Source organism: Streptomyces sp. S4.7 (assembly GCF_010384365.1).
GTDB lineage: Bacteria > Actinomycetota > Actinomycetes > Streptomycetales > Streptomycetaceae > Streptomyces.
Genome location: NZ_CP048397.1, coordinates 4,058,586 through 4,286,560 on the forward strand (window position 1 = coordinate 4,058,586; position 227,975 = coordinate 4,286,560).

208 protein-coding genes, 3 tRNA genes and 5 pseudogenes (2 of these 216 cut by a window edge) are annotated in these 227,975 nt (G+C 70.1%); 132 read left to right on the top strand and 84 right to left on the bottom strand.

The annotated features are described in order from the left end of the window. A protein-coding gene (locus SSPS47_RS18045; RefSeq protein WP_164251991.1) for a TerD family protein crosses the window boundary here: on the top strand, positions 1-297 show its 3' portion. 288 nt of this gene lie to the left of the window's left edge; the window shows 297 of its 585 coding nt (coding positions 289-585); the start codon falls outside the window, past its left edge; it ends in the stop codon at positions 295-297. A 217-nt stretch (positions 298-514) separates the two neighbouring features. On the opposite strand, the gene SSPS47_RS18050 is transcribed toward SSPS47_RS18045, so the two are convergent. Further along, complete coding sequence (locus SSPS47_RS18050; protein ID WP_164254675.1) at positions 515-1,768, bottom strand: MFS transporter; 1,254 nt, start codon at positions 1,766-1,768, stop codon at positions 515-517. A 260-nt stretch (positions 1,769-2,028) separates the two neighbouring features. On the opposite strand from SSPS47_RS18050, the gene SSPS47_RS18055 reads away from it, so the two are divergent. From SSPS47_RS18055 to SSPS47_RS18115, 13 genes are all read left to right on the top strand, one after another. Then, the gene (locus SSPS47_RS18055) at positions 2,029-2,766 is read left to right on the top strand and encodes a methyltransferase (protein ID WP_147873421.1); all 738 of its coding nucleotides are present in this window, start codon (positions 2,029-2,031) and stop codon (positions 2,764-2,766) included. Between the two features lie 80 nt (positions 2,767-2,846). Further along, entirely contained in the window at positions 2,847-3,641 is a 795-nt protein-coding gene (locus SSPS47_RS18060; RefSeq protein ID WP_239065290.1) for a DUF364 domain-containing protein, read from the top strand. A gap of 47 nt (positions 3,642-3,688) precedes the next feature. Beyond that, on the top strand, positions 3,689-4,762 hold the full coding sequence (locus SSPS47_RS18065; RefSeq protein WP_164251993.1) for a GHMP kinase: 1,074 nt from the start codon (positions 3,689-3,691) through the stop codon (positions 4,760-4,762). Next, entirely contained in the window at positions 4,683-5,711 is a 1,029-nt protein-coding gene (locus SSPS47_RS18070; protein ID WP_164251994.1) for a pyridoxal-phosphate dependent enzyme, read from the top strand. Before SSPS47_RS18065 ends, SSPS47_RS18070 begins: the two co-directional genes overlap by 80 nt. A 137-nt stretch (positions 5,712-5,848) precedes the next feature. Beyond that, on the top strand, positions 5,849-6,862 hold the full coding sequence (locus SSPS47_RS18075) for an iron ABC transporter permease (RefSeq protein ID WP_164254678.1): 1,014 nt from the start codon (positions 5,849-5,851) through the stop codon (positions 6,860-6,862). Between the two features lies 1 nt (position 6,863). Further along, positions 6,864-7,637, top strand: a complete 774-nt coding sequence (locus SSPS47_RS18080; protein ID WP_164251995.1) for an ABC transporter ATP-binding protein — start codon at positions 6,864-6,866, stop codon at positions 7,635-7,637. A 40-nt stretch (positions 7,638-7,677) separates the two neighbouring features. After that, entirely contained in the window at positions 7,678-8,679 is a 1,002-nt protein-coding gene (locus tag SSPS47_RS18085; protein ID WP_239064957.1) for an ABC transporter substrate-binding protein, read from the top strand. Positions 8,680-8,833: 154 nt separating this feature from the next. Next, entirely contained in the window at positions 8,834-10,381 is a 1,548-nt protein-coding gene (locus SSPS47_RS18090) for a cryptochrome/photolyase family protein (RefSeq protein ID WP_164251997.1), read from the top strand. A 217-nt stretch (positions 10,382-10,598) separates the two neighbouring features. Next, positions 10,599-11,195 carry a hypothetical protein gene (locus SSPS47_RS18095; RefSeq protein WP_164251998.1) on the top strand — a complete coding sequence of 199 codons (597 nt, stop codon included), beginning with the start codon at positions 10,599-10,601 and terminating at the stop codon, positions 11,193-11,195. Positions 11,196-11,419: 224 nt separating this feature from the next. Next, positions 11,420-12,364: a DUF5996 family protein gene (locus tag SSPS47_RS18100; RefSeq protein WP_164251999.1), complete on the top strand. Its 945-nt coding sequence runs from the start codon at positions 11,420-11,422 to the stop codon at positions 12,362-12,364. A gap of 74 nt (positions 12,365-12,438) precedes the next feature. Further along, the gene (locus SSPS47_RS18105; protein WP_164252000.1) at positions 12,439-12,918 is read left to right on the top strand and encodes a VOC family protein; all 480 of its coding nucleotides are present in this window, start codon (positions 12,439-12,441) and stop codon (positions 12,916-12,918) included. A 138-nt stretch (positions 12,919-13,056) separates the two neighbouring features. After that, positions 13,057-13,305 (top strand): SCO4226 family nickel-binding protein, encoded by a 249-nt coding sequence (locus SSPS47_RS18110; RefSeq protein WP_164252001.1) that lies wholly within the window; start codon positions 13,057-13,059, stop codon positions 13,303-13,305. 210 nt (positions 13,306-13,515) lie between these two features. Continuing rightward, the gene (locus tag SSPS47_RS18115; protein ID WP_164252002.1) at positions 13,516-14,289 is read left to right on the top strand and encodes a polysaccharide deacetylase family protein; all 774 of its coding nucleotides are present in this window, start codon (positions 13,516-13,518) and stop codon (positions 14,287-14,289) included. Between the two features lie 54 nt (positions 14,290-14,343). On the opposite strand, the gene SSPS47_RS18120 is transcribed toward SSPS47_RS18115, so the two are convergent. The 5 genes from SSPS47_RS18120 to SSPS47_RS18140 all read right to left on the bottom strand — a co-directional run bounded on the left by SSPS47_RS18120 (position 14,344) and on the right by SSPS47_RS18140 (position 19,609). After that, positions 14,344-14,664, bottom strand: coding sequence for a GYD domain-containing protein (locus SSPS47_RS18120; RefSeq protein WP_164252003.1), 321 nt, complete (start codon positions 14,662-14,664; stop codon positions 14,344-14,346). Positions 14,665-14,784: 120 nt separating this feature from the next. After that, positions 14,785-14,994, bottom strand: a complete 210-nt coding sequence (locus tag SSPS47_RS18125; RefSeq protein ID WP_147873433.1) for a DUF6243 family protein — start codon at positions 14,992-14,994, stop codon at positions 14,785-14,787. Between the two features lie 733 nt (positions 14,995-15,727). After that, the gene (locus SSPS47_RS18130; RefSeq protein WP_164252004.1) at positions 15,728-16,537 is read right to left on the bottom strand and encodes an SAM-dependent methyltransferase; all 810 of its coding nucleotides are present in this window, start codon (positions 16,535-16,537) and stop codon (positions 15,728-15,730) included. A gap of 206 nt (positions 16,538-16,743) precedes the next feature. After that, complete coding sequence (locus SSPS47_RS18135) at positions 16,744-18,396, bottom strand: SpoIIE family protein phosphatase (protein ID WP_164252005.1); 1,653 nt, start codon at positions 18,394-18,396, stop codon at positions 16,744-16,746. A gap of 379 nt (positions 18,397-18,775) precedes the next feature. Next, positions 18,776-19,609 carry a PIG-L family deacetylase gene (locus SSPS47_RS18140; RefSeq protein ID WP_164252006.1) on the bottom strand — a complete coding sequence of 278 codons (834 nt, stop codon included), beginning with the start codon at positions 19,607-19,609 and terminating at the stop codon, positions 18,776-18,778. A gap of 612 nt (positions 19,610-20,221) precedes the next feature. Between SSPS47_RS18140 and SSPS47_RS35515 the strand changes: the two genes are divergently transcribed. The 3 genes from SSPS47_RS35515 (at position 20,222) to SSPS47_RS18155 (ending at position 21,909) form a co-directional block, all read left to right on the top strand. Then, positions 20,222-20,359, top strand: coding sequence for a hypothetical protein (locus tag SSPS47_RS35515; RefSeq protein ID WP_239064958.1), 138 nt, complete (start codon positions 20,222-20,224; stop codon positions 20,357-20,359). Next, on the top strand, positions 20,356-20,583 hold the full coding sequence (locus SSPS47_RS35520) for a hypothetical protein (protein ID WP_239064959.1): 228 nt from the start codon (positions 20,356-20,358) through the stop codon (positions 20,581-20,583). The genes SSPS47_RS35515 and SSPS47_RS35520 overlap by 4 nt, the downstream gene beginning before the upstream one ends. Positions 20,584-20,730: 147 nt before the next feature. Next, the gene (locus SSPS47_RS18155) at positions 20,731-21,909 is read left to right on the top strand and encodes a dihydroorotase (protein WP_239064960.1); all 1,179 of its coding nucleotides are present in this window, start codon (positions 20,731-20,733) and stop codon (positions 21,907-21,909) included. Between the two features lie 92 nt (positions 21,910-22,001). On the opposite strand, the gene SSPS47_RS18160 is transcribed toward SSPS47_RS18155, so the two are convergent. Then, a complete protein-coding gene (locus SSPS47_RS18160) occupies positions 22,002-22,247 on the bottom strand; it encodes a hypothetical protein (RefSeq protein WP_164252007.1) in 246 nt (81 codons plus the stop codon). Positions 22,248-22,609: 362 nt separating this feature from the next. On the opposite strand from SSPS47_RS18160, the gene SSPS47_RS36250 reads away from it, so the two are divergent. The 4 genes from SSPS47_RS36250 (at position 22,610) to SSPS47_RS18175 (ending at position 24,500) form a co-directional block, all read left to right on the top strand. Then, a complete protein-coding gene (locus SSPS47_RS36250) occupies positions 22,610-23,071 on the top strand; it encodes a VOC family protein (RefSeq protein ID WP_343234891.1) in 462 nt (153 codons plus the stop codon). 79 nt (positions 23,072-23,150) lie between these two features. After that, the gene (locus tag SSPS47_RS36255; RefSeq protein ID WP_343234926.1) at positions 23,151-23,450 is read left to right on the top strand and encodes a hypothetical protein; all 300 of its coding nucleotides are present in this window, start codon (positions 23,151-23,153) and stop codon (positions 23,448-23,450) included. Between the two features lie 409 nt (positions 23,451-23,859). After that, entirely contained in the window at positions 23,860-24,018 is a 159-nt protein-coding gene (locus SSPS47_RS18170; RefSeq protein ID WP_164252008.1) for a hypothetical protein, read from the top strand. A 125-nt stretch (positions 24,019-24,143) separates the two neighbouring features. Further along, positions 24,144-24,500, top strand: coding sequence for a hypothetical protein (locus SSPS47_RS18175; protein ID WP_239064961.1), 357 nt, complete (start codon positions 24,144-24,146; stop codon positions 24,498-24,500). A gap of 103 nt (positions 24,501-24,603) precedes the next feature. On the opposite strand, the gene SSPS47_RS18180 is transcribed toward SSPS47_RS18175, so the two are convergent. Continuing rightward, positions 24,604-24,677, bottom strand: a tRNA-Gly gene (locus SSPS47_RS18180). A 432-nt stretch (positions 24,678-25,109) separates the two neighbouring features. On the opposite strand from SSPS47_RS18180, the gene dcd reads away from it, so the two are divergent. The 5 genes from dcd to SSPS47_RS18205 all read left to right on the top strand — a co-directional run bounded on the left by dcd (position 25,110) and on the right by SSPS47_RS18205 (position 29,117). Continuing rightward, a complete protein-coding gene (gene dcd / locus SSPS47_RS18185) occupies positions 25,110-25,685 on the top strand; it encodes a dCTP deaminase (RefSeq protein ID WP_147873493.1) in 576 nt (191 codons plus the stop codon). Positions 25,686-25,690: 5 nt separating this feature from the next. Beyond that, positions 25,691-26,212 carry a phosphoribosyltransferase gene (locus tag SSPS47_RS18190; RefSeq protein WP_164252009.1) on the top strand — a complete coding sequence of 174 codons (522 nt, stop codon included), beginning with the start codon at positions 25,691-25,693 and terminating at the stop codon, positions 26,210-26,212. An 89-nt stretch (positions 26,213-26,301) separates the two neighbouring features. Beyond that, positions 26,302-27,237: a transposase family protein gene (locus SSPS47_RS18195; protein WP_203557751.1), complete on the top strand. Its 936-nt coding sequence runs from the start codon at positions 26,302-26,304 to the stop codon at positions 27,235-27,237. A 630-nt stretch (positions 27,238-27,867) separates the two neighbouring features. Next, positions 27,868-28,314, top strand: a complete 447-nt coding sequence (locus tag SSPS47_RS18200) for a lactococcin 972 family bacteriocin (RefSeq protein WP_164252010.1) — start codon at positions 27,868-27,870, stop codon at positions 28,312-28,314. Positions 28,315-28,475: 161 nt separating this feature from the next. After that, positions 28,476-29,117, top strand: a complete 642-nt coding sequence (locus SSPS47_RS18205) for a hypothetical protein (protein ID WP_239064962.1) — start codon at positions 28,476-28,478, stop codon at positions 29,115-29,117. Positions 29,118-29,322: 205 nt separating this feature from the next. Here SSPS47_RS18205 and SSPS47_RS18210 read toward each other — a convergent pair whose 3' ends face one another. After that, the gene (locus SSPS47_RS18210; RefSeq protein WP_239064963.1) at positions 29,323-30,660 is read right to left on the bottom strand and encodes an IS630 family transposase; all 1,338 of its coding nucleotides are present in this window, start codon (positions 30,658-30,660) and stop codon (positions 29,323-29,325) included. Between the two features lie 102 nt (positions 30,661-30,762). Between SSPS47_RS18210 and SSPS47_RS18215 the strand changes: the two genes are divergently transcribed. Beyond that, positions 30,763-30,987, top strand: coding sequence for a hypothetical protein (locus SSPS47_RS18215; protein WP_343234892.1), 225 nt, complete (start codon positions 30,763-30,765; stop codon positions 30,985-30,987). On the opposite strand, the gene SSPS47_RS18220 is transcribed toward SSPS47_RS18215, so the two are convergent. Together SSPS47_RS18220 and SSPS47_RS18225 are read right to left on the bottom strand one after the other, a co-directional pair. Then, the gene (locus tag SSPS47_RS18220; protein ID WP_164254683.1) at positions 30,988-31,788 is read right to left on the bottom strand and encodes an IS3 family transposase; all 801 of its coding nucleotides are present in this window, start codon (positions 31,786-31,788) and stop codon (positions 30,988-30,990) included. A 106-nt stretch (positions 31,789-31,894) separates the two neighbouring features. Next, positions 31,895-32,203 carry a transposase gene (locus tag SSPS47_RS18225; protein WP_164247473.1) on the bottom strand — a complete coding sequence of 103 codons (309 nt, stop codon included), beginning with the start codon at positions 32,201-32,203 and terminating at the stop codon, positions 31,895-31,897. 70 nt (positions 32,204-32,273) lie between these two features. On the opposite strand from SSPS47_RS18225, the pseudogene SSPS47_RS18230 reads away from it, so the two are divergent. The 3 genes and pseudogenes from SSPS47_RS18230 to SSPS47_RS18240 all read left to right on the top strand — a co-directional run. After that, positions 32,274-33,062 (top strand): annotated as a pseudogene (locus SSPS47_RS18230) (cell division protein FtsK); the annotation flags it as partial. Positions 33,063-33,109: 47 nt separating this feature from the next. After that, positions 33,110-33,838, top strand: a complete 729-nt coding sequence (locus tag SSPS47_RS18235; RefSeq protein WP_164252011.1) for a DUF2637 domain-containing protein — start codon at positions 33,110-33,112, stop codon at positions 33,836-33,838. Positions 33,839-33,978: 140 nt separating this feature from the next. After that, the gene (locus tag SSPS47_RS18240) at positions 33,979-34,206 is read left to right on the top strand and encodes a hypothetical protein (RefSeq protein WP_203557874.1); all 228 of its coding nucleotides are present in this window, start codon (positions 33,979-33,981) and stop codon (positions 34,204-34,206) included. Here the strand turns inward: SSPS47_RS18240 and SSPS47_RS18245 are convergent, their stop codons facing one another. Next, complete coding sequence (locus tag SSPS47_RS18245; protein ID WP_164251339.1) at positions 34,207-35,124, bottom strand: IS3 family transposase; 918 nt, start codon at positions 35,122-35,124, stop codon at positions 34,207-34,209. After that, positions 35,121-35,429 carry a transposase gene (locus SSPS47_RS18250; RefSeq protein WP_164247473.1) on the bottom strand — a complete coding sequence of 103 codons (309 nt, stop codon included), beginning with the start codon at positions 35,427-35,429 and terminating at the stop codon, positions 35,121-35,123. Before SSPS47_RS18250 ends, SSPS47_RS18245 begins: the two co-directional genes overlap by 4 nt. A gap of 70 nt (positions 35,430-35,499) precedes the next feature. Here SSPS47_RS18250 and SSPS47_RS18255 point away from each other — a divergent pair. Then, a pseudogene (locus SSPS47_RS18255) lies at positions 35,500-36,780 on the top strand (replication initiator); the annotation flags it as partial. Between the two features lie 219 nt (positions 36,781-36,999). Here the strand turns inward: SSPS47_RS18255 and SSPS47_RS18260 are convergent. The 5 genes from SSPS47_RS18260 to SSPS47_RS18280 all read right to left on the bottom strand — a co-directional run bounded on the left by SSPS47_RS18260 (position 37,000) and on the right by SSPS47_RS18280 (position 44,027). Further along, complete coding sequence (locus SSPS47_RS18260) at positions 37,000-38,436, bottom strand: recombinase family protein (RefSeq protein WP_164252012.1); 1,437 nt, start codon at positions 38,434-38,436, stop codon at positions 37,000-37,002. Positions 38,437-38,622: 186 nt separating this feature from the next. Further along, positions 38,623-39,582 (bottom strand): Yip1 family protein, encoded by a 960-nt coding sequence (locus SSPS47_RS18265; RefSeq protein WP_147873495.1) that lies wholly within the window; start codon positions 39,580-39,582, stop codon positions 38,623-38,625. A gap of 138 nt (positions 39,583-39,720) precedes the next feature. Next, positions 39,721-40,860, bottom strand: a complete 1,140-nt coding sequence (locus SSPS47_RS18270; protein ID WP_239064964.1) for a VCBS repeat-containing protein — start codon at positions 40,858-40,860, stop codon at positions 39,721-39,723. Positions 40,861-41,065: 205 nt separating this feature from the next. Beyond that, positions 41,066-43,345 carry a (Fe-S)-binding protein gene (locus tag SSPS47_RS18275; protein WP_164252013.1) on the bottom strand — a complete coding sequence of 760 codons (2,280 nt, stop codon included), beginning with the start codon at positions 43,343-43,345 and terminating at the stop codon, positions 41,066-41,068. A 109-nt stretch (positions 43,346-43,454) separates the two neighbouring features. Continuing rightward, the gene (locus tag SSPS47_RS18280) at positions 43,455-44,027 is read right to left on the bottom strand and encodes a sugar transferase (RefSeq protein ID WP_164252014.1); all 573 of its coding nucleotides are present in this window, start codon (positions 44,025-44,027) and stop codon (positions 43,455-43,457) included. A gap of 244 nt (positions 44,028-44,271) precedes the next feature. On the opposite strand from SSPS47_RS18280, the gene dnaK reads away from it, so the two are divergent. From dnaK to SSPS47_RS18300, 4 genes are all read left to right on the top strand, one after another. Beyond that, on the top strand, positions 44,272-46,134 hold the full coding sequence (dnaK, locus tag SSPS47_RS18285) for a molecular chaperone DnaK (RefSeq protein ID WP_164252015.1): 1,863 nt from the start codon (positions 44,272-44,274) through the stop codon (positions 46,132-46,134). Beyond that, entirely contained in the window at positions 46,131-46,811 is a 681-nt protein-coding gene (gene grpE / locus SSPS47_RS18290) for a nucleotide exchange factor GrpE (protein WP_164252016.1), read from the top strand. Before dnaK ends, grpE begins: the two co-directional genes overlap by 4 nt. 99 nt (positions 46,812-46,910) lie before the next feature. Then, a complete protein-coding gene (gene dnaJ / locus SSPS47_RS18295; RefSeq protein ID WP_147873500.1) occupies positions 46,911-48,119 on the top strand; it encodes a molecular chaperone DnaJ in 1,209 nt (402 codons plus the stop codon). A 5-nt stretch (positions 48,120-48,124) separates the two neighbouring features. Then, the gene (locus SSPS47_RS18300; RefSeq protein ID WP_164252017.1) at positions 48,125-48,601 is read left to right on the top strand and encodes a helix-turn-helix domain-containing protein; all 477 of its coding nucleotides are present in this window, start codon (positions 48,125-48,127) and stop codon (positions 48,599-48,601) included. Here the strand turns inward: SSPS47_RS18300 and SSPS47_RS18305 are convergent. Beyond that, on the bottom strand, positions 48,598-49,626 hold the full coding sequence (locus SSPS47_RS18305) for a LuxR C-terminal-related transcriptional regulator (protein ID WP_164252018.1): 1,029 nt from the start codon (positions 49,624-49,626) through the stop codon (positions 48,598-48,600). The two genes, SSPS47_RS18300 and SSPS47_RS18305, sit on opposite strands and share 4 nt — an antisense overlap. A gap of 202 nt (positions 49,627-49,828) precedes the next feature. After that, positions 49,829-50,812, bottom strand: a complete 984-nt coding sequence (locus SSPS47_RS18310) for a helix-turn-helix transcriptional regulator (protein WP_203557875.1) — start codon at positions 50,810-50,812, stop codon at positions 49,829-49,831. 292 nt (positions 50,813-51,104) lie between these two features. On the opposite strand from SSPS47_RS18310, the gene SSPS47_RS18315 reads away from it, so the two are divergent. Beyond that, on the top strand, positions 51,105-51,425 hold the full coding sequence (locus tag SSPS47_RS18315) for a hypothetical protein (RefSeq protein WP_023539836.1): 321 nt from the start codon (positions 51,105-51,107) through the stop codon (positions 51,423-51,425). 149 nt (positions 51,426-51,574) lie between these two features. On the opposite strand, the gene SSPS47_RS18320 is transcribed toward SSPS47_RS18315, so the two are convergent. Further along, entirely contained in the window at positions 51,575-51,979 is a 405-nt protein-coding gene (locus SSPS47_RS18320; protein WP_164252019.1) for a TIGR03618 family F420-dependent PPOX class oxidoreductase, read from the bottom strand. 196 nt (positions 51,980-52,175) lie between these two features. Between SSPS47_RS18320 and clpB the strand changes: the two are divergent. Together clpB and SSPS47_RS18330 are read left to right on the top strand one after the other, a co-directional pair. Beyond that, positions 52,176-54,758: pseudogene (clpB, locus tag SSPS47_RS18325) on the top strand (ATP-dependent chaperone ClpB); the annotation flags it as partial. A gap of 289 nt (positions 54,759-55,047) precedes the next feature. Then, the gene (locus SSPS47_RS18330; RefSeq protein ID WP_147873506.1) at positions 55,048-55,596 is read left to right on the top strand and encodes a YbjN domain-containing protein; all 549 of its coding nucleotides are present in this window, start codon (positions 55,048-55,050) and stop codon (positions 55,594-55,596) included. Between the two features lie 55 nt (positions 55,597-55,651). Here the strand turns inward: SSPS47_RS18330 and SSPS47_RS18335 are convergent, their stop codons facing one another. After that, complete coding sequence (locus SSPS47_RS18335) at positions 55,652-56,737, bottom strand: mannosyltransferase family protein (RefSeq protein WP_239065292.1); 1,086 nt, start codon at positions 56,735-56,737, stop codon at positions 55,652-55,654. Positions 56,738-57,113: 376 nt separating this feature from the next. On the opposite strand from SSPS47_RS18335, the gene SSPS47_RS18340 reads away from it, so the two are divergent. Beyond that, on the top strand, positions 57,114-57,605 hold the full coding sequence (locus SSPS47_RS18340) for a CHAT domain-containing protein (protein WP_239064965.1): 492 nt from the start codon (positions 57,114-57,116) through the stop codon (positions 57,603-57,605). Between the two features lie 15 nt (positions 57,606-57,620). Here the strand turns inward: SSPS47_RS18340 and SSPS47_RS18345 are convergent, their stop codons facing one another. Together SSPS47_RS18345 and SSPS47_RS36005 are read right to left on the bottom strand one after the other, a co-directional pair. Beyond that, on the bottom strand, positions 57,621-58,838 hold the full coding sequence (locus tag SSPS47_RS18345) for a pyridoxal phosphate-dependent aminotransferase (RefSeq protein WP_239064966.1): 1,218 nt from the start codon (positions 58,836-58,838) through the stop codon (positions 57,621-57,623). A 102-nt stretch (positions 58,839-58,940) separates the two neighbouring features. After that, positions 58,941-59,072, bottom strand: coding sequence for a hypothetical protein (locus tag SSPS47_RS36005; protein ID WP_275405156.1), 132 nt, complete (start codon positions 59,070-59,072; stop codon positions 58,941-58,943). 532 nt (positions 59,073-59,604) lie between these two features. Between SSPS47_RS36005 and SSPS47_RS18355 the strand changes: the two genes are divergently transcribed. The 18 genes from SSPS47_RS18355 to mnhG all read left to right on the top strand — a co-directional run bounded on the left by SSPS47_RS18355 (position 59,605) and on the right by mnhG (position 79,174). After that, positions 59,605-60,123 carry a DUF2617 family protein gene (locus SSPS47_RS18355; RefSeq protein ID WP_164252022.1) on the top strand — a complete coding sequence of 173 codons (519 nt, stop codon included), beginning with the start codon at positions 59,605-59,607 and terminating at the stop codon, positions 60,121-60,123. A 105-nt stretch (positions 60,124-60,228) separates the two neighbouring features. Beyond that, a complete protein-coding gene (locus SSPS47_RS18360) occupies positions 60,229-61,866 on the top strand; it encodes a polyamine aminopropyltransferase (protein ID WP_164252023.1) in 1,638 nt (545 codons plus the stop codon). Between the two features lie 81 nt (positions 61,867-61,947). Then, positions 61,948-63,327, top strand: coding sequence for an SRPBCC domain-containing protein (locus SSPS47_RS18365; protein ID WP_164252024.1), 1,380 nt, complete (start codon positions 61,948-61,950; stop codon positions 63,325-63,327). A gap of 35 nt (positions 63,328-63,362) precedes the next feature. Continuing rightward, positions 63,363-64,181 carry an aldose 1-epimerase gene (locus SSPS47_RS18370; RefSeq protein ID WP_239064967.1) on the top strand — a complete coding sequence of 273 codons (819 nt, stop codon included), beginning with the start codon at positions 63,363-63,365 and terminating at the stop codon, positions 64,179-64,181. A 35-nt stretch (positions 64,182-64,216) separates the two neighbouring features. Then, the gene (gene pyrE / locus SSPS47_RS18375; protein ID WP_147873513.1) at positions 64,217-64,762 is read left to right on the top strand and encodes an orotate phosphoribosyltransferase; all 546 of its coding nucleotides are present in this window, start codon (positions 64,217-64,219) and stop codon (positions 64,760-64,762) included. A gap of 105 nt (positions 64,763-64,867) precedes the next feature. Beyond that, positions 64,868-65,899: a class II fructose-bisphosphate aldolase gene (gene fbaA / locus SSPS47_RS18380; protein ID WP_147873514.1), complete on the top strand. Its 1,032-nt coding sequence runs from the start codon at positions 64,868-64,870 to the stop codon at positions 65,897-65,899. 89 nt (positions 65,900-65,988) lie between these two features. Beyond that, positions 65,989-67,152, top strand: a complete 1,164-nt coding sequence (locus tag SSPS47_RS18385; RefSeq protein ID WP_239064968.1) for an aminotransferase class I/II-fold pyridoxal phosphate-dependent enzyme — start codon at positions 65,989-65,991, stop codon at positions 67,150-67,152. Between the two features lie 24 nt (positions 67,153-67,176). Continuing rightward, positions 67,177-68,679 carry an MFS transporter gene (locus tag SSPS47_RS18390; protein WP_164252026.1) on the top strand — a complete coding sequence of 501 codons (1,503 nt, stop codon included), beginning with the start codon at positions 67,177-67,179 and terminating at the stop codon, positions 68,677-68,679. 108 nt (positions 68,680-68,787) lie between these two features. Next, entirely contained in the window at positions 68,788-69,201 is a 414-nt protein-coding gene (locus tag SSPS47_RS18395; RefSeq protein WP_078075930.1) for a DUF3151 domain-containing protein, read from the top strand. 141 nt (positions 69,202-69,342) lie between these two features. Continuing rightward, positions 69,343-70,158 carry a DUF3152 domain-containing protein gene (locus SSPS47_RS18400; protein WP_164252027.1) on the top strand — a complete coding sequence of 272 codons (816 nt, stop codon included), beginning with the start codon at positions 69,343-69,345 and terminating at the stop codon, positions 70,156-70,158. 92 nt (positions 70,159-70,250) lie between these two features. Then, positions 70,251-71,096, top strand: a complete 846-nt coding sequence (locus SSPS47_RS18405; protein ID WP_164252028.1) for a tryptophan 2,3-dioxygenase family protein — start codon at positions 70,251-70,253, stop codon at positions 71,094-71,096. After that, entirely contained in the window at positions 71,089-72,393 is a 1,305-nt protein-coding gene (gene kynU, locus SSPS47_RS18410) for a kynureninase (RefSeq protein ID WP_164252029.1), read from the top strand. The genes SSPS47_RS18405 and kynU overlap by 8 nt, the downstream gene beginning before the upstream one ends. A 273-nt stretch (positions 72,394-72,666) precedes the next feature. Continuing rightward, a complete protein-coding gene (locus tag SSPS47_RS18415; protein WP_164252030.1) occupies positions 72,667-75,582 on the top strand; it encodes a Na+/H+ antiporter subunit A in 2,916 nt (971 codons plus the stop codon). Beyond that, positions 75,579-76,193 (top strand): Na(+)/H(+) antiporter subunit C, encoded by a 615-nt coding sequence (locus SSPS47_RS18420; RefSeq protein WP_164252031.1) that lies wholly within the window; start codon positions 75,579-75,581, stop codon positions 76,191-76,193. The genes SSPS47_RS18415 and SSPS47_RS18420 overlap by 4 nt, the downstream gene beginning before the upstream one ends. Continuing rightward, positions 76,190-77,845, top strand: a complete 1,656-nt coding sequence (locus SSPS47_RS18425) for a Na+/H+ antiporter subunit D (RefSeq protein ID WP_164252032.1) — start codon at positions 76,190-76,192, stop codon at positions 77,843-77,845. The genes SSPS47_RS18420 and SSPS47_RS18425 overlap by 4 nt, the downstream gene beginning before the upstream one ends. Next, entirely contained in the window at positions 77,842-78,483 is a 642-nt protein-coding gene (locus SSPS47_RS18430) for a Na+/H+ antiporter subunit E (protein WP_164252033.1), read from the top strand. The genes SSPS47_RS18425 and SSPS47_RS18430 overlap by 4 nt, the downstream gene beginning before the upstream one ends. Continuing rightward, the gene (locus SSPS47_RS18435; protein WP_164252034.1) at positions 78,480-78,806 is read left to right on the top strand and encodes a monovalent cation/H+ antiporter complex subunit F; all 327 of its coding nucleotides are present in this window, start codon (positions 78,480-78,482) and stop codon (positions 78,804-78,806) included. Before SSPS47_RS18430 ends, SSPS47_RS18435 begins: the two co-directional genes overlap by 4 nt. Next, on the top strand, positions 78,803-79,174 hold the full coding sequence (gene mnhG, locus SSPS47_RS18440; protein WP_164252035.1) for a monovalent cation/H(+) antiporter subunit G: 372 nt from the start codon (positions 78,803-78,805) through the stop codon (positions 79,172-79,174). Before SSPS47_RS18435 ends, mnhG begins: the two co-directional genes overlap by 4 nt. Before the next feature lie 115 nt (positions 79,175-79,289). Here the strand turns inward: mnhG and SSPS47_RS18445 are convergent, their stop codons facing one another. Then, positions 79,290-79,907 (bottom strand): TetR/AcrR family transcriptional regulator, encoded by a 618-nt coding sequence (locus tag SSPS47_RS18445; protein WP_164252036.1) that lies wholly within the window; start codon positions 79,905-79,907, stop codon positions 79,290-79,292. An 86-nt stretch (positions 79,908-79,993) separates the two neighbouring features. Between SSPS47_RS18445 and SSPS47_RS18450 the strand changes: the two genes are divergently transcribed. The 7 genes and pseudogenes from SSPS47_RS18450 to SSPS47_RS18480 all read left to right on the top strand — a co-directional run bounded on the left by SSPS47_RS18450 (position 79,994) and on the right by SSPS47_RS18480 (position 87,546). Beyond that, complete coding sequence (locus SSPS47_RS18450) at positions 79,994-80,767, top strand: SDR family oxidoreductase (RefSeq protein WP_164252037.1); 774 nt, start codon at positions 79,994-79,996, stop codon at positions 80,765-80,767. Positions 80,768-80,846: 79 nt separating this feature from the next. Further along, positions 80,847-81,669 (top strand): annotated as a pseudogene (locus SSPS47_RS18455) (IS701 family transposase). A 489-nt stretch (positions 81,670-82,158) separates the two neighbouring features. Next, positions 82,159-83,061, top strand: coding sequence for an alpha/beta hydrolase (locus SSPS47_RS18460; RefSeq protein ID WP_164252038.1), 903 nt, complete (start codon positions 82,159-82,161; stop codon positions 83,059-83,061). 105 nt (positions 83,062-83,166) lie between these two features. Then, positions 83,167-84,015, top strand: a complete 849-nt coding sequence (locus tag SSPS47_RS18465) for an NmrA family NAD(P)-binding protein (protein ID WP_164252039.1) — start codon at positions 83,167-83,169, stop codon at positions 84,013-84,015. 134 nt (positions 84,016-84,149) lie between these two features. Next, positions 84,150-85,502, top strand: coding sequence for a histidine kinase (locus SSPS47_RS18470; RefSeq protein WP_239064969.1), 1,353 nt, complete (start codon positions 84,150-84,152; stop codon positions 85,500-85,502). Further along, on the top strand, positions 85,499-86,158 hold the full coding sequence (locus SSPS47_RS18475) for a response regulator transcription factor (RefSeq protein WP_147873526.1): 660 nt from the start codon (positions 85,499-85,501) through the stop codon (positions 86,156-86,158). Before SSPS47_RS18470 ends, SSPS47_RS18475 begins: the two co-directional genes overlap by 4 nt. Before the next feature lie 143 nt (positions 86,159-86,301). Then, positions 86,302-87,546, top strand: coding sequence for a cytochrome P450 (locus SSPS47_RS18480; RefSeq protein WP_164252040.1), 1,245 nt, complete (start codon positions 86,302-86,304; stop codon positions 87,544-87,546). A gap of 60 nt (positions 87,547-87,606) precedes the next feature. Here the strand turns inward: SSPS47_RS18480 and SSPS47_RS18485 are convergent, their stop codons facing one another. Both SSPS47_RS18485 and SSPS47_RS18490 read right to left on the bottom strand, forming a co-directional pair. Next, a complete protein-coding gene (locus tag SSPS47_RS18485; protein WP_164252041.1) occupies positions 87,607-89,265 on the bottom strand; it encodes an ABC transporter permease in 1,659 nt (552 codons plus the stop codon). Beyond that, positions 89,262-90,182: an ABC transporter ATP-binding protein gene (locus tag SSPS47_RS18490; RefSeq protein WP_164252042.1), complete on the bottom strand. Its 921-nt coding sequence runs from the start codon at positions 90,180-90,182 to the stop codon at positions 89,262-89,264. Before SSPS47_RS18490 ends, SSPS47_RS18485 begins: the two co-directional genes overlap by 4 nt. Before the next feature lie 132 nt (positions 90,183-90,314). On the opposite strand from SSPS47_RS18490, the gene SSPS47_RS18495 reads away from it, so the two are divergent. After that, positions 90,315-90,881, top strand: a complete 567-nt coding sequence (locus SSPS47_RS18495; RefSeq protein WP_164252043.1) for a MarR family transcriptional regulator — start codon at positions 90,315-90,317, stop codon at positions 90,879-90,881. A gap of 19 nt (positions 90,882-90,900) precedes the next feature. Here the strand turns inward: SSPS47_RS18495 and SSPS47_RS18500 are convergent, their stop codons facing one another. Continuing rightward, positions 90,901-91,767, bottom strand: coding sequence for a diacylglycerol kinase (locus SSPS47_RS18500; protein ID WP_164252044.1), 867 nt, complete (start codon positions 91,765-91,767; stop codon positions 90,901-90,903). 208 nt (positions 91,768-91,975) lie between these two features. On the opposite strand from SSPS47_RS18500, the gene SSPS47_RS18505 reads away from it, so the two are divergent. From SSPS47_RS18505 to SSPS47_RS18515, 3 genes are all read left to right on the top strand, one after another. Further along, positions 91,976-93,259 (top strand): adenylosuccinate synthase, encoded by a 1,284-nt coding sequence (locus SSPS47_RS18505; RefSeq protein ID WP_164252045.1) that lies wholly within the window; start codon positions 91,976-91,978, stop codon positions 93,257-93,259. A 184-nt stretch (positions 93,260-93,443) separates the two neighbouring features. Continuing rightward, positions 93,444-93,803, top strand: a complete 360-nt coding sequence (locus tag SSPS47_RS18510; protein WP_164252046.1) for a hypothetical protein — start codon at positions 93,444-93,446, stop codon at positions 93,801-93,803. A 541-nt stretch (positions 93,804-94,344) separates the two neighbouring features. Beyond that, positions 94,345-95,055, top strand: coding sequence for a hypothetical protein (locus tag SSPS47_RS18515; RefSeq protein WP_164252047.1), 711 nt, complete (start codon positions 94,345-94,347; stop codon positions 95,053-95,055). Between the two features lie 127 nt (positions 95,056-95,182). Here the strand turns inward: SSPS47_RS18515 and SSPS47_RS18520 are convergent, their stop codons facing one another. Continuing rightward, entirely contained in the window at positions 95,183-95,815 is a 633-nt protein-coding gene (locus tag SSPS47_RS18520) for a TetR/AcrR family transcriptional regulator (protein ID WP_164252048.1), read from the bottom strand. A gap of 92 nt (positions 95,816-95,907) precedes the next feature. Between SSPS47_RS18520 and SSPS47_RS18525 the strand changes: the two genes are divergently transcribed. Both SSPS47_RS18525 and SSPS47_RS18530 read left to right on the top strand, forming a co-directional pair. After that, complete coding sequence (locus SSPS47_RS18525; protein WP_164252049.1) at positions 95,908-97,305, top strand: MFS transporter; 1,398 nt, start codon at positions 95,908-95,910, stop codon at positions 97,303-97,305. After that, complete coding sequence (locus SSPS47_RS18530; protein ID WP_164252050.1) at positions 97,302-98,534, top strand: FAD-dependent monooxygenase; 1,233 nt, start codon at positions 97,302-97,304, stop codon at positions 98,532-98,534. The genes SSPS47_RS18525 and SSPS47_RS18530 overlap by 4 nt, the downstream gene beginning before the upstream one ends. Here SSPS47_RS18530 and SSPS47_RS18535 read toward each other — a convergent pair. Together SSPS47_RS18535 and SSPS47_RS18540 are read right to left on the bottom strand one after the other, a co-directional pair. Further along, positions 98,518-98,754: a DUF397 domain-containing protein gene (locus SSPS47_RS18535; RefSeq protein ID WP_164252051.1), complete on the bottom strand. Its 237-nt coding sequence runs from the start codon at positions 98,752-98,754 to the stop codon at positions 98,518-98,520. The two genes, SSPS47_RS18530 and SSPS47_RS18535, sit on opposite strands and share 17 nt — an antisense overlap. Next, positions 98,751-99,587, bottom strand: a complete 837-nt coding sequence (locus SSPS47_RS18540) for a helix-turn-helix transcriptional regulator (RefSeq protein ID WP_164254695.1) — start codon at positions 99,585-99,587, stop codon at positions 98,751-98,753. Before SSPS47_RS18540 ends, SSPS47_RS18535 begins: the two co-directional genes overlap by 4 nt. An 81-nt stretch (positions 99,588-99,668) precedes the next feature. Here SSPS47_RS18540 and SSPS47_RS18545 point away from each other — a divergent pair, with 81 nt between their 5' ends. Continuing rightward, positions 99,669-100,181, top strand: a complete 513-nt coding sequence (locus SSPS47_RS18545) for a hypothetical protein (protein WP_343234893.1) — start codon at positions 99,669-99,671, stop codon at positions 100,179-100,181. Positions 100,182-100,325: 144 nt separating this feature from the next. Further along, positions 100,326-103,106: an ADP-ribosyltransferase gene (locus SSPS47_RS18550; RefSeq protein WP_164252052.1), complete on the top strand. Its 2,781-nt coding sequence runs from the start codon at positions 100,326-100,328 to the stop codon at positions 103,104-103,106. An 81-nt stretch (positions 103,107-103,187) separates the two neighbouring features. Here the strand turns inward: SSPS47_RS18550 and SSPS47_RS18555 are convergent, their stop codons facing one another. The 3 genes from SSPS47_RS18555 to SSPS47_RS18565 all read right to left on the bottom strand — a co-directional run bounded on the left by SSPS47_RS18555 (position 103,188) and on the right by SSPS47_RS18565 (position 106,468). Beyond that, complete coding sequence (locus tag SSPS47_RS18555) at positions 103,188-104,435, bottom strand: sialidase (RefSeq protein ID WP_164252053.1); 1,248 nt, start codon at positions 104,433-104,435, stop codon at positions 103,188-103,190. Positions 104,436-104,636: 201 nt separating this feature from the next. Then, positions 104,637-105,821 (bottom strand): SGNH/GDSL hydrolase family protein, encoded by a 1,185-nt coding sequence (locus tag SSPS47_RS18560; protein WP_164252054.1) that lies wholly within the window; start codon positions 105,819-105,821, stop codon positions 104,637-104,639. A 71-nt stretch (positions 105,822-105,892) separates the two neighbouring features. Further along, positions 105,893-106,468: a TetR/AcrR family transcriptional regulator gene (locus tag SSPS47_RS18565; RefSeq protein WP_147873603.1), complete on the bottom strand. Its 576-nt coding sequence runs from the start codon at positions 106,466-106,468 to the stop codon at positions 105,893-105,895. A 133-nt stretch (positions 106,469-106,601) separates the two neighbouring features. Here SSPS47_RS18565 and SSPS47_RS18570 point away from each other — a divergent pair, with 133 nt between their 5' ends. Next, positions 106,602-107,072: a VOC family protein gene (locus SSPS47_RS18570; RefSeq protein WP_164252055.1), complete on the top strand. Its 471-nt coding sequence runs from the start codon at positions 106,602-106,604 to the stop codon at positions 107,070-107,072. 96 nt (positions 107,073-107,168) lie between these two features. On the opposite strand, the gene SSPS47_RS18575 is transcribed toward SSPS47_RS18570, so the two are convergent. From SSPS47_RS18575 to SSPS47_RS18585, 3 genes are all read right to left on the bottom strand, one after another. Then, positions 107,169-109,214, bottom strand: a complete 2,046-nt coding sequence (locus SSPS47_RS18575; protein ID WP_164254705.1) for a serine/threonine-protein kinase — start codon at positions 109,212-109,214, stop codon at positions 107,169-107,171. A 171-nt stretch (positions 109,215-109,385) separates the two neighbouring features. Further along, positions 109,386-109,871, bottom strand: coding sequence for a MarR family transcriptional regulator (locus tag SSPS47_RS18580; RefSeq protein ID WP_164252056.1), 486 nt, complete (start codon positions 109,869-109,871; stop codon positions 109,386-109,388). After that, a complete protein-coding gene (locus tag SSPS47_RS18585; protein WP_164252057.1) occupies positions 109,868-110,464 on the bottom strand; it encodes a DJ-1/PfpI family protein in 597 nt (198 codons plus the stop codon). Before SSPS47_RS18585 ends, SSPS47_RS18580 begins: the two co-directional genes overlap by 4 nt. A 156-nt stretch (positions 110,465-110,620) precedes the next feature. On the opposite strand from SSPS47_RS18585, the gene SSPS47_RS18590 reads away from it, so the two are divergent. The 4 genes from SSPS47_RS18590 to SSPS47_RS18605 all read left to right on the top strand — a co-directional run bounded on the left by SSPS47_RS18590 (position 110,621) and on the right by SSPS47_RS18605 (position 116,243). Next, complete coding sequence (locus SSPS47_RS18590) at positions 110,621-112,000, top strand: aspartate aminotransferase family protein (protein ID WP_164252058.1); 1,380 nt, start codon at positions 110,621-110,623, stop codon at positions 111,998-112,000. Positions 112,001-112,123: 123 nt separating this feature from the next. Then, entirely contained in the window at positions 112,124-112,825 is a 702-nt protein-coding gene (locus SSPS47_RS18595; protein WP_164252059.1) for a GntR family transcriptional regulator, read from the top strand. An 11-nt stretch (positions 112,826-112,836) separates the two neighbouring features. Then, a complete protein-coding gene (locus tag SSPS47_RS18600) occupies positions 112,837-115,389 on the top strand; it encodes a dolichyl-phosphate beta-glucosyltransferase (RefSeq protein ID WP_164252060.1) in 2,553 nt (850 codons plus the stop codon). A gap of 203 nt (positions 115,390-115,592) precedes the next feature. After that, a complete protein-coding gene (locus SSPS47_RS18605; RefSeq protein ID WP_164252061.1) occupies positions 115,593-116,243 on the top strand; it encodes a hypothetical protein in 651 nt (216 codons plus the stop codon). A 697-nt stretch (positions 116,244-116,940) separates the two neighbouring features. Here SSPS47_RS18605 and SSPS47_RS18610 read toward each other — a convergent pair. After that, on the bottom strand, positions 116,941-117,747 hold the full coding sequence (locus SSPS47_RS18610) for an SLATT domain-containing protein (protein ID WP_164254708.1): 807 nt from the start codon (positions 117,745-117,747) through the stop codon (positions 116,941-116,943). A 328-nt stretch (positions 117,748-118,075) separates the two neighbouring features. Between SSPS47_RS18610 and SSPS47_RS18615 the strand changes: the two genes are divergently transcribed. The 3 genes from SSPS47_RS18615 to SSPS47_RS18625 all read left to right on the top strand — a co-directional run bounded on the left by SSPS47_RS18615 (position 118,076) and on the right by SSPS47_RS18625 (position 119,772). Further along, positions 118,076-118,411, top strand: coding sequence for a YbaB/EbfC family nucleoid-associated protein (locus SSPS47_RS18615; RefSeq protein WP_147873610.1), 336 nt, complete (start codon positions 118,076-118,078; stop codon positions 118,409-118,411). A gap of 103 nt (positions 118,412-118,514) precedes the next feature. After that, entirely contained in the window at positions 118,515-119,114 is a 600-nt protein-coding gene (recR, locus tag SSPS47_RS18620; protein ID WP_147873611.1) for a recombination mediator RecR, read from the top strand. After that, entirely contained in the window at positions 119,107-119,772 is a 666-nt protein-coding gene (locus SSPS47_RS18625; RefSeq protein ID WP_164252062.1) for a DUF5063 domain-containing protein, read from the top strand. The genes recR and SSPS47_RS18625 overlap by 8 nt, the downstream gene beginning before the upstream one ends. Before the next feature lie 79 nt (positions 119,773-119,851). Here SSPS47_RS18625 and SSPS47_RS18630 read toward each other — a convergent pair whose 3' ends face one another. Together SSPS47_RS18630 and SSPS47_RS18635 are read right to left on the bottom strand one after the other, a co-directional pair. Next, on the bottom strand, positions 119,852-120,847 hold the full coding sequence (locus SSPS47_RS18630) for a hypothetical protein (protein WP_164252063.1): 996 nt from the start codon (positions 120,845-120,847) through the stop codon (positions 119,852-119,854). Continuing rightward, on the bottom strand, positions 120,844-121,329 hold the full coding sequence (locus SSPS47_RS18635; protein WP_164252064.1) for a hypothetical protein: 486 nt from the start codon (positions 121,327-121,329) through the stop codon (positions 120,844-120,846). Before SSPS47_RS18635 ends, SSPS47_RS18630 begins: the two co-directional genes overlap by 4 nt. A gap of 268 nt (positions 121,330-121,597) precedes the next feature. Between SSPS47_RS18635 and SSPS47_RS36260 the strand changes: the two genes are divergently transcribed. The 4 genes from SSPS47_RS36260 to SSPS47_RS18655 all read left to right on the top strand — a co-directional run bounded on the left by SSPS47_RS36260 (position 121,598) and on the right by SSPS47_RS18655 (position 125,307). Beyond that, positions 121,598-122,710 (top strand): 3-keto-5-aminohexanoate cleavage protein, encoded by a 1,113-nt coding sequence (locus tag SSPS47_RS36260; protein ID WP_343234894.1) that lies wholly within the window; start codon positions 121,598-121,600, stop codon positions 122,708-122,710. A gap of 76 nt (positions 122,711-122,786) precedes the next feature. Further along, positions 122,787-122,915 carry a hypothetical protein gene (locus SSPS47_RS36265; protein WP_343234895.1) on the top strand — a complete coding sequence of 43 codons (129 nt, stop codon included), beginning with the start codon at positions 122,787-122,789 and terminating at the stop codon, positions 122,913-122,915. Beyond that, positions 122,912-124,720 carry an alpha/beta hydrolase gene (locus SSPS47_RS18650; RefSeq protein WP_164252065.1) on the top strand — a complete coding sequence of 603 codons (1,809 nt, stop codon included), beginning with the start codon at positions 122,912-122,914 and terminating at the stop codon, positions 124,718-124,720. Before SSPS47_RS36265 ends, SSPS47_RS18650 begins: the two co-directional genes overlap by 4 nt. Next, complete coding sequence (locus tag SSPS47_RS18655; protein ID WP_239064971.1) at positions 124,720-125,307, top strand: hypothetical protein; 588 nt, start codon at positions 124,720-124,722, stop codon at positions 125,305-125,307. The genes SSPS47_RS18650 and SSPS47_RS18655 overlap by 1 nt, the downstream gene beginning before the upstream one ends. On the opposite strand, the gene SSPS47_RS18660 is transcribed toward SSPS47_RS18655, so the two are convergent. Both SSPS47_RS18660 and SSPS47_RS18665 read right to left on the bottom strand, forming a co-directional pair. Next, entirely contained in the window at positions 125,208-125,708 is a 501-nt protein-coding gene (locus tag SSPS47_RS18660; RefSeq protein ID WP_164252066.1) for an ATP-binding protein, read from the bottom strand. The genes SSPS47_RS18655 and SSPS47_RS18660 overlap by 100 nt on opposite strands. Positions 125,709-125,837: 129 nt before the next feature. Then, positions 125,838-126,491 carry a hypothetical protein gene (locus SSPS47_RS18665; protein WP_164252067.1) on the bottom strand — a complete coding sequence of 218 codons (654 nt, stop codon included), beginning with the start codon at positions 126,489-126,491 and terminating at the stop codon, positions 125,838-125,840. A gap of 328 nt (positions 126,492-126,819) precedes the next feature. Here SSPS47_RS18665 and SSPS47_RS18670 point away from each other — a divergent pair, with 328 nt between their 5' ends. From SSPS47_RS18670 to SSPS47_RS18680, 3 genes are all read left to right on the top strand, one after another. Next, on the top strand, positions 126,820-127,956 hold the full coding sequence (locus SSPS47_RS18670) for a hypothetical protein (protein WP_203557876.1): 1,137 nt from the start codon (positions 126,820-126,822) through the stop codon (positions 127,954-127,956). A 50-nt stretch (positions 127,957-128,006) separates the two neighbouring features. Next, the gene (locus SSPS47_RS18675) at positions 128,007-128,585 is read left to right on the top strand and encodes a Uma2 family endonuclease (RefSeq protein ID WP_164252068.1); all 579 of its coding nucleotides are present in this window, start codon (positions 128,007-128,009) and stop codon (positions 128,583-128,585) included. Between the two features lie 110 nt (positions 128,586-128,695). After that, positions 128,696-129,769, top strand: coding sequence for a Scr1 family TA system antitoxin-like transcriptional regulator (locus SSPS47_RS18680; protein WP_164252069.1), 1,074 nt, complete (start codon positions 128,696-128,698; stop codon positions 129,767-129,769). A gap of 18 nt (positions 129,770-129,787) precedes the next feature. Here SSPS47_RS18680 and SSPS47_RS18685 read toward each other — a convergent pair whose 3' ends face one another. The 3 genes from SSPS47_RS18685 to SSPS47_RS18695 are packed head-to-tail and all read right to left on the bottom strand — an operon-like array spanning position 129,788 to position 136,331. Next, entirely contained in the window at positions 129,788-131,365 is a 1,578-nt protein-coding gene (locus SSPS47_RS18685; protein WP_164252070.1) for a class I SAM-dependent DNA methyltransferase, read from the bottom strand. Then, the gene (locus SSPS47_RS18690; RefSeq protein WP_164252071.1) at positions 131,362-132,774 is read right to left on the bottom strand and encodes a restriction endonuclease subunit S; all 1,413 of its coding nucleotides are present in this window, start codon (positions 132,772-132,774) and stop codon (positions 131,362-131,364) included. Before SSPS47_RS18690 ends, SSPS47_RS18685 begins: the two co-directional genes overlap by 4 nt. Beyond that, entirely contained in the window at positions 132,771-136,331 is a 3,561-nt protein-coding gene (locus tag SSPS47_RS18695; RefSeq protein WP_164252072.1) for a DEAD/DEAH box helicase family protein, read from the bottom strand. The genes SSPS47_RS18690 and SSPS47_RS18695 overlap by 4 nt, the downstream gene beginning before the upstream one ends. A gap of 571 nt (positions 136,332-136,902) precedes the next feature. Here SSPS47_RS18695 and SSPS47_RS18700 point away from each other — a divergent pair. From SSPS47_RS18700 to SSPS47_RS18715, 4 genes are all read left to right on the top strand, one after another. Then, complete coding sequence (locus SSPS47_RS18700; protein ID WP_164254714.1) at positions 136,903-138,174, top strand: aspartate kinase; 1,272 nt, start codon at positions 136,903-136,905, stop codon at positions 138,172-138,174. A gap of 63 nt (positions 138,175-138,237) precedes the next feature. Next, positions 138,238-139,296 carry an aspartate-semialdehyde dehydrogenase gene (locus tag SSPS47_RS18705; RefSeq protein ID WP_164252073.1) on the top strand — a complete coding sequence of 353 codons (1,059 nt, stop codon included), beginning with the start codon at positions 138,238-138,240 and terminating at the stop codon, positions 139,294-139,296. A gap of 353 nt (positions 139,297-139,649) precedes the next feature. Further along, on the top strand, positions 139,650-140,312 hold the full coding sequence (locus tag SSPS47_RS18710) for a SigE family RNA polymerase sigma factor (protein ID WP_164252074.1): 663 nt from the start codon (positions 139,650-139,652) through the stop codon (positions 140,310-140,312). A gap of 194 nt (positions 140,313-140,506) precedes the next feature. Beyond that, the gene (locus tag SSPS47_RS18715; RefSeq protein ID WP_164252075.1) at positions 140,507-141,562 is read left to right on the top strand and encodes a hypothetical protein; all 1,056 of its coding nucleotides are present in this window, start codon (positions 140,507-140,509) and stop codon (positions 141,560-141,562) included. Between the two features lie 59 nt (positions 141,563-141,621). On the opposite strand, the gene SSPS47_RS18720 is transcribed toward SSPS47_RS18715, so the two are convergent. The 3 genes from SSPS47_RS18720 to SSPS47_RS18730 form a co-directional block, all read right to left on the bottom strand. Further along, positions 141,622-142,377 carry an SURF1 family protein gene (locus tag SSPS47_RS18720; protein WP_164252076.1) on the bottom strand — a complete coding sequence of 252 codons (756 nt, stop codon included), beginning with the start codon at positions 142,375-142,377 and terminating at the stop codon, positions 141,622-141,624. Between the two features lie 384 nt (positions 142,378-142,761). Next, positions 142,762-144,648: a prolyl oligopeptidase family serine peptidase gene (locus SSPS47_RS18725; protein WP_164252077.1), complete on the bottom strand. Its 1,887-nt coding sequence runs from the start codon at positions 144,646-144,648 to the stop codon at positions 142,762-142,764. After that, on the bottom strand, positions 144,641-144,835 hold the full coding sequence (locus SSPS47_RS18730) for a hypothetical protein (protein ID WP_164252078.1): 195 nt from the start codon (positions 144,833-144,835) through the stop codon (positions 144,641-144,643). Before SSPS47_RS18730 ends, SSPS47_RS18725 begins: the two co-directional genes overlap by 8 nt. A 109-nt stretch (positions 144,836-144,944) precedes the next feature. On the opposite strand from SSPS47_RS18730, the gene SSPS47_RS18735 reads away from it, so the two are divergent. Further along, the gene (locus tag SSPS47_RS18735; protein ID WP_164252079.1) at positions 144,945-145,901 is read left to right on the top strand and encodes an alpha/beta fold hydrolase; all 957 of its coding nucleotides are present in this window, start codon (positions 144,945-144,947) and stop codon (positions 145,899-145,901) included. On the opposite strand, the gene SSPS47_RS18740 is transcribed toward SSPS47_RS18735, so the two are convergent. Further along, positions 145,837-146,490 (bottom strand): TetR/AcrR family transcriptional regulator, encoded by a 654-nt coding sequence (locus tag SSPS47_RS18740; RefSeq protein ID WP_164252080.1) that lies wholly within the window; start codon positions 146,488-146,490, stop codon positions 145,837-145,839. The genes SSPS47_RS18735 and SSPS47_RS18740 overlap by 65 nt on opposite strands. Before the next feature lie 210 nt (positions 146,491-146,700). Here SSPS47_RS18740 and SSPS47_RS18745 point away from each other — a divergent pair, with 210 nt between their 5' ends. The 3 genes from SSPS47_RS18745 to SSPS47_RS18755 all read left to right on the top strand — a co-directional run bounded on the left by SSPS47_RS18745 (position 146,701) and on the right by SSPS47_RS18755 (position 149,261). Beyond that, positions 146,701-147,093: a nuclear transport factor 2 family protein gene (locus SSPS47_RS18745; protein ID WP_164252081.1), complete on the top strand. Its 393-nt coding sequence runs from the start codon at positions 146,701-146,703 to the stop codon at positions 147,091-147,093. A gap of 60 nt (positions 147,094-147,153) precedes the next feature. Beyond that, positions 147,154-147,999 (top strand): SDR family oxidoreductase, encoded by an 846-nt coding sequence (locus SSPS47_RS18750; RefSeq protein ID WP_203557877.1) that lies wholly within the window; start codon positions 147,154-147,156, stop codon positions 147,997-147,999. A gap of 62 nt (positions 148,000-148,061) precedes the next feature. Then, positions 148,062-149,261, top strand: coding sequence for a serine hydrolase domain-containing protein (locus tag SSPS47_RS18755; RefSeq protein ID WP_164252082.1), 1,200 nt, complete (start codon positions 148,062-148,064; stop codon positions 149,259-149,261). 8 nt (positions 149,262-149,269) lie between these two features. Here SSPS47_RS18755 and SSPS47_RS18760 read toward each other — a convergent pair whose 3' ends face one another. Then, the gene (locus tag SSPS47_RS18760) at positions 149,270-149,452 is read right to left on the bottom strand and encodes a hypothetical protein (protein WP_164252083.1); all 183 of its coding nucleotides are present in this window, start codon (positions 149,450-149,452) and stop codon (positions 149,270-149,272) included. A 118-nt stretch (positions 149,453-149,570) separates the two neighbouring features. Between SSPS47_RS18760 and SSPS47_RS18765 the strand changes: the two genes are divergently transcribed. Together SSPS47_RS18765 and SSPS47_RS18770 are read left to right on the top strand one after the other, a co-directional pair. Then, positions 149,571-150,140 (top strand): flavoprotein, encoded by a 570-nt coding sequence (locus SSPS47_RS18765; protein ID WP_164252084.1) that lies wholly within the window; start codon positions 149,571-149,573, stop codon positions 150,138-150,140. A 151-nt stretch (positions 150,141-150,291) separates the two neighbouring features. Further along, positions 150,292-151,698: a twin-arginine translocation signal domain-containing protein gene (locus SSPS47_RS18770; RefSeq protein ID WP_164252085.1), complete on the top strand. Its 1,407-nt coding sequence runs from the start codon at positions 150,292-150,294 to the stop codon at positions 151,696-151,698. An 81-nt stretch (positions 151,699-151,779) separates the two neighbouring features. Here the strand turns inward: SSPS47_RS18770 and SSPS47_RS18775 are convergent. Together SSPS47_RS18775 and SSPS47_RS18780 are read right to left on the bottom strand one after the other, a co-directional pair. Further along, a tRNA-Pro gene (locus SSPS47_RS18775) sits at positions 151,780-151,853 on the bottom strand. 85 nt (positions 151,854-151,938) lie between these two features. Beyond that, complete coding sequence (locus tag SSPS47_RS18780) at positions 151,939-152,877, bottom strand: metallophosphoesterase (protein WP_164252086.1); 939 nt, start codon at positions 152,875-152,877, stop codon at positions 151,939-151,941. A 177-nt stretch (positions 152,878-153,054) separates the two neighbouring features. Between SSPS47_RS18780 and SSPS47_RS18785 the strand changes: the two genes are divergently transcribed. Beyond that, a complete protein-coding gene (locus tag SSPS47_RS18785) occupies positions 153,055-153,522 on the top strand; it encodes a GatB/YqeY domain-containing protein (protein WP_147873630.1) in 468 nt (155 codons plus the stop codon). A 152-nt stretch (positions 153,523-153,674) separates the two neighbouring features. Here the strand turns inward: SSPS47_RS18785 and SSPS47_RS18790 are convergent, their stop codons facing one another. Continuing rightward, positions 153,675-155,927: a transglycosylase domain-containing protein gene (locus tag SSPS47_RS18790; protein WP_164252087.1), complete on the bottom strand. Its 2,253-nt coding sequence runs from the start codon at positions 155,925-155,927 to the stop codon at positions 153,675-153,677. 409 nt (positions 155,928-156,336) lie between these two features. Here SSPS47_RS18790 and SSPS47_RS18800 point away from each other — a divergent pair, with 409 nt between their 5' ends. Further along, complete coding sequence (locus tag SSPS47_RS18800; protein ID WP_187280032.1) at positions 156,337-156,714, top strand: WhiB family transcriptional regulator; 378 nt, start codon at positions 156,337-156,339, stop codon at positions 156,712-156,714. Between the two features lie 263 nt (positions 156,715-156,977). Here SSPS47_RS18800 and SSPS47_RS18805 read toward each other — a convergent pair whose 3' ends face one another. Beyond that, complete coding sequence (locus SSPS47_RS18805) at positions 156,978-158,315, bottom strand: ArsA family ATPase (protein WP_164252088.1); 1,338 nt, start codon at positions 158,313-158,315, stop codon at positions 156,978-156,980. Then, on the bottom strand, positions 158,315-159,274 hold the full coding sequence (locus SSPS47_RS18810) for an ArsA-related P-loop ATPase (protein WP_164252089.1): 960 nt from the start codon (positions 159,272-159,274) through the stop codon (positions 158,315-158,317). Before SSPS47_RS18810 ends, SSPS47_RS18805 begins: the two co-directional genes overlap by 1 nt. Positions 159,275-159,368: 94 nt before the next feature. Between SSPS47_RS18810 and SSPS47_RS18815 the strand changes: the two genes are divergently transcribed. The 4 genes from SSPS47_RS18815 (at position 159,369) to SSPS47_RS18830 (ending at position 161,916) form a co-directional block, all read left to right on the top strand. After that, the gene (locus SSPS47_RS18815) at positions 159,369-159,530 is read left to right on the top strand and encodes a DUF4177 domain-containing protein (RefSeq protein ID WP_023539689.1); all 162 of its coding nucleotides are present in this window, start codon (positions 159,369-159,371) and stop codon (positions 159,528-159,530) included. Further along, a complete protein-coding gene (locus tag SSPS47_RS18820) occupies positions 159,527-159,997 on the top strand; it encodes a RidA family protein (protein WP_164252090.1) in 471 nt (156 codons plus the stop codon). The genes SSPS47_RS18815 and SSPS47_RS18820 overlap by 4 nt, the downstream gene beginning before the upstream one ends. Before the next feature lie 186 nt (positions 159,998-160,183). Then, positions 160,184-161,074: an NUDIX hydrolase gene (locus SSPS47_RS18825; RefSeq protein WP_164252091.1), complete on the top strand. Its 891-nt coding sequence runs from the start codon at positions 160,184-160,186 to the stop codon at positions 161,072-161,074. Beyond that, positions 161,071-161,916, top strand: a complete 846-nt coding sequence (locus tag SSPS47_RS18830) for an MBL fold metallo-hydrolase (protein WP_164252092.1) — start codon at positions 161,071-161,073, stop codon at positions 161,914-161,916. The genes SSPS47_RS18825 and SSPS47_RS18830 overlap by 4 nt, the downstream gene beginning before the upstream one ends. 155 nt (positions 161,917-162,071) lie before the next feature. On the opposite strand, the gene SSPS47_RS18835 is transcribed toward SSPS47_RS18830, so the two are convergent. Continuing rightward, positions 162,072-162,746, bottom strand: coding sequence for a Crp/Fnr family transcriptional regulator (locus SSPS47_RS18835; protein WP_023539685.1), 675 nt, complete (start codon positions 162,744-162,746; stop codon positions 162,072-162,074). A gap of 314 nt (positions 162,747-163,060) precedes the next feature. On the opposite strand from SSPS47_RS18835, the gene nth reads away from it, so the two are divergent. The 3 genes from nth to SSPS47_RS18850 all read left to right on the top strand — a co-directional run bounded on the left by nth (position 163,061) and on the right by SSPS47_RS18850 (position 166,238). Further along, the gene (gene nth / locus SSPS47_RS18840; RefSeq protein ID WP_164252093.1) at positions 163,061-163,951 is read left to right on the top strand and encodes an endonuclease III; all 891 of its coding nucleotides are present in this window, start codon (positions 163,061-163,063) and stop codon (positions 163,949-163,951) included. A gap of 352 nt (positions 163,952-164,303) precedes the next feature. After that, on the top strand, positions 164,304-164,912 hold the full coding sequence (locus tag SSPS47_RS18845; protein ID WP_239065294.1) for a CoA pyrophosphatase: 609 nt from the start codon (positions 164,304-164,306) through the stop codon (positions 164,910-164,912). Positions 164,913-165,038: 126 nt separating this feature from the next. After that, the gene (locus SSPS47_RS18850; RefSeq protein ID WP_164252095.1) at positions 165,039-166,238 is read left to right on the top strand and encodes a MarP family serine protease; all 1,200 of its coding nucleotides are present in this window, start codon (positions 165,039-165,041) and stop codon (positions 166,236-166,238) included. A 198-nt stretch (positions 166,239-166,436) separates the two neighbouring features. On the opposite strand, the gene SSPS47_RS35530 is transcribed toward SSPS47_RS18850, so the two are convergent. The 6 genes from SSPS47_RS35530 to SSPS47_RS18880 form a co-directional block, all read right to left on the bottom strand. Beyond that, positions 166,437-166,616 carry a hypothetical protein gene (locus SSPS47_RS35530; protein WP_164252096.1) on the bottom strand — a complete coding sequence of 60 codons (180 nt, stop codon included), beginning with the start codon at positions 166,614-166,616 and terminating at the stop codon, positions 166,437-166,439. Between the two features lie 144 nt (positions 166,617-166,760). Further along, the gene (locus SSPS47_RS18860) at positions 166,761-167,726 is read right to left on the bottom strand and encodes an alpha/beta hydrolase (protein ID WP_164252097.1); all 966 of its coding nucleotides are present in this window, start codon (positions 167,724-167,726) and stop codon (positions 166,761-166,763) included. Beyond that, positions 167,723-168,220 carry a phage holin family protein gene (locus tag SSPS47_RS18865; RefSeq protein ID WP_164252098.1) on the bottom strand — a complete coding sequence of 166 codons (498 nt, stop codon included), beginning with the start codon at positions 168,218-168,220 and terminating at the stop codon, positions 167,723-167,725. Before SSPS47_RS18865 ends, SSPS47_RS18860 begins: the two co-directional genes overlap by 4 nt. Positions 168,221-168,303: 83 nt before the next feature. Further along, on the bottom strand, positions 168,304-169,689 hold the full coding sequence (nhaA, locus tag SSPS47_RS18870; protein WP_239064972.1) for a Na+/H+ antiporter NhaA: 1,386 nt from the start codon (positions 169,687-169,689) through the stop codon (positions 168,304-168,306). Between the two features lie 160 nt (positions 169,690-169,849). Then, the gene (gene acs, locus SSPS47_RS18875; protein ID WP_239065295.1) at positions 169,850-171,823 is read right to left on the bottom strand and encodes an acetate--CoA ligase; all 1,974 of its coding nucleotides are present in this window, start codon (positions 171,821-171,823) and stop codon (positions 169,850-169,852) included. Positions 171,824-172,007: 184 nt separating this feature from the next. Continuing rightward, the gene (locus SSPS47_RS18880) at positions 172,008-174,491 is read right to left on the bottom strand and encodes a SulP family inorganic anion transporter (RefSeq protein ID WP_164252101.1); all 2,484 of its coding nucleotides are present in this window, start codon (positions 174,489-174,491) and stop codon (positions 172,008-172,010) included. Positions 174,492-174,783: 292 nt separating this feature from the next. Between SSPS47_RS18880 and SSPS47_RS18885 the strand changes: the two genes are divergently transcribed. After that, positions 174,784-176,157, top strand: coding sequence for a hypothetical protein (locus SSPS47_RS18885; RefSeq protein WP_239064973.1), 1,374 nt, complete (start codon positions 174,784-174,786; stop codon positions 176,155-176,157). 126 nt (positions 176,158-176,283) lie between these two features. Here SSPS47_RS18885 and SSPS47_RS18890 read toward each other — a convergent pair whose 3' ends face one another. Beyond that, positions 176,284-177,270, bottom strand: coding sequence for an ATP-binding protein (locus SSPS47_RS18890; RefSeq protein WP_147873645.1), 987 nt, complete (start codon positions 177,268-177,270; stop codon positions 176,284-176,286). Positions 177,271-177,372: 102 nt separating this feature from the next. On the opposite strand from SSPS47_RS18890, the gene SSPS47_RS18895 reads away from it, so the two are divergent. Then, positions 177,373-178,281 (top strand): oxidoreductase, encoded by a 909-nt coding sequence (locus SSPS47_RS18895; RefSeq protein WP_164252102.1) that lies wholly within the window; start codon positions 177,373-177,375, stop codon positions 178,279-178,281. Between the two features lie 406 nt (positions 178,282-178,687). Here SSPS47_RS18895 and SSPS47_RS18900 read toward each other — a convergent pair whose 3' ends face one another. Beyond that, positions 178,688-179,524, bottom strand: coding sequence for an HAD-IB family hydrolase (locus SSPS47_RS18900; RefSeq protein WP_147873647.1), 837 nt, complete (start codon positions 179,522-179,524; stop codon positions 178,688-178,690). A 572-nt stretch (positions 179,525-180,096) separates the two neighbouring features. Between SSPS47_RS18900 and ssd the strand changes: the two genes are divergently transcribed. The 7 genes from ssd (at position 180,097) to SSPS47_RS18935 (ending at position 185,368) form a co-directional block, all read left to right on the top strand. Then, the gene (gene ssd / locus SSPS47_RS18905) at positions 180,097-181,212 is read left to right on the top strand and encodes a septum site-determining protein Ssd (protein WP_164252103.1); all 1,116 of its coding nucleotides are present in this window, start codon (positions 180,097-180,099) and stop codon (positions 181,210-181,212) included. A gap of 5 nt (positions 181,213-181,217) precedes the next feature. Beyond that, positions 181,218-182,390, top strand: a complete 1,173-nt coding sequence (locus tag SSPS47_RS18910; protein ID WP_164254717.1) for a TadA family conjugal transfer-associated ATPase — start codon at positions 181,218-181,220, stop codon at positions 182,388-182,390. A gap of 14 nt (positions 182,391-182,404) precedes the next feature. Then, positions 182,405-183,310, top strand: coding sequence for a type II secretion system F family protein (locus tag SSPS47_RS18915; RefSeq protein WP_239064974.1), 906 nt, complete (start codon positions 182,405-182,407; stop codon positions 183,308-183,310). Beyond that, a complete protein-coding gene (locus SSPS47_RS18920; protein ID WP_164252104.1) occupies positions 183,307-184,098 on the top strand; it encodes a type II secretion system F family protein in 792 nt (263 codons plus the stop codon). Before SSPS47_RS18915 ends, SSPS47_RS18920 begins: the two co-directional genes overlap by 4 nt. Before the next feature lie 91 nt (positions 184,099-184,189). Continuing rightward, complete coding sequence (locus tag SSPS47_RS35535) at positions 184,190-184,486, top strand: DUF4244 domain-containing protein (RefSeq protein ID WP_239064975.1); 297 nt, start codon at positions 184,190-184,192, stop codon at positions 184,484-184,486. After that, complete coding sequence (locus SSPS47_RS18930) at positions 184,473-184,904, top strand: TadE family type IV pilus minor pilin (RefSeq protein WP_164252105.1); 432 nt, start codon at positions 184,473-184,475, stop codon at positions 184,902-184,904. The genes SSPS47_RS35535 and SSPS47_RS18930 overlap by 14 nt, the downstream gene beginning before the upstream one ends. Then, a complete protein-coding gene (locus SSPS47_RS18935; protein WP_164252106.1) occupies positions 184,901-185,368 on the top strand; it encodes an Rv3654c family TadE-like protein in 468 nt (155 codons plus the stop codon). Before SSPS47_RS18930 ends, SSPS47_RS18935 begins: the two co-directional genes overlap by 4 nt. On the opposite strand, the gene SSPS47_RS18940 is transcribed toward SSPS47_RS18935, so the two are convergent. Further along, entirely contained in the window at positions 185,358-187,892 is a 2,535-nt protein-coding gene (locus SSPS47_RS18940; RefSeq protein WP_239064976.1) for a DEAD/DEAH box helicase, read from the bottom strand. The two genes, SSPS47_RS18935 and SSPS47_RS18940, sit on opposite strands and share 11 nt — an antisense overlap. Positions 187,893-187,972: 80 nt before the next feature. On the opposite strand from SSPS47_RS18940, the gene SSPS47_RS18945 reads away from it, so the two are divergent. The 11 genes from SSPS47_RS18945 to SSPS47_RS19000 all read left to right on the top strand — a co-directional run bounded on the left by SSPS47_RS18945 (position 187,973) and on the right by SSPS47_RS19000 (position 204,831). Further along, on the top strand, positions 187,973-188,326 hold the full coding sequence (locus SSPS47_RS18945) for an STAS domain-containing protein (protein WP_003967428.1): 354 nt from the start codon (positions 187,973-187,975) through the stop codon (positions 188,324-188,326). Between the two features lie 104 nt (positions 188,327-188,430). Continuing rightward, entirely contained in the window at positions 188,431-188,895 is a 465-nt protein-coding gene (locus tag SSPS47_RS18950; protein WP_164252108.1) for an ATP-binding protein, read from the top strand. A gap of 305 nt (positions 188,896-189,200) precedes the next feature. After that, complete coding sequence (locus tag SSPS47_RS18955; protein WP_164252109.1) at positions 189,201-191,609, top strand: sodium-translocating pyrophosphatase; 2,409 nt, start codon at positions 189,201-189,203, stop codon at positions 191,607-191,609. Between the two features lie 247 nt (positions 191,610-191,856). Beyond that, positions 191,857-192,468 carry a small secreted protein gene (locus tag SSPS47_RS18960; protein WP_164252110.1) on the top strand — a complete coding sequence of 204 codons (612 nt, stop codon included), beginning with the start codon at positions 191,857-191,859 and terminating at the stop codon, positions 192,466-192,468. A 223-nt stretch (positions 192,469-192,691) separates the two neighbouring features. Next, entirely contained in the window at positions 192,692-194,203 is a 1,512-nt protein-coding gene (locus SSPS47_RS18965) for a methyltransferase (protein ID WP_164252111.1), read from the top strand. Between the two features lie 368 nt (positions 194,204-194,571). Beyond that, positions 194,572-194,769: a hypothetical protein gene (locus SSPS47_RS18970; protein WP_078075827.1), complete on the top strand. Its 198-nt coding sequence runs from the start codon at positions 194,572-194,574 to the stop codon at positions 194,767-194,769. Between the two features lie 417 nt (positions 194,770-195,186). Next, the gene (topA, locus tag SSPS47_RS18975; RefSeq protein ID WP_164252112.1) at positions 195,187-198,036 is read left to right on the top strand and encodes a type I DNA topoisomerase; all 2,850 of its coding nucleotides are present in this window, start codon (positions 195,187-195,189) and stop codon (positions 198,034-198,036) included. 165 nt (positions 198,037-198,201) lie between these two features. Beyond that, entirely contained in the window at positions 198,202-201,615 is a 3,414-nt protein-coding gene (gene tmk / locus SSPS47_RS18985; RefSeq protein WP_239064977.1) for a dTMP kinase, read from the top strand. A gap of 234 nt (positions 201,616-201,849) precedes the next feature. Then, entirely contained in the window at positions 201,850-203,055 is a 1,206-nt protein-coding gene (locus SSPS47_RS18990) for a DNA polymerase III subunit delta' (RefSeq protein ID WP_164252113.1), read from the top strand. Between the two features lie 62 nt (positions 203,056-203,117). Then, positions 203,118-204,644 (top strand): alpha/beta hydrolase, encoded by a 1,527-nt coding sequence (locus SSPS47_RS18995; RefSeq protein WP_164252114.1) that lies wholly within the window; start codon positions 203,118-203,120, stop codon positions 204,642-204,644. Positions 204,645-204,757: 113 nt separating this feature from the next. After that, positions 204,758-204,831, top strand: a tRNA-Thr gene (locus SSPS47_RS19000). A 47-nt stretch (positions 204,832-204,878) separates the two neighbouring features. Here SSPS47_RS19000 and SSPS47_RS19005 read toward each other — a convergent pair. From SSPS47_RS19005 to SSPS47_RS19075, 15 genes are all read right to left on the bottom strand, one after another. Continuing rightward, complete coding sequence (locus tag SSPS47_RS19005) at positions 204,879-206,276, bottom strand: site-specific integrase (RefSeq protein ID WP_164252115.1); 1,398 nt, start codon at positions 206,274-206,276, stop codon at positions 204,879-204,881. Between the two features lie 61 nt (positions 206,277-206,337). Further along, positions 206,338-206,538: a helix-turn-helix domain-containing protein gene (locus SSPS47_RS19010; protein ID WP_164252116.1), complete on the bottom strand. Its 201-nt coding sequence runs from the start codon at positions 206,536-206,538 to the stop codon at positions 206,338-206,340. Positions 206,539-206,848: 310 nt separating this feature from the next. After that, positions 206,849-208,378 carry a YfjI family protein gene (locus SSPS47_RS19015; RefSeq protein WP_164252117.1) on the bottom strand — a complete coding sequence of 510 codons (1,530 nt, stop codon included), beginning with the start codon at positions 208,376-208,378 and terminating at the stop codon, positions 206,849-206,851. Beyond that, a complete protein-coding gene (locus SSPS47_RS35540; RefSeq protein WP_164247427.1) occupies positions 208,375-208,734 on the bottom strand; it encodes a hypothetical protein in 360 nt (119 codons plus the stop codon). Before SSPS47_RS35540 ends, SSPS47_RS19015 begins: the two co-directional genes overlap by 4 nt. Continuing rightward, entirely contained in the window at positions 208,731-209,588 is an 858-nt protein-coding gene (locus SSPS47_RS19025; RefSeq protein ID WP_164252118.1) for a bifunctional DNA primase/polymerase, read from the bottom strand. The genes SSPS47_RS35540 and SSPS47_RS19025 overlap by 4 nt, the downstream gene beginning before the upstream one ends. Further along, positions 209,585-210,370, bottom strand: coding sequence for a hypothetical protein (locus SSPS47_RS19030; RefSeq protein ID WP_164252119.1), 786 nt, complete (start codon positions 210,368-210,370; stop codon positions 209,585-209,587). Before SSPS47_RS19030 ends, SSPS47_RS19025 begins: the two co-directional genes overlap by 4 nt. Further along, entirely contained in the window at positions 210,367-211,062 is a 696-nt protein-coding gene (locus SSPS47_RS19035; RefSeq protein ID WP_164252120.1) for an SAM-dependent methyltransferase, read from the bottom strand. The genes SSPS47_RS19030 and SSPS47_RS19035 overlap by 4 nt, the downstream gene beginning before the upstream one ends. An 85-nt stretch (positions 211,063-211,147) precedes the next feature. Beyond that, positions 211,148-211,456 (bottom strand): hypothetical protein, encoded by a 309-nt coding sequence (locus tag SSPS47_RS19040; protein ID WP_164252121.1) that lies wholly within the window; start codon positions 211,454-211,456, stop codon positions 211,148-211,150. A gap of 231 nt (positions 211,457-211,687) precedes the next feature. After that, the gene (locus SSPS47_RS19045) at positions 211,688-213,835 is read right to left on the bottom strand and encodes a hypothetical protein (protein WP_164252122.1); all 2,148 of its coding nucleotides are present in this window, start codon (positions 213,833-213,835) and stop codon (positions 211,688-211,690) included. Beyond that, positions 213,835-215,268, bottom strand: coding sequence for a hypothetical protein (locus SSPS47_RS19050; RefSeq protein WP_239064978.1), 1,434 nt, complete (start codon positions 215,266-215,268; stop codon positions 213,835-213,837). The genes SSPS47_RS19045 and SSPS47_RS19050 overlap by 1 nt, the downstream gene beginning before the upstream one ends. A 247-nt stretch (positions 215,269-215,515) precedes the next feature. Further along, on the bottom strand, positions 215,516-215,740 hold the full coding sequence (locus tag SSPS47_RS19055; protein ID WP_164252124.1) for a hypothetical protein: 225 nt from the start codon (positions 215,738-215,740) through the stop codon (positions 215,516-215,518). Positions 215,741-215,783: 43 nt separating this feature from the next. Continuing rightward, positions 215,784-216,155: an RRQRL motif-containing zinc-binding protein gene (locus SSPS47_RS19060; RefSeq protein WP_164252125.1), complete on the bottom strand. Its 372-nt coding sequence runs from the start codon at positions 216,153-216,155 to the stop codon at positions 215,784-215,786. After that, a complete protein-coding gene (locus SSPS47_RS19065; RefSeq protein ID WP_164252126.1) occupies positions 216,155-217,045 on the bottom strand; it encodes a DUF2637 domain-containing protein in 891 nt (296 codons plus the stop codon). The genes SSPS47_RS19060 and SSPS47_RS19065 overlap by 1 nt, the downstream gene beginning before the upstream one ends. Further along, positions 217,042-217,374, bottom strand: a complete 333-nt coding sequence (locus SSPS47_RS19070; RefSeq protein ID WP_164252127.1) for a hypothetical protein — start codon at positions 217,372-217,374, stop codon at positions 217,042-217,044. The genes SSPS47_RS19065 and SSPS47_RS19070 overlap by 4 nt, the downstream gene beginning before the upstream one ends. Beyond that, positions 217,371-217,661, bottom strand: coding sequence for a hypothetical protein (locus tag SSPS47_RS19075; protein ID WP_164252128.1), 291 nt, complete (start codon positions 217,659-217,661; stop codon positions 217,371-217,373). The genes SSPS47_RS19070 and SSPS47_RS19075 overlap by 4 nt, the downstream gene beginning before the upstream one ends. A 799-nt stretch (positions 217,662-218,460) precedes the next feature. Between SSPS47_RS19075 and SSPS47_RS19080 the strand changes: the two genes are divergently transcribed. Further along, positions 218,461-219,831, top strand: coding sequence for a hypothetical protein (locus tag SSPS47_RS19080; RefSeq protein ID WP_203557879.1), 1,371 nt, complete (start codon positions 218,461-218,463; stop codon positions 219,829-219,831). 5 nt (positions 219,832-219,836) lie between these two features. Here the strand turns inward: SSPS47_RS19080 and SSPS47_RS19085 are convergent, their stop codons facing one another. The 4 genes from SSPS47_RS19085 to SSPS47_RS19100 form a co-directional block, all read right to left on the bottom strand. Next, positions 219,837-220,739 (bottom strand): aminoglycoside phosphotransferase family protein, encoded by a 903-nt coding sequence (locus SSPS47_RS19085; RefSeq protein WP_164252129.1) that lies wholly within the window; start codon positions 220,737-220,739, stop codon positions 219,837-219,839. Beyond that, positions 220,736-221,188 carry a GntR family transcriptional regulator gene (locus SSPS47_RS19090; protein WP_164252130.1) on the bottom strand — a complete coding sequence of 151 codons (453 nt, stop codon included), beginning with the start codon at positions 221,186-221,188 and terminating at the stop codon, positions 220,736-220,738. The genes SSPS47_RS19085 and SSPS47_RS19090 overlap by 4 nt, the downstream gene beginning before the upstream one ends. A 213-nt stretch (positions 221,189-221,401) precedes the next feature. Then, positions 221,402-222,586 carry an XRE family transcriptional regulator gene (locus tag SSPS47_RS19095; protein WP_164252131.1) on the bottom strand — a complete coding sequence of 395 codons (1,185 nt, stop codon included), beginning with the start codon at positions 222,584-222,586 and terminating at the stop codon, positions 221,402-221,404. Then, positions 222,543-223,175, bottom strand: coding sequence for a hypothetical protein (locus SSPS47_RS19100; protein WP_164252132.1), 633 nt, complete (start codon positions 223,173-223,175; stop codon positions 222,543-222,545). The genes SSPS47_RS19095 and SSPS47_RS19100 overlap by 44 nt, the downstream gene beginning before the upstream one ends. Before the next feature lie 458 nt (positions 223,176-223,633). Here SSPS47_RS19100 and SSPS47_RS19105 point away from each other — a divergent pair, with 458 nt between their 5' ends. The 5 genes and pseudogenes from SSPS47_RS19105 to SSPS47_RS19125 all read left to right on the top strand — a co-directional run. Beyond that, complete coding sequence (locus SSPS47_RS19105; protein WP_164252133.1) at positions 223,634-224,026, top strand: hypothetical protein; 393 nt, start codon at positions 223,634-223,636, stop codon at positions 224,024-224,026. 362 nt (positions 224,027-224,388) lie between these two features. Then, positions 224,389-225,594: a restriction endonuclease gene (locus tag SSPS47_RS19110; protein ID WP_239064979.1), complete on the top strand. Its 1,206-nt coding sequence runs from the start codon at positions 224,389-224,391 to the stop codon at positions 225,592-225,594. 7 nt (positions 225,595-225,601) lie between these two features. Next, on the top strand, positions 225,602-226,402 hold the full coding sequence (locus SSPS47_RS19115; protein WP_164252135.1) for an HNH endonuclease signature motif containing protein: 801 nt from the start codon (positions 225,602-225,604) through the stop codon (positions 226,400-226,402). 860 nt (positions 226,403-227,262) lie between these two features. Next, positions 227,263-227,586: pseudogene (locus tag SSPS47_RS19120) on the top strand (LysR family transcriptional regulator); the annotation flags it as partial. A 56-nt stretch (positions 227,587-227,642) separates the two neighbouring features. Further along, positions 227,643-227,975: the 5' portion of a sugar O-acetyltransferase gene (locus tag SSPS47_RS19125; protein ID WP_164252136.1), read on the top strand. 210 nt of this gene lie beyond the right edge of the window; 333 of the gene's 543 nt are visible here — the first part of the coding sequence; the start codon lies at positions 227,643-227,645; its stop codon lies off the right edge, out of view.

The following is a 227,975-nucleotide window of genomic DNA, read 5'->3' on the forward strand; positions in this document are numbered from 1 at the left end:
GAGTTCTCCCGCATACCGGCCAACATCACGTCGATCGTGTTCATAGCCGCCGCGTACAAGAAGCGCAGCTCCTTCCAGAACGCGCGCAACATCAGCTTCAAGGTGTACGACGCGACGGGCGGCAGCACCCAGCAGGTCGCCGACATCTGGCCGAGCCTGCTCAGCAACGACAACGGGTGCGTCGTGGCCAAGGCGGTGCGTGAGGGCGCCGGCTGGAAGCTCCAGGTGATCAACGAGACGGGGAAGATCAAGCAGGGGGACGAGCAGGCCCTGATGCGTTTCGCCGTCAGCAAGTAGCGGCAAGTAGCGGCAAGTAGCGGCCGGGCGGAGCGCCGCCGTCCGGGCAGGCTCCGCCGCCGGACCACCTGGGCCCGTTCGCCGGTGCCGCCTCCCGCGTGCCGGTGGCGTGGCCCCGGGTGGGGCCCGGCTGCCGTGAGAGGCCGCCGGGCGAATCTCCGGCCCCGGTGATCGGGGCGGGCGTTCTCCGGCCCGCGGAACCGGGCAGTCCCGGTGCTCAGGGCGCCCCCGCTTCCCGGGCCCGGCGGGAGGAGAAGTGGCGTGCGCTGGGTACGAGGGCGGCGGCGGCCGGGGCCGCGAAGCAGATCAGCGCGCAGACGGTGAGTACGGCGCGGGGGCCGAAGGCGTCGATCGCCGGGGCGATGAGCGCCAGGCCGACCGGCGCGAGACCGTACGACAGCATGAAGTCGAGCGAGGAGACGCGGGCGAGTCTGTCGGGTGCCACCTCGCGCTGAGTGGCGGTGAACCAGGGGACGTTGAAGAGTTCGATGCCGACTCCGGCGACGGCGTAGGCGGCGACGACGACCGCGGGGTGCACCGGGAAGAGAAGGCTCAGCGGCGCGAATCCGTAGGCGGCCAGCCCGGCGAGGGCGGCCCAGCCCTGGGAGGGCGGGCGCCAGCGGGCGATGAGCAGCGCGGCGGCGAGGGCTCCGGCGGTGTAGGCGGTGGTGGCCGCCGCGAGGACCACACCGGTGTCGTACCGGTCCCTGCTGACCAGGGGCAGCGCGACCCCGGTCGCGGAGTAGCCGGTGGCGATGACGGCGGTCAGCGCGGCGAGCGTGGCGATGAACCAGGGGTGCCTGCGCGCCTCACGTACCCCGTCCGCGAACTCCGCCAGGAACGACGGGCGTCGGGATGAAGGTACGGCGTCGGGCCCGCCGTCGGGCGCGTGGGTGCCGCGCCCGGGGGTGAGCGCGGCGACGAGCCAGAGTGCCCCGATGCCCAGGAGCAGTGCCCCGGTGCCGAGGGCGACCGCGAGCAGAGCGGTGAGGGCGGGACCCGCGAGGGTGCTGACCCGGACGGAGAGCGTCATGGCCGCGTTGGCCTGCTGCCTGCGTCCGTCGTCGACGACTTCCGCCGTGAGCGCCTGGAAGGCGGGCCGGCAGGCGCCCTGCCCGGCTCCGGCGAGCGCGGCGGCGAGCGCCATCAGGGGAAGCGAGCGCCCCAGTCCGGCGGCGAGGAGCGGTGCGGAGGCCGCGGCCGCGAGCCCTGACCACAGGACGACTCCGCGCCGTGAGTGCCGGTCCGCCAGCACCCCGCCCACGGGGACCGCCGCGAGGAATCCGAGGGTGCGGGCGGCCAGGAGCAGGCCGAGCGCGGCGGGTGACAGCGTCCGGTCGAGTACGGCGAGGCCGAGCACGAACGGCAGGGCCCAAGTGGCGAGCCCCGAGGCGGTGGCGCCCGTCCACAGCCGCAGGAACGCGGTGTCCCGCAGTACGGAACACGCGGGCGGTGGGGCGGACTTGGCGATTTCTGTCGTGCGGGGTGCGGTCGGCACGGTGTGACGCTCCTGACATCGGGGGCCGGCTGATACGGCTCCGCCACCGTCAAGTGCCCGTGGGGCGGGGCGTGGTGACGCACGGGACTGCGGCGGAGTCACGGAACGGCGTGGCCGCCCGCGGCTGCTCAAGGGTAGCAAGATGAAAATGATTATCGTTATAGTGCGGTCTGGCTCGCCTCTCCCTGCCAGGGGCACGGCCATATCTGCCCCCTCTCGCACCGGAGGACCCGATGGACCCGACAGCGACCGGACCCGCTCTGCTGGAACAGCTCCCACCGCCCCTCCCCGCGGCGCGGATCATCGCGCTCAACCAGCCGAGGACCGATCCGCACACCACCCGCGCCTACACCTGGGAGGGCTGGGACTTCGAGGCACCGCCGGGTGTCTTCCTGCCGGGCGCGACCAGCCGGATGATCCACGAGCGGCTGCTCGACGGCCGGATCGAGGTACGCGGGCGCCGATACGGTGCCATGGGCGCCGGGTTGGGGGTCGAGGCCGTCGCCGCCGGAGTCCGCGGGGCCCGCGAGATCTACGCGATGGACATCCACGCCGAGAGCGTGGAGACCGCCGCCCGCCACTACCGGCGGCTCGTCGGCGCCCGCGAGGGCACCGACTTCGTCCCCGTCGTGGGCGACATGTTCGACGGCCTGGCGCCGGGTGTGCGGCTGGACGTCATCACGTTCAACCCGCCCGCGGTCAGCCAACGGGTCAGCGACGACCCGGCCGTCGTGCGCAACGTCTGTGCGGGCGCGCCCCTCGTGGCGCGGTTCTTCACCCGGATCCGCGACCGGGACCTGCTCGCCGACGGCGGTGAGGTCTTCCTCGTCGTCTCCAACACCGCCGACCTGCGCACGATCGTGGGTGACGCCCTGGACCAGGGGTTCACCGCGGAGATCGACCATCTGCACGACTGGCAGGACGGCGTCCTGACCTTCCTGTTCCGGCTGACCCGGGGAGCCCGGTCATGACCGCGCCCACTTCCCCCGCGAGCCCCGCCGGTCCCTCCGACCTCGCGAGCCCCGCCGGCCCCCGCACCGTCGACGGCCTGATGTCCGGCGTCCTGGCGGGAGCACACGGCCCGGACCCGGCCGGTCTCACGGCCACCAGCGCGTTCTGGATCCACCACGGCACACGCCTCGCCGGGGGCGACACCACCTACCTCAACCAGTACGTACTCATCAGGCTCGGCGGATCCTTCGGAGCCTGCGCCTTCGAAGCCGGTGAGATCGACCCCGCCGTCTGCCGGGAGGCGTCCGGGATGCCCCTGGACGTACTGCTGCGGGATGCTCCCCGGCCGATCCGGATCGCCGCCCTCGACGCCTACCTCACCGAGGCCGAGCCGCATTCCCGGACGTCGCGCGCCGAGCCGGTGGCCCTGCCCGCCGGCACCCCGGAGATCCGGGCGAAGGCCCGCGACGCGGCCGTGGCCGGTCTGCTGGACATCGCACCCGGTGCGAAGGTCGGGCTCATCGGCGTGGTCAATCCGCTGGTCGCCGCGATCCGCGAGCGCGGCGGCAGCCCGCTGCTCTGCGACTTCAATCTCCGCACGACCCAGTGGGGCGACCTCGTCAGCGACAGCGCGGAGACGGTGCTGGGCGAATCCGACGCCGTCATCGCCACCGGAATGACTCTCGGCAACAACTCCTTCGACACCGTCCTCGCCCGGTGCCGCGAACGCGCCGTGCCGCTGATCGTCTACGCCCAGACGGGCAGCGCGGTGGCACGGGCCTTCCTGGGCTCGGGCGTGACCGCCCTGTCCGCCGAGCCGTTCCCGTTCTCCCAGTTCAGCGCGGAGCCGACCACGCTCTACCGCTACCGCGAGCCCGCCGGGGGCGGGGCGTGACGGCCGGAGCGGGCGGCACCGGGCCGGGCACCCCGGGCAGGGCCGGTATGTCTCCCGAGCCCGCCGTCTCCGGTACGGGGTACGCCAGTTGCCACCACGGCGAGATCCTGCAGGGCGTCTTCCTCGACGCCCGGGGCCGACGGTGCGCCGCCCTCGTCACCCTGCCGCTGACCGGCCTCGGCACCCGCGCCGACGCCGTACTGCGACCGGGCACCCCGCCAGGGAGCCACTCCGTCGACCCGCCCGACCGCACGAAGGCACTGCGCGCCGCGACCCTCGCCCTGCGGGAATGCCGCGCCCGGCGCCCTCAAGTCCCTTTCGGCAAACTGGAGTTGCGGCTCGGCGGCGACGTTCCGCTGGGACTGGGCATGGGGTCCTCCAGCAGCGATGTCATCGCCGCGGTGCGCGCGGTCGCCGACGCATGCGGGCTGCGGCTGCCGTCGCGGACCGTCGCCCGAATCGCGGTACGGGCCGAGCAGGCGTCCGATCCTCTGATGCTCGACGGCCGGCCACTGCTGTTCGCACAGCGGGAGGGCCGGGTCCTCGAAGTCCTCGGCGACGCGCTGCCGCCCGCCGTGGTGGTCGGCTGCACCCTGGGCGAGGGGCGGCCCGTGGACACCCTGTCCCTCCCGGCCCCGGCCTGCGGCGACGACGACGTGCGCGCCTACGAGCGGCTGCGCTCACTGCTGCGGCGGGCGGTGGCCGAAGGGGATGTCCGGCTGCTCGGGAAAGTCAGTACCGAAAGCGCCCGGCGCGCCCAACGGGTACTGCGCCACCGGGAGTTCGACCGCCTGACGCGCGTGGCCGAGCGGACGGGGGCGGTGGGCGTACAGATCGCTCACAGCGGCAGCGTGGCCGGGCTGCTCTTCGACCCCGCGGCCACTGACCTGGGGGCGCGCCTCCGGCGCTGCGCGGGCGCCCTGGACCGCGAAGGCATCCCCGTGACCCGGACCTTCACGACCCGCCCGTCCGCCGAACACCTCACGCCCTCCACCCGCACCACGCCCCTCACGCCGTTCACGACCAGCGAGGAGTCCCGCCATGGACGAGCACATCGCCGACGCGATCGGACGACCCGACCTGATACGCCTGGACGAAGGGCTCATCTGTCTGCGCTTTGAGTCCATGAAGGCGGTCTCCGCCACGGCGGCCGTCCGGCACCTGCTCGACACCGGCGCCGTACGGCCCGGCGACACCCTGCTGGACAGCTCCAGCGGCATCTACGCGTACGCCCTCGCCCTGGCCTGCCATCGCTACGGCATGCGCTGCCACATCATCGGCTCCACGACCGTGGACCACACGCTGCGTACGCAACTCGCCGTGCTCGGGGCGGAGTTCGAGCAGATGGACCCCAGCGACGACCTGAAGCTCGACCAGAAGCGCCGGGTCGCGCGCATCCACGAGATCCTCGCCGCGCACCCCGAGTACCACTGGATGCGCCAGTACCACGACGACATCCACTACCTCGGCTACCGGGCCGTAGCCGACCGTATCCACGAGGAGACCGGTACCGGCCCGCTCACCGTGGTCGGCGGAGTCGGATCCGGCGCCTCGACCGGGGCACTCGCCCGCCGTCTGCGGGAACACTCACCCGGCGTCGGCCTCATCGGAGTTCAGCCGTTCGGCAGCGTCACCTTCGGCAGCGAGCACGTGCCCGACCCCGACATCATCATCGCCGGGATCGGCAGCTCCATCCCCTTCGCCAATGTCGACCACACCCTCTACGACACCCTGCACTGGCTGGGCTTCGGCACCGCCCTCGCCGGCAGCGTCGACCTGCTGCGCAGGTACGCCGTCTTCGCCGGACTCTCCACCGGAGCGGCCTATCTCACCGCACGGTGGGAACGCAACCGCGACCCCGGCCGGACCTTCCTCTTCATCGCCGCCGACACCGGCCACCGCTACACCGACTCGGTCTTCGCCCGCCACCGCACGGCGCAGCCGGCCGACTCCCTCGCCCCGCGCACCGTGGCCACGCTCGACGATCTCGCCCACCCCTGGTCCCGGATGAACTGGAACCGCGCACCCGCGCCCGCGCCCGTGGCCACGCGTGAACGGCGGACCCGTTGACGCCTCGTCACTCCACGCCGACTCCCCTGCCCCCAGGGGTGGATGCCGCCGAGTCGGTCACCTCCCGGACCCCGGCAGCCGCGCCCCCGGCCGGCACCGTCGCGGGGCGGCTCCACCGTCCCGCCGCCGTCGCGGCCATGTGCGCGGCCCTCGCCGTACTGCTGTCCGGCTCCGTACTACTCGCCATCAGCCTGGGACCGGCCCCGGTCCCGCCCGCCGACACCGCCCGCTTCCTGTGGGCGGCGCTGGCCGGAGGCCGCGTCGAGGCGGCCGACATCACGACGTACCAGATCATCTGGGAGATCCGCACCCCGCGCGTGCTGCTCGCGGCCCTGGTGGGGGCCGGGCTGAGCGCGGTCGGCGTCGCCGTCCAGGCGATGGTCCGCAACGCGCTCGCGGACCCGTTCGTCCTCGGCGTCTCCTCCGGAGCCTCCGTCGGCGCCGTCGGTGTCACGGTCACCGGAGGCCTCGCGGGGCTCGGTCTCCACGCGGTGTCGGCCGGGGCGTTCGCGGGCGCGCTGTTCGCGTCCTTCCTGGTGTACGCCGCATCCTCGCGCGGCGGCGCGCTGTCCCCGCTTCGGCTCGTACTGACCGGCGTCTGCGTCTCGTTCGGACTCCAGGCCGTGATGAGCGTGATCATCTACCTCGCGCCGAGCGGCGAGGCGACCAGCACCGTCCTGTACTGGACGATGGGCAGCTTCGGCGCGGCGAGCTGGGCCGCCCTGCCGGTCGTGACCGCGGCCGTCCTGCTCGGCACAGCGGTGCTGCACCGGCAGAGCCGTTCCCTGGACGTCCTGGCACTCGGCGACGAGACCGCGGTCAGCCTCGGCATCAGCCCCGACCGGCACCGGCGGTTCCTGCTCGTCCTCGCCTCCCTGCTGACCGGAGTCATGGTCGCTGTCAGCGGCGCGATCAGCTTTGTCGGGCTGGTCATGCCGCACCTCGTACGCCTGGTGGCCGGCGCCGGACACGCCCGGGTCCTGGCCCTCGCGCCCCTGGCCGGGGCGGTGTTCATGGTGTGGGCCGACCTGATCGCCCGCACTCTGGCCGCCCCGCGCGAACTGCCGCTCGGCGTCATCACCGCGCTCGTCGGAGTACCGGTCTTCATCACCCTGATGCGCCGCAAGAGCTACCTCTTCGGGGGCCGCTGACATGGAACTCTCCCTCGACGGCGTGACGTTCGCGCTCGACGGCAGGACCCTGGTACGGGACCTGTCCCTGCACGTCGCCACCGGCCGGGTGATCGGACTCGTCGGCCCCAACGGCAGCGGCAAGTCCACCGCCCTGCGGTGCGTCTACCGCGCGCTGAGACCCACCGGCGGAACGGTGCTCGTCGACCGGCGCGACCTCGACTCACTGACGCTGCGCGAGAGCGCGCGGGCCGTCGCCGCCATGACCCAGGACAGCTCCGTGGACCTCGACTTCACCGTCGAGGAGGTCGTCGCCCTCGGCCGGGCCCCGCATCTGCGCGGCAACCAGAACCTGGGTGAACGGGAACGGGACCTGGTGACCGCCGCCATGGCCCGCCTCGGCATCGGCCATCTCGCCCACCGCGGAATCCTGACCCTCTCCGGCGGCGAACGCCAGCGCGTCCTGGTGGCCCGCGCCCTGGTCCAGGAGCCGCAGATCCTGGTCCTGGACGAGCCCACCAACCATCTCGACATCCGTCACCAGCTCGAACTGCTCTCCCTGCTGCGCGGATCGGGCCTCACCGTCCTGGTCGTCCTGCACGACCTCAACCTCGCGGCAGCCGCCTGCGACCGGCTCGCGGTCCTCTCCCAGAGCCGCCTCGTCGCCTCGGGCACCCCCGAGGAGGTCCTCACCGCCGAGCTCCTGCGGGAGGTGTTCGGCGTCCGGGCCGACGTCGTACGCCACCCGCACACCGGCGATCCCCAACTGCTGTACGTACTCCCGACCCACCCGTGAACAGCACCCGTGAACAGCACCCATGAACAGAGAGAGACCCATGTCCCCACGTCCCGCGGTACGCCGCCCCGCCCTGCTCGCCTCCGCGCTGACCGTCGCCGTCCTGCTGAGCGGCTGCGGCGCCGACATCGAGACCGACACCGAGGCAGACGCCGAGGTCAAGGTGCGCCGGTGCGGCGAGTCCGTCCCGTACACCGTCCCGAAGAAGGCCGTGGCCTACGAAGGCGGCAGCGCCGACAAGCTGTTCAGCCTCGGCCTGACCGACCACGTGCTCGGCTACGTCATGCCCCCGGCCAACCCGCCGGTGAGCGAATCCCCCTGGGCCGCCGAGTACGCCAAGGTCAAGATGCTCAGCGACGACCTCCTCAACAAGGAACTCGTCGTCTCCCACAAGTCCGACCTCGTCGTCGCCGGCTGGAACTCGGGCTTCAGCGACCAGCGCGGCATCACACCCGAGATTCTCGACAGACTCGGCATCCAGAGCTTCATGCACACCGAGAGCTGCTACAACTACCCCGGATTCCCCGAGAAGACGGCCCCCTTCGACGGCCTCTACACCGACCTCGAACGGCTCGGCCGGATCTTCCGCGTGGAGGACAGGGCGACCGAGGTCGTCGACGCCCTCAAAGAGCGTGTGGACAAGGTCGGTTCGGCCGCGCCGAAGACCGACCCCCTGCCGGTGTTCCTCTACGACTCCGGCACGGACCAGCCGTTCACGGCCGGCAGCCAGGTCCCGCCCAACGACATCATCAAGACCGCCGGAGCCCGGAACATCTTCGACGGCCTCGACGAGCGCTGGACCCAGGTGAGCTGGGAAGCCGTCACGCGGGCGGCGCCCGAGGTGATCATCATCCTCGACTACGGCGACCAGCCCGCGAAGGAGAAGATCGACTTCCTGAGGAAATCCCCCCGCACGAGCGAACTTCCGGCCGTGCGGAAGAACCAGTTCTTCGTCCTCGACTACAACGAGGGCATCAGCGGCCCGCGGAACATCGACGGCCTGGAGAAGTTCGCGTCCTACCTCACCACGCTGAAGCGGTGAAGCGGTGAAGCGCTGAAGTGCGGAATCCTGGCATCGCCGACGCCGCGCCGGTCCGACGGAGTGTCGGCGTACGGGTACGGGCGGCGGCTGACAGCATCGGTCGGGCACCTCGTCGCCACCCCCGCGCGGGGACGCGACCGCGAGAGGCAGACCCATGACGCCACGCCCCCACTGGCTGTTCGGGGACCAACTCGGTCCGCGTTTCGTCGACCCGCGTCACGGCGGCCCCGACGCCAGGGCACCGCTGATCATGATCGAGGCGCGCTCGGTGCTGCGCCGGCGCCGCTTCCACCGGGCCAAAGCCCATCTGGTGCTCTCGGCGATGCGGCACCGCGCCGCCGAGCTCGGCGACCGGGTCACGTACGTCCGGGCCGAGACGTACGCCGAGGGCCTGGAGACGGCCCTCGGCCACCCGTCCTCCCGCCCGGCCACGCACGACGGGGGCGCGGGCGGCCGGCTGACGGTCTGCCACCCCACCTCGCGCCGGGCACTGGAGTTCGTCCGGGCGCGCGAGGGCGTCGAGGTCCTGCCGGCGAAGGGCTTCCTGGTCAGCCACGACGACTTCGCGGGCTGGGCCGGCCGCGGCGACGGACAAGGTCTGCGGCTGGAAGGCTTCTACCGCTGGGTTCGCGGGCAGCACGACCTGCTCATGGACGGGGACGAGCCCGTCGGCGGGCGGTGGAACCTCGACCGCGACAACCGCGAACCCCCGCCGCGCGGACAGGAGACGCTCGACGTCCCTCGCCCCTGGCAGCCGCGTGAGGACGCGATCGACGAAGAGGTCCGCCACGACCTCGACCGCTGGGAACGCGACGGCTCCGTCTCCTTCGTCGGCCGTGACGGCCCCCGACACTTTCCCGCCACCCGGCGCGAAGCGCTGTCCGCGCTGCGGCACTTCATCACCCACCGGCTGCCGGACTTCGGCAGCCACGAGGACGCCATGCTCGCGGCCGACCCCGTGATGAGCCACAGTCTGCTGTCCGCGCCCCTGAACCTCGGACTCCTCGACCCGGCCGAATGCGTGGAACGCGCCGAGCGGGCCCACCGCGCCGGCGACGCGCCCCTCAACAGCGTCGAGGGTTTCGTCCGGCAGATCGCCGGCTGGCGCGAGTACGTCTGGCATCTCTACTGGCACTTCGGCGAGGACTACCGCCACCGCAACGCGCTGCGCCACAAGGCCCCGCTGCCCGACTGGTTCCTCGACCTGGACGCCGACGCCGTCACCGCCAACTGCCTGTCCTCCGTGCTCGCCCAGGTGCGGGACACCGGCTGGACCCACCACATCCCGCGCCTGATGGTGCTCGGCAGCCGCGCCCTCCAGGACGGCTGGGACCCGGCGGCCGTCACCGACTGGTTCCACCGCTGCTTCGTCGACGGCTACGACTGGGTGATGCTCCCCAACGTCGTCGGCATGTCCCAGTACGCCGACGGCGGCCTCATGACCACCAAGCCCTACACCTCCGGCGGCGCCTACATCCACCGGATGAGCGATCTCTGCGGCCCCTGCGCCTACCGCCCCACCGACCGCACAGGCGACCGCGCCTGCCCTTACACGGCCGGCTACTGGGCCTTCCTGCACCGCCACCGCGACCGCCTGGCGGCCAACCACCGCATGGCCCGCGCGGTCAAGGGCCTCGACCGGCTCAAGGACCTCCCGGAACTCCTCGACACGACCGCGCGACGCGCGGACGCGGCACCCTGACCTGTCGTTGGGCATTCGGCTAAGTCCGCTCCAATTTCACTTCGCAGCCGAATTGGTAACAGAGAACTCCGCCGAAACGGGCTACCGGAATAAATTGCCCACGGGGTCTGACCAGCACTGTCGCGACCGTCAAGTCAGGTGTAACGGGGGATGGTTGACCGTTTCCGTGATAGAGTTCCATTGAATTCACAGGACGCCACGAAAAAAGGGGAATGGCGTGAATACCGAGAAGGTCACGGCTCGACGTCTTAAGGCCGAAGAGGTTGCGGAGTTGGGCCTCCAGGACGGCATCTTCGTCTCGGCAGAGATGGATGGCCTTCCTCTCGACTGCTACGCCCCGGCTTTCCTCACGGAGCCGGGTAAGAATTTCGAGGGCGGATCCTTCACCGCGAGGACCTCCTTCGGCCGGGAAATCCACGTCCTCCCGGACAACGCCGAAGAGCGCGGGATCTGGATTGCCGACAAGGCGGGGGAGGAAATCGAGGTTCTCCAGAGCGCGGGCGTCCTCCTGAATCTCGCCCTCTTCGTTCCCGACGGAAACATGGAATCCCTGGATTCGCTCTACGCCGCCGCCCGTGACGCCTTCGGCGCGGGAATCGTCCAGCGCTGGAGCGAAGAAGTCGTCGCGGTACCGGACGTCAAGGTCGACCTGTTCGAGGAGCCGGCCCGCGGCCGCAAGAACGCGAGCAGCCAGCGCGACCGCCGCGCCCTGGACATCTACCCGACCCGAGTGCGATTCCTGGAGCCCAGCGACGGCTGGAAGTTCATCGTCGAACCGCACAAGGAGGTCGTCGACGACACCCCGACGATCTGACCTGACACCGGACTGAGGACCACGCCGGCGCGGCTGTCACCGGCGGCTCGAAAAGACGCCCGGCCGGGAAACCCCGGCCGGGCGTCCGACCTCGCCGAACTTGCGGGGGGTGCGGAAGGCTGCGCAGGGTGGAGGAGCGGGGGTGGCGCCGCGGCCGATGCTCCGGCCGGGCCGACGGCGTACGCGGGGAGTTGTCCGACGCCGCCGAGCAGAGGACCACGATCATGGGAACGACGGAAACCTCCCTGACCCGGTCGGCGTGGCCGCGGTTGCGCGTCGACGAATGGGTCGAGACCCGCGACACGCTGCACATGTGGGTACAGATCGTGGGCAAGGTCCGGCTGGCACACGCCCCGCTGCTCAACCACTGGTGGCAGGTGGCCCTTTATGTGACCCCCCGGGGGCTGACCACCTCCGCCGTCCCCTACGGCGTCGGGGCCTTCGACGTCGAGTTCGACTTCGTCGACCACATGTTGCGTGTCCGCACCAGTGAAGGCGGCGCCCACTCCATCGCACTGGAGTCCATGCCGGTGGCCGACTTCCACGCCCGCGTCGGGCGGACGCTGGAGGAGCTGGGCGTACCCACGGCCATCCAGGACCATCCGAACGAGGTCGAGCCGGCAGTCCCGTTCTCGACGGACTACCAGCACCACACCTACGACCCGTATGCGGCGCAGCTGTTCTGGCGGCAACTCCTCCAGGCGAACCGCGTGTTGGGGGAGTTCCGTGGTCAGTTCGTCGGCAAGGTGAGCCCGGTGCACTTCTTCTGGGGGGCCATGGACCTGGCGTGCACCCGGTTCTCCGGACGCCGCGCCCCCACACATCCCGGGGGCGCCCCGAACTGCGGTGACTGGGTGATGGTGGAGGGCTACTCGCACGAGCTGAGCAGTTGCGGGTTCTGGCCCGGCGGCGGGGAGGAGGGGGCCTTCTACTCGTACGCCTACCCGGAGCCGGCCGGGTTCGCCGACAGCCCGGTCACCCCGTCGGACGCCTTCTACAGCAGGCAGAACGGGCAGTTCCTGCTGCCGTACGAGGCGGTACGCACCGCCGACGACCCGGACCGTGCACTCGCCGGCTTCCTGCGGAGCACGTACGCGGCAGCCGCGGACGGGGCCGGATGGGACCGGGCGGCACTGGAGACGGACCCGGAGCGCTGGGCCGACCGGTGACGCTCCGGCGGCCGGGCGACAGCAGCCGAGCAGGAGCAGCGGCACCCGAGCGGAAGAACCGGAAGGACGACCTCATGACTTCCCGTGACGACTGGCCGACGCCCGCGCAGGGCCTGGTGCTGACCCACTTCCTGACCGTGCGGGACGTCGCGGTCTCCCGCCGTTTCTACGCCGACGTGTTCGGCGGGCAGGTGGTGCTGGCGGAGAACCCCTGCATCGTGAAGATCGCCAACGGCTGGATCATCATGAACCCCGGGGGCGGCCCCACCCCCGACAAGCCCGACGTCGTCCTCACCGCTCCCGAACCCGGTGACCCCGTGTCCTCCTTCCTCAACGTACGGGTGGCCGACATCGCGGCCTTCCACGAGCAGGCGACCGCCAAGGGCGCGCGATTCCTCACGGAGCCCCTCGACCGCAAGGCCGAACTCCGCTGCTACGTCAGGGACCCGGACGGCTATCTGATCGAGGTCGGTCAGGCCACCGGCATGCTGGAAGGCACCTTCGCGGATCGCACCGACCCACCGGGGAACGGGGCACGGTCGGGCACCGGCTGACTGCTCCGCGTGGCCGCTCCGGGGACCCACCGGTGAGAATTCGCCACCGCGGTCCTGCGGGCGCACGATGGAAATGACGCTCCGGCACCTCGTGATACTGAACGCCGGGACGTGAACCTAGGAAGGAGGTGCGACGTCATGACCCAGTTCATGGACGTCCACCGCGGAATGAAGGGCATCACCGCCGACCAGCTGAAGCAGGCCCACAAGGCCGACGCCGACATCGAGAGCGAAGAAGGCGTCCACTTCGAGAAGGTCTGGGCGGACCCGCGGTCCGGCACGGTCTACTGCCTCTCCGACGCCCCCTCGGCCGAGGCGGTCCAGCGCATCCACGGCCGGACGGGCCACCAGGCGGACGAGATCCACTCCGTCCCGCTGACCGCGTGACCCCGGTGACCGCGTGACCGCAACCGCCCGTCCTTGAGGCCACGTCCGTCCCCCGCCCTGTCATCCGCCTCGCGGGTCGCGGAGATCCCGCGTTTGTCGCCGGTCCCCTGCGGATTCGTCCGTGATCGGTAACAGCGGGATCTCGCGCGGGCGTTCGCCTGTCTCCTTCGTTGCAGAGTATCGGCGGAGACAGCGAAGGGGTGGGCGGACATGGCAAGGCACAAGGGAAGGGGATGGCAGGGCCGGCTTGTCGCGGCGGCGCTCGGGGTGACGGCGGTCGCCGCGGCCACCTCCATGTGGAGCGCGCAGGCCAACCCCACGGCGGCGCAGCCGAAGGCACCTGTCTCGGTCCCGGACGACCCGGACCGGAAGGTGGCCGAGGTGTCGGCGGAGATCGTCCACGCCTCTGACGGCGGCGCCCGGGGCGTCAACATCACGATCGACGACGGACCGGACCCGGCCTGGACGCCGCAGGTGCTGCAACTGCTGAAGGACAACGACACGAAGGCCACGTTCTGCATGGTGGGCACCCAGGCCCAGGCGCACCCGGACCTGGTCAAGCAGGTCGTGGCGGCCGGACACCGGCTGTGCAACCACACGGTCTCGCACGACACCACCATGGACACCAAGTCCGAGGCCTACCAGTCCCAGCAGATCCTGGACGCCGAGCGCATGATCACCAAGGCGTCGGGAGGCGTCCGCCCGCAGTACTACCGGGCACCTGGCGGCGCTTTCACCCCGTACAGCCGGGAACTCGCCGCGTCCCGGGGGATGCGCCCGCTGGGCTGGAACGTCGACTCCAAGGACTTCGAACGCCCCGGCGCGGACGCCATGGTCGCCACGGTGAAGCGGGAGATCCCCAACGGCCCGACAGTCCTGTTCCACGACGCGGGAGGCGACCGCTCCCAGACGGTGGCCGCGCTGCGCGGGGTGCTGCCGTGGCTGAGGGAGCAGGGGTACTCCTACGGTTTCCCGGAGCGGTGAACGAGTCCGACCCGTCCAAGTCCCAACACTCACAGCTCATTTGGGCCGGTCGCGCTACGGGCCGGGGGCACGGAAGTTCACCTGCCGGCGCGCCGCCTCGTCGATCTCGTCGATGGTGAGGAGCGGGGTGGCCCGGGTGTGAAGGGCGCCGCTGGCCTTGACGGTGAGAGAGACGGCGGCCATGGAGACGGGGTCGGGGAAATCGATGATGAGCACGATGTCGTCCTCCCCGAAGGCGAAGTACATGGCCTCGACCTTCCCGCCGAGCCCGGTGACGACCTGCTCGACGGCATCGCGCCGCCCACTCGCGCCCTCGCTGAGCAGACCCTTCGTGCCCTCGGTCGTATAAGTGGCTTGGATGAGGAACTTCGGCATAGGGACGCTCCGTGCCCATCGACTGTCCGGTACGCACAATCAACTTCCCGGGCCCCGCCGACCTCACTTGCCGACCGTCCGTATTCACCCGTTAGGAGCCGACCCCGTGGCAGCGGTGCGTCAGCTCTGGGCGGTGTCGTCGCCGGACTGTTCCGCGCCCTCGCCCGCCTTCTCGCGCATCTTGCGCACCAGTTCCGCCTTCCGTTCGGCGGCGCCCTTGCGGTCGAGGTTGCGGTGCGGGCCATTGTTCTGCCGTTCGGCGCGGGACAGCCTCTTGCGCTGGCCGCCGCCCATGCCCACGGGGTTGTTGATGTTCTTGCTCACGGTCATGGGTTCTCCCGGAGTGATGTGAAGGGATCTACGGATCTACTGGTGGGGGACGGGCGTGGCGACATCGAGGGACGTCAGCAGGGGCTCATCACGCTCTCACTCGTAAATCGGCGTCTGGCAGAACATGACAAAGACGTTACCCGGTTCCGCCGGTCCCGCACGCCAGGCCTTTCGCCGCCCCGGCATCGGCCGGGCTGTCGGTGAGCCCGGGTCCGCCCTTTCATTCCGGGGATCTTCGTCCTGCCCCTTAGGCTGATGCCGTTGGCCAGTGCATCAAAGTGGGGGAGCGGGCCGATGAACTCGGTGAACCTGAAGAATCCGGACGCGGAAGCGAAGGGCCGCACGGGGGACATCCGTTTCGGCTGTCCGTCGATCGGTTGCCAACTGGAGAGCGACACGAGCGTGTTCCTCCAGCTGTACGGCAAGCCGGACGGCACCCTCGACGAGTGCCGTCGGCTGCTCAAGCACGGAAAGAACCACCCCCTCCCGCTCGCCGGGGCGGCGAACGGCAGCGAGATCTGCATCAAGGGCCCCTCGGGGGACATCGCTCTGTTCGTGATCTCGACGAAGTCGACCGCGATGCCGGACATCGCCTTTCTCCAGGGCGCCCTGACGATCTGGCGAGGAGCGGCCCAGTTCCCGTCCGCTGTCACGTACACGGCTCGGCCACTCCTTCGCGGGACGCCGGGCGAACCCGCGCCCCGTACGAGGCATCCCCCCGGCGCAGGTCGCTTCAGGGCTTTCTGGCAACCGCCCCGTACATGGCGATGTCGCGGCCGTCGATGCCGGCCTGTTCAGGGCCGGGGTGCCAGGTGTGCACCTGGGTGACTCCTGGTTCCTCCAGTTCCAGTCCCTCGAAGAACGATGTGGCGGTGGGGAGATCGCGTAGCGCCATGGGCATGTTCTGCTGCCTGTACTCCTCCGCCACCCGGTTGACCTCCTCGGGTGCGAAGTCGGCGGTGCCGATGGTCATCGCCAGATAACTGCCGGACGGCAGCGGTTCCAGCAGCCGCTTGATCAGGCGCCGGTCGTCCGGAGGCAGGATGAAGTGCAGGATGCCGATCACCATCAGGCCGACGGGCCGGTTCAGATCGATGAGGTCGCGGAACTCGGGGCTGTCCAGAATGGTGTCGGGGTGGTGCATGTCGGCGTCCACGTACGCGGTGGCCCCTTCGGCCGAGCTCTGCAGCAGGGCGCGGGCGTGGGCGAGGACGACGGGATCGTTGTCGACGTAGACCACATGTGATTCCGGCGCCACCTCCTGCACGACCTCATGCAGGTTGGGCGAGGTCGGCAGACCGGTCCCGACGTCGAGGAACTGCCGAATGCCTCGCTCCTCGGCGAGGAAGCGGCCGGCGCGGTGCATGAATCGGCGGTTTTCCATCATGTGGACGGGCAGGGCGGGCCAGTGCCGGCACATGGCGTCGCCCGCTTCGATGTCGACGGGGTAGTGATCCCTGCCGCCCAGGATGTAGTCGTACACCCGCGCGGAGTGGGCGCGCGAGGTGGCGAGCCCGCTCTGTCGATCGTGCGGAGCGTTCATGTGGCGCCTCTTTCGGTCAAGGACGGCTCACTAACGGTATGAACGTGATGTTCCGGTCGCAAGCGAAACAGCGGCAACGGCGCGAAGGGCGGGAACGGCGCGATGAAGAAGCGTTCGGCAAGCCGGCCGCGAGCCGGCGAAGCGGACCTGCCGCTCCGCGTATCCCCGGAACCGCGGGTAAGGCCCTCCGTACGGCCGACGGGGCATCACCGCTCCCTCCGGGCTTGCAGGGCGATGACGGCGATGTCGTCCCAGCGGTTCTGGACGGGCGGCAGGAGCCCTCGGATCAGCGTCAGCTGCGATGCCCCCTTCCGGACCAGTGCGTCGGTCTGCTCACGCAGGCGCCGCAGACCGTCACCGATGTCCGTGCGCGGCACCTCCACGAGTCCGTCGGTGTAGAGCACCAAGGTGTCGCCCTCCCGGATGACCGCGTGGAGGTCGGTACGGGGGAGGGCCTCGCCGACGCACAGGGGCGGGTCCGGGGCCGCGAGGTCGTGCAGGTAACGCGACGGCGCGTCGGCCGGGATCAGCAGGGGTGGCGGGTGGCCGGCGTTGGACAGAGCGATGTGCCAGGCGTTCTCCGCCTGCCGGTGCAGGACCGCGTGCACCGCCGTGACCATCGACGGGCTGTCGAGCGCCTGCACGATGCGGTCGAGCCGGCTCAGGGTGGCCGCCGGGCTGGCGGCCGGGCCGCTGTCGTAGGCGAGTCCCCTCAGCATGCTGTTGACACGCCCCATCGCGGTGGCCGCGTCCACGTCGTGACCTGCGATGTCGCCGATGGACAGGGCGAGTGAGTCGGCCGAGAGCCGGACGGCGTCGTACCAGTCCCCGCCGACCTCGGCGGCCGAGTCGGCCGGATGGTAGAGCGCCGTGATGACGAGACCTTCGACGGTCGGCGGCGCCGCCAGGAAGGACTGCTGCAGCACGAGGGCCGTGTCGCGGATGCTCTGCAGTTCCATCGTCCGGCGCAGGGGCCCGCTCATCTGCTGGAAGACGTCCTGCAACAGGTACAGGTCGGCCTCGTCCGAGGGCGGGTTGCCCCGGCAGGTCGCTGTGGTCGCCAGCGCGACGGTCCGGTTGTCCACCACGACGGGCAGCAGGGCCACGCTCGTCGCGTCGGCCTCCCTCAGCCACCGGACGGAGATCTTGGAAAGACTGTCTTCGGGCGGCCCTCCGGGCGGGAAGGTCAACAGCTCCGCCTTCTGGCTCTCGATGGCCGCTTGCGCGGCCCGCCCCAGCAGGAAGTCCGCGTCCAACGGGTGGATGGGAGGCAGTCCGGGGGCCAGCCCCACCCGCTCCGCCAACGCCGCGGCCGGTACGCCCTCGGAAGTGCGGAAAGCGGCTTGGGCCTCGCCCCGCACGTGGAAGACGGCGACGGCGTCGGCAAGTTCAGGCACGACCGCTGCCGCAGTGGTCAGAAAGGCCTCGGACAGATTGTGCGCGGCCGGTACCGGTGCCATACGGGCCAGCAGCTTCTCCCGCATACGGGTACGCCAGTGGTCCTCGGCATCGGTGGCGGTACCGACCCACTCCAGTTTCCCGCTCCGGTCCGGGACAGGTGCAGCGATGATCTTGATGTGGCGGAAACGGTCGGGGGCGTTCTCAAGCCGTACTCGTACGATCGTGTCGAGGGAGGACCGCTGCTGATTGGCCTTGCGCCACGCCCTCTGGAACCAGTCCCGGTCCTTCGGATGCACCGCGTCCATCCATGAGCTCTCACCGTCGGGGTGCCACAGCCTCTCCGGCATCCCGCTGTCCATCAGCAGAGTGACGACCCCGTCGGCCGACATCACCCAGACGGACTGCGGTACGGCGCCCAGGAGCGCTTCGTACCGTCTGAGGAGAGATCCTTCATTCACCCCGCCCCCTCCCCCGCTGCGGGGCCGACGACCGCACGGAGCCGCCGAGCTCGACGGCTTCTCCGGCGCGGACCCGCCGGGCAGGACCCGTCACCGGCGCGGCTGCCCCCGTCACCGCCTCCTTGAAGCCCTGTAGGCCCGGCTCCGCACCGAGCACCAGAGGATCGTCGCCTCTCATGCTTCGATCATCCCTCGCATACGGGACAACAGCACGCCCTGACCCTTCGCTCACCTGTCCACGCCTTCGCGGCCGGCCACGGACGGACCACCGCCCTGGTGCCCCGGACCACCGCCCTGGTGCCCCGGACACGCCCGGGGCACCGAGGCGACGGGGGGAGGTCCGAGGCCCATGAACCGGCCCCGGCTCCGGCCGGGCGGATCAGCGCAGTCCGGCGAAGAGGTCGTTCTCGGGTACGGCCGCCCCGGTGGCGTCTTTGACACGTACGAAGGTCTCCGTGCCCATCAACTCGCCGAACCTCTCCTTGCCCATCTTGAGGAAGAAGATGTTCTCGCCCTGACTGGCGTGCGCGGCGAGCGCGTCGAACTTCTGGCCGCTGAAGGCGGTGGTGTCCACCCACGTGGTGATCTCGTCGTCGGGGAGGCCGATCTCGGCCATCGCGGCGGTCTCGGCAGGATCCGGCTCCGGCATGTCCTCCTGGAACTCGCGCATGGTCTCCCCGAACCGCTCCATCATCGAGCGGGGCATCGTCGTCCAGTACACCTTCGGTGTCAGCGCGGTCATCTCCAGCGCCGCCATCGTGATCCGGTGGGCCTGGATGTGGTCGGGGTGGCCGTAGAAGCCGTTCTCGTCGTAGGTGACGACCACATCGGGCCTGTAGTGCCGCATGAGTTCCGCGAGTCTGGCGGCGCTGTCCTCCACGGGGGTCTGCCAGAAGGATCCGGGGGCGTGGTTGCTGGGCCAGCCCTCCATCCCGGAGTCGGCGTAGTCCAGCATCTCCAGATCGCTGATCTTCAGGACGTCACAGCTCGACTTGAGTTCCTGGCGGCGCATCGCGGCGACGGCCGCCGGATCGTGACCGGGATCGCCCGGCTTGACGCCCCCCGGCCCGTCACCGCAGCCGCCGTCGGTACACGTCACGAGAACGGTGCGGATGCCTTCCGCCGCGTACCGCGCGAGGACCCCTCCGGTTCCGGAGGCCTCGTCGTCGGGGTGAGCGTGCACTGCCATGAGCGTCAAAGGCCGGTCATTCATGAGAAACAGTCCTCCTGCGGAATTACGTCTTGGTCCGAGTACGCGGCGTACGTACCGCGATGCCGAGGCCCGGATCATGGTGGGCCGACGACCATAGGGTCTCGGTGTCCCCCCGTCCGTACGGCGTTGGCCCCTCTGTCCATGCAACCGTGCCGGCCGGACCGGCTGTTCCCGACGCGGCGGCCCGGCCTTCCGGACATCGGCGTTTCGACGCCGATGAGGTGCCTGCGCGCTCGGCGTAGGCCAGGGGCCAAAATAGGGGGCTCGATGCGAACGGCGGGGGACGGGAACTCCATGACCCTCTCGGCGCCGGGCGCGTCGGGGCCTGGTCGGCGTCCGCCGTGCGAACGGGACTGTGGGGCCCGAAACTTGCTCGCCGAACGTCGCCGAACGTCGCCGAACGTCGCCGAACGTCGCCGAACGTCGCCGAACGTCGCCGGAGGTCGGCGAACGTCGGCGGAGGTCGGCGGAGGTCGGCGAGAACGTCGGCGTCGCGTGTGTTCGCGGCCGGCGGTGGTGTCGGACCTACCCGGCCGGTTCGGGTGAGGGGCGGAAGCGGCCGGGGGAGACGGTGCCCGCGTAACCCTGTTCCATCGAGAGTGCGCGGGCGGCGTGGGCGCGGACGTCTACCGCGCGGCCGGTGTGAAAAGACTGCACGAGGTCACCGACGACACCGGCAGCAGCGACCTGACCCGGCTCCGGGACACGCTGACGGGGAACCCGACCAGGCCCCTCCACAGCAGATCATGACGTGCGGTTCGGAGCGGCTGGCCCGGCTCTGCGAGGAGCTCGGCCGACGCTGGGCGGCGGACGTCCAGGTATCGCTGGAAGCCCACATGGCCTGCGGCCTCGGGTACTGCCACGGCTGCGCGACCGGGACCAGAAGCGGTCCCGAGGAGTCCCCGCTGATCTGCGCGGACGGACCGGTCTTCCGCCTCATGGACCCGGATGCGCACGTGGGCGCGGACCGGTGAACGGCTCCCCGGGGACGATGATCCTGCGGGGCGTCCGGCCTCTTGGTGGCGCGCCCCGGGACGTGACCGTACGGGGCAGTCGGATCGCCGCCGTTACGGCCCCCGGGAACGGGGACGCACGAGTGCCGCGGACGCGACGACAGCCGAATGCGACGGTCTGATCATGCTGCCGGCCTTGGTGGACCTCCAACCCACCTGCGTGAGCCCGGTGACACCGCCTCGGAGACCATCGCGAGCGGCACGAGGGCGGCAGCGCACGGCGGATACTCCGACGTGCTCGCCATGGCCAACTGCGTGCCGGTGACCGACACCCCGGAGCGGGTACGGCACATCATCGAGCGGGCGGCACGAACCGCGTCCTGCCGGGTACACCCGGCGGGGGCCGTCACCAGCGGGCTCGCCGGCCGCGACCTCGCACCCCTGGACGGCATGGCCGCGGCCGGCGCCCTGATGTTCTCCGACGACGGGGTATGTGTCGACGACCCCGGGCTCCTGCTGCGGGCGCTGGAGGCGGCCCGCCGCACGGGAACCCTCGTCGCCCAGCACGCGCAGTGCCCGCGTCTCGTGGAGCGGGGCCAGGTCAACGCCGGCGCGGCGGCGCGGGCCACCGGTCTGCCGCCCTGGCCGGCGACGGGCGAGGAGACGATCGTCGCCCGGGACGTGGTACTCGCCGGGGCCACCGGCGGACGCCTGCACATCTGTCACGTCTCCACGGCGGGCACCGTCGAAATCGTCAGATGGGCCAAGTCGCGAGGCTGGCCGATAACAGCCGAAGTGACCCCGCACCACCTGCTGCTGACCGATCTCATGACGCGCGACACCGACCCTCTGCACAAGGTGACTCCGCCCCTGCGCGGCGCCGAGGACGTGGCGGCGCTGCGCGCGGCCCTGCGCGACGGAACCATCGACGCCGTCGCCACCGACCACGCCCCGCACACCGCGTCGAGCAAGGACAACCACTGGTGCGAGGCGCCCTTCGGCATGCTGGGCCTGGAGACCGCGCTCCCGGTGGTCGCGGAGGCGCTGGGCGCCGGGAGCGAACCCGACTGGGGCCTTCTGGCCACGGTGATGTCGACGCGCCCCGCCCGTATCGCGGGGCTCGCCGACGTGGCGGGCCGTCCGCTGCGCGCGGGGGAGCCCGCGACGTTCACCCTGGTGGACCCCCGGGCCGACTGGCGGGTGGACCGGACCGAGTCGGTCAGCGCGTCGGACAACACCCCGTTCCACGGCATGACGTTCCGCCACCGCGTCGTCGCGACCATGGTCGAGGGTCGCGTCACCGCCGACATCGACGGCAGGCTGACCTCCCCCGCGCGGGTGCCGTAGCCGTGTTCACCGACGGCCGGAAGGTCGTGGACGCCCCGAAGCCGCGCGCCGCGCGGGCTTCCTCCTCTCAGGCATCCTGGGAGATCAACTCGTCACGAACTCTCGGTGAAGCGGACGGACCAGGCGTAGCCGCTCAAGCCCTCGTGCGGCACCCGGCGGACCTCTCTGACCTGACAACCGTCGTGGGCATACTTACGGGCGAACCGGTCGAGGCGCTGTGCGTCGGTGAGTTCCTCCATGGAGAGCGGTGCTCCGACGACGAGGTCCTCGTGAAGGACCGAGTCCTGCGCGGCACCTTCCGAGCAGGTCAAGCAGTGATGCGCTTTGGGTAGGGCCATGGGACCAGTGTCCTCCGCAAAGGCCGCCACGCTGTACGCAGCCGCACCGCGTACCCCCTCGGGGCGAACTGCGGGCGGTGGTTCAGGCCGTCGTAGGGACTTCGTACGTGTCGACGGTGCGAGAGGTCCGAAGAGGTCTGGACAACGAGCAAGGCCCAAGTCGCTGACTTGGGCCTTCGTCGTGGGCCACGTGCCCCTGACAGTGATCGCAGGTCGATTCGGAGCGAGAGGTCAGCTCCGTCGGAATATATCGTTTCACTTCTACCTCGGTCGTTTCTTTCGTCCAATCCGTTGACCCGCTTTCTGAACAGCGCCTAGCCTCCGAGCACCCGAATGAAACCTTTCATCCACTGGGGCTGCCCATGTCCAGACACCCGACGCGCAGAACTGCCCTGCAGCTGGGGGCCGCCGCGTCCGCCGCTGTCGTGTTCACCGGACCCCGGGCGTCCGCCGCCGCGCAGGGCAGAGGCAAGGGCGCGCCCCCTGCGCCCACCGGCCTGCTGACCGACCTGCTGCCGCAGGCTCTGGGTACCACCGCCGGACAACGGCCCCGGTTCAGCTGGCAGGTCCCCGACCTCGGCCCCCGTACCCGCCAGCGCGCCTACCAGCTGGAGGTCGCCACCACCCCGGCCGGGTTCAAGAACCACCGACTGGTCTGGAGCAGCGGGCCGGTCCGAGGGCTCAATCACGCGGTGCTGTGGGTGCGCGACGCGGACGCCAGCACCCGTTTCTACACGGAAACCCTCGGACTCCGGGTGGTCGTCGAATCCGGAGAGGCCCCTCGGAAGGCGATTTTTTCTCCGGGCACCGGAATCCGACAATGACCACGATCTCGGCCTGTTCGGCATCGGCGCACAGGCCGAAGAGACGAGGGCCGGTCGGGGCGAGACCGGCCTTTACCATATTGCCTGGGAGGTCCCGACACTTGGCGACCTGCGCATCGTCGCCGAGCGGTTGTCCAAACGCGGAGCCCTGGTCGGCGCCACCGATCACGGCACCACCAAGGGCGTCTACGCCAAAGACCCGGACGGCCTGGAGTTCGAGGTCTGCTGGGTGCTACCCGCGCACCTCGTCGACGACGAGGCCCGCGCTCGGCGCGGCGAACTAGACATCGATGCCGAGATCGTCCGCTACGGCGCCACCACACAAGGCGCCTGTGCCCGTGCTGCCCCCCGCACGCCCATCCCACCCGGGTTCGCCTGACGGGCTGCCCCGGAGTCCTGCTCCACCGGAGCCGGGACGGAGGAGAAGGGGGGTGGGCGCCCCGGACAGCCGCAGGGTCGGGGGCTGTCCGGCTGTCCACCCGCGGGTATGTCCGTTCGTCTGCTCGGTGTCTGCCCGCAGCCGCTGATCACCACTCCGCCGGAATCGCCCGTCGCATCGGCAGCCCTGCTGACTGCGGGCCGACGCCCTCCTTGACTCCCCCGATCTCGAAGGCGTCCTCCCCTCCCGACACTTCGACGCCGCCTGGGCCGGCCACCCGAGCAGGGCGCCTTGGCGTAAAATCTTCGACCGCCACAGCAGCGGCGATCGGCTGCGGCCGAGGCCAGGTGAGCCGAAGCCCGAGTGCGACGCGGACACCACGACGCTGACGGGCCGATGTCAGGTGAAGGTGGCCGAGCTGCAGGCGAACCTGCTGCGGCTTGACGCCGCGGGCTGTCGCACGTTGATCAGGTGGGAGAACGACCGCCGGCGGTTCGGTCTGACGCTCGGCGAACTCGCCACTGCCAGCGCCTACGAGCCCCTGGCTCGGGTTCAGTTGCTGTCCTGATCTGGCACCGCCGGCTCGGGGTGGACCTGATGGTGCCGCTGGTGGACAGCTCATGGGTGCGCAGCCCAGGGAACGATGACACGAAGTCGGCAACCGGTCGGCGCTTCCTCGTGCTACCCGGCTTCATGGAGCGCGACCTGAAGCGACACCTCGCCTGGTACGCGGAGAAGGACCCGAACGGGTCGCTCTTCGTGGGGGAGAAGGGTGCCCCGTTCCGGCGGTCCGGCTTCGGGCGGAAGTGGCGCAGGGCGCGCACGAAGGTGGGGTTGCCCGACAACTTCCGCTTCTACGATCTCCGCCACACCGGGCACACCCTGTCGACACAGTCCGGCGCGACGCTGAAGGACACGATGGTGCGGGCCGGGCAGTCGTCGGAGAAGGCGGCCCTCATCCATCAGCACTCCACCGGGAACGTCAGATGGAGGCCGCCGAGGGATCGACGCTCGCGTACGCACGGAGCGGGAGAAGGCCAAGAAACCTGACACTGGCCCGGACGATCAGGAATCGGGCACGGCACGGGCACGAGACGCCTAGAGAGGTCTAGACAACAAAGGAGGCCCAAGTCGCTGACTTGGGCCTCCTTCATGGAGCGGGTGACGAGAATCGAACTCGCGCTCTGAGCTTGGGAAGCTCATGTTCTACCATTAAACTACACCCGCCTGGAGCGCCGATGATCATCCGCGCTTCCGTGGACACTCTACCTTATTGTCGACTCCGCGTGCTCGATGGCGCTGTCGGTCGCGGGAGTTGGGGCGTAGCGTCCAGGGTCGGAGTGCCGCTTCCGTCGGTGGTTCGTTGATCCCCTAATGTGTGGGTTCGTCCGCGTTTTGGGGAAGGGACCTGATGGATTTGATGGAGCGCACCGTCGTCCGCTGTGCCGAAGGGCATGTGTTCAGTACTACGTCGTTTCCGATGCAGCAGCTTGACAACGGGCGGCTCGGGCCCGGGCGGCTCATTCGGTGTCCGCGTTGTGCGCGGTTGCGGCATGCCGTACCCGTGGAGGTCGGGCGGCGCTGACGCGGGTGGTCGGTAGGGGCGCGCGGGGTTGCCCGAGTTGGGGTGGGCCCGCGCGTTCTGCGTATCCTCGGGGCGTGCTTCTCTCAGACAAGGACATCCGGGCCGAGATCGATTCCGGGCGCGTACGTATCGACCCTTACGACGAATCGATGGTGCAGCCGTCGAGCATCGACGTGCGGCTCGACCGGTTCTTCCGTGTGTTCGAGAACCACCGTTATCCGCACATCGACCCCGCCGTCGAGCAGGTCGACCTGACGCGGACCGTGGAGCCGGCCGGGGACGAGGCGTTCATCCTGCACCCCGGTGAGTTCGTGCTCGCCTCGTCGTTCGAGGTCATCTCGCTGCCCGACGACATCGCCTCCCGGCTGGAGGGGAAATCGAGTCTCGGCCGTCTGGGGCTCGTCACGCACTCGACCGCCGGTTTCATCGACCCCGGCTTCTCCGGGCACGTGACCCTGGAGCTGTCGAATCTCGCGACCCTGCCCATCAAGCTCTGGCCCGGCATGAAGATCGGGCAGCTGTGTCTGTTCCGGCTCAGCTCGCCGGCGGAGTTCCCGTACGGCTCAGAGCGCTACGGGTCGCGTTACCAGGGGCAGCGCGGACCCACCGCCTCCCGCTCGTTCCTCAACTTCCACCGGACACAGGTGTGAAGGACGTGGACGACATACGGGAGAACCTCACATACGAGCGCTTCGGCGTCGCCGTGCGGGAGCTGGCGCAGGCCGTCGCTGACGACGGGTACGAGCCGGACGTCGTCCTGAGCATCGCGCGCGGCGGGGTGTTCGTCGCCGGCGGGCTCGCCTACGCCCTCGGCTGCAAGAACATCCACCTGGTGAACGTGGAGTTCTATACGGGAGTCGGCACGACTCTCGCGATGCCGGTCATGCTGGCACCGGTACCGAACGTGGTGGACTTCTCCAACAAGAAGATCCTGATCTCGGACGACGTCGCCGACACCGGGCGCACCCTCAAGCTCGTTTACGACTTCTGTCTCGATCACGTCGCCGAGGTCCGCAGCGCGGTCATCTACGAGAAGACGCACTCGCTGGTGAAGTGCGAGTACGTCTGGCAGCGCACCGACGAGTGGATCAACTTCCCCTGGTCTGCTTTGCCTCCATGCAGCAAGTCTGACACATCGGTTGCCCTGCCGGGCGACATGAGGGAAAAGCGCTCCTGAACTGCACTTCAGCCTCTCGTGGTGGGGCTAACGAGCTCGTGCATGGTTGGCGGTGAGACGCCGAGTCCTTGATCGTTGATCATGGTTGCGTGGTGGGGAACTCGGCTCGTGCACTGGTCATCAGCAACCGGCGGATCACGGGCCTGACGGCCGATGTGATCGCTGAACTCGTCGCCGAAGTGGGTCCGTTGTGGCACGAGCGCCACCAGGCCAGGCTTGCCTCCCGGCCGCGCAAGCGGGCCATGGGCGCCGGCGCGAAGCACCGGCTGGTGTTTGTCGACCGGCTGCTGGCCACTCTCGTCCATCTCCGTCACGGGACTACCCACGACGTGCTGGCCTGCTGGTTTGGCGTGGACCGCTCCACCATCACCCGGGCCATCAACGAGGTGCGGCCCCTGCTCGCCGAGCGAGGGTGCACCATCAGCCCCGACGTACGGCTGCGGACTCTGGCCGAAGTCGTCGACCATCTCGGCGCGACAGGGAAGACCGGCATCATCGACGGCACCGAGATCCGGGTCCGGCGGCCGGCCCAAGGACGCAAGGACCGGGACAAGTTCATCTCCGGCAAGAACAAGCAGAACGCCGTCAAATCCATGGTGGTCACGGACGGCGAAGGACGCATGCTGTGGTGCAGCCCGACCAAGCCCGGGAGTTGCGCGGACATCACCCACGCACGCCAGTTGGGGCTGGTGGAGCTCCTGGCCGGTGGGCCTGCGGTCGAGATCCTCGCCGATGCCGGCTACCAGGGGCTCGGCGCACAGACCGGCGGACGCGTGGTGACGCCACCGCACCGCAAGTTCAAGAAGAACGCCCCGGACTGGTACGAGGATATGTACGAGCGCCAGCGCAAGGCGCACTCCTCACGCCGTATCCGGGTCGAGCACGGCATCGCACATCTCAAGAACTGGCGGGCACTCGCACGCCACCTCGGCCGCCGCGAGCACATGAGCGACACGGTCCAGGCCATCGCCGGCCTGCTGTCTCATCAGCAGGGCGCAGACCTGACATCGGCACGGCAGATGTGACCCCCGGGCCCCACCGAAGTCCTCGGCGTCTCACCGCCAACCATGCACGAGCTCGTTAGCTAGTGCCCACACGTGATGTGGAAGCCAGAGCATGTGATCGACAGCCTCTGTACGTCATCGTTGCCGTCAACTGGGGCATGGAGTAGACGATGGCGTGACTCGATCCGGCGGGCCGTTGATCAGCTGATCGAAGCTCGCTGAACGGTTAGCGCTGCCCCACGGAACGGGCTAAACCGCCCATGTCACCACTGGGTGAACGAACCCGAAGCAGGTCGCTGCGAGGCCGGACCATCATGACCCCGACAGCAGCCCCTCCTCGTTACGCCTACGTGCGCCTCCAAGAGCCACGCTGCCTCTCGTGCAGATGGTGACTCTACGTGCCTAATTAGCCACTGGAAGTGTGTGGCTGGGGGCGTAACGCCAGCGTCAAGGTTGCCAACATGAAGGCAATTCAAGTGGATTATGCATCCAAAAAGGACACTCCCGGGTCGGAAGATTTAAAAACTGATCAACCCAAAATCGGGCGAAGCGATTTCAGGTCGACCTCTTTGGTGCGCCTCGCCTTTGGGTGCAGACCTGCGCTGGATGTATGCGCAGCCCCAACGTGGGGGAATGATTCGAGGAGTTTTCGTGAAGATCTCTGGCAGATCCGTAGTTTTCACCCTTGCGAGTGCGGTCCTGGCTGTCGGCGCTCTCGCCGCCCCGGCCGCCGCGGAGGATTCTCCGATCAGCAGGATCGTTGTGCACACCGCCGGGGACGGCTCTCAGCCGCCTGCGGAACTTGGCAACCCCAAGGAGTGGGGTGTGGTCACGCTCGCACTTGACGACTTGGCTGGCGAATTTACGCCCAAGACCATCATCGAAGTCGGTGGCGGAACTTGGAGCTACGGCTGGGAAGCCAGGAACGATCAAAAGTACTGCTACTCGAACTACTACCACAGGACCGTGGACCACGGCTCAACTGTGAAGATCGCCAACGGCACGGTAAAGGCCGTGGCGTTCGCCGGCCAGACTTCCAATGCCAACCGTTCGGCTGGCTTTGCCTACACGTGTGAGACCTACTACGCTAAGTACTAGTCTTGATCTTTCCGGCGCTTTGGGAGTGTGTTATAGGTGCGGCGTCAGGGTGGCCGGGGGGAAAGCTAGTGCGATCGGGGCTCTGCGACTGTGTACGTAGAGCCCCGATTGGCGAAATGCTTGGCCTTGGTCATGGACCACAGAAGCGGGATATTTTAATCGTGTACTTTCTGCGTATCCGTGTCATGCCTATCGTGATTGTCTTTACAGTCGGCGTGGTTTTGGGTGTGATGGGCCCGCTCATGGGCAAATTTGACAACCCGGTCTGCCATGCTGCTGCGCTCGTCTTCTCTGGTGGGTGGGCGTGGGCCTGCTTCGCCTTTCTGGTGGGTTTTTCGCGCCGGTCCAAGATTGAGTCGGCGCTGCTGGCTTCCTCGGCATTGGCTGTAGCCGTGGTCGTGTACTACGTTTTCAAGTCTATGTTTCCGGCTTCCCCTATCGGTCTGGTCGTCTCCTCTGGAGCGGGAGACGGGCTTGGTTCTAAGATCCTTGTCTGGGGAATAGCAGCCTTCGTCTTTGGGGCCCCTGTGGGGCTATTTGGGAACATTGCGCGAACGCGTGGTATCGGAGGACTCCCGTTTCGACTACTCATCCCGTTGACTGCATTTATCGAGACCTCTGCGCGGTTGGATGCGGAGGCTCCATCGCAAGGTGATGTTGTCGAGTTCACCTGGAACGCGATTCGAATTGCAGCGGGTGCCGCTTTCTTGGCTGTACTGCTGCACGAATTGATAACTTGGCGTGCTGAGCGCGTGGCGCCAGGAGAAGAACGAGCGGATAACCAGGCTGTCATAGGAAATTAAGTATCTTCTCCCTGCGGCTCGGCTCATAGGTATAGCCGTGATCGGTTTAGCTTTGCCACGGGCAAGCCCGATATTGCGATAGAGTGCAGGTGTGCAGTGTGATCGGAAATTCGAAACCCCACTCGGACGGCGTCCGAGTGGGGCGTTTTGCTATCTGCGCATGCGTCTAGTGTGATGCGCCAGAAATGATGAGACTAAGTCTGTTTCAGGTTTCAGTGGCCGGCGGGTTGATTTTGGCGAGGTAGCCGGCGAGGGAGTTGAGGATCTCGTCGGCGGTCTTGGTCCAGGTGAAGGGCCTGGGATTCTCGTTCCATCCGTCGATCCAGGCCCTGATGTCTTGCTCCAGGGCCTTCAGGGAGGTGTGCACCCCGCGGCGGATGAGCTTGTCCGTCAGCAGGCCGAACCACCGCTCGACCTGGTTCATCCAGGAGGAGCCGGTGGGGGTGAAGTGGACGTGGAAACGGGGGTGCTTGCCCAGCCAGGTCTTGATCTCGGCGGTGTTGTGGGTGGCGTAGTTGTCGCAGACCAGGTGCACGTCGAGGCCGGCCGGCACGGCTTTGTCGATCGTGACCAGGAACTTCTTGAACTCGATCGCCCGATGGCGGCGGTGCAGTTGCGATATGACGCTGCCGTCGGCGATGTTGAAGGCCGCGAACAGGCTGGTGATGCCGTGCCGGTAGTAGTCGTGGGTACGCCGCTCGGGCATGCCCGGCATCATCGGCAGTACAGGCTGCGAGCGGTCCAGCGCCTGGATCTGGCTCTTCTCATCCACGCACAGCACCACCGCCCTCTCGGGCGGATGGTGGTAGAGGCCGACGACATCGACAACCTTGGCGACGAACTGCGGGTCGGTGGAGAGCTTGAAGGCGTCCTGGAGATGGGGCTTGAGGTCGAACTTCTTCCAGATCCGCCCGACGGTGGACCGCGACAGCCCGGAGTGCTTCGCCATCGAAGCCCGCGACCAGTGGGTGTCTTTGCCCGGGGTGGACTCCAGCGTCGCCGTGAGCACGTCCTCGACCTGGTCCAGCAGGATCGAGGGCGGCCTGCCGGGACGCGGCTCATCGGTCAGCCCGTCCAGCCGCAACCGGATGAACCTCGACCGCCAGCGATTCACCGTTCCTTGCGATACACCGAGTTCGGCGGCGATCTCCTTGTTCGTCCCGCCGTTCGCGCACCGCAGCACGATCCTCGCCCGCAGCGCCAGGAACTGCGCGGTCTTCGCCCGCCGCGCCCAGCGCGTCAGCTCGGCACGCTCGGCCTCGGAGAGCACCAGTTCCGGCTTGCGCCGGCCCGGCCGCGGCTTGTCCACCAGCCCCGCCACCCGCCGGGCCACGAACCGCGAGCGCCACTTGCGCACCGTCTCCGCAGACACCCCGAAGTCCGCTGCTACACCGGTATTTGACGCTCCCTCCGCACACGCCAGAATGATCCGGGCCCGCTCCGCCGCACGGGCCGACACGGCACCACCCGCCCAACGCGCCAGCTCTGCCCGCTCCTCGGCAGACAGCACGACTTCCACAGCACGAGGACCCCGAGACGCCATAAAAACAGCCTACAGACTTAGTCTCATCATTTCTGGCGCATCACAGTAGCGGACGCATGGCGGTGTACGCGGGTGTCGGTCCTTCCCGATGGACCCGGCCACGTGCTCATTCGGGGGGTGCGGCTCGATCCGCTGATCACGCCGACCCGGCGGGTGCCTACCGGGCGGGCGCCTGCCCGGCTGGCGGCCTGGGACCTGGGGGTGGACGAGTACGGACAGAGCGTGGACGTGAGCCTGTCCCAGGTGCCCGGTGTGACCGTGGCCGGCCTGCCCGGCTTCGGCAAAACCAGCCTGATTGAGGTTCCCCCGTTGCTCGGGAGGTGCTGATCAGCTGGTCAGGGAGGGTTGACGGGGTTTCAGGTTCGCTCTTTTGGTCGTTGCCTGCTCGGCGTAGTGCTTCTCCTCGAACTCGATCGGGCTGAGGTAGCCGAGCCGCTTCTGGATGCGCCGGCTGTTATAGAAGCCGTCGAAGTACTCGAAGAGTGCGAGGTTGGCTTCGGCCCTGGTGGTGAAGACGCGGCCGCGGACGCACTCGGTCTTCGTCAGCATCCACAGATTCTCCGCGAGGGCGTTGTCGTAACTGTCGCCGGCCGAGCCCATCGACGCGTCAATTCCTGCCCTCATCAGGCGTGTTGTCAGCTTGATGGACGTATATTGGCAGCCGTGGTCGGCGTGGTGGATGAGCTTGCCGGGCTCGACCTCGCGGGAGGCGGGCGCGTACTCCAGGCTGGACAGGACCAGGTCGGCGTCCGCGCGGGCGGAGGTTTCCCAGGCCACGGCCCGGCGGGAGAATGCGTCGCGGATCGCGGACAGCCACAGCGGTCCCTCGGCGGTCGGGATCATCGTCAGATCGGTGACCCACAGACGGTTCGGCCCCTGGGCGGTGAAGTCCCGGCTGACGAGGTCCGGGCGAGCGCGGCTTGGGATCCCGGCGCGTGAAACCGCCCGGCGCGGGCTGAGACCCGCCAGATCGGCCTCGCGCATCAACCGCTCGACGCGTTTGCGGCCTACGTGACGCCCTCGCGTTTCAGTATGGCGTGCACCCGTGGCGACCCGTAGATGCCACCGACCGGTATGGATCGCCTTGATCTTCTTTGAGAGTCGACGTCGCGGCGCCGCCGCTCGCAGGGCTCTTTCTCAGCGCGGCGCCAGCGGTAGTAGGTGGACGAGGCGATGGAAAGCTCCCGGAGTACGCACTCGACTCCCAGGTGTGGATGCTCGTCGAGGAGCGCGGTCACCTGGGCCGGGTCGGGTCGAGTTGCGCCGCGAAAAACGCCGAGGCCGTCCGCAGCACGTCGTTCGCCCGCTTGAGCTGGGCGTTCTCCTTCCGCAGTGCCACCAGCTCGGCGTGTTCGTCGGTAGTCAGCCGGTCATCCCGCTCGCCGGCATCGGCCTCGGCCTGCCGGATCCAGCCCCGCAGGGCCTCGGGGTGGACGCCAAGGTCGACGGCCAGCTTCTTGATCTGCGGCTTCGGATCCGACGCGCGGTACATCCGCACCGCACGCTCACGCAACTCCAGTGAGTACTTTCTGGGGGCAGCCATGGACGATGTTCCTCTCATGAGAACCATCTGACCCTCTGTCATCGACTTCCGCATCTCGGGGGAACCTCAGATCAACGGGCTCGTCTGTGACTGGGCGCCTTCGCCCGCGATGCAATTCGTCGCCTTCGACGGGAAGGTGTCCGCCGCGTACCAGGGCGACTACGCGGACCTGGTCAAGCGCGTGTTCGCCTTCGTCGGTGACGACCTGGAAGACGCCAACGCCCTGTTCCAACGGCTGGTCAATCTGCGCGAGACCCGCCACACGGCCGTCAAAGCCCGACTCGGGGTGACCGATATGTGGGCGGTCGGCCCGTCCGCGGCGTGGCCGCTCGTCGTGGTGATCATCGATGAGGCACACACCTACTTCCGTGACCACCGGGGCAGCGACCCCAAAACGAAGAAGCTCGCGGCGCTGGCGGCGGAGAACGCCCGGCTCGTTGAGGACCTGGTGAAGAAGGGCCGCTCGGTGGGCATCCTGACCGTCCTCGCCACACAGAAGTCCACGGGCGATGCCATCCCCACCTTCATCCGTGACGTCTGTCCGGTCGGCCTGTCGTTCGCGCAGAAGACAGCAGAGGCAGCGGTGGCCGCGCTGGGCGAAGACATCCGCAATTGGGACGACGCCAATCCGATCAACCTCCAGGACCCCGCCTATGTCGGCGTCGCGTCCATGAGCCACCAGTCCCGCCCCGGCTTCGCCCGCATCCGCACCCCGTACGTGACCGATGCCGACTCGGCCCGCATCGCCGAGGCAACCGCCCACCTCACCCAAGATCCGATGGAACTCCTGCGTGCGCACGGCGGGCTGACCCTGTCCAAGGCCGTCGACCATCCCGGAGACAGGCCCAAGGCGGCCTGAGCCGAACTCGCCCGCACACAGGCAGACTTGAAAGGAGGTGAAACCCTGTGGTTGAGGACCGGATCACTCAGCGCGTCGTTACCGTGGTCATGGTCGTCATCGCCGCCCTGGCGTTCGTCTTCTCCTTCGGCAACGTCTGGTCACTGGCCCTGCGTCTCGGCGTCCCCACCCCGATTGCACCACTGATCGCGCCCATGGTGGACCTGTCGGTGGTCGGGCTCCTGGTCGCGTTGCGCTACCTCTCCCTGCGCGGCGTCCCCGCCGAACAGATGCGCTCCGCCACCCGCCTCATGCACGTCTCCGGACTGCTGACGCTGGCTCTCAACATCGCCGAACCCCTCGCCCTCGGACACTACGGCCGCGCCGCCGTGGACGCGGTCGCACCCCTGCTGCTCCTCGGCTGGGGCACGGTCGGCCCGCAACTCCTGCGCCACTTCCACGCCGTCGCGCACCCCTCGGAGCCCGCCCCCGTCCCACCAACGACGCGCGGTGCACTGCCTGTTGGTGAGGCCGAACACCGTGCACACGAACCGAGGACCGAGAGCACCGGTGCCGTGGCACCCGCCATCCCCTCACCGGTCGCCGTACCGGCGCCTGCCACGGTCCCGGCCGTGCCAGCGGTGAAGGTGCCCGAACCCCTGCTGGCCGAAGCACGCTCCATCGCCGCCACGCACCTGGCCGAACACGGTGAATCCATCACCGCCGTCCAGCTCAAACGGCGACTCGGCACCGGCCTGCCCATGGCCACCGCACTCCACACGGCCCTGACAGCCTGACCTCTCCGCCGGCCTCCCGGCACACCACCCAACCCCCGGCCCACCAGGGCTCAGTCCGTCATGCCGCCGGGCAGCGAACGGCCCCACCCGCCGCTGCCCGGCGGCCCCTTACACCTGCGCCAGAAGGGATATCCCGCACCATGACCCGCCCCCCGGACCTGCGCCACGTGATCAGCCCCTCCGTCCGGGACCTGATCGAGCTGGCCCACCTCGCAGGCTTCGACCGCGTCACCGAACAGGTCCGCAACCTGCGCGGCTGCACCCGCCCCATCAACCTCGTCGGCTGGACCACCACCACCGATCCCACCACCCAAAGCGTCCTTCGCTTCTACTCCACTGAGGTTCCCCCGTTGCTCGGGAGGTGCTGATCAGCTGGTCAGGGAGGGTTGACGGGGTTTCAGGTTCGCTCTTTTGGTCGTTGCCTGCTCGGCGTAGTGCTTCTCCTCGAACTCGATCGGGCTGAGGTAGCCGAGCCGCCTCTGGATGCGCCGGCTGTTATAGAAGCCGTCGAAGTACTCGAAGAGTGCGAGGTTGGCTTCGGCCCTGGTGGTGAAGACGCGGCCGCGGACGCACTCGGTCTTCGTCAGCATCCACAGATTCTCCGCGAGGGCGTTGTCGTAACTGTCGCCGACCGAGCCCATCGACGCGTCAATTCCTGCCCTCATCAAGCGTGTTGTCAGCTTGATGGACGTATATTGGCAGCCGTGGTCGGCGTGGTGGATGAGCTTGCCGGGCTCGACCTCGCGGGAGGCGAGCGCGTACTCCAGGCTGGACAGGACCAGGTCGGCGTCCGCGCGGGCGGAGGTTTCCCAGGCCACGACCCGGCGGGAGAATGCGTCGCGGATCGCGGACAGCCACAGCGGTCCCTCGGCGGTCGGGATCATCGTCAGATCGGTGACCCACAGACGGTTCGGCCCCTGGGCGGTGAAGTCCCGGTTGACGAGGTCCGGGGCGAGCGCGGCCTTGGGATCCCGGCGCGTGAAACCGCTCCGGCGCGGGCTGAGACCCGCCAGATCGGCCTCGCGCATCAACCGCTCGACGCGTTTGCGGCCTACGTGGACGCCCTCGCGTTTCAGTATGGCGTGCACCCGTGGCGACCCGTAGATGCCACCGGACCCGGTATGGATCGCCTTGATCTTCTCGGTGAGCTCGACGTCGCGGCGCCGCCGCTCGCAGGGCTCTTTCTCAGCGCGGCGCCAGCGGTAGTAGGTGGAGGAGGCGATGGAAAGCTCCCGGAGTACGCACTCGACTCCCAGGTGTGGATGCTCGTCGAGGAGCGCGGTCACCTGGGCCGGGTCGGGTCGAGTTGCGCCGCGAAAAACGCCGAGGCCGTCCGCAGCACGTCGTTCGCCCGCTTGAGCTGGGCGTTCTCCTTCCGCAGTGCCACCAGCTCGGCGTGTTCGTCGGTAGTCAGCCGGTCATCCCGCTCGCCGGCATCGGCCTCGGCCTGCCGGATCCAGCCCCGCAGGGCCTCGGGGTGGACGCCAAGGTCGACGGCCAGCTTCTTGATCTGCGGCTTCGGATCCGACGCGCGGTACATCCGCACCGCACGCTCACGCAACTCCAGTGAGTACTTTCTGGGGGCAGCCATGGACGATGTTCCTCTCATGAGAACCATCTGACCCTCTGTCATCGACTTCCGCATCTCGGGGGAACCTCACACCGACAACGAACCCACGGGGCGACTGCTGACCGCGTGTGGCAACCGCCGCTCCTCACGCTGCCCGGCCTGCTCCCGCCTCTACGCCGCCGACACCTACCACCTGATCAAAGCCGGGCTCTCCGGCGGCAAGACCGTGCCCGACACCGTCCGCACCCACCCCCGCGCCTTCGTCACCCTCACCGCCCCCTCCTTCGGCCCCGTCCACAACCAGCCCACCACCCAAGCGGGAAGTCCCCGCCGCTGCCGCTGCGGCACCCACCACACCGAAGACGACCCCACCGTGGGTACTCCGCTTCACCCCGCGACGTATGACTACACCGGCGCCGTGCTGTGGAACGCGCACGCCGGAGCCCTCTGGGCACGCTTCACCACCTACCTCCGCCGCACCCTCGCCGCCGAACTCGGCATGACACAGAAGGCGTTGGGGGCCGCGCTGCGCGTGTCCTTCGCCAAAGTCGCCGAATACCAGACACGCGGCCTCGTCCACTTCCACGCCGTAATCCGCTTCGACGGACCCGAAGGACACACCAGCCCACCCCCCGCCTGGGCCACCCCCGACGCACTCATCAGCGCCGTTCACGACGCTGCGAAGCGTTCCGTCCTCACCGTGGAATCCGATGCGATCGGGGAGCGCGCGATCGAGTGGGGGAAACAGGTCGACGTCCAGGAGATCACCGCGCTCGGTGACGGCGAACTCACTGATCACAAGGTCGCGGCATACATCGCCAAGTACTCGACCAAGAGCGCTGACAGCACGGGCACCGTCGATCGCACGCTGATCTGCCTCCCCTGCGCCGGACGGGGCTATCAACGCGGCCCCGACGGGTACCGCGATCTGTGCACCGACTGCGACGGCACCGGACAGGCCGAACCCCTGCGTGACCTGCGTGTGCAGCGGCACGTACGCCAGATGATCCGCACCGCCTGGGACCTCGGCCACCTGCCGGAATTCGCCGACCTCAAGCTCTGGAAATGGGCCCACATGCTCGGATTCCGCGGCCACTTCTCCACCAAATCCCGCACCTACTCCACCACCCTCGGCGCACTGCGCGACGTACGCCGCACCTGGCGCACCGCCCAAGCCGAGCAAGCACGCGCCCGCGCCGGCCTCCCCACCCCCGACGAGGCCACCACCCTCGTCACCGACTCCTCATGGGCTTACCTCGCCTCCGGCTACCGCCCCGGCGAAGAACTCCTCGCCGTCCAGGCCCGCCACGACACCGCCCAGACACACGAGCAAGCCCAACGCGCCAAGACAGAGGGAGAGGTCTGGCAGTGACCACCGCGATAGCACCACCCGTGGAGCGGCTGGGCCGTAAAGCCTCCGCCGTGGCACGGGATCACCGAACGGCCGATGAGACGCATGAGGAAGCGTGGCTGAGAAGGCATCTGGCTCGTGCGCCCGAGCGGGACGAAGAATGGACACGTCGCGCCTTGCTGCTTCAAGGCAAGACCTAGATGCAGAGGAGCCCCGGCCGAAACCGGGGCTCCTTCGTGGTCAACGCCAAATCGGCTCGATCAAGTCGGGATCAAACTTCCGTTTACCCCGGCCTGCGGGGTGGATGAGCACGGCCGTGATGCTGTGCAAGACGATCTCGCGTTGTCGCTCAATGGGAAGGGCGAAGAACTCGTCTTCCGTCAGATCGGCCGGGTTTCCCTTGGCCTCCGCCTGTTTCTGCTCCTTGTAGAAGCGAGCGCGCTCCAACTTCAGCGCGTCGCGCTCACGCTCCTTTCCGGGGAGCAACTGCAAGAGCGAAGACACCGTGATCGTCTTGGCCTTCTCCGCCTCAATGAGCTGGGCGATATCGGTCAGGACGTTTTCCAACTCCGCTTCCCTGGACCACCGTTCATCAGATGGGGCCACGGACGTAGCCGCTTTCTCCCGCTGCTCGCTGAGAGCGAGCCGAACGATCAACCTGTCAACCGGCTCGCCCACCCGGCCGACCTTGCCGCACCCGCCGTTCACCTGAGAGCACTGATACGTGTACTTCGTGCCCTTGGAGCCGGGCTTCCAACGTTGGTTGATCTGCCCCCGGATCTTGCTCTTGCACAGTCCGCATCGGGCAATCCCTGAAAGCAGATATTTACGGGCAAGTGTGTCGCGCTCTCGCCGACCCTGCTTGCGCTCGGCGACAGCCGCCGAGACGGCTTCCCACTCCTCGACCGTGTTGATCGGGTCCCATTCGCCCCTGACGAGCTGCCCGTCGTCCCCGTACAGGATCTCGCCGTGGTAGGTGCGGTAGCCGCACAACCGGGGGTTGGTCAGAATGTGCTCCACGTGGTGGTGAGCCATGCGCTTGGTGCCCTCGCGAGGGTTTCCGATCCCCTCGACGTGCCAGCGCTGGCGGATCGTTCCGATGCGCACCCCGGCCAGAATTTCCTTTTGGGCCGCAAGGATGTGTGCGGCGGCAACGGGGTCAACCTTGTTTCGGTCCGTCTTCTGCCAGCCGTATGGCGCCGGACCGCCATTGGCCTTCCCTTGCTGGGCCAACTCCAGGTGCTTGCGCTTGATCCGGCGCGAGGTGTCGTGGGAGGACTTGTTGGCGAACGCCACCATGATCCGTGCCATGGTCCTGCCATCGGCGGAGCCGAGGTTCACATCGTTGGTGACGGTCGCGAACTCCAGTCGCGGGCGCTCGTCGAAGATCTCGATAAGCCGTTCGAGGTCGCGTGGCTGTCGGGCCAGCCGGTCGAGGTCGTACGCCACGACACCATCGATTAGTCCGGCTTGGAGATCCTTCAGCATGAGTTCGAACTCGTCGCGCACCACGTTGCGCTTGAACGCAGATACGTCGTTGTCTTCGTAGACCTTCACCGGCTGCCAGGTGCGTAGGTCCGCCAGACGCTCGCAGTCTGTGCGCTGACGGTCGACGCCGAGTGCGTCCCCCTCGTCGTCTCGTGAGATTCGGGTGTAGATCCCCACCTTGCGCGCCATGATCGGGGCCTTCCCTGCCTGCGACCTGGTGTTTCGGTATCGCGCAAGGCTACTACCCTCATTGACTTCATTTGCCTTGGAGCGTGGAGGCTCCCGTCGTGCGGCGCAGCGGGCAGATACTCGACTCCTGAGAGGCGCTGAAGGCACCCGCGGGGACCCGCCGCCTTCGACGGCGGGTCCCGATCGCTAGATCGTGCCCAGCTTGATCAGCGACAGCAGCGCGATCAGCTGGATCGCCGACGCGCCCAGCGCCTTCGGCCACGGCAGGTCGTGCGACCTGCTCACCATCACCGTGAACAGCGCTCCCGCCGCGACCCAGGTGACCCAGCCGAGGATCTGCACCAGCGAGTTCTCGCCGCCCAGGAAGAGCGCGAAGACCAGGCGCGGTGCGTCCGTTATCGACATGATCAGCATGGAGAGGCCGACCGTCGGCTGCCAGGCGCCGTCGCCGCCGAGCTGGCGGGCCAGCGTGTGCGTGACCGCGCCCAGGATCAGGCCGCCGATCACGAAGGCCACGGCCGTCGTCAGGACGTACGGGATGGCCGTCGAGAGGGTGGCGTTGATCGCCTCCTCGCGGGCGCCGTCGAATCCGAAGATCGCCAGCAGTCCGTAGAGGAACGTCACGACCAGCGCCGGGCCCCAGACCGGGTAGTCGCGCATCTGCCAGAACGTCGCGTTCGGGCGCAGCACGATGCCGCTCAGCAGCTGCTTCCAGTGCAGTCGCGGGCCGGACGGGGCGGGCGCGGAGCCCGCGTGGTACGTCGCGCCGTCGCCGTAGCCGCTCTCGTCCACGCTGAACTGCTGCGTGTGACCGGGGTTGTTGGCGTACGGGTCGTGGGCGCCGCCACCGCCGTGCTGCTGGTTGTGCGGGTCGCCGAAGTACTCGGGCTCGCCGTGTCCTCCCCCCTGACCGCCGTGTCCACCCGGTCCGGGGTAGCCGTAACCGCCCTGCTGGGGGCCGGGGTGTCCGGCGCCCGCCTGGGGCCACTGCTGCTGCGGAGGGTGCGGCTGTCTGCCGTACGGCGGTGCCGGCTGCCCGCCTCCGTACTGAGGAGGGGGCGCCGCCTGCCGTCCGTACGGCTGCTGCTGCGGTTGTTGTTGGCGTGTGCGGTTGTCCCGGCCGCGTCCGATCCTGAATCCAGCCACGTCACCGAACGTACCCGCTTCGCACGGGCGCCGGGCGGGAGCAGCCGGAACCGGCCGGCCTTTGCGGCCGAGCTGTGACATCCCCTAAGGGAACCCTGGGGGGCTTGCTGCACCTGGGACGGGGGAGGCCGGTTCACCCTACTTGAGGAAGATCGACGTGCTGAAGCTGATCACCGGGTGCCGCGCCGCCTTCCCGCCCTTCTCCGAGGGGTACAGCGCGATCAGGTCCTTCTCCTCGCCCTGGTGCGTGCGGGTCACCACGTCGGCGCGCTTGTCGCCGGTGAAGTCCCCCGGGTCCAGGAGGTCCGTGGTGGGCTCGCCCTCCGCGCCCGGCAGTGTCGGCGCGGGCGGGAGCGCGACGGCCTTGAAGGTGTACGTGCCGCCCGCCTCGCCGGGGCCCCGCGGACCGCCGAGCAGCAGCTTGCCCTTCGCGGCCCTGCCGGGCTCGTGGGCGCGGGTGGTGTGGACGAGGTCGTCGTAGCCGTCCCCGTCGGTGTCCGCCCTGCCCGTGGGGGCGTAGAGGACCGGGCCGCCGCCGGGGACGGGGGCCGTCGCCGCCTCGGGGGCGCCCGCGCGGCTGAACGGGCCCCGCAGATAGCTGACCTGTCCCGCGCTCGCGGAGACGGCGAGGTCCGGCTCGCCGTCGCCGTCGAAGTCGCCGCACACCGGGTGGTCGGGCCAGTCGTCGCCGTAGCGCGCCTTGGCGGGGATCTTGAGCACGACCGCCTTGCCCGTGATGCCGTCCGGGCCGCCGAAGAGGAGCTGGAGGGGGACGGGCGGGCGGCCGAGGCCGTCGTACGGCGGGTCGGTGCTCACGATCAGGTCGGAGTAGCCGTCGCCGTCCAGGTCGCAGGTGGCCGCCGCGTCGAAGGCGGCCGGGAGGACGCCGTCGGTGGCCGCGCCGTTGGCGGTGGGGCTCAGTGTCTGGCGTACGGCGGGGTCGACACCGCGCGGTGAGTCGGAGCCGTAGACGATGCCGATGCCGGCGTCGTCACCCTGGATCGCGTCGGGGGCCTTGACCAGGTCGTTCAGTACGAGGTCGCGGTGGCCGTCGCCGTTGAAGTCGGCGGGGACCTCGCTGCCGTCGCCGCGCGGGACGGGGCGCTTCGGTACGGAGGCGCCGCCGGCGAGGGGCGTGGTGTCGCCGTTCTTCGCCTTGGCGCCGCTGCCCGGCCCGCCGTCGCCGGAGCCGCTGCAACCGGTCACCAGCAGGGCCAGTGCCGTACAGACGCCGGCGCCGGTCATCACCGCTGTTCTCGCGCCGGTGCGTATGCGCACGACCCCACCCACCCATCCGTCTCGCCACACGACATTCGCTGCCACATGATGCTCCAGTTCGCGCGTCGCGGTAAGGAAACGGACCAATCGCGATCACGGACCGATCGTTCACCCAGGACGGTCGCCCGAAGGACGTCCCAGGGACAGAAGCAAGGCCGGACCCGCCCCCGAGGCAGGTCCGGCCGCGTTCCTTCTGAAGAGGGCGTTACGTCGCGGGCTCCGGTTCCTCCGCAGGCTCCGGGGTGTCCTCCGGGTCCGACGGCGGCGTCCGTACGGAGTCCAGCAGCAGCTGCGCCACGTCCACGACCTGCAGCGATTCCTTCGCCTTGCCGTCGTTCTTCTTGCCGTTGACGGAGTCGGTCAGCATCACGAGGCAGAACGGGCACGCCGTCGACACGATGTCCGGATTCAGCGAGAGCGCCTCGTCCACACGCTCGTTGTTGATCCGCTTGCCGATCCGCTCCTCCATCCACATCCGCGCGCCGCCCGCGCCGCAGCAGAAGCCGCGTTCCTTGTGGCGGTGCATCTCCTCGTTACGGAGGCCGGGCACCTTGGCGATGATCTCGCGCGGCGGTGTGTAGACCTTGTTGTGCCGGCCCAGGTAGCAGGGGTCGTGGTAGGTGATCAGACCCTCGACGGGGGTCACCGGGACCAGCTTCTCCTCGTCGACGAGGTGCTGGAGCAGCTGGGTGTGGTGGATGACCTCGTACTCGCCGCCGAGCTGCGGGTACTCGTTCGCGATGGTGTTGAAGCAGTGCGGGCAGGTCGCGACGATCTTCTTCGAGGACTTCGGCTTGCGGGTCGACTCGTCAACCGCTCCGTCCTCGTCGAGGGACTCGCCGTACGCCATGTTCAGCATCGCCACGTTCTCCTGGCCGAGCTGCTGGAACAGCGGCTCGTTGCCCAGACGGCGGGCCGAGTCGCCCGTGCACTTCTCGTCACCGCCCATGATCGCGAACTTCACACCCGCGATGTGGAGCAGTTCGGCGAACGCCTTGGTGGTCTTCTTGGCGCGGTCCTCCAGGGCGCCCGCGCAGCCGACCCAGTACAGGTAGTCGACCTCCGAGAGGTCCTCGACGTCCTTGCCGACGACCGGCACCTCGAAGTCGACCTCCTTGGTCCACTCCAGACGCTGCTTCTTCTGGAGGCCCCACGGGTTGCCCTTCTTCTCCAGGTTCTTGAGCATCGTCCCGGCCTCGGAGGGGAACGAGCTCTCGATCATCACCTGGTAGCGGCGCATGTCGACGATGTGGTCGATGTGCTCGATGTCGACCGGGCACTGCTCGACGCACGCGCCGCACGTGGTGCAGGACCACAGGACGTCGGGGTCGATGACGCCATTCTCCTCAAGCGTCCCGATCAGCGGGCGCTCGGCCTCCGCGAGGGCGGCGGCGGGCACGTCCTTCAGGGCCTCCGCCGACGCCTTCTCCCCGCCCTCCATGGTCTTGCCGCCACCGGCCAGCAGATACGGCGCCTTGGCGTGCGCGTGGTCGCGCAGGGACATGATCAGGAGCTTCGGCGACAGCGGCTTGCCGGTGTTCCAGGCCGGGCACTGCGACTGGCAGCGACCGCACTCCGTGCAGGTGGAGAAGTCGAGGATGCCCTTCCAGGAGAACTGCTCGACCTGCGAGACACCGAACACGTCGTCGTCGCCCGGGTCCTCGAAGTCGATCTCCTTGCCGTCCGAGACCATCGGCCGCAGCGCCCCGAGCGCCGTACCGCCGTCGGCCTCGCGCTTGAACCAGATGTTCGGGAAGGCCAGGAAGCGGTGCCAGGCGACGCCCATCGTGGTGTTGAGCCCGAGGGTGATGGCCCAGATCATCGTCACGCCGAGCTTGATCATGGCGGTCAGGTAGACCAGGTTCTGGAGCGTGCCGAGGCTGAGCCCGTCGAACGCCGCGACGAGGGGGTACGAGACCCAGTACGCGGCCTGGTAGCCGTCGACGTGGTGCAGGGCGCCTTCGAGGCCGCGCAGGGTCAGGATCGCGACACCGATGGTGAGGATCACGTACTCGACGAAGTACGCCTGCCAGGCCGTGGAGCCGGCGAAGCGCGACTTGCGGCCGGCCCGCGAGGGCAGGTTGAGCAGCCGGATCGCCATCAGTACGAGGATGCCGACAGTCGTCGCGAGCGCGATGAACTCGACGTAGATCTCGTACGGCAGGAAGGTGCCGATGTACGGGATGATCCAGTCGGCCTGGAACAGCTGGCCGTACGCGTTGACGATCGTCAGCCCGAGCGTCAGGAAGCCGATCGCGACGAACCAGTGCGCGAAGCCCACGATGCCCCAGCGGTTCATCCGCGTGTGGCCGATGAACTCCTTGGCCAGGGTGATCGTGCGCGCTCTGGGGTCGTCGGTGCGACTGCCGGCCGGTACGGGCGAGCCGAGCTTCACGAACCGGTAGATCTCGGCGACGGCTCGGGCGATGAGCGCGACGCCGACCACGGTCAGCACCAGCGACACGATGATCGCGGCGAGTTGCATTGGGGGCTCCTCGGGCCTGCGAGGGTGGGAAGAGCAGCACCACGTCGGGGGTGCCACCAAGCGGGTCTACTAAGCGGTAACTTAATCGGTTTGTGCTGAGGGTACCCAGTTATCCCGCCGCACTGTAGCCGCGTGGCCGGTGATCTGTGTCGCTGAGGTGACCCTGAGCGGGGATGCGCGCCGCCGCGGCGTCCCCGCCGTACGGGGTGAGCGCGGCGGCCGGCGTACGTAGGAGGATCAGCAGGTCGAGACCGATCCAGTGCTGTTCCACGTAGTGCTGGTCGAGCAGCGCGGGCTCGTCCCACGGCATCGGGGAGCGGCGGCGCACCTGTGCGAGGCCGGTGAGGCCCGGTCGTACGGACCGCCGCCAGGGCGCCGCGGCCCTGGGGTCGCCGGGCGCGAGCGGCGCGGGGCCGACGAGGGACATCTCGCCGCTCACGACGTGGGGCAGGCGCGACAGCAGGTCCAGCCGGTGCCTGCGGGTGGCGAGGGAGCGGGCCGTGAAGACGCGGCCCTCCAGGCCGACGAGGCGCTTGTGGGTGAAGGCGGCGCCGGGGTGCCGTGCGGAGAACGTGAGAGTGAGGGCGGCGGCGGCCAGCAGGGGCGCGGCCAGAACCAGCAGGAGTGAGCCGAGCGTCAGGTCGAGCAGGCGTTTGGGGTCCAGATCCAGGTCCGGAACCATGGGACCTCCCTGACCGTTGTATGTGATATCGCGCCTTTTGCGGTCGCTTGCCGACCGATCGTGCCGCAGCGGGGGAGAGAAGTTCCGAAGGCGCGCGGACCTGCGGGAACCGCGCGGTTGCCAGGGGGTTCCCGGAAATCGGGCCGCACGATAGTTGAGTCGGGTCAACTCAGCTCTGTTGACGCCCGGGGATCGGTCGTGCATCCTTGAGCCTGTTCCACTCAAGTCAGTTGGAGGAATCGAAATGGCACGTGCGGTCGGCATCGACCTGGGCACGACTAACTCCGTCGTCAGCGTTCTCGAAGGCGGCGAGCCCACCGTCATCACCAACGCCGAAGGCGCCAGGACCACGCCGTCCGTCGTCGCCTTCGCCAAGAACGGCGAGGTGCTCGTCGGAGAGGTCGCCAAGCGCCAGGCAGTCACGAACGTCGACAGGACCATCCGGTCGGTCAAGCGCCACATGGGCACCGACTGGAAGATCAACCTCGACGGCAAGGACTTCAACCCGCAGCAGATGTCCGCGTTCGTCCTTCAGAAGCTGAAGCGCGACGCGGAGTCCTACCTGGGTGAGAAGGTCGTGGACGCGGTCATCACCGTCCCGGCGTACTTCAACGACTCCGAGCGCCAGGCCACGAAGGAGGCCGGCGAGATCGCGGGCCTCAACGTCCTGCGTATCGTCAACGAGCCGACGGCCGCCGCGCTGGCGTACGGGCTCGACAAGGACGACCAGACGATCCTCGTCTTCGACCTCGGCGGCGGCACCTTCGACGTGTCGCTCCTGGAGATCGGTGACGGCGTCGTCGAGGTGAAGGCCACCAACGGTGACAACCACCTCGGTGGTGACGACTGGGACCAGCGTGTCGTCGACTACCTGGTGAAGCAGTTCGCCAACGGTCACGGCGTGGACCTGGCCAAGGACAAGATGGCTCTCCAGCGTCTCCGCGAGGCCGCGGAGAAGGCGAAGATCGAGCTGTCGTCCTCCACCGAGACCACGATCAACCTGCCGTACATCACGGCCTCCGCCGAGGGCCCGCTGCACCTGGACGAGAAGCTCACGCGCTCTCAGTTCCAGCAGCTGACGGCCGATCTGCTGGAGCGCTGCAAGACCCCGTTCCACAACGTCATCAAGGACGCCGGCATCGCGCTGTCCGAGATCGACCACGTGGTCCTGGTCGGTGGCTCCACGCGTATGCCCGCCGTCGCCGAGATCGTCAAGGAACTCACCGGCGGCCGTGACGCCAACAAGGGCGTCAACCCGGACGAGGTCGTGGCCATCGGCGCCGCGCTCCAGGCCGGTGTGCTCAAGGGCGAGGTCAAGGACGTCCTGCTGCTCGACGTCACCCCGCTGTCTCTTGGCATCGAGACCAAGGGCGGCATCATGACCAAGCTCATCGAGCGCAACACCACGATCCCGACGAAGCGCTCCGAGATCTTCACGACGGCCGAGGACAACCAGCCGTCGGTGCAGATCCAGGTCTACCAGGGCGAGCGCGAGATCGCGGCGTACAACAAGAAGCTCGGAATGTTCGAGCTGACCGGACTGCCGCCCGCCCCGCGCGGTGTGCCGCAGATCGAGGTCGCCTTCGACATCGACGCCAACGGCATCATGCACGTGGCCGCGAAGGACCTCGGCACCGGCAAGGAGCAGAAGATGACCGTCACCGGTGGCTCCTCGCTGCCGAAGGACGAGGTCAACCGGATGCGTGAAGAGGCCGAGCAGTACGCGGACGAGGACCACCGCCGCCGCGAGGCCGCCGAGACCCGCAACCAGGCCGAACAGCTCGTCTACCAGACCGAGAAGTTCCTCAAGGACAACGAGGACAAGGTCCCCGGTGACGTGAAGGAAGAGGTCGAGACCTCCATCGGCGAGCTGAAGGAGAAGCTCAAGGGTGAGGACACGGCCGAGATCCGTACGGCCACGGAGAAGGTCGCCGCCGTCTCGCAGAAGCTCGGCCAGGCCATGTACGCCAACGCCCAGGCCGAAGGCGCCACCGACGCCCCGGGTGCGGAGCAGGCCCGTCCCGCCGGCGGCACCGACGCCGCGGACGACGTCGTGGACGCCGAGATCGTCGACGACGAGAAGCCCAAGAAGGACGGTGCCGCGTGACGGAGGAGACTCCGGGCTTCGAAGAGGAGCCCGACGTCCCTTCAGGCGCCACCCCCGAAGACGCCGCGCCGAAGGCCGCCGAGCCGGACTCCGCCAAGGAGTCCGGCCCGGCCGGCCCCCCGGCAGGGGACGTACAGCAAGACGCAACACAGACGGCGCTGATCGCTCAGCTGGACCAGGCCCGTACGGCGCTCGGTGAGCGCACGGCAGACCTTCAGCGGCTTCAGGCCGAGTACCAGAACTACCGCCGCCGGGTCGAGCGGGACCGGGTCACGGTCAAGGAGATCGCTGTCGCGAGCCTTCTCACCGAGCTGCTGCCCGTGCTCGACGACATCGGGCGCGCCCGGGAACACGACGAGCTGGTGGGCGGGTTCAAGTCGGTGGCGGAGTCGCTGGAGACGGTGGCCGCGAAGATGGGCCTCCAGCAGTTCGGCAAGGAGGGCGAGCCCTTCGACCCGACGATCCACGAGGCCCTGATGCACAGCTACGCGCCGGATGTCACCGAAGACACGTGCGTCGCGATCCTCCAGCCTGGGTACCGGTTCGGCGAGCGGACCATCAGGCCCGCGCGCGTCGCCGTGGCGGAGCCCCAGCCGGGGGTCCAGCCCGGGGAGAAGGCGTCGAGCGCCGACGAGCCGGACAAGGACGAGGAGAGCGGCGGCCCGGACGAGGGCTGACGCAGGGCCCAGCGGTACGGGACGTGCGGACGGCGGTACGGATGGGCAGTACGCATGACGGGCAGTTCGCATGACGGGCAGTGAGGAGGGACGTCGGGAATGAGTACCAAGGACTTCGTGGAGAAGGACTACTACAAGGTTCTCGGCGTCCCCAAGGACGCCACCGAGGCCGAGATCAAGAAGGCGTACCGGAAGCTCGCCCGCGAGTTCCACCCGGATGCCAACAAGGGTGACGCCAAGGCCGAGGAGCGCTTCAAGCAGATCTCCGAGGCCAACGACGTGCTCGGCGACCCCAAGCGGCGCAAGGAGTACGACGAGGCACGCTCGCTCTTCGGCAACGGCGGCGGCTTCCGGGCCGGCCCCGGTGCCGGTGGCGGCGGGTCCTTCAACTTCGACCTGGGCGACCTCTTCGGGGGCGGCCCGCAGGGCGGCGGCCAGGGACCCCAGGGCCAGAGCGGCGCCGGCGGCTTCGGCGGCGGGCTCGGGGACGTGTTCGGCGGCCTCTTCAACCGGGGCGGTCCCGGTACGGGCACGCGTACGCAGCCGCGCCGCGGCCAGGACATCGAGTCCGAGGTGACGCTCAGCTTCACCGAGGCGGTCGACGGGGCCACGGTCCCGCTGCGGATGTCCAGCCAGGCGCCCTGCAAGGCGTGTTCGGGCACCGGCGACAAGAACGGTTCGCCGCGGGTCTGCCCGACCTGCGTCGGCACCGGTCAGGTGTCGCGCGGCACGGGCGGCGGCTTCTCGCTGACCGACCCGTGCGTGGACTGCAAGGGCCGTGGGCTGATCGCCCAGGACCCGTGCGACGTCTGCAAGGGCAGTGGCCGTGCCAAGTCCTCGCGGACCATGCAGGTCCGGATCCCGGCGGGCGTCAGTGACGGCCAGCGGATCCGGCTGCGCGGCAAGGGCGCCCCGGGTGAGCGCGGCGGTCCGGCGGGCGACCTGTACGTGGTCGTCCATGTCGGCTCGCACCCGGTCTTCGGCCGAAAGGACGACAACCTCACCGTCACCGTGCCGGTCACCTTCGTGGAGGCGGCGCTCGGCGGTGAGGTGAAGGTCCCGACGCTGGGCGGTCCTGCGGTCACCCTGAAACTGCCCGCGGGCACACCCAACGGCCGTACGATGCGCGCCCGGGGGAAGGGCGCCGTACGCAAGGACGGCAGCCGTGGCGACCTCCTGGTCACCGTCGAGGTGGTCGTCCCCAAGGATCTCGGCGCCGAGGCCCGTGACGCGCTGGAGACCTACCGGAAGGCGACCGTGGGGGAGAACCCGCGGGACGAGCTGTTCCAGGCAGCGAAGGGAGCGTGACTCCAATGGACGGGGTCGGGCGGCGTCGACCGCACTCATCGTTCAACCGAGCCTACGAACTGACCGAAGAATCGCCCGTTTACGTCATCTCGGTGGCGGCCCAGCTGTCCGGGCTGCACCCGCAGACGCTGCGCCAGTACGACCGGCTGGGCCTGGTCTCACCGGACCGTACGGCGGGCCGGGGCCGGCGTTACTCGGCGCGCGACATCGAACTGCTCCGCCAGGTGCAGCAGTTGTCGCAGGACGAGGGCATCAACCTGGCCGGCATCAAGCGCATCATCGAGCTGGAGAACCAGGTCGCGGCGCTCCAGGCGCGCGTGGCGGAACTCGGCGCGGCGGTGGACGGCGCGGCGGCGGCGATGAGCCAACGCGAGGCCCAGGTCCACGCGTCGTACCGGCGGGACCTGGTGCCGTACCAGGACGTGCAGCAGACGAGCGCGCTGGTGGTGTGGCGTCCGAAGCCGAAGCTGTCGTCGGACTAGTTGGGACCCGAGCCCGCGAGTCCCGTCGCCCCCTGGAGAGATCCAGGGGGCGTCCGGCTTCCCGCCAGGCCCGACTGGACCAGCAGGGCGCCGAGATGGGTGCGGCTGGAGGCGCCGAGGGCCTGCATGAGTCTGGCTATGTGGGAGCGGCAGGTGCGCACGCTGATGCCCATCTTGCGGGCGACCATCTCGTCGCTGGTGCCATCGACCAGAAGACGCGCGATGCTGCTCTGGACGGACGTGACGGGCACGTCCGGGGAGACGGTGGGCGGGCGTTCGGTCATCGGCGTGGCGTGGGCCCACAGGACCTCGTAGACCTGGACGAGATAGGTGATCAGGGCCGGGTGCCGGATTTCCAGCGCCGTGTGGCGGTTGGCGCTGGCGGGGATGAAGGCCACGGCACGGTCGACGATGATCAGCCGTTCGACGGTCTGCTCGACGGTCCGTACCTCCAGCCGGTCGGCCGGCACCTGCTCCAGGTACTCCTTGATGTGCGGGCTGTAGCGCGCCGGGTGCTGGTACAGGTGTCTTAATCGGGCGCCCCGTTCGATGGCGGCCAGGGAGCGGGCCAGCCCCGCCATCATGAGTTTGCGCTCCCGGCTGAAGCCCGGCTGGACCGTCAGGATCTCCACCGTCGCCGCGCGGGCGGCCTCGCCGACCTTCGCGTCGATCAGCTCGTGCCCGTCGAGCATGGTGATGGAGACGCTGGGGTCTTCGGCGACGACGGCGCTCAGGGGCGCGAGCGAGTCGACCAGGGACGCGGTGAGCCGTACGCGTTCGTTGATCTCCCGCGTGATGGGCTGGAGGAGGTGCGCCAGGGCCGCGGACGGCAGCACCGGGCACAACCACGCGTCGTCCTGGGGATCGGGGTACAGCAGTGCCATGTCGGTGAGGCAGGGCGCCGGCGTGAGCTCGGCGCGGTTGATCCGGCCTCGGCGCAGAGCCTCGGTGTAGAGGCGGAGCGCCGACTCGCACAGCTCCCGGTCACCGTGTGGATGCGTCTGCTTGTCTACGGTTCCGCCCATTTGGGCACCCCCCCGTTTTGTGCAATGCAGCAAGATGACGGTGGTCAGATCCTAGTCGGGGGTGGAGTGTGTTTCCTCAGGTCGGGAGTGGCCAACTCCCCCGGTCGATCCCGGCCGTGGCCGCGTCTCGTCCGGGCGCGGTCACGGTCTCCGTCCCCCTTCTTCCAAGCGGTTCGCGCGAGGAGTGATGCCTTCGGAAGGCTCAGTGATCATGGTCCAGGATGCCCGACTGCGCGATGAGATAACCGAGTTGTGCCCGGCTGCCGCTGCCGAGTGTGGTGCTCAGCTTGGCGATGTGCGCCCGGCAGGTGCGGACGTTCATGCCCAGGCGGCGTGCGATCGCCTCGTCCACGTGGCCGTCGATGAGGAGTTTGGCGATGGAGCGCTGGGTGCTGGTGATGCCGTCGATCTCCGGCGCGTACGACAACTGCTCGTCCCAGGGCGTGCCGTGCAGCCAGAACTGCTCGAAGACACCGACGAGGTACTGGACGAGCCCTTCGTGACGCAGCTCCAGGGCGATCCGGCGATCGCTGCGGGCGGGTACGAACGCCACTTTGCGGTCGACGATGATGAGGCGCTCGATGATCTCTTCGAGCGTTCTCACCTCCACCCCGTCCGGGGCCACCAGTTCCACGTAGGCAAGCGTCGCGGGGTGGTGCCGGGCGGTGTGCTGGTACAGGGTCCGCATCTTCACGCCGTTGTCGAGCAGCGGGCGGACCCGGCGCAGGGCCTCCTCCTGGGAGCCCGGCTTCCGTCCACTGCCGGGCTGGACCGTGAGCAGCTCCTCGGTGCACTCCGCGGTGACGCGGTCCAGGGTGGAGTTGATGAGGCTCAGCCCTTCGAGCACGGTGATCGCGTGCGTGGCTGACGGGTCCATGGCCGTGAGCGTCATGAACGGTTCGAAGGTCTCCGCCAGCGACATGGCGAGCTGCCGCCGATCCTGGATCTCCCGTTCCAGGGGATGCGTGAGCTGATTGAGCGCGATCGACGGGGATACCGGCCTGAGCCACTGGGGATCGTCCGGGTCCGGGCGCAGTAGTGCGAGGGCCAGCAGGCAGGGTGCGCTCTCCACCTCCTCCCGGGCCAGCCGGCCGGAGCGCAGAGCTGCCGCGTAGAGATTTTTGCCGGCTTCGCATAGTTCGCCAGGCCCATGCCTATGTCCGTCAATTCCCTGACTTGACTGCATTTGACACCCCCTCAGGGTCCTGAATTACAGGAACATGATGCCTTCGCTCGCTGGTGGAAGCGTTCTGCGTGGGCCATCGTCTTAGTCGCGGGGGGAGGATAGTGATCAGAATGGGGTGGAGATCGTCCATGAAGAGGATGGCTCGCGCGTTTTGCGTACTTGCTTTTGCGGTGGCCGTGACGGGCTCGCTCGTCGCGGGTGGCACCCCCTCGGCGGACAGTGCGTCTGTGTCCGCCGTCCAGGCCCTGCCGAGTGATCCCTCCTGGGACAGTGCACCGGCGGACTTGGGCGCATGACTGTCCCGCCGGACGACAGGGTCTTTCGGCGAGAGATGGCCTCGGCCTACCGGTCCGGATGGCACTTCATCGATCTCGTCACGGCGATCCCACACCGTGGTGACTCGCTGATGGTCACCCTGTTCGGAGAGCCCGTGGTCGTCGTCCGCGAGGAGGACGAGGACGTCCGTGCCTACCGGTGTCTGAGGAAGCCTCGGGGGGCGCCGCAGCCCGTACGCTGCGCGATTCGGTACGACATGATTTTCGTCAATCTTGACCAGCGTGACCACCAGCTGGTCGAACCACAGACCATTTCCGCCACCCCCCGCAGTGCCTGAGCGATTCCCCCGTCGTAGTAGATCGCTCGGGCGCTTCCCCCACACAGCGGCGCCATCGTGGACCTGAAACGCGATGGCGCCGCTGTGCTGTCCGCGTACGGGGCCGGTGTGCCGCGTGCCGCGTGGTGGCGGCGTACGCGCGGCGCGCGTCATCCTCTGCCCAGTGCGCGGTCGACCGCGATCTCGATGACGACCCGGTCCGGGTTGGGTGCCGGCGTGCGTTCGTAGCGGGCCGCGTAACGGCCTACGGCGTCCGCGACCCGATCGGTCTCCGTGCGCACCGTCGCGAGGCCCTCAAGCGTCGCCCAGCGCCTTCCGTGGACCTGGCAGACCGCGACCCGCCCCCCGTCGGGGCCCGCCGCCAGGACGTTGGCGACCTTGGTCGAGTTCTTGTTGGTGATGACACGTGCCAGCGCGGCCTCCGGTTCGTATGTCACGCCCACCGGCACCACGTGCGGTGTGCCGTCCGGCCGGAGTGTGGTCAGGGTGCACAGGTGGCGTTCTCCCCAGAAGGCGAGATATTCGGGGTCGGGATCGCGTACGTCTTGGGCCATGCCGGAAGAATAGGCGCGTAACGGCCTCGGGGGTGCGGGGCGGCGGGAGTTGGGTCGGCGCGACGATCGGCGCGGCGATCGGCCGCCGGGCGTTCCTTCCGCGCCTTGAGTGGAATAGACTCAACTTTGCGTACGTTGGGTGGGTCAGGTCCCAGGGGTTGCGGGACGGGCCCGAGTCGAGGAGGAGAGACCGCACGTGGACGCCGAGCTGACGAACAAGAGCAAGGACGCGTTCAACGCCGCCACCGAGCGCGCGGTGTCGGCCGGCCATGCCGATCTGACCCCCGCGCACCTGCTGCTCGCGCTGCTGGCCGGGGAGGACAACGAGAACATCACCGACCTGCTCGTCGCGGTCGACGCCGACCAGGCCGAGGTACGGTCCGGGGCGGACCGGCTGCTGGCCGGGCTGCCCAGCGTGCGGGGCTCCACGGTCGCGCCGCCGCAGCCCGACCGCAGGCTGCTGGCCGTTGTCGGCGACGCCGACAAGCGGGCGGGGAAACTGGGCGACGACTACGTCTCGACCGAGCACCTGCTCATCGGGATCGCGGCCGAGGGCGGCAAGGCCGGGGACGTACTGGACCGGCAGGGGGCCGGTGCGAAGAAGCTGCTGGCAGCGTTCGAGAAGACAAGGGGAGGGCGCCGGGTGACCACACCCGATCCGGAGGGCCAGTACAAGGCCCTGGAGAAGTTCGGCACCGACTTCACGGCCGCGGCGCGGCTGGGCAGGCTCGACCCGGTCATCGGCCGGGACCAGGAGATCCGCCGCGTGGTGCAGGTGCTGTCGCGCCGTACGAAGAACAACCCCGTACTGATCGGTGAGCCCGGCGTCGGCAAGACGGCCGTGGTGGAAGGGCTCGCGCAGCGCATCGTCAAGGGTGATGTGCCGGAGTCCCTGAAGAACAAGAAGGTGGTCTCCCTCGACCTCGGCGCGATGGTCGCGGGTGCCAAGTACCGCGGTGAGTTCGAGGAGCGGCTGAAGACCGTCCTGTCAGAGATCAAGGAGAGCGACGGGCAGATCATCACGTTCATCGACGAACTGCACACCGTCGTGGGCGCGGGCGCCGGCGGCGACTCCGCCATGGACGCGGGCAACATGCTCAAGCCCATGCTGGCGCGCGGTGAACTGCGCATGGTCGGCGCGACGACCCTGGACGAGTACCGGGAGCGCATCGAGAAGGACGCGGCGCTGGAGCGGCGCTTCCAGCAGGTGCTGATCGCCGAGCCGAACGTCGAGGACACGATCGCGATCCTGCGCGGACTCAAGGGCCGTTACGAGGCGCACCACAAGGTGCGGATCGCGGACGCCGCTCTGGTGGCCGCCGCCGCGCTCTCCGACCGCTACATCACCTCGCGCTTCCTGCCCGACAAGGCCATCGACCTCGTCGACGAGGCGGCCTCCCGCCTCCGTATGGAGATCGACTCCTCGCCCGTCGAGATCGACGAACTCCAGCGGTCGGTCGACCGCCTCCGTATGGAGGAGCTGGCACTCAAGAACGAGTCGGACCCCGCGTCCAAGCAGCGTCTGGAGAAGCTGCGCCGTGACCTCGCCGACCGCGAGGAGGAGCTGCGCGGGCTCGACGCGCGCTGGCAGAAGGAGCGGCAGGGCCTCAACCGCGTCGGTGAGCTGAAGGAGAAGCTGGACGAGCTGCGGGGCCGGGCCGAGCGCGCGGAGCTCGACAACGACCTCGGCACCGCGTCCAAGCTGCTGCACGGCGAGATCCCGGCCGTGGAGCGGGAGTTGGAGGCCGCGGCCGAGGCGGAGCAGGAAGCCGCCACGGACACCATGGTCAAGGAGGAGGTCGGCCCGGACGACATCGCCGATGTCGTCGGCTCGTGGACCGGGATCCCGGCCGGGCGGCTGCTGGAGGGCGAGACGCGCAAGCTCCTCCGTATGGAGGCCGGGCTGGGGAACCGGCTGATCGGCCAGACGGAGGCGGTCGGGGCGGTGTCGGACGCCGTACGGCGCACCCGCGCGGGCATCGCGGACCCGGACCGGCCCACCGGATCGTTCCTCTTCCTCGGACCGACCGGCGTGGGCAAGACCGAACTGGCCAAGGCGCTGGCCGACTTCCTCTTCGACGACGAGCGGGCCATGGTCCGTATCGACATGAGCGAGTACGGCGAGAAGCACTCCGTCGCCCGGCTCGTCGGCGCGCCGCCCGGTTACGTCGGATACGAGGAGGGCGGCCAGCTCACCGAGGCCGTCCGCCGCAGGCCGTACAGCGTGGTTCTGCTGGACGAGGTCGAGAAGGCGCACCCGGAGGTCTTCGACGTCCTGCTCCAGGTCCTCGACGACGGCCGGCTGACCGACGGCCAGGGCCGGACCGTGGACTTCCGCAACACCATCCTGATCCTCACGTCGAACCTCGGCAGTCAGTACCTGGTCGACCCGGTCCCGTCGGCGGAGACGAAGAAGAAGCAGGTGCTGGAGGCGGTACGCAGCTCCTTCAAACCGGAGTTCCTGAACCGGCTGGACGATCTCGTGGTCTTCTCGGCCCTCTCCAAGGAGGAGCTGGCCCGGATCGCCGACCTCCAGATCGCCCGTCTCGCCAAGCGCCTGGCGGACCGGCGTCTGACGCTCGACGTCACCCCGGAAGCCCTCACCTGGCTCGCCGACGAGGGCAACGACCCGGCGTACGGGGCGCGCCCGCTGCGCCGCCTGATCCAGACGGCGATCGGCGACCGGCTGGCGAAGGAGATCCTCTCGGGCGAGATCGTGGACGGCGACACCGTGCGGGTGGAGCGCGCGGGGGACGGGCTGATCGTGGGGCCCGCGACGCGTGGGCAGGAGCCGGAGGACACGGCGGCGGGTGCGGGCGACACGGCGGCGGGGTCCGGGCGGGACGCGCCTTCTTTGGAGAAGACGCCGTAAGGCGCCGCAGGACGCCGTGAGGCACGGCAGCTCGCAGGCCCGTCACCCGCGTGGTGGCGGGCCTGCCCGTGCGCCGTCGCGTGGGCCGTCGCGCGGACCTTCCCGTGATTGCCGACGGGGTGCAGGGTTTCCGCCCGGGGATCGCGGCTAGGGTCGTCGTCAGACAACGGCATGCCATCCTCAGGAGAATCCAGCGATGACCATCGACCCGTCCTCGATTCCGAACTTCGGGGCCCAGCCCCAGCCGCAGGCTGCGGGAACGGCGGGCCCTGTCGTCCCCGACCAGGATCTGGTCAAGCAGCTTCTCGACCAGATGGAGCTGAAGTACGTCGTCGACGACGAGGGTGACCTCGCGGCGCCGTGGGAGGAATTCCGTACGTACTTCATGTTCCGCGGTGAGGGCGACCAGCAGGTCTTCTCCGTGCGGACTTTCTACGACCGGCCGCACGCCATCGATGACAAGCCCAGGATTCTCGACGCGATCGACGACTGGAACCGCCGCACGCTGTGGCCCAAGGTCTACAGCCACGTGCACGAGGAGGAGGACGGCGGCCCCACGACCGTCCGGCTCATCGGCGAGGCCCAGATGCTGATCGGCACCGGGGTCAGCCTGGAGCACTTCGTGTCGTCGACCGTCAGCTGGGTCCGGGCCTCGATCGAGTTCGACAAGTGGATCGTCGAGACCTTCGGGCTGACTCCGGCCGAGGAGAAGCCCGCCGGGGAGAAGCCGGCCGACGACGCCTGAGACGACGTCCGACGACGGAGCCGGACAACGAACCTGACGACACGTCCGAGGACCGTCACAGCGGCATCGGGGCGAGCGTCAGCAGGTACGTCCCGTAGCAGCACGACAGCCCGGCGAGGGCGATGATCACCACGATCACCGCTCTCGGCCGGGCTTTCGTGAGCGCGCACGCGAGCGGGAGCAGCAGCGGGAACGCGGGCAGCAGGAAGCGCGGCTTGGACTCGAAGAACCCGCCGCCGCCGACGGCGATCAGGAGCAGCACCCCCGCGTACACGAGCAGTGGCAGGGGCGGGCGGTTCTCCCGGTCCACGAGGAGCAGCGCGAAGAGCAGTACGGCCGCGGCGACGATCAGCGCGGTCATGGGAGTGGCGAGTTCGGTGGGCCGCAGCGCGACATCGCGGACGTTGAGCAGGTTGTCGACACCGAGGTCGAAGCGGGACCGCCAGCCGGCCTGCACGGCGAAGTAGCCGCTGAGCGGGTCGCCGGTGCGCAGGCCCACCCAGAGCACCCAACCGCCCCAGCCGAGCGGCGCCACGACCGCCGCCGCCCAGAGCCGCCAGGGGGCGTGGCCGCGGCGCTTCCACAGTTCGTACGCCGCCGCGGCGCACACCGCCGCGGCGATCGCGATCCCGTTGGGCCGCGACAGACCCGCGAGCGCGGCCAGCGAACCCGCCCACAGCCAGCGGCCGGTGAGCACCGCGTAGAGGGAGAAGGCGGCGAAGGCGGTGAGGAGCGGTTCCGTGTACGCCAGCGAGAGCACGACCGAGTGGGGGAGCAGGCCCCACAGAAGCACCAGGACGGCCGCGGTGGTCCGGCCGTGGAGGCGTTCGCCGACGAGGTAGACGGCGAGGGCGGCGGCTGCCGCCGCGACCCAGGAGAGCAGCAGGGCCGCGGTGTCCCCGGTGAGCGGGAGCACGGTCGTGACGGCGCGTACGAGGCCGGGGTAGAGCGGGAAGAACGCGAGGTCGCTGTGGACGGCGCCGTCGGTGAAGTGGAGCGTGTAGCCGTAGCCGTCCGCGGCGATCCTCGTGTACCAGACGGAGTCCCAGCTGCGGGTGAGCAGTTGGGACGGTGAGCGGCCGATGTGCTCGGCCCACAGACACAGCACCAGCAGACCGGTGAGCCGGGCGGCGGCGAACAGCCCGAGCGCGGGGGCGGCACGGCGGAGTGCGGAGGAGAGGCGGGCGGCGCGCCGGTGGGGGGTGCGCCGGGGGACGAGGGCGGTGAAGGTGACGGCCGGTGGTGTAGCCGGCCCGGAGGCCCGTGCGGGGGCCTTTCGGGTGGCCGGCGGGACGGCGTCGGCGGCGTCGGCGGTGTCGAGCGTGTCGGCGGACAGGGGGCACCTCCGTGCGCGCGTGATCGGTCGAGCCGACCTTCGGCGCGACCCGTGCCCCGCGCGACCGCTGAGCCGCCGACCGGGTACGAAGGCGGGCCGTACGGGGGGTGCGCGGGGGCGGGCGGCGTGTCGGCGTGACAGGGGTGGCAGCGGGCGCGGAGCCGCGCGCGGTGCGGGCGGGGTGTGTGTCGGCGGAGGCGTACGGCACGTCGCTGCCGGGCCTGTCGTCGGTGGCGACGCGCATTTCGCCTGCCACGCCGTCAGCGATCCCCAGCGCCCGTCGAACGGCCGGCTGATGCCGCACGGCCCGGCGGACGCGTCGCCGACGGTCCGCGATCTCGCCCGGCTGTGCCTTCCGGGCGCCCGCCTGGCCTATCTGTCCGCGTGCGACACGATGCGGATCAGGGCCGAACTCGCCGACGGGTCCGTGCACCTAGCGAGCGCCTTCCAGATGGCCGGCTTCCCCCATGTCGTCGGCTCGCTCTGGCAGGTGGACGACACCGTCGGGGCGCGGATCGCCCGCGGGCTGTACGAGCGGCTGGCCCCCGACGAGGGCGGCCCGCTGTCCGTGGAGGGCACGGCGCGCGCCCTGCACCGCGCGGTGTGCGAGGTGCGCGCGGACCACCCCCGCACCCCGAGTCTCTGGGCCTGCCAGGTCCACACGGGGCCGTGACGGCGGCCCCGGCCCTCACCCCGCCAGCGTCTTCAGGCGCCCGGCCGCGTCCGCCAGTACCTCCGTGCGCTTGCAGAACGCGAAGCGTACGAAGGGCGCGCCCTGCTCCCGGTGGTCGTAGAACACCGCGTTCGGTACGGCCACCACCCCGCAGCGCTCCGGCAGCGCCCGGCAGAAGGCGAAGCCGTCGCTCTCGCCGAGCGGGCGGATGTCGGTGGTGACGAAGTACGTGCCCGCCGGCCGGTAGACCTCGAATCCGGCCGCGACGAGCCCCGCCGACAGCAGGTCGCGCTTGGCCCGCAGATCGTCGCGCAACTCGTCGAAGTAGCTGTCCGGCAGCCGCAGGGCCTCGGCGACGGCGTACTGGAAGGGGCCCGCCGAGACGTACGTCAGGAACTGCTTCGCGGCCCTGACCGTGCTCACCAGCTCCGGCGCGGCCGTCACCCAGCCCACCTTCCAGCCGGTGAACGAGAACGTCTTCCCGCTGGAGGAGATGGTGACGGTGCGCTCGCGCATCCCCGGGAAGGTCGCGATGGGGAGGTGTTCGCCGTCGAAGACCAGGTGTTCGTAGACCTCGTCGGTGACGACCAGCAGATCGCGCTCGACGGCGAGCGCGGCCACGGCCGCCAGCTCCTCGCGGGTGAGGACCGTGCCGGTGGGGTTGTGCGGGGTGTTGAGGAGGATCAGCCGGGTGCGCGGGGTGACGGCGTCGCGCAGCTCGTCCAGGTCCAGGTGGTACGCGCCGTCGCGGGGCCGCAGCGTGACGGGGACGCGGGTGCCGCCCGCCAGGGCGATGGAGGCGGCGTACGAGTCGTAGTACGGCTCCAGGGCGATCACCTCGTCGCCGGGCTCGACCAGGGCGAGCAGCGAGGCGGCGATCGCCTCGGTGGCTCCCGCCGTGACCAGGACCTCGGTGTCGGGGTCGTACGCCAGGCCGTACCGCTTCAGCTGGTGGTCGGCGATCGCGGTGCGCAGCTCGGGGACGCCGGGGCCCGGCGGGTACTGGTTGCCGCGGCCGTCGCGCAGGGCCCGTACGGCCGCCTCCCGGACCTCCTCGGGGCCGTCGGTGTCGGGAAAGCCCTGGCCGAGGTTGATCGCGCCGGTCCGGACGGCCAGCGCCGACATCTCGGCGAAGATCGTCGTCCCGAACTCCGCGAGGCGTCGGTTGAGCAGGGGGCGCCGGGGCGCCGGGTCGCCGCTCGCGGCGGGCGTCGGGGGATTCGTGGCGGTCATGGCGGCCATCCTGCGCCGAAGCTCTGGAGTTGCTCAAGTCTGCTTTGGGCCCGCGGGGCGGGGGCATCCCCCAGTCACAAAAGAAGACGGCACGAAAGCCGATCACTGGCGAAGCCGGTCCCGCAGCGACGCGGGGGCCTCGCTTCGGGGGAACAGAAAGACGGTGAAGACGATGAACGTTGTGGCGTTGGCCTTCGGGCTGCTCGCACTGTTGGTTGTCGGGTTCTTGATCATGTTGGGCAGCTTCTCGAAGCGCCGGCGCGCACGGAACAACCGAGGGGTCCGCCTCTCGCGCAGCCGTTCCGGCGCCGGCGGGAGCGGTGGCGAGGGCGCGAGCTGGTGGTCCTCGGGAGACGGCGGCGGCTCCTCGTCCTGCGGCGGAGGTTCGTCCTCCTGCGGAGGCGGCGGAGGCGGCGGGGGGTGCGGCGGCGGAGGCAGCTGACACGGGGCAGCTGGTCCGTGGCCATTGACGATGCCCGGTGGAACGAACTTCCGCCGGGCATCGTCATGTTGGGCCGCCGGGAGCCCGAAAGGGCGCCAATTCGTTGAACAGTTGAACTGTGGTGCCCCCCAAGGGATGGAAACCACGCCAAGTTGGGTAAAAAACGCTGCGAGCGCCCCTTACTTCGTGATTCTCTCGCTGTTGAGATTTTCCAGCCCCCGGACCTTGGGCCTCGAACCTCGGACCTTCGCGCGGAGCCGAGCAGACGATCTCCTACTTCCGTCAGTTCTCAGTTCTCAGTTCTCGTGTTTGCGGAGCCGACCCATGCTCAGAACTCTCAACACCGCCTACACCGACACCCGTTCGGCCGATCTGGCCTGGGCGCTTGGGCGCGAGCCGCTGCCCGCCCTCGCCGTCCTCGATCTCGAACTCGGATGCGCCAAGGTCCAGATGAGGCTTCTTGGCGCTTCTCATCAGGTACTTCTCGAACAGGAGCAGGGCAGTTGCTCCGAGACGGTGGCCTGTATCCCCGGCAGCAGCACGCCGTTGCCGCTCGGCGTCGCGGAGCGCGTGGGGGAGTGGAGTTACGAATTCGCCGCGCGCGTCGAGACGTTGTCGCAGGGCTCGTTCGCGGGGCGCGCGCAGGAACTGCTCGCACTGGTCGCCGACCACCCGAACGGCCTCGCGGGTACGTTCCCGGGTGACCCGCACGCGTTCACGGCGATGCTCGTGCGGCGGCACGACGGCCAGGTGTCGTGGCGCACCTGGCACGCGTATCCGCAGGAGGGGACGCTGGTGGTGACCCGGACGCGGGTGGGCGTGCGGGTGCCGGTCGCGCTGTAGCGGTGGCGGGGCGGGAGTGCGGCGGGGGCGCGGAGTGGATACGAACACCGTTACCACCCTTGTGGGTGACAAGACGCACGCAAGTCGTGACGTAGCGTTACTGGAATGATCGACCAGTCCGTGGTCGCGCCGCCGGACAGCGCGGCGCGGCTGCCCGTCCGACCGAGCGCGGGTCGTTTCCTGATCCTCGTCGTGGTCTTCGTGTGCGCCGCGTGCGGACTGGTCTACGAGCTGGAACTGGTCGCCCTCGCGTCGTATCTGATCGGGGACTCCGTCACACAGGCGTCGGTCGTCCTGTCCCTGATGGTCTTCGCGATGGGTCTCGGCTCGCTCCTCGCGAAGCGGCTGCGCTGCCGGGCGGCGGTCGGATTCGGTCTGGTCGAGGCGGCGCTCGCGCTGCTCGGGGGGCTCTCGGCGCTGGTGCTGTACGCGACGTTCGCCTGGATGGGCGAGTCGCGGTACGCGCTGATCGGCTTCTCGCTCTCCATCGGGGTCCTCATCGGCGCGGAGATCCCCCTGCTGATGACGCTCATCCAGCGCGTCTCCCGGCAGGACGCGGGCGGGACGGTCGCCGATCTCTTCGCGGCGGACTATGTGGGCGCGCTGGTCGGCGGGCTGGCCTTTCCGTTCCTGCTGCTGCCGTGGTTCGGGCAGCTCACGGGCGCGCTCCTGACCGGCGCGGTCAACGTGGTGGCGGGCGGGGCGCTCGTGCTCTGGGTCTTCGGGCGCGATCTGACGGGCCGTGAGCGGGGACTGCTGCTGCTCGTGAACGTCCTGGTGCTGGCGGTCCTGGCCACCGCCGCCGTCCTGGTGGACGACTTCGAGCGGGCCGCGCGGCGCGCGGTGTACGGGGACGGGGTGCGGGTCGCCGTCCAGACCGACGTCCAGGAGGTCGTCCTCACGGGCGGGGCCGAGGGGCCGCTGGACCTGTATCTGGACGGGCGGCTGCGGGTCAGCGAGCGCGACGAGTACCGGTACCACGAGGCGCTGGTGCATCCCGCGATGCGCGGTCGGCACGCGCGGGTGCTGATCCTGGGCGGCGGGGACGGGCTCGCGGCGCGCGAGGTCCTGCGCTATCCGGACGTCCGTTCGGTCACGCTGGTCGAGCTCGACCCCGGCGTCGCGCGACTGGCCCGTACGGACCCGGCGCTGGCCGCGCTGAACGAGCACGTGTACGGCGACCCGCGATTCCGGGTGGAGTACGCGGACGCGTTCACCTGGCTGCGGGGGCGGGGGACGGCGGGGGCGGGAGCGTACGACGTGGTCATCTCGGACCTGCCCAACCCCGGCATCACCCCGAGCACCAAGCTCTACTCGGAGGAGTTCTACGTGCTCGCCTCGCGGGTGCTCGCCGAGGGCGGGCGGCTGGCCGTGCACGCGGGGCCGCCGGCCGTCCGGCCGCGTACGTACTGGACGGTGGAGGCGACGCTGCGGGCGGCCGGTTTCGGTACGAGCCCGTACACGGCGAAAGGGCGGGCGGCAGGGTTCGGGACGGGGCCCGACCGGTCCCACGACGGGAAGAACGCGGGCGGGGCGGAAGGGGCGGGGGAGGGTGTGCGTACGGACTGGGGCTTCGTCCTGGCGGCCGCCGGCCGGACACCCGCGGTGGGGCTCGCCCCGGACGCGCCCCGGCTGCGCTCGCTGGCCCCGCCGGTGCTCGAAGCGGGCATCCTCCGGGCGGAACGCACCAGATTGCGCGATCTGCCACCGTCGACGCTGGTGCATCCGAGATACGCGGGCTGATGGGGACGGGTCCGCGGCCGGAGGCGGCCGTTGTGTGCGGAGGGGCGCCTGAGACGGCGGGGCTGAGTAGGCTCGGATCCCATGGAGCATGAGGTGTTCATTCCGGTTCCGGCTGAGACCCTCCGCGAGGCGCTGCGGGATCACGCCCGCGTCGCGCGCTGCGTCCCCGGACTCCAACAGGACGCGGACGAATCGGCGCGCCCCCTCTCGGGCCGCCTGAAGGTCCGCGTCGGCGGCCACACGATCACGTACCGCGGCGCGCTGACGCTCACGGAACGGGCGGGGGCCTTCACGGCGAAGGGCGAGGGTTCGGAGATCCGCGGTACGGGCTCCGCCGGGCTGAACGTCCGCGTCCGGCTGCGGGAGGAGGCCGGCGGCACGACGGTGTCCTTCACGGCGACGTCGACGTCGGAGGGGCGCCTGGCGGAGATCGCCCCCACGACGACCGAGGCGACGGCCCGCAGACTGCTGGACCGCTTCACGACCGCGCTGGGTGCCTCCGGCGGGGTGGCGCAGGACGAGTCCGCCGGGGGCACAGCCGGTGCCGATGGGTCTGCCGCCGCCGATGCGGCTGACGCGGCCGGCTCGGACCGGGATGACACGGCTTCGGGGCCGACGCGCGGCGCGAAGCCGGGCGGGGCGACTGGTGGGGGCGCGGGTTCGGACGGCGACTCGGCCGCGCAGGCCGCACCCTCCGGTGCTGACGGCGGGGCGGGCCGGGAGGCGCCTGCCGCGGGCACGGCCGATGCCGCCGGTGCGGGTGGGTCCGGTGCCCGTGCCGCCGACGGGGACGGCTCGGACCGAGGCGCGAGGGCCTCGGGGGCCACTCCCGGCGCGAAGCCGCAGGGCGCCGGGGCGGCGGGTTCGGGGGATGCGGGCGACGAGGCCGGTGGGGCGGCCGGCGCTGCCGGGCAGGGCGGGGGCGGAACGGCTGCGGGTGCCGCTGACGATGCCGGTCAGGCGCCGCAGGGCGCCGGGGCGGGCGACCCGGACGGCGAATCCGGCGCGCAGGCCCCGGACGCTTCCGGCGACGAGGCCGGCGTACCCGACCCGGACGCCCCCGGCGACGACGCCTCCGGCGCGCGGACCCCGGACGACTCCGACGACGAATCCGGCGTACCCGACCCGGACGCCCCCGGCGTACCCGATTCCGGGGAGTTCGACGCCCCCGTGCCGCCCTCCGCGCTCGACGCGTCCGTCGAGTTCGGGGTCACCGCCTCCGGGGAAGGGGACTTCCTCGTACCGCTCGATCCGCCCGCCGAGGCCGCGCACGCGCGGCGGACCATGATCGGGCGCAGTGCCGAGGAGGTCGACCACGCGCCGCCGCGTGGGCGTTACGCGCCCGAGCGTGCTCCCGACACCGGGGGCGCCGGGGCCGCGCTGCGGTGGGTGGGGCCGGCCGCCGCGCTCGCCATCGCCGGGGCCGTCGTCGTCGGGCGCGCGCTGCGGCGCAGGCGTTGAGCCCCGCGCCGGGCCCCGCCGGTTAGGGTCATGGCGTGAGTACGGACACGGACCAGAAGCGCGAGATCCGACTGGCGGCCGGCGACGCCGAGTTGACCATCCATCCGACGAACGGCTGCCGCCTGGCGAGCCTGCGCGCCGGCGGTACCGAACTGCTGCGCCAGGGCGACCGGTACGGCTGCTTCCCGATGGTGCCCTGGGCCGGACGGGTCGGGCTCGGACGGTTCCGCAACGGCGGCGAGACCCACCAACTGCCCCTCAACTCCCCGCCGCACGCCATCCACGGCACCGGACGCGACACCTCCTGGCGCACGGCGCGCAAGGGCGGGAGCGAGGCGGCGTTCACCTACGAGCTGGCCGACCCGTGGCCGTACACCGGCCGGGTCACCCAGCTCTTCGAACTCACCGGGGACTCGCTCACGCTGACGCTGGGCGTCGAGACGTACGACGACTCCTTTCCCGCCCAGGCGGGCTGGCACCCGTGGTTCCTGCGCCACCTCGACGGCTCCACGGCCGACGAGGACGCCGTACGTCTCGACTTCTCCCCCGCGTGGCAGGAGGAGCGCGGCGAGGACCACCTGCCCACCGGCCGCCGTGTCGAGCCGCGCCCCGGCCCCTGGGACGACTGCTTCGCGATGCCCGACGGCGTCGACGCGACGCTGACCTGGCCGGGCCGGCTCGAACTGAAGGTCACCAGCACCGCCGAGTGGGCGGTCGTCTACGACGAGCAGGCCGAGGCGGTCTGCGTGGAGCCGCAGACCGGCCCGCCGAACGGGCTCAACACGGCGCCGCGCCTGGTCACCCCCATCGACCCCCTGGAGATCAGGGCCACCTGGAGCTGGCGCCGGCTCTGACAGGGCCCCGCGGGCCGGGTCGTAAGCTCAGGGCCATGACTGACGTACGCGCTGAGCTGCTCCAGCAGATCAAGGACAAGGCCGTCGTGCACGGCAAAGTGACCCTCTCGTCCGGCATCGAGGCCGACTGGTACATCGATCTGCGCCGCACCACGCTGGACGGGCAGGCCGCGCCGCTGGTCGGCCGGGTCATGCTCGACACCGCCGCGGCCGCCGGTCTCGACTACGACTGCGTGGGCGGGCTGACGCTCGGCGCGGACCCCGTCGCCACCTCGATGCTGCACGCGTCCGCGGCGCGCGGCGAGCGCCTGGACGCGTTCGTCGTGCGCAAGCAGGGCAAGGCCCACGGCATGCAGCGGCGCATCGAGGGCACGGACGTGAAGGGCCGCCGCTGTCTGGTCGTGGAGGACGTGTCGACGACCGGAGGGTCCCCGCTGACCGCGGTCGAGGCGGTACGTGAGGCGGGCGGCGAGGTCGTCGCCGTGGCGGTGATCGTCGACCGCGGGGCCGCCGGCGCCGTCGAGGCCGCGGGCCTGCGTTACGTCAGCGCGTACACCCTGGACGACCTCGGCCTGGCCTGAGCCTCACCGCAGGCACGAGAGTCTGGAAGGATGGCGGCGACAATGACGTCGCCCCCAGGTCAGGGACAAAGCACCTCACACCCGCACATCACAAGGAGCGGCCCGATGCCCATCGCAACCCCCGAGGTCTACGCCGAGATGCTCGACCGGGCGAAGGCAGGCAAGTTCGCCTACCCGGCCATCAACGTGACCTCGTCCCAGACCCTGCACGCCGCGCTGCGCGGCTTCGCGGAGGCCGAGAGCGACGGCATCATCCAGATGTCGACCGGTGGTGCGGAGTTCCTCGGCGGCCAGCACAACAAGGACATGGTGACCGGCGCGGTCGCGCTCGCGGAGTTCGCGCACATCGTGGCCGCCAAGTACGACGTCACGGTCGCCCTGCACACCGACCACTGTCCCAAGGACAAGCTGGACACGTACGTGCGTCCGCTGCTCGACGTCTCCGCCGAGCGCGTCAAGGCCGGCCGCAACCCGCTCTTCCAGTCGCACATGTGGGACGGCTCCGCCGAGACCCTGGCCGACAACCTCGACATCGGCGAGGAGCTGCTCGCCAGGGCCGCCGCCGCGAAGATCATCCTTGAGGTCGAGATCACCCCGACCGGCGGCGAGGAGGACGGTGTCACGCACGAGATCAACGACTCCCTCTACACGACCGTCGACGACGCGCTGCGCACCGCCGAGGCGCTGGGCCTGGGCGACAAGGGCCGCTACCTGCTGGCCGCGTCCTTCGGCAATGTGCACGGCGTCTACAAGCCGGGCAACGTCGTGCTCCGTCCCGAGCTGCTGAAGGACCTTCAGGACGGCGTGGCCGCCAAGTACGGCAAGCCGGCCGGCAGCCAGCCCTTCGACTTCGTCTTCCACGGCGGCTCCGGCTCCTCCGCCGAGGAGATCGCGACGGCGCTGGAGAACGGTGTCGTGAAGATGAACCTGGACACCGACACCCAGTACGCCTTCACACGGCCCGTCGCCGACCACATGTTCCGCAACTACGACGGTGTGCTGAAGGTCGACGGCGAGGTCGGCTCCAAGAAGACCTACGACCCGCGCACCTGGGGCAAGCTGGCCGAGGCGGGCATGGCGACGCGCGTGACCGAGGCGTGCGCGGCGCTGCGTTCGACCGGTACGCGGCTCAAGTAAGCGGCTCGTCGCACCCAGCGGGCCCGGTGTCCTCCGTGATGCCGGGCCCGCGGGCTGTCCCGACGAGGTCCGAGGAGGATCACCCACCCGTGGGCTACGACTTCGACACCCCCGTCGACCGCCGCGGCACCTGGAGCGTCCAGTGGGACGGGGTCGCCGACCGTTTCGGTGTGGACGGGCTGCTCCCCTTCACCATCTCCGACATGGACTTCGCGTCCGCGCCCGAGGTGCTCGCGGCCCTGCGGTCGCGGCTCGCGCACGGTGTGCTCGGCTACACCAACTGGCGGCACGGGGACTTCCTGTCGGCGCTGCGCCACTGGTTCACCACGCGCTACGACACCGAGCTGGACACCGACCGCGTCGTGTACGCGCCGTCCGTGCTCAACCAGGTGTCGCAGCTGCTGCGGATGTGGACCGGCCCGGGCGACGGTGTGGTCGTCCACACCCCCACGTACGACGGTTTCCGCAAGGCGGTCACCGGGCTCGGCCGTGAGCTGCGCGGGGTGCCGGTGGGTGACACCCCGGCGCTGGAACGGGAGCTGACGCGCGCCGACAGCAAGGTGCTCATCCTGTGCTCGCCGCACAATCCGACGGGCCGCGTGTGGACGGAGAGCGAGCTGACCGTGTTCGCCGGGCTGGCGGCGGCGTACGACGTGGCGGTGATCAGCGACGAGATCCACGCCGACTTCGTGCACCCCGAATTCGTCCCGGACGGCCGCCGCCATCTGCCGTGGAGCCGGTTCGGCACCGGCCGCTGGGCGATCGTCACCTCGGCGTCCAAGTCCTTCAACTTCCCGGCGCTCAGCGGCTCGTACGGCGTCATCGGCGACCGGGACGACCACGCGGAGTTCATGCGCCGGATGCTGACCGCCGAGGGGCTCGCCTCACCGGCGGTTCTCGCGCTGACGGCCCACATCACCGCCTACCGCGAGGGCGCGCCGTGGCTGGACGCGCTCAACACGTACGTCGCGGCCAACCTCCGCATGCTCGCCGACCGCCTCGACGCCGCGTTTCCCCAACTGGCCTGGCGCCCGCCGGAGGCCGGTTATCTCGCCTGGATCGATCTGCGGCCCCTGGGCGTGGACGACGCCGCGCTCCAGCGCGAGCTGATCGAGCACGAGAAGGTGGCGATCATGCCGGGCACGACGTACGGCTGCGAGGGCTACGTACGGCTCAATGTGGGCTGCCCGCGCGCCAAGGCGGAACTGGGCACGGACGCGTTGATCCGTGCGCTGGGCCGGCTCGCCAGGTAGCTCCCGTGCGGGGATGATGCCCCCATGGACATCAGGCTGGGCACGGCCTCCGGCCGGTGGATCGTGTTGACGACGGTGCTCGGCTCCAGCATGGCGCTGCTCGACTCGACCGTCGTCAATGTCGCGCTGCCGCACATCGGTGACGATCTCGACGCGAGCCTGGCCGACCTCCAGTGGACGGTCAACGCGTACATGCTCACGCTCGCCGGGCTGATCCTGCTCGGCGGGTCGCTCGGGGACCGGTTCGGGCGGCGGCGGATCTTCGTGCTCGGCATCGTGTGGTTCGCCCTCGGGTCGCTGCTGTGCGGTGTCGCGCCCACCGCCGAGGTGCTGATCCTCGCGCGGGCGCTCCAGGGGGTGGGCGGCGCGCTGCTGGTGCCCGGGTCGCTGGCGCTGATCCAGGCGAGTTTCCATCCGGACGACCGGGCGCGGGCCGTGGGGCTGTGGTCGGGGTTCGGAGGTGTCGGGGCGGCCGTCGGGCCGTTCCTGGGCGGCTTCCTGGTGGACGGGCCGGGGTGGCGGTGGGTCTTCCTGCTGAACGTGCCGCTGGCCGCGATCTGTGTGCCGGTGGCGCTGCGGCACGTGCCGGAGTCGCGGGACCCGGCGGCGCACGGGCGGTTCGACGTGCTCGGCGCGGTGCTGGGCGCCGCCGCGCTGGGGCTGGTGACGTACGCGCTGATCGCGAAGGCGTGGTGGGCCGGGGCGGCGGGTGTGCTGGTGGGGGTGTGGTTCGTCCTGCTGGAGCGGCGGCGGCCCGATCCGATGCTGCCGCCGTCGATCTTCTCCTCGCGGCTGTTCACGTCGGTCAACATGGTGACGCTGTGCGTGTACGCGGCGTTCGGCGGGTTCTTCTTCCTGACGGCGTTGCAGCTCCAGGTGGTCGCGGGCTACTCCGCGCTCGGCGCCGGGACGGCGCTGCTGCCGACGACCGTGCTGATGCTGCTTTTCTCCGCGAAGTCGGGTGAGCTGGGCTCCAGGATCGGGCCGCGCATCCCCCTCACGGTGGGGCCGCTGCTGTGCGCCTGCGGGCTGCTGCTGATGCTGCGGGTGGGCGGCGGCGCGGACGCCTCGTACGTGCGGGACGTACTGCCCGCGCTGGTGGTGATGGGGCTCGGCATGGTGACGCTGGTCGCGCCGCTGACCGCGACGGTCCTGGCGTCCGTCGACAGCTCGCGTGCGGGCCTGGCCAGCGGTATCAACAACGCGGCCGCGCGGGCGGCGGGTCTGCTGGCGGTGGCCGCGCTGCCGCTGCTGGCGGGCGCGGGGCCGGAGGTGTACCGCTCGCCGACGCAGTTCGACGCGGCGTTCGACCGGGCGATGCCGCTGTCCGCGGGGGTGCTGGTCCTGGCGTCGCTGATCGCCTTCACGATGGTGCGTACGCCGAAGGCCGCTCCCGGTGGGACGGCGGAGGCGGCGCCCAGCCTGCCGCAGTGCAAGGTGAACTGCGGGCTGTCGTCACCGCCGCTGGAGCCGACCGCCGTGCGCAAGGGGGCGGCGGAAGGAGGCGCGACCGCGGCGGGGGCGTGAGGGCGCGCGACGGCACGGAACCCGGGACTGCGGTCCGGGACCGCGATTGCCGGTGGCAAACCCGCTCCACCGCCACGGAATCCGGCGCGACCTGGGACACTCGGAAGCATGGCCATCCATAAAGACCTTCTCGGGGGACCGCCCCCCACCCACCTGCCCGACGACCCCGAACCGCGCGAGCTTCTCGCGAACGGGACGGCGCCCGCCGACGTCGCGGCGAAGTATCCGACGTCGTCGCTCGCGTGGGCCCAGCTCGCCGACGACGCGTTCGAGAACGGCCGGGTCGTCGAGTCGTACGCGTACGCCCGTACCGGCTACCACCGGGGCCTCGACTCCCTGCGCCGCAGCGGCTGGAAGGGGCACGGCCCGGTGCCGTGGGAGCACGAGCCGAACCGCGGCTTCCTGCGCGCCCTGCACGCCCTCGCCCGCTCCGCGCAGGCGATCGGCGAGCACGAGGAGTACGAGCGCTGCTCCGTCTTCCTGCGGGACTCCTCCGCGGCGGCGGCCGACACCCTCGGCTGAGGTCTCGTCGCAGGTCCGTGGCCGTCCGAAAGGCTACGGACCTGCGGTGCGCGGTCGATACGATCGCACACGCCATCGAATCCGGCAGGAGGCCCCGGCACCCTCTCCCCGACGCCGGTCGTACCAGGGGAGAAGTCCGTCTTGGGCAAGCGTGTCCCGGCCCACCGCCGGCGTCGTCTGTACGCCCGCGCGCTGCCCCTGGGCCTGGGTCTGACCGCGCTCCTCGTCGGCGGTGTCGCCGCCCTCGCGGGCCGGCCGGAGTCCGGTCCCACCGCCGGGGCCGCGGCCCCGGGGGACGAGAAGCCCCGTTCCGCGGCGGCCACGACACCGCCCCCGAGCCCGGCCGGCAGCGCCGGGCCGAGCCCCGGGACGCCGTCCCGCATCCCGATACCCCCCGACGGCCCCGGCACCTTCACGACCGCCCGTTCCGCCGGCTCGCCCGTCGGCTCCGGTGGCACGCTGCGCCGCTACAAGGTCCAGGTCGAGAGGGGCATCGACCTCTCCGGGCGGGAGGCGGCCGTCGAGATCGAGACAATCCTGGCGCACCCCCGGGGCTGGACCTCCGAAGGCCGCCACTCCTTCCAGCTCGTGGGCTCCGGACCGTCCGACTTCGAGGTCAAGATCGCGACGCCGGGCACGGTGGACCGGATCTGCGGCGCCGCGGGCCTGCGCACGCGCGGCGAGGTGAACTGCACCGTCGGCCGCACCGTCGTGGTGAACCTCAAGCGGTGGGTGCTGGGGTCCGACCAGTTCGACGGCCCGGTCACCGAGTACCGCGCACTGATCATCAACCACGAGGTCGGCCACCGCATCGGCCGGGGCCATGTCACCTGCGCCGGCGCCGGAAAGCCCGCGCCCGCGATGATGCAGCAGATCAAGGGCCTGCGCGGCTGCCATGCGAATGCCTGGCCGTACGCGGAGGACGGGACGTACATCACAGGTCCGGCGGTGCCGTGAAGACGGGATTATGATGCCGACAGGGGACCGGAGCTCCGAAACGATACGGAAGGGGCGGACCGCTACCCGGTAGCAATATCGAGGAGACAGAGATGTCGCAGCACCCCGATGCCTCCGGAGCCGGTTCGGAAGCCCCGAACCTCGACTTCGCGGGTACGACCCCGTACGAGGACTACGTCCAGGCGGACGTCCTCACCCATCTTCAGCACCCGATGTCCGACGATCCGGGCGAGATGGTCTTCCTGGTGACCACCCAGGTGATGGAGCTGTGGTTCACCGTCATCGTCCACGAGTGGGAGACCGCGTCGCGCGCGCTGCGCGAGGACCGCGTGCCGGTCGCGATCGACGCGCTCAAGCGGTCGGTGCGCGAGTTCGAGGCGCTGAACGCGTCGTGGACGCCGCTGAGCCAGCTCACGCCCGTGCAGTTCAACTCCTACCGCAGCGCGCTCGGCGACGGCTCCGGCTTCCAGTCGGCGATGTACCGGCGGATGGAGTTCCTGCTGGGCGAGAAGTCGGCGTCCATGCTCGTACCGCACCGTGGCGCGCCGCGTGTGCACGCTGAGCTGGAGAAGGCGCTCCAGGAGCCGAGCCTGTACGACGAGGTGCTGGGCCTGCTGGCCCGGCGCGGTCTGCCGGTGCCGGCGCAGGCGCTGAACCGGGACCTCACCCAGAAGTACGAGCCGTCGAGGGCGGTCGAGGAGATATGGGCCGGGATCTACGCGGAGCCCGACCAGCACGGTGAAGTCATCAGGCTGGGCGAGGCGTTGACGGATGTCGCCGAGCTGGTGTGGCGCTGGCGCAACGACCATCTCGTGGCGACGCGGCGCGCGATGGGCTCCAAGACCGGGACGGGCGGCTCCGCCGGCGTCGCCTGGCTGGAGAAGCGCGCGCAGAAGAACGTGTTCCCGGAGCTGTGGACGGCGCGCAGCCATGTCTGAGGCGACCGAAGCGCCCACTGCGTCTGTGCCCGGGTCCGGGGCCGGGTCCGCATCCGCATCGGCGTCGGAGGCGCTGGTGAAACGCGCCGCCGAACTCGACGCGGCGGACCAACTGGCCGCGCACCGTGAGCTGTTCGCGCTCGACGACGACTCCGTCTACCTGGACGGCAACTCGCTCGGGGCGCTGCCCCGCCACGTCCCCGCGCGGGTCCAGGACGTCGTCGCCCGGCAGTGGGGCGAGCTGCGCATCCGCTCCTGGACCGAGGGCGGCTGGTGGACCGCGCCGGAGCGGATCGGCGACCGGATCGCGCCGCTGGTCGGCGCGGGACCCGGCCGGATCGTGGTCGGTGACTCCACAAGTGTCAACGTTTTCAAGGCGGTTGTGGCGGCGGCCCGGCTTGCGGGGGAGGGCCGCGACGAACTCCTCGTGGACGCCCTGACGTTCCCCTCGGACGGGTACATCGCGGAGTCGGCCGCGCGCATGACCGGCCTGCGGCTGGTGCCGGTGGCTCCCGCGGATCTGCCGAGCGCCGCCGGACCGCGTACGGCCGCCGCGCTCGTCAACCACGTCGACTTCCGTACGGGCCGGCTCCACGACCTGCCCGGCATCACGGCGGCGCTGCACGACGCGGGCGCGCTCGCCATCTGGGACGTGTGCCACAGCGCGGGCGCGCTGCCGGTCGGACTGGACGGGCACGGGGTCGACCTGGCGGTGGGCTGCACCTACAAGTACCTGAACGGCGGGCCGGGTTCACCCGCGTTCCTGTACGTCTCCGAGCGCCACCAGGCGGCATTCGACTCCCCGCTGCCCGGCTGGACCTCGCACGCGGACCCGTTCGGGATGACACCGCGGTACGCGGCGGCGGACGGCGCGACGCGGGGCCGGGTCGGCACGCCGGACATCCTCTCCATGCTGGCGCTGGAAGCGGCGCTCGATGTGTGGGAGGGCGTGTCGCTGAACGTCCTGCGGGCGAAGAGTCTGGCGCTGACGGACTTCTTCCTGCACTGCGTGGAGGCGTACGCCCCGGCGGACCGGGTCTCCTCGCTGACCCCCGTGCCGCACGCGGAACGCGGCAGCCAGGTGGCACTGCGCTGCGCGGAGGCGCCCGCGGTGATGGCGGAACTGATCACCCGCGGCGTGATCGGCGATCTGCGCCGCCCCGACGTGCTGCGGTTCGGCTTCACGCCGCTGTACGTGGGCTTCCGCGACGCGGAGCGGGCGGCGCGGGTGCTGGGGGAGGTCCTGGCGAAGATCCCGGGCGGGGCTCCGGCCGACACCGGGGGCGTGCTCGCCTGAACGTGCCGGCCGGCCGGAGATCACCGGCGGGCCCACACGGCGCGAGCGGTCGCCCCATCCGCCGGATGGTCCGCCTACACCCGCCAGGGTGCCGCTCGCCCGGGTCGCGGCAGCCGCGGCGCGCCCACAGCGTCTCCGCGGCACAGGGGTGTGCGCCGTCCACCTCGCGCCGGGGTGTAACCGGTGAGCCGGGTGCCGTGCGGCGCGCCGGACAGGTGAACCGGGCCAAGAGATATACCTGTATTGAGTGCTCTTTGTGCCGGATCCCTCACCATGATCGCGCTCGTCGTCTGCCACTTCGCGCTGGCCGCGTGCGCCGGTCCGCTGGTGCGGCGGCTCGGTACACGCGCCTTCCTCGTCCTGGCGTTGCCCCCGGCCGCCGCCACCGTATGGGCGCTCACCCAGTGGGACGGTGCGGCCGCCGGACGGCCGGTCACCTGGTCGTGGCAGTGGATCCCGGTATACGACGTCTCCGTGGCCATGCGCCTGGACGCGCTCGCCGAACTGATGGTGCTGCTCGCGGCCGGGGTCGGTACGCTCACGCTGCTGTACTGCGCCTCATACTTCACAGACAGCACTCCGCAACTGGCCGCCTTCGCCGGAAACCTGCTGGCTTTCGCGGGCTCCATGCTCGCCCTCGTACTCGCCGACGACCTGATCTCGCTCTATGTGTTCTGGGAACTGACCACGGTCTTCTCCTATCTGCTGATCGGGCATGACAGCGAGCGCAAACAGAACCGGCGCTCCGCGCTACAGGCCCTCACCGTCACCACGCTCGGCGGCCTCGCGATGTTCGTCGGCCTCCTGATCCTCGGTCAGGCCGCCGCCACCTATCGGATCTCCGCAATCGTCGCTGATCCGCCCGCACCGACCCTCGCCGTATCGGTGGCGGTCGTTCTGGTCCTGTGCGGGGCGCTGTCGAAGTCCGCGATCTGGCCGTTCAGCCTCTGGCTGCCGAACGCCATGGCCGCGCCCACCCCCGTCAGCGCCTACCTGCACGCTGCGGCCATGGTCAAGGCCGGTGTGTATCTGGTGGCACGGCTCGCTCCCGCCTTCGCCGACTTCCCCGTCTGGCGGCCGGTCGTCCTCGTACTGGGAGGGGCGACCATGCTGCTCGGCGGCTGGCGCGCGCTGCGCCTGAACGATCTGAAGCTCGTACTCGCCTACGGAACGATCAGCCAGCTCGGCCTTCTCACGGTGCTCGTCGGGGCCGGGAACAGGGACGCGGCGCTCGCCGGAGCCGCCATGATCCTGGGACACGCCCTGTTCAAGGCTCCGCTGTTCCTCGTCATCGGCATCGTGGACCACGCGGCGGGCAGCCGCGATCTGCGCAGGCTGTCCGGTGTGGGCCGCGCGATGCCGCACGTCTGCGCGGTCGCGGTGCTCGCGGCGGCCTCCATGGCCGCTCTTCCGCCAATGCTCGGCTTTGCCGCGAAGGAGGCCGCCTTCGATGCGCTGCTGCACGGGGATACCGTCGACCGGTGGCTGCTGGCCGTCACGGTCGCCGGCTCGGCCCTGACCACCGCCTACACGCTGCGGTTCGTCTGGGGCGCCTTCGCCGGTAAACCCGGCGCCGGGGACACCCCCGTACGCCGGGTCGGACCCGCCTTCCTCGCGCCGCCAGCCCTGCTCGCCGTCGCCGGGCTGGTGCTGGGCCCCGCCATCGGATGGACGGACGGGCTGCTCGGCGCGTACGCCGACGCCTTCCGCGCGCCCGCGCACCCCTACCACCTTGCCCTCTGGCACGGCCTCGGCACCGCAATGCTCCTCTCGGCGCTCGCCTGGGCGGTCGGCGCGGTGCTCTTCGCGGGCCGTTCGAGCGTCACCCGGCTCTCCCGTCGGACGGCCTGGCCGACCGCCGACCGTGTCTTCGGCCGTCTCCTCCTCGGCCTCGAACGCCTGGCCCTTCAGGTCACCGGCTTCGTCCAGCGCGGCTCACTCTCCGTCTACCTGGCCACCACCCTGCTGGTGATGCTGGCGGGACAGCTGGCCGTGCTCTTCACGGACCACCCCTGGCGGGGCGCGATGGCACCCCGTGTGTGGGACGGTCCGCTCCAGGGCGCGGTGGCCGCGATGACCTGTGCCGCCGCCCTGTTCTGTCTGACCGTCAGCCGCCGGATGAAGGCCGTGGTGCTGGCCGGGCTCACCGGGTACGGGACGGCGCTGCTTTTCGTCGTTCAGGGCGCGCCCGTCCTGGCGCTCACCCAGTTCTGCGTCGAGACCGTGTCGATGGTCGTGTTCGTGCTGGTCCTGCGCCGGATGCCGGTGCACTTCCAGGAGTCGGTCAGCCCCTGGCGGCGTGCCGTGCGCGTTCCGGTGGCGCTGGCCGCCGCCGCGACCCTCGGGGTGGTCGTGTGGGTCGCCGCCGCGGCGCGTATCGCCGAACCGGCGGGCACGTCGATGGTCGAGGAGGTGGCCGAGCACGGACTCAAGGACGTCGTGGCCGGCATCCTGGTCGACCTGCGGGCCTGGGACACGATGGGGGAATCCGCTGTGCTCGCCGCCGCCGCGATCGGTGTGACCAGTCTCCTCTATCTGCACCGGCGCGGTGACGCGCCCGCGGTGCTGGAGGAGCTGGACGGCAGGACCGCCTGGCCGACGGCGTCCCGGCCGGTGACCGGGCTGGCGCGGGGCGACGACGCGGCGCCCGAGCGCAGTTGGCTGGCCGCCGGTTCGACGCTCGCGCCCGAACACCGGTCCATTGTCTTCGAGGTGGTGGCCCGGCTGATCTTCCACCCCATCCTGGTGCTCTCGCTGTACCTGCTGTTCTGCGCCGAGAACATGCCGGGCGGCGGTTTCGTCGCGGGGCTCGTTGCCGGAGTCGCTCTCATCACGCGTTACCTGGCGGGCGGCCGGTTCGAACTCGCCGAGGCGGCACCGCTACAGCCGGGGCTCTTCACCGGCCTCGGCCTGTTCCTGTCCACCGGGGTCGGCCTGCTCGGACTCACGGAGGGCACAGTGCTGCACGCCTGGACCTACCACGGCCATCTGCCGGTGTTCGGCGACTACCACCTGGGTACGACGTTCCTCTTCGACGCCGGTGTCTATCTGCTGGTCCTGGGCGTGGTCCTGGACATCGTGCGGGCCCTGGGCGCCAAAATCGACCGGCAGACGGAGCGGGCGGCGCACACAGGGGTCCCGCGAGGGGACCCCGCGGCAGGCCCGGCGGCGGGAGGCCCCGCCGGATGACGGTCAGCGTCTCGCTCCTCGCCACCGCCGTGGTGCTCTGTGCGGTCGGCGGCATCCTCATGCTCACCCGGCCGCTCACGCGCATCCTGCTCGGAGCGGTCGTCGTCGGCAACGGCGTCAATCTGCTCGTCCTGTCCGCGACCGGCTCGGCCGGCGAGGCACCCCTGCTCTACGGAGTGGCATGGCGACGGATCACCGACCCGCTGCCGCAGGCCATCGTGCTCACCGCCGTCGTCATCACCCTCGCCACCACGGCGTTCCTCCTGGCCATGGCCTACCGCAGCCACCAGCTGACCGGCACGGACGAGGTCCACGACGACCTGGAGGACCGGCGCATCGTGCTGCGGGCCGAGGTGCGGGGGGAGTGGACGAAACTGCGCGAGCGGCACCGGGCCGAGTCCGGCGGTGGCGACGAGGAAAGCAGCCGCTTCCGCGAGGAACGCGGTCGGCTGCGCGGTCGGCTGCGGGCCGACCGCGCCCGGCAGGCACGGGGGCGCGATGCCTCCGGCGACCTGTGGCACGACGTGCTGGGCGCGGACCCGCAGGACTACCTGAACGCCGACAACCGCGACGCCGGACCCCCCGACCCCGACCGAGGAGCCGCCGGATGAATGCGCTAATTCCGCTGCCCGTTCTGCTGCCGCTCTGTGCCACCGGGCTGAGCCTTGCCTTCGGTACCCGGCTCGCACGCTTTCAACGGTTCATCAGCGTCGCCGTGCTCACCGCCGTACTCGGCCTCTCGGTGATCCTGATGATCGCGGCCGACAGGCAGGGACCGCTCTCCGTCGACCTCGGAGACTACGCCCCGCCGCTCGGCATCACCCTGGTCGCCGACCGGCTGTCCGGGCTGATGCTGACCGTCTCCTCGGCCGTCACCCTCAGCGTCTTGATCTACTCCATGGGCCAGGGCATGGCCGAGCGGGACCGGGAGACACCGGTCGCTGTCTTCCACCCCGCGTATCTCATCCTGGTTGCCGGAGTCTCCTGCACCTTCCTCGCGGGCGACCTCGTCAACCTGTACGTGGCCTTCGAGATCATGCTGGTCGCCAGCTTCGTCCTGCTCACGCTCGGCGGCACCGTCCCCCGGATGCGGGCGGGCTCCACGTACGTGATCATCTCGCTCTCCTCGTCGATGCTGTTCCTGACCGCCATCGCCATGGCGTACGCGGCGGCCGGCACCGTCAACTTCGGCCAGCTCGCGATCCGGCTGCCCGAGCTCCCGCTCGGGGTACAGACCCTGATCCAGGCGATGCTGCTGACCGTGTTCGGCGTCAAGGCCGCCGTGTTCCCGCTCGGCGCCTGGCTCCCCGACTCCTACCCGACCGCTCCCGCCCCGGTCACCGCGGTCTTCGCCGGGCTGCTGACCAAGGTCGGCGTCTACTGCATGCTGCGTACGGAGACCCTGCTCTTCCCCGGCAACCGGATCGGCGATCTGCTGCTGGCGGTCGCGCTCGCCTCGATGACCGTCGGCGTCCTCGGCGCGGTCGCCCAGACCGACCTGAAGCGGCTGCTCTCTTTCACCCTCATCAGCCACATCGGCTACATGGTCTTCGGTATCGCCCTCGCCACCCGTGAGGCGTACGGCGGCGCGATCTTCTACGTCGCCCACCACATCACCGTCCAGACCACGCTCTTTCTCGTCGCCGGACTCATCGAACGCCGGGGAGGCACCAACGAACTGACCCGCATCGGGGGTCTGGCCAGGGCCGCCCCGGTGCTCGCCGTCCTCTTCTTCGTACCCGCCATGAACCTGGCCGGGATTCCACCGCTATCCGGCTTCATCGGGAAGCTCGGACTCATGCGGGCGGGTGTCGCCGACGGCGGCGTCTGGGCCTGGGCCCTCGTCATCGGATCGGCGGTGACCAGCCTGCTCACCCTGTACGTCATGGCGAAGGTCTGGAATCTGGCCTTCTGGCGGGCCGAGCCGCCGGGTCAGGCCGCATACGGCACCGTTCTGGACTCCGCCGACGACAGCGACGAGGGGGACACCGACGCGGGGCCCGACCGGATTCCCGGCACCGGCGACGAGGGTGTGCTGGCAGGTCTCCGGCAGGCCGGGCTGACCGCGGTGGCCACTCTGCGGGGACGGGCCGTCACCACCACCACGCGGCCACCGGCCGCGATGACCGCGGCCACCACGGGGGCCGTCGCGCTCGGCCTCGCTTTCACCGTGCTGGCCGGCCCGCTGACCGCCTTCACCGACCGGTCGGCCGGCGAACTCATCGAGCGGTCGCCCTATATCGACGAGGTGCTCGACCGGTGAAACATCTGATCATTTTCTCCCGCCACAACCCCGATCTGCCGCCCTTCAGCTGTGAGTTCGCCGGTGGACGCCGACGTGTGCTCGATCTGCCGCTGATCGGTTGGCTCACCCTCATCTGGGTGATGCTCTGGTCCACCCTCACCTGGGCCAACGTCGTCACCGGAGTCGTTGTCGCGGTGGCCGTCTGTCTGGCGTTCCCGCTGCCCAGAGTCGACCTCGGACTGCGGCTGCACCCCTGGGGCATCCTGCTGCTGGCCGGATATCTGCTCTACGACATGTACACCTCGGGCGTGCAGGTCACCCGGCAGATCTTCGGCGGTCGCCGGCACAGCCCCGCGGTCATCGGCGTACCGCTGCGCTGCCGAAGCGACTTGATGCTCACCGCGACCGCGGTGGCCGTCTCGAACGTGCCCGGCGGAACCATCGTCGAAGTGCGCAGGTCCACCGCCACGGTCTTCGTGCATGTGATCGACGCGGACCGTCCGGCCGCGCTCGATGCGGCCAGGCGGTCCGTCTGGCGGCTGGAGGAGCTGATGGTACGGGCCTTCGGCACCCAGGACGAGATCGACCGGGTGTCCGCACCGCCGCCGACCGCACCGCGGTCGGGTGTGCCGGACGAGCGGGGGGACACGGTATGAGCGGGCCCGAGACCGTCGACCGTGTCCTGCTGGTCGCGGCCGTCGTCGCGCTGGTCGCCGCCGGAACGCTGCTGCTCGTCCGGGTCTGGCGCGGGCCCTCCATGCTGGACCGGGCCCTGGGACTGGATGTCGTCGCCGCCCTGATCATCGCCGGGCTCGGCGTCAAGTCGGCCTTCGCCCTGGACCCCTTCTACTTCCCGGTCATGCTGGTGCTGGCTTTTCTCGGCTTCACCGGATCGGTGGGCATCGCCCGCTTCATCGCGGTACGCGACCGGCCCCTGGCCCGTCCGAAACCCACCGACGCGAAGCGGAGCCGGGATTGAACGTCTGGCTACAGGTCGCCGCCACAGCCGGAGCGCTGCTGATCCTGCTCGGCGCGCTGATCTGTCTACTCGGTGCGATCGGAATGATGCGGCTGCCGGACGTCCTGTCCCGCAGCCATGCCGCGACCAAGCCGCAGAGCCTCGGCCTGCTCCTGGTGCTGGCCGGGGTCGCGCTGCGGCTGCACAGCGGCATGGACCTCGCCACGCTCGCGCTCATCGGCTTCTTCCAACTGCTGACCAGCCCGGTGGCCGCCCACCTGGTGGCGCGGTCCGCGTACCGGACCGGCCAGGTCGAGCACCGCGGGCTGCTCGTCGACGAACTGGACGAGCAACTCACCGAGCAGGCCGCCGGCCCCGGCCGGAGCTGAGCCCTTTGCGTCACCTCACAGGAGGTGGTCGGCTTAGTACTCCAGCTGTAGATCCTGATCTCGACGGCAGGTCGGTGTGGCTGGGCAGGCGAGATGGCCAGTTGGGGTGTGGGGATCAGTGTCGTGTGGTGCGCCAGGCAGCCAGTGCCAGTTCGGCGACTTCGGTCAGTTCGGCCGCCGTCGCCCCGTCGCGGGCGCGCTGAGACATGCCCTGGATGACCGTGGCGAAGTACGCGGCCAGGGCACGGGGGTTGGCTGCATCGGATAGCTCGCCTGCCTGTTGGGCCATCCGTAGGCGGGCTTCGAAGACGGCCAGGTTCCCGTTGCGAAGGTCGCGGAGGAACGTCTCCACCTCGACGTCTTGCGGGGTGACGTTGGTGGCTGCGCTGATGGTCAGGCAGCCGGCCGGGTGGGAGGGGTCGGGGTAGATGGCCGCTGCCTCCCGCAGGATGCGGGTGAACGCAGCGTGGGCGGTGGGTTCTTGCTCCAGGGCGACGCCAACGAACGCGCCGACGGGTGAACGCCCGTAGTGCTGCACTACCTCCTTGAACAGGGACTTCTTGTCTCCGAAGGCGGCATACAAGCTGCCAGGCCTGATGCCCATCGCTTCGGTCAGCTCGCCGATGGAGGTGGCCTCGTAGCCGCGTTCCCAGAACAGCCGGGTGGCCGCGGTCAGTGCCGCGGTGCGGTCGAAGGCCCGTGGCCGTCCTCGCCTCGCGCGTGTGTCAGTCACACCCCCATTTTAGAACGTCCGCTCAAGAAGCATGCTACGTTCTTTATTGAGTAATCACTCAACAAATCGAGGAGTGGTCAACAGCGATGGGTACACGCACACTTGAGGGCAAGATCGCGCTGGTCACCGGCGGTAGCCGCGGCATAGGCCGGGCCATTGCGCGACGTCTCGGCCGCGACGGTGCCACCGTCGCCGTCGCCTACGCCCGCGACGAGGCGGCAGCGAACGAGGTCGTCGACGGCATCCGCAAGGACGACGGCCGGGCGTTCGCACTACATGCGGAGTTGGGACGACACGGTGACGCGGCCTCCCTGTGGTGTGCCTTCGACGCATACGCCGACGACTGCACGCCCGGGGGTGCCGTCGACATCATCGTCAACAACGCTGGCATCGGCCGCAGCGCCGACCTGGCGTCGCTGACCGAGGACGGCTTCGACGAGGTCTTCGCCGTGAACGTCCGCGCACCGTTCTTCATCGTGCAGCAAGGGCTGAAGCGGCTGCGCGACGGAGGGCGGATCATCAACATCTCCAGCGGCGCGGCCCGCCTCGCCCTACCAGAGATCATGGCCTATGGCGCCACCAAGGGCGCACTCGACACCTTCACCCTCAACCTCGCCAAGGAACTGGGGCCCCGAGGTATCACGGCGAACTCAGTGGCACCCGGCATCATCGACACAGACGTCAACGCAAGCTGGCTACGCGGCAATCCGGACGCCGAAGCTCACGCCGCGTCCCTGGCCGCGCTGGGCCGCGTCGGGCAGCCCGAAGACGTCGCCGACATCGTGGCCTTCCTCGCATCCGACGACGCACGCTGGGTGACCGGACGGGTGATCGACGCGACGGGCGGCTCCGGGCTGTGAACCTTCCTCCTCGGGCGGGAGCGCCCGCGGCGAATTCCCGCCCGAGGGGACCCGCTGGCGGGATGCTTTCGAGGACATGATGGGCCGCGTGGCGAGCCGGTTTGCCCGGGTCGAACCCCGGCGTCGGGCTGCGCGGTTGGTGCTCGGGTTGATGTCGGACCTGCCGCGCAAGAATTGCTGGACGATCGCCGAGTGGGCCGGAGAGGCCACCCCGCACGGGATGCAGCACCTGCTGTGCCGGTCCGCGTGGGACGCCGACGCCGTCCGTGACGATATCCGGGACTACGTGGTCGGGCACCTCCACGACGACCAGGCGGTCCTGGTGGTCGATGAGACCGGCGATGTGAAGAAGGGCACCCACACCGTGGGCGTCCAGCGTCCAGCGCCCAGTACACCGGCACCGCTGGGAGGATCGAGAACTCCCAGGTCGCGGTCTACCTCGTCTACGCCGGGACACGCGGGCACGCCGCTGTGGACCGGGAACCGCACATCCCGCGCTCGTGGACGGCCGACCGGGACCGCTGCCGGGCGGCGGGGCTGGACGAGGAGACCCCCTTCGCCACCAAACCGGAGCCGGCCGCCACGATGATCGAACGGTTCCTGGACGCCGGGCACCGCTCCAACTGGGCCACCGGGGACGAGCACCAAGTCCGCCGCTAACCCTCGCCATGCTCGCCCATGCCTTCCTCGCAGTCGTCCGCGCCGACGAGCACGCCCGGCACCCCGGCCCGGACGACCTGATCCCCCTGTCCTGCAACGAGATCCAGCGTCTGTTCAACGCGCTGGTCGTCCGGCCCCTGACCAACGTGGCCCACCCTCTCGACTGGTCCGAGTGGAGACGCCGCCACCAGGCCCGATCACGTACCAGCCACTACCAACGACAAGCCGCAACTCAGAGATGATGCTGGACAAGGTCCGGCTGCTCGAAGTTCGCGGATGATGCCGTGGATGAAGTCACGGGAAGCGTGTGGTGAGAGACACGCTTCCTCCATCCACCGCAAGTGGGCTCGGCACTTGGCGAGTTGCGCTTCGGCTGCACGAACTCCGGTCCGTGCGCCGGGTCGAGCTGCACGGCATCGAGTCGCGGCACGGTCCCTTGCGAGTAGAGCAGGGCCTGTCCCGCACCGGGGAAACTGCCGCGTTCGACGGGTACGACGCGGAGAGTGATGTTGTCTCTTTCGCTCGCGCTCAGCAATGCGCGGACCCGGGTTCGTAGCGAACCGCCGGGGCCGGGTCCGGCGGGCTGTGGGGCTGTCTGACCCGGTATCGCGGTCGTGCCCGTCGGAGACGGGTCCTGGGGTGAGGCCGGGCCGTAAACCCGGGGCGTGGATGCTGATAGCGTCCGCGCTGATCAAGCCAATTCGGGTCTCTCATCGAAAGGTTGGAGCAGCATGACGGGTTCCGCCGCCCATGACTCCGCCGATGTCGCTGCGGTCGCCCGTGACCTCGCCGAGTCCGAGGCGCTGTTCGCGCGCCCGAGGGTGGAGCCGGACGTCACCGCGGCCTACGGGGAGCACCCGGATCAGGTGGTCGACTTCTACGCGCCGCGCGGTGGACTCGAAGGTGTGCCGCTGGTGGTCGTGCTGCACGGCGGGGCCTGGCGCGCGCCGTACGACCGGCGGCATCTGACGCCGTTCGCCGGCTTCCTCGCCCGGCGCGGGTTCGCCGTGGCCAATGTGGAGTACCGGCGGGGGAACGAGGGCGAGGCCGGCGGCTCCGGGGCCGGGCCCGTCGCCGGCCGGTGGCCCGAGACGTTCGACGACATCGCCACCGTCATGGACGCGCTGCCCGCGCTCGTCGCCGACGCCCTGCCGCAGGCCGACCCGCGCAGGATCGTGGTCACCGGGCACTCCGCCGGTGGCCATCTCGCGCTGTGGGCCACGGCGCGGCATGTGCTGCCCGTGGGGTCGCCATGGCGGCTGGACGCGCCGCCGCGGCTGCGCGGTGTCGTCGCGATCGCGCCCATCGCGGACTTCACCACCGCCGTCGAGCTGGGCGTCTGTGGCGGGGCCGTCGTGCAACTCCTCGGCGGGGAGAGCGAGTTGAAGGCGCGCGGGGACAGCGCGGACCCGTCGGCACTGCTGCCCACGGGGATCGCCACCGCCGTCGTACAGGGCCGGAACGACATCGTCGTGCCGCAGGCCGTCGCCGAGGCGTATGCCGACGCCGCCGCCAGGGCCGGGGAGATGGTGGGCATCACGCTGCTGGAGGACGTCGGGCACTACGCGCCGGTCGACCCCGGGGCGGATGCCTGCGCGGTCGTGGCCGAGGAACTGGCGCAGCTCGCGTACTGACGGCGCGGGGTCCGGCGGTCCGGCGCGGAAGCCGGCAGGCCGCCAACTTGCGGACCCGCCAACTTGCGGACCGAAGCTGACCGCAAGCCCTCCTACCTTCGGAGCATGACCAACGACGCGAACGCGAACGTGAACCTCGTGACAGGCGCGACCGGCACCGTGGGCCGCCAGGCGGTCCTCGAACTGCTCGGCCGCGGCCACTCCGTACGGGCCCTGACCCGTGACCCGGCCAAGGCCGACTTCCCCGACGGCGTCGAGGTCGTACGCGGTGACCTCGCCGATCCGGCCTCGCTCGTCCCCGCCCTCGACGGTGTCACCGGACTGCACCTGATCACCTTCGACGGCGGCCTCTTCGCGCCGCTGGAGACGGGTCCCGAGATCGTCGGGCTGGCGGCCGAGGCCGGGGTGCGGCGGATCACCGTGCTCAACGGCGGCGGCGACACGCCCCTCCAGGACGCCGTCCAGGCGGGCGGGATCCCCTGGACCGTGCTCATGCCCGTCGAGTTCATGGCCAACGCGCTGGAGTGGGCGGAGGGGATCCGCGCCGACGACACCGTGCGTGAGCCGTTCGTCGGTCGGCTGAGCGCCATGGTCCACGAGGGCGACATCGGCGCCGTCGCCGCCGTGGCGCTCTCCGAGGACGGACACGGCGGCAAGTCGTACCTGATCACCGGGCCCGAGGCGCTGACGATCCAGGACAAGGCGGACATCCTGGCCGGGGCGCGTGGCCGGAAGATCGAGGTGGTCGAGCTGTCCGAGGCCCAGGCCGTCGAGCAGTGGCGGGCGGCCGGGCAGCCCGCGGAGGTGATCGGATTCCTGCTGGAGGTGTACGGGAACACGCCCCCCGAGGGCCGGACCCCGATCGACACGGTGGCGCAGGTCACGGGGCGGCCCGCGCGCACGTTCGCGCAGTGGGCGGCCGAGCACGCGGACGCGTTCCGTCCGCGGTCGTAGAAGTCGCTCACCGGGGGTTGGCGGGCGCCCGCGCATAGCTCTCGCGGGTGTCCTCGTAGTACCTGGGAGGGACGGGGAAGGATCCATATCACTGGTGACGACCGGTGCCCGTTGCTCCCCTTACCTTTGGAAACGTGACCAATACACAGACGACGACGGCGAAGGCCGCGACCGGGAAAACCCGGAGCCCCGAGTTCCGCCTGGCCGACGGCCTGCTCAGAGGCCTGCGCCAGGACCTCTTCCACGACGCCTTCGCCTACCGGCCGCTGCCGCGCATGGCGACGGACGGAGTCATCACGCGTCGGCTGCCGGGGGCGATACGGGAGTACGCGGGGTGGTTCCCGCACTTCGCGATCGTCGCCTGCGCCCTGTTCGCGCTGCTCATCGGGATCGGCAACGGATCGGGTACGGACCTGCTCGCGGTGGCGCCGGTCCTGCTGGTTCTCGTCAGGCCCGTCGCGGCCTGGTGGCTGGCCCTCGCGGTCACCGCGGTCACCGGCATGAGCGGTTCGTACTACTCGGACTGGCCTTGGACACCCTCCGCCTTCGCCTCGTATCTGACCGTCATGACGATCGTCGCGATACGGACGACGCCGCGCACCGCGGGCTGGATGTGGGTGCTGACCCTCGGGTACTCGCTGTTCGTCGGGACCCTGTTCGGCGGCGGCCTCGGATACGGCTCGGCCAGCGCGCCCATGCTCTTCGTCTCGGCGCTCATCCTGTTGACGGTTGCCGCGATACACATCCGCCGTGACGCCAGGAACGAGGTCGCGGTGCAGCGCAGCGTCAACGCGGTGGAGCGCGGCCGGCGCACGCTGCTCGAAGAGCGCACCACCATCGCCCGAGAGCTGCACGACGTCGTCGCGCACCACATGTCGGTCGTCGCCATCCAGGCGGAGGCGGCGCCCTACCGCGTCGAGAATCCACCGCCCGAGCTGGAGAAGGCCTTCGCCACCATCAGGGAGAACGCGGTGGCCGCGCTGACCGAGCTGCGCCGTGTCCTCGGAGTCGTACGGGCCGAGGACTACGACGCCCCCGACGCCCCGCAGCCGACTCTCGCGGATCTCGAAGGGCTGCTGTCCAACGTCCGTGAGGCAGGGCTGACCGTGGAGCAGACGGTCACCGGAGCGGTACGGGAGCTGCCGCAGGGCGTCGAGCTGTCGGCGTACCGGATCATCCAGGAAGCACTCAGCAACGCCCTGCGGCACGCGCCGGGTGCGACGGCGAAGGTGGAGGTCTCCTACGTGCTCGGCGGGCTCGGCCTGCGGATAGTCAACACACCGCCGCAGGGGCTGGTGAAGCCCTCGCCGGGTGCCGGGCACGGCATCACGGGGATGCGGGAGCGGGTGAGCATGCTGAACGGTGAGATGACGGCGAGGCTGCTGCCGGACGGCGGCTACGAGGTCGCGGCGTACATACCGGTCGCCGTTCAGGACGAGGACGAGCCCGAGGACATGGCTCCGGGGACCGACGGGAAGGCGTCATGACGATCCGCGTACTGATCGTCGACGACCAGGTGATGGTCCGTGAGGGCTTCTCGGTCCTGCTGAACGCGATGCCGGACATCGAGGTCGTCGGCGAGGCGGTGAACGGCCGCGAGGCCGTCACCCAGGTCGCGGCCCTCGGCCCCGACGTGGTCCTGATGGACATCCGGATGCCGGAGCTGAACGGCATCGAGGCGACACGGGAGATCGTGGCGGCGGACGCCGATGCGAAGGTCCTCGTGCTGACGACGTTCGACCTGGACGAGTACGTGTACCAGGCGCTGCGGGCGGGGGCCTCCGGCTTCCTGCTGAAGGACGCGTCGGCACGCCAACTGGCCGACGGGGTCAGGGTGGTGGCGTCCGGCGAGGCGCTGCTCGCGCCCACCGTGACACGCCGGCTGATCACGGAGTTCTCCAAGCTGGCGGAGTCCCCGCGCCCACCGGCGCTGGCACAGATGGGGGAGCTGACGGAGCGGGAGACCGAGGTCCTGGTCCTGATCGCGCAGGGACTGTCCAACGCGGAGATCGCGGCGCATCTGGTCGTCGCCGAGTCCACGATCAAGACGCATGTGAGCCGCATCCTGGTGAAGCTGGGGCTGCGGGACCGCACACAGGCGGCGGTGTTCGCGTACGAGGCGAGGCTCGTCACTCCGGGGTGACCACTTGTCCGTACCTCCCGGTCCCGCCGGCAGCGGACTCGACACCGAGATTCTCCGGGACTGGTCAGGTGGCGGACGGACAGGACCTCGGTCCGTCGGGCCGTGCTCCGTGAGTCGGGGGCGCGGGTCAGTAGCGTGCGGGTATGGCAGTCTCCTCCGATTCCTCCCGCGGCCCGTCCACTCCCGCCGTGTCCTTCGACCCCTGGTCGCCCGGCTTCGTCGCCGATCCGTACCCGGCCTACTCGGAGCTGCGCGACCGCGGGCGGCTCCACTACTTCGAGCCGTCGCGGCAGTGGCTGGTCCCCCACCACGCCGACGTGTCGGCCCTGCTGCGGGACCGGCGGCTGGGGCGGACGTATCTGCACCGCTTCACGCACGAGGAGTTCGGCCGTACGCCCACGCCGGAGGCGCACGAACCGTTCCACATTCTCAACGGCAACGGCCTGCTCGACCTGGAGGCACCGGACCACACCAGGATCCGGCGCCTGGTGTCGAAGGCGTTCACACCGCGCAGGATCGAGGTGCTCGCCCCGACCGTCGGGCGGCTCGCCGCCGAGCTGGTGGGCGGGCTGTGCGAGGCGGGCGGAGGGGATCTGCTCGCCGAGGTGGCGGAGCCGCTGCCGGTGGCCGTCATCGCCGAGATGCTCGGTATCCCGGTGGCGGACCGGGCGCTGCTGCGGCCCTGGTCGGCCGACATGTGCGCGATGTACGAGCTGAACCCGACGGAGGAGGTGGCGCGGCGGGCGGTCCGGTCGTCACTCGAATTCACCGGCTATCTGCGGGATTTGATCGCCGACCGGCGGGCCGCGCCCGGTGCCGATCTGCTCTCCGCGCTGATCGCGGCGCAGGACGCGGGTGACCGTCTGAGTGAGCAGGAGATGATCTCGACCTGTGCGCTCCTGCTCAACGCGGGCCACGAGGCGACGGTCAACACCACCGTCAACGGATGGTGGACCCTCTTCCGGCATCCCGAGCAGCTGGCGGCGCTGCGGTCCGGTGAGGCGCCGCTGGCCACAGCTGTGGAGGAGCTGCTGCGGTACGACACACCGCTCCAGATGTTCGAGCGGTGGGTGCTCGACGACATCGAGATCGACGGCATCCTCGTGCCGCGCGGCGCCGAGCTCGCGCTCCTCTTCGGCTCCGCCAACCGCGACCCGTCGCGCTTCGACCGCCCGGACACCCTCGATCTCACCCGCGCCGACAATCCCCATCTGACGTTCGGCGCGGGGATCCACTACTGCCTGGGCGCGGCGCTGGGGCGGCTCGAACTGAGCGCGTCGTTCGGTGAGTTGCTGCGCCGGGCGCCGTCACTGCGGCTCGTCGCCGAGCCGCAGTGGAAGCCGGGCTATGTGATCCGGGGGGTGCGGGAGCTGCTGGTGGAGGTGTGACGCCCCCTGTGGGGCGTCACACCCCCGGCCGTCGGACTCCGGCCCGTCAGGCCCCGGCCGTCACTTGGTTTCCAGGTCCCGGCGGCGGAAGCCCGCGAGGCCCAGCGCGATCAGCCCGGCCGCGAGGGCGGTCAGGACAAGCACGGGCGTCCAGCTCATCCCGGCGGCCGGCAGCTGGGGTACGTGCCCGAAGGGGGACAGGTTGTTCATCCAGCCGGGGAACTGGAGGATCGACCCGAGATACCCGACCAGGAACGCGTAGACGGGCACGATCCAGGCCGCCGTTCCGGCCCGGGGGAACCAGCCGAAGAGCGTCACGGCCACGCCGACGGTGACCCACAGCGCGGGCGCGTACGCCAGGGCGGCGCCGACGAGTTCGAGGACGAGGCCGCCGTCCCCGACCGACGCGGCGCCCGAGACGCCGAAGCCCAGCCCGGCCACGAGCAGCAGCGCCGTACCGCCGGCGAGCGCGACGGCCACATGGCTGCCCACCCAGCGGTCACGGGAGAGGCCGGTGGCCAGCAGCGGTTCGGCACGGCCCGCACTCTCCTCGGCGCGCGGACGCAGCGTGGCCATCACCACGTACACGGCGGCCACGACGGCGATGACGACCATGACCATCGAGGCGAACGACTCGGCGAGGGACGCGCCGCCGATCTTCTCCAGCGCCTCCTGGATCTGCTCGATGTCCTTCACCATGTCGGCGGCCTCGCCGAGGATGGAGCCGTACATCACGCCCATCAGGAACAGTCCCGCGCCGAAGCCCAGCAGCGTCCCCCGGTGCAGCCGCAGCGCGAAGCCGAGTGGCCGGGTGAGCGCGTCGGAGGCCGTACGCCTGCCGAGCCGGGCGGAGCGCAGTCCGGCGCCGACGTCGCGCCGGGTGCTCAGTGCGAAGCCGGTGGCGGCGGTCAGCGCGGCGAGTGCCAGACAGAGCAGCAGCGGCCACCAGCGGTTGTCGACGAAGACGTACGTGCGCTGGCCCCAGCCGATCGGCGACAGCCAGGACAGCGCGTCGTTGCCCACGTCGCCCGAGGCGCGCAGTACGTAGGCGACGCCGATGACGGCGAGCGCCATGCCGGAGGCGCCGCGTGTGTGGGCGGTGATCTGCACGGTGATCGCCGCGACGCCCGCGAAGACGAGACCGATGGCGGCGAGCGTGAGCCCGTACAGCAGCGCCTCGCCGGTGGCGATCCCGTCGATGCCCGCCGACAGGACGCTCAGTGTCAGCAGCGCGGCGAGTGCGAGGTTGGCGACGGCGGCGACGACCAGCGCGGACGCGAGCTGCGCGTGATGTCCGACGACGGTGGAGCGCACCAGCTCGGCGCGGCCGGTCTCCTCCTCGTCGCGGGTGTGCCTGGTGACGATCAGGACGCTCATCAGACCGACCAGGACGGCCATGAAGCCGATCAGCTGGTGGCCCGTCATCGAGCCGATGTTGTAGTCGGTGAGGTAGTGGCGCGGCCCGGTCATGGCGAGCGCGGCGGGGCTGTCCATGGAGCTGACGGCCGTGGCGCGTTCCTCGGCGGTGGAGTACAGCGTCTTGAACTCGGTCACCGTGGACATCGTGCCGAGGGTGAGGGCGACCACCCAGACGGGGATACGGACGCGGTCCCGGCGCAGACCGAAGCGGATCAGGGTCCCGGTGCCGGCGAGGGCGCCGGCCCCGGTCCCGGCGGGCGCGGAGGCGCGGCCGGCGGCGGGTGCCGTGACGGTGGTCATCGGGCAGCCCCGTTGCCGCCCGCGCCGGCCGCCAGCTCGTCGCCGTAGTGCCGCAGCATCAGCTCTTCGAGGGTCGGCGGGTGGCTGGTCAGGCTGCGGATGCCGAACTCGCCGAGCCGGTGGATCGCGGCGTCCAGGTGCGCGCCGTCGACGGCGAAGTGCACCCTGCGCTCTGTCACCCGCACCGCGTGGACCCCGGCCATCGCGTCGAGTCCGGTGACCGCCCGCTCGGTCTCGGCCTCGACGGTCGTACGGGTCAGGTGCCGCATCTCGGAGAGTGTGCCGGACTGCACGTTGCGGCCCTTGCGGATGATGCTGACGCGGTCACAGAGCTTCTCGACCTGGGCCAGGATGTGGCTGGAGAGGAGCACCGTCTTGCCGGCCGCCTTCGCCTGGAGGATGACGTCCTGGAAGACGACCTCCATGAGCGGGTCGAGACCGGCCGTCGGCTCGTCCAGGAGCAGCAGTTCGGCGTCGGACGCGAGCGCGGCGACGATGGCGACCTTCTGCCGGTTTCCCTTGGAGTAGGCCCGGCCCTTCTTGGTGGGGTCCAGGTCGAACCGTTCGATCAGCTCGTCCCTGCGCTGCCGGTCCAGACCGCCGCGCAGCCTGGAGAGCAGGTCGATGGCCTCCCCGCCGGTGAGGTTGGGCCACAGCTCGACATCTCCGGGCACGTAGGCGAGCCGGCGGTGCAGGGCGACGGCGTCCTTCCACGGGTCCTTGCCGAGGAGCTGGGTGGCGCCCGAGTCGGCGCGCAGCAGCCCGAGCAGGACGCGGATGGTGGTGGACTTTCCGGCGCCGTTGGGGCCGAGGAAGCCGTGGACCTCACCGGAGTCGACGGCGAGGTCGAGGCCGTCCAGTGCGTGCGTCCGGCCGAACGACTTGTGCAGTCCGGCCACGGTGATTGCCTTCTTCATGCTTTGGAAATTACACTGACTTCAGAAGCTTGTGAAGTTAAGGACCCGTATAAATGGGCTCGATAGACTTGATCCAGGCGCCCACGGCACCGAGGACGCCGTGGGCACGGAGACAGGAACCGAGGTCAGTGCATGGGTGAGCGGCGGCGGGAGGAAGGCCGTGCCGGAGACCACGACCACGGTGCCGGGGAAGCGACCCGTGCCCGGGAGGCCCACGGCTCCGCGGAAGAGGACGAGGCCGCCGTCTCACAGTTCGTCGAACGCTTCGCGGCCCAGCTCGTCGAGGCGGGTATGACCCGCATGCCGGCCAGGGTCTTCGCCGCGCTTCTCTCCTCCGAGCGGGGCGTCCTGAGTTCCGCCGAACTCGGCGAGCAGCTGAAGGTCAGCCCGGCGGCCGTCTCCGGCGCGATCCGCTATCTCGCCCAGGTCAACATGGTCACCAGGGAGCGCGAACCGGGCTCACGGCGCGAGCGTTACCGGGTCCAGGGCAACCAGTGGTACCAGACGCTGACCAACCGCGACTCCATGCTCAGGCGCTGGCAGTCCACCCTGCGGGAGGGCGTCGACCACTTCGGGATCGACACCCCGCAGGGGCAGCGGATCAACGAGACGATGGAGTTCTTCATCTTCCTGGAGTCGGAGCTCGGATCGCTGATGGACCGCTGGACGGAGCACCGGGCGGAGCAACTCGGCCGATGACGGACCCGGCGGGGGCTGTTCAGTTTCCGGACGGGCCCAGCCCCGCCGGCAGCGTCAGCCCCCACGCCCCCGCCCGCAGCGTCCAGGTCCGCGTCCGCACCGGCCCCGTCACCGCCGCGTCCGCCCGGTAGCGGAAGTCCGCGCCCGAGACCGTCACCGACAGCGCGCTGGCCGTGATCGGCTCGGCCGAGGAGCGCGTACGGATCACGACCTCCGCCCGGCCGCCGCGCGAGCGCACCGTCACGGTCTCGACCGGCTCGTCCAGATCGCTCAGCACCACACCGTCCGCCTCCACCCGCAGGCGGTGCGTGTGGACGGCGAGCACCTGCGGCACCGGCTTGACCAGCGTCCGGACCAGGGACCGGCAGGTGTCCCACACGGACGAGCCGCCCGGCCCGCCCGGACCACCACCGCGCCCCGGCTGCCCGTCCGCTCCCGGTGGCGCCGGGATCCGCAGATCCCCCAGCACCACACCGTCGCTGTCGTCGACGAGCAGGTCCAGCCGCCGTACGACCCCGTCGAGCACCGCACGCGCCGCGGCGACCGCGCCCGTGGGCACGCCGAGCGAGTGCGCCAGGTCGACCGAGACCCCGACCGGCACCAGCGACAGCGCGCCCGCGGACAGGTCGCGCTCCCGGTGCAGCAGGGCGACCGTCCGCAGCAGGGCGTGGTCGTCACCGACCACCACCGGCCGCCGCGAGCCTCTGCGGGCCAGCACCCGCGCGAATTCGGCCGGCCCGTCGGGCAGACAGAATTTCGCGGTCGCGCCCGCGCTCAACACATCTTTCGCGATCCGGACTGATTCGCCGTCGGTCCGGCGGGCGACCGGGTCGATGACCACCAGAAGCTGCTGCGCACCGTTCTCGTCGGGCTCTGGAGCCGACACCTCGGTCCTTCCTCGGGTAGCATCTTTGTGCAAGAGCCCCTTGCGCTATTGCGCCAGGGGCTTGGTCTATTCCGGGGCAACCGGTTCGACGGCTCAGGCTTCGTCGTACAGCGACGGACGGTTCTCGTGCGAGATGTCGCACGTCCGCGTCCGGCGAATGTACGTCCCCTGACCTTGGACATGCCCCGCCCGGAAGGGGTGTACGCCTGTGCCCGCACTTGTGCTGCTCGGTGCTCAGTGGGGTGACGAAGGCAAGGGAAAGGCCACCGACCTGCTCGGTGGATCCGTGGACTATGTGGTGCGCTACCAGGGTGGCAACAACGCCGGCCACACGGTCGTCGTCGGCGACCAGAAATACGCGCTGCATCTCCTCCCTTCCGGAATCCTCTCGCCCGAATGCACGCCGGTGATCGGCAACGGCGTTGTCATCGACCCGGCCGTCCTGCTCTCCGAGCTGAGTGGGCTCAACGACCGCGGCGTTGACACGTCGAAGCTTCTGATCAGCGGAAACGCGCATCTGATCACTTCGTACCACACCACGATGGACAAGGTGACGGAACGGTTCCTCGGTTCCCGGAAGATCGGCACGACGGGCCGTGGCATCGGCCCGACGTACGCCGACAAGATCAACCGGGTCGGTATCCGCGTCCAGGACCTCTACGACGAGTCGATCCTGATCCAGAAGGTCGACGCGGCGCTGGACTTCAAGAACCAGATCCTCGCCAAGCTCTACAACCGCCGTGCCATAGAGGCCGGGAAGATCGTGGAGGAGCTGCTGGTCTACGCGGACAAGCTGCGTCCGTACGTCAGCGACACGACGCTCGTCCTCAACGACGCGATCGACGCCGGAAAGGTCGTGCTCTTCGAGGGCGGCCAGGGCACCCTCCTGGACGTCGACCACGGCACGTACCCCTTCGTGACCTCGTCGAACCCGACGGCGGGCGGCGCCTGTACGGGCGCCGGTGTCGGCCCCACGAAGATCAGCCGGGTCATCGGCATCCTCAAGGCGTACACGACACGCGTCGGCGCGGGCCCCTTCCCGACGGAGCTGCTCGACGAGGACGGCGAGGCACTGCGCCGCATCGGCGGTGAGCGGGGCGTCACCACGGGCCGCGACCGCCGCTGCGGCTGGTTCGACGCGGTGATCTCCCGCTACGCGACGCGGGTCAACGGCCTGACGGACTTCTTCCTCACCAAGCTGGACGTGCTCACGGGCTGGGAGCGGATCCCGGTCTGTGTCGCGTACGAGATCGACGGCAGGCGCGTCGAGGAACTCCCGTACAGCCAGAGCGACTTCCACCACGCGAAGCCGGTCTACGAGTACCTGCCGGGCTGGAGCGAGGACATCAGCAGGGCGAAGACGTTCGACGACCTGCCGAAGAACGCGCAGGACTACGTGAAGGCGCTGGAGGAGATGTCCGGTGCCCCGATCTCCGCGATCGGCGTGGGTCCGGGCCGTACGGAGACGATCCAGATCAACTCCTTCCTGTAGGAGACGGGTTCGACCGCGGCTGCGAGGTGCGCGGCTCGGCAGCGACACAGCTCCGCCCCGGTGGCCGTCACGGCCACCGGGGCGGAACCGCGTCCGGCCTGTGCGGGCCCGTCAGCCGGCGCGGCGACAGGTCACCGGTTCGTCCTCCTCGTCTTTGCGCAGCGCCACTCTCAAGAAGGCGGACGTGTATCAGACCGCCCTGCCCGTCGGGCCCGGCCGCGACGGCACGGTCCTCGTCCCGGCGGGAGGGAACGCGATCGACCCCGAGGGACTCGACGCGGTCGACATGGAGACGGGCGACCGCCGCTGGACGACGCAGGAGTGGGCGGAGAGCAGCCTCGCGGTGGTGGCGGACGACCGGGTCCTGATCGCGGGCGCCGACGACATGCGCAGTCTCTCGCTGGCCGACGGCAAGGAGACGGCGGGCCGGCGCAGCTTCGAGGGCTGGCCCGAGGACGAGGCGCCCAAGGCGATGCTGGTCTCGGGCGGGGTGGTGTTCCTGGCCTTCCCGGACGGGACGGTGCTGACGGCGCACGTCCCCTGATGCGCGCCGCGCTCCCCCATTCCTCCGCGCGAATTCTCAAGGCGCGGCAGTGCGAGCGTGGCGTCCGCCGTGTCCCGGTCGTCGTCGAACAGCCAGGGGCGTACGTCGCGACGCCATTCGGGGACGGATGTTCACGAGTCGCTCCCCGGCGGGCATTTGCTGTTGAGGGGGAGCCGTGTCGAGCAGTCCGGCGACGTGTCGCCGGGGCGTCGGGCGGTGGCCCGCTCGCGTCGGTGGCCGGTCCCAAGTGCCGTCCGTGGCCTGTCCAATGTTCCCGATCTTCGCAAGAGCGGCACATGGGGTCCGCACCGCCTCCCGGAGAGGTCGCTATGTTGTTCGCGCTCGATCCCGAGTGCGAAATCCGACAGGTCGTCGGTCCAACGACGGCGCCGTCAGCACAGAAAGATCGCGGATGGACTACTGCTCTACGTGCCGCCGGACTCTCAACGGGGTCTTCGTATGCCCCGGTTGTGGTGCCTATTCCCCCGACGTCGCTCCCGCCGGCTCACACGTCCACCACACTCCGTCGACCGTCGCGGTGATGGCGGAGATATCCCATACGCGCGAGTTCGACGCGTTCCCGGGGTTCCCGGAGCCCGAGGCCGACGTACCGGTCGGCCCCTCCGCCCCCTCGGCGACCGGCCCCTCCGCCCCCTCGGCGACCGGCCGCGCCGCCCGTCGGCGCCGACTGGCGGACTGGAAGAAGCAGCGGCGCCGGGCCGTGGTCGCCTCGACCGTCGCGCTCGTCGGCGGTGGGCTGACCCTCGCCTTCATGCCGTCCTCGCGCCCCTCCGTCGCCCAGGCCCACGCGTCCACACCGGATCCGTCGACGGCCCCGACGCTGCCGTCGGTGGGTGGCGCCGACTCCGCCACGGAGAAGCAGCGGCCCCGTACCGGTGACATCGGCACCTCCGACAGCGGCACCCGCCCGTCCGGTTCCGCCAACGAGCCGGGCAGCGCGACCTCGACCACCCCCGTGGACGCCCCGGCGAAGCGCAAGACCTCGCCGCAGACCGCCACCGGCGACGCCGGACCCACCGCGGTCCCGGAGCCGCAGTCCCCGAGCACGGCGCCCGCGGTCCCGGACGACCCGCCGCCGCCCGCGGCCGAGCAGCCGACTCCCCAGCCCGACCAGCCCACTTCACCGGCCCAGCCGCCCCCGCCGCCGCCCCCGACCGCGGAGCCGCCGCAGGACGACTCGTCGGAACTCTGCGTGCTGGTGATCTGCCTGGGCCTGAACGGCAACAAGTAACCGTACGAGACAGGGCCGCCCGCCGGGACGCGGGCGGCCTTTTTTTGTGCTCGGCGCGACGAGCGGTGGCGGTCGACGGGCAGTTGCGGTGGCGACGGGCAGCCGGCGGAGCCGTGCCGCCCCGGCCCTACCTCGCTCGGTACGCCCGGAGGAAGGTTCGCACTCCCTCGACCACCAGGGGCCGGACACGGGTGTCCTCCGTGGCGTTCGCGGAGCCGAGCCTGTCCAGCGCGACGCCGAACGTCAGCGCGATGAACTGGTCGGCCGCGAGCCGTGGGTCGGGTACGTCGAGCAGCCCCGCCCCGCCGAAGGCGGCGAACCGCTCGGCCAGCGCCTCGTCGGGGGTGTCGGCCATCGAGTTGTAGCCCCGGTGCGGCAGATGGCCGGACTCCGCGCGGACCAGCCGTTGCAGCGTCGCGTACTCCGCCGAGCCGAGCATGTCGGTCGCGATGCGCATCGAGAACGCGATCAGCGCGTCCTCCAGTCCGGCGGCCTCGGTGAGATCCGTGAGGGTGTCCTCCAGCGTCCGCCGCACCGTGCTGATCATTGACTCCCCGACGGCGTCGACGACCGCTTGCAGCAGCGTCTGCTTGTCGCCGAAGTAGTCGTAGACCGTCCGCTTGGACACCCCGGCCCGAGCGGCGACCGCGTCCACGCTGGAGCGGTCGAAGCCATCGGCAAGGAACAGTTCGCGGGCCGCCGTGAGGATGGCGGCCCGCTTCTGTGCGGACCCCTCGCGCAGCGTCTTCGTGGTCGGCATGAACTCATCCTAGCGTCCTACACTGCACGGTGTAGTGTAGTTTCGGTCGCGACGTTGACCCGTGCTCGTCCGGCAATGACGGAAGGACATCCATGACCGCGACTCAGGCTCCACCGGTCCGCATCGGGAAGGCCGCTGTCCGGGCCCTCGGCATGCTGGCACTCGCCACCGGTGCCTTGGAGTCGGTGGTGACGCCGACGCTCCCGCTCCTGCAACGAGAACTGCGCATGAGCCCCGCCGAAGGGGCGTTACTCAGCATCGTGCTGCTCATCACCGGCGCGCTCATCACACCGGTGGCGGGCAAGTTCGGTGACCGCTACGGCGGAAAACGGGTCCTGATCCGGCTGATGGCGGTGGTGTGCGCCGGCGGGCTGGTGTCCGCCGTGGCGCCGAATCTGCCCGTGCTGCTGCTCGGCCAGATACTCCAGGGAGCGATGGTGGGCGCGCTGCCCCTGTCGTTCATCCTCGTGCGCGAACACCTCCCCGCGGGAGAGGCGAAGGTGGCCATCGGGGTGGTCAGCGGGTTGTTCGTCGGGGGCGGGATGGCGGGAACGCTGTCGGCCGGGCCGGTGGCGGAAGGGCTCTCCCGGCACTGGATGTTCGCGCTGCCGACACTCGCGGTCATCGGCTCCACCGTGCTGGTGAACAGGCTGATGCCCCAGGATCCGCCCGGCCGTTCGGACGACTCCGGCATCGACTGGCCCGGCCTGGTCCTCCTGAGCGGGACGCTGATCACGCTCATGCTCGTCCTCGCGACGGCGCCCGACCTCGTCTCCCAGCCCCTCGTACTCGGCGCCCTCATCCTGGTCCTGGCCGCCTTCGTGGCCGGATGGACAGCCGTTGAGCGCCGTGCGGCCTCACCGATGGTCGATCTGCGCATGCTGGCACGGCCCGCCGTGTGGAAGTCGTGCGTGCTGACATTCGTGATCTGCGTCGGTACGTCGGTGCCCGTCTACCTCGTCCCGCAGCTCCTCGCGGTGTCCTCCGACGCGTACGGGTTCGGGGCCAGTGCCACCGAGATAGGCTTCTTCCTGCTGCCCGGCGCCGTCGCCGCGGCGCTGGCCGGACCGATCGCCGGGATCGGAGCACGGCGTTTCGGCTCGCGTGCCGTCGTCACCGCAGGGGCCGTCATCATGGTCGGCGCCCTGATCGCCCTGGCGGCCGTGCACACCGAGGTCTGGCACCTGGTCATCGGCAAGATGCTGGTCGCGCTCGCCAACGGCCTGTGCGTCACCGCGATGGTCACGAGCACCGCCACATCCGTCGACCAGGGCGACACCGGCATCGCCACCAGTCTGGTCCTGGTGACCCGGGTGCTCGGCTTCGCCGTGGGCGTCCAGGTCAGTGGCGCGATCCTCACCGCCGCGACCCCGGCCGGATCGGACGTCCCCGCCGAATCCGCCTTCGTCACCGGCTTCCTCATAGCCGCCGTCGTCACGGCGCTGTCCCTGCTCGTCGCCCGCACCATGAACAAGGGAGTCAAGGAATGACCCGCACCCATCAGTTGAGGAATCAGCCGAGGAACGCCCTTACCACGCCGGGACGCACGGCCCTGATATCCGGGGCCGGCATCGCGGGCCCCGCCCTCGCGTACTGGCTGAACCGCCACGGATTCGCGGTCACGGTGGTCGAGAAGGCGGGCGCGCTCCGCGACGGCGGCTACCCGATCGACATACGCGGCACGGCACTTGAGGTCGTACGGAGGATGGGAATCCTGCCACGGCTGCGGGAGGCGCACATCGACCTGCGCCGGCTGACCTTCCTCGACGGGGACGGCGGCGAGGTGGCCTCGGTCGACCCGCACACACTCACGGGCGGTGTCGCGGGAGCGGACGTCGAGATACGGCGCGGGGACCTGACGGACGCCCTCTACGCGGCGGTCCGTGACGACGTGGAGTTCCTGTTCAACGACTCCGTCGCCGCCCTCGACCAGTCCGGCCACGCGGTCGACGTCACCTTCCGCGGGGGCGCCACGCGTACGTTCGACATGGTGTTCGGCGCGGACGGTCCGCACTCACGTACCCGCGAGTTCGTGTTCGGCCCCGAGGAGCGGTTCCACCGGTATCTCGGCTACTGCTTCGCCGGGTTCACCATGCGCAACACCTTCGGCCTGTCCCACGAGACCGTGCTGTGGAACACCCCGGGCAGAGCCGCGGCGCTCTACGCCGTGGGGGAGAACGACGACGTGCACGCCTTCCTGAACTTCGCCCGCCCGGAGCAGCCGTTCGACGCGTTCCGGAACCCGCAATCCCAACGGGACCTGGTCGCCAAGGTCTTCGCCGACGCGCGATGGGAGGTCCCGGGCATGCTCGCCGCCATGGACGACGCGGACGACCTGTTCTTCGACGCCGTCAGCCAGATCCGCATGCCCCGCTGGTCCAGCGGGAGGGTCGCGCTGGTGGGCGACGCCGCGTACGCGCCCTCGTTCCTCACCGGGCAGGGATCGAGCCTCGCGCTCGTCGGCGCGTACATGCTGGCCGCCTCGCTGGCCGACGGGGACCACGTCGCGGGCTTCGCCGCCTACGAACGCGACACCCGTGACTTCGTGACCCTGAACCAGGACCAGGTCGGCGAGGGCGACGCCACGCTCTTCCCCACCACCGCTCGGGCCCTGGAGCAGCGCAACGACATGCTGCGCGGACTCGGCGGCGCCATGCCCGCCGCAGCGGGACGACCGGCCCACTCGGCGCTCGCCCTGCCCCCTATCCGGCCCAGGTGAGGAACGTCTTCCAGGCTGTCGGGGCGACCGCGAAGGTGGGGCCTTCGTGGACCTTCGAGTCGCGGACGTGGATGGCGTGGGGGCAGGTGGCGACCTCTACGCACTCGCCGCCGCTCGGGTTGCTGTAGCTCGACTTGCGCCAGTCGAAGGCGATCTCTACGCAGTCGCCGCCGCTTGGGTTGCTGTAGCTCGACTTGAACCACCGCAGGGTGCTTGTCATTCCAGTTCTCCCGCCAACCGCTCGATGAGGCCCAGCGATTCGCGAGGACCCAGGGCCTGTGATCGGATCTTCGCATAGCGCTGGGTGTAGGTGCTGGCCTTTGTCGGGTCAGAGATGAGTAGGCATTCCTCCTGTGGCTCCAGGTAGACCAGGCGGTCGTGCTCCGGAGTCTCTACCAGGTTCATATCGCCGTAGGCACCGGCATGCTCGGCGCTCAGGCCGCAATCCAGGGGCAGCACCTGAAGCGTCACGTTACGGCGCTTCCCGCACTCCGCCAAGTGCGAAAGCTGGTCACGCATGACCTCCCGGCTCCCGATCGTCCGCAGTAGCACCGCCTCCTCCAGAATCAGCTCGATCAACGCCACCGGCTCCCGGTCGAAGAGTGCCTTCCGCGCCATCCTCGCCTCGACCAATTCCTCGACCCGCTGTTCGGAAAGGGGCGGATAGCCTCCGCCGATGAGCGCCCGTGCGTACGCCTCCGTCTGGAACAGGCCGTGCACCACCAGCGTCGCGTACAGGCACAGGCCGACCGCTTTCTGCTCCAGCAGCACATAGTTCTTGAACTGCGCCGGGTACTTGTCCAGCCTTACGTACTCCCGCGCCTGTTCGAAGATGCCGAGTTCGTCGCCCAGCACTCTTCCCAGTGCCACCAGCATCTGGTCGCTCGCCGGCTGTGCGCAGGTCTCCATCGCGCTAACCGCCGCAGCGGAGAAGCCCGTTTCGACGCCCACCTGTTCCTGCGTCATGCCTTTCTGCAAGCGCATCATGCGGGCGATGTCCGCCACCAACCGCGTCGCCGGGCCCGCCGATTCCTTGTTTTCCGCTCGCGCCATTGCGATCACCGTTTCGACTCGACCGGACTCAACCGGTCACAACTGATCCTCGCTGGATTCGACCTCGCGTAACGGGAGTTCGTGCAGGTCAACTGGTGTCCGACGGCTCCCGCCGTGCCATGGAAAACGCTACCGGCGACTACACAGAATGTCTGCGTGAATACACAGAATGAGCGTTCATGGGGTCACTGGCTACCCAAGACGGGATTTCAACTCCGCAAGGCCGGTGTGCGATTCGACGCCGTCCGCGTCGACGGGGCCGAAGGGCGGCGGCTCGCCGACATGATGGACTCCATCACGGCGGGAGATCCCGGGCCCATCGTGACCGAGTCGAATCGGTGCCGGGCGGTGTACTTCTATCTGCCCGCCGGGAGTACCGCGCACCGGGTCTGGGCGCCGGGGGTGACGCAATTCAACTCAGTGAGTGGGACGGTGAGTTACGTACCGGTGCCCGCCCTCAGCGGGGACACGTGGCCCCTTTTCTGGTACTGCCCGCCCTCGAATCCGGATCGCTTCGTCCATCCGGCGATCCTGCGCAATGCCGCTGCCGCGCTGTTCGGCCACCCGATGTCATTCGCCGAAGAGGAGAGCTGATGCGGCGTGAGGTGGGTCCGGCGTGGGCCCTGACGTGGGTCTGAGGGCCCTTCGGATTGGGTCTTGGTTCTACCTACCTTGATCGCATACGCGTCGCGGCTGGGGGAGCCGGACTTCTTTTTGCAGTTGGTGGAAGGGTTTCCCGTGTCGGACTCGAAGGGCCTGGCGTTCCAGGCCGGCGCACCGCCGCACCGCTGGGAGTTGCCGAGATCACTCGCAGCGACCCGGGTTCTCCTGTATCTGATGTTCGGTCTGACGCTGCTGGGCGGCGTCGGCGTGCTGAACTCGCTTTTGGAGCTGGGCACTCGCATCACGCCGGCGCTGGGTTTCGCGGCGGTCTACGCGATGGTGCCGGGTATCGCGGCCGTGGTCCTGGCGCGGCGGCTGTGGACCGGGGGCAAAGCGGTCTGGTTCGCGTTGATAGGTCTCCAGGCGTGGCTGCTGGTCGGCAGTGTCGCCAATCTGTACGCGGGCTCGGAGCGCGGGATCAGTCAACTGCTGCTGCCGGGTGCCTTGTTGGCGCTGATCAGTGTGGGTGCGAGCCGGGCCTGGTTCGAGCTGCCTGCGGAGCAGCGGGCCGTGAGGCCGCGCTGGACGTTTGAGCGCTTGCGACGGGACGGGGTCCCGTCGATTCCGCACCTGATCACCTGGCGCCGGAACCGCGGTCAGTCGACGGTCGAGTACGTGGGGCTGGTCGGTCTGGTCGCGCTCATCATCGCCGCGCTCATGATGACCGGCGTGGGAACCCAGGTTGCGGACGGGCTTCAGACGCAGGTCTGCAAGATCCTCGGCGGCGACTGCGAGTCGACGACGGTCGGGCAGGACGAGGGTGAGGCCGGCGGTGTTTCCAGCGGTGGGGGCGGCTCTACCGGCGGTGGGAACAACGGCGGTGGGAACAACGGCGGCGGTGACAACGGCGGCGGTGGGAACAACGGCGGCGGTGACAGCGGCGGCGGCGGTGACAACGGCGGCGGTGACAGCGGCGGCGGCGACAACGGCGGCGGTGGGAACAACGGCGGCGGTGACAGCGGCGGCGACTCCGATGGAGACGACTCCGGTGGCGGTGATTCCGGTAGTGGCAGCAACGGTGGCGGAAACTCCGGCGGTGGTGACAGCGGGGGTGACTCCGGTGGCAGTTCCTCGGGCGGTAGTTCCTCGGGCGGTAGTTCCTCGAACGGTGGGAGCTCCGGTGGCGGTGACAGCGGCGGTGGTTCCGACGGCGGTGGCGATTCCGGCGGAAGTTCCGGCGGTTCGTCCAGCGGTGGTTCGTCCAGCGGTGGTTCGTCCAGCGGTAGTTCCTCGAATGGCGGGAGCTCCGGTGGCGGTGACAGCGGCGGTGGTTCCGACGGCGGTGGCGATTCCGGCGGAAGTTCCGGTGGTTCGTCCAGCGGTGGTTCTTCTGGTGGTGGGAGTTCCTCGGGTGGTGGTTCGTCCAGCGGTGGTTCTTCTGGTGGTGGGAGTTCCTCGGGTGGTGGTTCGTCCAGCGGTGGTTCTTCTGGTGGTGGGAGTTCCTCGGGTGGTGGTTCGTCCAGCGGTGGTTCTTCTGGTGGTGGGAGTTCCTCGGGTGGTGGTTCGTCCAGCGGTGGTTCTTCTGGTGGTGGGAGTTCCTCGGGTGGTGGTTCGTCCAGCGGTGGTTCTTCTGGTGGTGGGAGTTCCTCGGGTGGTGGCTCGTCCAGCGGTGGTTCGTCCGGTGGTGGGAGTTCCTCCGGCGGCAGTTCCTCCAGCGGCGGCAACGAGGACGACAAGGACGACGAGGACGAGGACGAGGAGGACGAGGAGGACGAGGAGCCGGAAGTCGAGTGCAATCCGGTCATGGCCCCCTGGGGCATCATGCAGAGCTGCCGGGAAGTCGGCCCCGGTGGTTCCGACAGCGGCGGGAGCAACGGCGGTAACGAGGACGACAAGGACGACGACAAGGACGAGGACGAGGACGAGGACGAGGACGAGGACGACAAGGAAGAGTGCCCGGACGGCACTCAGGTCGCCTACCAGGGCAGTGTGACCGCTGGTGCGGCCGGCAGCGGGCGCTACATCCTCGCCGCGGCCGGGGGCGGCACACGCGTCGCCGTCGCAGGCACCACGCTCGCGGCTCCCGGAGTCGACCCGATGGACATGTTGAACGCGCTGTCCGCGTCCGCCGTCCCCGGGATGGACACGTACCAGGAAGTGGAGGAGAGGGTCCAGAACGCGCTCGGACTCTCCGACCCGCCGCCCCCGCCGATCCGGGACGACCCCAAGCCGGAACCCAAGCCGAAGCCCAAGCCGAAGCCCGAGCCGAAGCCGAAGCCGCCGCATCTCCAGGGCTGCAAGGTCAAGACTCCGATGGACGTCCTGGACAGCATCCCGGACTACAAGCCCGGCAAGGACGGACGGAAGGAATGGTCGGAGGAGGTCGAGAAGATCGCCAAGCAGAATCCGATGACCAAGGACTTCACGGCCGAGGACGCGCTGACCATTGCCGACTACACCGGACCCAAGGCTGCGGAAATCAACAAGTGGCTCCGTAATCCGGCGAACCAGGGCAAGGATCACCCGTTCAAGGACAAGATGGACCGTGCTCTGGAACATCTGCCCCAGGTCGAGGGGACGTTCTACCGAGGCACGTTCATGTCGGACGAGATGATCAAGAAGCTCGCCTCGGGTGAGTCGGTCGAGTTCCCGGAGTACCTCAGTACCTCAAGTGATCCGGCAAAGGCCGAGCGCGCTCTGAAGCAGACGGAGAACAAGAACATCTCCGGTGGTGAGAACGTCCTGCTCGAAGTCGAGACCGACAACGGTCGCAACATCGACCCCCTGTCCCGCTACCGGGGCAAGGAGTCGGAGGTCCTCATTCCGCGCGGCGGCCAGTTCGAGAAGGTCGGCGAGACGACGAAGATCATCGGTGGCAAGGAGTACAAGGTCATCAAGGTGAAGCAGGTGGGCTGACCGGCCTGCCGATGTGGCACGGCCCTGTGCGGTGACCTTTCGGTCGCCGCACAGGGCCGTTGTCATTCCGGGCCCGCGGGATCAGTAGGCGTAGCTGGTGTTTCCGCCGAGGGACGCGGCGACGTTCTCTACCGGCGACTTGGCGTTGAGGGTGGCCACGGCGTCGACACGCGACGTGGTGGTGCGGTCGCCGAGCTGGCCCTCGTTGTTGTGGCCCCAGGCGAAGACGTCGTCGCCGAAGATGGCGATGCCGTGGTTGGCACCCGCCGCGATCTGCTGGGCGCCTTCCAGGCGGGGAATCTGGACGGGCACGGTGCGGTTGGTCCGCGGCGCCTTGGCGTCGGCGTTCACGACGGCATCCGCGTCGGCGTCGTTGCGGTCGGCGTTGGGGTTGGCGCCGGCCGGGGCCTCGGCCTGGAGGAGCTGGTTGTTCTTGTTGCTGCCCCAGCCCCAGACGATGCCCTCGTCCGTGATGGCGTAGTTGTGGTTGGCGCCCGCCTCGATGTCGTTCACGCCGCTCAGCCAGTCGACGTCGACCGGGAGGACCGAGGACTTCGTGGAGGAGTCGCCGAGCTGCCCGTAGGCGTTGTGGCCCCAGGACTTGACGGTCCTGTCGGCGGTCAGAGCCAGCGCGTGGTGGCAGCCGGCGTCGATGTCGGTGACGTTCTCCAGGCCCTCGACCTCGCGGGGCGTGGAGACGGTGGCACGCGTGCCGTTGCCCAGAGCGCCGTACACGCCGCGGCCCCAGGCGTACACCTTGCCGTTCTCCAGCAGCGCGAGGCTGAAGTCGCAGCCGGCCGAGACCTGCTTGACCCTGGCCAGGCCCTGGACGCGGCTCGGGACGGCGCGCGCGTCGCCCGTGCGGCCACTGCCGAGCTGGCCGTAGGTGTTGTCACCCCACGAGTAGACCTGGCCGTTCTCGTTCATCGCGAGCGCGTGCTCACCACCGGCGGCGACGTCCTTGATGTTGGCCAGGCGCGGCACGGTGGTGGGGACGCTCTGGCTCGTGCGGCTGCCGTTGCCGAGCTGGCCGGAGGCGTTGTTGCCCCACGACTTGACGGTCTTCTCCGTCAGGGCGAGCGCGAAGGAGTCGGTCGAGGCGGTGCCACCGGCGGAGATCCGGTCGACATCGCCGCGGAACAGGGTCTTGACGGGGACCGGGCGGGAGCTGTCCGCGCGGTCCCCGTTGCCGAGCTGGCCGGTGCGGCCGGCGCCCCAGCTCAGAACGGACGGGCTGTCCTGGGCGGGCGCGGCGGAGACCGCGGCCATCGGGGTGAGCGTGAGACCGGCGGTCACGGCGGCGGTCAGGAGTGCGCGACTACGGCGCATTGGGGATTCCTCTCAGGATGCTGTGGTCCCGCCCTCGCGGGACCGCATCTGATCATCGGTATGTCCCACAGTCAGCCCCTGAGGCGCGACCGGCCGCACACCCGGATGGACCCGGACGGCGACCCGAACGGCGTGCATGTGCGCGGTGCGCCGCGCGTACTCCGCGGGTGCGGGCCTGCCGGTTTGGTAATGGCGGCGGGCTCAGGGAGCCGGGACGGCCAGGCGGTCGGGAGTGAACGCCCGCTCCGCGAAGCGCTCTCCCATACGGCGGTGGGTGGCCGCGTCCGGGTGGAGTTCGTCCGGGAGCGGGAGCTCCGCGTAGTCCGCCTCCCCGTACAGCTCCCGGCCGTCGAGGTAGCGCAGGTGCGGGTCCAGCGCCGACCGCTGCTCCACGATCCGGGCCAGCTCGTCCCGGATGACGGACAGCGTCAGCTTTCCGGCCGCCCGCTCCGCCGGGTCGCCCGACGCCGTGAAGGTCAGCCGTCCTTCGGCCATGCCGGAGAAGTCGGGGGCGCTCGGGCCCGGGGTGTCCTCGTGGATCGGGCACCAGATCGGCGAGACCACCAGCAGCGGTGTCGTCGGGTGGCCCTCGCGGATGGTGTCGAGGAAGCCGTGTACGGCGGGGGTGAAGGCGCGCAGGCGCATCAGGTCGGCGTTGACCAGGTTGATGCCGATCTTGACGCTGAGCAGGTCGGCCGGGGTGTCCCGCATCGTACGAGCCGTGAACGGGTCGAGCAGCGCGCTGCCGCCGAAGCCCAGGTTGATCAGCTCCACGCCGCCGAGGCCGGCGGCGAGCGCGGGCCAGGTCGTGGTGGGGCTCGCGGCGTCGGAGCCGTGGCTGATCGAGCTGCCGTGGTGCAGCCACACCGGGCGGCCCCGGTCCCGTGGGGGCTCTACGGGGGCGTCGGTGCGCAGGGCGACGAGTTCGGTGGCCTCGTTGTGCGGGAGCCAGATCTCGATGTCCTTGTCGCCCTCCGGCAGATCGCCGAAGCGCAGGGAGCCGGGCGGGCCGGGGGTCTGCTCGGCGGTCCCCGCGGCCATGTCGATGGTCAGGGTGTTGCCTCCGGTGACAACGGCCTGCCCTGCCGGGCGGCCGTCGACCAGCAGGTCGTACACACCGTCGGGGCGGGGCGGGGCGCCCACGTAGACGCGCTTGGTGGGCAGCACGTCCAGTTCGACGACGGTGGCGCGGGTACGGAACGCCAGCCGTACGCCGGAGGGCTGGGCCTCCGCCATGGCCAGCTGGGGGTCGGTGTTCTGGGCGCGGGCCCACGCGGGGAGCCGGTGCGGTACGACGCCGTGCGCGGTCCGCTCCAGTTCGAGGGCGCCGCGCAGGATGTCGGTGGTGACGGGGACGGTGGTCAGGGGGCGGTGCTCGGTGCTCATGGTGTCTGCCTATGGGTGGTCTGTCGCTGATCGTCGGGGGGGCAAGGAGGGGAGGACCCCCGGGGGAGCCGTCAGGGGGTGGTGGGCCAGGTGCGCAGCAGCGTGTCGACGCGGTCCACGATCCACGCCCACGTCTCCTGCGAGTCGGGTGCGCTGTGGCTGAAGCCGCCGGCCGTCTCCAGGCTGATGTAGCCGTGGAAGACGCTGCCCAACAGCCGTACGGCGTGGGTCTGGTCCGGCTCCGTCAGGTCGTAGCCGCGCAGGATCGCGCGCGTCATCCGCGCGTGCCTGGGGCCGGCGCTCGCCGCCGCCGTCTCCGGGTCGAGCGGCAGCCTGGCCGCCGTGTAGCGGCCGGGGTGCTCGCGGGCGTAGTCGCGGTAGACGTTCGCGAAGGCGGCGAGGGCGTCCTTGCCCGCGCGTCCGGCGAGTGCCGTGGAGAGCCGGTCGGCCATCTCCTCCAGGGAGAGCAGCGCGATCCTGGTCAGGAGGTCCTGGGAGCCCTTCAGATGCGAGTACAGACTCGCGACCTTGACGTCGAACTGTTTCGCCAGCGCCGAGACGGTCACCTGGTCGAAGCCGACCTCGTCGGCCAGCTCGGCTCCCGCCAGGACGAGGCGGTCGGTGGTGAGTCCTGCGCGGGGGGACATGGCTCCGGCCTTCCGTTCGGGCTTCCGTTCACTTGCCTAAAGTGATTATGCGCATTCCTAAAGGCTTTAGGCAAGCGTGTGGCTGGTTCAGGCAGCAGCCCCCGTTGTCAGACCCGTCTGGGACCGTGGGGAGATGGATGGGACGAACTCACAGGTGGTTCTGCAGATCACGATCGACTGCGCCGACCCGCAGCGGCTGGTGCCCTTCTGGATCGAGGCGCTCGGCTATGTGCCGGAGCCACCGCCGGGCGGGCACGCCACCTGGCGGGAGTACTGGTCGGACATGGGGCTGCCCGAGGAGGAGCAGCCCGAGGGGGCGGGCGAGATCCCGGAGTCGATCGTCCCTCCGGACGGGGTGGGGCCCAGGGTGTGGTTCCAGCAGGTCCCGGAGGACAAGGTCGTGAAGAACCGGGTGCATCTGGATCTCAAGGTGGGCGGCGGGCGCGAGGTGCCGCTGGCCGTACGGAAGGAGCGCATCACCGCGAAGGCGGACCGGCTGACGGCCGCGGGGGCGACGGTGTCGCGGGTGATGGACGAGCCGGGCATGGACTACTTCGGGATCGTGCTCCAGGACCCGGAGGGGAACGAGTTCTGCGTGGGGTAGCGGCGGAGGGTGCGGGCGCGCCCGGGGCCCTGTCGGGCTCTCCGGCAATCTTTGGTCCGGCAGTCTCCGGTCCGTCGGTTTACGGTCGTTCGGTCCCTAGTCGTTCTTCGTGTACGTCACCGATTCGCCGTCCGACGTCGTGACCCGGCGCAGGCGGCCGTCCGGGAGGATCGTCAACTCCGTTGCCGCGCCCGGTGTGCACGAGGACATCGGCCGGCCCTCCGTCACCTCGGACGGGCCGATCCTCAGCGGGCCGTCCGAGGAGCCCGGCGCCCCGCCGAGCGCGGCCTCGAAGACGCAGAGGTACGTCCCGCCGGTGTCGGTCGGGCCCTCCGCCGTCAGTTCGAGCACCGTTTCGCCCACCTCGCCCTGCCGGATGGAGAGTTCGCGGGTGCTGATGCCCGCGGCACCGCCGATGGTGCCGGACCAGGAGCCGAGGTACTTCTTGGGCACGTCGCCGGGACCGGCGTCGTCCGAGGCCGACGGGGAAGGCGACTTCGTCGCCGGGGGCGCGTCCTCGGACGGGGTGTCACCGGCCTGCGACGACTTGTCGTCGGCCTTCCTGTCCCCCTGGCTGTCCGACGCCTCGTCCTTCTCGCTGCCGCTGTCCATGAACGCGTACACCGAACCGCCCGCGCCGAGCGCGACGACCAGCGCGACGGCGATCAGCGCGACCGTGCCACGTGCGCTGCGCCGCGGTTCGGGCTGCGGTGCGGGGGCGGCCGGGCCGTACGGGGGAGTGGGACCGTACGGCGGGGGATGCCCGTACCCGGCGGGCGGCGGACCGTACGGAGGGGTCGCGCCCCACGGCGGGAGCGGTGGCTGGCCCGGCTGGGGATAGCCGTACTGCTGGGGCGGCGGGGGCAGTTGGGGTTCCGGGCTCTGCGGGCTCTGGGGGTAGCCGTACGCCTGGGGCTGCGGCGGCGGCGGTGCCGGAGGCGGGCCCACGTCCGGCGACCCCGCGCCGATCATCGTCGCCATGCCGTGTACGCCGTTGCCGCCGCCCCGGCCGGGGCCGCCCGGAGGCGGCGGTATCGAGGCCGGGTCGGTTGCCGGTTCCGAAGCCGGGCCGGGAGCGCGGCCGACGGCGGGGCCGGGAGCCGGCTTCGCCGACGGGGCGAGCGGCGGCGGCTTGGGAACCGACGCTTCCGACGGTGGCTCCGGCGGCTTCGAGAACGCCAGTTCCGTACGCGCGCCGGGCTCCTCGTGGTCCAGCAACTGCACGGCGTGGCTGCCCAGTTGGGCGAGCAGCGCGCCCGGCAGCCAGGGCTCGTCGTCGTCCGGCTCGCCCACCCTGGCCAGGATCTGCGCCGGGGTCGGGCGCTCCTCCGGGTCCTTCTTCAGACAGTCGCCCACCAACTCCCGCAGACCCTCGGGGAGTTCGGACAGGTCCGGTTCCTCCTGCGCGATGCGGAACATCAGCACGTGTACGGCGGTGTCCGCCGTACCGAACGGGAGCCGCCCCGTCGCCGCGTACGCGAGCACCGACCCCAGGCAGAACACGTCGCACGCGGGTGTGATCGGGGTGCCGCGGACCTGCTCGGGCGCCATGAAGCCGGGCGATCCGACCAGGCCACCGGTCCGGGTCAGCCCGGCGCCGGTGACCGTCTCCATCGCGCGGGCGATGCCGAAGTCGATGACCCTCGGGCCCTCGATGGTGACGAGGACGTTGGACGGCTTGAGGTCGCGGTGGATCAGCCCGGCGGAGTGGATGTCCTGGAGGGCGTGGGCGAGCCCCGAGCCGAGTATCCGCACCGAGCGCGCGGGCAGCGGCCCGTGTGCGCCGGACCCGTGCGGACCCGGCCCGTCCGGACTGGGCCCGCGTGTGCCGGAGACGATGTCCTGGAGCGCGGGCCCGGCCACGTAACCGGTCGCGACCCACGGCACGGCGGCCTCCGTGTTCGCGTCGAGGACCGGCGCGGTCCACGCGCCGCCGACCCGCCGGGCCGCGGCGACCTCCAGCCGGAAGCGGTTGCGGAACTCGTCCTGCTCGGCGAGTTCCTTGCGTACGAGCTTCACCGCGACCGTACGACCCCGGTCCGAGCGCGCCAGATAGACCTGCCCCATGCCCCCCGCACCGAGGCGCGCCAGCAACCGGTAGGCGCCGATGCGCTGTGGATCTCCTGCTGCCAGCTTCTCCATGGCCGTACGGCCCTCCCCCAGATGCCCGAGCCCAACGGGCCCGAGGATAGTGCCGGAGCCGTCGCACTGCGCGGTCACGGGAGATCCGGATGCCTGCCCGTCGGCGGAGGCCGGTCCACCGCCCGGACCCCCGGCCCGCTACCGGCCCGCTACCGGCCCGCTACCGGCCCGCTACCGGTCCGAACGGTGGCCGATCGCGTCCATCGCCTCCGACAGCCGCTCCAGCACCCGCACCGTCTCGGCGAAGTCCGCCGCCCCCAACTCCTGTGCGAGGCGCGTCGCGAGAGCCGCGTGGCCGGGCGTGATCTCTTGGATCGCCGCGCGGCCCGCCTCGGTCGGCGTGAGCAGTTTCGCGCGGCGGTGGGCCGGGTTCGGCTCGTACGCCGCCAGCCCGCGCTCGACCAGCAGGTCCGCGATCCGCTGCACGCTCTGCCGGGTGATGCCCATCGCACGGGCGACCCCGGAGACGGGCAACGGCTGCGGCAGCACGGCTCCGAGGACCTGCCACCAGGCCGCCGTCAGACCCGCCGGGGCAGCCAACTCATCTGCCACGGCTAGGAATTGACCGTTGAGCCGGAAGACGCCGAGCGCGCTCCTGCTGAGCAGCTCCGGGTGGGCCACCTCTTCGCCCCGCCCGGTCGCCGCCCGCTCCGTCATGAGTTGAGGGTCTCGAACGCGTTCGCGTCCGAGTTCTTGAACAGCCGGTACCAGGCGTCCAGCTTCTCGCCCTCGTACACGCCCAGCAGCGCGAAGATCTCGCGGGCGAAGGCGACGGGCTCGGTCGGTCCGGCCGTGATCACGTTACCGTCCGTGACCGCGTCCGCGTCGCGGTAGTGCTCGCCGCCCGCGTACCCCGTCGCGTCCAGATAGTGGCTGACAGCGCTGGTGTGCGCCCGGTCGTCCAGCAGCCCCTCGCGGGCCAGCCCCGCCGTGGCGCCGCAGATCGCGGCGACGGGGAAGCCCAGCCCCACCAGCCGCCGGGCGGCGCGGGCGAACGGCGCCAGCTCGTCCCCGGTGTCCCAGAGTCCGGCGCCCGGGAGGATGAACACCGCCGTGTCACCGGGCTCGCCGAGCTGGTCGAGCGCGATGTCGGGCTCGATGCGCAGACCGCCCATGGTGGTCACCGACTCGGAGGCCGGGCCGACGGTCCGCACGGTGAAGCCGTTCTGGGCGAAATGCGCGGTGGCGTACCCGGTCTCCCAGTCGGCGAGGGTGTCGTACACGGCGAGGTAAACGGTCTTGCCGGTCATGGTGGCCTCCTCGGTTGTATGACAGCAGCCTGTCATTTAGGCAGTGTGCTGTCAATGGTGAGGGGTGCGCGGGGCGACAACCTGCCGAGTCCCACCGCGCACACCGGAACAGGATGGTCATTTCGGCCCCCGCCCGTCCCTCTCTACGCTGGCCGCATGACCCCTCACCTCGACGTCGACCCTCTCGACGCTGCCGACCCGAAGGCAGGCGCGGCCGTCAAGGCCGCCGACCGTGCGCATGTGTTCCACTCCTGGTCCGCCCAGGAACTGATCGACCCGCTCGCCGTCGCCGGCGCCGAGGGCTCGTACTTCTGGGACTACGAGGGCAACCGCTACCTCGACTTCACCAGCGGCCTCGTCTTCACCAACATCGGCTATCAGCACCCCGCCGTCGTGGCCGCGATCCAGGAGCAGGCGGGCAGGCTCAGCACCTTCGCGCCCGCCTTCGCCGTCGACGTACGCTCCGAGGCCGCCCGCCTCATCGCCGAGCGCACCCCCGGCGACCTCGACAAGATCTTCTTCACCAACGGCGGCGCGGAGGCCGTCGAGAACGCCGTACGGATGGCCCGGCTGCACACCGGCCGCCCCAAGGTTCTCTCCGCCTACCGCTCGTACCACGGCTCCACCTCCACCGCGATCAATCTGACCGGTGACCCGCGCCGCTGGGCGTCCGACTCCGGCAGCGCGGGCGTCGTCCGCTTCTGGGCGCCGTTCCTCTACCGTTCGCCCTTCTACGCCACCACCGAGGCACAGGAGTGCGCCCGCGCGCTGGAGCATCTGGAGGCGACCATCGCCTTCGAGGGACCCGCGACGATCGCCGCGGTCGTGCTGGAGACGATCCCCGGCACGGCGGGCGTCATGACGCCGCCGCCCGGATACCTGGCGGGCGTGAGGGAGCTGTGCGACCGGCACGGCATCCTCCTCGTCCTGGACGAGGTGATGGCGGGCTTCGGCCGCACCGGCGCGTGGTTCGCCGCCGACCACTTCGACGTCGTGCCGGACCTGCTGACCTTCGCGAAGGGCGTCAACTCCGGCTACGTACCACTCGGCGGAGTCGCGATCTCCGCCGCCGTCGCGGACACCTTCGCGACCCGCCCCTACCCAGGCGGCCTCACCTACTCGGGCCACCCGCTGGCCTGCGCGGCGGCCGTCGCGACCCTGCGGGTGATGGCCGAGGAGAAGATCGTCGAGCACGCCGCGCACATCGGCGAGACGGTCCTCGGCCCCGGCCTGCGCGAACTGGCCGACCGGCATCCCTCGGTGGGCGAGGTGCGCGGAATGGGCGTCTTCTGGGCGCTCGACCTCGTACGGGACGGGCAGACGCGCGAGCCGCTGGTGCCGTACAACGCGACCGGCGAGGCGAACGCGCCGATGGCCGCGTTCGCCGCCGCGTGCAAGAAGGGCGGTCTGTGGCCGTTCGTGAACATGAACCGTACGCACGTGGTGCCGCCCTGCAACGTCACGGAGGCGGAGGCGAAGGAAGGGCTCACGATCCTGGACGCGGCGCTGTCGGTGGCGGACGAACACGTGGTGTGACGGGTGCTTCGCCCTCGATCGCCGGACGGGGTTCGCAGGAGCCCGTCCGGCGATCGAGGGCACGAAGGTCCCTCCCGGCACCTGGCTTAAGGTGTGCGAAGCCGGACGAGGGGACGAACACCAATGCCCGCCAGCGGAGCTGTGACCCGCAACACCCTGCGGCAGCAGATCGCGGACGCACTGCGTGACGAGGTGCTGGCGGGGCGTTTGCTCCCGGGCGAGGAGTTCACCGTCAAGCACATCGCCGAGCAGTACGGCGTGTCGGCGACCCCCGTCAGGGAGGCGCTGGTCGACCTGTCCGCGCAGGGGCTGCTCGACTCCGACCAGCACCGGGGCTTCCACGTCCACCAGTTCACCGTCGCCGACTTCCGCGCCATGGTCGAGGCGCGCTCACTGATCGCCGACGGCATCTTCCGCCGGATCGCGGTGACCCCGATCGGACGGGTGCGGTCGGAGACGCTGGTCTCGGTACGGCGCCGCGCCGAGGAGGCCGGGCGGGCGGCCAAGGGCGGGGACCTGGACATCCTGATCGGGTACGACCTGCGGTTCTGGCGGGAGCTGGCCGCGCTCGTCGCGAACCAGTACATCTGCGACTTCCTGCACCGCATGCGCGTCCAGGCGTGGGTGTTCTCCGTGCCGTTCCTCCGCGCCGACAGAGCCTGCCGCGACTCGCTGTGGAGCGGGCACGAGCAGCTGGTCGACGCGATCACGCTCGGCGACACGGAGGCCGCGCGCACGGTCGTGGACGACTGCGACGCGCTCGCCCTGGCGTGGGCGGACCGGCTGGAGCCGGAGCAGCCGGAGCCGGGACGTCCGCGGAAGTGAGCGGCCACGCGATGAGCGGACGCACGGAGACGGGCGCGGACCCGCGCACCGGTCCCGACCCCGCCATACCCGGCGGGGACGGCGGCGGGAGCGCGGTGGACCTGACCGTCGTCGTTCCCGCGTACAACGAGGAACGCCGGCTGCGCCCCACCCTCGACGCCATCTGCGCGCATCTGAGCGCCGACCCGGACCGCTGGGGCGACTGGGAGCTGATCGTCGTGGACGACGGCTCGACGGACGGCACCGCCGCCGTCGCGGCGGCGGCCGCCTCGGACGAGCCCCGCATCCACGTGCTGACGAGCCGGGAGAACCGCGGCAAGGGGTACGCCCTGCGGCAGGGCGTACTGGCGTCGTACGGCAGGCGCGTACTGGTCACGGACGCCGATCTGGCGACGCCGATAGAGGAACTGGACGCGCTGGACGCGCTGCTGACACCGGACGACGGCCCGTACGACGTCGGCCCGGACGAGGGCGAGCCGTACGCGTACGACGACGCCCCCGCCGCCGCGATCGGCTCCCGCGCCCTCCCCGGCTCCCGCATAGACGTCCACCAGCGCCCCCTGCGCGAATGGCTCGGCCGCCTCGGCAACCGCCTCATCCGGCTCGTCGCGGTACGCGGCATAAGCGACACCCAGTGCGGCTTCAAACTCTTCGACGGCGACAAGGCGCGCGCCGCCTTCGCCGCCTCCCGCCTCGACGGCTGGGGCATCGACGTCGAGATCCTGCGTCACTTCCGCCGCGCGGGCTGGCCCGTCGCCGAGGTGCCGGTGCGCTGGTCGCACCAGACCGGTTCCAAGGTCCGGGCGACGGACTACGGCCGCGTACTGCTGGAACTCCTGCGGCTGCGCACCCGCACCCGCCCCGTGGACCTCGCGGTCGGCGGTCTCTTCCTCCTCGCGTCCGTCCTTCACTACAAGGGCCTGTGGACGGATCTCGACCGCGCGTACCTCGCCGACTCCATGCAGGACCAGAACCAGTGGGAGTGGTTCTTCGCCGTCACCGCCGACAACGTGGTGAACCTGCGCAATCCGCTGTTCACCACGTACCAGGGCTATCCCGACGGGGTGAACCTGATGGCGAACACGGTCATGCTCGGCCTGTCCGTCCCCCTCACGCCCGTCACGCTCCTCTTCGGCCCGACGGTGACGTGGGCGCTGGTCCTCACGCTCGGTCTGACGGGCACGGCCGTCGCCTGGTACTGGCTGTTCGTACGCCGTGTCACGCGCGTGCGCCCGGCGGCGGCCCTCGGCGCGGCGCTCGCCGCGTTCGCGCCGCCGATGATGTCGCACGGCACCGCGCACCCCAACTTCCTCGTCCTCTTCATGATCCCGGTGATCATCGACCGGGCGCTGCGGCTCTGTTCGGCGCAGGAGCGGCGCGTCGTACGGGACGGTGTCCTGCTCGGTCTCTTCGCCGCGTACCAGATCTTCCTCGGCGAAGAACCGTTGCTGCTCGCCGCCATGGGGATGCTGATCTTCGCGTTGTCATACGCGCTCGCGCGCCCCGACGTCGCCCGCGTCGCGGCACGGCCGCTGCTGCGCGGGCTCGGCGTCGCGCTGGCGGTGTGTCTGCCGCTGGTCGCGTTCCCGCTGTACTGGCAGTTCTTCGGCCCGCAGAGCTACCACAGCGTCCTGCACGGCGACAACGCCGGCAACAGCCCGCTCGCCTTCCTGGAGTTCTCCGGCCGCGCGCTGCTCGGCGACGAGACGCGCGCCGACACGCTCGCGATGAACCGCACCGAACAGAACGCCTTCTACGGCTGGCCGTTGACCGCGCTGGCCTTCGGGACAGTGGTGTGGCTGGGGCGTTCACCGCTCGTGAAGGCTCTGCTGGGGACGGTTCTCGTCTCCGCGCTGCTGTCCATGGGGCAGAGGATCCGTATCCCGTTCACGGACGTGGTGCTGCCGGGGCCCTGGCGCGCGCTGGCGCACCAGCCGCTCTTCGAGTCGGTGATCGAGTCCCGGGTGGCGATGATCTGCGCCCCGGCGCTCGGCGTCCTGATCGCGCTCGCGGTGGCCCGGATCACGGACCTCGAACCGCGTGCGCACCGGGTGGTGGGGCTGGTCGCGGTCGTCGCCGCGCTGCTGCCGATCATGCCGACGCCGCAGCCGGTGCGGGAACGGGCGGAGGTGCCGCGGTTCATCACGGACGGCATGTACCGGGACTTCGTCGCCGAGGGCGAGAGCGTCGTCCCCGTGCCGCTGCCGAGCCCGGCCGAGGCGGACGCGCTGCACTGGCAGTCGTCGACGGGCTTCGGCTTCTCGGTGCCCGGCGGTTACTTCAACGGACCGTGGGGCCCCGACCGCATGGGCATCTACGGCGCGTCGCCGCGCTACACCTCGAACCTGCTGCGCGACGTGCGTTACGGCGGCCGGATCCCGGACATCGGGACGAGCTGGCGCGAGCAGGCGAAGCTGGACCTGGCGTTCTGGAAGGCGGGCGTGGTGGTGCTGGCTCCGCAGGACAACGACGAGGCCCTGTACGAGGTCGTCTCGAAACTGCTGGGGCGCCCGGGGGAGCGGATGGGGGGTGCGTGGGTATGGGATATCCCGAGAGCGCGTTGACGAGTACGGCGAGTACGAGGTCGCGGCGGGCGGCCCGGGGCGGTCTGTGCCCGGCCGGTGCCGGTAGTGCCGGTAGTGCAGGCTGTCTTCGCTGATCGCGTTCGCCGCATTACGCTGACCCGACGGTCGGGTTCGTACGTACGTGTACGAATCTGACGCAACCCGACGGAACCCGTTCGAACTCGTTGGAGAGCGAGCCTCCCTTGGCCTGTGACCTGTGGTTGGTCCCCCTCGTCGACGTGCTGTGCTACAGCCCCGACAACCCCTTCGCCGAAGAGATCGCCGTCTACGACAAGGCACTCGGCGACGCCGGGCTGCCGTCCGTTCCCGTCTTCGCCTACATGCCCGGCCTCTCGGGCGACGTCGCACCCGTCGCCGGCTTCGACTACGACGCGCTGCACTTCCTGCGCCGGGCGTACCTGCTCCAGATGTGCGGCCTGGCGGTGACGCCGGTGGGCGAACTGGGCGGTGACTACGAGCAGTTGCTGGAGATGTTCGAGGCGACGGCCCAGCAGTCGCATCTGGTCTGGCACTACGACCACGCGGGCGCGTACGTCCCCGTGGACTACGCGTCCCCGCTCACCAACGAGGAACTCCTCGCGGGCGGCGGCCCGCTGGGCTCGACGCAGGGCCTGCTGCGCGAGCTGGAACTGGTCGCCCCCTCGATCGGCATCGACCCGACCAACCCCCCGGCCGCCCCGGCCCCGCCCCAGGGCCCCACGTCCCTGGAGGAACCGGCGGGCCCGATCCCGTACGACGACAGCCCCTTCGCCCGCGAACGCCACGTCTGGCTGGGCCTGCACGCGGCGGCGACACGGAGCCTGGGCCAGGGCTCAATGATCATCTTCAGCTGACGACCACGACCGAGCGCCCCGGCCGGGCTGCCAAGCCCGCCCGGCGCGCCGTTGGCGCGGCCTGCCGGGTGAACGCGCCCGCGTGGTCGTGCCCGCCGCGCTGCGCGAACCCCCGGCTCACCCGCCGTGCGGGGCGCGTCACGTGCCCCTGGTTCCCACCGCCGGGGGTTGGTTACGGGTCCCCGCCGCGCGCCGTGCGGAAGCGCCGACCTGCCGCGCGGTCGTGCCCGCCGCGCTGTGTGAACCTCCGGCTCACCCGCCGGGTGGACGCCGGGGCCGGTCACGGGCCCCGGCGGCCGGACCGCCGCTTGCGGGAGTACCGGGCCCCGCCGGTCGGCCGCCGGGGCCGGTCACCGCCCCTGCCGCCCGCCGTGCGGAAGCACCGGCCTGCCGGGTGGACGCGCCGACGCGCCCGCGTGGTCGTGCCCGCCGCGCTGCGGGAACCTCCGGCTCACCCGCCGGGTGGACGCCGGGGCCGGTCACGGGCCCCGCCGGCCGGACCGCCGCTTGCGGGAGCACCGGCCCCCGCCGGTCGGCCGCCGGGGCCGGTCACCGCCCCTGCCGCCCGCCGTGCGGAAGCACCGACCTGCCGGGTGGACGCGCCGACGCGCCCGCGTGGTCGTGCCCGCCGCGCTGTACGAACCCCCGGTCCCCCGCCGGGCGGGCAGGGGCAGGCCGGGCCGGGCCGGAAGCGCGACTACCGCACATCCGGCGGGCGCTGGCGTGGCATGTTCGGGCGGGTGCCCGGGGGGAGGGGGAAGCGGCCCGGAGACATCCCGGCGCCCTCCGTCCGTGCCGTACTCCCCATCGCCAGCGACTGCGTCACCAGCGGCGCGGGTCCGGCCCGGTGCTCCACCATCCAGTCCGCCGTCTCCGCCCGCACCAGCTCCGTGACGTCCTCCGAGAACCGCCGCAGCACGCCCAGGCACCGCTCCGCCGCCTCGCTCGCCGTGCCGTCCGAGGGGCCGAGCACCTCCCGTACGCACTCCGACGCCCAGTCGTACTGGAGCGCCTGCAACCGCCGCTCCACCGCCTGCGTCGTCGCGACGTTCCGCATCCAGCCGGACGTCAGCCCGAAGTACCGGTCGCAGCCCAGACAGGCCGCCGCCAGCAGCAGCGCCAGGTACCCCCAGCCGGTGGCCCCGCCCAGTACGTGCGTCAGGTCCAGCAGCGGCAGCGCCGCGCCCGCGGCGACGCCGAGCGCCGCCGAGGCCCGCAGGGCCCGCGCGCAGCGGCGTTTGCGGACGCGCTCCGCGTGGTAGCGGGCGACCGTACGCAGCGCGCCCGCCTCCGCCCACCGGTACAGCTCGTCGAGCCGCCGCGCGGGCTCGCTCCAGTCCCCGGCGGGGAAGGCCCCGGTGAGCGGGTCCCCGAGGGCGCCCAACGGCACGGGCCCAGGTCCCGGACCCGCGCCGTGCGTCCGTCCTCCGCCCCCGCTCCCGTTCACACTCCCCGGCGCACCCCGCGGCACGCCGTCGTCCCGGGCCTGCCCCCCGGGCTGCATGTCCGGCTGGCTCACCGGCACTCCTCTGCGTAGATGCGTGACTCGGCGGAAGATGGAGACGTAGGACTCGACAACTCAAGAGCCCATTGAAGAAGACGTGGAAGACATGGAAGACGTGGAAGCGAACTTGCGTACCGCACTTCCTACCGCCGAATGGTGGGCGCCGTGCCCGAAATCCGGGCGCTTCCACCCCACGGGCCCCGTGATCAGGTAGAGGAGCCGGGCACTCTCACCCGAAAGAGTTCGTTCCTGCGGGTAGGGCGGGCCCCGTGGTGACCACGTAGGCTCGACCTGCCGAACATCCGACGTCGATATGCCAGGAGTGACCGTGATTCCCGGTGGTGGCCAGCCCAACATGCAGGAGATCCTCCAGCAGGCCCAGAAGATGCAGCAGGACCTCGCGGCGGCCCAGGAGGAACTGGCCGCGACCGAGGTCGACGGCCAGTCGGGCGGCGGTCTCGTGAAGGCCACCGTCAACGGCTCCGGAGAGCTGCGTGGCCTCGTCATCGACCCCAAGGCGGTCGATCCCGAAGATACGGAGACGCTCGCCGATCTCGTCATCGCGGCCGTCCAGGCGGCGAACGAGAACGCGCATCAGCTCCAGCAGGAGAAGCTCGGTCCGCTCGCCCAGGGACTCGGCGGGATGCCGGGCATGCCCTTCTAGGGAAGCGCCCCAGCAACTACGGTACGAGCAACTAGCGTACGAGCAAGACGAATACCCACCCACCCACCTCAACTTCCATCTCGCACCTCAGGAAGGCAATCCGTTGTACGAAGGCGTGGTCCAGGACCTCATCGACGAACTGGGCAGGCTGCCCGGCGTCGGTCCCAAGAGCGCGCAGCGGATCGCCTTCCACATCCTTCAGGCCGAACCGACCGACGTCCGCCGCCTCGCGCACTCCCTGCTCGAAGTGAAGGACAAGGTCCGCTTCTGCGAGGTATGCGGCAATGTGGCGCAGGAGCAGCGCTGCGGCATCTGCCGCGACGCGCGCCGCGACCTGACGGTCATCTGCGTCGTCGAGGAGCCCAAGGACGTCGTGGCCATCGAGCGCACCCGCGAGTTCCGCGGCAAGTACCACGTGCTCGGCGGCGCGATCAGCCCCATCGAGGGCGTGGGCCCGGACGACCTGCGGATCCGTGAGCTGCTGGCCCGTCTCGCCGACGGTACGGTCACCGAACTGATCCTGGCGACCGATCCCAACCTGGAGGGCGAAGCCACGGCCACGTATCTCGCACGCATGATCAAACCGATGGGCCTGAAGGTCACACGCCTTGCCAGCGGTCTGCCCGTGGGGGGCGACCTGGAATACGCCGACGAGGTCACGCTGGGGCGTGCCTTCGAGGGGAGACGACTTCTCGATGTCTGACGCAACGCTGCACTCCACCACGCAGGACCCGGACGACTTCGCGGTTCAGATCGCCGATCAGGTCGAGAGTTTCATCGTCGCGGTCACGGAGATCGCGAAGGGCGACGAGCCGGACGTCGCCGTGCCCTTCCTGCTCCTGGAGGTCTCCCAACTGCTCCTGGCCGGCGGTCGGCTGGGCGCGCACGAGGACATCCTTCCCGACGAGCGGTACGAGCCCGACCTGGGCCCGGAGCCGGACGTCGACGACCTGCGCGAGCGCTTCGCGGCGATCCTTGAGCCGATCGACGTGTACTCGGAGGTCTTCGACCCGTACGAGCCCCGCAAGGCGCCGGTCCCGGCCCGTATCTCCGACGACCTGGCCGACATCGTCGCCGACCTGCGGCACGGCATGGCGCACTACCGCGCGGGCCGGACGACCGAGGCGCTGTGGTGGTGGCAGTTCTCGTACTTCTCCAACTGGGGCTCCACGGCCTCGGCCGCCCTGCGCGCCCTCCAGTCCCTGCTGGCCCACGTCCGCCTCGACCAGCCCCTCCCGGAGCTGGACGGCCTGGACACCGACCAGGACCTGGGCGAGGACGCGCTCGCGGAGGAGGCCGGCAAGGTGATGGCGCAGGAGCTGGGCACCCTGGGCATGCGCCCGGTGGCGGACCCCGCGTAGGGGTTCTGGGGCCTGCTGGACTGCTGTCGATGCGCTTGGCGTGCGATCACCCCGATCGGACGCCAAGCGCATCGGTGTGTCAACTCTCCTCGTGGAGCGACAGGTCGATGAGCGCGTAACTGCGATGCTCACGTCCCAGCGGTGACCGTGCCGTGAGGACACTGACCTCCGCGAGCACCTGCCGCTCCGCGTAAGCGGCCAGATACGGAGTCACGTTCTCTTTCGGGGTGCGAGCCGCCACCAGGCCCACCCCGGCGACCTCGATCTCCACCAGGCCGCGGATCCTGCTTCCGCCGACGAGTGTGCCGACGAGAGACGTCCGGTCCTCCACGACCTCGGCCGCCAGCAGCACGCGCCGACAGCGGTCGGCCCCGTCGGAACTCAACCTGGATGTCCTGCTCACTGTTGACTGGGACTGCCACGTCAACGTGACGTCGGCTCCCGTCGAGGCGAGCACGTTCGAGAGTTCGGACAGATGACTGATGACTCGACGCCCCAGCGGCAGGGTCATGTCGAGAACCGCGTCGTCGGCGTCCGGGCCCGAGTCGGCACGATCGGTGACATCGAGGATCCGGTTGATCGCGAGGTCGAGCAGTGTGTCCGGGTTGCTGACACCCGGCAGCTCGTCCTGCACCGGGGCGGGCGTCCCTTCCAGCACCATGCCGTACGAAGACGCGAACACCTGCCCCGAGAACAGCTTGGTCGCGCGCTGGATCTCCTTCGGGACCGGCCCCGAGTCGTGGGTGGGACGGAGATCGTCCAAGGCGTACGCCACGGACTGCACGGCCGTCTGGAACGCCTTCAGCCAGTCACCGAGCACCGCGGACTCGACATGGTGATTCTTCACCGGCGGACCGTCGAGCGAGAAGCGAAGCAGAGTTCGGCGGGGGGCGTTGGGGCCGGACTCCGGGCTGCCGTACTGGAGCGATCGCAACAGCCGTTTCCGCTGTGCGAGGTGCAATTCCGAGAGCGTCCGAACAGGCGGTGCGCCGTCCGGCTTCTCACGGCGGGCTTCCAGCCAGGCACGGAGCGCGTCCTTGTCCGCGGGATCGGGAAAGCCTTCAGGAGCGCTCACAGTGTCACCTCCACATAGCCTCGACGCCCGGTGCCGCCGCCCGCACGGCAGCGCTGCCAGATCTCGTCGTACAGTCCAAGCTGCTGGAAAACCTCATCGTCTCCCGGCACCATGGCCCCCGCTATCCCGAGAGCCCGGAAATCGGCGGTCGACGGCAGCCTGAGCATGTAGGCGTCCACGCGCATATCCTGCTTCACGCACCACTCGCGGCGGCCGAGGTTGTCGAGATAGTCGATGCTCGCCTCGTCCGTTCGGATCGAGTCGAGGGCTTCCGGTGCGATCAGGTAGGCGAGGTCGATGTCGCAGGGGTCGAGCTTGCCGCTGACGAAGCTCCCCGCGAGCCAGATACGGCTCACCTGGCCGACGACGCTGCGGACCAGTTCGACGTGCATGCTCAGCTCGTCCCACAGACCGGCCCGCGTTGTCGAGCGGGACCAGCGATCGGCCCGTACGAGTTCCGCCTCGACCTCGCTCCAGCTCAAGGGGAATCGGCCCGGCGGCGGGCAGGACGTGTCAGGGAGGAATCCGGGAAGTGGAGACATACGGCTCTCGGTCGGCTCAATGCTGTGCTCGCAGAGTAGGGGGAGCCGTGCCCTGTACGGGCGGAAAGAGGGGCCTTTGGCTCAAAGGGGCGGCTTGAGGCCCACCTCGAACTACACGTACTTCTGACTACACGTCCTTCTGAACGGCCGCCCTCCCGTCCCCCGGCGCGACGTGATCGCCCCGATGAGCGGGGGCTGGCTTGGCCACATGCCGCGACACCGCATCCTTCAGGTCTGCCCGAACGGCGCGCGGACCCGTGCCGAGCACCCCCGGCTGCCCGTCTCGTCGGCCGAACTCGGCGTCGCCGTGCGGGACGCCGTCGCGGACGGGGCCGAGGACGTACATCTGCATCCGAAGGACCACAACGGCACGGACACCCTGGCCGCGTCGTACGTCGCGGCGGCGCTGACCGCCGTACGGGCAGCCGCACCCGGTATCCCGGTGGGCGTCACGACGGGCGCCTGGACGACCTCCGACCCCGAGCGGCGGGCCGCGCTGGTCAGCGCCTGGACCGTGCTGCCGGACCACGCCTCGGTGAACTGGCACGAGGACGGCGCGGATCTGGTCGCGGACGCCCTGCTCGCCCGGGGCGTCGGCATCGAGGCGGGCCTCTACTCCGGTACGGACGCGGTCCGCCGCTTCCTCGCCTGGCCCTCGGCCGGCCGCGTACTGCGGGTGCTCGCCGAGGTCACGGACCCCGACCCGCACACCGCCCCGGCGACGGCCACCGCGCTCCTCACCGAACTCCGGAACAGGGACCTGCCCGCCCCGGTCCTGCTGCACGGCGAGGACGGCTCGGCCTGGCCGGTCCTGCGGCCGGCGTGGCCGAGGGCCTGTCCGCCCGTATCGGCCTGGAGGACGTACTCCACCTCCCGGACGCCACCCCCACGCCGAACTGATCCGGTGTGCCCGGGAGTTCATCGGTCGGCCGATCTGAGAGGGAGTGCTCTTGCGCGCCCCGTGTCGCGGCTGCTACGGGCTGTGAGGTCTGTTCCGCCCTTGATCCGGTTCTCGCTTGCGTCCGGCACGGGGTGCTCCACTAACGTCACTGAGACGGCGCAACAGTGTGCGCGGGGTGACCAGTTCGGGGGAGACGGTGTCGTATTCGCAGGGGTGGCAGGAAGTGTTCACGCTCTCGGACCTGCCGACCGGGGATCCGGGGACCGGTATGTCGCTGGCCTCGACGGGCGACACGGGCGCGGGCGGCGGCACCGGCGGTCTGAAGCACAGCGCCGGACCGTGGACCAGCGCGTCAGGGACCGCCGACTCGCTGCGGACCAGTACCGGGAAGAGCCGCAGCCGACTCGGTACCGCACATGAGGGTGTCGCGTCCGGCGCTGCGGGGTTCTCAGCCGTGGGGGCGTTGACCGAGGTGATGGAATCGTGGGAGAAGCGATTGACCGCGGTGCGGGGCGAATGCGCTTACCTGGACGGGGCGTTGGCGAAGGTCGCCAAGGAGATGGGGGAGACCGACGTCAGGATCGAGAAGTCGGTACAGGGCGTGCACGCGGGTGAGAGCCGGTGACCGGCGCCACACTCACCTGGCAGCAACTGCGGGATCTCAAGCCGCGGGAGTTCGAGGACGCCGGCGACGGCTGGCACGAGGTCTCCGGGAGGGCCGACGCCGACCGGGTCAGGACCGACAAGGCGATGACGGCGAAACTTCGTGACACGCAGGACAGTGAGTCGGCGAAGGCGGCGATCACCAGGCTGGAGCGGCTGAGCCGCAACTTTCAGTACGTCCACACCGAGTCCGGCCTGATCCGTACAACCCTGAACGGTCTCGCCGCAGAACTGATGGACCCGCAGGGGCAGTTGACGCAGGCTCTGGAGGAGGCCGAGGGTTGGAAGTTCACCGTCCACATGGACGGCTCGATCAGTTACCCGTCCGCTGTCGTCTGCGATACCCGTATCGGCGAGAAGGGGGAGAGGAAGGTGGTCGGCGGCACCGTACAGGGCAGTGCCCGGCTCCCCCTGGAACCGCACCCCGGACTGAACGGGGAGCCCGGCTTCGACCTCAACCCCAATCCGTACGCGGCGATGGCCCAGGACATCGCGGACCGCATCGCGCGGGCGGTGAGATCGGCCGCCGAGATCGACCGTCGATACGCGAGCGCGCTGCGGAAACTTAAAGCGGCAGCGGGACTTGACGTCACCGAGGCGACGCTGAAGGACGTTGCCGGTGACACGGCGGCGGTTCGGAGGGCCGCACAGGACTATCTGGCGGACAACGTCCCCTTCGACAAGTCCCCCGCCGAGCGCAAGGAGTGGTGGGACGGGCTGACCGAGGAGCAGCGTCAGGAGTACCTGGACGTGGCTCCGGACCTGGTCGGGAACCTGGACGGAATTCCTGCGCTGTCGCGCGACGAGGCGAACCGGAACTACCTTCCGGTGCTGATCGACTCGTTGGAGAGGCAGGGCGGCGACGATGCCGAGACCAAGCTGGGCGGGCTCCGGGCGATTGAGGAAAAGCTGAGCAAGCCGACGAAGGTACCGATGTATCTGCTGGGCATCGGGGACGAGGGCAACGGTCGCGCCATCGTGGCGTACGGAAACCCGGACACGTCGAAGAACGTCGCGGCGTATGTGCCGGGACTGGGAACCAAGTTGGACGCGGAGTTTGCCGGGGGGACGGTGCAGCGGGCCCTGGACACCGCGAAGGGAGCCCGAGAACACGACCCGTCAAGCGCTGCTATCGTCTGGCTCGGCTATGACGCTCCGCAGAGCATAGACGTCATGAGCACCGGCGATGCGGAGAAAGGAGCACCCGCCTACAACGAATTCATGAGCGGGCTGGGAGTCACCAATGAGAACAAGGACCCACATATGACGGCGATCGGCCACTCCTACGGCTCGCTGACGGTCGGGACCGCGGCCCAGCAGGGCGACGGGATTCCAGGGGCCGATGACATCATCCTGGTGGGAAGCCCAGGCGTCGGAGCCGACAAGGCGGAAGACCTTGGCGTCGGGAAGGACAATGTCTATGTCGGGGCGGCCGACAACGACGTGGTGACCCAGCTTCCCTCGAAGCAACAGACCGGGGCGGGTTACCTCGGCCTGCTGGGCGGCGGTCCCCTGGGCGCGTACGTTGTCGGCGACCTCGCCGACCAGGGAGACGACGACCTCTATTTCGGCAAGGATCCAGCCAGTAAGACATTCGGTGCGAATCGATTCCTGGTTGAAGACGGGCCTCGCCCCATTCTTGATATGGGCGGAGTTGACGCCCACTCTCAATACTTCACACCGACAAAAGATGAAGTGTCGGCAAAGAATATTGGTCTCATCGTCGCCGGGCAGCCTGAAAAAATCAAGATGGAGCATTGGCGTTGATGAAACGGGAGCAGATGTGGGTTCCGGCGCTCACTTTGGTGGGTGGGCTGCTCACCGGATGCGCAATGCTGGGGGAGGGTGAGAAAGGAGTGGCTGCTGCCATGAATATGCAGGACGCGGCGGAGCATGCGGACGCAATGCTGGATTCGACTTTCGAGGCAATCGAGCCAGAGGTTCAGTGGGCCCACGATGACACGTCTTCAGGTAGTTGTGACCTGACTCGTCGGCGGACTGTGATGACCATCGTTTCCGAGGAGCGGCGCGGGAATTTCCTCGGCATGATCGAGCGGTACTGGAAGAAGAGCGGATACAAGATCACCTCCGTGTTTTCCGACAAGGAGAGCCCCGCCATCATCGCGAAGAGCTCGGAGGGATTCGCGATCGTCCTGAATGTCGGTTACGAGGGCCAGGTGTTCTTCAAGGTCAGTACCCCCTGCGTGGAGGAGTCCGAGGTCGCTGACCCCACCGCCGCACCCAACGGCCCCGCCTACGAAGGTGTCGAGCTGCCTCGCCCCAACGTGCGCTCCGACTTCTGGTCCGCCGACACTCCTGTCGCGTCGCCTTCCCCTTGGTCGAGCGGGAGTTGAGGCGGCGCCACCGGTTTGAGGTCCAGCTCGAACCACACGTACTTCCCGAACGGCCGCTCGCCCGTGCCCCATCGCGACGCGATCGCGTCGATGAGCAGCAGCCCGCGCCCGTGCTGGTCGTCGTCGGCCGGGTGGCGGAGGCGGGGCCGGCGGCGGTTGGCGTCGTGGCACTCCACGCGTACGCGGTGCTCGTCCGCACCGACCCTGACCAGTAGCGCCCCGCCGATCGGCACGCCGTGCCGTACGGCGTTGGTCGCCAGCTCCGAGACGCAGAGCAGTACGTCGTCGAGGACGGCTCCGTCGACGGCGGCGCGAGTGGTGCCGATGACTTCGCGCGCGAAGGCGCGGGCGGCGGGTACGGACGCGTCCGAGCGCGCGAACCGCCGGGATGTGGTGAGCATGGTCACAGGCTGCCGCGAGGTGGTGACGCTCGGGAGTGACCGAGGGGATACACGGTGCGCTGTATCAGCCGGTGGTCCCGTCCCGGTGCGGGTCGGCCTCCTCCCGTGCGCCGGTGGGCGCGGCCGGGCTCAGCCCAGTACCGCCGCGAAGGCGAGCGCCACACGCTCCAGCCAGTTCAGCGCGTCGGACGCTTCCGCCTCGGTGATCGGGCGGCGGCGCTTCAGGTCGCCGTCTTCCAGGTCCGCGTAGTGGGCGATCAGGTTGCGACGCTGGATGATGGCCGAGAACTGCTGCTTCAGGCTCTGGGCCGAGTAGTTCGTACGGTGGTGGTGCCACGCGTTGATCTGTTGCGCGCCCTTGGACCACAGGTCCTCGTCCGTGACGAGCTTGTAGGCCTCGGTGATCCTCTTCGGGTTGTGCAGCGGCTGGAAGGCCCACTTCGCGCGGACCGCCGCGAGGACGACGTCGCCCAGGTCCTGATCGCCGGTCCGTACGTCCTCGATGACCGAGAGCGGCAGCTCGAAGCGGCTCAGCTGGGCGGGGAGTTCACCGCTCCCGGTGTCGGCCGCGATCTTCGCGACCCGCCGGAACAGCTCCTCGTGCAGCCAGTGGTCCATGGCGCTGACGCCCTGCACCCACGCGGCCCGGTACAGGTCGTTGATGTCGAGCGCGCCCGGCTGGAGGCCCTGGAGGCTGTTCCCTGCGGTGATCAGGTTCCTCGCGTACTCAAGGTTGGTCTTGAACGAGAGGAACTGCCGGGTGTCCGGCTGCGTGATGCTCATGGCTGCCCACTCCTTGTGACGGCGATCAAGGATTCCGGGGGCGTGGCGGAGAGGCAAGCCGATTGCGAAAGATGGCCGACGCGTGACGTCGCCGCAGGTGGGCCCGGAGCTTGAGCCTCGGGCTTCGAGCCCCTTTTTAGTTGAGCGGGAGGGAGGGGAGGGAACCTACCCCCCTCCCAAGTCCCCCGCCGACCAGGCGAGATGACTTTCCGTGGTCGGCTTGCGTCAGAGCGTATTGACGGTTTAGCGTTCAGGGCATTAAGCGGCCCCGGCTGGTGCTAGCAACACCGAACCGGGGCCTGACCAACGGATCGAAAGAGACTCGATCGTGGATTCCACACAGCTTAGTGCTGCCCTGCGCGCGCCCGCACACCCCTCGGCCAAGCCCGGCTACGGAAAGCGCTCCGCGCCCGGTCAACGGCCCCGTACCGCAACCGATTTCGCACATCTGCGCCCGAGGGAAGCGGCGCTCGCCGCGTACATCGACCGGCTGCCCGAAGGCGCCGCGATCGGCTACAAACCGCTGGCCGCGAACGTCGCCGACTACGGGCAGCAGGCGTGCGCGAAGGCGCTCAAGTTCCTGTCGCACGAGGGTCATCTGCGGCTGGTGAAGGAACACCTGTGCACGGCGGACAACAGCTTCCGCTGGGTGACGCGGACCTACTTCTCCCGGACGTCGAGGGACGACGACTGGTGGAAGGCGTACGTGGACAGCCTGCGCGGCATCGACCTGACCGAGCTGGAGCGACGGCAGCGCGCGGAGGCCGAGACCGAGCGGGCGCAGGGCGCGGCGCGGGTGCCCGTGCCCGAGCCCGTGCCCGAGCCCGAACCGGAGCTTGAGCCGGGCGCCGTACGGGAGCCCGGACCGGCCAGCCCCGTAACGTCCCCGCCCGCCGCGCCCCAGGAGCCCTCCGCCGCCTACCGGGCCCTCGCCCGGCTCGGGCGCACCGACCCCCGAATGACCCTGTCCGCCACCGAGTGCGCCGCGCTCGAACCGCTCGCCGCGCAGTGGCTGGCGCGCGGCGCGACGGCGGACCACCTGACCCGTTCACTGACCACCGGGCTGCCGCACCCCCTGCACAGCCCCGGCGCGATCGCTCGCAAACGACTGGAGAGCAAGATGCCGCCCGAGCCGTACCAGGCCCCCGAGTACATCACCCGAGCCGTGATGGTCTGCATGGGCTGCGAGGAGCCCGACAACGTCGTGACGCTGGTCAAGGGCATGTGCCTCGACTGCAACGAGGAGATGGAGGCGTACGACGTGGCCGAGGAGAGGGGCCTGGTCATCGACGCGATCCCGGACACCTTCCGTGCCGTCCCCGCCAAACAGGAGGTGGCCCGTCGCGCCGACGCCCTGCGCGCGGCGGCCGGCTTCAAGGCCCGCCCCATCCCGCGCCCGGCGCACGGCGAACTCGTCCAGGCCTGCTCGCCCGACGGCGCGGACCTGCTGCGGGCGGCCGAATGAGCGTGCACGAGATGCCGGTCAGGGCACCATGGAGGGGAGGAGGCGACGCCATGACCCCCAGGACCACAGACCGGCCACAGATGTCCGTCGACGAGTTCGAGGAGCTTGCCCGACGCGCGCCAGAGATGGTGCGGCTGGAATTCATCAACGGAAAGGTCCAGGTCAAGTCCGTGCCGGACGGAAACCACGGCGAGATCGTCAAGTGGCTTCAGAAGCGCTGCATGCAGTTTCGCCCCGAGTTGTGGTTGTACGCGGAGCAAGGGCTGTGCGTCGATACGTACCGTAAGGGCCGGGCCCGGCCGGATGGAGCGCTCGCGCCGGACGACTACTTCGTCGGGCAGGGAGAGTGGTCCGGGGCTGAGGGAGTTCTGATGGCTGTGGAGGTCACCTCACGTGACGCGGACACCGAGCAACGCGACCGCATCGAAAAGCGCGACGGCTACGCGGCAGCCTGTATCCCCGTCTATCTCCTCGTCGACCGCGATGCCTCCTCTCTGACTGTGCATGCCGAGCCCGAGAAGGGCGAGTACCGTTCTGTCACCATCAGGCCCTTCGGTGCTGTCGTCGAGCTTCCCGACCCGGTCGGCATCACGCTGGAGACCGAGAAGCTCAAGGATTACGCGGACTGACGGTCGCCGGACCTGGGCCGGACCCGGGTGGGTGGGATTGCATCGTTCCCGGTCGCGGGCGGGTTGCACGTGGTTACGCTCGGACGGACGTGACGAGGTGGATACACGGCGTGGTGTATCAGTCGGAGGTGCGGCCGGTGTCGGTCCAGGAATCCCAGCCACCGGGTACGTGGCGGTACTGCGGCAACCAACTCCTGCGGTGGCGTACGCAGTCGGGCATAAGCCGCGAGGAGCTGGCGGCGGCGACGAACTACTCGTCGGCCACGATCAAATCGATGGAACAGGGCGTACGGATGCCGACGCCGCGCCTGCTGGACCAGGCGGACGACCTGTTCAAGGCGAACGGGAAGCTGAGCGCGGCGAAGGACTACTTGCGGCGGGAGAAGTTCCCGGCGCGGGCGCAGGACTTCATGGCGCGGGAGCGCGAGGCGATCAGCTTGTGGTCGTACGAAGTGGCCCTGATTCCGGGGCTGTTGCAGACGGAGACGTACGCGCGGGCGCTGATGGGAAATCGCTGTCCACCGTTGGACGACGAGACGGTCGAGGAACGAGTCACGGCCAGGCTGGAACGCCAGTCGCTCCTGACCCGTAAGCCACTGGCAGCGCTCAACTTCGTGTTGTACGAGGCGGCCTTGCGCGGCCCGCACGTGGACAAGGAGCAGTTGCTTCACATCCTGGAACAAGGGAAGCTGGGCAATCTCACAGTTCAGGCGTTGACGTTCGACCGCGCCAACTCCAGTGCGCTCAGCGGCCCGATGGTGCTCCTGGAGACGCGCGATCACGAACGACTTGCCTTCTCGGAAGGCCAGTCGATCAGTCAGCTGACCGATGATCCTGGTGTGGTCAGTTCACACACGGAGCGGCTTAGCATGATCCGGGCGTTGGCTCTCAGTCCCGATGAGTCGGCCCGTTTCATCGAGCGGATGGTGGAAGAACTTATGACCGAGCGACTGACGTGGTTCAAGTCCAGCTACAGCGATGACGAGGGCAGCAACTGCGTCGAAGTCGCCTTGGCCTGGCACAAGTCCACTTACAGCGACCGCGAAGACGCGAGCTGCGTCGAGGTCGCCGCCTGTCCCGCCGCCGTCCACGTCCGGGACTCCAAGGTCACCGATAGCCCCGAGTTGGCCGTTGCCGCCCCCGCGTGGAGCGCGTTCGTCTCGTACGCGAGCCGACGCGCCTGAGAGGGCGGCTGCCCGGACTCAGCTCTCGTTGACCGTCGTCTCCTCGGCGGTCGTGTCCGGCTTGACCTCGCCGCCCAGCGCCTCCGCGATCGCCGCGAACTCGTCCAGCGCGGCCTGAAGGTCCTCGACGATCTCCTGAGCGATGACCTCGGGCGCGAGCAGGCTGTCCGCGTCGTCCAGGGCCGGGTCCTTCATCCACGTGATGTCGAGGTTGACCTTGTCGCGGGCCATCAGCTCGTCGTAGGTGAACGACTTGAAGCGCTCGGACTCGACACGTTCCGTACGGTCACCGCCCGGGAGGTACTCGGCGACGAACTCGTCCAAGTCCGCGCGCCGCAATGGGCGTTGCTTGAGCGTGAAGTGCTTCGCGGTGCGGAAGTCGTAGACCCAGAGCTTTGACGTGTTGGGCTTGCCGCCGGTGCGCGGGGGCTTCTTCTCGATGAACAGGACGTTCGCCTTGACGCCGCCCGCGTAGAAGATGCCGGTGGGCAGTCGCAGGATCGTGTGCAGGTCGAACTCTTCGAGCAGCCGGCGGCGGATCTTCTCGCCCGCGCCGCCCTCGAAGAGGACGTTGTCGGGGAGGACGACGGCGGCACGGCCGTGCATCTCCATCAGCGACATGATGTGCTGGAGGAAGTTGAGCTGCTTGTTGGTGGTGGTGGCGCGGAAGTCCTCACGGTCGTAACTCATGTCCTCCCGGTCGGACTTGCCGTCCGTACCGATGACCGTGATCGATGACTTCTTGCCGAACGGCGGGTTCGCGAGGACGAGCGACGCGTGCTTGCCGGGCTTCTCGGCGAGCGCGTCGCCGACGGTGATGAGGCTGTCGCCCTCGCTGTCGCCGATGCCGTGCAGCAGCATGTTCATCGCGGCGAGCCGGGCGGTGCCGGTGACGAGTTCGTTGCCGAAGATCTTCCCGGAGCCGAGCGCGAGGCGCTGCTCGCGGGTGAGGTCCTGCATGTGGTGCTCGCGGATGTAGCTGTGCGCGGCGATGAGGAAGCCACCGGTGCCGCAGGCGGGGTCGGTGATGGTGTCCTCGGGCCGCGGCTGCATGACGTCGACCATGGCGTCGATGAGTGAGCGGGGCGTGAAGTACTGCCCGGCACCGGTCTTGGTGTCCTCGGCGCCCTTGGCGAGCAGACCTTCGTAGGCGTCGCCCTTGATGTCGGTGCCCTGGATGGTCCAGTCCTCCTTGCCGATGAGTTCGACAACGAGCTTTTCGAGGAGGGCCGGCTCGGTGATGCGGTTCTGCGACTTGGCGAAGATCGTGCCGAGGGTGGTGCCGGGGTTCTTGGCGAGTTCGGCGAGGACTTCGCGGTAGTGGGCTTCGAGTTCGAGCCCCTTCTTGGAGGCGAGCGACTTCCAGTCGTACTCGGCGGGGACGACGGATTGGGCGTCCGCCTCGGTGAAGGGGTCGCTGGTGATCTCGTCCACCATCTTGAGGAAGAGGAGGTACGAGAGCTGCTCGACGTACTCGATGGTGGAGAGGCCGTTGTCCCGCAGGACGTTGCAGTAGTTCCAGAGCTTGGCGACGAGACTGTTGGTCTGCGCGACGGCCTGCGGCGCGGGCGTGGAGGTGACGTCGGTGCTGCTCACAGCTCGAACTCCTGCTGAATGGCGGTGCGGGGGGCGGGGGTTGGGGTGGGCGCGGGGGTGGTGGCTACGGCTGTCTTGCGGGGCCGCCGGGTCCGCTGCGGCTTGGGCACGGCGGCCCGCTCGGCCCGGATGCGGTCCAGGAGGACGGACGCGGGCTCGTCGGCGGGGTCTTGCGGGACGAGCTGCCCGGTGAAGGCGCGTTCCAAGAGCGAGGACCTTAGAACCTCGGCCATGTGTAGAGCGGGGCGCGGGCCGTGAAGCACATTTGCTGCGGCATCGAGTTTGGAAAGCTGCCCATCGAGCGTTTCGACGATCCGATGCTGCTCAGTGAGAGCAGGTACGGGAATAGGCCACCCCGCCATCTTGGCCGCGCCGATGTGGTGGATTCCCACACCTCGCGCACCTTGGCGGAATGCTCCTCGCAGCGCTTCGCAGCGCAGGAAGTAAAGCAGGAAATGGGGATCAATGTTGTTAGGTCTGACTCGGATGAGCGTGTTCTGAAAGCAGCAATCGGGGATTTCATCATTCCAGATTGCCGGTTTCCCGACTTCGCCGGGGCTTCCTGAAGCTTCGCTCAAGACGATGTCATTCTTGCGCAGTCGATATGTTTCCAGCTCGGAGTCGGTAAAGTTCATTTCCTTTACGTTGGTGAGGATCAGTCCTTGCCATCCGACATTCGCTGCCCTGAGGTATGGTCGCATTTGGTTGCCGGAGTGATTTTTGGGTGAACGCTGACGGCCAAGACGAACTTCGGCTACTTGGTCGAGTCGAACGCGCGGTGCATTGTCTTGGGTGAACTGGCTGCGCATTAGGCGGGGTTTGAGTGCCTTCGCTCGGGCCGACGTATCGCGGAGAGCGGCCGTCGCTCTGCTAAGGCCGGAAAGATGGCCTTCGAGGGCCTCGACGATGCGGTGCTGCTCCGCCAGCGGAGGCAACGGCACTCGTACCCGCTTCACCTTAGCCGTGCTGAGTGTGTAAAGGCCGCTCGTGGATTGGGCCACGATCCTGAGCTGCTGGGAGACGGCAGGTGCGTTCCAAATAAGTTCGAGGAACCGAGCGCTGATTGCCTTGGACGGCCGAACGCGGATCAAGTGATTTTGATGCACGGTGTCGGAGATTGCGCCCCGCCAGGTTGCTGCTCGCCCAATCTGGTCCGGACTCCCGTTTCCTTCCACGACCAGCAAATCCCCCGGCCGCAGCCGGTATCTATCTAGTTCGCCGTCGAAGAGTTCAATCTTGTGTACCTCTTCGAGGTTAAGTGATCCGCGTCCGACATTGGCGACGCGAAGAAACGGGTAAGCGTTCTCGATGGGACGACGCTTCTGTTGCTTCTGGATGCCACCATTGACCTCGGCCACCTCGCCCAGCTCAACGGATACCCACCCGTCCGGAAGTTCCACGTCACTCACGCAAGCTCTCGATTCATCTCACTCAACAGGACCCGCACATCCCGCCCCGGAAACGCATGTCCAAACCCGCGCCCCCCACCCCGCCCCCGGAAAGGCTCCCCGTTCATCTCCGACGGGCTGATGCCCACGTCCGTCGCCACCACGTCCCGTATCGACCGCAGCCACCACAACTGCTCCTCCGAAAACTCCGCCCCCGCCTGGCGCTGCCGCAGCAGCCACGCCTCGAAGCGTTCTTCCACCACCGCCCGGTACGGCTTCAGCTCCGTGTCCACGCCCAGTTCGTACCGTATGAGCGAGATCAGGTCCGGGAGGCCCGCCCCCGCGCCCGGTCGGGTGACCGCCGCGCCCAGGTCCTCGTAGTACGCCCACAGCACCTTCGGCGTCCACGCGTACTGGGGGCGGTGGATCTTCGCCGCCAACTCCTCCAGTGCCGCGTACGCCGCCGCCGGCGAGACCGAGCGCGGGCTGCTCAGGGCGATACTGACCGCCGCCAGCCGGTCGCGCTCCTCCTTCAACAACGTGCTCCAGCGGCCGACTTCCTCCCGCGCCCGCTCCTCCGGCGGAATCGCCCGGACGTCCGTCACCCGTACCGCCGTGACCTCGTCCATCAGGTAGTCCTTGTCGCGGCGGATGTCGATGATCTCGCGCCGCAGATCCGGCAGATCACGCAGTGGAGCGGTCGCGTCCAGCACCAGCTTCCGCGCCGCCGCCGGGCCCTCCTCGTCCGTCACCCGTTCCTGCCGGTCCGGGTCGACGGCCTTGACGATTCCGCCCGCGATCTCGGACAGTGTCCTGTCCCCAGCCGCCCGCGTCAGCAACGTCCGCTCCTCGTCCGACAGTTGCTGGTTGAGCCGGGCGAGGCGCCCCGCCAGGATCTCCGCCTCGCCCGCGCTGATCGACCCCGTACCGGCCTTGTCCAGCAACTTCGCGAGCGACACCTGACGTTCCCCGGCAGGTACCAGGGGCTTCGCGTCGACCAGGGGGGAGTCCGTGACGCCCACCGCGTCGACGAGCACGAAGCGGTCCTTGCGTACCGACGCGTCCGAGTCCGGGGTGACCTCCCGTAGCTCGGTCTGGTCGATCGTCCGGGCGCCCCGGCCCTTCATCTGCTCGAACAGCACCGCGCTGCGCACCTCGCGCAGGAAGATCACGCACTCCAGGGCCTTCACGTCCGTGCCCGTGGCGATCATGTCGACGGTCACGGCGACCCGCAGGCGCGGGGAGGTCCGGAGGTTGCGGATCAGTTCGTCGGGGTCCTCCCCGGCCGCGCGGCTCTTGTACGTGATCTTCTTCGCGAAGTCGTCACCGCGCCCGAAGACCTCCTTGACCTGCGCGAGAACGTCCTCCGCGTGGTCCTCGCCGACCGCGAAGATCAGCGTCTTGGGAAGTTCCCGGCGGCCGGGGAACCAGCTCTGCCAGTTGTCGCGGTACGCGGTCAGCACCGCGCGGATCTCGTCGACGGCGACCACCGAGCGGCCGATCTGCCGGGTGGTGTACGTGAAGTCGTCATCCAGCTCCTGGTAGCGCTGACGCCGGGTCTTGCGGTCCTTGACCTTGACCGTCGTACCGGACTCGATGGTGGCCACGCCGTTGTCCCGGATGTCGGTGTTCATCCTGACGATGTCGAAGTCGACGTTGACGCCGTCGGCGACGGCCTGCGGATAGGTGTACTCGGAGACCAGGTTGCGGCCGAAGAAGCCCAGGGTCTGAATCATCGGGGTGGCGGTGAGGCCGACCAGGTGGGCGTCGAAGTACTCCAGCACCCCGCGCCACAGGCCGTAGATCGACCGGTGGCACTCGTCCACGATGATCAGGTCGAAGGACTCGATCGGGACGGCCGGGCTGTAGGAGACCTCGATGGGCCGGTCCGTCGCGTAGGTGTCCTGGTGCGCGAGATTGTCCGCCGCCTCGTCCGCCGCTTCGTCGTCGACCAGGGTCTCGCCGCGCAGCAGCGCGTACATCTTCTGGATGGTGCAGATGGTGACGGCCGAGGTCTCCTGGAGCCCGGCGGCGCCCAGCCGGTCGACGTTGTAGATGTCGGACAGCTTGCGGCCGTCGTCCGGGGTGAGGAACCGGCGGAACTCGTCGTACGCCTGCTTGCCCAGGTTGTTGCGGTCCACGAGGAACAGGACCCGCCGGGCCTTGGTGTACTTCAGCAGGCGGTACGTCTGTGCCACCGCCGTGTACGTCTTGCCCGCGCCGGTGGCCATCTGGATCAGGGCGCGCGGCCGGTCCCTGGCGAGGGAGTCCTCCAGACCGGTGATCGCGTCGATCTGCGCGAGTCGCAGGCCGTTCGGCTCCAGCGGCGGCATGTTGCGCAGCGCCGCCCGGAAGGTCGGGGCGGTGGGCTTCTCCTCGGCGCGGCGCATCCAGGCCGCGACCGTCTCGGGGCGGTGGAAGGAGAACACCTCGCGGGAACGGGCGTCTGGGTCGAGGCGGTTGACGAAGTACGTCTCGGCGCCGGTCGTCGCGTAGCGGAACGCGAACGGCTCGTCTCGCTGCCAGACGGCGAGGCGGTGTTCCTTGAGGACACCGGCCGCGTAACGGTCGTTCTGCTCGACGGCGCTGCCGAGATGGTCGCCCTCGCGCTTGGCCTCGATCACGCCGACGATCCTGCCGCCGACGTAGAGGACGTAGTCGGCGCGGCCCGTCGCCAGGGTGAACTCGCGGACGGCGACGCCCTTCTCGGCGTCACTGCCGGGGTTGACCTGGTCGCGGTCCTGGACCTCCCAGCCGGCGGCGCCCAGCATGCGGTCGATGGTCTCGCGGGCCTGCACCTCGTTCAGGGGGGCCGGGCGCTGCGCGCGGTGGACGATCGCGTCGCGGGCGGCGGCGTCGACCCGGCGCGGTGTCTTGCGCAGCAGCTCGTACGACGACTGCTGTGCCGTACGCAGGGACTCGACCTGCGTGGTCAACTGCTCGATCTGGGCGAGCAGTTGATCCTTGTTGGCGGCGGCGGCCGAGATGAGCGACTCGGCCTCGGCACGGGCGCGCCGCTCCGCTTCGAGCTGGGTCGCGCTCTCGGTGAGGCGTACGCGGGACTGTGCGAGCGACTCCCGGTGGCCTTCGAGGGCCTCCCGCAGCTCGGCCAGCTCCGCCGGATCGGTGATCTGCGCCTCGGGGTCCGTGGGCGGTACGAACTCGGCGACCGTGCGCTTCCCGGAGACCGCGTCGTGGAACCAGAGGCCGAGCTTGTAGCAGGCGCGTACGGCGGCGAGCGCGCGGGTGGAGTCGAAGAGATGGCTGTGGGCCGCCTGGTTGCGGTCGCGCCGGATGCGGTCGAAGTCGTCGCGGATCTCGGGCACGAGGACGCCCGCGCGCGTCAGCGCGTTGAGCCGGTCCACCTGGCGGGTGCCTTCGACGCGCAGTGCCGTACGGCTGACGAGTTCCTCCGCCAGGACCTCACCGAACTGGCCCGCCTGGACGAGGGCGGCGTTGGGGTTGGTGAAGACGGTGGCCTCGGCCTGGGCGCCGTAGATGGAGAGCAGGGCCTGCAAAGGGAAGAGGACACCGAAGTTCGGAGAGGACTTCGCCAGTCTCTCCAGTCGCTCGTCCATACACCCTCGCTCCGTCCCCTGTACCGCGGTCCGCGGTCCGCGGTCCGCGGACCGCCGTCTTCGCCGAGTCCGCAAGCTTACGGAAGATCTCGGTGCCCGGTCCGCCATATCGCGACGCGGCCGGTCCGCGACGCCGGTGTCGCGCGGATCGGCCGTCGGCACCCGCTAGTCAATGCCGAGCCCTCGGCGACCCGGCCCCCGCCCCTGCCGCGAACGCCGCCCCCACCGGGGGCCCGAACCTGACCGGTTTCACGCTGGACGAGCGGGGCGGCGCGTACGCCACCGACCTGGCGAGCGGCGGGCCGCTCTGGAGGATCCCGGGCCCGGTCCGCCGGTGAGGCGCGATCCGCCGGTGAGGCGTGATCCACGCGTGTGACCCGGCCCACGTTCCGCGTGGCCCGCGTCAGACCGGGCATGGATGTCCACCGGGCAGCCGCACCGCTTCCCGGGTGATCACGACGTGAGCGGGACATCTCACGATGTGATATTCCCTAAGCGGAATGCGGCTGCTCGTTAGACTGAGCCGACCGCAGTGATGAACGACTGCGGCATGACTGATCGAGGAGCGCACGTGGGCCTTGTCGTGCAGAAGTACGGAGGCTCCTCCGTTGCCGATGCCGAAGGCATCAAGCGCGTTGCCAAGAGAATCGTCGATGCCAAGAAGAACGGCCACCAGGTGGTCGTCGTGGTATCGGCGATGGGCGACACGACGGACGAGCTGACCGACCTCGCCGAGCAGGTGTCCCCGATCCCCGCGGGTCGGGAACTGGACATGCTGTTGACCTCGGGAGAGCGCATCTCCATGGCGCTGCTCGCCATGGCGATCAAAAGCCTGGGCCACGAGGCCCAGTCGTTCACGGGCAGCCAGGCCGGAGTCATCACCGACTCGGTCCACAACAAGGCGCGCATCATCGATGTCACGCCCGGCCGCATCCGTACGGCACTGGACGAGGGCAACATCGCCATCGTCGCCGGATTCCAGGGCGTGTCCCAGGACAAGAAGGACATCACCACGCTCGGCAGGGGCGGTTCGGACACCACGGCCGTCGCCCTCGCCGCCGCGCTGGACGCCGAGGTCTGTGAGATCTACACCGACGTCGACGGCGTCTTCACCGCCGACCCCCGGGTCGTCCCGAAGGCCCGGAAGATCGACTGGATCTCCATCGAGGACATGCTGGAGCTGGCCGCGTCCGGCTCCAAGGTGCTGCTGCACCGCTGCGTCGAGTACGCACGCCGATACAACATCCCGATCCACGTCCGCTCGTCCTTCTCCGGACTCCGCGGCACCTGGGTCAGCAACCAGCCGCAAGGGGACCAGCAGGTGGAGCACGCCATCATCTCCGGAGTCGCCCACGACGTCTCCGAGGCCAAGATCACCGTCGTCGGCGTCCCCGACAAGCCGGGCGAGGCCGCGGCGATCTTCCGTTCCATCGCGAACGCGGAGATCAACATCGACATGGTGGTGCAGAACGTGTCCGCCGCGTCGACCGGGCTGACCGACATCTCCTTCACCCTCCCCAAGACCGAGGGCCGCAAGGCCATCGACGCCCTGGAGAAGGCGAAGGCCACCATCGGCTTCGACTCGCTGCGCTACGACGACCAGATCGGCAAGATCTCGCTCGTCGGCGCCGGCATGAAGACGAACCCGGGCGTCACGGCCGCCTTCTTCGAGGCGCTGTCCGAGGCGAACGTGAACATCGAGCTGATCTCGACCTCCGAGATCCGTATCTCGGTCGTCACCCGCGCCGACGACGTGAACGAGGCCGTACGCGCCGTGCACACCGCCTTCGGGCTCGACACCGAATCCGACGAGGCCGTCGTCTACGGCGGCACCGGGCGATGAAGGGCATCGGGCGATGACGGGAACTCGCGGGCCGCTGACGGGAAGTCGCGGAAGCGCGGGCCGATGAACGGCCGGCCGACGCTCGCGGTCGTGGGCGCGACCGGGGGCGTCGGCGCCGTCATGCTCCAGATCCTGTCCCAGCACGCCGACGTCTGGGGCGAGATCCGTCTGCTGGCCTCGCCCCGCGCGGCCGGCCGCAAGCTGGCCGTACGGGGCGAGGAGACCGAGGTCGTCGCGCTCGGCGAGAGCGCGCTGGCCGGGGTGGACGTCGCGCTGTTCCTCGTACCGGACGCCGTGTCCGCCCAGTGGGCCCCCATCGCGGTGTCCCAGGGCGCCGTCGTCGTGGACGCGTCCGCCGCGTTCCGGATGGACCCCGACGTACCGCTCGTGGTGCCCGAGCTGAATCCGCATGCCGCGCGGCTGCGCCCGCGCGGCATCGTCGCGAGTCCGGGCTGCGCGACGATGCCGATGATCGTCGCGGTGGGCTCGCTGCACGCCGAGTTCGGGGTGTGCGAGCTGGTCGTGTCCTCGTACCAGGCGGTCAGCGCCGCCGGACAGGACGGCATCTCGGCGCTGCGCCGGCAGATGTCGGCCGTGGCCGGTACGGAACTGGGGACGAGCCCCGGTGACGTACGGCGCGCGGTGGGCGACATCACGGGGCCGTTCGGCGGTCCGCTGGCGCTCAACGTCGTGCCGTGGGCGGGATCGCTCATGGCGGACGGCTGGTCGTCCGAGGAGATGGCGATCCGCGAGGAGACCCGCAAGGTCCTCGACCTGCCCGATCTGAAGATCGCGGTCACGTGCGTGCACGTGCCCGTGATCACCGCGCACTCGCTCGCCGTGCACGCGCGCTTCGAGGGCCCGGTCACGGTCGACCGGGCGCACGAGATCCTGGCGACCTCTCCGGGCGTGGTGCTGTTCGACAATCCGGCGGCCGGCGACTTCCCGACACCGGCGGACGTGGTCGGCACCGACCCGACGTGGGTGGGGCGGGTGCGGCGTTCGCTGGACGACGAGCGGGCGCTGGAGCTGTTCGTGTGCGGCGACAACCTCCGCAAGGGCGCGGCACTCAACTGCGCGCAGATCGCGGAGGCCGTGGCGGGGGAATTCGCGGGTGCGTAGAGGGAGCGGGGCGCCGCGCGTAGACGGGGTCCACCAAGCCGTGATGAGCTGCACCGACAGCGGGTAACCCACCCCGAGTTGACCGCTCGACTGTTTGTGGAATCTGTGAACGCCCTGTGAGCGAATCGCTGGTCTGTACCACTTGAACTGGGGTGTTCCGGTGGCGGACGATGCTCTTTCGACTTTCCGCAACCGCCGGTTGACCGGAAGCGTCTAAGCGGTCGCCCCTGTGTGGTGCCGTGGGCAAATGGGGCATGTGGAAGAGATCGGTTACGCATGAGGGCAATTGGTGCATCGTCAAATGCGGGCGCGAACGCGTACAACCCTGGGTGGGGGAAGCGTGTCCAACAGGCGTGGCAGAGGTTCTCGATTTCACAGCGGTCGTCCCGGTTCGCGGCACTTCGGTGCGGCCGGCCCGGCGACCCCGCATGCCCGGTGGTATGCCGGTGATCGCTCCCATGCCGGCGGCACGCCCGGCCGGTATCCCGGACCGGCGCGAAAGCGCTGACGACGCGATGGCAGCCGGTACCACCGTCGACCACCTGACCGAGACCTATCGACAGCACTACCGCTCACTGCTCGGCCTCGCGGCACTGCTCCTGGACGACACGGCCTCGTGTGAGGACGTTGTGCAGGAAGCGTTCATCCGCGTCCACTCCGCGCGCAACCGCGTCCGCGAACCGGAGAAGACCCTCGCGTACCTGCGCCAGACGGTCGTCAACCTCTCGCGGTCCGCGCTGCGCCGCCGCATCCTCGGGCTCAAGCTGCTGTCGAAGCCGATGCCCGACATGGCGAGCGCCGAGGAAGGCGCGTACGACCTGCTGGAGCGGGACGCGCTGATCAAGGCCATGCGCGGCCTCCAGCGCCGCCAGCGCGAGGTACTCGTGCTGCGCTACTTCGCGGACATGACGGAGGCACAGGTCTCCGAGACGCTCGGCATATCCCTGGGCTCGGTGAAGGCGTACGGCTCGCGGGGCATCGCGGCGCTGCGTATCGCCATGGAGGCCACGGCATGAGCGGGTACGAGCACGATCAGGATCACGAAAGGCCGGAGGGGCCGGACGGCCCGACGGGCGAGTCGACTGGGAATGGAACTGTGAACAACGGGCCGGAAGAAGAACCGGGCGGAGACCTCCACAGTGTGGCCGGTGGCGCGCGAGGCGCGGCCGGCGACGAAGGACCACGGGCCGGCGGCGGCCCACGGGCTGAGGTGACACAGCCCCTCGCGTCGATCTTCGGAGACGCGGGAAGCACGACCGGCTACGGTGGGGCCGCGGTCGTCGACGAACTGGCGCTGCGCCGTCTCCTGCACGGCGCCGTCCAGGAGATCGAGCCCTCCGACGGCGCCCTCGACCATCTGCGCAGGGCCGTTCCCGCGAGGCGCGCGCGCAAGCGCCAGGCGGTCGTCGGGGTCGCGGCGGCCGCGCTGCTGTTCGGTACGGCGGTCCCGGCCTTCGTGCACGTCGCCAACACCGGCAGTGCCTCGGACGGCAAGTCTTTCAACGTGGGCCACGGGGAGCAGGTCCAGGGCGGCACCGGCTCCGACGGCGGCCCGAAAGACGGTGAGAAGGGCGGCACCAGCCCCTCGGACCAATCGGACGGCGGTGAAGGCGAATCCGGCGACCCGGACTCGCCCGAGGCGGGCGTCGGTGGGGTGGCGGGCGGTACGACGGGTGGCGCGGGCAACGACCCGGAGAGCAGCTTCACCAGCGCGGTGGCGACCTGTGACGCGGACCAGCTCGGTGTCAGCTCGGCCGAGACGGGCGAACCGCAGGCGGACGGCACGGTGTACGGCCGCTTCCGCGTCTCCAACGTCTCGGGGACCAACTGCTCGGTCAGCGGCAACGGATCCGTCGTCTTCCAGGCGATGGGCGCCGCCGACCCGAAAAAGATCGAAGTGGTGAACTACCAGCCGGGCGACCCCGCGAGCGACCTGCCCGATCCGTCGCAGGAGGCGACCGCGCTGGTGCTCGCGCCGTCGGGGGCGTACGAGGTGATGTTCGCCTGGGTGCCGACCGACACCTGTCCGACAGGCGAGCCGTCACCGGACCCGACGGCCACGGAGGGCGGCTCGGGCGGTGCGACGAACGGCACCGGAACGACGCCGATCGAGCCGTCACCGCAGCTCGGCAGCGATGAGGGGCCGGAGGACGGCAGTATCGACGTCGTACACACCCCGGAGTCCGGTTCGACCCCGGCGGCGACGACGATCGACAACGCGTGCGCGGGGACGATCTACCGGACGGGCGTGCTGGAAGCGTCGTAGCGGTGTCGGCGTCGGTATCGGTATCGGGGGTTGATGTCGGGGGTTGGTGTCGCGGAGGCCTATGCGGCGGTCTCCAGTCCCAGCGCGCGGTCCCTGACGGCCTCGGTCTCACGCCGGAACAGCCGGAACCACATGAACAGCAGGAACGCGACGAAGACGAACCACTCGCCCGTGTACCCGAGGTTCTGGAACGCCTTCAGGTCGAGCCCGGTGCCTTGCGGCGCCCGAGGCGGTACGGGCGTCAGCCCGGCGGCGTCGGGCTCGGTGACCGTGACCCAGGCGTCGTACACGTCGTACGGCACGAGGTTGACCAGTGACGCCCCGCTGATGATGCCGACCTGTCCGCTCGGCAGCCCGCCACGGGTGTCGGCGCCGTCGGTGCCGGAGTTCTCCGGCGCCTGGAGCGCGCCGGTGACGGTGACCTCGCCGGTCGGGGCGGGCGGCACGTCCGCACCGGCCGGCAGCCAGCCGCGTACGACGGGCAGCGCCCTGCCGCTGTCGGTCCGCAGGAGCGCCAGCACGTACGAGCCGGACTTCTCGTCCAACTCGCGGTTCGGGACGAGGAGTTGCTCCCCGTACGTACCGCTCGCCGTCGCGTGGCGCCCGGAGGTCTCCTGATCGACGGGCAGCAGCTCCGCGATCGGCGCGGCGGCGCGCTCGGCCGGATCGGGCGCGGCCTCGGCGCTCCGGTGCGAATCGACGCGGTCCTCGAAACGGCCGAGCTGCCAGGTCCCCATGAAGATGCAGAAGGGGATGGCCAGCAGCACGAAGACATTGATGCCCCACCACCGGGGCGTCAGCAGGAACCGGTACACCCCTCTACGGTACGCAGCGGCCCGGGGCGAGCACGGGGCGGGTTGCTCCTCAGCCACCGGAGGGGCGGGATTCGCATCCCGCCCACCCGGTGTGGGCGCCCGGAGCCCTGCCAGGCGGTGGGTGGTCCCGCGTTCGCGGGAGGGGTCGTGGATGCGGCGGTTCATGTGGTGTGGGGTCCCCGGGGCCCGCCGGGGGCCGTTCGTCCCGAGGCGCCGGACCGGCTGCTCACGCGGCGGCCGTGGCCGGGTTCGTCCCGCGTTCGCCGGACCGGCTGCGAATGCAGCCCGTCCGGCGATTGAGGACCCTGGAGCGGGCTCCCCCCCGGCGAGGGCCGAGAGGCGTGCGAGCCGGCAGACGAGCGCGGCCCCGCGCAGCGGCCCGTCCTATCCGAGGTGGCGCTCCGCGAAGTCCAGTTCCAGGGCGACCTGCTTGATCCGCTCCTCCACCACCAGCGACCCGTGCCCCGCGTCGTACCGGTACACCTCGTGCGTCGCGCCACGCGCCGACAGCCGGTTCACGTAGTTCTCCACCTGCTGGATCGGGCAGCGCGGGTCGTTGAGGCCCGCCGAGATGTAGACCGGCGCGCGCACCGCGTCCACGTACGTCAGCGGCGACGACGCCTCGTACCGCTCCGGGACCTCCTCCGGCGTACCCCCGAGCAGCGTGCGGTCCATGGACTTCAGCGCCTCCATCTCGTCGTGGTACGCGGTGACGTAGTCGGCCACCGGTACCGCCGCCAGCCCCACCGCCCAGACGTCGGGCTGCGTGCCGAGACCGAGCAGCGTCAGATAACCGCCCCACGAGCCGCCCGAGAGCACGAGCTTCGCCGGGTCGGCGAGACCGGACGACACCGCCCACTCGCGCACGGCGGCGATGTCCTCCAGCTCGATCAGCCCGACGCGGTGCTTGAGCGCGTCCGTCCATTCGCGGCCGTAGCCGGTCGAGCCGCGGTAGTTGACGCGTACGACCGCGTAGCCGTGGTCCACCCAGGCCGCCGGGCCCGCCGTGAAGGAGTCCCTGTCGTGCGCGGTCGGCCCGCCGTGGACCTCGAAGACCGTCGGGAACGGGCCCTCGCCCGCGGGCCGCTGCACCAGCGCGTGGATCCGCCCGCCGGGCCCCTCCACCCACACGTCGGTCACCGGCACGGACTCGGGCGCCTTCGCGCCCGGCGGGTCGAGTACGACGCCGCCCGACGTGGACCGCACCACGGGAGGACGGGCCGCCGATGACCACAGGTACTCCACCGAGCCGTCCGGCCTGGCCGTCGCGCCCGACACCGTACCGGCGGGCGTCTCGACCCTGGTCAGCTCGCGCGTGGCGAGGTCGTAGCGCCACAGCTCGCTACGCGCCTCGAAACTGTGCACGATCAGCAGCGCGGACCCGTCCGGATACCACTCGGCCGATACGTCCCCGGGCAGCTCGATCGCCAGATCGGTCTCCTCGCCCGACGCCACGTCCCACACGATCGGCTCCCAGCGACCGCGCCGCTGATGCCCGACGAGAAGGCGGGTGTCGCCGTCGACCGGCGCGAACCCGAGTACCGACAGGCCCAGCTCGATCCCGCCGCCCTTGGTGTCGTCCAGCTCGGCGACCGCCGTGCCGTCGAGGCGCACCACGCGCAGCGCGGAGTGCATCGCGTCGCCGTGCTCGGTGTGCTCGACGGCGATGAGCGTCCCGTCGTGCGACAGATCGCCGACGCCGGCCGACTCGCGGTGCCGGTAGATCTCGACCGGGGCGGCGCCACCGGCGGGGAGGACATGGATCGTGGAGCCGTCCTCGTCGGTCGAGCAGCCGACGACCGCCGTCCCGTCGCGACCGAGCGCGAGCCCGCTCGGGTACGCCGCGTCGATACCGGGCGTCGCGGCCTCGTCGCCACCGCACACGCCCGTTTCCGCACCGCCCGCGCCCGCGCCGGCGCCCGCTTCCGCCGCGTCGAACGGCTGCCGCATCCAGACACCGAACTCGTCGCCGTCGGTGTCGTTGAACCACCAGATCCACCGGCCGTCGGGGGTCAGCACGCCGTCCATGGTGCCGTTGGGGCGGTCGGTGACCTGCCGCTGGACGCCGGTGGCGCGGTCCCACGCGTACAGCTCGTACGTACCCGTCGCATTGGACACGAACAGCGCGCGGTCGGGCGCGTCCTCCGCCCAGTCGGGCAGCGAGACGCGGGGTGCCCGGAAACGCTTCTCCCAGTCGGGGGCCGCTTCGGGGGCGGCGGGGGCGACGGGTGTGACAGGGGAGCCGGGCCGGTGGTCGTTCTTCTCAGTCATGGGCTCCATTCTGCTGCTTCGGGAGGGACGGCTGCGGGGTATCGGCGGGTGCGGGCCGGTTCGTCCGTCCCGGCGCGCTCGGCGGGCCCGGCGGCGCCGGGGGCCGGGCCGCCTCGCGGTCCTCCGGCAGGAGCTGCTGGTCGATGAGGGTGTCCAGCTCATTCTTGAAGCGCTGATTGGGTCCCATACCGCACGATCGTACGTTCGGTTAAGCAATAAAACTAGCCGAACGATCGTGCTAACGTCTCGACGGAAGAGCCACGATCCACTCCGAAGCGACCCGAGGAGAACGCGGCATGGATCTCGCCGTGACAGCCGTCCGTACCGCCCTGAACGCCGCGTCCCACGTCTCTCCGGCGCTGGCCGGCAGAGTCGCGTTCCGCCTCTTCCGCAAGCCGCGCGGTCGCAGCCGCCTGCGGCCCGACGAGCGCCCGGTGATGGACCGGGCCGAGGTCGGCGAGATCGCCGTGGGCGGGGGGAGGGCCGTCAGCTACCGATGGGGTACGGGCGAACGGCCCGTACTGATCGTGCACGGCTGGGAGTCGCGCGGCTCGCGCTTCGCCACGCTCGTGTCCGAGCTGCTCGACCTCGGCCTCAGCCCGATCGCCTTCGACGCGCCAGGCCACGGCGAGGCAACCGGCGAGACGATGACGATCCTCGACCTGCGTGACATCATCGCGGCGCTGGACGCGGAGCACGGACCGTTCGAGACGGTCGTGGCGCACTCCCTCGGGGTCACCGCGACGTTCGTCGCCGTACAGGAGCGCGGGGTGCGGACGGAGCGGATCGTGGCCATCAGCGGTGTGCCCGACTTCGCGTATCTGGTGGACGGGTTCTGCGCCGGGCTGGGGCTGCGGGCGCGGCTGAACCGCGAGCTCCGGGGGCGTATCGAGCGGGAGCTGTTCACCGGCGAGGGGGACATCTGGTCGCGCTTCTCGGTCCCGCGTACGGATACGGGTACGGGTGCGGGGGCGGGTATCCGTACGCCTGAGGCGGCGGGCGCGTCATCGTTCCTGGTGGTCCACGACGAGGACGACGACCTGGTCGACCCCGCGGCCTCGCGCGCACTCCACGCGGCGCTCAACGCCACGCCCGGCAGGGAGGCGAGGCTGGTCGTCACCCGGGGGCTGGGTCACCGGCGGATCATCGGTGACCGTCAAGTCGCCGCGTCCGTGCGGGACTTCGTGGTCAGCGGGACGCCGGCGCGAGCGGCAGCAGCGCCGGATCCGTCGCCACGGACCGCAGCCGGTTGAGGATCGCCTTGGCGGCCTTGGCGTAGCAGCCGAAGTCGTCGTGCAGGACGGACTCGGCGTTGGCGCCTTCGAGAAGCGACACGAGCTCGAAGGTGAGCTGCGGGACATCGGTGTCGTCCCGCGCCTCGCCCGCCTCCTTGGCCTCCTCGATGTTCTGCGCCACGAACGCGACCCAGTCGAGGCGGGACCGCGCCACCGCGTCGTGGACCTTGCCCTCGCGTGCGTCGTACTCGGCCGAGACCGAGTAGAAGAAACAGCCGCCGGGGAAGACCCGGTTCTCGGAGTACGAGAGCCAGCCGTCGCACAGCCGCCGGATCCGGTCGAGCCCGGCCGGCAACTCCAGCACGGGCCGGACGACATGGTCGATGTACACCTTGGCGGCGGCGCGCACGGTGGCGAGCTGGAGCTCCTCCTTGGAGCCGAACAGGGCGAACACCCCGCTCTTGCTCAGCCGCAGCTCCCCGGCCAGCCGGCCGAGCGACAGACCGCCGAGACCTTCGACCGAGGCGATCCGGACGGTGTGCTTCAGGATCAGTTGGCGGGTCTGGTTCCCCCGTGCGATGCGTCCGTCGGTGCTGGTAGCTGTCACACGGCCAGTGTACTAACCGGACGACCGTGCGGACATTGTTCGCGAAGACACCGCCGGAGGCCGCGGGGACCGCCAAGTCCTGCCGAGAGCACCGACTCCTGCCGACTCCTGCCGAGATCGCCGACCTCCGCGGAGACCGCCGACCCTCGCGGAGACCGCCGACCCCCGCCGAGACCGCCGACTGTCAGTGGCACGGTGCAGACTTCGCCTATGACCGAGCTTCGGAAGACACTCCGGGAGACAGTGGAGACGTACTGGGCTGCCGCGGACGCCCGCGACTGGACGGCGTTCGCCGGCACCCTCGCGGCGGAGGTGGTCTACGACCTGCCGCAGACGCGCGAGCGGATTCGCGGCAAGGACGCCTTTCTGCGGTTCAACGTGGAGTATCCGGGGGACTGGCGGGTGCGTACGGAACGGGTCGTGGCGGACCCGGACGCCGGGCAGGTGGTGACGTGGCTGCGCGTCACGGCGGGCGCGCAGGAGATGCAGGCGGTCAGTTTCTTCACGGGGGACGGGGACGGCCGGATAGCGGAGATCACGGACTTCTGGCCGGAGCCGTACGAGCCCCCGGCCGGCCGCGAGCACCTGGCCGAGCGTTACTGACCACGCGACCGGTCGGCGGAGCGCTTCCGCCGACCACGTGTCCCGGTCCAGGCTGACCTCATGACTGAAATGACGCCGAGTACAGGTTCAGGCTCAGCAACAGGTGCGGGCGCGGGCCGCGTCGCCGTGGTGACGGGAGTGGCGCAGGGCATCGGCCGCCGGGTGGCCGAGGTCCTGGCCGAGGAGGGTTACGCGCTGGTCCTGGCCGACATCGTGGACCCGGCGGACACCCTCGCCTCCGTGCGCGCCGCCGGGGCGGACACGGTGGCCGTGGTCGGGGACGTCGCGTCGGAGGCGTACGTGACCGGCCTCGCCGAGCAGGTCCGCGAGCGCTTCGGCCGGGTGGACGCGCTCGTCAACAACGCGGGCGTCTCGCTGCTCGTCCCGGCCGAGGAGACGACGGCCGACCAGTGGCGCCGGGTCCTGGACGTCAATCTCACCGGGCCTTTCCTGCTCTCCCGCGCGGTGGGCCGGCTGATGCTCGCGGCGGGCGGCGGCTCGATCGTCAACATCGCGTCGATCGCCGGACTGCACGGAGTCTCCGACCGCGCGGCGTACAACGCGAGCAAGCACGGTCTGATCGGCCTCACGCGCACGCTGGCGGGGGAGTGGGGAGGCAGGGGCGTACGGGTCAACGCCGTCTGTCCGGGCTGGGTGAAGACGGAGATGGACGCGGCCGACCAGGCGTCCGGCGGCTACACGGACGAGGACATCGTGGACCGGGTGCCGATGGGGCGGTTCGCCGCGCCCGACGACATCGCGCAGGCGGTGGCGTTCCTGGCGGACCCGGCGCGCAGCGGCTTCGTGAACGGCACGGCGCTGCCGGTCGACGGCGGCTGGACGGCGGACGCGAGCTGGAACTCGCTGCGCCTGCGCAAGCGGCGGCGTCCGGACACGGACCGATGAATCCGCGAGCCGTCCGGAGTCTCATTTACGACAGCACGGGCGGCGACGCGAAAAGGTGAACCATGACCAAGGCGACTGAATCGGCTGACGCGGCCGACACGACGGCTGACGCGACTGACGCCACGAATCTGCACGACCTGCTCAAGGCGTACGTGAACGAGGGACCGCTGCCGGGCGCCGTGGCCATGGTGGCCCGGGGCGACCGTATCGAGGTGGCGGAGGCCGGCTCGGCCGATGCGACAGGCACGACGCCCCTGACCAGGGACTCGATCTTCCGTATCGCCTCGCTCACGAAGCCGGTAATCGCTGCCGCGGTCATGACGCTGGTCGAGGACGGCCGTATCGCGCTGGACGACCCGGTCGACCGGTGGCTGCCCGAACTCGCGTCGCCGATGGTCGTACGGACACCGGCCGGGCCGGTCGACGACGTGGTCCCTGCCGTCAGGGCGATCACCGTCTTCGACCTGCTCACCTTCCGCTCCGGGCACGGCTTCCCGTCGGACTTCTCGCTGCCCGCCGTCACACCGCTGTTCAGCGAGCTGAAGCAGGGCCCTCCGCAGCCCCAGCACGTCGCCGCGCCGGACGAGTGGATGGCGACGCTGTCCCGTATCCCGCTGCTGCACCAGCCGGGCGAGGTCTGGCTCTACAACATCGGCTCCGACATCCTCGGTGTGCTGATCGCGAGGGTCACGGGCCGTCCGCTGCCGGAGTTCCTGGCGGAGCGGATCTTCGAACCGCTCGGCATGGCGGACACGGCGTTCGAGGTGCCGGCCGGCAAGCGCGACCGGGTGCCGCACTACTACCGGCCGGACGGGACCGGCGGCCTCGAACTGATCGACACCCCGGACGGCCAGTGGAGTTCGGCGCCGCCCTTCCCGTCCGGCGCGGGCGGCCTGGTCTCGACCGTCGACGACCTGCACGCCTTCGCCCGGATGCTCCTGGCGAAGGGCAAGGCGGGGGAGAGGACGCTGCTGTCACCCGCGTCCGTCGCACGGATGACCACCGACCACCTCACCCGGCCCCAGCGCGACGCGGGCACCCTGTTCCTGGAGGGCCAGGGCTGGGGCTTCGGCGGCTCGGTGGACATCGCGCCGGTCGACCCCTGGAACGTGGCGGGCCGCTACGGCTGGGTGGGCGGTACGGGAACGGCCGCCCACATCACACCGTCCACGGGTGCGGTCACCATCCTGCTGACGCAGCTGGAGGCGACGGGCCCCGTCCCCTCATCCCTGCCGCGCGACTTCTGGCGCTACGCCTCCTGACCCCACCGTCACCGCCGACGGCCGCGCCCGCGCGCCTGCCACCCGGCTCCGACACCCGCCAGGTGCAGGGCGATGAGGGTGAGTCCGACGAGCGTGAGACTCGTCGTACCGAAGACGACGTCGGTCGACGTCTTGGTGGCGTTGAGTATGAAGGCGATGAAAAAGACCACCGCTGCCGCGATTGCGAGCATCTGCTCTCTCCTGCCGAACATGTCGATGGATGGCCAACCATGTCCGGAATGACGGTGGTTGGTTCGTCGCCGACCGTGTGCCCCGGAAGGAGGGCCGCAGTCCTGCGAGACTGTGACGATGAGTGAAGCGCGTACGTCCCGCGGCGTCCTCGGAGTGGTGGCGTCGGCGGCCGGCGGGCTGGAGTCGCTCCGCACCGGCCTGGTCGAACCGGCGGTGGCCCGCGGCTGGCGGGTGGCGGTGACCCTGACCCCGACGGCGGGCCACTGGCTCCGGGCGTGCGGCGAACTGGACCGCCTGGAGACCCTCACCGGCCTCCCGGTCCGCGACCGGCCCCGCCTCCCCTCGGACCCCCGCCCGCACCCACCGGTGAACTGCTACGTGGCGGCCCCGGCGACGGCGAACACGGTCGCCAAGCTCGCCCTCGGCATCGCCGACAACCAGGCCCTCACCCAGCTCACCGAGGCCCTGGGTACCCCCGGCCTCCCGGTGATCGTCTTCCCCCACATCAACGCCGCCCACGCCCGCCACCCCGCCTGGCCCACCCACCTCACCCACCTCCGCCAGGCGGGCGTCCACCTGATCCAGGGCCCCGACATCTGGCCACTCCAGGAGCCCCGGGCGGCCCCGCCGAAGCGCGAACTTCCCTGGTCGGAAATCCTGCGGGTGATGGACGACGCGACGAAGTGACGCGGTCGGCCGGACAAGACCCGCGGCCAAATCACCCTGGCGGCAGGGCTGTTGCCATCGATCCCTAATGGTATAGACCCTTGTGCGGTGTTTGTTGGCACTGCCATGCTTGACCGCGTTCGGACATCCGGCCCGTGACAGGAGTGCCCGTATGCCCGCCCTTCCCCCGCCCTCCCGCCGCCGGTTCCTCGGTACCGCCGGCGCGCTCGGGGCCGCCGCCGCGTTCGGTGTGCCCACCGCAGCCAGAGCCGCCCAGAACGACGTCGTACCGATCGCCTGGGGAAGCCTGGGGTCGTATCCGGGGTCCGACGCCGCTGGAAGAAGGGTGACGGCGATCCTCGCGGGAAGCTCCCGGTATCTGATCGGGCCCTGGTACGCGGGGATGTACACGCGCTACCTCCCGGACGGCTACATCGATCTCCGGGGCACGGACGAGCGGGCCATCCGGCTGCCCGCGATGGCGGCGGTGGCCGCCACCACCGCGCTGACCACCGGCACCTACGACCCGCGGACGCTGTCCGCCGCCAACGCCACCATCCGGACCCGCAACCTCATCCGTACGCTCGCCGCCCGGCACCGGGCGAACAACGCCGACGCCGCGACGCGTTGGGGCAACGGGTGGCAGACCGCGCTGTGGACGTACTACACCGCGCTGGCCGGCTGGCTGTTCTGGGAGAAGCTGGACACCGCCGAGCACGATCACCTGGCCGCCATGCTGGCCTGGGAGGCGGACCGGCTGACCACCGGAAACAACGTCCACCTCATCGGCACCGGCGGTGAGCAGCTCTACATGACCCGCCGCGACGGCACCGTCGTCACACCCGGCGACAGCAAGGCGGAAGAGGACAACTGGAGCGCGGCGGCGCTCTCCCTCGCCGCGGTGATGATGCCGAACCACCCCAACGCCGCCCGCTGGACGCGCCGCAACGTCGAACTCCTGCTGGCCGCGGCGGCCTGCCCGCAGGACCTCACCGGCGACGAGACGATCAACGGCATCCGGCTGTCGACCTGGCTCCAGGGCACGAACATCGCCGACGACGGCACCCTCCAGAACCACGCGCGCCTGCACCCGCTGTACATGGTGGCGTTCGACCAGAGCCTCTACCAGGGCTTCGTCTTCGGCCTGGCGAACCGCCCCGCACCGCGCGCCGCGCTGCACAACATCAACCGCACGTACGCCGCCCTGGTGGACAAGCCCTTCCCGCTGCCGGGCGGCGGCACCAGCCCGATCTATCGCGAGAACTCGGCGGAGATCCACTACCCCGAGGGCAACGACTGGGGCACGCACTTCCCGTTCTACTTCGGCAACTTCGACCTGCTGGTCACCCTCGCGGGCCAGGACACCGGCATCGACCCGTCGGCGGCGAAGTGGGAACGCCTCCACAACGAGGCCCAACTGACCCTCATGTCCCGCTTCCCGGACGGCCGCACCTACGGCGCCACGGCGGAGAACACCTACTACGGCCGCGAACACCGCATAGCGGCCATGGCCTCCCAGGCCTACCTCACCCTCTTCCTGGCCCGCAACACCACGGGCAACCGCCTCGCCTGGACCTGACCACGGGCCCAACGGCTCCGGAAACGCCTCAGGGACCCGACCCACAATGCGGATCAGGCCCCTGAGCTGCTGCTTTGGCTGTCGGGGTGGCGGGATTTGAACCCACGACCTCTTCGTCCCGAACGAAGCGCGCTGCCAAGCTGCGCTACACCCCGATGTCGCCCGTGTCGCTGCGACATCGATTACTTTAGCCCACCAGCGGCCGCAGGCGAAATCCGGTTTAGGGCCGGGAGGGCAGGGTCAGCGGGGTGGGGTGAGGGTCAGGAGCGTGGCCTCCGGGGGGCAGGCGAAGCGGAGCGGGGTGTAGCGGTTCGTGCCGCAGCCCGCCGAGACGTGGAGGTAGGCCGTGCGGCCCCCGGCGTCGTACGTCGACAGGCCCCGCGCGCGGGCCGTGTCCAGGTCGCAGTTGGTGACCAGGGCGCCGTAGAACGGGATGCGGAGCTGGCCCCCGTGGGTGTGACCGCCCAGGATCAGGGGGTAACCGTCCGAGGTGAACGCCTCCAGCGTGCGGAGGTACGGGGCGTGGACCACGCCGATCGACAGGTCCGCGTCCGGTTCCGGGCCGCCCGCGACCTCGGCGTAGCGGTCGCGCTTGATGTGCGGGTCGTCGACGCCCGTGAGGGCGATCTCGTGGCCGTCGATCTTGAGCCGGCCGCGGGCGTTGGTGAGGCCCACCCAGCCCGCCGCGTCGAAGGCGTCGCGCATCGGCTCCCACGGGTTGTGGACGACGTTGACCGCCGGTGCGTTGCCGTTCAGACCGTGCTTGCCCTGGGCCTTCTCGTAGATGTAGCGCGCCGGGTTGCGCAGCGCGGGGCCGTAGTAGTCGTTGGAGCCGAAGACGTAGACGCCCGGGAACTCCATCAGCGGGCCCAGCGCGTCGAGCACCTCCGGTACGCCCTCCGGGTCGGAGAGGTTGTCGCCGGTGTTCACGACGAAGTCGGGGCGCAGGCCGGCCAGGGAGCGGAGCCAGCGCTGTTTCTTGCGCTGGCCGCTGACCATGTGGATGTCCGAGACGTGCAGGACCCGCAGCGGTCGCATGCCTTCCGGCAGTACGGGGACGGACACCCGTCGCAGCCGGAAGGAGCGGGCCTCGAAACCGGCGGCGTAGGCGAGGCCGGCCGCCCCGACGGCCGCGATTCCCGCGGTGACTTTCAGGGGGACTCCGTAGCGTGCGCGCATGGTGTCATCGTCGCAGACACGCACCGCCCACGCGGTCACACCCCACGATCACCCGACGGACCCCGATGATCATCCGATCATCACCCGATGGCCGTTCCCGCGGTTGCCCCCGCGCCCGCCCACGGCGCCGGAAAAACTCGTCGGCGGGCCTTGGGCCGTACCTGACACACTGTCCGCATGACCACGCTCAAGTCCAAGCTGCACGACGACCTCATCGCCGCGATCAGGGCGCGCGACGAGCTGCGTTCCGCCACCCTCCGGCTGACCCTCGCCGCGATCTCCAAGGAGGAGGTCTCCGGCAAGTCGGCGCGTGAGCTCTCCGACGACGAGGTGCAGAAGGTGATCGCCAAGGAGGCCAAGAAGCGCCGCGAGGCCGCCGAGGCCTTCGCGCAGGGCGGGCGGGCCGAGCAGGCCGAGCGGGAGAAGGCGGAGGGCGTGCTGCTCGACGCGTACCTGCCGCAGCAGCTGTCCGACGACGAGCTCGACGCGATCGTGGGCCAGGCCGTCGGTGAGGCGAAGGCCGCCGGCGCGGAGGGGCCGCGCGCGATGGGCGCCGTCATGAAGATCGTCGGACCGAAGGTCGCGGGCCGCGCCGAGGGCGGTCGCGTCGCCGCCGCGGTCAAGCGGAGCCTCGCCACCGGCTGAGCCGTCCGAACGGCCGTCCGTGCACGCACGTCGGTACACGCACGGCCGTCCGTGCACGCACGTCGGTACACGCATGCGAGAGGGGCTCTCGGCCGATCGATACCTCCGATCGGCCGAGAGCCCCTCTCCATGGCCTGTACGACCTCTATGGCTTACCCGAACGTGCCCGGGAAGTCCGGGAACGGATCCCCGCCGTTCCCCCCGTTGTCGTTCCCGCCCGGCCTCCCGGGACCCTGGCCCGGGTCCTGGTCGCCGTTGCCACCGTCACCGTCGCCCTCACCGCCCCCGTCGTTGTCACCGCCGCCGTTGTCGCCCGGCCGGTCGCGGTCCTTGTCCTTGTCCTTGTCCTTCTCCGGATCCGGGATGTTGATGGTGTTGAACCCGGGCGCTTCCTTGCCGTCGAGCGCGCCGCCCATCGCGTCGCGCCAGATCGGTCCGGGCACGGCGCCACCGAAGACCTTGTCGTGGTATTGGCCGCCGATGGTGATGTCCACCATCTTCTTCTTGTGCGCCGGGTCACCGACCCACACCGCGCCCGCCATGTTCGGCGTGTAGCCGACGAACCACGCGGCGAGCCGGAAGTCGGTGGTACCGGTCTTGCCCGCGCTCGGCCTGCTGCCGAGGCCCGCCTCCTGGCCCGTGCCGTCCTCGACCACGCCCGCCAGCAGTGTGTTTATGGTGTCGGCCGTCTTCTCCGACATCGCCCGCGAGCAGGTCGACTTCGGGACGTCCATCTCCTTGCCGTTGGGGTCGGTGATCGACGAGATGGCGATCGGAGTGCAGTACGTACCGCGGTTGGCGAACGCCGCGTACCCCGAGGCCATCGTGAGCGGTGACATCTCCTGCGTGCCCAGCGTGATCGACGGGACCTGGTCGATCGCCTTGCCGTTGGCCCGCTCGACGCCCATCTTCCGGGCCAGCTCTGTCACCGGGCAGACGCCGATCTGGCTGATCAGCTGTACGTAGTAGGTGTTGACCGACTTGGCGGTCGCTTCCTTCATCCCGTACGGGCCGACCTCGGTCTCGTTCTCGTTCTCGACCGGGACGCCCTGGTCCGTCCACGGGCCCTTGCAGGTCTGCACGGGGCTCGGGTAGTCCATCTGGTAGGGCGAGGGGTACGACTGCGTCGGCTGGATGCCCTGCTCCAGGGCCGCCGCCGCGACGATGGGCTTGAAGGTCGATCCCGGCTGGTAGCCGGCGCCGCCGCCCATGTCCTCGTCCACCGACAGGTTGATGTAGGTCTCGCTCTTGCCGCCGCCGTACGGCCGCGACTGTCCCATGGCCAGGATCTTGCCGGTGCCCGGCTCGACGATCGACAGGGCGGTGGCGACCTCGTCCGTCTTGTAGACGTGCTTCTTGATCGATTCCTGCGCCGATTCCTGCGCCTGCGGGTCGAGCGTCGTGCGGACGGTCAGACCGCCCTGGTTCCAGACCTTGGCCCGGTCCTCCTGCGTCTTGCCGAAGGAGGGGTCGGTGAGGAACACCTTCCGTACGTAGTCACAGAAGAAGCCCGCGCCCTTGACCGCCGTGATGCAGCCGTTCTTGGGACGGCTCACCTTCAGATTGATGTCGGTCTTCTTCGCGCGGTCCGCCTCGGTCTGCGAGATGTCCTTCACGTCGGCCATGCGCTGGATCACGGTGTTGCGGCGCTCGGTCGCCTCCTCCGTGTTGTTCACGGGGTCGTACCGGCTCGGCGACTGGACGAGGCCCGCCAGCAGCGCCGCCTCCTCCAGCTTCAGGTCCTTCGCCGACTTGGAGAAGTAGCGGTGCGAGGCGGCCTCGACGCCGTACGCCTGCTGTCCGAAGAAGGTGATGTTCAGGTAGTTCTCGAGGATCTTCTTCTTACCCAGCTCCTCCTCGACCTGGATCGCGAACTTGAGCTCGCGGATCTTGCGGCCGATGGTCTGCTGGGTGGCCTGGGCGACCTTGTCGGGGTCGTCCCCCGCCTCCTCGACGAAGACGTTCTTCACGTACTGCTGGGTGAGGGTCGACGCGCCCTGGGAAACGCCGCCCGACTGCGCGTTGCGATTGGCCGCGCGCAGAACGCCCTTGAGGTCGACCGCCCCGTGCTCGTAGAAGCGCGAGTCCTCGATCGCGACGATCGCCTTCTGCATGTACGGCGAGATGCCGACGAGCGGGACGACCGTGCGGTCACGTGAGTAGACGGTGGCGATCTGGCCGCCGTCCTTGTCCAGGATCGTGGTGCGCTGACTGAGCGGCGGCGTCTTGAGATTGGCCGGGATCTCGTCGAATCCCTCGACCGTGCCCTTGGCCGCCAGGCCCAGAACTCCGAAGGCGGGCAAGGCGATTCCCGCCAGCACCGCTCCCGCGAGCACACTGACACCGAGGAACTTGGCGGCCTGCTGGGTCCCGGTCAGACCGCCGCCGGAGCGCTTCTTTGGCATGCCAGCAGCCTACGTTGTCATTCGCCGGACACACATAAAGGCTCTGGCCTAAGCTGCACTCAACTGTCACAGCAGTGCTGTTTCGTATCAAGTCCTCGACGTGAACATCCGGCGAACCACGTTCCGCCGCAGACGCGTTGGAAGTCCTGTCCGATTCCGCCCCTTACGCCATCTGGCGTCCGTTGTGGCTCAACTGAAACATCCCGACCTGTCGGGGTTCGTCGCGGATGTCCTCGGGTCACTCCCCTGGGTGATCTGCCGCGTACGCATAGTCCGTTCGGGCCATTCAAGATTGGGCCCGAAGGGGGTGTTGCGCTGTGCCCACCTTCCGTAACGTCCTCAACTGGCAGCGGTGAATATGCCGCTTCCGCCGTGGGGGAGCCTCGATTCGGGAGAGGACGGCGCCGGGATGGGCTGGGTAACCGACTGGAGTGCGCAAGCAGCATGCCGCACTACCGATCCGGATGAATTGTTCGTACAGGGCGCAGCGCAGAACAGGGCCAAGGCGGTGTGCACCGGATGCCCGGTGCGGACGGAGTGCCTGGCCGACGCGCTGGACAACCGCGTCGAATTCGGCGTGTGGGGCGGAATGACCGAGCGGGAGCGACGCGCATTGCTGCGCAGACGCCCCACTGTCACCTCTTGGCGACGGCTGCTCGAAACCGCACGCACCGAGTACGAGCGCAGCGCGGGCATTCTGCCCGCCGGCCTTGAGGACGACGACGAGACGTACGGCTCGCGCCACTACGCCGACGTCATCGACGAGACATGGGCGGCGGTGGGGTAGGCCGCGGTACGGAGCGCGGCGGACGCGCGCACACACCTGCGGGTCACGAGTCGTCAGCGCGCCGGTCACCACGGGGCCGGTCGCGCACGGCCGTTCGCCACCGCGCGGCCATCACCGTGCGGCGGCCGTCGCGTGGCCCGTTACGCGGACAGGGCCGTGCACCGAAGTGCCCGTTTCCCAAGGCCCCGTCGCGCAAGTGCCGGGGCACCGAAAGGCCCGGTCACGTACCCGTCGGTCACGCGCTGCCGGTCACGCGCTGCCGGTCACGAGCCCCCGGGCGCCGGGTCCTCGCCCGCGAGGCGGACGCCGATGATCCGGAGCCCGGCGAGGTCGTGCACATCGCCGGGCAGTGCCGTGACCTCGGCCACGGGCACCTCGGGATGGAGCGCGGTGAAGCGGTCGCGCGTGCGCTGCTCACGCTTGAGTACCTGCATACGTTCCGCGTGCAGGCGCAGCAAACCGGCGGTCAGCTGATTGACCGACGGCTGTTCGGACGGCGGTTCGGATTGCGGTGCGGAAATCGACGGTTCGGACGTCTGCGATTCCTCGTGCGGCTCGGGCGTACGGGATGCCTCTGGGGCTTCGGGGGCGTCGGGAGATGAGCCCGCGGGGGCAGCGGCCTCACGCACTCCATCCTTCCCGCGGCCCTGATCCACAATGCGACCCTCTTCAAGATTTTCCGCGGCGGCCCGCGCCCGCTCCGCCGACAGCCGGGCGGCGCCGCTGCCGTGCACCCGGTTGAGGACGAGACCGGCGAGCGGCATCCCCTCGGCGGCCAGCCGCTCCACGAAGTACGCCGCCTCGCGCAGCGCGTCCCGCTCCGGCGCGGCGACCACCAGGAAGGCCGTGCCGGGCGCCTGGAGCAGTCGGTACGTCGCGTCCGCGCGCGTACGGAAACCGCCGAACATCGTGTCCATCGCGGCCACGAACGTCTGCACGTCGCGCAGGAATTGGCCGCCGAGCAGCTTCCCGAGGGTGCCGGTCATCATCGACATCCCGACGTTCAGGAACTTCATCCCGGCCCGGCCGCCCATCTTCGCCGGGGCCATCAGCAACCGGATGAACTTCCCGTCCAGGAACGAGCCGAGCCGCTTCGGCGCGTCCAGGAAGTCCAGTGCGGAGCGCGAGGGCGGGGTGTCGACGACGATCAGGTCCCACTCGTCGCGGGCCCGCAACTGCCCGAGCTTCTCCATCGCCATGTACTCCTGCGTGCCCGCGAAACCGGCCGACAGGGACTGGTAGAAGGGGTTCTCCAGGATGGCTCGGGCCCGGTCCGCGTCGGCGTGCGCCTCGACGATCTCGTCGAAGGTCCGCTTCATGTCGAGCATCATCGCGTGCAGTTCACCGCTGCCCTCGATGCCCTTGACCTGCCGCGGGGTGTTGTCGAGCGAGTCGATGCCCATGGACTGGGCGAGCCGGCGGGCCGGGTCGATGGTCAGCACGACCACCTTGCGGCCGCGCTCCGCGGCCCGTACGCCGAGAGCCGCCGCCGTCGTCGTCTTGCCCACGCCGCCGGATCCGCAGCATACGATGATGCGTGTCTGCGGGTCGTCGAGCAGCGGATCGACTTCGAGCGGGGGCACCGCCGGGTCCAGAGTCATCAGACCTCCCCGAGATTCCGTAGCTCCCCCGCCAGGCGGTACAGACCGGCGAGGTCCATCCCCTCACCGATCAGGGGGAGTTCGTACGTGGGCAGCCCGAGCCGCGCCAGGACGGCTCGCTGTTCGCGCTCCAGCTCCACGCGCTGGGCGTGCTCCGCGGCCTGCTCAAGGAGCGGTCCCACGAGCTTCGTGGGGGCGCCGACGCCGGCCGCCGCGAGCGCCTTGGTGACCTCTTTACGACGGTCGCCCGCCACTGCGTTGACGGCCTCCTCGTCGAGGACGTGCGGGCGCACCATGTTCACGATCACCTTGCCGACGGGCAGTTCGGCGCCGCGCAGCTCGCCGATGCCGTCGGCGGTCTCCTGGACGGGCATCTCCTCAAGGAGGGTCACCAGATGCACCGCGGTCCCGGGTGACTTGAGCACGCGCATCACGGCCTGGGCCTGGTTGTGTATCGGCCCTATCTTCGCGAGCCCGGCCACCTCGTCGTTCACGTTCAGGAAGCGGGTGATGCGGCCGGTGGGCGGGGCGTCCATCACGACGTAGTCGTACGTGAACCGGCCCCGCTTGTCGCGGCGGCGTACGGCTTCGCACGCCTTGCCCGTCAGCAGGACGTCCCGGACGCCCGGTGCGATGGTGGTGGCGAAGTCGATGGCGCCGATCTTCTTGAGGGCGCGGCCCGCGCTGCCGAGCTTGTAGAACATCTGGAGGTAGTCGAGGAGCGCGCGCTCGGCGTCGATCGCCAGCGCGTACACCTCGCCGCCGCCCGGGGCGACGGCGATCTTCCGTTCTTCGTAAGGAAGCGCCTCCGTTTCGAAGAGCTGTGCGATGCCCTGTCTGCCCTCGACCTCTACAAGGAGGGTGCGTTTGCCCTCCGTCGCGAGGGCGAGCGCGAGGGCGGCGGCGACCGTCGTCTTACCGGTGCCCCCCTTGCCGCTGACGACCTGGAGCCTGCTCACACATTCGAGCCTAACCAGTCGGACCGCGGGCTACGCACGAGGCCGTCCACGGGCTCCGTACGAGGTCCTCGCGCGGTGCGGATACAGTCGGCCCATGACGAAGTGGGAATACGCGACGGTGCCTCTTCTCGTGCACGCGACGAAGCAGATTCTGGACACCTGGGGCGAGGACGGCTGGGAGCTCGTCCAGGTCATTCCGGGTCCGAACAACCCCGAGCAGCTGGTGGCCTATCTGAAGCGAGAGAAGTCCGCATGAGCGGCGCGGTCGAGGCGGCTCTCGCCGAGCTGGGGCTGACGGTTCCGCAGGTCGTACCGCCGCTCGCGGCGTATCAGCCGGCCGTGCGGTCCGGCGTGTACGTCTACACGGCGGGGCAGCTCCCGATGGTGGAGGGCAAGCTTCCGGTGACCGGCAAGGTCGGCGCCGAGGTGACGCCCGAGGAGGCCAAGGACCTCGCGCGGATCTGCGCGCTGAACGCGCTGGCCGCCGTGAAGTCGGTCGCCGGCGACCTGGACCGCGTCGCACGCGTCGTGAAGGTCACGGGATTCGTCGCCTCCGCCTCGGACTTCACGGGCCAGCCCGGGGTCCTCAACGGAGCGAGCGAGCTGTTCGGCCAGGTCTTCGGCGACAAGGGCGTGCACGCGCGCAGCGCGGTCGGTGTCGCCGTCCTGCCGCTGGACGCACCCGTCGAGATCGAGATCCAGGTCGAGCTGATCGCGGACTGACCGTCGGCGTCCGGCCGGAGCGCGCGAGGGCCGGCGCGGAGTTCTCTTCGCGCCGCCGTCGCGCTGCCTCGTGCCGCCGTCGTGCCGTTGTCGCGCTGCCTCCGGGCCGCCGTCGCTCGGGCCAGGGCTCCCCGGCTCCGGGAAGTGGCTCTCGAACATCGCCCGGGAAGCCCGTAGCATCCCGGCATGTCCAATGGTCAGTGGTTCCCGCCCGAGTGGTCCGGCCGCATCCGCGCGCTCGCCCGGGGCGAGCTCAGCGTGGCCCCCGCACGGCGCGCCGCGACCGTGATGCTGCTGCGCGACGCCGTCGACGGATCCTTCGGACCCTCCGTACACATGCTGCGCCGACGCACCTCCATGGCCTTCGCCGGGGGTGCGTACGCGTATCCGGGAGGTGGCGTCGACCCGCGCGACGACGACCGGCTCGTCCGCTGGGCGGGCCCCGGGCGGGACGTGTGGGCGGGGCGGCTCGGCGTCGACGCGGCGTCCGCGCAGGCCATCGTCTGCGCGGCGGTGCGCGAGACCTACGAGGAGGCCGGGGTCCTGCTGGCGGGGGAGACGGCCGGGACCGTCGTCGGCGACACCACCGGGGACGACTGGGAGGCGGACCGGGCGGCTCTCGTCGACCGTGAGCTGTCCTTCGCGGAGTTCCTGGACCGGCGCGGGCTGACGCTGCGCAGCGATCTGCTGGCGGCGTGGACCCGGTGGATCACCCCGGAGTTCGAGCCGAAGCGGTACGACACCTGGTTCTTCGTCGCCGCGCTGCCGGCCGGGCAGCGTACGCGCAACGCTTCTACAGAAGCCGACCGGACGGTGTGGATCCGGCCCGCCGACGCGGCACTCGGATACGACGAGGGCGAGCTGCTGATGATGCCGCCCACCGTCGCGACCCTGCGTCAGCTCCAGCCGTACGGCTCCGCCGCCGAGGCGCTCGAAGCGGCCGCCGGGCGGGATCTCGCGCCCGTGCTGGCCAAGCCGAGGGTGGAGGGCGACGAGGTGGTTCTCGCCTGGCCCGGTCAGGAGGAGTTCACCAAGCGCGTGCCACTGCGCGTACCGCTGGGGGGTGGCGACCGATGACCGACGCCGCCGCCCTGCCGGGCCAGCCGCGCGGAGGCGTCCTCTCGGGCGCCGCGACGGCCCGCGCGGTCAACGTGCTCGCGCCCAACGCGTCCGCGATGACCCTGGACGGCACGAACACCTGGATCGTCTCCGAGCCGGACTCCGCGCTCGCCGTCGTGATCGACCCCGGTCCGCTCGACGAGGGGCATCTTCGGGATCTCGTCGCCACCGCCGAGCGCGCGGGAAAGCGCGTCGCGCTGACCCTCCTCACCCATGGTCACGCGGACCACGCGGAGGGCGCGGCGCGCTTCGCCGAGCTGACGCGTACGTCCGTACGGGCCCTGGACCCGGCCCTGCGCCTCGGCGACGAGGGGCTGGCGGCCGGTGACGTCGTGACGGAGGGCGGGCTGGAGCTGCGGGTGGTGGCGACCCCCGGGCACACCTCGGACTCGCTCTGCTTCCATCTGCCGGCCGACCGCGCGGTGCTGACGGGCGACACGATCCTCGGCCGCGGTACGACGATGGTGGCCCACCCGGACGGCAGGCTCGGCGACTACGTCGACTCGCTGCGGCGGCTGCGCTCGCTGACCGTCGACGACGGCGTCCATACGGTGCTGCCGGGGCACGGGCCCGTACTGGACGACGCCCAGGGGGCGGTGGAGTACTACCTCGCGCACCGCGCGAGCCGCCTCGCGCAGGTCGAGACGGCGGTGGAGAACGGCTACCGCTCGGCGGCGGAGATCGTGGCGCATGTGTACGGAGGCAGCGGCGTCGACCGGTCCCTGTGGCCGGCGGCGGAACTCTCGGTGCGCGCGCAGTTGGAGTACCTGCGGGAGCACGGGCTGATCTCCGGGGCGTAGCGACCGGTCCGCCGTCGGGCCGACGGGTCGCCTTCACGGCGACGCGTCACACGCCGGACGGGCCGGACCTGCCGGAGCATCGGGCGGGCAGGGGTGTCGGACGAGGCCGAGCGCCGGGCGGGCCGCACACGCGGCCCGCCCGGCGGCAGTACGGGTCAGCGCGAGCGCTTCGCGAGGCGTTCGACGTCCAGGAGGATCACCGCACGGGCCTCCAGGCGCAGCCAGCCGCGCTGGGCGAAGTCGGCGAGCGCCTTGTTGACCGTCTCGCGGGACGCGCCGACCAGCTGGGCCAGCTCCTCCTGCGTCAGGTCGTGGACGACGTGGATGCCTTCCTCCGACTGCACGCCGAAGCGGCGCGACAGGTCGAGGAGCGCGCGGGCGACGCGGCCCGGCACGTCGGAGAAGACCAGGTCGGACATCTGGTCGTTCGTCTTGCGCAGGCGCCGGGCGACGGCGCGCAGCAGGGCGGTGGCCACCTCGGGGCGGGCGTTCAGCCAGGGCTGGAGGTCACCGTGGCCGAGACCGAGGAGTTTGACCTCGGTGAGCGCGCTCGCGGTGGCGGTGCGCGGGCCCGGGTCGAAGAGCGACAGCTCGCCGATCAGTTCGCCGGGGCCGAGGACGGCCAGCATGTTCTCCCGGCCGTCGGGGGACGTGCGGTGCAGTTTGACCTTGCCCTCGGTGACCACATAGAGGCGGTCGCCGGGGTCGCCTTCGTGGAACAGCGCGTCGCCACGGGCGAGCGTCGTCTCACTCATCGAGGCGCGGAGCTCCGCGGCCTGCTCGTCGTCGAGCGCCGCGAAGAGCGGGGCGCGTCGTAGAACGTCGTCCACGAATTCTCTCCTTGTCGACCTGCTCAGGGGGACCTTCGGTCACCATGATGCCGGACGTGCTGCCTGTTCACGGGTGGCTCGGGCCGGCGGCGACTCTGTCTCCGTACCGGGCGCCCATTGTCGAAAACGTGCGATCAGTCACAAGTTTGACGTACAGCGGCCCCCGACCGTGCCCCGGGGCCCGATTCGGATGGTGATCGGCCGGAGCCGGGGCGGATGTCAGTGCAGGGCTCTACGCTGGCCGGGTGTCCAACTCGCCGGTGAGAGGGCAGCCCAAGGGAGCTGGAAGAGTGTCACCGAAGCAGAATTCCGCTGTGGGCGAACAGCCTTCCGCGAAGTCGAACAAAGCCGCAAAAGGCGCAAGCGCGAAGCCCGCGAGCGCCGAGCCCGCCGGGTCCACGACCGCCAAACGGCCGAAGAGCGCCAAGCCGGAATCCCGCCTGGCGATGGTCCGTCGCGCCCGCCGGATAAACCGCGAGCTGGCCGACGTCTATCCGTACGCCCACCCGGAGCTGGACTTCCGCGACCCCTTCGAGCTGCTCGTCGCCACGGTCCTGTCCGCCCAGACGACGGACCTGCGCGTCAACCAGACGACCCCCGCGCTCTTCGCGAAGTACCCGACGCCGGAGGACATGGCCGCCGCCGTGCCCGAGGAACTGGAGGAGGTCATCCGCCCCACGGGATTCTTCCGGGCCAAGGCGAGGTCCCTCATAGGGCTGTCGACGGCGCTCCGCGACCGCTACGACGGCGAGGTGCCCGGCACGCTCAAGGACCTCGTGACGCTCCCCGGCGTCGGCCGCAAGACGGCCAATGTCGTGTTGGGCAACGCGTTCGGTGTCCCCGGCCTGACTGTCGACACCCACTTCGGCCGCCTCGTGCGCCGCTGGAAGTGGACCGACCAGGAGGACCCGGAGAAGGTCGAGGCGGAGATCGCCGCGATCTTCCCCAAGAGCGAGTGGACGATGCTCTCGCACCGGATCATCTTCCACGGCCGCCGGGTCTGCCACTCGCGTAAACCGGCCTGCGGAGCCTGCCCCATCGCGCACCTCTGCCCCTCCTACGGAGAAGGCGAGACCGACCCGGAGAAGGCCGGGAAGCTGCTCAAGTACGAGATGGGCGGCTATCCGGGACAGCGGCTCTCCCCGCCGCCGGACTACCCGGGCAAGCCGGCACCGCCCCTCGGCACACCCGCCGGGGCCGAATGAGCGCCCGCGCGGTGAGCACGCGGGGGGCCGGAGCCGTATCACCGGACAGAACGGCGCGCCACGGGAGCGGGCGGGCTGGAGAGGAAGGGCTGCGGCGCATGCGGCTGGAACGATCCGGGGGACAACCGGCGTTGTACGTCGGGGGTTGCCGATGACACGGGCTGACACACATGACGCACGCACCACACGAACCTCACGCGCCGAACGAACACGCGCCGAGCCAACACGCGGCGAACGAACACGCGCCGAGAGAATCCACGACAAGGCCACTCGCATCCACGACAGAGCCGTGACCGACATCCCCGTCACCACCGAGGGCCTGCCCGACTGGCTGGGCCCCGTGGTGCGCGCCATGCGGACCGTGGCGCCGGAGCAGCTGAGCCGCTTCCTGCCGCCCAAGAACGGCCTCGGACGCCAGTCCGCCGTCCTCGTCCTCTTCGGCGAGGGCGCCCGCGGCCCGGAGCTGCTGCTGATGGAGCGGGCCAGCACCCTGCGCTCGCACGCCGGACAGGCATCCTTCCCCGGCGGCGCCCTCGACCCCGAGGACGGCGATCCGGCGACCACCGGACCGCTGCGCGCCGCGCTGCGGGAGGCCGAGGAGGAGACCGGGCTCGACCCCACCGGTGTCCAGGTCTTCGGCGTGCTGCCCAAGCTGTACATCCCGGTGAGCGAGTTCGTCGTGACCCCGGTGCTCGGCTGGTGGCACACCCCCACCCCGGTCGGCGCGGTCGATCTCGCGGAGACCGCCCGCGTCTTCGCCGTACCCGTGGCGGATCTCACGGACCCGGCCAACCGCGTGACGGCCACCCACCCCAGCGGGGTCCACAGCCCCGCGTTCACGGTCGCCTCGGCGCTCGTCTGGGGCTTCACCGCAGGGGTGATCGACCGCATTCTGCACTTCTCGGGCTGGGAGCGCCCGTGGGACCGCACGAAGGAGGTCCCGCTCGACCGGCGCTCATGACAGGCTTGCCCAACGGCTGGCGTGGCCCGGTGACACGGTGCGCGACAGCGACTCCGCCGCAGGTCCGGACCCCCACCCGACGGGGCGACGGGAGACGCATCAGCGAGGCTAGCGAGGCTATTGACGGTGAACGTGCTGGACATCCTGCTGCTGGTCGCCGCCGTGTGGTTCGCGATCGTGGGCTACCGCCAGGGCTTCGTCGTGGGCATCCTGTCGGTGATCGGCTTCCTCGGCGGCGGTCTCGTCGCCGTCTATCTGCTCCCGGTGCTCTGGGACCAGATCACCGAGGAAGCGGAGGTCACGACGACGGCCACGGTCGTCGCCGTCGTCGTCGTGATCGTCTGCGCCTCCGTGGGGCAGGCGTTCACCACCCACCTCGGCAACAAGCTCCGCCGCTACATCACCTGGTCACCGGCGCGAGCCGTGGACGCGACGGGCGGCGCACTCGTCAATGTCGTCGCCATGCTGCTGGTCGCCTGGCTGATCGGCTCCGCCCTCGCCGGGACGTCATTGCCGACGCTCGGCAAGGAGGTCCGTAACTCGAAGGTCCTGCTGGGCGTCTCGCGCGTGATGCCGGGGCAGGCGGCGACCTGGTTCACGGGCTTCTCCTCCGTCCTCGCGCAGAACGGCTTCCCGCAGGTCTTCAGTCCGTTCGCCAACGAGCCGATCACCGCCGTCGACCCGCCGGACCCGGCGCTCGTCGGCAGCCCCGTCGCCGCCCGTGCGCAGCGCTCCATCGTCAAGGTGGTCGGTACGGCGCAGAGCTGCAGCAAGGTCCTCGAAGGCACCGGCTTCGTCTTCGCCGAGCGCCGCGTCATGACCAACGCGCACGTCGTGGGCGGCGTGGACGAGCCCACCGTCCAGATAGGCGGCGAGGGCCGGCTCTACGACGCGAAGGTCGTCCTCTACGACTGGGAGCGGGACATCGCCGTCCTCGACGTGCCCGACCTGCGCGCCCCCGTGCTCCAGTTCTCCGACAAGGACGCGGTCAGCGGCGACGGCGCGATTGTGGCGGGCTTCCCGGAGAACGGCGCGTACGACGTGCGCTCGGCCCGTGTCCGGGGCCGTATCAACGCCAACGGGCCGGACATCTACCGGCGCGGAGAGGTCCGGCGCGACGTCTACTCGCTCTTCGCGACCGTCCGGCAGGGCAACTCCGGCGGCCCGCTGCTCACCACCGACGGCAAGGTGTACGGCGTGATCTTCGCCCGGTCGCTCGACGACCCCGACACCGGCTACGCCCTGACGGCCGACGAGATCCGCGAGGACATCGAGTTGGGACGCTCGGCCAACCAGCAGGTCGACAGCCAGGGATGCGCGCTGTAGGGATCCGGGACCCCGCACGGTGCGCCGGGCGGGAAGCGGATACGAGGACGGGCCGGGCCAGGAGATCCTGGTCCGGCCCGGCTCTGTCCTCCGTTGTTCCGTGTCCTGCGCGCCGGTAATTCCGCGACCTTCAGCTTTTAGTTCCGGTCTTCGTTCCGGTACTCCTTCTCGCTTCCCCTGATCCTGGTCCCGCCGTGCCTAACCGCGTGGATGCCGCAGCCGTGCCGAGACCCAACGGGCCCTTCGGCGGAGAATCAGTGGAATACCGAGTCGGAGATCATGGCCCTGATCTTCCGGACCGCCCCTCTCGTGGGTGATCGGCACAGAGGCCGAGCGGTGGTTGCGTGCTGCGTCACCGTAGTCGTGCGTCCAGCCCATACACCGACGTTTGCCCGGGGCCCATGGTCGGTAATCGCCCACACGTCGGCCAATTGGCCTATGCGCCAGGCAATTGGCTGTTCGTCGTACAAGTGTTCCTGAGGAGGCGCGTGAGCCGCCGCGATCCGTCCCGTGCGGCGCTGATCAGCGGTCGGGCTCGGGATCCTTCAGCCAGCTGACGAGCTCCGTGGAGAACGCCACCGGGTCCTCCTCGTGCGGAAAATGGCCAAGTCCGTCGAACAGCCGCCAGCGGTAGGGGGCTTCGACGTACTCGGCGGACCCGGCCGTACTGCGCGTGCGCATCGCCGGATCGAGCGAGCCGTGCAGCTGGAGGGTCGGCACCCGCACGGGCCGCTTCATCCGACGGTTGAACTGGATCCCGTCCGGCCGCGCCATCGACCGCACCATCCAGCGGTACGGCTCGATGGAGCAGTGCGCCGTGGAGGGGATGGTCATCGCCCGCCGGTAGATGTCGACGGTCTTGTCGTCGGGCGGCTGCGGACCCGACCAGCCCCGGATCAGATCGCCCACCAACGCCCCCTCGTCCGCGACGAGCTGACGCTCCGGCAGCCACGGCCGCTGGAAACCCCAGATGTACGAGCCGGCCCTGCTCTGTGAGAAGTCCGACAGCATCGCCGACCGCCAGCGGCGCGGATGCGGCATCGACGACACCGCGAGCCGGCGCACCAGTTTCGGCCGCATCACGGCGGCGGTCCAGGCGAGATACCCGCCGAGGTCGTGCCCGACGAGCGCGGCGTCCGGCTCGCCGAGCGAGCGCACCACACCGGTGATGTCGAGGGCCAGATTGGCGGGGTCGTAACCGCGGGGCGTACGGTCGCTGCCGCCCACCCCCCGCAGGTCCATCGCGACGGCCCGGTACCCGGCCTCGGCGAGCGCGGGCAACTGGTGCCGCCAGGTCCACCAGAACTGCGGGAAACCATGGAGCAGCAGCACCAGAGGCCCGTCGCCCATCTCGGCGATGTGGAAGCGGGCCCCGTTGGCGGCCACGTCCCGGTGCGTCCAGGGGCCGTCGAGGCGCACATCGGTCGCGACCGTCGCGCCGGGGACGCTGCCGGAGGGGGTGCCAGAGCCGTTTTCGGGGGCGGTCATGCAGACGAGCGTGCCACAGTCTCGCCCACCTCATGGACCGGGCGCGGATGTGGCTTGACCGTCTGGAGGACAGCGGCGGACTGCTTGGCGGACGCGATGGTCCTCTCCGGCGGTTTGACCTTCTTGAACTTGCGCATGGCGATCAGGGCCAGCAGACCCGCGAGGAGCAGAAACGCTCCGCCCACGATCAGGAACGACCACGCGAGCCCCAGGCCCCAGTTGTGGATCCCGTACGCGGCGGCGAAGCTCAGCACCGGCAGCGAGAAGAGGGCGAACACCCCCGCGATACCGATCGCGGCGCTGCCCGTCACCCCCCGCTGGACGTCCTCCCGCAGTTCCGCCTTGGCCAGCGCGATCTCGTCGTGCACCAGCGCGGACATCTCCGCGGTCGCCGACGAGACCAACTGGCCCAGACTGCGGTCGCCGTTGACCCGGACGGCTGGAACGGTGTCGGCGGTAATGGTTACGGCGGCATGGCTGCCGGGGTCGCTCATCCTTGACTCCCTCGTTTCGGCTGCGCTCTCGCACATCTGCGATTCTTCCGGCCCTGCGCCTTCAGATCATGCCGGATGTCAGATCATGCCGGACCGGCGCCGTCCTCGCGCGTCGCTGCGGCGTGTTCCGCCAACCGACGGTGCTCAGCTGCCTTCCCCTCGTAGATGGCTGCCATTCTCAGGTGGTACGCCGGGTCGTCCTGCTCGTAGATGTCGGGAACACCGTCCATGTCCTCGTCGAGTTCCTCGGCGTCGCACAGCGCCCGGTATGTGCGGACCCGTACACGCAGCAGTACGGCGGCGAGTACGGCGGCGATCACCGAACCCGCCAGGACGGCCGCCTTCACCTCGTCCGTCAGCCCCGGATCGCCGGCGAAGGCCAGTTCGCCGATGAGCAGCGAGACAGTGAAGCCGATGCCGGCGAGCGTCGCCACCGCCAGGATGTCCGGCCAGGCCAGATCCTTGTTGAGTTCCGCCCGGGTGAAGCGCGCGGTCAGCCAGGTGCCGCCGAAGATGCCGAGCGCCTTGCCGACGACCAGCCCGAGGACCACGCCCAGGGTCTCCGGCCGGGTGAAGACGGTGGCCAGCGCGCCGCCGCTGACCGGGACACCCGCCGAGAACAAGGCGAACAGCGGTACGGCGAGACCGGCCGACAGCGGGCGGACGAGGTGTTCGATGCGCTCGCCGGGCGACTGCTCCTCGCCCTTGCGCCTCACGCAGCGGAGCATCAGGCCCATCGCGACGCCCGCGACGGTGGCGTGGACGCCGCTGTTGTACATCAGTGCCCAGACGACGAGGGCCAGCGGGACGTACACGTACCAGCCCCGTACGCCCTTCCTGAGGAGGAACCAGAAGACGGCGAGAGCCGCGCAGGCACCGGCCAGGGCGATCAGGTCGATGTCGCTGGTGAAGAAGATCGCGATGATCAGGATCGCGAAGAGGTCGTCCACGACGGCGAGCGTGAGCAGGAAGGCGCGCAGCGCGGACGGCAGCGAGGTGCCGAGTACGGCGAGCACGGCGAGGGCGAACGCGATGTCGGTGGCCGTGGGGACGGCCCAGCCGTCCATGGAGCCCCCGCCCACCGCGTTGACCACCAGATAGACGCCCGCGGGCATGATCATGCCGCACAGCGCGGCGATCACGGGGAGGGCGGCGGCCTTGGGGTCGCGCAGTTCTCCGGCGACCAGCTCGCGCTTCAGCTCGATGCCGGCGACGAAGAAGAACACGGCGAGGAGTCCGTCGGCGGCCCAGTGCCGCACGGAGAGGTCCAGGCCGAGCGAGGCGGGGCCGAAGTGGAAGTCACCGACGGCCGCGTAGCTGTCGCTGACGGGGCTGTTGGCCCAGATCAGCGCCGCGACCGCGGCCACGAGCAGCAGGACGCCGCCGACCGTCTCGGTGCGCAGCGCGCTCGCGAGATACGTCCGCTCGGGGAGCGGGAGGCGTCCGAGGAAGGTGCGAGGGGTGGACACAGGAGGACTCCGGTCGGTTCGGCGGGCATGACGAATCACCTGCCGACCAGACTTCCCGGCGCACCGTTGGTTCCTTATTACATTGTTGACGCGCCGCCCACTTTACAAAGAGGAGCCCCCGGCGCGATACGCCAGGGGCTCCTGCTCGGCCGAGGGGGGCTCAGTCCTCGCTGGTCGCGCTCGGGAGCTGGGTCTGGATCAGCTCCATCACCGAGGAGTCGGTGAGCGTCGTGACGTCTCCGAGCTGGCGGTTCTCCGCGACGTCGCGCAGCAGCCGCCGCATGATCTTGCCGGAACGGGTCTTCGGCAGCTCGGCCACCGGCAGGATCCGCTTCGGCTTGGCGATCGGCCCCAGCGCCGTACTGACGTGGTTGCGCAACTCCGCCACCAGACCGTCGTCCACCGACGCCGTACCGCGCAGGATGACGAAGGCGACGATCGCCTGGCCGGTCGTCTCGTCCGCCGCGCCGACGACGGCCGCCTCGGCGACCTTCGGGTGCGAGACGAGGGCCGACTCGACCTCCGTGGTGGAGATGTTGTGGCCGGAGACCAGCATCACGTCGTCGACCCGGCCCAGCAGCCAGATGTCGCCGTCGTCGTCCTTCTTGGCACCGTCGCCCGCGAAGTACTTGCCCTCGAAACGCGACCAGTAGGTGTCGATGAACCGCTGGTCGTCGCCCCAGATGGTGCGGAGCATCGACGGCCACGGCTCGGTGAGGACGAGATATCCGCCGCCGCCGTTCGGCACCTCGTTGGCCTCGTCGTCCACGACGGTGGCCGAGATGCCGGGGAGCGCGCGCTGCGCGGAGCCGGGCTTGGCCTCGGTGACACCGGGCAGCGGGGAGATCATCATGCCGCCGGTCTCGGTCTGCCACCAGGTGTCCACGACGGGGGTCTTGCCCGCGCCGATGTTCTGCCGGTACCAGATCCAGGCCTCGGGGTTGATCGGCTCACCGACCGAGCCCAGCACGCGCAGCGACGACAGGTCGAACTTGGCGGGGATGTCGTCCCCCCACTTCATGAACGTGCGGATCGCGGTCGGCGCCGTGTAGAGGATCGTCACGCCGTACTTCTGGACGATCTCCCAGAAGCGCCCCTGGTGCGGGGTGTCGGGCGTGCCCTCGTACATGACCTGCGTCGCGCCGTTGGCCAGCGGCCCGTACACGATGTACGAGTGGCCGGTCACCCAGCCGACATCGGCCGTGCACCAGTAGACGTCCGTCTCCGGCTTGAGGTCGAAGACCGCGTGATGGGTGTACGCCACCTGGGTGAGATAGCCGCCCGAGGTGTGCAGAATGCCCTTGGGCTTACCCGTCGTGCCGGACGTGTAGAGGATGAAGAGCGGGTGCTCGGCGTTGAACGGCTCCGGCGTGTGCTCGGCGGGCTGGCGGTCGACGATGTCGTGCCACCACACGTCCCGGCCCTCGCTGAAGGCGGTCTCCTGGCCGGTGCGGCGCACGACCAGGACGTGCTCGACCTGCGGGCAGCGGGCGACGGCGTCGTCGATCGCGGGCTTGAGCGCGCTCGGCTTGCCGCGCCGGTAGCCGCCGTCGGAGGTGATGACGAGCTTGGCGTCGGCGTCCTGGATACGGGAGGCCACGGCGTCGGCCGAGAAGCCGCCGAAGACCACGGAGTGCGCGGCGCCGATACGGGCGCACGCCAGCATCGCCACGGCCGTCTCGGGGATCATCGGCATATAGATGGCGACGCGGTCGCCCTTGGCCACGCCGAGCTCGGTGAGCGCGTTCGCGGCCCGCGAGACCTCGTCCTTCAGGTCGGCGTAGGTGAGGGAGCGGCTGTCGCCCGGCTCGCCCTCGAAGTGGATGGCGACCCGGTCGCCGTTGCCCGCCTCGACGTGGCGGTCCACGCAGTTGTACGCGACGTTGAGCTCGCCGTCCGCGAACCACTTCGCGAAGGGCGGGTTCGACCAGTCGAGGGTCTCGGTCGGTTCGGTGGCCCAGGTGAGCCGCCGGGCCTGCTCGGCCCAGAAGCCAAGCCTGTCCGCCGCGGCCTGCTCATACGCCTCCGACGTCACGTTGGCGTTGGCGGCCAGCTCCGCCGGTGGCGCGAACCTCCGCTCTTCCTTGAGCAGGTTGGCCAGGCTTTCGTTGCTCACGACATCTCCCTTTCCCAGGGCGTCCTATGTGTCCCCGCGCCTAGCTCATCAGGCAGATGCCCGGGTGACAAGGGTCTTCAGGAAATTGGTTTAGACCTATGCGGCTGGGCTTACGGGTGGGCTGAACGAGTAAGTGGCCCCGTTCCCCGGCTGTGGTGGGGAACGGGGCCACACATTCTCACGGATGCGGCGGGGCTCCGGTTCAGGCGCGCGACTCCTGGAAAGCCGTCGGGGCCACCCGGTTGAACACCTCGTCGGAGCTGCCGGACAGTCCCTCCGGCAATCCGTTGGACGGTCCGTCGGAGGCGAGCAGATACGCCTGTGCCTCGCCGACATGGAAGTACATGCCGTGCAGTTCGAGCCGGCCCTCGGCCAGGCGCCGGGCCACCGCCGGGTGGGCGCGCAGATGCTCCAACTGCTGGACCACATTGGTCAGACAGAGCTGTTCGACCGCGTCGGCCGGCAACCGGCCGGAGATCCTGGCCCACGCGTGCTCGCCGCTCCGCATCCGCTCCAGGCTGGGCCGGCCGTGCCGGAGCCAGCGGGTGAGGGGGGAGGAGCCGGCTTGCGGGGTGGTGGGAGAGGCAGGCTGAGGGGTGGATGGCGGGAGGGTCTCTGCGGTGGCCTCTGAGGCGGGCGAGTCCGGCAGGTCAGGTGCGTCGGGAGCGTCCGGCGCGCTGAGGAGGGCCTGCATCGCACCGCATCCGGAGTGCCCGCAGATCGTGATGGACTCGACCTGGAGGACATCGACCGCGTACTCGATCGCCGCCGCCACGGATTCGTCCTGCCCCTCGGCGCCCTCCTCCCCCGGGAGGGGGACCAGATTGCCGACATTGCGGACGGTGAAGAGATCGCCGGGACCGCTCGCCGTGATCATGCTCGTCACCAGCCGTGAGTCCGCGCAGGTGAGGAAGAGCTGCGAGGGCTGCTGGCCCTCGCGTGCCAGCCGCGCCAGCTCGCCCCGTACGTGCGGAGCCGTATGGCGCTGGAACGAGCTGAGCCCACTGGCCAGTTGCCCGCCCTGGACCCGGCTCGGCACCCACTGCTTGTCCGTCTTCCGCCCCTCCGTCCGGGGCTGCTCCGCGGGGGTGCCGCAGTGGTGGTTGCGCCACGGTGTCCACGGCCGGCAGCAGGTGCTCGACCCCGGCGCCGGCTCGGCGGGCTCGGCGATCGGGTCCCCCGATCCGCCGGTGAACTCGACCGTGCCGCCCCGGGCCAGATGCGCGACCTGCCAGTCGTGCAGCGCCTCGTACGCCGCGTGGTCCATGAACGATCCGTCCAGCTCGACCACGCAGTCGCTGCCCTGGGGCACCTGGTGCAGAAGTCGGCTCAGCCGCGGAACGGCCAGGAACATCAACTGGCCGCGGGCGCGGAGCCGGTGGACGCCGTCCCGCTCCTCCAGCGTGATCCGTGTCCGGGTGAGCCGGTGCAGCGCGACGGCCACCGCCAGCGCGATCCCGATGGCCACGCCCTCCAGGACGCCGGTGAGCACCACCCCGGCCAGCGTCCCCACGTAGACGAGCAGTTCGCGATTGCGCTGCACATTACGCATGTGTACGACGTTGACCAGCTGGATGCCGATGACCATGACCAGCGCGGCGAGGGCGGCCAGCGGGATCAGGTCGAGCACCGGCACCAGGAAGAGCGCGGCGACGGCGACCCACAGCCCGTGCAGCATCGTCGAGTGCCGGCTGACACCGCCCGCGGCCACGTTCGCCGCGCTGCGGACGGCGACGCCGGTGATCGGCAGCCCGCCGAGCGCGCCGGAGACGACGTTCGCCGCGCCCTGCCCGGTCAGCTCCCGGTCGAGGCGGGCGCGCGGAATCTGGACGTGCTGGTCCTTGCGGGCGGCCACCAGTTTGTCGACTGCCACCGCCGACAGCAGTGACTCGACGCTGGCGACCAGGGTGACGGTGAGAACGGCGGCCATCAGTCCGAGCACCGGCCCCTGCGGCATCTCGGGCAGTGCGTGACTGCTCCAGGAGGGCAGGTCGACCCGGTCGAGGCTCAGCCCCGCGACGACGGCCACAAGGGTCGCGGCCGCCACCGCCGCGAGGGCGGCGGGCGCCTTCCGCAGGATCCGGCCCGTACGCCCGGGGATCCGCGGCCAGGCGAGCAGAACGCCCACGGTCAGCGCGCTCACCGTGATCGAGGCCGGGTGCAGATCGGCCAACTGGGCAGGCAGTGCCCGGACGTTGGCGACGGCGGAACTCTGCGGACTGCCGCCGAGGACGATGTGCAGCTGGGCGAGCGCGATCGTGACGCCGATGCCGGCCAGCATCCCGTGCACGATCGCCGGGCTCACCGCGAGCGCCGAGCGGGCGACACGCAGCGCGGAGAGGCCGAGTTGGGTGAGGCCCGCGAGCACGGTGATGGCGCAGGTGGTGCGCCAGCCGTACTGATGGATCAGGTCGGCCGTGACGACGGTCAGACCGGCCGCCGGTCCGCTCACCTGGAGCGGCGCGCCTCCGAAGCGGCCGACCACGATGCCGCCCACCGCAGCGGCGACGAGACCGGCCTGGAGCGGGGCGCCGGTGGCGAGCGCGATGCCGAGGGAGAGCGGCAGCGCGATCAGGAAGACCGAGATGGAGGCGGAGAGGTCCGCTCCGGCGATCCTCAATCCCCGCCGCTGACCGGGCGGGGGGCTGTGGGGCTTCTCTTCGTGTGTGGGGACGCAGGCAGACATGGTTCCCGTCTCCTCCGGGGCGGCGCGGTCACGGGACAGGGGGCCGGGGCCGTGGGTCACGGCGTGCCGTGGCGGGATCATCAACGCTCAGTAAATGGATCGTAATGGAGAGTAAAGATTCAGGCATGACTTTCGGGGCAAATGGGGCAAACTTTCACTCGCGCCAGTGAATAGTCATTTTGTACGGCTTGTCATACCGATCCCCCTCGGGTCCCAGTGCGACGTTGTCGGCGCTCGGCGCCGTGCCCGGCGTTTCGACGCTTCGACGCACAGAATCTGAGGAGGTGGGCCGATGCTGGCCGTCACGAAGAGGATCGTCTGCGGTGCGGCTGTCACGGCGCTGGCCGTGGGACTCGCCGGATGTTCGGGGGCCGGTTCGCCGGAACCGAAGGACAAGGCCAACGCCGAGACCGAGGACGGCTCCCATGGCGCGAAGAAGGGGGCGGGCCCGGCCAAGAGCGCGGTGCGGCTCATCGGCGACGGCTCGACCGCGTACACCGGCACCCAGCCCGGGGTCCTCAAACCGGAGCGTCTGAAGCCCGGTCAGAAGCCGCCCCAGTTCGTGGTGTTCTCCTGGGACGGGGCCGGTGAGGACAGCCAGAAGCTCTTCTCCCACTTCCGCGAGGTCGGCAAGAAGTACGACGCGAAGATGACGTACTTCCTCAGCGGCGTCTATCTGCTGCCGAAGGAGAAGTCCAAGCAGTACAGCCCGCCCCAGCACGCCGTCGGCCGCTCGGACATCGGCTTCAACGACACCGAGGGGATCAGGAACACACTGCGTGAACTGCGCGCCGCCTGGCAGGACGGCAACGAGATCGGCACCCACTTCAACGGTCACTTCTGCGGGGCGAACGGCGTCGGCAACTGGTCGGTCGAGGACTGGAAGAGCGAGATCGGCCAGGCCAAGGCGTTCGTCAAGAACTGGAAGACCAACACCGGCCTGACCGCCGAGGCCCCGCTGCCCTTCGACTACGAGAAGGAGCTCGTCGGCGCCCGCACACCCTGCCTGGAAGGGCAGCAGAACATGATGCGGGCGGCGAAGACGATGGGCTTCCGCTACGACTCCAGCGGCGTCGGCACCCAGGTCTGGCCGAAGAAGACCGAGGGCATGTGGGACATCCCGCTCCAGCTCGTCCCGGTGCCGGGGCGGCAGTTCGAGACGCTCTCGATGGACTACAACTTCATGTTCAACCAGTCGAAGACGGTCAACGGCGACCCCTCCCAGCACGAGTACTGGGGCAACCAGATGCGGGACGGCCTGCTCCAGGCCTTCGGCCGTTCCTATGACGGCAACCGCGCGCCGCTGATCATCGGCAACCACTTCGAGTCGTGGAACGGCGGCACGTACATGCGCGCCGTCGAGGAGACGATCAAGACCGTCTGTGTGAAGGACGGCGTGCGGTGCGTGACGTTCAAGGAACTGGCGGACTGGCTGGACGCGCAGGACCCGCAGACGCTCGAAAGGCTGCGAGGGCTGGCCGTTGGGCAGAAGCCCAAGGGCGGCTGGCAGTCGTATCTGACAGCTCCCGTCGCGCCGGCCTCCCCGACGGCCCCCGCGGCTCTGGCGGGTCCGGGGGCTTCCGACTCACCGGCCGCCCCGGCCACCCCGCCGGTTCCGGACGCGGACCCCGGCGCGGGCTCCGAGGAGGGAACGGCGGCGCGCTGATTCCAAGGCACGGGCGCCCGCGAGCCGCGAGCCGCGGGCGGTCCGAGCGGTTCGGGCGGTTCGGGCGGTGGTGCGGGCGGTTCGGGCGGGTGCCTCGGCGCGCCGCCCGTACCGCCACGTCGCCGTTCAGCTCGGCTGCGGGACCGCCGCGTCCTCGCGGAGCACGAACGCCGGGTCGACCTGTGCGGCCAGGTCCCCGCCGGTCTTCGCATTGCCCCAGCTCTCCGCGTTCCTGAGGTGGAAGTGCACCATCTGCCGTGTGTAGCGCTCCCAGTCGCGGTTCGCGTACGAGTCCTCGGCGGCGTCCTCAAGGACCTGGAGCGCCACCCGGTTCTCCGCCTCCAGCAGCTCGAAGGGGGCAGGGCGGCCCTTCTCCATCGACCGCACCCAGTTGGAGTGGCCAACGGTGACGAGCAGGTCGTCGCCCACCTCGTCCTGGAGGAAGTCCACATCGTCCTGTGCCTGGACCTTGTTGCCGACGACGTTGAGCGCGATGCCGAAGTCCCGTGCGTACTCCTTGTACTGGCGGTAGACCGACACCCCCTTGCGCGTCGGCTCCACCACCAGGAACGTCATGTCGAAACGGGTGAACATCCCGGACGCGAACGAGTCCGAGCCCGCCGTCATGTCGACCACGACGTACTCGTCCGGGCCGTCGATCAGGTGGTTCAGGAAGAGTTCGACCGCGCCGACCTTGGAGTGGTAGCAGGCCACCCCCAGGTCGGACTCGGTGAAGGGACCCGTGGCCATCAGCTCGATGTCGCCGTCGTCCAGCCGGACGGTACGGGCGCAGGCTTCGTACACCGGGTTGGACTCGCGGACCCGCAGCAGCCGGGAACCCTCGCCCGGGGGCGTCGTCTTGATCATCGAGTCGGCGGAGGTGATCCGCTGGTTGGTGCCGCGCAGATACTCCTTGATGAGCGGGAGATGCGCGCCCATCGCGGGCAGCGCGGCGGTCTGCTCCTCGTCGAGACCGAGCGCGGCCCCGAGATGCTGGTTGATGTCGGCGTCCACCGCGATGACGGGGGCCTCGTTGGCGGTCAGATGGCGGATGAAGAGCGAGGCCAGCGTCGTCTTGCCGCTGCCGCCCTTCCCCACGAAAGCGATCTTCATGTTCACCTAGCGTAGTGCCGTTGTCGCTGTGTGCTTTCGCACCCGGTGAAGAAGACCACTCCAACGTGGGGCGCGCGCTGTGGGCGCGTAGCCTTGCTACCTATGAGTACGACAGCTTCGAACGCTTCGTCCGCTCCGCGAGGGCGTGACCCTCTCGCCACACTGGGCTCCCTGCCGGGGGTCCCCGACGCGGTGGATTCGGTGCGCGAGGCGGTCGACCGGGTCTACGGGCACCGCGTGATGAGACGGCGCAGCAACGAGGTCACCTCAGAGGCCGCGCTGCGCGCCGCGCGCGGATCGGCGGCGCTCTCCGGGGCGGACTGGGCGCTGGAAGAGGTACGCAGGCGCAGCGACTTCGGCTCCGCGGCCGACGCGCTGACGGTGGGGGCCGCGCTGCGGCTGACCGCCGAGGCGGGCCAACTCCTCTCCATCTGGCGGCAGTCGCCGGTGCGGGTGCTGGCCCGGCTGCATCTGGTGGCGGCCGGTGGTGTCGGCGCGGGAGCCACGGTCGCCGAGGATTCCGGGGTCGCGGGGGAGACGGTGGGCCGGCCGAGGCTGGCCGGTGAACCGGTCGTCGAGACGCCGGGGCCGGACAGCCCCAAACCACTGATCGAGGCACCGCTGCCCGGCGCCGACGAGGTGGCCGGACGGCTGGACGTCCTCTCGGAGTTGGTGGTCGAGGGGAGTTCGGCGCCCGCGCTCGTCACGGCGGCCGTGGTGCACGGCGAACTGCTGGCGCTGCGCCCCTTCGGCTCGTACAACGGCCTGGTGGCGCGCGCCGCCGAGCGGATCGTGCTGATCGGCAGCGGACTCGACCCCAAGTCGATCTGCCCGTCCGAGGTCGGACACGCGGAGTTGGGGCGCGCCGCTTACGTGGCGGCGTTCGACGGTTATCTCTCCGGGACGCCGGAGGGGATGGCGGCCTGGATCGCGCACTGCGGGCGCGCGGTCGAACTGGGTGTCAGGGAGTCGACCGCCGTGTGCGAGGCGCTCCAGCGCGGCGCGGCCTGAGCCGCGCTGGCCGCTGTCGCCGGCCATTCCGGCGGCGGGGGATCTTCGGCGCGCGGTCGCTTCACACGAATGCGGCGGTACCGGACAGGTACCGCCGCTGGCACGTCCACCCAGTTACCAGGCGTCCTCGTAATTTTGCCCATCAGGTCGGGTACTTCGCCCGTCCCTGGTGCGGCTGGCCCGTAATCGACGGGTCGACGTCGCGTGGGTACTCGGCTTTCATGCGCGGTCCGTGGGGCCTTCTTGCGTCAACAGGTCATCCTCGCGGATGTCCTTGGTCTCGCGGGCCGTTGATTCCTTTGTACTCCTGTGCGGAAGCAAGCGAAAGCCCTCGCTCCGCAACTTTACTTTTAGGTTCAAATAAGGGCGAACCGCGCGGCCGTGGTCGATCCGTCGCCCGGTCCGGTCACGCGGAAGCCGCCTGGCGTCGCCGACTCGCGTACCAGACCAGCCCGGCGGTGGCCGCCGCCGCGCCCACCGCTGCCGCCGCCACGAGTGCCGGCCGTGGCGGCATGGAGAAGGCCGGCAGTCGCTGCTTGAGCCGGACCGGCCGGTCGAAGACGAGAATCGGCCAATCGCGGGCCACCGCCTCGCGGCGTAGCGCCCTGTCCGGATTGACCGCGTACGGGTGGCCGACCGACTGGAGCATCGGCAGGTCGGTGGCGGAGTCGCTGTACGCGTAACAGCGGTCCAGGTCGTACCCCTCGGACGCGGCGAGCGCCTTGACCGCCGCGGCCTTGGTCGGCCCGTACGCGTAGTACTCGATCTCGCCCGTGAAGCAGCCGTCCTCGCCGACGACCATGCGGGTCGCCACGACCCGGTCGGCGCCGAGGAGTTCGCCGATGGGCTCGACGACCTCCGCGCCGGACGTGGAGACGATCACCACGTCGCGTCCGGCCGTGTGGTGATCCTCGATGAGGGAGGCTGCCTCGTCATAGATGATCGGGTCGATGAGATCGTGCAGCGTCTCGGCGACGATCTCCTTGACCTGCTGGACGTTCCAGCCCTTGCAGAGCGCGGAGAGGTACTCGCGCATGCGCTCCATCTGGTCGTGATCGGCGCCGCCGGCGAGAAAGACGAACTGCGTGTATGCGGTGCGCAGTACGGCTCGGCGGTTGATCAGTCCGCCTTGATAGAAGGACTTGCTGAAGGTCAACGTCGACGACTTCGCAATGACCGTCTTGTCCAGGTCAAAGAAGGCCGCTGTGCGAGGCAAGGAGTGGTTTTCCACGAAGTCGAGCATAGGCGCCCACCATTCGGCGTAAGGTACGGCGCGTGGGTTTGCCTGAGAAGGCTCTCGGGTACACCATGGAAGTCACGGATCGTTCGCGACCGTGCTCACCTGGTCCGGCTCCTCCCCCCCCCCGAGTCGGTCTGGGGGACGACCCCCGCTCTCCCCCCCGGCGGGGGTCGTCGCATGTCCGGATGCGTTTCCGGCGCTCGGGTCCGCGGCCTTCGCACATTCCCTCCCCTCGTCGCGCTTCGCGTGCGCGGGTCCGATTCGCACTCTACTCGTCACTGTGCGTAGTCGTCAGGCTGCTCTCGGAAGTCACCGGTATGAGCTACGGAGATATTCACAACCGGTGAGTTGTCCACAGCTTTTGGGCAAGATCCACACGTTTTTTCCGGGCGGTGCACGGTGATTTCCCACCGCGAAAGTTCGCGGTAGCCGGAATCGCAGATGCCGGATCACTTCGAGATCGCGGAGAGCCCGCTCCGCCGATGCCCTTCGGGTGTCCGCGGAAGACAGGGGTTCGCGCTTCGGCGCGACTGCGGACATCGATCCGGGATCGCGGTAAATAGGGGGTGGAGAGAATGGCTGGATTCAGGATGTCCGACCGCTCGCCGGTCGCCGAAGGGCGCCTGGCCGGACCGCTGATCGTGACCGAGGACGTCGAGCTGCTCGACGATCTGCTGCGGCTGTGCGCGGCCGCCGGCGCGGAGCCGGAGGTGCACCACTCCGTGCCCGAGCGGCGGGGTGGTTGGGAGTCCGCGCCGCTGGTCCTGGTGGGTGACGACGCGGCCTCACGCTGCCGGTCCGCCACCCGGCGCCGGGACGTGCTGCTCGTCGGCCGGGACCAGGACGACCCGGACGTATGGCGGCGGGCGGTCGAGATCGGCGCCGACTGTGTGCTGCGGCTGCCCGACGCCGAGAGCTGGCTGGTGGACCGGATCGCCGACGTCGCCGAAGGAGTGGGGCGCCAGGCGCTCACCGTCGGGGTGATGGGCGGCCGGGGCGGCGCCGGGGCTTCGACGCTGGCCTGCGCCCTGGCGGTCACGGCCGCCAGGCAGGGCCTGCGGACCATGCTCGTCGACGGCGATCCGCTCGGAGGCGGGCTCGACGTGCTGCTCGGCGGCGAGCGGGTGGAGGGGCGCCGGTGGCCTGATTTCGCCGCCTCCAAAGGGCGGGTGGCGGGAGGTGCGCTGGAGGAGTCGCTGCCCAGGCTGCACGATCTGCGCGTCCTCAGCTGGGACCGGGGCGACTCTGTGCTGCTCCCGCCCGAGGCCATGCGGTCCGTCCTCGCGGCGGCCCGCAGGCGGTGCGCGGTCGTGGTCGTGGATCTGCCGCGCCGGGTCGACGAGGGAGTGGCTGAGGCCCTGGCGCAGTTGGACGTCGGGCTGCTGGTGGTGCCGGGAGAGCTGCGGGCCGTCGCGGCCGCCGGCCGGGTCGCGTCCTTGGTGGGCATGGTCCTGCCGGACCTGCGGGCGGTGGTCCGCGGGCCGTACGCGACCGGGCTGGACGACAGTTGGGTGGCCGACGCGCTGCGCCTGCCGCTCGTAGGTGAACTTCCCAAGGAGCCGGGCCTGTTGGCCGCCCAGGAGAGCGGGGCGCCGCCGGGGGCGAACGCGCGGGGGCCGCTGGCGCGATTCTGCGCCGCGTTCTGGGACCGCGCGCTGGTGGGTGCCGGGGACGGGAGCGTGACCGCGTGAGCGCCGTGGCGCGGCCCCGGGGCGCGCAGGTCGGTGGAGCGCTCCTGGACGCCGTACGGCAGCGTCTGGCCGAGAGCGGGGCCGAGCCGACCCCGGCGCGCGTGGCGGCGGCTCTGCGGGCCCAGGGGAGGCTCCTTGGGGATACGGAAGTGCTCGGCGCCGCCGAGGAGTTGAGGTGCGAGCTGGTCGGGACGGGGCCGCTGGAGCCCCTGCTGGCCGACCCCTCCGTGACCGACGTGCTGGTCTCGGCGCCCGACCGGGTCTGGGTCGACCGGGGCGGCGGGCTGGAGCTGACGGACGTCTCGTTCGCGGATGCCTCGGCCGTACGGAGGCTGGCGCAGCGGCTCGCGGCGGTGGCGGGCAGACGGCTGGACGACGCGCGTCCGTGGGTGGACGCCCGGCTGCCCGACGGGACGCGGATGCATGCGGTGCTGCCCCCGGTGGCCGTCGGATCGACCTGCCTGTCGCTGCGGGTCGTGCGCCCCCGCGCCTTCTCACCGGCGGAGCTCACCGCGGCCGGGACGGTCCCGCCGGGCGGCGAGCGACTGCTGCGGGCACTGATCGAGGCCCGGGTGTCGTTCCTGATCAGCGGCGGCACGGGCTCAGGAAAGACGACTCTCCTGTCCGCACTGCTCGGCCTGGTGGATGAGCGCGAGCGGATCGTACTGGCCGAGGACTCGGCCGAGTTGAGGCCCGACCACCCGCACGTGGTGCGCCTGGAAGGGCGGCCCGCCAACCAGGAGGGTGCGGGCGAGGTGACGCTGGAGGACCTGGTCCGGCAGGCGTTGCGGATGCGGCCCGACCGGCTGGTGGTCGGCGAGGTGCGCGGCGCGGAGGTGACGACGCTCCTCGCGGCGCTGAACACGGGCCACGAGGGCGGCTGCGGGACGGTCCACGCGAACACCGCCGCCGACGTGCCCGCGCGGCTGGAAGCGCTCGGGACGGCCGCCGGGCTCGACCGGGCCGCCCTGCACAGCCAGCTGGCGGCGGCGCTGTCGGTGGTGATCCATCTCGTACGGGACCGTTCCGGGAGGCGTCGTATCGCCGAGGTGCACGTGCTGGAGCGGGACGCGGCGGGGCTGGTGGTGCCGGTGCCCGCGCTGTGCTGGGGCGCGGAGGGCTTCGCGTACGAACGGGGCTGGCCGAGGCTGCGGTCGCTGATCGGGGACGCGCTGTGACGGCGGAGGGGAGGATGACCCTGATCCCGCTGCCGATGAGCGTCACCGCCTTCTGCGCCGCTGTGTCCGCGGGACTGGCGGTGTGGCACTGGGCGGGCGGTGGGGCGGTGTCACGGCGGGCGGAGCTGTTGTTCGGCGCCGGCGCCGGCGGTCCGGCCGGGGCTGGGACGAGGCGGAAGGCGGCGCCGTCGTCGGGGCGTGCGGCGACAGCGGTGCGGAAGTGGCTGACGGGGTTGCCGAAGGCGTGGTTCTGTCTGCCCGTCGCGGCGGTGCTCGCTCTGTGGGGCGAGTCGGTGCTGCCGCTGGTCGCCGGTGCGGTCGCCGTGCCGCTCGTGCGGCGGCGGCTGCGGGCCGGGGAGCGGCGGCGGGCTGCGGAGCGGCGTGCCGAGGCCGTGCGCGGTCTCTGTGACGTGCTCGTCGGGGAGCTGAGGGCCGGGGCGCAACCGGCCGAGGCTCTCACCACCGCCGTCCGGGCCGTCGGCCGTGACCTGGGCGGACCGGAGATCGCCCTGGTGGTCGCGGATGCCCGCTTCGGGGGCGACGTCCCCGCGGCCCTGCGCAGGGCGGCCCGGCTGCCGGGCGCGGAGGGCCTCGTCGGGGTCGCGGCCTGTTGGCGGGTCGCGGTCGACGGAGGGGCGGGACTCGCCGCCGGGCTCGAACGGCTCGGTACGGCTCTGCGGGCCCAGCGGGACCAACAAGAAGCCCTACGGGCTCAGTTGGCCGGCGCGTGGTCCACCGTCGTGGTGCTGGCGCTCCTGCCCCTGGTGGGTCTGGCGATGGGCTGGGCCATGGGCGCCGACCCGTTGAGCGTGCTGCTGCACACCCCTGCCGGACTGAGCTGTCTGGCGGTGGGCGGGCTGCTGGAGGCGGCGGGCTTCTGGTGGGCGGGGCGGATCGTCCGGGGCGGGGGCGCGTCATGAACGAGCGGCTAGCGCAGGGGGATTTCGTCCACAGCGTGTGGGTGGCCGCCTCGCTGCTGGCGGCGGTGGTTGCCGTGGTCCTCGCCTGGTCGGGGTGGCGGCGCGAACGGGCCGCGCGCGGGCGGATGGTGACGCTGCTTGCCATGGAGAGGGCGCCCCGCCGGTGGCGCGCTGGACCGGAGTTCGGGGTCCGACTCAGGCGGTGGGGGCCGCCGTTGGGGATCGGCTGCCTCGGCTGGGCCCTGGTCGGGGGAATCGTCGGACCGGCGGTGGGTCTCGCCTGTGCGTACGGCGTCGGGCGGTGGCTGCGTACCCGCAAGCCGGACTCCACGGCGGCGGCGGACGAGGCCGCGCGGCAATTGCCACTCGCCGCCGATCTGTTGGCCGCCTGTGTGTCGGCGGGCGCGGGTCCGCGCGAGGCGGCGGAGGCCGTGGGTGAGTCGCTCGGCGGGCCGGTGGGCGACCGGCTGGTGAGTACGGCGGCGGCGCTGCGGCTCGGGGGCGAACCGGTCGAGACGTGGGGACGGTTCGGCGAGATACCGGGCGCCTCGGACCTGGCCCGCTGTCTGGAGCGGGCCGGATCCACGGGAGCGCCGGCGGCGGAGCCCGTCGCCCGGCTGGCCGACCGGCTCAGGGCGGAGCGCGCCCGGCAGGCGGCGGCGCGCGCGGGCCGCGCCCAGGCGCTGATCACCGCCCCGGTGGGGCTGTGCTTCCTGCCCGCCTTCCTGGCGGTGGGGGTGGCCCCGGTGGTGATCGGTCTGGCGACCGGGCTGCTGCGGGGCAACTGAGCTCTCCGGCCGAGCTGTTTCAGCTGTGCTCATTCAACTCTGCTCATTCAACTGTGCTGATCCAACTGTGCTGGTCCAACGGGAGGTTGACATGAAGATGCGGACGGGGCTGTCGGGACGACAGGCGTGGCGTGTGGTGGAGGGGGCGAGCAGGATGTGCCGACTGCGCCGGAGCGGGGCACGGGTCGGCAGTGGCCCACGGATGGGAAGCGGACTGCGGACCCGGGCCCGCCTGCGCGCGGACTCCGGAAATGTGAGCGCCGAGTACGCGATGGTGACGCTCGCCGCGTGCGGTCTCGCCGCCGGGCTCTACAAGGTGGTCACGAGTGCGTCTGTCACCGGCGCCCTGGAGTCGGTCATCGGGAACGCTCTCGATGCGAAATTCTGAGTCCGGAGCGGCGGTCGACGGTGTCGGGACCTCCCGGCTCTCTGGAGAGGACGGCGATCGCGGGTCGGTGACGGCGGAGGCGGCCGTGGCGGTGCCGGCCCTGGTGGTGTTCGTCGCGGCGCTGCTGTGGGCCCTGATGGCGGCCTCCGCGCAGATCCAGTGCGTGGACGCCGCGAGGGCGGGGGCTCGGGCCGCGGCCCGGTCCGAGCCCCGGGCCGCGGCGGTGGAGGCCGCCCGCTCGGCCGCTCCTGCGGGCGCCGAGGTCACGCTGGCCCGGTCGGAGGACCTGTGGCGGGTGCGGGTGGAGGCCCCGACGCCGGGGCCCCGGGGTATCGCCCTGACGCTCGCCGCGGAAGCGGTGGCACCGGCCGAGGACACGGCGGCGGGCGGGGCAGCGCCCGCGAAGGAGGTGCCATGAGCCGGGACCGGGGGTCGGCGACGGTGTGGGCGGCCATGGCGACAACCGCGCTGATCGCCGTCTTCGCGGTGGTCCTCGCCATGGGCCAGGCGGTGGTGGCCAGGCACCGCGCGGGCTCGGCGGCGGATCTGGCGGCGCTGGCGGCGGCCGGTCACGCGCTGCGCGGGGCGCAGGCCGCCTGCGCGCGGGCGGCCGAGGTGGCCGGGGCGCAGGGGGCGGAGGTGGTGCGGTGCGCGGTCGTCGGCGAGGTCGCGGACGTGACCGCGCGGGCCGGCTTCGGCCCGTACGCCCCGATGGTCAGGTCCCGCGCGGGCCCACCGGACGCGGCGCCCGCGTCCGTATCCGGGCCCACGTCCCCGGCCGCGCCCGCCACGTCCCCGGTACAGGTACCGGGGACGCCACCGGCGGCCGCGCCGTCGGCCTCGGGGCCCGGCCCGCCGCCGCCCGACACCCTCAGCCCGTGACGTCCGCTCCGGCCTCCGCTGCGGCCTCGGCCGTCCGTGGCTCGGGCAGGTCCGGCAGGTCCGGTGTCTGTGCCGGAGGTGGCGCCGACCGCAGGAGTTCGCCCAGGAGCCGTACGGCCGCGCGCTTGTGCAGGGGCTCGTTGCCGTTGCCGCACTTCGGGGACTGGATGCACGACGGGCAGCCCGCCTCGCACTCGCACGAGGCGATCGCCTCGCGGGTCGCGGTGAGCCATTCGCGCGCGGTGTGGAAGGCGCGTTCGGCGAATCCCGCGCCGCCGGGGTGGCCGTCGTACACGAACACCGTCGGCAGCAGGGTGTCCGGGTGGAGCGGTACGGAGACGCCGCCGATGTCCCGGCGGTCGCAGGTCGCGAACAGCGGGAGCATCCCGATGGACGCGTGCTCGGCGGCGTGCAGGGCGCCGCCCAACTGCTCGGGATTGACCCGGGCGGCGTCGAGCTGGTCCTCGGTGACCGTCCACCAGACGGCGCGGGTGCGCAGTGTGCGGGGCGGCAGATCGAGTTTGCTCTCGCCCAGGACCTCGCCGGTCATGAGCCGGCGGCGGAGGAAGGAGACGACCTGGTTGGTGACCTCGACGGAGCCGTAACAGAGGCGTCCGTCGCCCCACGGAATCTCCGTGTCGGTTTCGAGGACGGAGATGGCGGTGGTGTCGCGCGCGGTGGTGGAGTACGGCGGGGCGGCCTCCTCGACGAGCGCGACCGAGTCCGCCAGGTCCAGCCGCTTCACGAGATAGGTCCGGCCCTGGTGCAGATGGACGGCGCCGTCGTGCACGGCGGTGTGGGAGGCCGCTTCGTCGACGGTGCCGAGCAGCCTGCCGGTGCCCGCCTCGACGATCTGGACGGGCCGGCCGCCCTCGCCCCGGATGTCGGCGAGATCGGCGGCCCGCTCACGGCGGGTCCAGTACCAGCCGGTGGTGCGCCGCCGCAGCAGCCCCGCGGTGACGAGCTGCGGCAGCAGCTCGGGCACAGCGGGGCCGAAGAGGGCCAGATCGGCCTCGGTGAGCGGGAGTTCGGCGGCGGCCGCGCACAGATGGGGGGCGAGGACGTACGGGTTGTCAGGGTCGAGCACGGTGGATTCGACGGGCTGCTGGAACAGCGCCTCGGGGTGGTGGACGAGGAACGTGTCCAGCGGGTCGTCCCTGGCGACCAGGATGGCCAGCGCGCCCTGGCCGGCCCGTCCGGCGCGGCCCGCCTGCTGCCACAGGGAGGCGCGGGTGCCCGGATAGCCGGCGATGACGACGGCGTCGAGGCCGGAGACGTCGATGCCCAGTTCCAGGGCGGTCGTGGCGGCGAGGCCGAGGAGTTCGCCGGAGTGCAGGGCGCGCTCCAGGGCGCGGCGCTCCTCGGGGAGATAGCCGCCCCGGTAGGCGGCGACGCGTCCCACGAGGGAGGGGTCGACCTCGGCGAGGCGTTCCTGGGCGATGACCGAGACCAGTTCGGCGCCGCGCCGGGACCGCACGAAAGCGACCGAACGGACGTCCTGGAGGGTCAGGTCGGTGAGGATGTCGGCCGTCTCCGCCGTGGCGGTGCGTCGGACGGGCGCGCCCTTCTCGCCGTGGAGTTCGGTGAGAGGGGGCTCCCAGAGGGCGAAGACGACCTCGCCGCGGGGTGAGGCGTCGTCGGCGACCTCGTGGACGGGCAGACCGGTGAGCCGGCCGGCGGCCGACGCGGGCTCGGCGGCGGTGGCCGAGGCGAGGAGGAAGACGGGATCGGAGCCGTACCGCGCGCAGACACGCCGCAGACGGCGCAGGACCTGGGCGACATGGGAGCCGAAGACACCGCGATAGGTGTGGCACTCGTCGATGACGACGTAGCGCAGGGAGCGCAGGAAGGAGGACCAGCGGGGGTGGGCGGGGAGTATCCCGCGGTGCAGCATGTCGGGGTTGGTGAGGACGTAGTTGGCGTACTGGCGTACCCATTCGCGCTCTTCGACGGGGGTGTCGCCGTCGTACACGGCGGGGCGCACGCTGTTGCCGAGCGGTGCGGCGAGGGCCTTCACCGCGCGGCGCTGGTCGGCGGCGAGCGCCTTCGTCGGGGAGAGGTACAGGGCGGTCGTGCCGCGACCGTTGGGGGCCTCGGAGCCCTCCAGGAGCGTGCTGAGCACCGGCGCGAGGTAGGCCAGGGACTTGCCGGACGCGGTGCCGGTGGCGATCACGACGGATTCGCCGTCCAGGGCGTGCTCGGCGGCGGTCGCCTGGTGGGCCCACGGGTGGTCGACCCCGGCCAGTTGAATGGCGTTGATCACTTCTGGCCGGATGCGATCGGGCCAGACCGCATGACGACCCGCACGCGGGGGCAAGTGCTCCGTATGGGTGATGCGCGCGGCCCGGCCCGCTCCCGCGGTGAGCCGGTCCAGGACCGTACCGGGGGAGGGGCGGGAATCCCCGCTCTCGGGCGGCCTGCCAGGACCGTGATTCGTGGCCATCGGCACCGAGTCTGTCACTGGCGTGGCGGACAATGGTCCTAAGGCGTCGTGCATGGCTGCCGGTAAGTGATTGAATGCCATCGCGGCTGGCGATACGCCCCCTGGCTCCGTCGGGAGAGACCCGAGGGGCGACCGCTCGATTGCAAGGTGCTGGAGGATCCGTGGACCTGTCCCTGTCGACTCGCAATGTGTCCGGCCCCGGTGGCGACCGTACGGTCGTCGAGGTCGGTGGCGAGATTGATGTGTATACCGCGCCCAAGCTGCGCGAGCAGTTGGTCGAGTTGGTGAACGACGGCAGCTACCACCTGGTCGTCGACATGGAGGGCGTGGACTTCCTGGACTCGACCGGACTGGGCGTGCTCGTGGGTGGACTCAAGCGTGTGCGTGCCCACGAGGGCTCGCTGCGGCTCGTCTGCAACCAGGAGCGCATTCTCAAGATCTTCCGGATCACTGGCCTGACCAAGGTGTTCCCCATTCACACCACGGTCGACGAGGCCGTCGCCGCCACCGACTGAGTCCGGCCGGAGGCTTTCGGAAGGAAGGGCGGGGAGCCCCGGGCGTCATGTCCGGGGCGCCCGCGCCCCAGTTTTCGCACGCTCGTACGTCTGAGGGGGATCGCATGGCCACCGTTGAACTCCGCTTCAGCGCCCAGCCCGAGCATGTCAGGACGGCCCGTCTGGTGGCGGCTGCCGTGGCGCGCCGGGCCGGTGTCGACGAAGCAGTGTTGGACGAGGTCAGGCTCGCCGTCGGTGAGGCGTGCAGCCGCGCGGTCGGTCTGCACCGCAGCCACGGCATCACCGCGCCCGTACGGGTCGTGCTGGCCGAGGAGGAGAAGGTCTTCTCCATCGAGGTCGGCGACGAGGTTCCCGCTCCGGGCACCACGGCCGCCGCGGAGAACGTGCCGGTCTCCCGCAGGTCCGTCCTCGCGGGCGACCTCTACGAGACGGACACGGGCGATGGCGAGGACGAGATGGGTCTCGCGGTCATCAGCGGCCTCGTCGACGACGTCGAAGTGACGTCGGACGGGACCGGCGGCGTCATCCGGATGAGCTGGCCGACCGCCTCGGCGGTCGCGCTCCCCTGAATACGCGTATGTGCACGGCCCGCGGCGGGCGGCCGGCCCGTCCGGCGCGGTCCGCCCCGCGGGCGGAATCGAGAGCGTGATCCAATTTCCTTGAGGCCCTGCTGAGCAGGGCCTTTTCTATTTCTCCGGGATAATGGATCACCAGTCAATGCGTTCATCCCATTACGCATTTCGGAGTGCTTTTCGGGGCCCGATCATTTATGGCTCCGCAAGTCAAGGTCAATTACACGCGGCGCACTCTGTTTTGATCAGCTTCCGCTCCCTACAATCCGTCCATCTTGAGCGCTGAGCGTCAAGGAGGACGAATGGCGGGCCACATCGATCCACTACTGTCCGAGCACCCCACTTCTCTCGCTGCCGCGATACTCACGGACGGCAACAGACTGATCGTGATCGTCATCGCGGTCATCGCGCTGGCGGCGCTGCTCGTCGCCCAGCGGCTGGTCCGTCAGGTACTGGCGGCCGACGAGGGCACCGACTCCATGAAGGAGATCGCGGCGGCCGTACAGGAAGGCGCGAATGCCTATCTGGCACGGCAGTTGCGCACCCTCGGCATTTTCGCTGTCGTGGTGTTCTTCCTGTTGTTGTTGCTTCCGGCCGACGGCTGGTCGGAACGCGCGGGACGTTCACTGTTCTTCCTGGTGGGTGCGCTTTTCTCGGCGGCCACCGGATACTTCGGGATGCGTCTCGCGGTACGCAGCAATGTGCGTGTCGCCGCCGCCGCGCGAGAGGCGACCCCGGCGGAAGGCGAACCGGAAAAGGATCTGACAGCCGTCGCGCACAAGGCAATGAAGATCGCTTTCCGTACCGGTGGCGTGGTCGGCATGTTCACGGTGGGCCTCGGCCTGCTGGGCGCCTCCTGCGTGGTCCTCGTCTACGCCGAGGACGCCCCCAAGGTCCTGGAGGGCTTCGGCCTCGGTGCCGCGCTGATCGCTATGTTCATGCGTGTCGGCGGCGGCATCTTCACCAAGGCCGCGGACGTCGGCGCCGACCTCGTCGGCAAGGTCGAGCAGGGCATCCCCGAGGACGACCCGCGCAACGCGGCGACCATCGCCGACAACGTGGGGGACAACGTCGGCGACTGCGCCGGTATGGCGGCCGACCTCTTCGAGTCGTACGCCGTGACACTCGTCGCCGCGCTCATCCTCGGCACGGCCGCGTTCGGCAACTTCGGGCTCGGCTTCCCGCTGATCGTTCCCGCGATCGGTGTCATCACGGCGATGATCGGCATCTTCGCCGTCGCGCCGCGGGCCTCCGACCGCAGCGGAATGACCGCGATCAACCGCGGCTTCTTCATCTCCGCGGTGATTTCGCTGGTCCTGGTGGCCGTGGCGGCGTACACGTATCTGCCGTCCACGTACGCGGAGTTGGACGGCGTGAGCGCCGAGGAGATCACCTCGCACTCCGGTGACCCGAGGACGTTCGCGCTGGTCGCGGTCGCCATCGGCATCGTGCTCGCCGCGCTCATCCAGCAGCTCACGGGCTACTTCACCGAGACCAACCGGCGTCCGGTCCGCGACATCGGCAAATCGGCGCTCACCGGGCCGGCCACCGTCGTCCTGGCCGGTGTGGCCATCGGTCTGGAGTCCGCCGTCTACACGGCGCTGCTGATCGGCCTCGGCGTCTACGGGGCGTTCCTCCTCGGCGGCACCTCGATAATGCTCGCGCTCTTCGCGGTGGCGCTGGCCGGCACCGGACTGCTCACCACCGTCGGTGTGATCGTCGCCATGGACACCTTCGGTCCCGTCTCCGACAACGCGCAGGGCATCGCCGAGATGTCCGGGGACGTCCAGGGCGCGGGCGCGCAGGTGCTCACCGACCTCGACGCCGTGGGCAACACCACGAAGGCCATCACCAAGGGCATCGCCATCGCCACCGCCGTACTGGCGGCGGCGGCGCTCTTCGGCTCGTACCGGGACGCCATCGCCACGGCCGTCTCGGACGTGGGGGCGAAGGCCGACGAGATGGGCCTGAGCCTCGACATCTCCCAGCCCAACAACCTGGTCGGCCTGATCCTCGGCGCCGCGGTCGTGTTCCTCTTCTCGGGGCTCGCGATCAACGCCGTCTCCCGGTCGGCCGGTTCGGTGGTCTACGAGGTGCGGCGGCAGTTCCGCGAGCACCCCGGGATCATGGACTACACGGAGAAGCCCGAGTACGGACGAGTCGTCGACATCTGTACGAAGGACGCGCTGCGCGAGCTGGCCACGCCGGGTCTGCTCGCCGTACTCACCCCGATCGCGGTCGGTTTCTCCCTCGGCGTCGGCGCCCTGGGCTCCTTCCTGGCCGGCGCGATCGGCACGGGCACGCTGATGGCCGTCTTCCTCGCCAACTCCGGCGGGGCGTGGGACAACGCCAAGAAACTCGTCGAGGACGGCCATCACGGCGGCAAGGGCAGCGACGCCCACGCCGCGACCGTCATCGGCGACACCGTCGGCGACCCGTTCAAGGACACGGCCGGCCCGGCGATCAACCCGCTGCTGAAGGTCATGAACCTGGTGGCGCTGCTCATCGCTCCGGCGGTGGTGCAGTTCAGCTACGGCGACGACGCCAACGCCGGGGTGCGCGCGGTGGTGGCGGTGCTGGCGATCGGCGTGATCGTCGGGGCGGTGTACGTCTCCAAGCGGCGCTCGGTGACCGTCGACGACGGCGGCGAAGGGGGCGGCGGCTCCGGGGACGGGACGACCAAGTCGCCGGATCCGGCGGTGGCTTCCTAGCCGTCCTGTAGTCGCTTCGTGGCGGACCGTGTCCGCCCGTAAGCGGTGGTACGGCAAGTGGCGGGCGGGCGACGCGTGTTGGCGCGTGGCCCGCCCGTTCCATGTGCTGCGGGCGGCGGTGGAGTGAGGGTTCTCTCCCTGGGTGTAAATGACTTCATAGGGCCATAGTTCGGACACTCGGCATGCGGTAGTCACCCACTTGGCGTGTATGTTCCGGGGCCGAGAGCCTTGGAAGGGACCCAATCCGGTGAACAAGAAGCTCGCCGCCGCACTGTCCGGCGGCTCGGTACTGCTCATGGCGCTGTCGGGGTGCAGCGACGACAGCGACAGCAAGGTGAACGACTGGGCCAAGAAGGTCTGCGACCAGGTCCAGCCGCAGCTGACGAAGATCGCGAACGCCAATGCCTCGATCCAGCAGGCGACCTCGGACAGCAGCAAGCCCGCCGACGTCCAGAAGACCGACGCGGCGGCCTTCCAGTCCATCTCGGACGCCTACAAGGCGCTGGGTGCCGCGGTGGACGGAGCGGGCGCCCCGCCCGTCGACGACGGCGAGAAGACCCAGAAGGAGGCCGTCAGTGAGCTGAACGCCACCTCCAAGGCGTACGCCGGGCTCAAGAGCGACGTGGACGACCTCGACACCAAGGACCAGGCGAAGTTCGCGGACGGCCTCAAGGGCGTCGCCGACGACCTCGACAAGCTCAGCGCGAGCGGTGACGAGGCGCTGCAGAAGCTCCAGTCCGGAGACGTCGGCGCGGCGATGGCGAAGCAGCCCGGCTGCCAGCGGCCGAAGACGTCGGCGCCCGCCGAATCCGGATCGGGCGGGTCCTCGTCGGAGTCGTCCGCCGACACGTCCTCCTGAAAAGGTCTCTTGACGCGGGCCTCTTGATGCGGGCTTCCCGAAGTGACCCTTCTGACCTGACGCGGCCTCTGTTCTGCCGATTCGTCAGAAGAACGCCCCGTCGTACGTAGGCTCTGTCGTACGTATCGCAGCACCGCTCTCGGAAGCGTGTCCCGCGGCCCGGCACCCCGCCCGGGGAGCCGGGCCGCGGGCGTTTGTCGGTGGCAGCCGCCACAATGGACAGGTGAGTACGACCAGCCTTCCCGCGCCCGACCACTCGCCCCGGCTCCGCGATGCCCTGATCGCCGCCGACTTCACCGTCGACGGCCTGCTGGACCTGCTCGGTGCGCCCGCCTACGCCGCGCTGGCCCGCAGCGAGACCGTGCCCGCCCTGCGGGCCACCCGCGGCGACACCCGGCTCGAAACGCTCGTCAGACTCTTCCTCCTCCAGCGGCCGGTTCCCGCCGAGCGGGCCCGAGCCGTACTCCCCCTGGGGGAGTGCCTGGCCGACGGCTGGGTCGTGGAGGACGGCCCGGACGGGGCGCATGTCAGCGCCGCCGTGGACGTACGGCCATACGGCGGGCCGGACGGAGAGGACTGGTTCATCGTCTCCGACCTCGGCTGTGCCGTCGGCGGCGCCTCGGGGGCGAGCGGCCACGGCGAGGGCGTGGTGCTGGGCGTCGGCGGGGCGTCCACGACGCTCGCCGGACTCACGGTCCGTACTCCCGTCGCCAAGGCCCTCGACATCGGCACCGGATCCGGCATCCAGGCGCTGCACGCGGCGCGGCACGCCACCAGGGTCACGGCCACCGACCTCAACCCGCGTGCGCTGGAGTGCGCCCGGCTGACGCTCGCCCTGTCCGGGGAGCCGGCCGCCGCCCTGCGTGAGGGGTCGCTCTTCGAGCCGGTCGACGGTGAGACGTACGACCTGATCGTGTCGAACCCGCCGTTCGTGATCTCTCCCGGCGCCCGGCTGACCTACCGGGACGGTGGCATGGGCGGCGACGACCTCTGCCGCACGCTCGTCCAGGAGACGGGCGACCGTCTCGCCGACGGGGGGTACGCGCACTTCCTCGCCAACTGGCAGCACGTGGAAGGCGAGGAGTGGCAGGACCGGCTGCGGTCCTGGGTGCCGCGCGGCTGCGACGCGTGGATCGTGCAGCGCGAGGTGCAGGACGTGACGCGGTACGCGGAGCTGTGGCTGCGCGACAGCGGTGACCACCAGGCGGACCCGGAGACGTACGCCGCGCGGTACGACGCGTGGCTGGACGAGTTCGAGGCACGGAAGACCAAGGCTGTCGGCTTCGGCTGGATCACCCTCAGGAAGTCGGGCTCCGAGCGGCCCTCGGTGCTCGTGGAGGAGTGGCCGCACCCCGTCGAGCAGCCGCTCGGCGAGACCGTACGGGCCCACTTCGAGCGCCAGGACTATCTGCGCGCCCACGACGACGCCGCCCTGCTGACCGCTCACTTCGCGCTCGCCCCCGAGGTCGTCCAGGAACAGGTCGGGCTGCCCGGCGCGGAGGACCCCGAGCATGTGCTGCTCCGTCAGAATCGTGGCATGCGGCGGGCGACGAAGGTGGACACGGTCGCCGCCGGCTTCGCCGGGGTGTGCGACGGCTCGCTGAGCGCCGGCCGGATCCTGGACGCGATCGCCCAGCTCATGGGGGAGGATCCGGTGCTGCTGCGCGACCGGACGCCGAGCGCGATCCGGGCGCTGGTGGAGGAGGGCTTCCTGCTGCCGGTGGCGGGTCCCTGACGGGATCGCCGGCCGGTCCGTGCCCGGTGCGCCGGCCGGTCCGTGACCGGCTCGCCGGACCGGCCGGCCGCTGATCCCGGGGCCGGCCCTGCCGTGTATGCCCCTGGCGTATTTCGCCTCGCCCAGCCGACGGAGACCGTACGGGCGCAGTCGGCGGGTGCCGGGGCGGGAGTCGCCCGGCGCGCGCGGGGCGGCGCCGCCCTGTTCGGCACCCGGCGGACGCCGCCCGACCGTCACCCGGCCCCGGTGGACGCCGCGCGAGTGAACCCCCCCGTGCCGTTCACGCGGAATTCGCGCCAATGACGCACCGAGGTGCCAGCCTCTGCCTCCGGAGCCTCACGGCATCGGGAATCGAACGGGGTACAGGCATGGAGAGCGGGCCGGCGATCTTCGCGGGAGCGGCGTTCGCGCTGTTCGGAGCGGCACTGCTGGTGTGGACAGGAGCACGCGTTCTGCACCGCGCCCCCGTGGCGCACGGTGTGAGCCCCGCGACATCCATCACGCTGGCGGCCTTGGCGGGCGTGTCGTTCCTGGCACTCGGCGTCTGGTGCTTCGGCCGGATCTGAACCCCGGCCCCTCCGGCACGGCCGGCGCCCCGCCGCACGGCGCGCCCGACCGGTCCCACACCGCCCGAACGCCGCCCGATCCCGCCGGGATCCCGCCCGGGGTATGCCTTCCACCGACCCCCGGGACCTGCGGTGGAGCAGTTCCCGAGGGCCCCCGGCCGACCCCGTCCGTACGGCGGCAGGGCACCTTCCCATGCGGCGGTCCACCGGGTCCGGGCGGCAGAAACGTCAGGAGTCGGGTTACCGTTCGAGTGGCCGTTGCGGTCTTTCGCCGTTTGACACGGGGGCGGGTTGTACCGTCACACTCCGCAGCGAAGCAGCGTCATAGCGGGGCATGTCCTGCCCCGCGGTGCCGTACTGCCGTACCGCGGTAAGGCTGTACGGGCCACCGAGTGCCGACCGGAGAGAAGAGCGAAGTTGTCCCCGACCAGCGAGACCGGACACGCCGGCCGCCGACTCGTCATCGTCGAGTCGCCTGCCAAGGCGAAGACAATCAAGGGCTATCTCGGCCCGGGATATGTCGTCGAGGCGAGCGTCGGGCACATCCGCGACCTCCCGAGCGGCGCCGCCGAGGTGCCCGAGAAGTACACGGGCGAGGTGCGCCGGCTCGGTGTGGACGTCGAACACGACTTCCAGCCGATCTACGTCGTCAACGCCGACAAGAAGGCCCAGGTCAGAAAGCTCAAGGAGCTGCTGGCCGAGTCCGACGAACTCTTCCTCGCCACCGATGAGGACCGCGAGGGCGAAGCCATCGCGTGGCATCTCCAGGAAGTCCTCAAGCCCAAGGTCCCGGTCCACCGGATGGTCTTCCACGAGATCACCAAGGAAGCGATCAGGGCCGCCGTCGCCAACCCCCGCCAGCTCAACAAGCTGATGGTGGATGCGCAGGAGACCCGCCGGATCCTGGACCGGCTCTACGGCTACGAGGTCTCGCCGGTCCTCTGGAAGAAGGTCATGCGCGGCCTGTCCGCCGGCCGCGTCCAGTCCGTCGCCACCCGGCTCGTCGTCGAGCGCGAGCGCGAGCGCATCGCCTTCCGCTCCGCCGAGTACTGGGACCTGACGGGCACCTTCAACACCGGCCGCACCGGCGACGCCTCAGACCCGTCCGCGCTGAACGCCCGGCTGTCGGCCGTCGACGGCCGCAGAATCGCCCAGGGCCGCGACTTCGGCCCCGACGGACAGCTCAAGACCGACCAGGTGCTGCATCTGGACGAGGCCAACGCGCACGCGCTGGCCGCCGCCCTTCAGAACGCGTCCTTCGCCGTCCGCTCGGTCGAGTCGAAGCCGTACCGCCGCTCCCCGTACGCCCCCTTCCGTACGACGACGCTTCAGCAGGAGGCCTCGCGCAAGCTGGGCTTCGGGGCGAAGTCGACGATGCAGGTCGCGCAGAAGCTGTACGAGAACGGCTTCATCACCTACATGCGTACGGACTCCACGACCCTGTCCGCCACCGCCGTCTCGGCGGCGCGGGCGCAGGTCACACAGCTCTACGGGGCGAGCTATCTGCCCGACAAGCCGCGTACGTACGCCGGCAAGGTCAAGAACGCGCAGGAGGCGCACGAGGCGATCCGTCCCTCGGGCGACCGCTTCCGTACGCCCGCCGAGACCGGCCTGACCGGCGACCAGTTCCGGCTCTACGAGCTGATCTGGAAGCGGACCGTCGCCTCCCAGATGAAGGACGCGGTCGGCAACAGCGTCACCGTCAAGATCGCGGGCACGTCGAGCGACGGCCGGGACGCCGAGTTCTCCGCGTCCGGCAAGACCATCACCTTCCACGGCTTCATGAAGGCCTATGTGGAAGGCGCCGACGACCCGAACGCGGAGCTCGACGACCGCGAGCGCCGGCTGCCGCAGGTCGCCGAGGGCGACGCGCTCACCGCCGAAGAGATCACCGTCGACGGTCACGCCACCAAGCCGCCGGCCCGCTACACCGAGGCGTCGCTGGTCAAGGAGCTGGAAGAGCGCGAGATCGGCCGTCCCTCGACGTACGCGTCGATCATCGGCACGATCCTCGACCGCGGCTACGTCTTCAAGAAGGGCACGGCGCTCGTCCCGTCGTTCCTCTCCTTCGCCGTGGTGAACCTGCTGGAGACGCACTTCGGCCGGCTCGTGGACTACGACTTCACCGCGCGGATGGAGGACGACCTCGACCGCATCGCACGGGGTGAGGCCCAGTCCGTGCCGTGGCTCAAGCGGTTCTACTTCGGCGCCGGTGACGGCCCGGAGGGCGTCACGGACGCGGCGACCGCCGCTGCCGCCGCGGGCAACGGCGACGGCGACCACCTCGGCGGGCTCAAGGAGCTCGTCACGGACCTCGGCGCCATCGACGCACGCGAGATCTCGTCCTTCCCGATCGGCGACGGGATCATGCTGCGCGTCGGCCGCTACGGCCCCTACGTCGAGCGCGGTGAGAAGGACGCGGAGGGCCACCAGCGCGCCGACGTGCCCGAGGACATGGCGCCCGACGAGCTGACCGTCGAGTACGCGGAGGAACTGCTGGCCAAGCCCAGCGGCGACTTCGAACTCGGCGTGGACCCGCAGAGCGGGCACCAGATCGTGGCGAGGGACGGCCGTTACGGCCCGTACGTGACCGAGGTCCTGCCCGACGGCACCCCGAAGACCGGGAAGAACGCCGTCAAGCCGCGGACCGCCTCGCTGTTCAAGTCGATGTCGCTGGACACGGTGACGCTGGCGGACGCGCTGAAGCTGATGTCGCTGCCGCGCGTCGTCGGTACGGACGCCGAAGGCGTCGAGATCACCGCCCAGAACGGCCGCTACGGCCCGTATCTGAAGAAGGGCACCGACTCGCGGTCGCTGACCGGCGAGGAGCAGCTCTTCGACATCACGCTGGACGAGGCGCTGGCGATCTACGCCCAGCCCAAGCAGCGCGGCCGGGCGGCGGCGAAGCCTCCTTTGAAGGAGCTCGGGACGGACCCGGTGAGCGGCAGCCCGGTGGTCGTGAAGGACGGCCGCTTCGGGGCGTACGTCACCGACGGCGAGACGAACGCCACCCTGCGGACCGGCGACAGCGTCGAGGAGATCACGCCGGAGCGCGGCTACGAGCTGCTCGCCGAGAAGCGTGCCAAGGGACCCGCCAAGAAGAAGACCGCGAAGAAGGCCCCGGCGAAGAAGACCACCGCCAAGAAGGCTCCCGCCAAGAAGGCGACGGCGGCGAAGAAGACCGCGGCCAAGAAGACGACGACGGCCGCCAAGAAGACCGCCGCGAAGAAGTCGAGCGCGTCGTCCGGTACGAAGACGGACGAGTAGGACGAGAGCGGGCCGTACGGCCTCCGTACGGATCGTCGTACGCACCTCCGTACGGAAGTGCGCACACCGGATGACCGCCGCGCAGGAACTCCCCGGAGACCTGTGCGGCGGTCGTATGTTCGGGCGGGCCTCCGAGGACGTGCGGGCTCCGGATAGGCTGGGCGGATGACGCGAGCCGAGCAGCCAACGGTCGTGAGCCCCACCTCCGACTCCGACGCACTTGCCGCAGACTCACGAGAGCGTGCCGTACGAGCCTTGTTGCGCTTCCCCCCGCTTCGGCGGCTGTGGGGCGCACAGCTCGTCGGCAGCATCGGCGATGCACTCGCCCTGCTCGTGCTTCTGCTGCTGTCGTTGCAGGCGGCGGTCGCCGAGGGCTCGTTCGGGACCGGATACCGAGGGGTGGCCTTCGCGGTCGCCGCGGTCTTCGGTGCCCGGATCCTTGCCACAGTGCTCTTCGGAGCCGTACTCCTCGGACCGCTCTCCGCCCTCACCGCACCCGGTACCGGTACGCGGTCGAAGACGGCGGGGAGCGCCGGGAACGGCGGCGGGCAGAGCCCGCAGACGAAGACCGGTGCGACGGCCGACACCACGTCCGGCGCCAAGGGCGGCCCGCTGGACCGCCGCTGGACGATGATCGGGGCCGACGGCGTACGCCTCGCGCTGCTCATCGTCGCGCCCCTGTGGCTCGACTGGAGTCCCGCCAACGCACTGCCCATCCTTCTCAGTACGGTCTTCGTCGTCGGCGTCGCCGAGCGCTTCTGGACAGTGGCCAAGGAGAGTGCGGCGCCCGCCCTGCTCCCGGCCCCGCCGCCGGAAGGCGCCGCCGTACGCCCGCTGCCGGACCACCTCGACGCGCTGCGCCGGCTCTCGCTGCGCACCGGCTTCGTCGCGATCCCCCTGGCCGCCGCCGTCCTGCTTGTCGTCACGCTGATCGGCAACCTGCTGGGCACGGGCATCGAGTGGTTCTCGCTGCACCAGGCGGCCCTCGGTTCGTATGTCGCGGCCGGCCTGTTCGCCGCCTCCGTGTCGACCCTGTTCATGCTGGAGCTGCCCGGCGGCCCCACCCCGCGCCCGCGCTCGCCGCTCGAAGGTCTGCGCCGGCCGGCGACCGGTACCGGCCCCGACAAGGGCCGCACGGGAGCGGTGCCGCTGTTCGTCGCCGCCTGCGCGGCCGTCGCCGCGGCCATCGCGTCCGCCGTCGCCGTCTCCGTACTGCACGCCAAGGACCTGGGCGGCGGGCCGGTCGCCTTCGCCCTCCTGGTGCTCGCCCTGACGGGCGGCACGGGAATCGGCATCCGCGGCGCCGCGAAGGTGCTGCCCGGACTGTCCCGGCGGCGCCTGCTGGCGCTGGCGATCGCCGTCACCGGTGTCGCGCTGCTGGCCGTGGGACTCGTCCCGGACACGGCGACCGTGCTGTTCGTCGCGCTGCTCGCCGGTGTGTCCGCCGGTGTCGCGGCGAACACCGGCCACGGGCTGATCGACCAGGAGACCGAGGAGTACCGGCGCGGCCGGCAGACCGACCACCTCCAGGCCGTCGTACGCGTCTTCGTCGCGCTCGGCGCCGTCGCGGCGCCCGTCCTGGCCGCCGCGATCGGACCGCACCGGCTCGCCTCCGGAGACTTCGTCTTCGCCCACGGCGGCGCGGCCTTCACACTGATGCTGGTCGGCGCGCTGCTGCTGCCGGTGGCCGCCGTCGTACTCGCCAAGACCGACGACCGGTCGGGCGTACCGCTGCGGCGTGATCTGCGTGACGCGCTGCGCGGCGGCGCCGACCCGGTGCAGACCCAGGCGGCGAACGGTTTCTTCCTGGCGGTCGAGGGCGGCGACGGCGCCGGGAAGTCGACCCAGGTCGAGGCGCTGGCCGAGTGGATCCGCGCCAAGGGCCACGAGGTCGTCGTGACCCGCGAGCCCGGCGCGACGCCCGTGGGCAAGCGGCTCCGCTCGATCCTCCTGGACGTGTCGAGCGCCGGTCTGTCCAACCGCGCGGAGGCGCTGCTGTACGCGGCCGACCGCGCGGAGCACGTCGACACGGTCGTACGCCCCGCCCTGGAGCGCGGTGCGATCGTCATCTCGGACCGCTACATCGACTCCTCCGTGGCCTACCAGGGCGCCGGGCGTGATCTGGCGCCGACCGAGATCGCCCGTATCTCGCGCTGGGCCACGGACGGTCTCGTACCGCATCTGACGGTGCTGCTCGACGTCTCGCCCGAGGCGGCGCGCGAGCGCTTCACGGAGGCGCCCGACCGGCTGGAGTCCGAGCCCGTCGAGTTCCATCAGCGGGTACGCGACGGCTTCCTCACGCTCGCCGCCTCCGACCCGGGCCGTTACCTGGTCGTGGACGCGGCGCAGGAGCCCGAGTCCGTCACCACCGTCGTACGGCACCGGCTCGACCAGATGCTGCCGCTCTCCGCCGCCGAGGTGAAGGCGCAGGAGGAGGCGCGGAAGGCCGCCGCCGAGGAGGCGCGGCGCCGGGCCGAGGAAGAGGCGGCGCGCAAGGCCGAGGAGGAGCGCTTGGAGCGCGAGCGGCAGGCGCAGCTCGCCAAGCTCCGGGCCGAGGAGGAGGAGCGCAAGCGCCGCGAGCTGGAGGAGGCGCGGCAGCGCGAGGCCGACCGGCAGGCGATGGAGGCGAGGGAGCGGGCCGAGGAGGCGCGCAGGCTCGCCGAGGAGGAGCGCGTACGGCGCGAGGCCGAGGACGCGACGCGGCGTGCCGAGCAGGAGCGGCTGCGGCGGCTCGCCGAGGAGGAGAGCCGGCTCAGGGCCGAGGCCGAGGAGCGGCGGCGCGAGAAGCAGCGCCGTGCCGAGGAGTCGCTGCTGCGGGCCGAGGAGGCGCGGCGGCTGGCGGAGGCCGCCCAGGCGGCCGCGAAGGCCGAACGTGCCGAGTCGGACAGTGAGTTGACCGTTCCGACACCTGTCGTGTCGCCGTCCGCGGGTGCCTCGGGTGTTTCGGGTGCCACGGGTGAGAAGCGGGTGGTCGCCCCGGACGACGCGACGCAGGAGGTGCCGGCGCCCAAGGGCGGCGAACGGGGCGGCGCGGACAACGACGAGACGCGGGTGATCCCGCAGGTTCCGGACCCGGCGGACGGGGCGGAGGCTTCGGGGTCCGGTTCGGGTGCCGAGCCGGGTCGGGGTTCGGGTTCGGGCTCCGCGTCCGGTTCGGGCGCCGCTCCGGACCGGGCGGTCGACGAGACGGCCGTACTGCCTCCGGTACGTGACGTGCCCGACGTACGCGAGGGATCCGGGTCGCGGCCCGGGGACCGGGCGGCGGACGAGACCGCTGTACTGCCGCCCGTGCGGGACGCGGATCCGGCCGACCGGGTGCCGCCCGGCTACTTCCGGGAGGACGCGCAGGGATCGGCGCCCGCGCCGTCGGCGCCGCCCGCGCCGGCCACCTCGGCGGGGGACGACCGGACGCGCGAACTGCCGCAGGTCGACCCGGAGCGGCCGGCCCGGCGGCGTTCGGACTGGGCGGAGGAGACTCCCCTGGACGACCTGCCGACCCTCGCGGACGAACTGCTCGGTCCGCACGACGATGACGACGACAACGGCGGGACGCGCGGGGGTCGGGGCCGCGGTCGCTGAGAGGATTCGGGACCGGCCGAGGGGTGGGCGGTGTCAGGTGTCGGACGGCTGCGACACCGGCCCCGGCTCGGCCCCGGCTCGGCCCCGGCCGTCGGCCGGGGCCGGAATGTCGGCCTGTGCCCAGGTGGGACGGGATTGTCAGACCCTGGCCCCACAATGGATCCCGTAAGTCGGCAGCCGGTCCCGATCCCGGTCCGGATGCCGAAGCACGCAACTCGGAGGCGGTGACGGCGCATGACCGTATGGGACGACCTGGTCGGGCAGGACCGCATCGCCGACACGCTCACCGCGGCCGCCCGTGACGCGGACGCCCGTGTCACGGCCGAGTCCTCGGGCACCGCCCCGCCCGAGGCGACGAAGATGACGCACGCGTGGCTGTTCACCGGCCCGCCGGGCTCCGGCCGTTCCACCGCTGCCCGGGCCTTCGCCGCCGCACTCCAGTGCACCAGCCCGGACCGCGCGATGGGCGGCACACCGGGCTGCGGGTTCTGCGACGGCTGCCACACGAGCCTGATCGGTACGCACGCGGACGTCGAGGTGGTCCGCACCGACCTGCTCTCCATCGGCGTCAAGGACACGAGGGAGCTGGTCCGCCGGGCCCAGCTCTCCCCGGCTGTCGGACGGTGGCAGGTCATCGTCCTGGAAGACGCCGACCGCCTCACCGAGGGCGCGGGCAACGTCCTGCTGAAGGCCGTCGAGGAGCCCGCGCCCCGCACGGTCTGGCTGCTCTGCGCGCCTTCCCTGGAAGACGTCCTGCCCACGATCCGCTCCCGCTGCCGCCATCTCACGCTCCGTACGCCACCGGTGGACGCCGTCGCGGACGTCCTGATGAGGCGCGACGGCATCGAGCCGGTGGCCGCCGCCGCCGCGGCGCGAGCCACCCAGGGGCACATCGGCCGCGCCCGCCGTCTCGCCACGGACGAGCGGGCCCGCGCCCGCCGGGCCACCGTCCTCAAGGTCCCGCTGCGCGTGGAGGACATCGGCGGTTGCCTCCGGGCCGCGCAGGAGCTGATCGACGCGGCGGGGGAGGACTCCAAGGAGGTCGCCGAGGGCGTCGACGCCAAGGAGACCGAGGACATGAAGGCCGCCCTCGGTGCCGCGCCGGGCGGCCGGATGCCGCGCGGTACGGCGGGCGTGATGAAGGAGCTGGCGGACCGGCAGAAGCGCCGCTCCACCCGTACGCAGCGGGACAGCCTCGATCTGGCGCTCACCGATCTGACGGGCTTCTACCGTGACGTGCTGGCGATCCAGTTCGGCTCACGCACCGGGATCGCCAACGAGGACGTACGGGACGCCCTCGACCGGATCGCGAGAGCGTCGACGCCGGAGGCCACCCTGCGCCGGATAGAGGCGATCGTGGCCTGCCGTCAGGCGCTGGACCGCAATGTGGCGCCGCTGCTGGCGGTCGAGGCGATGACGGTGTCGCTGCGGTCCGGGTGAGTGCCGTCACCCGTACGGGCTCGGAAAAGAGACAGCCGCCGTGTGACGGTTAGGCTCCTCGAATGGACCTCAGGCGCCTCCTCCGTCTCTCCGCCGCCGGGCTCGCCGCGGCCGGTCTGCTCGTCTCGGGCTGCACTTCCGGCGATTCGTCGTCGGGCGGGACGTCGCCGGAGTCCGGGGCACCGGCCGCGCTGAAGAAGTACTACGGGCAGAAGCTCGACTGGCACGGATGCGGCGCGCCCGACTTCCAGTGCGCCACGATGAGGGCGCCGCTCGACTACGAGAAGGCGGACGGCGCCGAGATCAAACTCGCCGTCGCCCGCAAGAAGGCCACCGGCCCCGGCAAGCGTCTGGGCTCCCTCCAGGTCAACCCGGGCGGCCCCGGCGGCTCGGCCGTCGACTACCTCCAGGGGTACGCGGGCATCGGCTACCCGGAGCCGGTCCGCGCCCGGTACGACATGGTCGCCGTCGACCCGCGCGGAGTCTCCCGCAGCTCACCCGTCGAATGCCTCACCGGCAAGGAGATGGACGCCTTCACCCAGGTCGACCAGACGCCCGATGACACGACCGAGCGGAACCTCCTGGCGGCCTCCTACAAGAAGCTCGCCCAGGGCTGCGCGAAGCGCTCCGCCGACATCCTCCCGCATGTCTCCACGATCGAGGCCGCCCGCGACATGGACATCCTCAGGGCGGCCCTCGGCGACGAGAAGCTGTCGTACGTCGGGGCGTCGTACGGCACCTTCCTGGGCGCCACGTACGCCGAACTCTTCCCCAAGCGGGTCGGCCGCCTCGTCCTCGACGGAGCGATGGACCCCTCCCTGCCGGCCGACGAGATGAACCGCGACCAGACGGCGGGCTTCGAGACCGCCTTCTCGGCGTTCGCGGCGGACTGCGTCAAGCAGCCGGACTGCCCGCTCGGCACCGGTTCGGCGGCCGACGCGGCCCAGCGTATGAAGTCCTTCTTCGACACCCTCGACTCCGAGCCGGTCCCGACCGGCGAACCGCGAGAGCTCGGCGAGTCCCTGGCCACCACGGGTGTGATCAACGCCATGTACGACGAGTCAGGGTGGCCAGGCCTCCGTGATTCCCTCACCAGCGCGATGGACGGCGACGGCTCCGGGCTCCTCGCCCTGGCCGACAGTTACTACGAGCGCGAGGGCGACGGCTCGTTCAGCAACCTCATGTACGCCAACGCGGCCGTGAACTGCCTGGACCTCCCGGCCGCCTTCAACAAACCCGCCGACGTCGACGCGGCGGCCCCCTCCTTCCAGGAGGCGTCCCCGGTCTTCGGCACGGCCCTGGCCTGGGCCGGCCTGAACTGCGCCTACTGGCCGACCGAGGCGACCGGCACCCCCCACCGCATCGCGGCCAAGGGCGCACCCCCGATCCTCGTGGTCGGCACCACCCGCGACCCGGCGACCCCGTACAAGTGGGCCCAGTCCCTCGCCGAGCAGCTCGCCTCCGGCGTCCTGCTGACGTACGACGGCGACGGCCACACGGCGTACGGCCGCGGCAGCGACTGTGTGGACACGGCGATCAACACCTACCTCCTCGAAGGCACCCCACCCAAGAACGGCAAGAAGTGCTGACCACCCCCTCTCCACACTCACGGGCTGGTGCGGGGCACCCCTGAGAACCCTGTAGACTTGGCGCCGCTGCTGATGCGAACCTGACCGTGCGCGGACAGACAACTCCGCAGCTTGCCGCCTTAGCTCAGTTGGCCAGAGCAACGCACTCGTAATGCGTAGGTCTCGGGTTCGAATCCCGAAGGCGGCTCTGTGAAGGCCCCAGAACTCACTCGCCGTGATCTGGGGCTTTTGCTTTTACCGGATGCGTCGGCGCCGTCGCGCACGTGCCGCGCGGCTGTCGGTGGTCTCAGTTCTGGTCTCAGTCGCGGGTTCTGCGGTGGACTCCGGGGCGGGGAAGAACGCGTCTCCCATGCGTTGCATGGCGTCCTTGGAGAGGGTCGATCGGCCCTTGACGTAGCGGCGGGTCTGGCTGACTTGGGTGTGGCGCAGGATCTCCATGATGGTCACCAGGTCGACCCCGAGTTCGTTGAGGATCGTGCCGGCGGTGTGGCGGCTTCCGTCGTACAGGCGGCGGTCACTGATGCCCGCTTCGGCGAGTAGTTCCTTGAACTCGTCCCAGTCGGCGCGGGGATCGACTGGCCGGCCGTCTGGCCGGGTGAACACCGCGTCGCACTCCTGCCAGATGTCACCTGCCACGGCCTTGGCTTCCTCCTGGCGGGCCTTGTGTTCGCGCAGGGGCGGCACGAACGGCGGCGGAATGGGGACGGGGTTCTGACTCTTCTTCGTCTTGGGGCGGGTGAAGACCAGCCCGCCGCCTTTCCGTTGGGGGCAGATGCTCGCGTGGCGGGTGCACGTCTTGGCGCAGGGTTTGGGGCAGCCGCGTGTGTAGCCCTTGTGCGTGGCGCAGTTCGGTGGGCAGGGGGCGAACCGGTGGAGGCGCGCTCCGCAGGCGTGTGGGTCGGGGCAGCCGTGGCGCCAGGTGAGGCGTTGGAGCTGCCAGCGGGGGTGGAACAGTTCGTTGTCGAGGTCGACGTACGACCAGCGCAGTCCCAGCGTTTCGCCTTGCCGGAAGCCCATGCCGACGCCGACGATCCAGCGCATGAACGTGGGTCGCTTAGCCGCGGCGACGAGGAACGCCTTGGCCTGCTCCTGGGTGAAGGGGTTGGCCTCGGTCTCGTCTACGGAGGGCGGGTCAACGAGGGTGGCGACGTTCTCACCGATGATCCGGCGGCGGTGTGCGATCTTCAGTGCCCGCGAGAGGATGCGGTGCACCTTGAGCACGTGGGACGGGGCGTGTCCGGCGTCGAGCATCGCCCGGTACATCTTCTCCAGGTGCTCGGGCTGGAGCTTGTCGATCCGGTGGGCGCCGACGCCGGGGATGATGTCGTTGCGGGTCTTGGACCAGTAGTCGTCCAGAGACCGGGGCTTGAGCTTGAGGCTCGCGATGTCGGTGAGGTAGGTCTCCATCCACCCGGCCACGGTCGGCTTCCGGCCGGCCTTCGGGGCGCGTCCCTTGTCCCGGAGGGCTTCCAACGCTTTGACCTTGCGCTTGATCTCGGTCTCCGTGCGGGCCCGGCGGTGGCGCCGGTCGGGGCTGCCGTCGTCCTTGACGCCCATCGTGACGCGTCCGTGCCACCATCCGTCGGCACCGAGGTAGATGGTCGATTCCAGGTTCGGCTTGCGGGGGCTCATGTGCTCCTCCATGCGAGAGGCGGCCCCGGACACGGATCCGGGGCCGCCTCGTTGGTGCGGGTCAGCGGGGCAGGGGTTCGAGGTGGTTCACGTACGCCTCAAGGTCGCTGCGTCGGATACGCCGACTACGGCCCTGCTTGACGTACTTCAGGACCCCGGCAGCCATCAGTTCGTAGACAGTCGAGCGGCCGTACCGCAGAACGGCAGCCGCCTCTTTGGGCGTGTAGAGCAGTTGATCGACAGGCGGGGGCGCGGTGCTCATCGGTGTATGCCTCCTCGGCACGGGGCGCGGGCGGGCGCGATAAATGCCGGATGGGCTGTCAGAAATGACAGAAATCGGCGATTGGGCCTCTGAGCTGGGGTTTTGGCCTCGGTAGGGGTCGTGACAGAAATCGCGGAATATCTGACAGAAATCCCGTCCGGCTCGGTGGCATCGAGCCGGACGGGGCAGGGGAAGGGTTTCTGTCGGACTTCTTATTGTTTCTGTCACGCCCCCCGAGACGACTGTTTCCGCAGGTCAGGACTGGTTTCGGGGATTTCTGTCATTTCTGTCAGCGGGTGGGGGGTTTCTGTCAGCCGGTGGTGAGGCGGGGGTGGGCCTGGTAGCGGGGGGACGGGGGCCGGCCGCGTCCGGTGCGGGGTGGGAGGGGCTGTTGCCGGACCCATCCGTGTTCTTCGAGCAGGGCCAGGGCGGGGTCGAGGTCGGCCATGGCGGGGAAGTCAGCGCGGGACAGTCCGCGGAACAGCACGCGTTTGGTGAAGTCGGCCGGCCGGGTCTCCCGCAGGTGCGTGAGGACGTGGTGGGCGGCTTCCTGTGCGGGGTCTGCTGCCATGGCGTCGAACACGTCCACGGCGTGGGCGGTGAAGTAGTCACCCAGCTCGGTTGCGGCGGCCATCGTGGACGCCTCGATGGGCAGCGTCCATCCGTTGTCCGGGTGGGTGGCCAGGTGCAGGAGTCCCGCGATCCGGGCGACGGCGCCGTCGCGCTTGGACGCCCATTTGATGATCGGGTAGAGGCTTCCGCCCTTGCCGAGTCGGGACTCGGTGACTTTCTGGTAGGCGAGCATCACCGCGTCCGCCTCCGGGGTGAGCGTGAGGAGTGCGGGGTCGGTCCAGTCCGTAAGCGCCATGGCCAGGCCACCGAGGCGTTTGGCGTAGGTGGTGGCGGTTTCCTCGGACAGGAGTTCCGGGGTGAGGTTGCGGCGGCCGACGAGGGATTCGGGCCGGGAGTACAGGAACCGGGCGAGCAGCCCGCGCCCCTCGGCTCCTTCCATCCGGCCGATGGAATCGAGGACTTGGGGCTGAATGGCCAAGCCCATGGTGACCGCGGGGTGTTCGATGTGCTCGCTGTCGCGGCCCTGCCGGTTGACGCGGATCATGTCCCCGGCGTGCCCTTTGAGGAACATCCCGATGTTCGGGCGCCCGGAGTAGCGGCCGGCCATGATGTCGAAGATCTCACCCTCGGCGGACATGACGGAGATGCGTCCGCCCTGCCCGTGGAGGAGTGAGCCGATGGTCTCCGGTGTCACGTCGTCCGCGACGAGTTGCGGCACGGCGGGAACGCTCAGGCTCTCCGCTGTCTGCGCGAGGCTGACGGCGTCGGCGGTGAGCTGGTCGCGCTTCTCCGGTTCGGCGCAGGCGGCTTTCTGCGCTGCCTTGTCCGCGGCTGCCTTGGCGAGCTTCGCGGTGGTCTCGGCCTCGGCCCGGACGGGTGCGGAGAGTTCCACCAGCATCTTCTCGACCGCCAGGAGCGGGTCGACCATGAGCCCGAATACGGCGCTCTTGCGGTTGCCGGGATCGAGCGCGACGGCGGTGTAGATGTTGACCGGCTCGCGCCAGTGCCCCCGCACGCACACGGTGGCGCGCCCGCCGGCGGCGGTGGCGATGACCGCCAGGGCCAGGCACCCGGCCAGCTCCACCGGGGTCTGTGTCTCCTCCGCGACCTCGGACGCCATGTTCCCCAGCCAGTCGGGGAGCGCGTCCACGGGGAAGGCCGGGAGCTCCCGGCGGGCGGACAGCGGTACGGGTTCGTCCCACACCGGGCCGGTGATGGTCTCGGGATCGAGCGCGTCGAACCCTTCCCACAGATCAGTGGTGCTCATGCGGCCAAGCTCCCTTCCCCGCCGTCGAGCAGCGGGCAGTGTGCGCGGTGGTCGGTGTGGTCCTGGACGAGTTGCTGCACGGCGGCGCGGCCGATCGCGGTCCGGTCGTATCCGCACCGGCACCACGAGTGGCCGGACACCTTGGCCGACCAGTCCGGCGGCGCCACGACACGCAGCCACCGCACGACCTCCATGCGGCGCGTGGGCGTGTGCGGGTCACGGCGGACAGGCTTGGAAGGACGGCCTGCGGCCGACGACTTCCCGGCAACGACCGCACGCCCGGCACGAAGCGACGCCGGGGGCGCGTCCGGGGCGCCGTCGAGGGTGAGCTGTGCAGGGTCCGGCAGGGTGCTCATGCCGCCCTCCCCAGACCGTTGGCGACGGCACGGGCCGCGTATGGCTCGGGGACACCGACCGAGACGGCGGCACTGATGATGTGCGAGCCGAGGACGTCCAGTCCGCAGGGGCCGGGGCACTGCGCGTGCTGCCGGGCGAGGAACTGCGCGACGCCGAACGCCTGCGATCCGGCGCCCGATTCGCTGCGGGCGCGGATCAGGGCCGTGCCCCGTTCCAGGCCGGTGCGTACGTAGCGTTCGGTGTGACGGCAGCCGGTGGCCACCGACGCGTCCCACGCGGCGCGCTCCGGGAGTGAAGAGACCACCTCCCGCCGGGCGGGGGTGGTCTCTTCCTTCTCGACCAGCGCGCGGACGGCAGACGGCAGGGGCGCCATCTTGCCGGTACCGGGGCCGAGCCAACGGGCGTACTGCATAAGGGACTTGATGTCCACACCAGGACGCACGTTGTTGGCGGACCGCATGGCGCCGAGGTAGATCCAGTGCTCCCCACGCGTCGTGGCCACGGTACGGGTCGGCGGAAGGCTCTCACGCGCCCACACGATCGCCGAAGCGTTGTCGAGGTCCACGACGGTCAGCCCAGCACCGCCGGGGTAGTAGGCGACCGCCCGTGCCTCACGCCACGCGCCCGCCCACGGCGGGGAGGTAAGTACGGTCGTGTCGGTCGTCGCGCAGGCCCATCCGTGGCACGGAGCCGGGCAGACGCACCCGCCCGCGCGCTTCATGTGCGGACGGTCGCCGCAAGCGTTGTCACGGCATGCCGGGCAGTTCCCGAATGGCAGCTTCCCCGAGCGCAGCGGCAGCACGGGCACACCCGCCGCAGCGAGTTCCAGGGCGGTTCGCAGGTACTCGCTCATGCCGGTACTCCGTCCTGCGGAGGCAGTCCGCCAAGGACGCGCTCACGCCACTTGAGGGCGTACTCGATGCAGTTGGCGCAGTTCTTGTGCGTGTGGTCGGGCATGGGTGGGCGCTTGCGGGCGTGGTAGCTCCAGGCCAGGGAGTCGGCGGTGGCCATGAGGTGCCCGACCTTCTCCAGCCCGAGGGTTTTGAAGCCGAAGCCGTGCAGCTTGATGCCGTGGGCGGCGAGAGCGGTCACGATCTCGGCGCCTTCGCGGGTGGACTGGCGGCGGCAGACCGAGCCGAGCCCGACGAGCGGTTCCGCCGTGAGGTCGATACCGGCCCGGTCGTACAGCTCCACGCAGCGCTCGTAGTCCTGGAGCTCCCAGCCCTGCAACACGGGAATGATCGGCAGCTCCGGTGCAAGCGAACGTAGTTCGACATAGTTCGCGACCGTGCGCCGCTGGTGCTCGGCCACGCTCAGACCGGTGCCGGCGAAGACGTTCGGTCCGGCCTTGCCGCCGTGGATGATGAGCGGTTCACACATCCAGTCCTGAGGGGCCGCCCAGTCGAACGGCCCGACGTGCTCCCAGATGCGGCGCAGATCCCCCACGTACTGCCGGGGGCTGCGGGTCCAGCGGCCGTTCTTCTGGAGCTCCCAGAAACCACCGGAGTCCACCGCGTACGGGCCGAGGGCTTCGGGCAGCTTGACCGCTTCCACGAAGTGCTCCGACTTCAGGAACAGCGGCACATCGGTGAGCTTCACCCAGTGGCGTTTGTGCGTGGTCAGGTAGAACCTCACGCCGCCACCCCCGCACCTGCCGGGAGCTCCCGCAGCGAGAGCCGGAACGCGCGGCCGATGAAATGGGTGTAGGCCGGGGGGATGCATTCGCGGATGCCGTCTCGGTTCATCCAGGGCACGTCCATGACGCGGCGGGCCTGGTCGACGCCGGAGAAGTTGCCGACGTACTGCCCGTACCAGCCGGGCGGGACGGCGCGGCCCATCTTCGCCTGAGGCGCCGTGTGTTCGGGGTGGTCCGGGGTGGTGAGGGTCAGTCCGGGGCTGGGCTCGAAGTACCGGTGCCGGTACGTCTCCACGCCGAACATGGCCCCGCAGAGCATCACCGGACCGCGCAGCTTTGGGACGGCGCCCTTGACGTTCTCCATCACCCACGGGCGGCCGGTCGACTCCAGCGCGGCGCGGGTGGGGCCGATCAGGTCGGGGTGGTTGCGGTTCTGGATGCGCTGGCACTCCGAGTTGTGCTGGCAGGGCGGTGAGGCGTGGATGGCGTCGAACTCGGCCCCATGCTCGCGGATGAACGCCACGGCTTCGGCCTGGATGAACGTGTACGGGTAGCGGGGCTGCGGGTTGATGTCGACGCCGGTCACGTCGAACCCGGCGCGCCCGTATCCGGCGGCGGCTCCGCCCTGGCAGCAGAACGCGTCGAGCAGACGCGGTCGGCGCCCTCGCCGGAAGAAGTTCGGTTGAGTCATGCTGGGGGTTCTCCAGTTCTCTTCAAGGGACTGGGCGAGCCGGGGCGACCGCGATTCTTTGGTGAGAGGGGCGGTCGCCCCGGCGTCATTTGCCCTTCGGGCGGGTGAGCTTGAGGGTGAGTCCGCCGATGCCGATCGGTCCGGCGGCGCCCGCGATCGCGGCGGCGGTGTGGGCGGCGTAGTCGAGCAGTGCGAGGACCGCAGCGAAGGTGCCGACGATCCCGAGCGCGCCGGTCGTGATGACGACGATCGGGAGCAGGTACGCGCGTGCCGGGCGACCCTGCGCGGGGGTGTGGGTGACGATGACGATGGGCTGGCCAGTGGTCTGTGCCTGGCGGTAGAGGTCGGCGGGGATGTGTGGGGCGAGGGTGCCCGGCGGTTCGCGGTCGTTCATGACGTGCCCCTTTCCGGGTACGAGCGGGCCCCGCCGGAAGGTGTTCCGGCGGGGCCCGTGACGCGGTCTGTGCTTGTCGTGTTGCTTGTCGTCTGTCTTGTCGTGCGGGTTGTCGCTTGTCTTGTCTTGTCGCTTGTCGCCTCGCAGGTCAGGGACCCGATTCGGCGGTCACGACACCCGTCCGGCGCCTGTTGCCGTGGTGGGGTGACAGGCGACAGGTACGGGCTGGGGTCACTCGCCGCCGGGTGTCTCGGGGGCGTGCTGGCGGTGGACGTAGCGGGTCTTGGTGCCCGACCCGATCCGTACCGCTTCCCCGTCGTCGGTCCATGTCTTGAGCCAGCCGACGACGGTTTGACGGGTCGTGCCGTAGTCGTCCGCGAGTTCGCGGGCGATCGCGGAAGCACCGGTGCCTTCGGGGCCCGCGGCGAGCAGCAGCGCCAGCGCGGCCTGCCGCGCGTCGCTGTCTCCCTCGCGCAGGGCGGACAGGTTCAGCCCGGTCGCGGCCGGCGGCCGGTCCCCGATGGGCGGTTCGGGGGTGTTGCCGAGATGGGCATCGACTTCCTCCATGAACGCCCGTACCGCCGCTTCCTCGTCCGGCGTGCTCCCGCCCGTGTCGTGCAGGGCCGACAAGTTCAACCCCGTCCCGCTCGTGGCAGGTGTCGACGTCGGCCCGGTCGCCGGTACGGGGCTGGGGTTGAGGTGGTCGCGCATCCACGCCGTGCGGGTGGTGTCCCAGCGTCGCGCGTACGGCGCCCCGGCGGCGTGTGCCGACGGCGCGTCAAGCACGGGGTGGCGGTCGCTGGTGGCGGCGACGATGTCGCGGATCTGGTTGGGCAGGATCCGCCAGCATTTGAACAGCGCCGCGGGCGATTCCGGGGTGCCCATGAACCCGGAGCCCTTGTACGGGGCCTGGTCCACCCTGAGTCCGCGGGATCCGGGGAACAGCTTGGCCAGGTCCATACCCTCGGTCTCACCGCCGGTGAGCGCGACGCGCGCCTTGGCTTCACGTCGGATCATGAGGTTGCCGAGGACGGACCCGGTGGCACCGAGTGCGGTGAGGACGGTGCGGATGCCCATGGCGCGGGCGATGCGGATGACTTCGAGGATCTTCGCGGCGAGCTTCCGCATCTGGGGGTCGTTGCTCGCGAGGATCTCCGCACCCTCGTCAATGACCAGCATGACCTGCGGAATCGCCGAACTCACCGGTAGAAGGTCGGTGTTGGCCTGGGAGAGGAGGTCCTGGTAGGCCATCTTGCGGTGCTTGGCCACCTTGACCGCCGCATCCAGCATCAGGACCGCTTCGTCGTAGGTTCCGGCGAGCCAGTCCACACCCGGCCGCATCCCGCTCGTGGTCTGCCCGGTGGAGTCGAGTGCGGGGCGGACCCAGGGCAGGCCGGCCGACCCGGCGTTGAGGTCGATCACCCACGTCAGGATGTCCGTCGCGCGGGCGAAGCCGGCGAGGATGACGTGGACCATGTTGGTCTTGCCCGAACCAGTCGGGCCGACGACGAGGGCGCACTGCTCGCGCAGGTAGGCGCAGATCTCTTCGGCGTTGGTGCGGTAGCCCCACGGCAGGCCGGTGTAGATCGAGAGCGGCCCGTAGTCGGTGGGGTAGTCGAGTTTCGCGGACAGGACGTCGGCGGTGGTGACGTCGATCAGGACGCGGCCCTGGTGGATGCCGGGGCCGGCGGTGGCGGTGCAGCCGTGCGGCAGCCTCGCGTCCGCGCTGAGCTTGGCGGACTCCTTCGCGATCCGGTCGTACGTCGTCCCACCGGCGGGGAGTTCGGCGTCGATCGTGAACCCGGCACCCGTGGGCCACATCTCCACGGCGAGAACGCGCAGGGTGATCCCGCACACGCGCTGGATCCGGTCGACCCACTCCGCGGCGATCGCACGCCGATCGGCGCTGAGTTCGGCGGCGACCTGTCGTGCCGCGGCGGCCAGGGCCTCTTCCTCGCGTGCCTCTTCGTAGAGGCTGGCGGTGCGGGCGGCGGCCCCCATGCCGATACCGATCGTGGCCAGGGATCCGAGGGCGGTCCAGGTGAGGGGGCCGGTGGTCATGGCCCACGTGGTCCACCCGGCGCCGACGAGCCAGGACGCGGCGCGGGTGGCGATCGTGCGCCCCGCGTTCCGCACCCGCAGTCCGGCGATCGTGTGTCCGAGCGCCCCGGCGACACCGGCCGTGAGCGCCCAGCCGGGCGGCATGCCGGTGGCCGCGCCGGTTGTCGCGACGGCGAACGCCCCGGTGGTCGCGGACAGGGCACCTGTCACCGGTCCGTGGCCGGCGGCCCAGTCCCACACCGGCCCCGTGCTGTCCTGCTGCTTCTGCTTCTTTGTGCTGGTGCTGGTGCTGGTGCTGGTGCTGGTGGTGGTGGTCATCAGACGTTCCAGCCCTTCTCGGCTTCGGGGCCGTTGCGGGGGTCCTCGTGGCGGGCGATGTCCTGCTCGTGGGCCTGGCGGAACAGCGGACCGAGGTCACCGGCCGTGGACACGGCGTGCATCAGGACCTGGAAGAGGTCGTCGAACCCGTCGGCCACGGTCTTCTCCAGCGGGAACTCGGAGTCCGAGCGCTCCGCGAGGATGCGGAAGGTGTTGGCCACGCAGGTCAGGGCCTCGGGAAGGTTCTCGACCATGGCCAGGATCTCCATGGCGTCGTCGGGGGCGTAGGAGCGGGCGGCGTTCTCCATCTCGGACGCGGCCTCTTCGAACCGGAAACCAGACACGTGGATGACCTCCTGATGCGGGGCGGGAATGCCGGGGATGAGCTGTGCCGGGCGTTCGACGCGGTCGCCGATCTGCTCGTCGTCGTTCTCCGCCGCGGCATCGGCCGCAGCTTCCTCGTCGTCCTGAGCGGCGCGGATCGCGCGGTCACGTGCTTCGCGGTCCAGCCGCGCGGCACCCATCAGGCGCCGGTAGAAGCGGCGGCCGGGATACATCAGCCATCGCCAGCCGAGCCTGCGACCCAACGGGGTGGTGAGCATGCCGAGCACACCCAGCGGAGCGGACAGCGCCGCGGCGAGCAGGCGGCGGCCCTGCATCCGCAGCGTGGAACGCCACAACGCCGAACGCGCCCGACGACGCGCCGCCGCGTGACGCACCGACGACCGCTTACCGTCGACCTTGTTCTGAGCACGCCGGTCGCGAGCGGCACGGGCCTTGCCGACGGCCGTATCGCGCATCCGCCCGACCTGCCCCATGCCCTTGGACACGGCACGGCTGATGCCGCCCTTGTTCCCGGAACGGGCGGTGCGTGCAGCGGACTTGGCAGCGCGACGGGCATCCGCCACCTTCCGGCGCGCGTCGGTGCCCTGCGTACGGGCAGCGGCACGCGTCGGCGCCTGCTGCTTACTCGCCTGCCGCAACGCCTTGACCTGCCCCAACCGGCCCGCCGACGAGCGGCCGGAACTGAGCGGAGAACGCCCCGCGCGGCCACCGGCAGACGACCCGGCGGAGTGCTTGCCCTTGCCGGTGCGGGACTTGGAGCCCGCAGCGAGTCCACCGGAACGGGACATCCTCCCCGGCGTCTTGCCACCGCCGCGGCCACCCGTGCTGGTGTGCCCGGAGCGGCGGGACTGCGACGGAACACCACCGAGCCCACCGGCACCGGCACGACGCGGCGACGCACCGGACGCCGATCCCGCCTTGCCCCGCGACGGGTTGCGCTTGCGGCCCGTGCGGGACTGACGAGCGGTACGCGTGGCGGCGACCGTGCCGAGCACCACGGCGCCGGTCGCCGCGACCGCAGCGGCCACCGGACCACCGGTGAGTGCCGCGGTCGCGATCAGCCCGGCGGTGGAGTTGGCGCCTGTCATCGCGAGCGGCACCACCGGCCAAGCACCCGCAGTGTGCCCGCCCTGATCGGCGGAAGCCGCCGGAGTAGGCGCGGATTGGGGTGTGTTTTCACTGGTGGGAGGGGGTGCAGCCGCAGGGGCTGCTACCGCTTCCGTACTGGTATCCGTCATGCTGTGAGCGCTCCTTCAGGGGAGACAGGAGGCCCGACCGATTGCTGTGAGAGGTCGCCGGTCGGGCCTCGGTGAACTGCCGGGGCTGTGATGCGGGTCAGATCCGGTTGGGTTCGAGGGAGAAGAAGACGACGTTCGCCCGGTGCAGAGCCGGTGCAGAGCCGGTCAGCTCCGCGTACAGGGCGTTGAAGGCGTCCACACGCGTGGCCCCGGCGGGCGGGGTGTAGCTGCCGCTGGACGTCGCCGAGGCAAGACCTGGCTTTTCCACCGTCAGGACGAAGAAGTGGCTGCCCTGCGACCGGGCGTGCGGCTGGCTGGTCACGATGAATCTCCTGGTGATTGAGGCGTTCAGGCAGATGCGCTGATCAGTTGGGGTAGGCGCAGGGGACGCACATGCCGAGCGTGGGCGGGATGCAGTACCCGGCGTCGGTGCGGCAGTTGGGGCAGGTACGGCGGGCGAGCATCGCTTTGGCGAGCGCGGCGGCCCGGCCCGGTGTCATGGGGCGTACGGGCTTGGCGCGGTCGATCCGGTAGAGGTAGGCGACCGCGACGCCGGCCTTGCGGCGGCGGGATCGGCGCATCAACTGGGCGGCGATGTCCTGACCGCCGGGGCGCAGTCCGCGGGCCCGTAACTGCCGGCGCGTCGCCAGCCCGTCCGGCGCGAACTTCCACGGGTAGGTGGGTATGCCGTGGCGGGCGCCGTTGGGGTCGTAGCACTTGCCGAACGTCGGGGACATCAGCTCTCACCGCCGACTGCCACGAGGTGCGGGTGGTGCGAGTCGCTGTCGCTGGTGTCGCGTACGGCGAGGATCTGCTTGCGCGCCCATGACTCGCTCATGCCGTATGCCTCGCCCAGTGCGCGGGCACTGAGCGGGCGGCCCGCCTGTGCGGATTCGGCGTACGTACGGCGTGCGTCCTGCCGCGTCCGCTCCAGCTCCGCTTCCTCGAACTGGGCCTGCCGCGTGTCCTCTTCCTGCGCGCCCGGCTCCGGTGTGCGGAGGGTGTGCGGGCCGTGCGGATCCTCACCCCCCACACCATCCGCACCCTCCCCGACCAGGGCGGATACGGTCGGCACCGCAGGCAGCTCCGTACCGGAGGGCGAGCCGACCGCGCCCACGTGCGCGGCAGGGACGGGGGTGTGCGGCAGGTGTGCGGATGAATCCGCACGCCGCTCGTACGCCGGTTCGCTCACGGGTGCCGGACGGTGGTGAAGCACCTTGGCGACCAGGTCGGAGCCGAAGAAGATTGCCCCGACCGGAAGTGACGTGGCGATGAGGACCAGGGCGTAGTGGGCGGGGTCCCAGTCGGCGAGCCGGACCAGGGTGCCGACTTCCGGTGCGTGCAGCGCGGGGACCAGTCCGTGGACGTAGTTCAGGAGGAGCGACGCCACGGTGTAGCCACCGAGGATCCACAGCGCGACCGTCTTGTCCCGTCCGGTCAGGACCAGGGTCGCGATCAGAGCGAGGGCCATCAGGCCGTCGACCACGAACGGGTACAGCAGCGACGCCTGCTCGTCGGCGCCGATCGCACGGGCCACGTCCCGCAGCGCGTTCCACGACACGCGGAACGCCATACCGACGACCACGACCAGCGCGAGCACGAGCCCGCTTGCGGCTTTGCGGTTCATGCGAGCGCACCCCCGTCCGGGCCGGACGCGTCGCTGTAGCCGTGCAGATGCACGTCCGCGCCGCCGTAGGCGATCGACGCCGTGAGCGACCGCGTGTGACCGCCGCTGTGGACGCTGTGCGTGACGCTCTCCGGCGGGATGGCCAGCGCCTCACGCCACGTTTCGAAGTCGCCCAGACCCTCGTGCAGGCGCAGCGTGAGCCGGCCGGGGTAGATGCCGGACAGGTCAACGGTGGGGGTGGGCAGGTGCCCGAAGTCCGCGTGCAGCAACCGCAGCACACGCAACGGCACGGCCAGCCCGTCAAACGTCAACGATCCGTTCTCGTTCATGCCGCGGCCCTCTTCCCCGCACGCACCCGGCGGGCCGTGCGCGGCAGGGTGACGACGTTGAACAGGTCCGGCGCCAGCGCCTCAACCGTCTCCGCGGCAACCGTGCTCGCACGATCCGGGAGCTCCGGGTTCTCGGCGAGGATGTCGCGCGCCGCATCCTCGCGGGCCGCGCGCTCCATCTCGCTCTCACCCTCGACACCCAGCCACAACTCCAGCGGCGTACCCAGGGCAAGCTCAACGAACTCATCAGCCGTAACGGCCGTATGACCAGCAACGATGACTCTCATGGGTCGAACTCCTCGTAGACGGTGGGAACGGCCCGAACTGCGGCCCCGGGTCTAGCCACCCGGGGCCGCTCGCCGTTGTGGAACCTGCAGATTTGCGGCTCCCTGCAACCCCGCCCGTACGACCGTGAAGGCCGGACGGGCAGAGGAGGCAACCGGCCGCAGCCAGCCCGAGAGCCGGGCGCGGCGGCGAGACTGTTGAGCACGCGGCGGTGGCCGCGCGGTTCGTCTTCTTGGGTTGGGCAGACGGGGCCCGCGATCTTTTCCCTTGTCTCACCTGTGCGTATGGATCGCGTGTCCAGCCCGGAGAGGGGTGGCGCGGGAAAAGGTGCGTGCGAGTCGCACAGGCAGGGACTACGGCTTGTCGCTGTTGCCTGATCCCGGGTGACCAGAGGACGCAACCTGTGTGGCGCCCCTCCGCAGATCTCTTGCTCGGAGGCGCCGGCGCGTCGTAGCTCCGGGGGCATCTGTTCAGTTTTCAAGCAAGCGAACGCTGCCTTTGTACTGACCCCTGGGGGCTTTCCTCCGGGCGCTCTGCGGTTGCACCAATGCGTGGTGTGTATTACCTACCACTCACGTTGGCAGAAGGATTCCGCGCCGTCAACCCGTAGTTTTCGACTCGGACTCGCTGGCCGTCCCGTGTGGTGGTGGTCCAACTGTTGCCGGACAGCCCGCACTTCGGGAGCGTGTACTAGGGGGTGCACTCGTGCACCCCGACGTGCAAAGCCTCTGCACAGTGGCCCTGACCTGCGTAGAGTGACGATGAGTCAAGCTGGGACTACGGCCGCTCTCTGGGGGTTCGATGGCAGACCGGAACGCCGGACTGGCCGCGCTCATGCAGGAAGCAGACTTCTCCCACAAGTCACTTGCTCGTGCGGTGGTCACCGCTGCCGCTCAGTCAGGCGAGGACGTCACCTGTGACCACACGTACGTGACCAGGTGGCTCAAGGGCTCCATCCCGCGCGGCAACATGCCGCAGTTCATTGCCGACGCGATCGGGCGCAAGGTGGGGCGCCGCCTCACGATCGATGACATCGGGATGGGCGACGCGGCCGTGTCCGCCGTGCAGCCTGAGTTGGGGCTTGACTTCCCGGACAGGCCGGAGAGTACGGCCAAAACCGTGGCCGACCTCTGGCGTGCCGACCTTGCCGACGCTGAGACGCTGGTTCGGGCACTGCCCGATTCTGCGGCTTGGAGTACCGCGTCCCTCCGCTGGATCGTGGCTCCTCCAGACAGAGAGCTAACACGGACGGGCAACCGGGCGGTTGGTGCCGTGGACGTGGACATGGTTCGCTCTACAGCCGACGCGTTCAGCATGCTCGACGGCAAGTTCGGCGGTGGCCATGCCCGGCGGGCGCTGATTCAGTACCTGCACACGGATGTCCGGCCGATGCTTGATGGGAAGTACTCCGACGACGTGGGCAGGCAACTGCACTCAGCCGTGGCGGAAGCGCTCCTGCTCGCCGGTTGGATGTCGTACGACAGCGGCCTTCACGGCATCGCTCAGCGGTACCTCATCCAGGCGCTACGCATGACGCAAGCGGCTGGTGACAGGCTTCTCGGCGGAAGCATCCTGTCCGCCATGAGCCATCAGGCCACATTCCTGGGGCGGTACCAGGACGCTGCGACGCTCGCTCGTGCCGCGTACACCGGCCCCGGTCCTGCACTGGGGCCGACGATGGCCGCACAGTTCCGCGCGATGGAGGCACGGGCATTGGCTCGGCTCGGGGATGAGCGTGGCTGTGACCTCGCTCTCGCGGAGGCCGAACTCAGACTTAACCAGCGGACGGCCGGCAGCGACCCGCCGTACATCGCGTACTTCGACGAAGTGGAGCTTGCTGCCGAGATAGGCCACTGCTTTCGCGACCTGGGACGTTCCATCGAAGCTGCGCAGCGAGGTGGGGTCTCCATCTTTGGCGACGGCCTGAACAACCGAAGCGACTTCTTCGCGACGATGGTTCAGGCTGAGACATACATCAATCAAGGGGAGATCGGCCGTGGATTCGAAATAGCGCTGAGCGCGCTGCAACTCGGCGAGGGGTTGAAGTCTGCGCGCTGCATTCAGTACGTGCGGGAATTCCAGGGGCGCGTCACGAGCGGGATGAGGCGGGTCGCGGAGTTCCGCACATTCGAGGAACAGGCCCGTGGCTTCCGCCTATGGCAACAGGCGTGACGTTTCTAGAACGGCGCCCAGTCCCGGCGAGACCCACCCGATCGTAGGCTTTGCACCCGCTTCTCAACTTCCTCGGCCGCGCGTGAATTGGTGCTGGCATTCTGGGAAAGCCACGTGACCATCAGAAGTTCCCGGATGCTTCGCAGAACTGTGTACCCGGACCATTCCCGCACGTCGAACCCGTACCCAGCGACAAAATCGGCGTACTCGGCTTCCGTGTGCCAGCCAAAGCTGTCGTAGTACATGGCAGTCTGCATGAGGTCCCACTCGCGGGGGCCTATAACGAAACCATCCATGTCGATGACCTTTGGGTGACCGGCCGCGTCGTGCAGGACGTTACCCACGTTGAAGTCCCCGTGCAGATGACCCGCCGGAAGCTCAAAGCGGAGGCGGCCGTACTCAGCAACCAAATCTTCGGCCATAGACTGGAGAAAAGCGCGGGTGGCGTCCGGAATGGCGGCACCCTTCAAACGCTGCGTAACTCTATCGAAAGGTTCAAGCGACGGGAGCGAAAAGGGAGGCGACTTCAAATCGTGAAGCCGCCGCAGCAGCGCGCCCATTTCTCCTGTACTCGCGTACGCATCTCCGTCGGAAAGACCTTCCCAGAACGTCACCGGGTGGCCCTGAATAACAACCGGCTGTTCGGCCGCCGTGACGAGTCGCGCCGCCGGATACCCCTCGGACGCGAGCCATTCCGCCACGGCCACTTCCCTGCGTACGGAGGGAAGCCGATCGGGACTGCGGCCGACCCGGGAGACGATACGGCCGCCGTCTAGACGGAACACGGCATGGTCGCCGAACCGCAGCATCTCGATCCCGTCCGTGCCCACGTCCGCGACCTCGCACGCCTTGCGCAATATGGCGCCCGCCGCGCCAGCGTCGAACTCAGTCCTTTCGGTCGTCGTCATGCCGTCTGAGTCCCCCGTCCGGCCGGCAACGCACGTACTTCCCGCCCCCGCGCGGCACCCTTACCGATGAGGCCTTGCCCCTCCATCTGCGCGATGGCAGAACGGACGGCCGTCCGCGACGCTCCGAACCGTTCGCACAGCTCCTTCTCTGTGGGGAAACGGTCGCCGATGCTGACCCCGTCGACCCGCAACAGGTCGGTCACCTTCTCGACCAACGGTCGGCGGTCGCCGCTCCCTGCGACGTACCACCCAGCTCCCTGAACCGACTCGATGACGCCCTCAGCCCTGAGCGCGGCAAGGGCCCGCTCGATGGTGCTGCGGCTCACGCTGTACTCACTCACCAGCGCCGACTGAGACGGCAGCGCCTCAGCGATCTCGCCGTTCCTGATCTTTTCGTGAAGGGATTCCGAGACCTCCAGGTACGTACCTCGCGGACTGACCTGCGGCACGTGGTCTCCTCTCCTCTGGCCTCGACAGCAACCCAGTGTCGCGTCACGTGTCAAGTTTTCCACGTCCCGCAGGACACGCCGATGGCCTTGCCTCCCTGTTCCGGTCGGCATCGCTCGGGCTCAGGAGCCGCATCCCGTCTCATGCCAGCCTCGAAGTGACGGGGTGTAGGTGAGAGACACGCGCTTACGGATCAGAAGGCGGTCTGGTGGCCGTCAGAGGGCTTGGAGACGCGAGCTCCGGCGACGGCGGTCACCAAGACTGATGACGTTGTCCATCGCCCGCGCTGCTGGGTCGATGGCAATGTCGGGCGCCAGCGACCGCATAAGCACTGGGTGGAGCCCCAGTTCTTCGGAGGCCTGGAGGAGAGACGGGGGCTCACCATACTTGCGGCCTAGCATCGCCCTCATGAGGGTTGGCTGTTCCGCGTGGACTACCACAGGCTCACTGGTCCTCCAGCCCCGAGCGCCGAGCTGCTTGTAGAGACTTTCTCGGCGAGTCTGATCGATGTGTCCGAGATCGTAGGCGCGGTTGATGAGCGCTTGGATGGACACCCCCCACCGCTTTTTGAGAGCAGCGAACTCTCTGAGCATCAACGGTCCGTTGAAAGCCTCTGCAGCCCGCTCTCTCGGCAACAGGAATGCGCCGGCGAACCGATGTGCCTCACTCTCCGCGCGCTTGGAATCCAGCCCGTTACGGCGCGCCGGGTGGAGCACTAGGTGCCCCAGCTCGTGCGCTGTCGTAAACCGCTGCCTGTCTCCGCTACCGGCGGAGAAGTAGCTGATCATGGATGGCTCAGATGTTCCTCGCCAGCAGGAGGCACCGGAATGTCCCACCACGATGTCCTCCCCTTGGCCTTGGGAGTCCACCAGCATCAGAGGGACGACAGGGATACCCGCACGCTCGCAGGCCCGGATAACGTGCCCAATCACTCCGTCAGCGCCGATTCCCAGAGCTGCGCGGGTCTGTGCAGCAAGGTCTTCGATGTCGTCGGAGGTGATGTCCCCTTCTGCCCGGGGCAGAGAGGTCCGGCGCACCTTTGTGTCTGTCATCAGGCGTACGGAAACCCGGTATGCCTCTCTGACTGTCGCCTCGACGCGGGAGACCTCCTTGGCCGACGCGCTGGCCTTCTTGCGGAACAGCAGCGTGTCGGCAGGGAGGTCAGAAGGGTCAACGTCGAAGAACGACATGGGTGTGCCAGTTGCCTCTGCGATGCGCACCAGCACGTCGTCGGTAACGAGTTTGATCCCTTTCTGGATCTGCGAGATGAGTGGTTGTGACACCCCAGCAGCCTGCGCAAGCTCCCCCTGAGTGAGCCCCATGAGGAGCCTCAGAGTTCGAATACGCTCCGCTGGATCACGTGCCACTTCCTTCACCCTCTTCGCGCTGGTCTTCTTCAAACTCGAAGGGCAATGCCAGGCCCTTGTCGTCTGGGACGAACTCCCAGTCCGTGAACGACTCAGTGTTTCTGGGAAGCTCGAAGTCGAGGTCAAACTTGGGCTGCCGACCCGGCTTCCACTCACCGATCGGACGAACGATGCGTACGGAGATCTCCCCGCCCTCCTCCGGCGGAGAGAGCCAGACAGCGAGGAGGTTGCTCGCCTCCACACCGAATAGATCGACAGTTCGATTGTAGTAGTAGCTGATCCGTGCCTTGTTGCGGCCCGGCGCCGGGATCATGTCAAACGGTGTCGCGTGCAGGAGCCGCAGGGTCATCATCCCGTTGCGAAGGTGCAGGCGCCCGCTGGAGTTCTTGACTGGCTCCCAGCCTCCGAGGTCAAGTCCTTCGTCGTTTCGCTGCTCGATGAAGCGACGCGCATGGTCCCGGGCCAGATCAGTGCGGCCCTTGGTGTAGCCCCCGCCCGTCATGCCGGACTCGTCATAGTGGCCGTGGGCGGCTGTGTAAGCGTGGTCAAGAGCCTCATGTAACGGACCAGAGAGGCCTTCGGCTGCCGAAGTGATGATCGAAGCGTCCTCGGGTGTGAGCATGGCGGTTATTTTATAACCGCCATGCTCACGGTATCAATCTCGCCGCACGCATCTACGGGGCGCACTTGAGGTGGTCATGCGGGACAAACGGGTTAGACCCGCTCTGGATGATCGGGCTCCAAGCGTCAAGGGTTTTCTGTGACGGACGTATCTCGCCAGATACGTCCAATGTGCCACGTCATGGACAGGGCCTCCAGCCCCTCAGCGAAGGGGGCAGCGAGCCGCGCACCCCTTCTGACCTGCCCCGTGAACCCCTACGAACGCCCCAGGACGGCCACGCTCACAGTTGGAACGCGCGCGTGCCGCGGACATCGCATCCTCGAATCGGCATGGGCGGACCTGCTTGCTCTGGGGAGCTCTCAGTTCAGGTCATCGACGGTCCTTAAGGTGGAGTGGGGTCGCCTGCGAAGGCAAGTGTTCGCCTGTTTCGCGGTGTGAGTGCCTGCGACGATGTCAGCATGTCGACGCCTGGAACGCCTCTCCCCGCTGCGCTCATCCCCGACTGCACCGAACTGGAAGCTCACCGTGCTGCCTACAAGAGCGCAAAGACCAACGATGCGATCTTTGTCTGCATCGCTCGCCAGGGATCGCGCTGGAAGGTGGAGCTTGACGCATTCTCCAGCAGCGGGCCCAGCATCCCGGAGCAGGCAGTTGCTGTCCTGCAGTCCGCGATTGAAGTACTGGTAGCTGACGGCACGGTGACGCAGGCCAACATTGCGCCGGACTACATCTCCATCAGGGCGATCGAGGGCGAGCGGAAGGCACGCGAAATCGCGGCTGCGCTCCAAGCCGCCATGCACGGACTCCGGCAGCTATACATCGCCGTTCCAGTCCCGCGCGGCCGGGCTTAGCCTCTGAGGCTCGCGCCGGCGTTCGGGGCAGCGCGGTGAGCAGAGGTTAGGCATAGCCCTCTTCGCCCCGTGAGCGGCGGTCTCAGTCGCGGTCTCATTTGCCATCGGGTCCGGCACTTTCCGCCGCCGTCTGCTGGCATCCGTGAACCCTCGCTGAGCAGGTCGTACGTCCGTATCGCGGATGGCCGTGGACGCCCTCGGACCGCGATCGGGCAACTTGTAATGCGCGCCTCTGACTCGGGATGCGTTATGGCGGCTCATCCGCGTTCGAGTGCGGCGTTTGATAGACGTACACCATGATCCCTGCGACCCGCTCAGCCGAGCCGAGTACCCGGTTCGAGCACCTTGGTGACGCTGACCTAGTGATTGACGCGGTCTACGCCGGTGGGACCTTCGGGCACTCTGGCGATGACCCCATCAGCAAGCTCATTCCCGGTACCGGCAACCAGGGAGGATTTCGCTACGCGGGGTCTCCGGCACAGGGGACCGTCCGCCTGGCTGTGCTGTACACCAGTGGCGGTGCTGTGGACTGGCCGGACCACCTGGATGTGGAGACCGGTACCTTCACGTACTACGGCGACAACCGGACCCCGGGTAAGGGGCTTCACGAGACGCCGCGCAAGGGCAACGTGCTGCTGCGCGATGCCTTCGAGCTCTCACATGGCACCGCACAGCAACGGGCCAGCGGCGTGCCGCCGTTCCTGCTCTTCGAGAAGGCTGCGCCTGGCCGGAGTGTCCGTTTCCGCGGGTTGCTGGCTCCCGGGGGGCCGACTCTGGCGCCGGACGATGAACTCTCCGCCATCTGGCGGGCAACTGGCACCCGCCGGTTCCAGAACTACCGCGCGCGCTTCACGGTGTTGGACGAAGCCAGTGTCCCGCGTACCTGGATCCGCCACCTACTGGCGGGTGGCGATCCTCTCGGGGGCGACTGTCCGGAAGCCTGGCGGACCTGGGTTGCAAGCCGTGTCTACAGGCCGCTGCTGGCCCCTGCTACGACGGTCATACGCTCGACAGCTCAGCAGTTGCCCGATGATCCGGTCGGGCAAGCCATGCTGTCGGAGATCCGGGAGTACTTCCGCGGGCGGGAAACAGAGTTTGAGGCATGTGCTGTGGCTATCTGGCGTCTGATTGCGCCGGCCACCGGGACGGTGGACGTGACACGTCCCAGCCGTGACGGTGGCCGCGATGCCGTCGGCTCGTATGTCCTTGGGCCGCCGGCGGCTCCCATCAGCATCGACTTCGCCCTGGAGGCCAAGTGCTACGGGCCGGGCAACAGCGTTGGGGTTAGAGAGGTCTCCCGGCTCATCTCCCGAATTCGACACCGGAACTTCGGAGTGCTCGTCACTACCTCGCACTTCAACCAGCAGGTCCAGAGCGAGGTGCACGAAGACGGGCATCCGATCGCCCTGGTCTGCGGGCGTGACATCACAGACGCGCTCCGCCAGCACGGCAGGACCACTCCCGCGGCGGTGAAGGACTGGCTGCAGCAGAGCTTCCCTGGAACTCAGGCGGGCCTGGAACAGAGACTCGATCAAACCGCTGCGCAAGATCCTTCACGTGGCAGATAGTTGGCATATGCCTGTCGAGACCAGTGAAAACGACGAGACCCGAGCGCCCGACGGGACGCCGTGGTGGGACCTCACCATCCAGCCCGGCACAAAGGCGAAGCCCTTCGGCCAGGAGAAGCGCCTCGCCGCCTGGCTGTGGTTCAACAAGAGCCTGGGCGACACGTTCACGATGCGCGAACTTCGTGCTGCCCTGGGGCCGGATATCGCCGACAACGCCGAGCACCTCAACCGACGCCTGCGGGAACTCCGCAAATGCGACTGGAGCATCCCTTCCCAGCGGACCGACAGCACCTTGGCTCAGGACGAATACCGGCTCAAGGCCAAGGGCGGACAGATCTGGCTTCCCGGCGAGAGGGACAAGTACAAGAAGTTCGCCCCCAGCGCGCGCATCCGCCGCCTGGTCATGGACCAGGACGGTTCGCGGTGCAGGATCTGCGGACTGGGGCCCGACGACACGTACTACGAGGACGGGGAACGGGTCCGGCTCACCATCGGTCATCTGGTTCCGCAGGAGCGGCTGAAGTCACGAGGGGCCCGGGACGATCTCAGCAACTGGCGCACTGAGTGCTCCCGCTGCAACGAGACTGTGCGTGATGAGGTCCCCGACCCGGAACAGCTCGACGAAGTCCTGGCTGGGCTCAAGCGGCTCACCGCCAAAGAAGCAGGACAGCTTCTCGAATGGATGCGGAAGGGCGAGCGACCGCGTTCCCGGGTCGACCAGGCGTACGACCGCGCACGCCGACTGGCTGCGCCGGACCGTGCCCGAGTTATCGGGAAGTTGGCCGAGCGCCTTGGCGAGACAGGCTGACCACCAGGCCGTACATGGGTCGCAGCAGGGTTGCAGCAGGACGCGGAGGCCTCGGACCAGTTCCGGGGCCTTCTGCGTGTAGAGAGCAGCGAGGCGTTACGGTTCGGCGCATGGGCATTCCAAGGTGGGCCGGTCGCGTGACGGCCGCAGTCGTTGTGGCCGGGGCGTTGATCATTCGGCGTGCGCTCCAGGATGCTGCGGCGCAGTCAGAGTCCGCCTCGGACTCCGGGTACGACTGGTCCCAGAACGAGACCAATTGGCACTGGCGTTGCGAGTGCGGCGCCAAGTCTCGCGGCGGCGATATCAAGGCTGACACGGAGTACAACGCCCAGCGGCACCAGTGGCGCGCAGGTACGGGGCACCCGATGCCTGAGGTCTATCAGAAGCCCTTGTAGGTCGTAGCCGCCGGGAGCTGTCGACGGGCAACGCTGGAGGCGTTGTGGCCGAAGGGGACGAGGGCGGCGCGGTCTCAGTTGCGGTCTCGCTTGCCACCCGTTCCGGGGCTGTCCGCTCATGTCCACCGGGGCCTGACAACCCTCGTGACCAGGCGCGGAGCCGACTCCACAGACGCTCGCGGACGTCCCCGGACCAAGATCGGACAACTCGTAATGCGTAGGTCTCGGGTTCGAATCCCGAAGGCGGCTCTGTGAAGGCCCCAGAACTCACTCGCCGTGATCTGGGGCTTTTGCTTTTACCGGGGCCGGGGGCCGGGGCGTGACCCGGCGCCGGGGGCGGAGGTGACCCCCCTCGTGGCTTCGGATCCTGGCCCGGCTCCAGGAACGCGGCGGTCGGCGAGCCCGAGGCGGACCCCTGATCCTCAACGAGCCACAACGATCAGTTGTGCGTGCCTAAGGTGAGCCGTGGACACCGAGGCACTGCGATCGTTCGTCCGGGCCGCCCGGCTCGGGCAGTTGCGGCGTGGCGCCGATGAGCTGGGCGTGACGCAGCAGGCGGTTCCCAAGTGGATCGCCGCGCTGGAGCGGGAGTTGGATGTCCGTCTGTTCACCCGTACCGCCCGGGGAGTCGAGCTGACGCTCGACGGCCAGGCGTTCCTCCCCCACGCGCGGAGCATCGTCGCGGGTGTCGAGCGTGCCGTCGCCGCGGTCAGGCCGGGCTCCCGTGCCCTGCGGATCGACGTGCTCGGTCTGCGAAGCGCGCGGGCCGTCGCTCTGCACTACTACTGGTAGGGCGATGGCGAGTCCTGTATCAGTCACCGGAACACCGGATAAGGATCGTGGCAATGTCCAGCGACCGTCTCATGCGCATCCACAGCGACGAGTTCCGAGCCATGGCCGACAGGGTCCTGAGGGCCACCGAGCTGACCACCCGCCTGAATGTCCTGCCCTTCGACGACGACGCGGCCAAGGCGGAACTGTTCGAACAGATCCTCGGCAGGCCGCTGCCGCCGAGAGTCACGATCTATCCGCCCTTCTACACGGACCACGGCCACAACTTGGAGCTGGCCGAGCGCGTGTTCATCAACCAGAACTGCACGTTCCTGGACTACGCCGGCATCCGGCTCGGCGAGCGCGTGATGGTCGGTCCGAAGGCCACGTTCATCACGGTCGGCCAC

Bases quoted from the DNA above. Each gene is read 5' to 3' on its own strand.
- SSPS47_RS18675 (WP_164252068.1), top strand. From the start codon at position 128,007: ATGACCCCCAGGACCACAGACCGGCCACAGATGTCCGTCGACGAGTTC.
- SSPS47_RS18065 (WP_164251993.1), top strand. From the start codon at position 3,689: ATGTCTCCCGAGCCCGCCGTCTCCGGTACGGGGTACGCCAGTTGCCAC.
- SSPS47_RS18480 (WP_164252040.1), top strand. From the start codon at position 86,302: ATGGCAGTCTCCTCCGATTCCTCCCGCGGCCCGTCCACTCCCGCCGTG.
- SSPS47_RS18800 (WP_187280032.1), top strand. From the start codon at position 156,337: ATGGGCTGGGTAACCGACTGGAGTGCGCAAGCAGCATGCCGCACTACC.
- SSPS47_RS19050 (WP_239064978.1), bottom strand. From the start codon at position 215,268: ATGACAGGCGCCAACTCCACCGCCGGGCTGATCGCGACCGCGGCACTC.
- SSPS47_RS35520 (WP_239064959.1), top strand. From the start codon at position 20,356: ATGACGTGCGGTTCGGAGCGGCTGGCCCGGCTCTGCGAGGAGCTCGGC.
- SSPS47_RS18275 (WP_164252013.1), bottom strand. From the start codon at position 43,345: ATGCAACTCGCCGCGATCATCGTGTCGCTGGTGCTGACCGTGGTCGGC.
- SSPS47_RS18365 (WP_164252024.1), top strand. From the start codon at position 61,948: ATGGAGCATGAGGTGTTCATTCCGGTTCCGGCTGAGACCCTCCGCGAG.
- SSPS47_RS18485 (WP_164252041.1), bottom strand. From the start codon at position 89,265: ATGACCACCGTCACGGCACCCGCCGCCGGCCGCGCCTCCGCGCCCGCC.
- SSPS47_RS19025 (WP_164252118.1), bottom strand. From the start codon at position 209,588: ATGAGCGAGTACCTGCGAACCGCCCTGGAACTCGCTGCGGCGGGTGTG.
- SSPS47_RS18465 (WP_164252039.1), top strand. From the start codon at position 83,167: ATGACCAACGACGCGAACGCGAACGTGAACCTCGTGACAGGCGCGACC.
- SSPS47_RS18565 (WP_147873603.1), bottom strand. From the start codon at position 106,468: ATGTCCCCCCGCGCAGGACTCACCACCGACCGCCTCGTCCTGGCGGGA.
- SSPS47_RS19060 (WP_164252125.1), bottom strand. From the start codon at position 216,155: ATGTCCCCGACGTTCGGCAAGTGCTACGACCCCAACGGCGCCCGCCAC.
- SSPS47_RS18825 (WP_164252091.1), top strand. From the start codon at position 160,184: ATGTCCAATGGTCAGTGGTTCCCGCCCGAGTGGTCCGGCCGCATCCGC.
- SSPS47_RS18745 (WP_164252081.1), top strand. From the start codon at position 146,701: ATGACCGAGCTTCGGAAGACACTCCGGGAGACAGTGGAGACGTACTGG.
- SSPS47_RS18280 (WP_164252014.1), bottom strand. From the start codon at position 44,027: ATGGTTCCGGACCTGGATCTGGACCCCAAACGCCTGCTCGACCTGACG.
- kynU (WP_164252029.1), top strand. From the start codon at position 71,089: ATGTCTGAGGCGACCGAAGCGCCCACTGCGTCTGTGCCCGGGTCCGGG.
- SSPS47_RS18110 (WP_164252001.1), top strand. From the start codon at position 13,057: ATGACCCAGTTCATGGACGTCCACCGCGGAATGAAGGGCATCACCGCC.
- SSPS47_RS18560 (WP_164252054.1), bottom strand. From the start codon at position 105,821: ATGAGCACCGAGCACCGCCCCCTGACCACCGTCCCCGTCACCACCGAC.
- SSPS47_RS18435 (WP_164252034.1), top strand. From the start codon at position 78,480: ATGAGCGGGCCCGAGACCGTCGACCGTGTCCTGCTGGTCGCGGCCGTC.
- SSPS47_RS18765 (WP_164252084.1), top strand. From the start codon at position 149,571: ATGAGTGAAGCGCGTACGTCCCGCGGCGTCCTCGGAGTGGTGGCGTCG.
- SSPS47_RS18920 (WP_164252104.1), top strand. From the start codon at position 183,307: ATGAACGAGCGGCTAGCGCAGGGGGATTTCGTCCACAGCGTGTGGGTG.
- tmk (WP_239064977.1), top strand. From the start codon at position 198,202: ATGACGCGAGCCGAGCAGCCAACGGTCGTGAGCCCCACCTCCGACTCC.
- SSPS47_RS19040 (WP_164252121.1), bottom strand. From the start codon at position 211,456: ATGAACGACCGCGAACCGCCGGGCACCCTCGCCCCACACATCCCCGCC.
- SSPS47_RS19015 (WP_164252117.1), bottom strand. From the start codon at position 208,378: ATGAGCACCACTGATCTGTGGGAAGGGTTCGACGCGCTCGATCCCGAG.
- SSPS47_RS18535 (WP_164252051.1), bottom strand. From the start codon at position 98,754: ATGACAAGCACCCTGCGGTGGTTCAAGTCGAGCTACAGCAACCCAAGC.
- fbaA (WP_147873514.1), top strand. From the start codon at position 64,868: ATGCCCATCGCAACCCCCGAGGTCTACGCCGAGATGCTCGACCGGGCG.
- ssd (WP_164252103.1), top strand. From the start codon at position 180,097: ATGGCTGGATTCAGGATGTCCGACCGCTCGCCGGTCGCCGAAGGGCGC.
- SSPS47_RS18805 (WP_164252088.1), bottom strand. From the start codon at position 158,315: ATGACTCTGGACCCGGCGGTGCCCCCGCTCGAAGTCGATCCGCTGCTC.
- SSPS47_RS19100 (WP_164252132.1), bottom strand. From the start codon at position 223,175: ATGCTCACACCCGAGGACGCTTCGATCATCACTTCGGCAGCCGAAGGC.
- SSPS47_RS18665 (WP_164252067.1), bottom strand. From the start codon at position 126,491: ATGAGCATCACGCAGCCGGACACCCGGCAGTTCCTCTCGTTCAAGACC.
- SSPS47_RS18540 (WP_164254695.1), bottom strand. From the start codon at position 99,587: ATGGCGCGAGCGGAAAACAAGGAATCGGCGGGCCCGGCGACGCGGTTG.
- SSPS47_RS18655 (WP_239064971.1), top strand. From the start codon at position 124,720: ATGAAACGGGAGCAGATGTGGGTTCCGGCGCTCACTTTGGTGGGTGGG.
- SSPS47_RS18300 (WP_164252017.1), top strand. From the start codon at position 48,125: ATGGACGGGGTCGGGCGGCGTCGACCGCACTCATCGTTCAACCGAGCC.
- SSPS47_RS35530 (WP_164252096.1), bottom strand. From the start codon at position 166,616: ATGGGCTGGACGCACGACTACGGTGACGCAGCACGCAACCACCGCTCG.
- SSPS47_RS18070 (WP_164251994.1), top strand. From the start codon at position 4,683: ATGGACGAGCACATCGCCGACGCGATCGGACGACCCGACCTGATACGC.
- SSPS47_RS18390 (WP_164252026.1), top strand. From the start codon at position 67,177: ATGGACATCAGGCTGGGCACGGCCTCCGGCCGGTGGATCGTGTTGACG.
- SSPS47_RS18885 (WP_239064973.1), top strand. From the start codon at position 174,784: ATGCTGGCCGTCACGAAGAGGATCGTCTGCGGTGCGGCTGTCACGGCG.
- SSPS47_RS18755 (WP_164252082.1), top strand. From the start codon at position 148,062: ATGACCAAGGCGACTGAATCGGCTGACGCGGCCGACACGACGGCTGAC.
- SSPS47_RS18490 (WP_164252042.1), bottom strand. From the start codon at position 90,182: ATGAAGAAGGCAATCACCGTGGCCGGACTGCACAAGTCGTTCGGCCGG.
- SSPS47_RS19010 (WP_164252116.1), bottom strand. From the start codon at position 206,538: ATGAGCACCGCGCCCCCGCCTGTCGATCAACTGCTCTACACGCCCAAA.
- SSPS47_RS18055 (WP_147873421.1), top strand. From the start codon at position 2,029: ATGGACCCGACAGCGACCGGACCCGCTCTGCTGGAACAGCTCCCACCG.
- pyrE (WP_147873513.1), top strand. From the start codon at position 64,217: ATGACTGACGTACGCGCTGAGCTGCTCCAGCAGATCAAGGACAAGGCC.
- SSPS47_RS36260 (WP_343234894.1), top strand. From the start codon at position 121,598: ATGCCGCGACACCGCATCCTTCAGGTCTGCCCGAACGGCGCGCGGACC.
- SSPS47_RS18590 (WP_164252058.1), top strand. From the start codon at position 110,621: ATGACCCCTCACCTCGACGTCGACCCTCTCGACGCTGCCGACCCGAAG.
- SSPS47_RS18890 (WP_147873645.1), bottom strand. From the start codon at position 177,270: ATGAAGATCGCTTTCGTGGGGAAGGGCGGCAGCGGCAAGACGACGCTG.
- SSPS47_RS18115 (WP_164252002.1), top strand. From the start codon at position 13,516: ATGGCAAGGCACAAGGGAAGGGGATGGCAGGGCCGGCTTGTCGCGGCG.
- SSPS47_RS18790 (WP_164252087.1), bottom strand. From the start codon at position 155,927: ATGCCAAAGAAGCGCTCCGGCGGCGGTCTGACCGGGACCCAGCAGGCC.
- SSPS47_RS18125 (WP_147873433.1), bottom strand. From the start codon at position 14,994: ATGACCGTGAGCAAGAACATCAACAACCCCGTGGGCATGGGCGGCGGC.
- SSPS47_RS18895 (WP_164252102.1), top strand. From the start codon at position 177,373: ATGAGTACGACAGCTTCGAACGCTTCGTCCGCTCCGCGAGGGCGTGAC.
- SSPS47_RS18570 (WP_164252055.1), top strand. From the start codon at position 106,602: ATGGATGGGACGAACTCACAGGTGGTTCTGCAGATCACGATCGACTGC.
- SSPS47_RS18575 (WP_164254705.1), bottom strand. From the start codon at position 109,214: ATGGAGAAGCTGGCAGCAGGAGATCCACAGCGCATCGGCGCCTACCGG.
- SSPS47_RS19080 (WP_203557879.1), top strand. From the start codon at position 218,461: ATGGCAGACCGGAACGCCGGACTGGCCGCGCTCATGCAGGAAGCAGAC.
- SSPS47_RS19075 (WP_164252128.1), bottom strand. From the start codon at position 217,661: ATGAGAGTCATCGTTGCTGGTCATACGGCCGTTACGGCTGATGAGTTC.
- SSPS47_RS18155 (WP_239064960.1), top strand. From the start codon at position 20,731: ATGCGACGGTCTGATCATGCTGCCGGCCTTGGTGGACCTCCAACCCAC.
- SSPS47_RS18820 (WP_164252090.1), top strand. From the start codon at position 159,527: ATGAGCGGCGCGGTCGAGGCGGCTCTCGCCGAGCTGGGGCTGACGGTT.
- SSPS47_RS18970 (WP_078075827.1), top strand. From the start codon at position 194,572: ATGGAGAGCGGGCCGGCGATCTTCGCGGGAGCGGCGTTCGCGCTGTTC.
- SSPS47_RS18830 (WP_164252092.1), top strand. From the start codon at position 161,071: ATGACCGACGCCGCCGCCCTGCCGGGCCAGCCGCGCGGAGGCGTCCTC.
- SSPS47_RS18160 (WP_164252007.1), bottom strand. From the start codon at position 22,247: ATGGCCCTACCCAAAGCGCATCACTGCTTGACCTGCTCGGAAGGTGCC.
- SSPS47_RS18785 (WP_147873630.1), top strand. From the start codon at position 153,055: ATGACCACGCTCAAGTCCAAGCTGCACGACGACCTCATCGCCGCGATC.
- SSPS47_RS18780 (WP_164252086.1), bottom strand. From the start codon at position 152,877: ATGCGCGCACGCTACGGAGTCCCCCTGAAAGTCACCGCGGGAATCGCG.
- SSPS47_RS18075 (WP_164254678.1), top strand. From the start codon at position 5,849: ATGTGCGCGGCCCTCGCCGTACTGCTGTCCGGCTCCGTACTACTCGCC.
- SSPS47_RS36250 (WP_343234891.1), top strand. From the start codon at position 22,610: ATGTCCAGACACCCGACGCGCAGAACTGCCCTGCAGCTGGGGGCCGCC.
- SSPS47_RS18600 (WP_164252060.1), top strand. From the start codon at position 112,837: ATGAGCGGACGCACGGAGACGGGCGCGGACCCGCGCACCGGTCCCGAC.
- SSPS47_RS18450 (WP_164252037.1), top strand. From the start codon at position 79,994: ATGGGTACACGCACACTTGAGGGCAAGATCGCGCTGGTCACCGGCGGT.
- SSPS47_RS18845 (WP_239065294.1), top strand. From the start codon at position 164,304: ATGCGGACCGTGGCGCCGGAGCAGCTGAGCCGCTTCCTGCCGCCCAAG.
- SSPS47_RS18530 (WP_164252050.1), top strand. From the start codon at position 97,302: ATGACCCGCACCCATCAGTTGAGGAATCAGCCGAGGAACGCCCTTACC.
- SSPS47_RS18210 (WP_239064963.1), bottom strand. From the start codon at position 30,660: ATGGCGTCTCGGGGTCCTCGTGCTGTGGAAGTCGTGCTGTCTGCCGAG.
- SSPS47_RS18880 (WP_164252101.1), bottom strand. From the start codon at position 174,491: ATGTCTGCCTGCGTCCCCACACACGAAGAGAAGCCCCACAGCCCCCCG.
- SSPS47_RS18090 (WP_164251997.1), top strand. From the start codon at position 8,834: ATGACGCCACGCCCCCACTGGCTGTTCGGGGACCAACTCGGTCCGCGT.
- SSPS47_RS18360 (WP_164252023.1), top strand. From the start codon at position 60,229: ATGATCGACCAGTCCGTGGTCGCGCCGCCGGACAGCGCGGCGCGGCTG.
- SSPS47_RS18460 (WP_164252038.1), top strand. From the start codon at position 82,159: ATGACGGGTTCCGCCGCCCATGACTCCGCCGATGTCGCTGCGGTCGCC.
- SSPS47_RS19065 (WP_164252126.1), bottom strand. From the start codon at position 217,045: ATGAACCGCAAAGCCGCAAGCGGGCTCGTGCTCGCGCTGGTCGTGGTC.
- SSPS47_RS18695 (WP_164252072.1), bottom strand. From the start codon at position 136,331: ATGGACGAGCGACTGGAGAGACTGGCGAAGTCCTCTCCGAACTTCGGT.
- SSPS47_RS18085 (WP_239064957.1), top strand. From the start codon at position 7,678: ATGTCCCCACGTCCCGCGGTACGCCGCCCCGCCCTGCTCGCCTCCGCG.
- SSPS47_RS18770 (WP_164252085.1), top strand. From the start codon at position 150,292: ATGCCCGCCCTTCCCCCGCCCTCCCGCCGCCGGTTCCTCGGTACCGCC.
- SSPS47_RS18725 (WP_164252077.1), bottom strand. From the start codon at position 144,648: ATGACTGAGAAGAACGACCACCGGCCCGGCTCCCCTGTCACACCCGTC.
- SSPS47_RS18420 (WP_164252031.1), top strand. From the start codon at position 75,579: ATGACGGTCAGCGTCTCGCTCCTCGCCACCGCCGTGGTGCTCTGTGCG.
- SSPS47_RS18915 (WP_239064974.1), top strand. From the start codon at position 182,405: ATGACCCTGATCCCGCTGCCGATGAGCGTCACCGCCTTCTGCGCCGCT.
- SSPS47_RS18990 (WP_164252113.1), top strand. From the start codon at position 201,850: ATGACCGTATGGGACGACCTGGTCGGGCAGGACCGCATCGCCGACACG.
- SSPS47_RS18130 (WP_164252004.1), bottom strand. From the start codon at position 16,537: ATGAACGCTCCGCACGATCGACAGAGCGGGCTCGCCACCTCGCGCGCC.
- SSPS47_RS18995 (WP_164252114.1), top strand. From the start codon at position 203,118: ATGGACCTCAGGCGCCTCCTCCGTCTCTCCGCCGCCGGGCTCGCCGCG.
- SSPS47_RS18555 (WP_164252053.1), bottom strand. From the start codon at position 104,435: ATGCGCCGTAGTCGCGCACTCCTGACCGCCGCCGTGACCGCCGGTCTC.
- SSPS47_RS18305 (WP_164252018.1), bottom strand. From the start codon at position 49,626: ATGGGCGGAACCGTAGACAAGCAGACGCATCCACACGGTGACCGGGAG.
- SSPS47_RS18760 (WP_164252083.1), bottom strand. From the start codon at position 149,452: ATGCTCGCAATCGCGGCAGCGGTGGTCTTTTTCATCGCCTTCATACTC.
- dnaJ (WP_147873500.1), top strand. From the start codon at position 46,911: ATGAGTACCAAGGACTTCGTGGAGAAGGACTACTACAAGGTTCTCGGC.
- SSPS47_RS18610 (WP_164254708.1), bottom strand. From the start codon at position 117,747: ATGCAGCCCGGGGGGCAGGCCCGGGACGACGGCGTGCCGCGGGGTGCG.
- SSPS47_RS18060 (WP_239065290.1), top strand. From the start codon at position 2,847: ATGTCCGGCGTCCTGGCGGGAGCACACGGCCCGGACCCGGCCGGTCTC.
- SSPS47_RS18930 (WP_164252105.1), top strand. From the start codon at position 184,473: ATGCGAAATTCTGAGTCCGGAGCGGCGGTCGACGGTGTCGGGACCTCC.
- SSPS47_RS18525 (WP_164252049.1), top strand. From the start codon at position 95,908: ATGACCGCGACTCAGGCTCCACCGGTCCGCATCGGGAAGGCCGCTGTC.
- SSPS47_RS18730 (WP_164252078.1), bottom strand. From the start codon at position 144,835: ATGGGACCCAATCAGCGCTTCAAGAATGAGCTGGACACCCTCATCGAC.
- SSPS47_RS18585 (WP_164252057.1), bottom strand. From the start codon at position 110,464: ATGACCGGCAAGACCGTTTACCTCGCCGTGTACGACACCCTCGCCGAC.
- SSPS47_RS18140 (WP_164252006.1), bottom strand. From the start codon at position 19,609: ATGAATGACCGGCCTTTGACGCTCATGGCAGTGCACGCTCACCCCGAC.
- SSPS47_RS18595 (WP_164252059.1), top strand. From the start codon at position 112,124: ATGCCCGCCAGCGGAGCTGTGACCCGCAACACCCTGCGGCAGCAGATC.
- SSPS47_RS18240 (WP_203557874.1), top strand. From the start codon at position 33,979: ATGACCCGCCCCCCGGACCTGCGCCACGTGATCAGCCCCTCCGTCCGG.
- SSPS47_RS18320 (WP_164252019.1), bottom strand. From the start codon at position 51,979: ATGGCCCAAGACGTACGCGATCCCGACCCCGAATATCTCGCCTTCTGG.
- SSPS47_RS19005 (WP_164252115.1), bottom strand. From the start codon at position 206,276: ATGAGCCCCCGCAAGCCGAACCTGGAATCGACCATCTACCTCGGTGCC.
- dnaK (WP_164252015.1), top strand. From the start codon at position 44,272: ATGGCACGTGCGGTCGGCATCGACCTGGGCACGACTAACTCCGTCGTC.
- SSPS47_RS18120 (WP_164252003.1), bottom strand. From the start codon at position 14,664: ATGCCGAAGTTCCTCATCCAAGCCACTTATACGACCGAGGGCACGAAG.
- SSPS47_RS19115 (WP_164252135.1), top strand. From the start codon at position 225,602: ATGCCTGTCGAGACCAGTGAAAACGACGAGACCCGAGCGCCCGACGGG.
- SSPS47_RS18815 (WP_023539689.1), top strand. From the start codon at position 159,369: ATGACGAAGTGGGAATACGCGACGGTGCCTCTTCTCGTGCACGCGACG.
- SSPS47_RS18225 (WP_164247473.1), bottom strand. From the start codon at position 32,203: ATGGCTGCCCCCAGAAAGTACTCACTGGAGTTGCGTGAGCGTGCGGTG.
- SSPS47_RS18520 (WP_164252048.1), bottom strand. From the start codon at position 95,815: ATGCCGACCACGAAGACGCTGCGCGAGGGGTCCGCACAGAAGCGGGCC.
- SSPS47_RS19035 (WP_164252120.1), bottom strand. From the start codon at position 211,062: ATGACTCAACCGAACTTCTTCCGGCGAGGGCGCCGACCGCGTCTGCTC.
- SSPS47_RS18950 (WP_164252108.1), top strand. From the start codon at position 188,431: ATGGCCACCGTTGAACTCCGCTTCAGCGCCCAGCCCGAGCATGTCAGG.
- SSPS47_RS18330 (WP_147873506.1), top strand. From the start codon at position 55,048: ATGACCATCGACCCGTCCTCGATTCCGAACTTCGGGGCCCAGCCCCAG.
- SSPS47_RS18750 (WP_203557877.1), top strand. From the start codon at position 147,154: ATGACTGAAATGACGCCGAGTACAGGTTCAGGCTCAGCAACAGGTGCG.
- SSPS47_RS18580 (WP_164252056.1), bottom strand. From the start codon at position 109,871: ATGACGGAGCGGGCGGCGACCGGGCGGGGCGAAGAGGTGGCCCACCCG.
- SSPS47_RS18705 (WP_164252073.1), top strand. From the start codon at position 138,238: ATGAACGGCCGGCCGACGCTCGCGGTCGTGGGCGCGACCGGGGGCGTC.
- SSPS47_RS18865 (WP_164252098.1), bottom strand. From the start codon at position 168,220: ATGAGCGACCCCGGCAGCCATGCCGCCGTAACCATTACCGCCGACACC.
- SSPS47_RS18495 (WP_164252043.1), top strand. From the start codon at position 90,315: ATGGGTGAGCGGCGGCGGGAGGAAGGCCGTGCCGGAGACCACGACCAC.
- SSPS47_RS18515 (WP_164252047.1), top strand. From the start codon at position 94,345: ATGGCGGAGATATCCCATACGCGCGAGTTCGACGCGTTCCCGGGGTTC.
- SSPS47_RS18935 (WP_164252106.1), top strand. From the start codon at position 184,901: ATGAGCCGGGACCGGGGGTCGGCGACGGTGTGGGCGGCCATGGCGACA.
- SSPS47_RS35535 (WP_239064975.1), top strand. From the start codon at position 184,190: ATGAAGATGCGGACGGGGCTGTCGGGACGACAGGCGTGGCGTGTGGTG.
- SSPS47_RS18080 (WP_164251995.1), top strand. From the start codon at position 6,864: ATGGAACTCTCCCTCGACGGCGTGACGTTCGCGCTCGACGGCAGGACC.
- SSPS47_RS18250 (WP_164247473.1), bottom strand. From the start codon at position 35,429: ATGGCTGCCCCCAGAAAGTACTCACTGGAGTTGCGTGAGCGTGCGGTG.
- SSPS47_RS18315 (WP_023539836.1), top strand. From the start codon at position 51,105: ATGACTGTCCCGCCGGACGACAGGGTCTTTCGGCGAGAGATGGCCTCG.
- SSPS47_RS18475 (WP_147873526.1), top strand. From the start codon at position 85,499: ATGACGATCCGCGTACTGATCGTCGACGACCAGGTGATGGTCCGTGAG.
- SSPS47_RS18310 (WP_203557875.1), bottom strand. From the start codon at position 50,812: ATGCAGTCAAGTCAGGGAATTGACGGACATAGGCATGGGCCTGGCGAA.
- SSPS47_RS18860 (WP_164252097.1), bottom strand. From the start codon at position 167,726: ATGACCGCCCCCGAAAACGGCTCTGGCACCCCCTCCGGCAGCGTCCCC.
- SSPS47_RS18345 (WP_239064966.1), bottom strand. From the start codon at position 58,838: ATGACCGCCACGAATCCCCCGACGCCCGCCGCGAGCGGCGACCCGGCG.
- SSPS47_RS18625 (WP_164252062.1), top strand. From the start codon at position 119,107: ATGTCTGACGCAACGCTGCACTCCACCACGCAGGACCCGGACGACTTC.
- SSPS47_RS35540 (WP_164247427.1), bottom strand. From the start codon at position 208,734: ATGAGCACCCTGCCGGACCCTGCACAGCTCACCCTCGACGGCGCCCCG.
- SSPS47_RS18355 (WP_164252022.1), top strand. From the start codon at position 59,605: ATGCTCAGAACTCTCAACACCGCCTACACCGACACCCGTTCGGCCGAT.
- SSPS47_RS18415 (WP_164252030.1), top strand. From the start codon at position 72,667: ATGATCGCGCTCGTCGTCTGCCACTTCGCGCTGGCCGCGTGCGCCGGT.
- SSPS47_RS19070 (WP_164252127.1), bottom strand. From the start codon at position 217,374: ATGAACGAGAACGGATCGTTGACGTTTGACGGGCTGGCCGTGCCGTTG.
- SSPS47_RS18660 (WP_164252066.1), bottom strand. From the start codon at position 125,708: ATGCTCACCACATCCCGGCGGTTCGCGCGCTCGGACGCGTCCGTACCC.
- SSPS47_RS18940 (WP_239064976.1), bottom strand. From the start codon at position 187,892: ATGGCATTCAATCACTTACCGGCAGCCATGCACGACGCCTTAGGACCA.
- SSPS47_RS18425 (WP_164252032.1), top strand. From the start codon at position 76,190: ATGAATGCGCTAATTCCGCTGCCCGTTCTGCTGCCGCTCTGTGCCACC.
- SSPS47_RS36005 (WP_275405156.1), bottom strand. From the start codon at position 59,072: ATGATCAAGAACCCGACAACCAACAGTGCGAGCAGCCCGAAGGCCAAC.
- SSPS47_RS18100 (WP_164251999.1), top strand. From the start codon at position 11,420: ATGGGAACGACGGAAACCTCCCTGACCCGGTCGGCGTGGCCGCGGTTG.
- SSPS47_RS18260 (WP_164252012.1), bottom strand. From the start codon at position 38,436: ATGGCGCGCAAGGTGGGGATCTACACCCGAATCTCACGAGACGACGAG.
- SSPS47_RS18735 (WP_164252079.1), top strand. From the start codon at position 144,945: ATGGATCTCGCCGTGACAGCCGTCCGTACCGCCCTGAACGCCGCGTCC.
- SSPS47_RS18105 (WP_164252000.1), top strand. From the start codon at position 12,439: ATGACTTCCCGTGACGACTGGCCGACGCCCGCGCAGGGCCTGGTGCTG.
- SSPS47_RS18395 (WP_078075930.1), top strand. From the start codon at position 68,788: ATGGCCATCCATAAAGACCTTCTCGGGGGACCGCCCCCCACCCACCTG.
- SSPS47_RS18175 (WP_239064961.1), top strand. From the start codon at position 24,144: ATGGAGCGCGACCTGAAGCGACACCTCGCCTGGTACGCGGAGAAGGAC.
- SSPS47_RS18955 (WP_164252109.1), top strand. From the start codon at position 189,201: ATGGCGGGCCACATCGATCCACTACTGTCCGAGCACCCCACTTCTCTC.
- SSPS47_RS18405 (WP_164252028.1), top strand. From the start codon at position 70,251: ATGTCGCAGCACCCCGATGCCTCCGGAGCCGGTTCGGAAGCCCCGAAC.
- SSPS47_RS19105 (WP_164252133.1), top strand. From the start codon at position 223,634: ATGTCGACGCCTGGAACGCCTCTCCCCGCTGCGCTCATCCCCGACTGC.
- SSPS47_RS18900 (WP_147873647.1), bottom strand. From the start codon at position 179,524: ATGCTCGACTTCGTGGAAAACCACTCCTTGCCTCGCACAGCGGCCTTC.
- SSPS47_RS19085 (WP_164252129.1), bottom strand. From the start codon at position 220,739: ATGACGACGACCGAAAGGACTGAGTTCGACGCTGGCGCGGCGGGCGCC.
- SSPS47_RS19045 (WP_164252122.1), bottom strand. From the start codon at position 213,835: ATGACCACCACCACCAGCACCAGCACCAGCACCAGCACCAGCACAAAG.